This is a genomic window from Galbitalea soli (assembly GCF_010686725.1).
Lineage (GTDB): Bacteria > Actinomycetota > Actinomycetes > Actinomycetales > Microbacteriaceae > Galbitalea > Galbitalea soli.
In genome coordinates, this window is record NZ_JAAGWZ010000003.1 from 112638 (window position 1) to 337461 (window position 224824).

The window sequence follows — 224824 nt, forward strand, 5'->3', positions numbered from 1 at the left end:
GGAGTGTCGGAGGCCATGAGCACGAGCTCGCCCGGCGCGGTCAGCTGGGCGTGCATGACGAGGTCGTTCTCGGACGGGTCCTGCGCCGCGCCGAACTCGGCGAAGGTGCTGATCGCCACGTCGCCGCCGAAGATACCGTGGTAGAACTCGATCGCCTCGCGGGCGTTGCCGCGAAAGCCGAGGTAGGGGTTCAGTCGAATGGTCATGTCGTCGTCTCCTTCGTCTGTCGCGAGCGCGACGCGACCATTCTCGACCCCTCGGGCGCGCAGCACTAGGTTCTCCCTATGACCCTTAATCAGCTGCGGGCGTTCCTCGCCGTCGCCCGCCTCGGGTCGTTCTCGGCCGCTGCCGTCGCCCTCGGCATGACGCAGCCCTCGATCTCGGAGCTGGTGCGCCGCCTCGAGGAGGAGTACCGCCTCAAGCTCTTCGTACGCGGCGCGCGGCGCCTCAGCATCACGGCCGCCGGGGAGGGTCTGCTGCCGTTCGCCGAGCAGGCGGTGCAGGCGGCCGATCAGGCCGACAAGTCGCTGCGCTCGCTGACCTCGCTCACCGGCGGCGTCGCCATCTTCGGTCTCCTCCGCAACGCCAATTACTACTTCCTCTCCCAGCTCATCGAGACTTTCCACACGCGCTACCCCGAGGTGCGCCTCAAGATCGTGGGCCTGAACTCGGTCGAGGTGGCCGAGGCCGTCGCGTCGGGCGATCTCGAGGCCGGACTCGTCGTGCTGCCGATCGACACCGACGGACTTCAGGTGCGTCCGCTCCTGCGCAGTGAGGTGATGTTCGTCTCGGCCGACCCGGAGCGCACCCGCGCCCCGATGACGATCGAGGGGCTCGCGGCGGCGCCGCTCGTGCTCTACGACGCGCACTACGGATGGCGCGATCCGACGCGGCGGCAGCTCTCCGAGCGCGCCCAACTCGCCGGGGTCACGCTGGATGCGTCCGTCGAGGTCGAGCACGTGGAGTCGGCCCTCGGGGTGGTCGCGATGGGCGGTGGCGACACCATCGTGTCGCGGGCGATCGTCGAGAGCGCGACCTTCCCCTCGGGGCTGCACACCTCCGTCTTCGAGGAGCCGCTCTACGACACGATCGCGGTCGTGCAGCGGGTCGGAGCCGTGCTCTCGCCGGCGACCCGCGAGATCTCCCGTCTCGCGCAATCCATCCTGCTGGAGCACGCGGACCCCGCTGATCGTCTGGTGCCCGCGCCCCGCCCATAGGGCAACCCAATGGCTCGGCCAACACATCACCCACTTGTCGTATGGCTCGACCCTCCCTAGCGTGTGGATAACGCTCGCACCGCTCCACTCACCCCCACGCGCATCGGCCTCACCGCCGCGTGCCCGACGCACTTCGAGGAGTCCCCGTGGCCACCATCCCGCAGCAAGGCGCACCAGGAAAGCTGAAGAGAGAACTCCGGGTGGCGGATGCCGCCGCCTTCTCCGTCGGACTCATCGGCCCGGTCGGGGTCATGGCGCTCCTCGGTGCGGGTGCCGCGGCGATGCTCGGGGGCGGGGCCACCTGGGCGTTCATCTTCGCGCTCGTGGCCGTCGCCTTCGTCGCCTACGGCTTCATCAAGCTGTCGCGCCACATCTCGCACACCGGTTCGGTCTACGCGACGGTCGGCCTCACGCTCGGCCCGCGCGCCGGGTTCATCGCCGGGTGGGCGCTCTTCCTCGGCTACGTGACGATCGGCGCCGGCTCGGGTATCGAGATCGGGCTCTTCGTCTCGCAGCTGCTCAAGGACTTCGGGCTCGCCTTCGATCCCGACTGGTTCTGGGTCACGGTCGTCGCGCTCGCACTCGTCGTGCTCGTCGGCCGTCGCGAGGTGCACACCATCACCCGACTGCTGCTCTTCGCCGAGCTCGCGGGCGCCGTGCTGGTGCTGATCCTCGACCTCGTCATCTTCGTCCGCGTCGGCACCGGTCACGCGCCGGGCACGCAGACCTTCTCGTGGGGGTTCCTCTCCCTCCCGCAGGGCACCGACATCACCCTCATCGCGGGGGCCGCGGTCTTCGGCTTCCTCGCCTTCGCGGGCTTCGAGGGCGCGGCGACCCTGGGCGAGGAGACCTCCAACCCCAAGCGCGACATCCCGCGCGCGCTCAAGGTGGCGATCGTCGTCGTGGGGGCGTTCTACCTCATCACGATCATCGCCCAGTCGATCGGCTACGGTCTCGACGCCAAGGGGATCAAGGCCTTCGGCGCGTCGAGCGCCCCCTACGGCGACCTCGCCCGGGCCTTCGTCGGCCCGTGGCTCGCCGACCTGCTCACGCTGTCGGCGACCATCAGCCTGTTCGCGATCTTCATCGGCACGATGGCCGGCGCGGCGCGCATCCTGTTCGCCCTGTCGCGCGACACCGGCAGCAGCAACCCGCTCACTCGCGTCTCGAAGCACGGCTCGCCGGTCAACGCCCTCACGGTGGTGGCCGTCCTCGCCCTCATCGTCGTCGCCATCGAGCGTCTGCTCTCCTACGCGGTGCTCGACGCGACCTTCTACGCCCTCACCATCGGCACGATCGCGCTCCTCGTCGCCTATGTGCTCGCGACGGTCGGCGCGATCCGCTTCCTGTTCTTCGGTAAGACGGCGGGCGGCGCCCCGCGCTGGCAGATCGTCGTGCCGATCCTCGCGCTCGTGCTCGTGGTCTACACGCTGTACAAGAACGCGGTCGGTCTGAGCGCGCCGTACAGCTACTTCCCGTACATGGTGGCCGTGTGGCTGCTCATCGGGCTGGCGATCACCTTCCGCCGCGGGCTCACCGCGACGATCGGTCAGAACCTCGCGGCGATGAACACGCCCCAGCGCGACGCCGACGAGACCCTCGAGCCGGTGCGGGACTGACCATGGTGCGCGTCGCAGCGGTCCAGCTCGCCCCCACCGTCGGTGACCTCGCGGGCAACCTGGCCGCTGCGCGCGCCGCGATCTCGGGCGCCCTCGAGGCCGGAGCCGACCTCGTGGTGCTGCCCGAGCTGACGACCTCCGGGTACGTGTTCGAGAGCCAGGAGGAGGCGCGGGCGCTGGGCATCCCGCGCGACTCGCCGGTCTTCGCGGAGTGGGCAGAGCTCGTGTCGGCGCGGCCCGGGGCGCTCGCCGTGGTGGGCTTCGCAGAGAGCGGCGAGGATGACCTGCTCTACAACTCGGCCGCCATCGTCGGAGCCGGCGGCGTGCTCGGCGTCTATCGCAAGGTGCATCTCTGGGATCAGGAGAAGCTCTACTTCACGCCGGGGAGCGCGGCGCCGCTCGTCATCGACACCCCGCAGGGCCGACTCGGCCTCATGATCTGCTTCGACCTCGAGTTTCCGGAGTGGACGCGGCTCGCCGCGCTCGCCGGGGCCGAGATCCTCGTCGTACCGACCAACTGGCCGCTCTTTCCACGCCCCGAGGGCGAGCGGGTCGCCGAGGTGCAGATCGGCATGGCCACGGCGCGCATCAACAAGATGGCCGTGGTGTGCGCCGACCGCACCGGTGTCGAGCGCGGTGTGCCGTGGAGCGGCGGCACGACCATCATCGGAGCCGACGGCTGGGTGATCGACAGCGTCGGCGAGGGCACCGGCGTCGCCTGGGGCGACATCGATCCCGCCGATTCCCGCGACAAGACCCTCGCCGGCCTCGCGCACGCCTTCGGCGACCGGCGCACCGACCTCTACGGCGGCGTCGTGCAGGAGCAGCCGCGCTCATAGGGCAACGCTATGGCCGACCGAAGAAAAGTCGGCGTTGTCTTGTTGCACGGCCTCCGGCAGGCTCGAACCATGAAGCTCAGCCCCGCCTTCGCCGCCGCCCACCACGACCGCTTTCTGCAGTTGAAGGCACCGGGGGTCGATGCCCCGGAGGCCCAGCGCGACCCCGCCGTCGCCGAGACCGTCTCGCGCATGCTGCTCGACATCGAGCGACGCGGCATGGACGCGGTGCTCGAGTACGCGACCACCCTCGACCGCTACGCGGGAGGCGCCCTCGAACTCGGTGCCCGCGAGCTCGCGACGATGGGCGAGCGGATTCCGGATGACCTCCGCGCCGCCATCGACCTCGGAGCGCAGCGCACCCAGCAGTTCGCGCGCCTCCAACGGGAGCACCTCGTCGACTTCGAGGCAGAGCTGGTCCCCGGCCTGGTCACCGGGCAGCGCTACATCCCCGTCGGCCGGGTGGGCGCCTACCTGCCGGCCGGGCGGTTCCCGCTCACGGCGAGCGCGTTCATGACCGTGGGCGTGGCGAAGGTCGCGGGCGTGCCCTCGGTGATCGGCTGCACGCCGCCCCAGCCGGACGGCGGAGTGAACGCCGCCGTCGCCTACGCCGCCGCGGTCTCCGGCATCGACCACCTCTACGTGCTCGGCGGGGTGCAGGCCCTCGCCGCGATGGCCTTCGGGCTGCTGGGTGAGCCGCCCGTCGACATGATCGTGGGGGCGGGCAACGCTTTCGTGGCCGAGGCCAAGCGCCAGCTGTTCGGGCGCGTGGCGATCGACCTGCTCGCCGGTCCGTCGGAGGTCGCGGTGATCGCCGACGAGACCGCCGACCCCGTGCTCGTGGCGGCCGACCTGCTGGGTCAGGCGGAGCACGGTCCGAACTCGCCCGCGGCGCTCGTCACGACGTCGGAGGAACTGGGCCGGGAGGTGCTCGTGCAGGTGGAGCTGCAGCTGGCGGGGCTCTCCACCCGCGAGATCTGCGGGCCGGCGTGGCGGGACTTCGGCTCGGTCATCCTCGTCGGGTCGAAGGAGGACGCGGTGCTCGTGATGGACGAGCTGGCGCCGGAGCACCTTGAGGTGCAGACCGCGGATGACGCGTGGTACCACGACACCCTCACCAACTACGGGTCGCTCTTCATCGGCCCGTGGAGCACGGTCGCCTACTCCGACAAGGGAATGGCGGGCACCAACCACACGCTGCCGACGGCGGGTGGGGCGCGGCACAGCGCGGGTCTCTCGGTCTCGCGCTACCTGAAGCCGCTCACCTACCAGCGGATCGCCCGCGAGGCCACGATGGAACTCGCGCCGGCCGTCGACGTGATCTCGGCGAGCGAGGGGATGACCGCCCACCAGGCCACCGCGACCCTCCGGATGGAGCGGCTCGGCACCCCCGCCGGCGTGTGACGACCGAGCGGTTCTCATACCTTGTACTGACGAAACTCCCAGACAAGGGCCTTAACGTGAATTAGATGCGTCGTCTACCCGCCCTCGACGGGCTTCGTGGAGTAGCAGCCGCCATCGTGGTTGTTCACCATGTCGCCCTCGTCGCCCGACCCTCCTTGGACACCAAGACGGTCGGGGACGCGTGGTGGTGGATCACCTCGTCCCCCCTCGGAATCCTCACCTCGGGCCACGAGTTCGTGCTCGTCTTCTTCGTCCTGAGCGGGCTCGTCGTGGCGCTCCCCGCCATCCGGGACGGCTTCGCGTGGTCGAAGTACTACGTGACGCGACTGCTGCGTCTGTACATCCCCGTGTGGGCGTCACTGGGGCTCTCGGCGGCGTTCATCGTCCTCTTCCCGCGCGACTCCTCGCTGCCCGTGCAAGACAGCTGGCTCGCCTCGACCAACGCCACCACGGTCACGGTCGCGCAGTGGTTGGCCGACGCGAGCCTGACCCGCGCGGGTTACGACCTCAACAACGTGCTCTGGTCGCTGCGCTGGGAGATCGTCTTCTCTCTCCTGCTGCCCCTCTTCGTCTGGGTGGCCCTTCGACTGCGCCGTCACGCCCGCCTCGCCTTCGGCGTCGGCATGGCGGGCACCGTCGCCGGCGTGCTGCTGGGCAATGCCGCTCTCAGCTACCTGCCGCTGTTCTTCGCCGGCACCGTGATGGCCGTTCGCATCACCGAGCTGCACGAGTGGGCGGCCCGGCGCGGCCCCCGCTTCTGGCTCGTCACCTCGATCGCCTCCGTCACCGTCATGACGCTGAGCAACCAGCTCGTCTCCTGGGGGCTCGTCGGCGGTGGCGTGCGCACCGCGCTCAGCGGCCTCTCCGGACTGGGCGCAGCGGGACTCGTGCTCTGCGCGATCGGCTCGCCAGCCTGGCAGGCGTTCCTCACCGCCCGCGTGCCCGCTTTCCTCGGCAAGATCTCCTTCAGCCTCTATCTCGTGCAGGTGCCGCTGATCGCGACGGTCGGTTACCTCGTCGGCGACACCCAGTGGATGCTCGTCGCGGCCATCGCGCTGCCCCTCTCGGTGCTCGTCGCCTGGGTGTTCTACCGCGTGGTCGAACAGCCGTCGCAGAGGCTCGCCCGCTCCACCGGCCAGTTCGCGGCGGCTCGACTGGAGTCGCGCTCCTTCAGCCTGAGCGAGCTGCGCGGCGAGGGGATGATCGACCCCACGATGCTCGAGCTCGCCACCCGCGAGGCCCGCACCACGATGCTCGCCCGGGGCGGCGTTCCCCGCTGAGCGTCAAGGCTTCACGAGCAGCGCGGCATGCATCGTGCGGTGAAAGGCACAGTGGTAGGCGTAGCTGCCGGGCTTCGTCGGCGCGGTGAAGGTGCCGGCGGAGCCACCGGCGACGACGACCCGGAAGGACGTGCCGTCGTCTGAGCTGACGGTGTGACTCACACCGTCGAGGTTGGTGACCGTGACGGTCTCACCCGGCTTCACCGAGGGCAGCCCGGTGAACTCGAAGTTCTGGATCACGATTCCGGGTGCCGGGGTGGCCGCCGGGGATGACGCCGCGGGTGACGGGGCAGTCGACGGCCCGGCGCCGTAGGGGGTCGTGCCGCCGGAGGTGCAGGCGGTGAGGGTGAGGGCGAGGGCGACGGCGACCGCCGCCCGAGGTGCTGTGATTCGCATGGGTCGAGCTCCCTGGCTGTCACGCGGTAGGGCCCGTGGGGGTCGGGGTGCCGTCGGCGCCCTACCTGAGACAACGAGGCAGCGACGCCTGCGGTTCAGAGCGGCGCGGATTCGCTAGGCGCCGGGGTCGCGCGGGCGGCGTCGGCGGCGCCGAAACGCCTCCGAGGCGATCCTCACTACGAAGAGTGCGCCGGCGGTCTCCAGCGCGATGAGCGGTCGACCGCCCATGATCACGTAGGCGACCCCGACCACCGCCGCGATGAGCGCCGCGGTGAGGAAGATCTTGGGCCAGCTGTTCAATTCGATCTCCAATCGTTCGAGTGGGTCAGCACGAGACGACGTGCATGGACCACGTGAAGGCCCCACCGATCACAATGCCGACGTAAGGGGCGTTGATCTGGACACACTTGCGCTTACGCGCAGCAATCTTGAAAGTGTTCTCCACGAGCAGAATGAACGCGCCGGTCACCAACCCGCACGCAATTACTCCCGGCGCAAGGCCGATCAGGCCGCAAAAGGTGCTGATCAAGGCGGCGTGCCCGTAGTCAGCCGCAGCGGCGACGCGCTTGGTCTCGGACTTCGTGAATCTGATGGCCTGTCCCCACCAGAAGTAGAGAGTCTTTGGATCCGCGACGACAGGAAACGTGATCCCGGGTGTGGTCAGATCGACGACCTGGGTGAGTCGGTCTCCGCGAGTCTCATACCGAGTAGGTACGCGATGCCCTAAGGCGTCCACCGCCCATGGAGCCGCCACCATCGCGATGGGTTCGTGCTGAGAATCGGTGACGATGACGCCCCCTGTGGCACTGTCTGAGATGAGCTTGACGCCTGCTCGGGAGTGGAACACGTAGCTGTACCTGGAGGGAGCGTTCGCGGAGCGAATGAGGCTCGCCATCGCAACCATTCCGGAACGACCCGGAACCAAAATGGTGTCGGAGCCATTCTGGTTGCTGAACGCTTTCACCGCTCCGCCCACGCTCGCGACCCGTGCTCCCCCCGAAGCAAACGGCAGGGAAATCCCGAAGTCGGGACGGCCCGGTGCGGCCATGCGGACCGGGTCCGAGCGATGTACTGGATAGCGAGCCTGAATCGGATCCTCGCTCCTCACGGCTAATGGCGACACGGCACTCGCCTCGCCCAGAAAGCCTGCGACTTCGGGAGATTTGGCGGCGATCTGGTCAAGCACCGCTAATGGGTTCTTCGGCTGAATCGCCTGCGCGGGACTGGTTGCCGCGATGATTGACACGCAGGCGAGCAGCAGTGACAGTGCGACAGTCGGTTTCCTCAAATTCGGCCGCCTTTCAATTGTTGACCTCACGTCAAATAAGACGTTTGTACTGTATGCATGAACAGTCGAAGTAACAACGCCTAATAACGGTATGACCCACATTTGGGGCGCGATGAGCGCGCCGGGGCGCAGCTTCCTGCCAAATGCCCACCCAGATCTTCACTCGGGCAGAGTCCAGTCACTCGGCCGGCCCGCGACACACGGTGAGAAGTGGCCTCCTGCGCGGGACCACCCGCGCAAGGGAATCGAAACTCATCGGGTTCAGCTGCGGGCGGAATGTCTCGCCAGTTTCGTGGACGAAGTCCAGATAGTCCGCGAGGTCGCGGACGAACAGCTGGGCGATGGTGATTGGCGGATCACCTGGCGGGCGTTTTGGGCGGGCGCACACAAATTCTCCCAGTGTGCCCGGGGCGGACTTCTAGCGTCCGGGCTGCTAGGCGAACTACGTCGGTCAGCCATCCCCGAACGCGGAGGCAGACCACCTATTGGTCGCCGCTGAATAATCCGGCATCACGTGAACGTGAACGTGAGCGTGAGTCATAGTCGCCGGGTGCTGCCCAAGCTATCGATGCGAGCGAGGGTCGGCACGCGCATCCCCGCAGCGCTATTGACCCCTGCGTTCTTCGCGTTTCTGTTCCCGTTCCTGTCCACGAGCTCATGCTCAATGCCGCTTGCTCTCAGTCGAGAACGACACACCTCTGGTGAGATTCGTCTCGGAGGGCGAGGACACGGACGCGGACGCAGAAAGCCTCCACTTGCTCCGGGGGCTGTCGCTGTGCACCGTGGTTGCCTGGTGGCTGATTGGGATCGGTCAAGGGGCGTATGTGTGGGACGGTGTCCAGTGGCAGGTGACCGACGTTGCGTTGCTGCCCGACTCGCAACGAAGTGCGCACTTCTACTAGCTCCATCGCGCAGTGCTGACGCCGACGGATGGCGTCCGTCGCCGAGCACCTCGCGCGGGGGCGAACGCGGCGCAGAAGAGCGGCCGCCGGGGAGAGGGGGGCGCGGCCGGAGATGTGGGGGGAATCCGGCCGCGCTCGTGAGCGATCCACGGCGGGTTGAGCGCTCCAGGGTGGGAGAACACTCACGGTGATCGACTCGGTTCAGTCCGGTTCGGGTCCATGCTGAACTGCTCCTAACTGTACGCGCGGTCCCCCTTTGTGCGGACAGCGTGGTGCCCCCACTTCGGGGGTCATTTTCACAGGTAGCGGCGCAATCCCGCTGCGAGGAGGGAGGCGATCCGGGCGTAACCGGTGGCGTCGCGGAACCGCTGCTCGGGCGGGCGATCGGCGTCGCGGAAGGGCAGGAAGGTCGCGCGGGGATCGGCGGCGCAGAGGGCCGCGGAGATCGCGTTGAGGCGCACCGCGTGCGCGTCGGCGTGATCGCCGAGCCGTGCGTCGAAGACGGGGATCGAGCGGATCGGCTGGATGCCGACGAGGAAGAGGCGCGGGCGGGGGTCGAGGCCGTGCGTGAACCCCAGGAGCTCGGTGATCCCGCGGCGCCAGACGCTCAGCGGAACGAGGGTGAGCGAGTCGTCCACCCCGACGAAGGCGATGATCGCGTCGTACGACCCCGGGGTGAGGTGCCGCAGGGTACGAACGAGCCGGCGGATGGGCATCCACGGGCCACTCACCAGGTCGATGTGCACGCCGCGATGGGTGAGGCTGCTGATCGCCCGCCGCAACTGCCCGGGGAGCGCGAGGTCGTGGGTGACGACGCCACGCCCGACTGCGGGGCCGCCGCCGATGATGAGCACCCGGAAAGGGTGTGGACCGGGGGACTCGGCGTGCGGCGCGTCGAGCGGCACAGGGTAGCTGCGCACGGCGACGGAGCGGATGATGACCCAGCCCCACATGATCGGCGTGAGGAGGAGTCGGCGCACAGCAGTAGCCACCCCCGATTGCACCGCCACCAGATCGTCCCCCGACTCGGATGCGCGCGATGCGCCCCGATACGATCGTAATCGGTGCGGCAGGGGTCGGGTGCACACGCGTCGTTCGCGACCCGTCGAGCATCCGGGCGCATTCCGGCTACCGTGGACCGAACCGCCCCGTGTGATCCTGCCGGGGCGTCGCGCAGCAGAACGGTTCCCGATGAGCGATCACATCCTCAGACTCCCCAACACGGTCTTCACCGCCGTGCTCGATCTCGGCGACCCGCGGGCGACCTTCCCCGTCTTCCCGGATGACCTGCCGGTGCCCGCCCTCGTCGCCGACGTCGACGAGGAATCCAATCTGCTCACCATCGAGATCGTGTGGCCCGATGGCGAACTGCACTACGACTACGACGGCGCGACGGTCGAGTACCACTTCCACACGGCGGGCGGCGACGCCTCGCAGTCGAGTCCGTGGCCCGCCGACGTGACCACGCGCATCCTCGAGTGGACGCGACTCTTCGCGGGGCACGTGTTCACCCATTTCGAGAGCATCGCCGACCAGATCGAGTCGGCCGCGGAGTGGCACGACCGGGGACTGCCGGTATTCGCCGTCGCGGGCGAGCCGCGCGTGCTGGAGGTGCTCGACGTGGAGCTCGAGGGGGATGCGCTCACGCTGCCCTGGCTCGGCGCGGGCACCGTCGGTCACGAGCACAACGACGACGAGCCGGGCGACCCGATCACCCTGCTGTGGGATCCCGCCGGAGTGAACCCCCACATCCCGATCGCTAAGGCGCACATGGATGACGCCGCCGATGAGGTGCGCAGCGTGATTCTGCCCGGCGTCGATCTCGCCGCGGTGGGGCTGGAGGAGCACGAGGTGTGCGCCTACCTCGAGGGTCTCTACATCAACGACAACCTCGTGGCCGACCCGCGGGACGTCGTCTACGACGCCGCGATCCTGCGCATCGCCGGGCTCTGGTAGTCGCTCGGCGCTAGCGAGCGGCGAGCTCCTGCAGCGTCCAGGAGTTGCCGTCGGGGTCGCTGAAGTGGGCGGCGTCGACGTCGGCGACGGGGAGCGGCACCAGTTCGAGTTTCATGTCGATGGGCATCCTCTCGTCGCGTGCTGGACACGCGGGTCGTTGCGGGGTCATCGTGGGAGAAGCGACGCGGGATGCTCCCACGCCGGAAAGGCCCGACCATGCAATTCCTCCTCATGATATGCACCGACTCCACCGCCCCCGCGTACGTCGCGGCGGAGGACACCATCGAGGAGTGGGTGGCCGAGGTCGACCGACGCGGAGTGGGGGTGGCGGGCGACCGGCTTCGACCCCCGTCGGACGCGCGCACGGTGACCTTTCGCGACGGCCAGATGCGCGTCGCGGAAGGGCCGTACGCGCAGACCGAGGATCACATCGCGGGCTTCGACCTGCTCGACTGCGCCGACCTCGACGAGGCGATCGAGCTGGCGGCGCGTCACCCCATGGCGCGGTTCGGTCGGATCGAGGTGCGGCCGATCTGGCCGCTCGGTGGGTGAGGGCAGCGCGTGCGCACTGAGCGCGACCTCGCTCCCCGCTGAACGCCGTGCAGAGAGTGTATAGTTGTGGCTACACAGTAAGGAAGCCACAATTGTCGACCCTGCGTACCAGCACGATTCGCCGAGCCCGAGGGCGAGCCGGAGTGGGCGTGCGCGAGCTGGCGCGAAGAGTCGGCGTGACGCCGAAGGCAGTGACCGACTGGGAGAAGTCGGAGGTGATGGGTACCGCCCAGTTGAACACGATCGACCGCGCGCTCGCCGCACTGGGCGAGAGGCTCATGATCGACTCCCGTCCTCTCGCCGGATCGCGAACCCACCGAGCGTTGGAGCGCCGTGAGGACCGCGTAGCGCTCGAACTGCACCGGGCTGTCGCGCTCAAGCTTCTGGACAATCCGGAAGCGGTGCTGAGCCTCGTCCCCGGGAACGTCGAGAAACTTCGGGGCTCGGTGCAGGGTGCCAGCGCATTGGCTGGGGTCGACGAGTGGGACGAGTTGGCTGGCAATGAAGACCTCGGGGGGCTTGTCGAGCTGATGATCGGCACCGATGCACACGCGATCACCATGCGCCAGACCTCACCGTTCCTTGGGGTGCTGTCCCACGATGAGCGCATCGCGGCGATCGCGAGGGCGCGGGTCGAACAATGAGGCGCGTCGATCTGGAGACCGCAATAGCGTCGGCGTCTGCGGTCATCAGGCAGCGGGAGGTGCTGGTCATCGGGTCGCAGGCGATTCTCGGGACCTTCAGCGAGGACGAACTCCCGCACCGCGCCGGACGCTGTGCCGTAAAGTGCGAGACGTGGAGACCGATGCCGGTTCGTGGTTCCTGAGTCGGGCCGAGCGCGGCAATCCCGCGAGCGCGGTGCAGACGCACGAGCACAGTGATCGAGCCTGGTCGGAGGGCAACCTCGTGCAGCCGCTCGTGCACGGCGCGAGCTACTTCGCGAGACTCCACGACGAGTTGACCGGGCTCCGGGCGGGCGACCGGGTGTGGTTCACCGACTGGCGTGGCGACGCGGATGAACGCCTCCTGCCCGACGGGCCCACCATCGGCGACCTGCTCGCCGACCTTGCCCGCGCGGGTGTCGAGGTGCGGGGACTGGTCTGGCGGTCCCACGGCGAGCGCGTGTCATCCTCGATCAGTTCCCGCTCGAACGAGTTGCTCGGTCGCCGGATCAACGACGCGGGCGGGGAGGTACTGCTCGACCAGCGGGTGCGACTGTTCGGCTCGCACCATCAGAAGCTGTTCGTGATCCGCCATCGCGACGACCCCGCACAGGACGTCGCCTTCGTCGGCGGGATCGACCTCTGCCACAGTCGCCGCGACGACGCCGACCACCACGGCGACCCGCAGACCCTCACGATGGACCGGCGCTTCGGTGCCCGACCGCCGTGGCACGATGCCGCCCTGGAGCTGCGTGGCCCCGTCGTCGCCGACCTCCTCGAGGTCTTCGCGGAGCGGTGGAACGACCCGCATCCCCTGGATCGGCGCACGCCCTACCTCATGCTCCTGCAACGGCTCGCTCACATGCCGCGGCATCCGAGGCCCCTCCCCGAGGCGGCACCACCGCCACCACCGGCCGGACACCACGCCGTGCAGATCCTGCGCACCTACGGTCGCACGCGCCCGCCGTTCCCATTCGCGCCGCACGGCGAGCGCAGCATCGCGCGCGCCCTGCGAAGGGCCTTCGCGCTCGCGGAGCGGCTCATCTATATCGAGGATCAGTACCTCTGGTCGACGGAGGTCGTCTCGGCGCTCGCCGAGGCTCTCGCCCGCACCCCGCAGCTCGTGGCGATCATCGTGGTGCCGCGGTATCCGTCCTCCGACGGCGTGCTCTCCGGACCGCCGAGTCGTGTGGGTCAACTCCGCGCCATCGAGCTGCTGCGCCGCGTCGCGCCCGACCGGGTCCGCGTGTTCGACCTCGAGAACGCCGACAGCACCCCCATCTACGTGCACGCGAAGATCTGCATCGTCGATGACACCTGGATGACCTGCGGCTCAGACAACGTCAACCGCCGTTCCTGGACCACCGACAGCGAGCTCAGCTGCGCCGTCATCGACAGCTCGCCCGGGCGGGTGGGAAGCGTCGCGCAGCAGCTCCGCCTGCGCCTGTGGTCGGAGCACCTGGGGCTCGACCCGGCGGACCCGCGCCTGGTGGACCCGTCCCAGGCGATCACCCTGTGGGACGGCGCGGCCGCAGCTCTCACCGAGTGGCACGCGGGCGGCGAGCAGGGACGCCGTCCACCCGCCCGCGTGCGTGCGCACTCCATCGAGCCGGTGTCGCGACTGCAGCGCCTCTGGGCCGATCCGATGAACCGCCTGGTCGCCGACCCGGACGGCCGCCCGCGGCGACTGCGCCGCAGTGGGGAGTTCTAGGGGACGAACCCCGCTCCCGCGCCGTCCCCGCGCGATACGGTGGGAGGAATCGGTGCGAGGAGGTTGAGATGCCGCAGTCAGGCGAGACCGCGCATCGCCGTGCGACCCTCTACGACGTGGCCCGGCTGGCCGGCGTCTCGCACCAGACCGTTTCGCAGGTGGTGAAGTCGGGACCGCACGTCAGGCCCGAGACCCGCCACCGGGTCGAGGCGGCCATCGCGCAGCTGGGCTACACGCCGAACCTCGCCGCCCGCACCCTCGCCACCGCGCGATCGCATCGGATCGGTGCGCTCTTCTTCGACCGCTACGACGAGGTCGGACCGACCCGCACGATGCAGGCGGCCGTCGACTACGCGCGCGATCACGGCTACGTGGTCGACGTGGTGGGCGTCGACCCGCACGACCCCTCCTCGCTGGGCGCCGCGCTCGAGCTCGTGGCGCAGGCCGGCGTTGCGGGGGTGATCGTGTTCGCTCCCACCGCCGAGGTGATCGACGCCGTGCGCGCCCTCTCGCTCGCGGTCTCGGTGCCCGTCATCGTGGAGTCGGAGGTCGTCTCGGGCCCGGAACCCGGCACCGGGCCGACGCGCGCGCTGGGTCTCCGCCTCGCGACCGAGTACCTCGCCGAGCTCGGCCACGAGCGCTTCTTCCACGTCGCGGGCCCGCACACCTGGCTGCCCGCCCGCGAGCGCACCGCTCAGTACCGCGCGGTGATCGAGGAGCGCTCGCTGCGGTCGGTCGGCGAGTACGAGGGGGACTGGAGCGCCCGCTCGGGATATCTCGCGGGCCTCGACCTTCCCCTCGATTCCGGCCTCACCGCGGTAGTGGTGAGCAACGACCAGATGGCGCTCGGCGTACTGAAGGCGCTCCATATCCGCGGCGTGCGGGTGCCCGAGCAGCTGAGCGTGATCGGGTACGACGACGTCGCGGAGTCGGCCTACTTCGAGCCCGCCCTCACGACGATCTCCAACGACTTCGAGGGCCAGGGCCGGTTGGCGATGGATGCCCTCCTCCAGACCATCGACCCGGCCCGACCCCATTCCGAGCTCTTCCAGCGCGACCCCGTCCTCGTCGTGCGGGACTCGACCGCCCCGCCGCCCGTCTGACCCTGCCCGCCCCGCTGACGCCCTATTTCTTAGCGCTCAGAATTCTGCTACTGTGCCAAACATCCGATTCTGAGCGCTCAGAAAATGTGGGTTCCGCGCCGGAGTCGTCGACGAAGACAGGAGACAACGGTGTCTGTGAAACACACTCGGCGCGCGATCGTGCTCGCCGCATCCATTGCGCTGGTGGGCGCCGCGCTCGGGGCGATCCCCGCGGTGAGCGCTCAGGCCTACGCGCCGACCGGCGGCATCATGTATCAGTTGGGGAGCGATCCCTGCCTGAAGGGGCGCGGCAACTGCGCGGTGTATCCCAAGGCGGTGGCGCTGCCGAGCGGGCGACTGGTCGCGGCCTTCGAGAAGTCGACCGTCGTGGCGTCGAGCGGCGGGGCCACGGGCCAGACGCTGCCGATCTACACGAGCGACGATGATGGGGCGACCTGGCAGGCGCGCTCGCAAGTCGCCGCGCCCGCCTCGCTGAGCAGTGATCCCAGTGTGGCGAAGTACACGAGCAACTGGACCAACCCTTACCTCTATGTAATGCCGCAGACGGTCGGCAGCCTGCGCGCGGGAACCCTGGTGCTCGCCTCCGTCGTCTCGGGCGAGGACGCGTACTACATGGAGCACAAGGCGGCCGACCCCACCTGGGTGCCCAACAACGACGGCGACCGCCGCGACGTCGCGATCGCGCTGTTCTCCAGCACCGACGAGGGCGTCACATGGAACTTCGTCAACGTGATCGCGGCGGGCGGCTGGCAGGGCGGGAGCGCGGGGGCCATCGGCACCAACATCGCCGCGGCGAACACCGCCGCCGAGGTCGACCCGGTCTGGGAGCCCTACCTGCTGGCCTACAACGGCTCGCTGATCGCGTGGTACTCCGACGAGAACGACTACACCGGCGTCAACACCTCCACCGGCGTGCCCACCCTCGACCCCGCCAACGCCACGGCCGCCGACTCGCACGGGCAGATCCTCGCGCACCGCACGTGGAACGGGGTCACCACCTCGTCGTGGAGCGCGCCGGTCGCCGACGTCACCGGTCTCACGCAGAACAACGGCGGGAAGTCGGAGATCGGCGGCGGTCGTCCTGGCATGGCCAACGTGGTGCAGACCGTCGACGGCAAATGGATGCTCAGCTACGAGTACTGGGGCGGCGGCACCAACACACGCTACAAGTTGGCGTCCAGCCCGCTCGCGTTCTGGTCAGACGGCTCCGCGAGCGGGACCGGCCTGGACACGCTCCCTGTCACCTCGGGATCCCACACGCTCGCGAGCGGTGGCAGCCCCGTACTGATCGCGGCGCCGGACGGCCGGTTGTTCTACAACGCCTCCGGCAGCGGAGACGTCTGGGTCAACCAGAGCGGCCTCAGCACCGGTGCGTGGACGGAGTACCAGACCTCCCTCGGCAGCGGCTACAGCCGCAACCTCACCTACATTCCGAACACGGGGAACGTCGAGATCCTGCAGGGAACCTGGGGCGGCGCGACCGGATCGTCGATCCTGCGCTACGCCGACGTGGACTTCGGCCACAGCACCGGCACCTACTACCGCCTGGTCAACCGGATGACCGGCCAGGTCATCGGCACGGGCAACAAGTCCAACGACGCCAACCTCGGCAACGCCGATGTGCCCGACGTCGTGTCGGAGCCGGCCGGCTCGGCGTCCAACGCCGACACCGAGTACTGGCATGTGACCACCAAGCCCGGCGGAGCGGTTCAGCTGCTGAACAAGTCGGGTGGGCGCGCGGCAGAGGTGTGGACCGGCACGGCGACCGCGGGACAGAAGGTCGGGCAGTGGGTCGACAACATGGCCGGGGGAACCTGGAACCTGGTGGCCAGTGCGACCAGCGGCTACTACACGCTGCAGGCCGCGTCGAACACCTCGCTGTACCTGAGCGGGGCGACCGCGGGGGCGCAGCTGACGCTCCAGACGGCATCCGGTGACGGGTCGCAGGACTGGGCGCTCGTGGCGCAGACGGTGCCGACCGCGGGCTACGAGAAGCTCACGAATCGCAACAGCGGGATGTGCCTCGATGTGAACGCGGCGTCCACCGCCGACGGGGCGAACGTCCAGCAGTGGACGTGCAACGGGGGCACGAACCAGGCGTGGCAGGTGCAGGCGGTTGGCAGCACTTTTGTGCAACTCGTGAACCGCAACAGCGGCAAGTGCCTCGACGTGAGCGGGTCATCCCTCTCGAACGGCGGAAACGTCGACCAGCTGGGCTGCACGGGGCTGGCCAACCAGCTTTGGCAGGTGCAGAGCGTCGGCAGCGGATACGTTCAACTCGTGAACCGCAACAGCGGGCTGTGCCTCGACGTCAACGCGTTCTCCACGTCGAACGGCGGGAACGTGCAGCAGTGGGCGTGCACGGGCGGCAGCAACCAGCAGTGGGTGCGGGCCGCCGCCTAGAGCGGCGCGGCTGAGTACGGCCGCGCGTGGCGGGGTCGCGAGGGGGTAGAAGTCTTCGCGACCCCAGTCACGCGCTCTCGGGGTCGCGAGGAAGTAGGTATCTTCGCGGCCCCGCTCCGCCGCTGGCTCTCGAGCGAGCGCAGCTAGAACCAGAGATCCAGCGTGAACGCGTAGCTGTTTCCGGCCTGCCGCTGCAGCTCGTTCAGCAAGCTGACGCCCTCCAGATCGAACCACTTTCGCTTCTCTTCGCTCCCGAACAGACCGGTCTCTTCGTTCGCATGGGCGTTGAAGAATTTCGCCCAGTCTTTGAGTCGCGCTATCAGTTCGGGCGAGAGGAGTGCCGGCCAATCCGGCACCTCGGACTCTTCCCACATGATGTCTGACAGCGGCCAGAACTGGCCGTAGTCGACGCTCAGGATTATTTCGCGCATAGTCGCTCCGTCGGTGTGTGCGGGTCCTCCGGGGGCGACGGGCGATTCGCTCCGGCGCACACGTTCGGCCTCGTCGGGACGAAAAAGAAGAACCCCCAGACCTGAGCCCGAGGGTTTCTCCATGTATGAAAACGAGGGACCTTGTCCTCGTGCCATTCTTGAGCGTACGTCAGGGCAGGATGATGCCGCAACCACAGACCACGGCTCTGGTGTCCCAGCGCCTACGTGCACCCAGACGGGCAACCGCCAGTCACGGAAAGCCCTAGGAACGAAACCCAGGGCGAGTCATCTCAACTGCAACGCAAGCAGGCACTCCTCACGAGGAGTCACTACCGCACTCGGCAGCCGCTACCTGCATCGCCGGCTGCACGCGAATGAGCGACGGGCGGGACGATGGAATTGTGCATCAATGGCAGCGACGATAACCAGGAGGCGGGGTGCGCATGAAGGACGCACATGCACACCCCGCCTCCCGCATTCTCATCCGACGATCGACGCGATCGACAGTTTGTCGATATCGGGCGCGTATGCGGACGAATTCGTGAATTTCACTGTATTGGCGCCTGCATTGAGCTGGACGGTCGCGACCGCGGTGAGGAAGGTTGACCAACTCCCTGTTACGCGGAAATACACGCGCGTCGCCGTCCCGCCGTTCACGCTGATGTCGGCGAATCGGTTGATGCTATTTGTGTTGTAGCCAGCCCCGCCCGTGCTGAATTCGTCGTTCGCGTACTGAATCACCAAGGCATAGCTGCCTGCGGCTGTCGCGGTCACACCATTGAACTGCAATGAGTTTCCGCTGCCCTGGCCGATGTACCCGACATACTTGCCCCCGCTGGCGCCCGTGCTCGAGGAAACGACAGCCGTTCCGCCCAGCGTATTCGCGGTCGACTCTGCCTCATAACTGGCTATTTGGCCTGTCGTCGCGGCGACATCGATGTAGTCGATGTTGATCGCATCGCTGTCATCCGTCGTGAAGGCGTTATAGCCAATTCGGTTGATTCCCGCTTGCAGATACAACTTCGTCGTCACGCTGTTCCACGTGTTCCAGTTCGCTGTGCCCGGCAACGCCACATCCTGCGTCGCAGTACCGTTCAACACCAATCGCGTCGTTCGGTTCGTCGGTGCGCCGGAGTATGGGCCCGCGGAGTAGCGCAGAGCCACGTTGTAATAGCCGTCGGACGGTGCGTTTACGACGAAATTCGTGCCCGCATTGTTGCTCGCTCCGTAGCCCTCGACGAAGTAGGTTCCCGAATATCCCGTGTTGGAGCCGTAGGTCACTTTTGCTGTCCCAGTGAGTGAGGCGTACTCGGCCTCATACCGGTTGGCCACGATTGAGTTGGTCGCAGTGTTGGGCGTGAGGATGATCTCGTACGCTGAGAGCGCCTTAAGGCCGCTCAACGAGATGGTGGTGGACCCGGCGCTGACGGCATAGTTACCCTCCGTCACAACGTACGGCCCGGCAGACGCGGCGGTGCCCGAATTATCCACTCCCCACACGGTGGCGTGAACCGTGTTCCCCAGTGCTTGGGGGATGTTTTTCACCGCGACGTCGGACGAGAATACGTCGGTGGAATTGAGGGAGCCCCCCAGAATGATCCTTGCCTGCTTCTTGCTCGAGTCATAGGCGCCGATTGCCTGCAAGGACCCGTTCTGCGAGGGAGGTGTGACCGAGACGGTATTGCCCGTCAGTTCGCCGTACCACTTGTACAGCCACCATCCTCCCGTCACCTGATTCGCCGAATTTGCCGCGACCAAGTCGTTGAGAGATCCGGAATCCGTCCAGAACGCAAGATTTGCGTGCACCTTGCTGTTCTCGAATCGAGCTATGTACTGCACAAGATTTCCGGGCACCCCGAGGTCGCCGTTGATCCGCCCATACTCGTCGATGTAGATGGGCCGGGGCGTGATGCCCAGATTGCTCTCTGCCGCTCGGTACGTCGAGTAGTTCGAGTACCAGTCGGTGAAGAAACTGTTCTGAAGCTCGTGCCAGGTTGTGACATCGGGGAGGACGTTGTTCGCCTTCGCGTACGACAGGAAGTTCGCGTAATCGTTCGCGCTGTAGCCCGAATAGTTCAGCCCAGCGATCCGTGCGGTCGGATCAATCGACCGGATCTTCTGGTAGACGAGCTTCCAGTCTGCTTCCAGCCCCGACAAATTTCCTGAATACCACTGCTGATCGGGTTCGTTGAAGGGCACATATATGTATTTGGCCCGATTGGGGTCCGCGACGATTGCATTCGCCTCGGCCGCGACCACATTCAGGTAGCTGGTTATCCCGGGAGTCGGATAGGGCCAAGTTGAATAATAATCCTGCATGTAGACGAGAATGTCGCTCCCTCCATCCGCCAGGAACTGGGGCGCGACCTTCAGCGCGTCTCCGTTGGGATGTTGTGTACCAGCGGGTGCCATTTGTGCCGTGCTGTCTGGATGGAGGGCCGCGATCGTGCTATCGGTAGGAATCCCGGCGTTTGCAATCCCGTAAAGAAAGCCCGATGAGTCGTGTGTGACGGCCCCCGTTGATGTACTGAGGTAAACCGTGATCACCGGATTAGCAGCGGCAGCAGGAGTAGCGGTTGCGAGGATCAAGGCGGCGCTCGCGACGATCGCGGGAAGCCATGGATGTTTCATATTTCTCCTTTGAAATACCGAAGCCTGGCCTCGCGCGAGTCAGGCGTGCGCCAAGTGAGCTGATGGCACCGAGAAATGATATCGCTATCAACCTCATCCATGAAAGCGATATCAAAATCCATGTGGGGATACTCGCCCCGGATCTCTCTCGTGATGCTTGTCTCACTGGTCCGGAGGGAGGATGCTCGCTGGCCTTTAGGAGAACCGGCAACAGCGAGCGCAGCTCGGCGAGACTCGTGTTTCGGTCGGGCATCCACGCGTGCCTGCTTCGTGAGCCGCCCTCGTCACGGCTGAGCCCGTTTCGCAAGCACTATTCGCTGATCGCGAGGCGGCAATCGGCACGATCAGATTGCCGTGCGCGGCCAGGTCGGGTGCACGACGTCCTGTGGCATCTCTCGGAGCGAGTGACGGGAATCGAACCCGCGCTATCAGCTTGGGAAGCTGAAGTTCTGCCATTGAACTACACTCGCGCGCTGGAGCTAAAAGCGAAGGCCATTTCTGGCCTTCGCCGCGACGCCAGCGCCGACAACCGTCTCGGTTGTCGGAAACGACGCCCAACTCGCACCCCAATCTTAGCCGCTCGCCGCGGAGCCCCCGAATCCCGCCAGCGCAGCGTCGCGGGTATTTCGTCCCCACCTACTGCCCGCCAGCGCAGCGGCGCGGGTACTCCGTCCCCACCCCATCCCCGCCAGCGCAGCGTAGCGGGGCGAGCAACCCACCCCATCCCCGCCAGCGCAGCGGCGCGGGGCGAGCAACCCCCCACCACTCGCCCTCCCCGCCCACCCGGTAGTCTCTCCCCATGCTTCTCAGTGACAGGGACATCAGGGCCGAGCTCGAGTCCGGCCGGGTGGGGCTCGACCCGCTCGACCTGGGGATGATCCAGCCGTCGTCGATCGACGTTCGCCTCGACCGCTTCTTCCGCCTCTTCGACAACCACAAGTACCCCTTCATCGACCCGCGCGAGGATCAGCCGGAGCTGACGCGACTGGTGTCGTCGAAGCCGGGTGAGCCGTTCATCCTGCACCCGGGTGAGTTCGTGCTCGGCTCCACCTACGAGCTGGTGACGCTGCCCGACGACATCGCCGCGCGGCTGGAGGGCAAGAGTTCGCTGGGCCGCCTCGGCCTCTTGACGCACTCGACCGCGGGTTTCGTCGACCCGGGGTTCTCGGGCCATGTCACCCTCGAACTGAGCAATGTGGCGACGCTGCCGATCAAGCTGTGGCCGGGCATGAAGATCGGGCAGCTGTGCTTCATCCGGCTCAGCTCGCCGGCCGAGAAGCCCTACGGTTCGGCCGACTACAGCTCGCGGTACCAGGGCCAGCGCGGCCCGACGGCGTCACGGTCGTTCCAGAACTTCCACCTCACCGAGATCCCGCACGAGGACGGCACGCTCACCGACGACCCGCTCTCCTGAGTCAGGCGTGCAGCTGCTCCAGCTGCCACACGAGCCACGGGCTGAAGGCGAAGGGCGCGTTGCTCGCGGCATCCTTGAGCGAGATCGGGTCGACCCACTGCCACTCCGCCACCTCGTCGGGGTTCGCGCGCACCTCGTCGTCGGTCTCGGCGCGGTAGACCGGGCAGATCTCGTTCTCGACGATGCCGGAGGCGTCGACCGCGCGATAGCGGAAGTCGGGCAGCACGAGGCTCAGCCCGCTCACGGTGATCCCGAGTTCGAGGCGGGCGCGTCGGGCCACCGCGTCGGCGATCTCCTCGCCCGGTGAGGGATGACCGCAGAACGAGTTCGTCCACACCCCCGGCCACGTCGCCTTGCCCAGCGCGCGGCGCGTGACGAGCGTCTGACCCCGCGAATTGAACACGTGGCAGGAGAACGCGAGGTGCAGCGGGGTGCTCTGAGTGTGCACGGTGAGCTTGTCGGCGACGCCCACGGGGGTGCCGTCGTCGGCGACGAGCACAACCTGTTCGGTGTTATCTGCCATGGTCGCGATAGTCTGCCTCAATGAACGGTTCCGACCTGCTCGCGGTCGCCCAGCAGAGGCAGGCGCAGGTCGATGGGGTGCTCGACCGCTTCTTCAGCCTAGCCAAGAACCGGGCATCCGCCTTCGGTCCTGAATATGTTCAATTGTGGGAGTCGCTGGAGGCGAACACGACGGGCGGCAAGCGCTTCCGGCCGCGCATGGTCTTCTGCGCGTACCAGGCGCTCGGCGGCACCGACAACGAGGCCGCGGCCTACATCGGGGCGGCGTTCGAGCTGCTGCACACGGCGTTGATCGTGCACGATGACGTGATCGACCACGACTTCGTGCGGCGCGGCATCCCCAACATCTCCGGCACCTTCCGCGACCGCGCGCTTCGGGTGGGTGCCGACGAGGCCGCCGCCGAGCACAGCGGCATCTCCGCCGCCGTGATCGCGGGCGACCTCGCCCTGTTCAACGCGTATCGCTTCATCGATCGCAGCGGGGTCGACGACGTCACGCGCGAGCGACTGCTCGAGGTCATGGATGACGCGCTCTTCGCCTCCGCCGCCGGCGAACTCATCGACGTCGACTTCTCGCACACCCCCGGAATGCCGAAAGTGGACGACATCCTGGCCATGGAGCGCCTCAAGACCGCCGTCTACTCCTTCGAGTGCCCGCTGCAGGCGGGTGCGATCCTCGCGGGAGCCTCCGACGAGGTCATCGCGACCCTCGCCGAGTTCGGTCGCGAGATCGGCATCGCCTACCAGATCGTGGATGACCTGCTCGGCGTCTTCGGACTCGAGGCCGAGACCGGCAAGACGACCATCGGCGATCTGCGCGAGGGCAAGCGCACGGTGATGGTCTCCTACGCGACGACGACGAAGTCGTGGGAGAGCATCCGCCCCCTCATCGGCAAACTCGACCTCGACGAGGAGGAGGCAGCCGAGGTGCGCGCCGTGCTGGAGAGCAGCGGGGCACGCTCCTTCGCGGAGGGCCTGGCCAGCTACTACGGCAACCGCGCGGTCGGTCGGCTCACCGAGTCGCACATTCCGGAGGCGCTGCGCCTGGAGCTGTTCCCGGTGGCGGACGCCGTGCTCGGACGGGTGCGATGACGCGCAGTCGCCTGTACGACCGGGTCGCCGAGGAGACGGCGAGCATCGTGATCCGGCGCTACTCCACCTCGTTCGGCCTCGCCTCGCGGCTGCTCGACCCGTCGGTGCGTCAGCACGTCGAGAACATCTACGCCCTCGTGCGGCTCGCCGACGAGGTGGTCGACGGCGAGGCGACGAGCGCCGGGCTGTCGACGGTGGACGCTGCGCGCCTGCTGAACGAGCTGGAGCGCGAGACGGGCGCCGCGATCGAGAACGGCTACAGCACCAATCTGATCGTGCACGCCTTCGCGCTCACGGCCCGCGAGACCGGCTTCGGCACCGAGCTGACCGCTCCCTTCTTCGAGTCGATGCGCACCGACCTCAGTGCCACCGAGCACGACCAGACCAGTTTCGATGCCTACGTCTACGGCTCGGCCGAGGTGGTGGGACTCATGTGCCTGCGCGCGTTCCTACAGGGTCGCGCGGTGGAGCCGGCCGAGCTCGCGCGACTGGAGCGGGGCGCCTGCGCGCTCGGTGCCGCGTTCCAGAAGGTCAACTTCCTGCGCGACCTCGCCGCCGACTACGAGGCGCTCGGGCGCAGCTACTTCCCGGGTGTCGACGTGCCCGGCTTCAGTGAGGCCGACAAGGCCCGGCTGCTCGACGACATCGACGCCGATCTGCGCGTGTCGGCGGCGGTCATCCCCGCCCTGCCCGCCGGCTCGCGCCGCGCCGTCGCGCTCGCGCAGGGTCTCTTCGCCGAGCTCGCCGCCCGCCTGCGCGCCACCCCGGCCGCCACTCTCGCCTCGACGCGCATCCGCGTGCCGAACCCGGTCAAGCTCCGCATCGCCGCGGCGGCCGCCCTCGGAAGGACCCCTCGACCGTGAGCCACGTCATCGTCATCGGCGGAGGAATCAGCGGGCTCGCCTCCGCCGCCCTGCTCGCGAGGGAGGGGCATCAGGTCACCCTGCTGGAGGCCCGCGACCAGCTCGGCGGTCGCGCCGGCAACTGGGAGAAGGATGGCTTCCGCTTCGACACCGGGCCTTCCTGGTACCTCATGCCCGAGGTCTTCGACCACTTCTACCGCCTTCTCGGCACGACGGCCGAGGAGCAGCTCACCCTCGTGACCCTCGACCCCGGTTACCGCGTGTTCTTCGAGGGCGAGCGCGAGCCGCTCGACATCTCCGCCGACCGCGCCGAGAACATCGCGCTGTTCGAGCGGGTGCAGAAGGGGGCGGGCCGCCGACTCGACGCGTACCTCCGCTCCGCCAAGCGCACCTACGACATCGCCAAGCTGCGGTTCCTCTACACGAGCTACGAGTCGTTCCGGCCTCTGCTGCGCCGTGACGTGCTCAGCCAGACGGGCACGCTCGTGCGCCTCCTGCTCACCCCGCTGTCGCGGCTCGCGGCGCGAACGGTGAAGGATGACCGGCTCCGGAAGATCCTCGGCTACCCCGCCGTCTTCCTCGGCTCCTCCCCCTACCTCACCCCCAGCATGTACCACCTCATGAGTCACCTGGACCTGGCCGATGGCGTGCTCTACCCCATCGGCGGCTTCCATCGCGTGATCGAGTCGATCGCGGCGCTCGCGGTCGCAGAGGGCGTGGAGGTCGTGACGTCGGCGAGGGTGGAGCGCATCCTCGTCACAAACCGGTCGGCGACGGGCGTCGAGTACGTGGATCACGCCGGCGAGCGCCGCACCGTCGCCGCCGACATCGTCGTCTCGGCGGCCGACCTGCACTTCACCGAGACCCGGCTGCTCGAGCGGGAGCAGCAGACGTACCCCGAGGAGTACTGGGCGCGCAAGACACCCGGGCCCAGCGCCCTGCTCCTCTACCTGGGCGTGACGGGCGAGCTGCCCCAGCTGGAGCACCACACCCTGTTCTTCACCAAGGAGTGGCAGCGCGGCTTCGAGGCGATCTTCGGTGCGAACCCCAGCGTTCCCGAGCCGGCCTCCCTCTATGTGTGCAAGCCGAGCGGCATCGACCCGGCGACCGCGCCCGAGGGCTCGGAGAACCTCTTCGTGCTCGTGCCGATCCCCGCGGACGTGACGATCGGATCGGGGGGTGTCGACCGCGGCGGGGATGCCCGCATCGAGGCGCTGGCCGACACGGTCATCCAGCAGATCGCCGACTGGGCGGGCATTCCCGACCTGGCCTCGCGCGTCACCGTGCGCCGCACGCTCGGGCCAGGGGACTTCGCCGCCGACCTCAACTCGTGGCGCGGCACGGCCCTCGGGCCCGCCCACACGCTCGCTCAAAGCGCCTTCTTCCGCGCGGGCAACCACAGCAAGAAGGTCGAGGGACTGTTCTACGCGGGCGGCTCGACGATCCCCGGCATCGGCCTGCCGATGTGCCTCATCAGCGCCGAGGTGCTCGTGAAGCGACTGCGCGGCGACACCTCCACCGAGGCTCTGCCCGAGCCGCTCGAGCGACGGGTCGTCTGATGGGGGTGCTCTACCTTCTGGCGCTCGCCGTCGCCCTCGCGGGCATGGTGACGCTCGACCGGCGGTTTCGCCTATTCTTCTGGCAGCGCCCACGGCGCGCGGCCGTCGTGCTCGCCGTGGGGCTCGCGTTCTTCCTGCTCTGGGATCTCGCGGGCATTCGCCTGGGCATCTTCTTCCGCGGCGAGACCAGCTTCATGACCGGCCTGCAGCTCGCCCCCGAGCTGCCGATCGAGGAGCCGTTCTTCCTGCTGCTGCTGTGCTACCTCACGATGAACCTGTTCGGCGCCGTGGAACGGGTGCGCGATGCGCGGGCGCGAGGCGGCGCGTCCGGATCAGGCGGCACGGTGGGTCCCGGCCGTGAGTCCGGTCCGGGAGCCGCCGCGTGAGCTACTGGGCGCTCAACGCCGTCTTCCTCGCGGCCGTCGCGGTGGTCGCGGTGGTCGCCATCGCGCGGGGCCGGGCGCCGCGCTGGGGCACGGTGGCGCTCGTGGCGGGGGTGGTGGTGATCCTCACCGCGGTGTTCGACAACGTGATGATCGGCGTGGGGCTCGTCGGCTACGACCGCGCCCTCATCAGCGGGGTGTTCGTGGGCATCGCCCCGCTCGAGGACTTCGCCTACGCGGTGGCGGCGGTCGTGCTGCTGCCCGCCCTGTGGAGCCTGGGGGCCCGCCCGCGATGACGACCCTCCGCGCCCTCTTCGTCTCCTCCCGGCCCCTGAGCTGGATCAACACCGCGTTCCCCTTCGCGGCGGCCTACCTCGTCACCACGCACCGGGTGGATGCCCCGCTCGTGCTCGGCACGCTGTACTTCCTCATCCCCTACAACCTCGCGATGTACGGAATCAACGACGTGTTCGACTACGAGTCCGACCTCCGAAACCCGCGCAAGGGCGGGGTCGAGGGCGCGTTGCTCGACCGCGGATTCCACCGCGTCACGCTGTGGGCGGCGCTCGTCACGAACGTGCCGTTCCTGGTCTTCCTCGTCGCCGTCGGCTCCCCGGTGTCGTGGATCGTGCTCGCCGTCAGCGTCTTCGCCGTGATCGCCTATTCGGCCCCGCGGCTGCGCTTCAAGGAGCGCCCCTTCCTCGACTCGCTCACCTCCAGCACGCACTTCGTGAGCCCGGCCGTCTACGGCCTCGTGCTCGCGGGCGCGGTGTTCACGCCGCAGCTGTGGGCGCTGCTCGGCGCGTTCTTCCTGTGGGGCATCGCCTCGCACGCCTTCGGCGCGGTGCAGGACGTGGTGGCCGACCGCGAGGGCGGCATCGACTCGGTCGCGACGGTGATCGGGGCACGGGCGACCGTGCGGCTCGCGGTGATCGCGTATCTCGCGGCGGGCATCCTGCTGCTCGACACCGCGTGGCCCGGGCCGCTCGCCGCGGTGCTCGCCCTGCCCTACGCGATCAGCTGCGCGCCCTACTGGTCGGTCGCCGACGCGGATGCCGAGCGCGCGAATCGCGGCTGGAAGAGGTTTCTCTGGCTCAACTTCGTGAGCGGCTTCGTCGTCACGATGCTGCTGATCGCTTACGTGCTGCTGCCGCGGGCTTGAGCCGGAGGGTCAGCGGCTCGCGCCGAGCTGAGCGGCCGCGCACCACGCCCGGGCCTCGGGTCACTCGTTCCAGCCGAGGTTGCGCGCCATCCGCTCGAGCACGTCGACGGTGACGGTGTAGTCGCCCTCGCTGATGCCCGCCATCATCGCCGTGCGCTGGGCGGCCACGACGGCGCTGAGCCGGTCGAGCGCCCCGCGCCCGCGCTCGGTGAGCGCGTAGCTGCCGCCGTCGGCCACGAGCCACTCGCTGTCGACGAGCTCGGCGAGGTGATCGGCCGCCGTCTGGCCGCCGTCGTCCGGGCTGAGCGGGGCGATCGCCGCGTCGAGCTGCTCGAGCGTCGCCGGCTCGCGACTGAGCACGTTCATCAGCTGCCACTGCCGGCGGGTGACGCCGTGTTCGTCGAGCGTCGACGCGAACTCGTCCTCGAGCATGCGGTCGACGAGCTTCAACCAGTATCCGATCGGTCGTTGATCAGCCATGCCGACAGGCTACGCGCGCCCGATCGGGAGCGCTAGGAGAGCCGCGCCGCGCCCGCGGGATCGGGTGCGCCGGTGGCGTCACGGCCGGGCGTTCGCACGAACAGCAGCAGGACGAGTCCGATGAGCAGCACCGCGACGATGCCCAGGATTCCCCAGTACTGCGCGCCGAACACGCTCACGAGCGTCGCGAAGAGCAGCGGCGCCAGGAAGCTCACCGCGCGCCCCGTGGTCGCGTAGAGGCCGAACACCTCGCCCTCTCTGCCCGCCGGGGTGACCCGCGCGAGGAAGGTACGGGCGGCCGACTGTGCGGGGCCGACGAAGAGGCACAGGATCAGCCCGCCGACCCAGAACGCGCCCGCTCCGAGTCCGTGGGCGAAGAAGACGCCGAGCCCGGCGACCACGAGACCGATGAGCGCGGTCACGATGACCGGCTTCGCGCCGAAGCGGTCGTCGAACCGACCCGAGATGAAGGTGCTCACCCCCGCCACGACGTTGGCCGCGATCGCGAAGATGATCACCTGCCCGCTCGAGAATCCGAAGGTGCCGCTCGCGAGGATCCCGCCGAAGGTGAACACCCCCACGAGCCCGTCGCGGAACAGCGCGCTCGCGATCAGGAACATCACCGTGTTGCGGCTGTCGCGCCAGAGCGAGCGCACATCCCGCACGAGCACCGCGTACGACTGCAGGAAGCCGACGCGCGCCCGCCTGTTCGATGCCTCGATCTCGGGCACCGTCAGCAGGATCGGCAGCGAGAACACGAGCGTCCAGGCCGCTGAGATGAGGGCGATGATCCGGATGTTCAGCCCGCCCGCCTCGGTCACGTGCAGCAGCCCGCCCACCCCCGGTGTCGACCCCTCCACGACGAGACCGAAGTACACCACGAGCAGCAGCACGATGCCGCCGAGGTACCCCGCACCCCAGCCGAGCCCGCTCACCGTGCCGACGGTCTTGGGCGTGGAGACCTGAATGAGCATCGCGTTGTAGTTGACGGTCGCGATCTCGTAGAACACCGTGCCGACCGAGACGAGCACGACCCCGAACAGGAAGAACGAGGGCTGCCCCTGCACGAAGAACATGAGAACCATGGCGAGGATGACCACCCCCGTGTTGATCGCGAGCCACAGCTTGCGCCGCCCCGACGCGTCCGTGCGCTGGCCGAGAACGGGCGCGAGCAGCGCGACCACGATCCCCGCGATCGCGAGCCCGAAGCCGAGCCCCGAGGAGAGCGGCGCCTCGGCCGCGGTCACCGCGGCGTGCGCGGGACCGCTCGGGTCGAGTTCGGCGTCGCGTGCCGCCCGCAGGGCGGGGTCGATGAACAGGCCCCCGGTGAGGTAGACGGTGAAGACGAAGGTGGTGATGACGGCGTTGAACGCGGCTCCACCCCAGTCCCAGAATGCCCAGGCGACCACGTGGCTGCGGGGGATCCGCTTGCCGGACTGGAGGTCGAGACCGATGGGGGCGGCGGCGCTGCCGGGGGTGTGGTCATCCATGGTCACAAGCTACTGGGGTTCGGTGTCGGGGCGGTGTCTCCGCGGCGACTTTTCCCGGCGCGCCGGGTGCCCGAATGCGAGCTCGCGCCGGCGAGCTGATCGAACTTGAGTCGCCCAGGCTCAATTTTTCCTGAGTCGCCTTGACAAAGGTTTTCGCATGCCTCAAAGTTGATAGTGCCGGACTCAAGTTCTGGCGCATCCACTTTCATAAGGAGTACAGAGCACTATGGCTCGAGCAGTAGGAATTGACCTCGGAACCACCAACTCGGTGGTCGCGGTTCTCGAGGGCGGCGAGCCGACCGTCATCGCCAACGCTGAAGGTTTCCGCACGACACCATCGATCGTGGCCTTCACCAAGGACGGCGAGGTGCTCGTCGGTGAGACCGCCAAGCGCCAGGCCGTCACCAACGTCGACCGCACCATCTCCTCGGTCAAGCGCCACATGGGCACCGACTGGACCGTCGCCATCGACGAGAAGAAGTACACGCCGCAGGAGATCTCGGCGCGCATCCTCGCGAAGCTCAAGCGCGACGCGGAGCAGTACCTGGGCGAGCCCGTGACCGACGCGGTCGTCACGGTTCCGGCCTACTTCAACGACGCCGAGCGTCAGGCCACCAAGGATGCCGGCGAGATCGCCGGCCTCAACGTGCTGCGCATCATCAACGAGCCCACCGCGGCGGCGCTCGCCTACGGCCTCGACAAGGGCAAGGAGGACGAGCTCATCCTCGTCTTCGACCTCGGTGGTGGCACCTTCGACGTCTCCCTGCTCGAAGTGGGCAAGGACGACGATTTCTCCACCATCCAGGTGCGCGCGACCGCCGGCGACAACCGCCTCGGTGGCGACGACTGGGACCAGCGCATCGTGGCCCACCTCGTGACCAAGTTCAAGGAGACGACGGGCGTCGACGTCTCGAAGGACAAGATCGCCCTCCAGCGCCTGAAGGAGGCGGCGGAGCAGGCCAAGAAGGAGCTCTCGTCGTCCACGAGCGCGAGCATCCAGCTCCCCTACCTCTCCCTCACCGAGAACGGCCCGGCCAACCTCGACGAGACGCTGACCCGTGCCAAGTTCGAAGACCTCACCAAGGACCTGCTCGAGCGCACGCGCAAGCCGTTCGAGGACGTCATCAAGGAGGCCGGCATCAAGGTGGGCGACGTCTCACACGTCGTGCTCGTCGGTGGCTCGACCCGCATGCCCGCGGTGCAGGAGCTCGTCAAGAAGATGACCGGCGGCAAGGAGCCCAACAAGGGCGTCAACCCTGACGAGGTGGTCGCCGTGGGCGCCGCCCTCCAGGCCGGCGTGCTGAAGGGCGAGCGCAAGGACGTCCTGCTGATCGACGTGACCCCGCTGAGCCTCGGTATCGAGACCAAGGGCGGCATCATGACCAAGCTCATCGAGCGCAACACCGCCATCCCCACGAAGCGCAGTGAGACCTTCACCACGGCAGACGACAACCAGCCCTCGGTCGCCATCCAGGTGTTCCAGGGCGAGCGCGAGTTCACCCGCGACAACAAGCCGCTCGGCACCTTCGAGCTCCAGGGCATCGCGCCGGCACCGCGTGGCGTTCCCCAGGTCGAGGTGACCTTCGACATCGACGCCAACGGCATCGTTCAGGTGCACGCGCGCGACAAGGGCACCGGCAAGGAGCAGTCGATCACCATCACCGGCGGCTCGTCGCTGGCGAAGGAAGACATCGAGCGCATGGTGCGCGAGGGCGAGGAGCACGCCGCGGAGGACAAGGCGCGTCGCGAGGCCGCCGAGGTCCGCAACAACGCCGAGCAGCTCGCGTACTCCATCGACAAGCTCATCAAGGAGAACGAGGACAAGCTGCCCGACGACGTCAAGTCCGAGGTGCAGGCCGATGTGGATGCCCTGCAGAGCGCGCTCGCCGGCGACGACGAGGCCGCGGTCAAGTCGGCGTTCGACAAGCTCAACGCCTCGCAGCAGAAGCTGGGCGAGGCGATCTACGCGAACCAGGAGAAGGCGGCCGACGGCGCGGCGAGCGGCGAGGCACCCGAGGGATCCGACGAGGACATCGTCGATGCCGAGGTCGTCGAAGACGAGCCCACCGACCCGAAGAAGTAAGGCAATGGCAGACAACGGCAAGAAGAAGCCCGACTCTGGGGAGGGGGCCGAGAACATCGGCCCCACCTCCGAGGACGGCGACACCGCGGACGTCGCGGGCGTCGAGGATCTGATCGCAGCGGAGGGCCCCGACGTGGAGACCCTCACCGAGGAGGAGATCTCCTTCCTCGAGGAGGGCGAGCGCGAGCTGCTCGACGACATGCGGAACGACCTCGCACGTGCCCAGGCCGAGCTGGTGAACTTCCGCAAGCGCGTGGAGCGCGACCGCGCCGCGAACCGCGACGCGGTCATCGCCGAGGTCATCCGCACGCTCCTGCCCGCGATCGACGACCTGGCCAGGGCCCAGCTGCACGGCGACCTCGCCGGCAGCCCGCTCGAGCTCGTCGCGCAGAAGCTGCGCGCAGGGTTCGAACGCTACGGCCTGCGCATCGTGGGGGAGAAGGGCGAGACCTTCGATCCCAATCTGCACGAGGCGCTCGTCCAGCTGCCGACACCGGGTGTCACCGTCAACACGGTGGCCGACGTGATCGAGCCGGGCTATGCCCTCGGCGACCGGCTGCTGCGCGCGGCCAAGGTCGCGGTGTCCGTCCCCGACGGCTCCTGAGAGGTCGTCGATGGCAAGCCAGGACTGGTTCGACAAGGACTTCTACAAGATCCTCGGGGTCTCGAAGGACGTGTCCGAAGCAGAGTTGAAGAAGACGTACCGCAAACTCGCGCGGCAGTATCACCCGGACTCCAATCCGGGTGATGCCGCCGCCGAGGCGCGGTTCAAGGAGATCAGCGAGGCCCACTCGGTGCTGTCCGACCCCGCGCAGCGCGCGGAGTACGACCAGATCCGCGCGATGGGCTCCGGTGCGCGCTTCTCCGCGGGCGGCGGCGGTGGCGGCGGCTTCAACGACGTCTTCGGCGGCATGTTCGGCCAGGGCAACCAGCGCACGACCTTCCAGGCGGGCGGTTTCGAAGACCTTCTGGGCGGGATGTTCGGCGGCGGTGGCTTCGGCCAGCCCAGTGGTGGCTTCCGTGGCTATGGCGGCCCCACCAAGGGCGCCGACCTCACCGCCTCGACGACCCTCGACTTCATCACCGCGATCAACGGCGAGACGATCACCCTCCACCCGGAGGGCGGAGCGCCCATCCGGGTGAAGATCCCGGCCGGCGTCAGCGACGGCCAGAAGATCAAGCTCAAGGGCAAGGGCGAGCGCAGCATCGACGGCGGCGAGACGGGCGACCTCGTGCTCACCGTCTCGGTGCGCAAGCACCCGGTGTTCGAGCGCGAGGGCCTCAACCTCCGCGTCGACGTTCCGGTCACCTTCGTGGAGGCCACCCTCGGCGCCACGATCGAGGTGCCCACCCTCGGCGGTGCGCCCGTCAAGCTGCGGGTCGCGCCCGGCACCCCGAGCGGCCGCGTGCTGCGGGTGAAGGGTCGCGGCGTCACGACGACGAAGGGCACCGGCGACCTGCTCGCCACCGTCCAGGTCGCCGTGCCCAGCCACATCAGCGACGCGGCGAAGAAGCACCTCGAGGAGTTCGCCAAGGCGCTCCCGCCGGAGAACCCGCGCGACGACCTCATCCAGCGGGCGGGAACGCTGCACTGATGGACGAGCTGAGCCCCATCTTCGCGATCGCGGTCGCCGCCGAACTGGCCGGCATGCATCCGCAGACGCTGCGCCAGTACGACCGCCTCGGGCTCGTGAGCCCGACCCGCACGGCGGGCAAGTCGCGGCGGTACTCGATGCGCGACGTGGTGCAGTTGCGTGAGATCGCGCGGCTCGGCGCGGAGGGACTCAACCTAGAGGGCATCCGCCGCATTCTCGAACTCGAGAACCAGGTGGTGGCCCTCCAGGCGCGCGTGCGCGAACTCGAGGGCGCCCTCGCGGATGAACTGCTCAATCGGCCCGGCCGACGAGTGTTCGCGGCCGCCGAATCCGGCGACGTCGTGCCGCTGCGCGCGGGCACCCGCGCCCAGCGCAACACCCAGGTCGTCGTCTGGCGACCGCTCACGAGGGAGTAGCCGATGCCCACCCTCGCGCAGCCGCTCGCCGACGCGGCCGACCGACTCATCCTCGATGAGGGCACCGACGTGCTCGCGAGCGCGCGCGGCGCCGTCGTCGTCGTGGGCGACACCTCGGGGGCGCTCACCGCCGCGGTGCTCGACGAGTCACCGGATGCCCGCGTTCGGCTGCACGTCGACTCCGCCGCCGACGAGCTCGTGGTCCGCCGCCTGTTCGATGGCGACGAGCGGGTCGAGATCATGGCGCTCGACGAGCGCCTGGCGGCGGGTGCCGAGGTCATCCTGCTCCGGCTGCCCAAGTCGCTGGCCGAGCTCGAGCGCCTCGCCGCTGTCGTCGCGAACGCCGCGGCCCCCGATGCCGTGGTCATCGCCGGCGGTCGCCTCAAGTACATGACGGTCGCGCAGAACGAGGTGCTGGGCCGCTGGTTCGACCGGGTCGACGTCTCCCTCGCGCGGCAGAAGTCGCGGGTGCTCATCGCGCGCGGACCGCGACGGGGGAGCGCGCCCGAGCTCACGATCGCCGACCACGCCGACATCGACCTCCGCGTCGCGTCGGTGGGCGGGGCGTTCGCGGGGTCGTCGATCGATATCGGCACTCGTGCGCTCCTCGCGGTGTTCGATCGGCTGCCGCCGTACACGACCGCGATCGATCTGGGATGCGGCACGGGTATCCTCGCCGCCCTGCTCGCCCGTCGCGCCCCGAACGCCCGGGTGATCGCCACGGATGCCTCGGCCGCCGCCGTCGAGTCTGCGCGTGCGACCATGCTCGCGAACGGCCTCGACCGCGTCGAGGTGATCCGCGACGCGGGGCTTCGCTCCCAGCCGGAGGCGAGCGCCGACCTCATCGTGCTCAATCCCCCCTTCCACGACGGTGGCGCGGTGACCACCGACATCGCCATGGAGCTGTTCCGCGAGGCGGGAAGGGTGCTGCGCCCGGGCGGCGTGCTCGTCGCGGTGTGGAACTCGCACCTCGCCTACAAGTCGGCGCTGACCCGCCTCGTGGGAGCGACCGAAGAAATTTCGCGCAACGCGAAGTTCACGGTCACCGCTTCCACCTCACCATCGATAAGACTGGGAAGTGCGGACGCTCGCGTTCGCTGACACGTTCAGGAGAGAACGAACATGGCCAATATGCAGGGTGCGCCCTCCGTGCAGGAGGAGCAGAAGACCGCCCTCGAGCAGTACGGGATCAACCTGACCGAGATCGCCCGCAGCGGCAAACTCGACCCGGTGATCGGCCGGGACGCCGAGATCCGGCGCATCAGCCAGGTGCTCACCCGCCGCACCAAGAACAACCCCGTGCTCATCGGGGAGCCCGGCGTGGGGAAGACCGCCGTCGTGGAGGGACTCGCCCAGCGGATCGTCGCCGGCGACGTCGCGGACTCCCTCAAAGACAAGCAGCTCGTGTCGCTCGACCTCGCCGCACTCGTGGCCGGGGCGAAGTACCGCGGCGAGTTCGAGGAGCGCCTGAAGGCGGTTCTCAAAGAGATCAACGACTCCGACGGCCGCATCATCACCTTCATCGACGAACTGCACACCCTCATGGGCGCCGGCGGCGGCGAGGGATCGGTCGCGGCCGCCAATATGCTCAAGCCCATGCTCGCCCGCGGCGAGCTGCGCCTCATCGGCGCGACCACGCTCAACGAGTACCGCGAATACATCGAGAAGGATGCCGCTCTGGAGCGGCGGTTCCAGCAGGTCTTCGTCGGCGAGCCCAGCGTCGAAGACACGGTGGCCATTCTCCGCGGCCTCAAGGAGCGCTACGAGGCGCACCACAAGGTGACGATCGCCGACTCCGCTCTCGTCGCCGCCGCCTCCCTCTCCAACCGCTACATCACCGCGCGCCAGCTGCCCGACAAGGCGATCGACCTCGTCGACGAGGCGGCCAGCCGGCTCAAGATGGAGATCGACTCCTCGCCCGTCGAGATCGACGAGCTCAAGCGGGCCGTCGACCGGCTGCGCATCGAGGAGCTCGCGCTGCGCAAAGAGAAGGATGCCGCCTCGAAGGTGCGCCTCGAGAAGCTGCGCGACGACATGGCGGAGCGGCAGAAGACCCTGGATGAACTGGAAAAGCGCTGGAAGGCCGAGAAGTCGTCCCTGCACGACGTCGGCGACCTGAAGAGCCGCCTCAACGACGCTCGCATCGACCTCGACCGGGCGATGCGCGATCAGCGCTACCAGGACGCCTCCAAGCTCAACTACGAGACGATCCCGCAGATCGAGAAGGCCATCGCCGCCGCCGAGTCGGTGGAGCAGCAGGGCCCGCGGATGGTCAACGACCAGGTGACCGATGAAGACATCGCCGCCGTCGTGGCGGCGTGGACGGGCATCCCGGTCGCGCGCCTCAAGCAGGGCGAGACCGAGAAGCTCCTCGCCCTCGAATCCGAGCTCGGGCACCGCATCATCGGCCAGAAGCAGGCCGTGCGCGCCGTCAGCGAGGCGGTGCGTCGCACGCGCGCCGGCATCTCCGACCCCGACCGGCCGACCGGATCCTTCATGTTCCTCGGCCCCACCGGCGTGGGCAAGACGGAGCTCGCCAAGGCGCTCGCGCAATACCTATTCGACGACGAGAAGGCCCTCGTGCGCATCGACATGAGCGAGTACGGCGAGAAGTTCGCCGTGTCGCGCCTCGTCGGCGCCCCTCCCGGCTACATCGGCTACGAGCAGGGCGGTCAGCTGACCGAGGCCGTGCGCCGTCGCCCCTACTCCGTGGTGCTGCTCGACGAGATCGAGAAGGCCCACCCCGAGGTGTTCGACGTGCTCCTGCAGGTGCTCGACGACGGTCGCCTCACCGACGGCCAGGGTCGAACCGTCGACTTCCGCAACACGATCCTCATCCTCACGAGCAACCTGGGCAGCCAGATCCTCACCGACCAGACCATCGACTGGCAGGACAAGGAGGTGGCCGTGCAAGACCTCGTGCGCCAGGCGTTCAAGCCGGAGTTCGTGAACCGACTCGACGACATCGTCATTTTCGCGCCGCTCACCACCGACGACCTCGGTCAGATCGTGTCGCTGTACGTCGACCGGCTGGCCAAGCGCCTGGCCGACCGCCGGCTGGAGCTCGCGGTCACACCCAGTGCGCGCACCTGGCTCGCCGAGCGCGGCTACGACCCCATCTACGGGGCCCGCCCATTGCGGCGCCTCATGCAGCACGAGATCGACGACAAGCTCGCCCGCGCGCTGCTGGCCGGCGAGATCGCCGACGGGGACACCGTGAAGGTCGACCTGCAGGGCGACGGGCTGGGAGTGACGCGCTTCGAGGTGTGACCGGTCGCCGGTTTAGGCTGAGGGCATGCGTGCAACAGTCATCTACGGCGAACGTGATATCCGACTCGACGAGGTCCCCGACCCGACGCTCTCCACCGGGGGCGACGCGATCGTGCGGGTCGTGGCCTCCTGCGTGTGCGGCTCAGACCTCTGGCCGTATCGCGGGATCACGCCGACCGAGCATCCTCATCGCATCGGCCACGAGTTCGTCGGCCTCGTGCAGGAGATCGGGCCCGAGGTGACGAACGTCAAGGTCGGCGACTTCGTGATCGCGCCGTTCTACGACTGCGACATGACCTGCGTCAACTGTCTGAACGGCGTGAGCACCTCGTGCCTGCACGGCGGATGGTGGGGCTCGAAGGACCGACTGGGCGGCTTCGCCGACGGCGGTCAGGGTGAGCTCATCCGGGTGCCCCACGCCGACGGTTCGCTGTACGCGACGCCCGAGCTTCCCGCCGAGGAGCTCATCCCGAGCCTCCTGACCCTCGCCGACGTGATGGGCACCGGCCACCACGCCGCCGTCTCGGCCGGCGTGACGGCGGGCAGCACCGTCGTGGTCGTCGGCGACGGGGCCGTCGGACTGTGCGCGGTGCTCGCGGCCAAGCGCCTCGGCGCCTCGCGCATCGTCGCGATGTCGCGGCACGCCGACCGTCAGGCGCTCGCGCGGGAGTTCGGCGCGACCGACATCGTGGAGGAGCGCGGGGACGAGGGCGTCGCCCGCATCAAGGAGCTCTTCGACGGGGTCGGCCCGGAGTTCGTGCTCGAGTGCGTCGGCACTCAGGAGTCGATGGATCAGGCGATCCGGTCGGCGCGGCCCGGCGGCATGGTCGGCTACGTCGGCGTTCCGAACGGCGGCGCCGAGCTGCCCATCCGCACCCTGTTCGGCACGAACGTCGGCGTGAACGGCGGGGTCGCCCCCGTGCGCAACTACATCGCCGAGCTGCTGCCGGAGGTGCTCTCGGGCGCCATCGACCCGGGCCGCGTCTTCGACCTCACGCTTCCGCTCGCGGAGGTCGCCGAGGCCTACGCCGCGATGGACGAGCGGCGCGCGATCAAGGTGCTGCTGCGCCCGTAGCGGCACCTGGGCTGCCGGGCGAACGGGTGCCGTCGGCGCGGCCTCCGCTCACTCCTCGCCGATGTCCTCGTTCCAGAGTTCGGGATTCGCGCGGATGAAGTCGCCCATGATCGTGATGAGTTCGGGGTCGTTGATGGTCGTGACCTCGGTGCCGTTCTCGGCGAGCCAGTCCTGACCGCCGAAGAAGTTGACGGTGTCGCCGACGACGACGCGGCCGATCCCGAACTGGCGCACGAGGCCGGAGCAGTACCAGCACGGCGACAGCGTGGTGACCATCGTGGTCTTCCGGTAGCTCTTCTGGCGCCCCGCGTTGAGGAAGGCCGCCGTCTCGCCGTGCAGCGCCGGGTTGTCGCCCTGCACCCGCTGGTTGTGGCCGCTGCCGAGGAGCCTGCCGTCTTCGTCGAAGAGCGCGGCGCCGATCGGAATGCCGCCCTCGGCGAGACCCTTCAGAGCCTCGCCGATGGCGACCGCCAGCTTCTCCTGGTCGCTCGCGTAGACGGTGTCGGAGGGGGTGGTCACGCCACCTCGTCCGCCGCGTCGACGCCGATGATCAGCTCGGGCTCGTCGGCGAGCGGGCCGCCGAGGGCGGGCTTCAGCGCCTTGAACAGCACGTAGTACAGCACTCCGGCCAGCAGGAAGCCGACCAGCGGCGTGAGGTCGCCGATGGCGGGGTTGGCGTACTGCACCGGCGGCGTGGTCGCGTGGGCGATGATGCCGACGAACTGCACCTGGTCGCTGAACAGCCAGATCGAGACGACCCCCGCCACGACCATGGCGATGACGCCGGCCGCGTTGCGGTATTTGGCGTGGTCGGGCACGAGCTCGGCGATCGAGGTGCCGCGGCGCAGGTAGCGGTCGACGAGCACGATCCCCAGCCAGGGCGCGATCCAGTAGGCGATGACGAGCAGGAAGTCCTCGTACTTCGTGCCGGCGTCGGCGAGGGCGCTCCAGGCGATGAAGAAGCCGATCACGCCGAAGCCCAGTGCCACGATCGCGCGGCGCAGCGAGAACCGGATCTTGATGCCCGCCGCAAGGAACGACATCGCCCCGGAGTAGATGTTGAGCGCGTTGGCCGCGATCGCCCCGATGCAGATCGCGATCAGGGTGAGGTCGCGGATGACCGGCGGCATGCTCGACACGAACGAGGTGGTGGGGTTGCCGGCGTCGAAGCCCGCGATCGTCGCGGCTGCCGCGCCCGCCGCCATGAGCACGGTGCACGAGACGAAGTTGCCGATGCCGGCGCCGAGCCCGATCTTCAGAGGACTCGTGGCCTTCGGCAGGTAGCGGCTGTAGTCGGAGGCGTAGGGGTTCCAGCCCGCGGCGTAGCCGAAGGCGGCGGCGACGGTCAGCGTGAAGCCGCCGAAGCTGAAGCCGCTGCTCGCGTGCGGGCCGACGATGTTCGCGTGCGAGAGCACGGTGATCGTTGCGATGAGGAAGATGATGCCGAGGATGATCGACGCGTAGCGCTCGAACACCTGCACGAGATCGTGCCCCACGAACGCGACCGCCACCTCGACGACGACGACGATGAGCAGCGCGAGCACGGGCGGCATGCCGGTGAGCGTGGAGAGCGCGAGCGCCCCGCTCACCGAGTTGACCGCGAACCAGCCGAGGCCGGCCATCACCGTGTTGAGCGCGGACGGCAGGATGTTGCCGCGGCTGCCGAACGCGGTGCGGCTCAGCACGAGTTGCGCGAGACCCTCCCGCGGGCCCCAGGTCGAGAGAATCCCCTGCGAGAGGGCGCCGAGAGCGTTGCCGAGCGCGAGCGCGAGCATCGCCTGCCAGAAGCCGAGGCCGAAGAACGCGATGGCGATCGCCCCCACGAACACGGTCGCGAACTCGAGGTTCGGGGCGGTCCAGGTGGCGATGAGTTGCCACGGCGAACCGTGGCGTCGGGAGGCGGGGATCGCTTCGATGCCGCCGGGTTCGACGGTGGTGGCTTTCAAGCGGGGAGCGTCGGTGATGGCCATGAGCACAGCGTATGGCCGCGCCGGTTTGCGAAAAATGGATTTATGCCCGTGAACGGACTTTTAACGCAGATGTAACACTCAGGCGGCGCGGCGCAGTTCCTCGGCGATGACGGCGACGAACGCGTCGACGTCGGCCTCCGTGGTGTCGAAGGCGGTCATCCACCGCACCTCGCCGGCCGCGCGATCCCAGTCGTAGAAGCGCACCCGCTCGCGGATGCGGTCGGAGACGGCCGGGTCGAGGATCGCGAACACCGCGTTCGCCTGCGTGGGCTGGCTGAAGGAGAGCCCGGTGATGCTGCCGTCGGCGATTCCCGCCTCGAGGGATGACCGCAGCCTCGCCGCCATCGCGTTCGCGTGGCCGGCCGACCGCAGGTAGAGCCCGTCGCTGAGCAGCGCGATGAGCTGGGCGCTCGCGAACCGCATCTTGGAGGCGAGCTGCATGTTGAGCTTGCGCAGGTAGAGGAGTCCCTCGGCGACCCCGGGCGTGAGGGCGACGATCGCCTCGCCATAGAGCAGGCCGTTCTTGGTGCCGCCGAAGCTGAGGATGTCGACCCCGGCGTCGGTCGTGAAGGCGCGGAGGGGCATCTCGAGGGCCGCGGCCGCGTTGGAGATGCGGGCCCCGTCGAGGTGCAGCACCATGTCGTGGGCGTGCACGTGGTCGGCGATCGCGCGGATCTCTGCGGGCGTGTAGAGGGTGCCGAGCTCGGTGGTCTGCGTGATGCTCACCGCGAGCGGCTGTGCGCGGTGCTCGTCGCCCCAGCCCCAGGCCTGCCGGTCGATGAGCTCGGGGGTGAGCTTGCCGTCCGGGGTGTCGACGGTGAGCAGCTTGAGGCCGCTCACGCGCTCGGGCGCCCCGCCCTCGTCGGTGTTGATGTGCGCGGTGCTGGCGGCGACGACCGCTCCCCAGCGCGGCAGCACGCTGGTCAGGGCGGTCACGTTTGCGCCCGTGCCGTTGAACACGGGGAAGGTCTCCGCCTGCGCGCCGAAGTGCTCGCGCATCACCTCCTGCAGCCGCGCCGTGTACAGGTCTTCGCCGTAGGCGATCTGGTGGCCGCCGTTCGCCGCCGCGATCGCGTCGAGGATCTCGGGGTGGGCTCCCGCGTAGTTGTCGCTCGCGAAGCCTCGGTAGTTGTCGTCGTGCAGTTTCACGTGTCCAGTCTCGCCTGTCGGGGGTGGTCGGGACGCCCGTGTCGGGTCACAGCGTCAGGTGCGCGCCGTTCAGCTCGGCCGCCGGCGCGTCCCAGAGCGGCACGATCGCGGCGGCGAGAGTCTCGGGCGGTGTGCCGTCGGGGCCGATCGAGCGCACCATGAGGCTCACGGCGGCGGCCGTGCCGCCCGAGCGGAAGCCGGATGCTGCGGCGGTCATCCACGCGTCGGCCGCCGTCTTGAGCACGGCGTAGTTGGCGCCCGACCAGGTCGGCTTGGCCGCCGAGACCGAGCCGACCGCGACGAGACGCCCGGCCGGGGAGGCGGCGAGGTCGTCGAAGAAGGCGAGGCTCGCGGAGCGCAGTGTGGTGAGGATCCGCGGCTCGAGCCACGCCCAGTCGGCATCGTCGTGCCCCGCGCGCCACCCGCCCACGAGGTGCACGAGGCCGTCGACCGGGCCGACCTCTGCGCGCACGCGGGCGGCGAGCGCGGCGGTCGCCGCGACATCGCTGAGGTCGGCGGCGTAGCGGTGGGTCGCGAGCACCGTGGCGAGGCGCTCGGCGTCCGAGCCGATCGCGACGACGGTGTGGCCGGCGGCGAGGAGCGCCGTGGCGGTGGCGCGACCGGCGTCGCCGGTCGCGCCCGTGACGACGATGGTGCGGGTGGTCATCCGCTCGGTCACCCGATCAGTCGCTCACGACGTGCTCGGTCGTCGCGGTGATGCCCGCGGTCGACTCGATCACGCTCGTCATCTTCTTGGCGAGAGCCTCGTAGAACATGGAGAGCGGGAACTCGTCGGCCATGACCGCGTCGGTGAGTCCCTTCGGCGGTCCATCGAGAGGGAGGTCGCGCACCGCCCAGCGCGAGGCCGGGTTGGGGGTGAGCGTCGCCGAGACGAGGTCGTAGGCGGCCAGCCAGTGCGCCGTCTTGGGGCGGTCGATGGAGCGCCAGTAGAGCTCGTTGATCTCGTCGGAGAGCGCCACCACCACGTCGGGCACCTCGGCCCAGTCGATCGCGAGGCGCGTGTCGGTCCAGTGCAGCACGTGGTGCTGGTGCATCCACGCGAACAGCAGCTGCCCGCCGAGTCCGTCGTAGTTGCGCACGCGACTGCCGGTGATCGCGAACCGGAAGATGCGGTCGAAGATCACCGCGTACTGCACCAGTTGCGCGTGCTCGCGAATGTCGTCCGGGGTGTCGGCGGCGCGCTCCAGTCGCACGGCCTCGCGGAAGGCGGTGAGGTCGCAGCGCAGCTCCTCGAGCGAGTACAGGAAGTAGGGCATCCGCTGCTTGATCATGAACGGGTCGAAGGGCAGATCGCCCCGCATGTGCGTGCGGTCGTGGATGAGATCCCACATGACGAAGGTCTCTTCGGCGAGCCGCTGGTCGTCGAGCAGTCGTGCGGCAGCGCTGGGCAGCTCGAGCTTGGTGATCTCGGCGGCCGCGCGAACCACGCGGCGGAAGCGAGCCGCCTCGCGGTCGGCGAAGATCGCACCCCAGGTGAAGGTGGGGATCTCGCGCATCGCGACGGTCTCGGGGAACAGCACGGCCGAGTTCGTGTCGTAACCGGCGGTGAAGTCGACGAAGCGGATCGGCACGAAGAGCTTGTTGGAGTACGCCCCCGCTTCGAGCCGGGCGATGAACTCGGGCCAGAGCACCTCGATCAGCACCGCCTCGACGTGGCGGTCGGTTGAGCCGTTCTGCGTGTACATCGGGAACACGACGAGATGCTGAAGCCCGTCGACCCGCTGCAGTTGCGGCTGGAAGGCGGCGAGCGAGTCGAGGAAGTCGGGGATGCCGAAGCCCCCGTCGCTCCAGCGGGCGAAGTCGCGCGCGCTCGCCTCCAGGTACTCGGTGTCGTGCGGCAGCAGCGCCCGGAAGGCGAGCAGGGACTCCCGGATCGTCGCCACGAGGTCGCGGGCGGCGGCGTGGTCGGCGGGGTCGGGCACGCTGCCGTCCTGGGCCTGGAGCGGCTGGAGGGCGCTGACCGCGTCGCGCGCGCGGATCCACTCGGGGCGGGTCGCGATGTCCTCGACGACCTCGGGTTCTCCGACGATCGCGTCTGGTGACGTGAGCTGTGACATGGCAAACCTCCGATCCGAGTGAGTGTGGCGGCCACGACCGACGCGTGGCGCTCCCTTCCAGCCTATTGGCGCATTCGAAGCGTTTGGTTGCGCCCTACGCACGATTCGTGCTCTGATCGCGCGGCGGCGCGCAGGAATCCTGCGCGCGGTTCCGTGGGTGCGGCCCGAGCCGCGTCGGCGCGCCCGCTCGCGCTACGGCAGACTGAGGGCGTGGCGGGCGTACTCACGGGATTCGGCATCATCGGTGCGGTCATCCTCGTCGGCTACGTGATCGGCCGCAGCGGCCTCCTGGGCGACAGCGCGCAGTTCGTACTCAGCCGCATCGTCTTCTTCGTGCTCTCGCCGGCGCTGCTCTTCACCGTGCTCGCGAAGGCCGATGTGCACGAACTGTTCTCGCGACTTCTGGTCGTCTCGGCCCTCTCGGCGGTTGCCGCGATCCTCCTCTTCTTCGCGCTCGCGCGGCTCGTCTGGCGGCGGCGGGTGGCCGACGCGACGGTGGGTGCAGCCGCCTCGGGGTACGTCAACGCCAACAACATCGGGTTGCCGGTCGCCGTGTACGTGCTCGGCAACCCGGCGTTCTCGGCGCCGGTGATCCTGTTCCAGTTGCTCGTACTGGCGCCGATCATCCTGACCACACTCGACATCGCGACGAGCGGTGCCGCCTCGGTGCGCCGCATCCTCCTCCAGCCCGTGCGCAACCCGCTCATCATCGCCTCCGCCCTCGGCGTGATCGTCGCGGTGACCGGGGTGACGATTCCGGCGCCCGTCATGGAGCCCTTCACCCTCGTCGGCGGTGCGGCCGTGCCGATCGTGCTCATGTCGTTCGGCATGTCGCTGCACGGGCAGCGGGTGTTCGAGCCGGGATCCGCGCGCATCGACGTCGTCGTCGCGACCGCGCTCAAGCTCGTCGTGATGCCGCTCGTGGCCTGGGTGCTCGGCGCCCTCGTCTTCGGCCTCACGGGCCTCTCGCTGTTCGCGGTCGTCACCCTCGCGGCTCTGCCCACGGCGCAGAACGTCTTCAACTACGCGCAGCGCTATGACGCGGGCACAACGCTCGCGCGCGACACGGTGCTCATCACGACGGTCGGATCGATCCCGGTGCTCGTCGTCGTGTCGCTGCTGCTGAACCACTGACCGCCGCCGCCACGGCGAGCAGCACGAGCGCAGCGGTGACGCCCACCGTGAGGGCGTCAGGGTGCACGATCGACTGACCACGCAGCGCCTGCCAGGTCAGCACCACGACGCCGCCGAGGTAGAGACCGACCACCGCGCGGATGACCGCCACCCGCACCCGCGCCCGGGCGAGTACCGCCACCCGCCGCCCGAGCAGTTCGAGCGCGAGGGCCGCGAGCGGGATCAGCTGCAGAGCGTGCATGCCGACGAAGTGGGGGATGCGCAGATCGCCGGCGACGGTGCTCCACCCGAGGAGCGGCAGACCCGGGCCGCCATCGGGCCGCCCCACGGTGTGCGCGCCCGAGACGCCGTGGAAGTCGGCGAGCTGCGCCGGGGTGGGGGAGGTCATGAGGAAAGCGAGGGCCATTCCGAGGAGGGCGATCAGGAGCCCGGCGCGGATGGCGAGGGTGCGGGCGGGATCGCCGAGCGGGGCGCGCCAGAGCAGCACGGCGACCGGGATCGCCGCCGCCCAGACCACCACGATCGAGAAGGCCATGAGGCCCCAGATCATGGTGTGGAACGGCGTGGTCACGTTGAAGTGACTCGTCGTCGCGAACGCCGCTGCGCCGACGATGACCACGATCTCCACAGCGAGGAACAGCGACGCGATCGTGCCCGCCCACCAGCCGAGACGCCGCCCCCGCTGGAGCTGCCCGATGAGCCAGGCGAGACTCACCGCGTAGATGAGGATCGAGAGCGCGAACTTGAGCGGCTTCGCCCACAGCGGCGCGCCGGTGACGACGCGGGGATCGACGACGAGGCCGACGGCGGCCACGATCGCGAGTACCGTCATCGCGGCGGCGAGCAGGAGGAGTGGCCGGTGCCAGGTGACGGCGGCCGTCGGGCCGGTCGAGTGGGGCGCGCCGGGCGACTGCGGCGCGTCGGGCGACTGCGCCGGGCCGGTCGACTGCGCCGGGCCGGGCGAGTGGGGCGCGCCGGGCGACTGCGCCGGGCCGGTCATGCTGCGCCGCCGTAGCGCAGAGCGGTGACGTGCTCCTGCGCGATCCGTCGGAGGGCGGCGAACAGGGCGTCACCGAGCACCGTGCCGACGACGACCGTCTCGGCCCGCGCGTTGCGGTCGGGGCGCGTCTCGATCTCGTCGAGGTCGGCCTCCGCGGCGAGCAGCGCGGCGGCGGCGTAGCGGGCGAACCAGCCGCGGTCATCCGTCTGCCCCACCCGGGCGAAGCTGTCGGCGATGCGGGCGGCGGCGAGCCGGCCAGGGTTGTCTGGGGCGGCGCACCAGCCGGCGGTCACCTCGCTGATGCGCGCGAGCCCCTCCTCGCTCACTCCCACGGAGCCGCGCTCGTCGGTGACGGTTCGCTGGGCGATGTCGAAGACCTCGGGCAGCGGCAACTCGGAGTCGATGGCGGCGATGACCCGGGCAGCAGCGGCGACGCTCAGCCCGCCCACGCCGATGAGCGACTGGATGAGCCGGATGCGCTCCACATGCGTCTCGTCGTAGCTCGCCTGGTTCGCCGCAGCGAGGGCGCCGCCGTGCAGCAGGCCCTCCCGCAGATAGAACTTGATGCGGCCCACGGGAACGCCCGAGCGGCGGCTCAGTTCGGAGACTCTCATAAACGGAAAGTAACACTTTCCGCTACGCGGCGCAATGAACGAGTGGCCGGCGGGCGTCGCGTTGTGGCGCCTGCGGGACGGCAACTGTGACCGTCACGATCTCGGTTACGTCGGGTCTCATCAAGCGGTGACCCAGATTTTGGGGCGCATAAAAGAGACATAAGCGATTGAGATAAATAGGCTGTGCTGCCTAAGGTGGGCGCGGTCATATCGGCAGCGGCTCACACGCTTGGCCTGTCAACCACGTCGAGGACGGCACATGAAAGTCGACACTCCGGCACCGGGGCGCCCGCTCACCGCGTCCGATGGCGTCACCGTGGAACAGGTTCGTCTCGCGCGACTCGGCGAGACGATTCTTCCGCCGACGTCGCTTCGTGCGGGGCCCGGCGAGGCCGTCGCGATCACCGGGCCGAACGGAGCCGGCAAGACCACACTCCTGAGAGCCATCGCTGGGATCGAGCGACTCGATAGCGGGAGCGTGGTTGTCGACGGAATACGAGCGGACGAGCGATCCGCGGAGTTCCGGCGGGCGGTCGCCTCATTGATCGGGCGACCCTCCACCGCCCGTGACCTCACTGTCCATGAACACCTCGCTATCGTCGCGATGACATGGGGTGCAGCGCGCGACGAGGCCGCCGCCGCCGCAGATGGGGTGATCGATGAATGCGCGATCACGGAGCTCCGGCAGCGATTCCTCCACGAGGTGTCATCTGGGCAGGCACAGTTGATCCACCTTGCTCTCACGCTCGTGCGGCCGTTCCGCATTCTTCTGCTCGATGAACCCGAGCAACGGCTTGATGGCGCGCGCCGAGACCGCGTTGCGGAGATACTCGCCGCGCGCCTTCATGCGGGCGCCACGGTTGTCTATGCAACACACAGCGCGGCCCTGATTGAAGCGCTCGGCAGCAGAACCGCGCGTATCGGCAACGCGGCATGACAGGGTCAGCCCTCAGGGCGCGCGTCGGCGCTGTTCGGGCGGTCCGATCTCGCGGGACCGCCCGAGAGTCCGCCTACATCCTGTACGCGGGCGCGCTCCTGGCCGCCGTTGTTTTCGCCCCCATCGGAAAGGCCCTGGTCGGCGTTCTGGCTGACTCGTCGACGATCGTCGCGCTCACGTCGCACGGTGCAGGTGTGGGGGTTGAGGCCATCGCCGGCGGCCTCGTCGTCGTCTCTCTGCTCGTGGGGACGATGCGGGGGCCCGCCCTCCGGCCACCCTACGAGACCTGGGTGCTCGCAGGGGCGGACATTCCTCGCCGAGTGACCTTCCGCAACCCGGTCGGGCGCGCGCTCGCCGCGACCACTCTCAGCCTGGTCGTCACAGCGGCCGTCATCGGCGCGCGGCTTCTGAGTGCCGGCCGTTCGCCCCTCCCAATGGCGGTGGGTTTCGTCATCGCGGCTGCCTGCTGGGGAATCGTCGTGGGGGTGGCCTGGCTCGTGGGCCAACGGCTGACACCGCAGCAGTCACGGTTCGCTGCCGTCTCCGTCGCCGTGGCGACGTCCGTCGGTGTCGCCTGGCCGGTGCTGGCGCCCGCGCTCCCCTGGGCATGGGTCGGCGCGAGCTACCCGCACGGTCACAGTGCCGTCATGGTGTGGCCGATCTTCGCGCTCCTCTTCATCGCATCCTGCGCGCTCGCGACCGTCGGCCGCATTCTCGACGGGCTCTCCGGGCCACGTCTCGTCGCGCAGGCCGAGCAGTGGGCCACGCTCGGTGCCTACAGCGGAGTCGGAGACATGAGGACAGCCCTCGCGCAGCTGCGCCCGCACCCGGGTGTCGGACGGTCATGGCGGGCCATCCGCGCGCGGTCGTTGGCCATCACCTTCCTCGTGCGCGATGCCGTCGGCGCGGCGCGAACGCCATGGCGATGCGCGATGGCGACGCTCAGCGTCGCCGGTTCAGCGCTGGCGTGGTGCGTTGCGTCGACGGCGCCCGGTCAGCTGCGGCTCCCCATGGACCTGGCCGCCGCGGTCGTGTGCTTCTCAGGCATCGGCGCGTGGTCCGATGGGCTTCGCCACGCCGCCGAATCACGGCAGTCCCGCAGTCTGTACGGACTTGGGGCCGGCCGGCTCATTCGTCTTCATCTCGCGTTCCCGGTTCTGGCAGCTGTGGCGTCTGCCCTCATCGGCGCGGGAGTTGCGGTCGCGGTGGGTGCACCGGTCGGCGGAGCGCTCACTGCCGTGAGCTCCGCGGTGACCATCGTGGCGGTGCGCGTCGCGGACTCGGCCAAAGGAACGATGCCGCTCGCTCTGCTTGCCCCGATCTCGACTCCCTTGGGCGATTTCGGCGGCGCGGTCATCCTGCTGTGGCAGTCCGACGCTGTTCTCTTCGTCGCTGTCACGATCGGTTCCACTGTGGCGGTCGCCTCGGATGCTCCACTCGCAATCGCCGTTCTGGCCCCCGTGATCGCTGTCGCGGCGGGCGTCGCGTGGTGGCGCCTCCGCCGACCGCGCTAGAAGATCATCGGGCGATCGTCGTCATCCTCGGTCTCGACGTCGAGGTCGACGACGACGGGAACGTGGTCGCTCGGGGCGTCGCCCTTGCGCTCCTCGCGGTCGATCCGCGCCGCGGTGACGAGCTCGTCGAAGGCCGCGGAGCCGAGGATGAAGTCGATGCGCATGCCCTCGTTGCGGGGGAAGCGCAACTGCTGATAGTCCCAGTAGGTGTAGCCCTCCACGCCGCGGGAGCGGAGCGCATCGATGAGCCCGGCCGTCTCCAGCGCGTGGAAGGCGTCGCGCTCCGGCTGGCTCACGTGGGTCTTGCCCTCGAAGGCGGCGATGTCCCACACGTCGTGGTCGAAGGGCGCGATGTTGAAATCGCCCATCAGTGCGATCGGCTGGCCGGGGTGTGCGGTCATCCACTCGGAGGTCGCCTCACGCAGCCGGTCCAGCCACTCCAGCTTGTAGGGGTAGTGCGGGTTGTCGAGCTCGCGGCCGTTGGGCACGTAGAGGCTCCAGAGCCGGATGCCCGCCACCGTCACCCCGAGGGCGCGCGCCTCGACCGGGAGCTCGCCGGCGTCATCGACCTTGCCGAAGCCGGGAGCCGCGGGGAACCCGACCGTGACCTCCTCGATCGGGAGCCGACTCGCGAAGGCGACCCCGTTCCACTGGTTGAGACCGTGCAGCTCGACGTCGTAGCCGGCCTCCGCGAACGCCTCGAACGGGAACTGGCTCTCCTTGCACTTGATCTCCTGCATGGCCAGCACGTCGACATCCTCACGCACGAGCCAGTCGACGACCCTCCCGACTCGGGTGCGGATCGAGTTCACATTCCAGGTCGCCACGCGCATACCCATAACGGTAGTTGCTGCGCGCGACACGCAGGCCCGACGACGATCCCAGCTCGCCCCCGCACAGATCCGTCGTGCGCGCCCTCCCGCAAACGGGGGGTACCGCGTGGCAGAGTTCTCCTCGAGATGACCCGACAACTCTCGCCCGGTACCGACGCGCCCGCGCCGCGCACGCTCGACGAACTCGACGCGCAGGCGCGCCGTGCGAGCACGCGCCCGCCGCTCGTCGTCACAGTGATCGGTGCGGCCGTGATCGCGGTCGCCGGGGCGCTCTTCGTCGCGGCGGCGATGCACCCCGCCGTCATCACCGCGGTGCTGCAGGCCGGTGGCGTGACGATGGGCCCGGGTCGCGGTGGCCAACTGCCCACCGAGGCCTATCACGGGATGCCCAGCGCGACCCCCACGCCCAGGCCGTCGGGCCATCCCGCGGTTCCGCGCCTGCCGCTCACGAGCCTCATCGTGCGGCACCACGGCGGATCGGGTGGCGGGGCCGGCGGGCCGGTCATCCCGCCGACGACGGGGACCCCCACCCCGGCGCCCACCCCCACCCCCACGCCGACACCGACGCCCACGTCGACCCCCACCGACACCCCCACCCCCACTGACACCCCGACTCCGACGGATACCCCGACCCCGACGGACACCCCGACTCCGACGGATACCCCGACCCCGACGGATACCCCGACCGACCCGGCCACCCCCACCGACCCGGCCACCCCCACGGATCCCGCGACGCCCGCGGATCCCGTCGTGGCCTGATGCCGCTGGAACCACCGGTCCACCCACTAACGGGGAATTCCGCCGCAGGCGCGAGCAGAATACGGTCGAATCACATGAGACCCGAAGACTCAGACGACCCCCAGGCCCGCGCGGCCGATCGGCGCGACAACCGTCGCGCCCTCGCCGTCGCGCTCGCCGCGGTGCTCGTCGTCGGGGTCGCGGGCGCCGCCCTGCTGAGCCAGCAGGCGGGCCCCCACGTGGCGGCGCCGGCCCCCACCCCGCACACGAGCCTCGCGCCCGGTCGCCAGTTGCCGACGGCGCCGTTCCACGGCGACGGCGATGCCGACACGGGCACGGACACGCCCCTCACGACGACCCCGCCCACGCCCTCCCGATAGCCGCCCCGGCCCGCCCGTCAGTATTCTGGGGGTATGACCGACGCGAAGCAGCAACTGATCGACTTCATCTCGGCCGAGGCCGTGTTCCACGGCGACTTCACGCTGACCAGCGGCAAGAAGGCCAGCTACTACATCGACCTGCGCAAGGTGAGCCTCGACGCCCGGGTGGCGCCGCTCATCGGCCAGGTCATGACCGAGCTCATCGCGGGGGTTCCCGACGTCTACGCGGTCGGCGGGCTCACCATGGGTGCCGACCCGATCGCGGCCGCGGTTCTGCACCAGTCCGCCGCGCTGGGCAAGGGTTACCACGCCTTCGTCGTGCGCAAGGAGCCGAAAGACCACGGGCGCGGCAAGCAGGTCGAGGGCCCCGACCTCGCGGGCAAGCGCGTGATCGTGCTCGAGGACACCTCCACGACCGGCGGCTCGCCGCTCAAGGCGATCGAGGCGCTCGAGAAGGTCGGTGCCGACGTCGTCGCCGTCGCGGTCGTCGTCGACCGTGACACGGGAGCCCAGCAGGTGATCGAGGCGGCGGGCTACCCCTACCTCTACGCGATCGGATTGAGCGACCTGGGGCTCGCCCCGTGAGTCGCGATCGCGGGGGCGACGACGAGGACTGGCTGGCCCGCCAGTTCGACCCGGCGACGGCCGATGACGCGGATGACCGCGCCGAGGTCACCCCGCCCCCCGCACCGGGCTTCTCCTGGGGCCTGACCCCCCGCTCGGCCGCGCCCGCCCCTCCCGCTGCGACCCCGCCGCCGGCTCCACCGCCCGCGGCGGCTGGGCCGGCAGTGCCGCCTCCGCCGGTCGTCCCCCCGGAAGACGTCTCGACTCAGGCGATGACCGCCCCGATCCTCTCGCCACGGCCCGCTCCCGGGCCGGCCGCGGCGCCCGCCACGCCCGTTGTCCCGCCCCCGGCCGTGCCCCGCGCGGCACCCGCCGGGCCGCCCCCGGGAGCCGCGCAGCTCCCGGCGTCCGACGCCACCCAGCCGATGTCGCTCGACGAGATCGCGGAGGTGCAGGCCGCCGCGCCACCGCCGCTTGCCGAGCCGCCCCGCGCCGACCCCACCATGCCGAAGTCGACGGTGTACGAACCGGCGCCCGACTGGGATCCCTTCGCCTCGCGGGCCATGCCGATCCTCAACGCGCCGGAGCCGACCGCGCCCGCCGCGCCTCACGACCCGACCTCGGCGATCGACGCCCTCTTCGGCGACTCGCGGTTCCGTGAGTACGAAGACACCCCGCTCCTGCCCACCGTCGCCCCGCAACTGGTCGGCTCGCAGTACGCGCGCGACCTTCAGCCGCGCGAGCACGCCCCCCTCACCGGGACGCAGAAGACGCTGATGGGGGTCGCGAGCGCGCTGCTCGCGGTACTCGCTCTCGTCGTCCTCTACATCATCGGTACTCAGTGGGGCGCCGCGTCGACCCAGGCCGCGACGACCGGACCGTCATCGTCGCCCACCGCCGCGGCTCCCACGCCGACGCCGGGCACGGGTCCGGTCGCCGCCGGCACGCACTCGTGGACGGAACTGCGGGGAGGGGAGTGCATCCAGCCCTTCACCTCGCCATGGGCGACCAGCTTCCGGGTCGTCGACTGCACGGCCGACCACGACGCCCAGATGATCTACCGGGGCACGCTCCCCGAGGCGAGCGGCGCCCCCTATCCGGCGGCCGGCCAGCTGCAGACCGAGATCACCCCGATGTGCAGCGCCCCGACCGTGCTGGACTACGCGGCGGCGAAGTCGCTCACCGACGCGGTCGTCGCGGTCTCCTACCCCGCCACCGCGGCGGACTGGAACAAGGGCGACCGCACCTTCTTCTGCTTCATCACGACCGCGTCGGGCGGCAATCTGCCCAGCGACCTCGCGATGACCGCGCCGACCAAGTAGCGGGGCTCAGACGTCCGACTCGACGGGCTCCGGGTCGAGCAGATCGGCGACGCTGTTCAGCACCTCCGCCGGGCGGAACGGGTATTTCTGAATCTCGGCCTCATCGCTGATCCCGGTCAGCACCAGGATCGTGTGCAGGCCCGCCTCGATCCCCGCGACCACGTCGGTGTCCATGCGGTCGCCGATCATCCCGGTGTTCTCGGAGTGCGCGCCGATCTTGTTCATGGCGGAACGGAACATCATCGGGTTCGGCTTGCCGACGACGTAGGGCTCCTTGCCCGTGGCCTTGCTGATGAGCGCGGCGACGGCTCCCGTCGCGGGCAGCGGACCCTCGGCGCTCGGCCCCGTCGCGTCGGGGTTGGTCACGATGAACCGCGAGCCGTCGCCGATCAGCCGGATCGCCTTCGTGATCGCCTCGAAGGAGTAGTTCCGGGTCTCACCGACGACCACGTAGTCGGGGGCGGTCTCGGTCATGACGAACCCCGCCTCGTGCAGCGCGGTCGTGAGGCCGGCCTCCCCGATGACGAAGGCGGAGCCGCCGGGGATCTGCGCGGCCAGGAAGTCGGCCGTCGCGAGTGCGGAGGTCCAGATGCGGTCCTCCGGCACGATGAGGCCCGAGGCGCGCAACCGGGCGCTCAGGTCACGCGGCGTGAAGATCGAGTTGTTGGTGAGCACCAGGTAGGGCTTGTCCTGGTCGCGCCACTGCTCCAGCAGCTCGGCCGCGCCCGGGACGGGGTGGTTCTCGTGGACGAGCACGCCGTCCATGTCGGTCAGCCAGCATTCGACTTCGCTGCGATCGGTCATGGGGTCATCGTACTAAGGCCTCGCCGGCACCCGGGAACCGCAGGTGCCGCGGCCCCTCGCCCAGGCGTGCCCGCATGACCTCGACGGCGTCGGCACTCGCGTCGACGGCGACATAGCGTCGGCCGAGCTGCTGCGCGACGGCTGCGGTGGTGCCGCTCCCGGCGAAGAAGTCCAGTACCCAGTCGCCGGGCGCGCTCGACGCCTGGATGATCCGCCGCAGCACCCCCTCCGGCTTCTGGGTCGCGTACCCGGTGCGCTCGCGCCCGTTGGTGCTGACGATCGTGTGCCACCAGACATCGGTCGGCAGCTTGCCGCGGGCCACCTTCTCCGGAGTCACGAGCCCGGGCGCCATGTAGGGCTCGCGATCGACCTCGGCGTTGTCGAAGAAGTAGGTCTTCGGGTTCTTCACGTAGACGAGGATCGTGTCGTGCTTCGCCGGCCACCGTCCCTGGGCCTTCGCCCCGTAGTCGTAGGCCCAGATGATCTCGTTGAGGAAGCAGTCCCGGCCGAACAGTGCATCGAGGGCGACCTTCGCGTAGTGCACCTCGCGGTAGTCGAGGTGCAGGTAGAGGGTGCCCCGATCGTCGAGCAGCCGCCAGGCCTCCTCGAGTCGCGGCTCCAGAAACTCCCAGTAGTCGGCGAACTCGTCGTTGTAGGAGTAAAGAGTTCCCTTGACCGAGCTGTAGGCCTGGCCCTTGAAGCCGACGCGCGATCGGCCCGCGGCCTCCGCCCCGCCGCCCTCGGCCCCCGGGTCGGCAGCAGTCGCTGCTGACGTTCGGCCCGCGGCCCCCGCGCCCGGGATCCGCCGCGTACTGAGCGCCTGCAGCGATTGCGTGCGGCCCGTGTTGAACGGCGGGTCGAGGTAGATCAGTCGGAACGCCGCGTCGGGCAGGGTGCGCGACACCGCGAGGTTGTCGCCGTGGATGACCAGGTCGGGCCCCTCGGGGCTCCAGGTGCGGTCATCCATGGTCCGACATTAACAGGGCCCGGCCGCCCCGCAGCGATCAGAACAGCCGAGCTGCCGATTCGTAGAGCCGGCGAGCCCACCGAACAGCGTCATCCGCCTCTCCCATCGAGCACGTCACTACTCTTGAATTCGTCGCTCGGCATCCTTCACTTCATCGATGAGCGGAACGCCGTACAGGTGGCGCGCCTCCTTTCGCCAGGTCTCGACGATCGGTTCCCTCGCGCGGACGTGGTCGTCCAACTCAGCACGGGTCAGCGAGTAGAGCTGAACCGAATTGCCGGTCATGAGCGTTAGGTTCCGCGAGAGGTCATATTGTGCGTCATCTGCAGAATCGGCGGGCCGATCTCTCCACAACAGCAAGAGATCGATGTCCGAGTCGGGGCGCGAATCGCCTCGTGCGACCGAGCCGAACACGCTCGCGGAGAGCGGTGGCGAGTCCCAACCACCCAGTTGATTCGAGATGTGCAGGTACAGACTCTCCCTCGCGGAATGGGCGAGCTCGATCGCGGGCCACAGCAGGTGGTCGCGGTTCGCGGAGAACAGGATCGCGTTGCCCAGGGGGCGCGCGGTGGCTAGGCCGTGCGCGACGAGTCGCTGCAGCGCGAGTCGCACGCCACTCACCGATCCACGGGAGACCGCGGCGGCGACGCGGCGCAGCGGCAGTTCGATGGGCGAGTCGGCCAGAATCGCCAACACCTCGCCATCGAGGGAGGGGATGAGTGACGAGAGGGGATTGCTCAGATCCATATGTGCACTATAGTGCACGAATGCGCACTATAGTGCACAGTTCGCAACGCGCTGATTCCCGGCCGCCCCGCAGCCACCGCGCCTCCGGATACCCTCAAAGCTGTGACCGACGACACCCCGCCGCCCTCCCCCGAGCTGACGACGCACGGGGTCGGCCCCTGGGTGGGTGAGTGGCCCGCGGATGACCGGCTCGACCCCGAGCTCCTGGCACGGGGCGACACCCGCAACGTCATCGACCGGTACCGCTACTGGAGCATGGAGGCCATCGTCGCCGACCTCGACGCGAAGCGGCACCCCTTCGCGGTCGCGATCGAGAACTGGCAGCACGACATGAACATCGGATCGATCGTGCGCACCGCGAACGCCTTCGCCGCCGCCACGGTGCACATCATCGGTCGCAAACGGTGGAACAAGCGCGGTGCGATGGTGACTGATCGCTACCAGCACGTGCTGCACCACGCGACGGTCGACGACTTCGTTGCGTGGGCGCGGGAGCACGAGATGCCGATCGTCGCGATCGACAACGTCGACGGGTCCGTCGCGATCGAGGAGTTCGATTTCCCCGTCGAGTGCATCCTCCTGTTCGGGCAGGAGGGGCCGGGGCTCAGCGCCGAGGCGCTCGCCGCGGCCGATTCGGTCGTCGAGATCACCCAGTACGGATCCACCCGCAGCATCAACGCCTCCGCTGCCGCCGCGATCGCCATGCACGGCTGGATCCGGCAGCACGCCGCGAAGCACTGACGCGCAGCGGCCCGAGGTGCTGCGCCGCGACGCACTGACGCGCTGCGCCGCGAAGCCCTGACGCGCGGCGGTGCCAGGGTGCGGGCCGCGGGTCAGCCGCCGGTCATCCCCCGATCGCGGAGGGACGCAGCTGGGTGAGACTGCGCCGACGACCCTGCCTGCGGGCGGCGAGGGCGGTGAGGCCGAGCCCGACGACGAGCCAGCCGAGCAGGGGCAGGATCGCGGCGATCAGGTCGCCGGCCGCCCCGCCGTACATGAGCTGGCGCACCCCGTCCACAGCGTGGCTCATGGGCAGCGCCTGGTGGAGCACGGCGAGCGGCCCGGGCAGGGTCTGCCAGGGGAAGGTGCCGCCGGCGGTGACCAGCTGCACGATCATGAGCACGAGCCCGAGGAACTGCCCGACGCTGCCCAGCAGGGCGTTGAGGGCGAGGACGATGGCGGCGAAGGTGACCGAGACGAGCGCCATAAAGGCGAGCAGTCCGAGCGGGTTCGCCACGTGGAGACCGAGCGCGAGGGTGAGCACCGCGTAGAGGCCGATCATCTGCACGACGCCGAGAAGGGCGGGCGTCGCCCAGCCGGCGAGCGTCGTGCGGATCGGGCGGGCCACCGCGGTGAGTGCCCGGCGCGACAGCGGGCGCACCAGGAGGAACAGCGCGTAGATGCCGATCCAGGCCGACAGGCTGATGAAGAACGGCGCGAGGCCGGCCCCGTAGTTCTGCGCGGTCGTGATCGCGTGCTGCTTCACGAGGATCGGATCAGAGAGGATCGCCGCGGTGCGGGCGCGCTCCGCCGCGGTCGTCGCGGGCACCCGGGCGACGCCGGAAGAGAGGGAGTCCCGGAGGGTTCCGGAGCCGGTCGCGATGCGGGCGACCCCGTTCGAGAGGGTGGATGCCCCGCTCGCCGCCGACGCGGCCCCCGAGCTCAGCCGCTCAGCCCCCGCCGCTGCGGTCGAGATCCCGGCGACGAGCTGCGGGGACCGCGCCGCGAGGGTCGCCGCCCCGGAGGCGAGCGTCGCGGAGCCCGAGCTGAGCCGGGCGATGCTGGGCGCCAGGGTGCCGGAGACACCGCTCGCGGTCGCCGCGGTGGCACCCGCGAGCTGCCCCATCGCCGCGTTCAGCTGCGCCTGCGTCTGCGGCGGAACGTCGCTGGCGGCGAGCGCCGCCGCCAGCTGCTGCCGCAACTGCGCGGCGCCCGCCGCCGTCGCGGCGGTGGCCGAACTGAGCGAGGTGGGGGAGCTGCCGCTGACGGCGGTCGACAGCGAGCGCAGCCCGCCGGAGAGCCGGGAGGCGCCCGAGGCGAGCGACGCCGTGCTCGCGGGGAGCGCTGCCGACGACGACGACAGGGTGGAGAGTCCGGCCGAGAGGGAGGCTGCCCCCGAGGCGAGCGAGGCGGATCCGCTCGCGAGTGCGGTCGCGCCGCGGGAGGCGGTGGCCGCGCCACTGGCCAGTTCGCTCGAGCCGTGCTGGGCATCCACGAGACCGGATCGCAGCGAGGAGACGGCGTCGAGGAGCGTACCCGAGGCAGACTTGGCGACCTCCTGAGCGATGGTGGTGCGAATGGTCTCGGTCGCCTGCTTGGCGAGGGTGGTGCTGAGGTAGCTGTTGATGTCGTTGGTGGTGAGTTCGAGACGCGCCGTCTGCGGGGTCGATCCCCCCGCGGAGGTGAGGGCCGACGAGAACCCGGCCGGGAAGGTCACGACGAAGTCGTAGCGGCCGGAGGTGACGCCCGCCCGGGCGGTCTGTGCCGAGACGACGTGCCAGCCGAATCGTTTCCCCGAGACGAGGGAGTCCGCGGCATCGCGGCCGTAGTTGACGGGCGAGCCGTCGAGCGTGGAGCCGGTGTCGGCGACGACGATCGCGGCGGGCACCTTTGAGAGGCTTCCGTACGGGTCTTTGTTGCCCCACAGGTACAGCCCGCCGTAGATGATCGGCACGGTCATGAGGGCGATGAGGGAGGCGATGCCGAGTCGGCTCGCGGTGAGGCGCGCGAATTCGGCGCGCACGAGGGGAACGATCGTCATGGGATCAGCTTTCGAGCGGTGTGGCGGCCGCGGGCGCGAGGGCATCCCGCGCACCGAGGGGGAGAAGGATGTCGCGGGTCGCCGCGTCGGTCACGATCGCGACCGCGGTCCCGCGCTGCGCGATCGCGGCGAGAGCGTCGAACCAGTCGGCGGGGTTGCCGCCGTGCCGCTCCGGCGAGGTCACGATGAGGGTGCGGACACCGGCGCGCAAGAGTGCGAGCTCGCTGAAGAGTTCGACGCGCGCGGTCGGGGGCAGCGCGCGGACCGGCAGCCTGGCGTAGTCGCCGAGCCCGTGCCCGTCCAACAGGGTGCGCACGGCTCGGCGCGAGGCGGGTCGGCCGGCGAAGGAGAGCTCCTCCGCCACGACGACGGCGAGGGGGATGCCCGGCGCGGGCTCCGCGACCCAGGGGGTGTCGACGAGCGCGGTGGAGCGGCGCAGTGCGTCCGAGTCGGGGCGGTCATCCAGCAGCACCCGGCCCGAGTCCGGCGGGATCCGACCGGCGAGCAGCACGGAGACGAGCAGGGGGCGCTCGTCGGTCTCGACCGCGATGACGACAGGCGCACCCGGCGCGACGGTGAGGCTGAGCGGTGGCACGGGCGCGCCGAGGCCGTGGCCCAGCGCGGCGGAGTCGAGGGTGATGCTCACGATCAGCCGTCCTTCCGGTCGAGCTCGGGGTGAGCGTCGATGAGCTCGCCGGCCTCGCGCCAGCCGAGCCCCACCGTGCCGAGCACGTTCAGCATCACGAGGCGGTGCCCCGCGGCGGCGTCGAGCGGGCTGAGCGCCGACTCCTCCAGCACGGCGAGCGCCGCGCTCTCCACGAGTCGGGCGAGCCGGTCGGCGGGGAGATCTACTCGCAGCGCTCCCGACGACTGCCCCTCCTCCACCGCGGCCCGCACGCGTGTGCGAAGCGGTTCGAGCCGGGTCGCGGTGTGCCCCTTGAAGGGTCCTCGAACGGCGAAGAGGGCCATCACGCGGACGGTCTCGACCTCGCCCCACAGGCGCGAGGCGATGAGGGCGAGCCGCACGACGGGGTCGGCGTGAGAGACGGAGGCGAGGGCATCCACGACCCGGACGGCGCCGAGGTCGAGGAGGACCCGGAGGAGTTCGTCGCGGTTGGCGAAGTGGCCGTACAGCGAGCGGCGGCTGAGGCCGGCGGCGGCGGCGATGGCCTCGAGCGAGGCGTCCGGATCCTGGTTGAGGAGGAGGCGCGCGGCGTCGAGGATGGCGGCGCGGTTGTCGATGGCGTCGCGTCGCGGGGCCCGTTCGGTGGTGGTCACGGATCCAGCATAATAACTTGCACATCAGTGTGCAAGTTATTGGGGGTGAGCGCTGAGAGAAACGCGCCTTCGCCCGATAAGATGGGGTGTAATCCCCTCGGATTACGTCCGCCCACGTAGGTGAGGAGACCCACCATGCCAGCGATCGTCATCATCGGCGCCCAGTGGGGTGACGAGGGCAAAGGCAAGGCGACCGACCTCCTCGGCAGCCGCATCGACTACGTGGTCAAGTTCAACGGCGGCAACAACGCGGGCCACACGGTCGTCATCGGCGACCAGAAGTACGCCCTTCACCTGCTGCCCTCCGGAATCCTCACCGACGGCGTCACCCCCGTGATCGGCAACGGCGTCGTCATCGATGTCGAGGTGCTCTTCCACGAGCTCGAAGCGCTCACCGCACGCGGGGTCGACGTCTCCAAACTGCGCATCAGCGCCAACGCGCACGTCATCACGCACTACCACCGCACGCTCGACAAGGTGACCGAGCGCTTCCTCGGCAAGAAGCAGATCGGCACGACCGGTCGCGGGATCGGCCCCACCTACGCCGACAAGATCAACCGCGTGGGCATCCGCATCCAGGATCTCTTCGACGAGGGCATCCTGCGCCAGAAGGTCGAGGCGGCGCTCGATCAGAAGAACCACCTGCTCGTGAAGGTCTACAACCGTCGCGCCATCTCCGCCGACGAGATCGTCGAATCCCTGCTCTCGTACACGGAGCGGCTGCGCCCGATGGTCGGCGACACCGCGCTCGAACTGCACGAGGCCCTCGAGGCCGGCAAGACCGTCCTCTTCGAGGGCGGCCAGGCCACCATGCTCGACGTCGATCACGGCACCTACCCCTTCGTCACCTCCAGCAACGCGACCGCGGGCGGGGCCTCGACCGGATCCGGCATCGGTCCGGGGCGCATCGATCGCGTCATCGGCATCGTCAAGGCCTACACGACTCGCGTCGGCGCCGGCCCCTTCCCCACCGAGCTGTTCGACGAGTGGGGCGAGTTCCTGCGCTCGAACGGCTTCGAGTTCGGCACGACCACCGGCCGCCCCCGGCGCACCGGCTGGTACGACGCGCCCATCGCGCGCTACTCCGCGCGCATCAATGGCGTCACCGACTTCGTCATGACCAAGCTCGACGTGCTCACCGGCCTGGCCGAGATTCCCGTCTGCGTCGCCTACGACGTCGACGGCGTCCGGGTCGACGAGGTGCCCGTCTCGCAGAGCGACTTCCACCACGCCGTGCCGATCTACGAGACCTTCCCCGGCTGGAACGAAGACATCTCGGGCGCCCGCGAGTTCAGCGATCTGCCGAAGAACGCGCAGGACTACGTGCTCGCCATCGAGGCGATGAGCGGCGCGCGCATCTCGGCGATCGGCGTCGGTCCTGGTCGCGAGGCCATCGTGTCGCGCTACGACCTTATCGACTAGAGCGCAGCTCGTCCCCGCGGGCACGCCACATTCCCGAGAGCGCGCCCGAGACGAGCGCGCGGGCCTCAGAAGATCGAGAAGCCCGGCGGCAGCGCTGCCCGGCCGGTGAGCGCGAACAGCACGTCCTCGCCCTCCCCTTTGAAGGCGGCGACGCGCGCCGCGAGGCCCGCGCAGTCGGCGAGCAGGCGGGCGGGCATCCCGTGCGGAAGGTCGGTCGCGCGCGAGATGTCGATACTGTGTACCACGAGCTCGAAGACGCGGGTGCGCAGGTACTCGTCGACGGGGATGCCCATCGAGCCGACCGCCACGATGCGCGCCGGATCCTGCACGGCCAGCAGCGCGCTCGCGCGAACGAGGGATGCGGTGAGCCGCGGCATCGGATCCGCACCGAGCGACTCCCCGGCCTCCACCCCGCGCGCGGCGATCGCGTCGTTGTCGGTGAACCCGTCGAAGGCCCGCAGATAGTAGGTCTCCGCATCGGGGACCGTGACCGCGGGCGCCGGCTCCGCGCCGAGGTAGTTCTCGATGGTCAGGATCGCGCGCGAGGTGTGCCCCACGAGGCCGCGCACCGTCCACTCGCCGAGACCCGGGTCGTTCCACTGATAGCTGGGGATGCGGGCCACCAGCCCGATGAAGACCTCCGCGGCGAGACCGAACGATTCGGAGTGAAGCACCCCACCATCGTGGCACGGCCCGGGCGCCGGGGACTGGAAGAATCAGTGCATGACCGCGATCCGCCCGCTGCCCGCCCCGCTCGAGGGCCGATTCGTGCGGCTCGAACCGCTGACCGAGGAGCACCTTCCCGCGCTGCACGCCGCGATCGGTCATCCCGAGGTCTTCGCGGGCGGGTACGGCGGCGGACCGCAGGGGTATCGGGCGACGGTCGGAGAGTTCATCGAGTGGGCGCGCGGCTACTACGCGTGGGCGGAGGGGAACCCGTTCGCCATCCGGCTCCTCGGCGGAGCGCACGAGGGCACGATCGTCGGCACGACGACCCTCGCCGACTTCGATGAGACGCTCGAACACGCGCACATCGGCTGGACCGCCTACGACCCGCGAGTCTGGGGCACGCAGGTGAACGTCGAGTCGAAGCTCCTGCTGCTGCAGCTCGCCTTCGACTCGGGCTTCGGACGCGTCAAGATCCAGGCCGACGTGCTCAACGAGCGCTCCCGGGCCGCGATCGCCGGGCTCGGCGCCACCTTCGAGGGAGTCATGCGCCGGGATCGCCCGCGAGCCGACGGCAGCTGGCGCGACTCGGCGATCTTCTCCATCGTCGTCGAGGAGTGGCCCGAGGTGCGGGCGGGGCTCGAGCAGCGCCTCGCGCGGTGGGAGGGTGCACCCGTCGAGTTCCGCGAGAGAGGCTAGATTCGATCCATGCAGGCCAGCGACCCCACCCCGGACGACGACACGATGGATGAACTCCTCGCCATTCGCCGGAGCATCGACAACATCGACGCCGCCCTCGTGCACTTGCTCGCCGAGCGCTTCAAATTCACGCAGAAGGTCGGTCGCCTGAAGGCGGCGGGCGGCCTCCCGGCCTCCGACCCGGAGCGCGAGCGCGTGCAGATCGAGCGTCTTCGAGCGCTCGCCGTGGACTCGCACCTCGACCCCGCGTTCGCGGAGAAGTTCCTGAACTTCATCGTCGCGGAGGTCATCCACCACCACGAGCAGATCGCGAGCACGGGGGCCATCGAGACCCACAGTGTCTGATCCCGCCGGCCGCCGTCGCCCGCCGTGGACGGCGCGCGGCTAGGGTCGTGTCATGAGCTCCATCGACGCCCGCGGCTGGGACCCGGTCATCCTTCCGACGCAGGCCGGCACGACCATCGTCGTGACCGGCGGCACCGCCGGTATCGGCTATTTCGCCGCGGAGCAGCTCGCCCGCGCGGGCGCCCGGATCATCCTCGCGGCACGGTCCGAGCACCGCGCCGACCTCGCCGCCGCCTCCATCCGCGCACGGGTGCGCGCCGCCGACATCGAGTACGTCAATCTCGAGCTGTCGTCGCTCGAGTCCATTCTCGACGCGGGAAAACACCTGACGGGCCTCGGGCCCATCGACGTGCTCATCAACAACGCCGGCCTCACCTCGGGGTCCGCGACGCGGCAGACCACCGAAGACGGCCTCGAACTGATCGTGGGCACCAACGCCTTCGGGCACTTCGCGCTCACCGCGCTCCTTGCTCCCGCCCTCAGCGAGGATGCCCGGGTCGTGTGGGTGGGCAGCCTCGCCACCCGCCTCACCCGCGTCCGCGTCGACGACCTCCAGCAATCGCACGGCGACTACAGCTTCTCGAAGGCCTACGCCTACTCCAAGCACGCAGTGCACGGCTACGCGTTCGAGCTCGACCGGCGGCTGCGCGCGGCGGGCAGCTCACGGTCTTCGCTGCTCGCGCATCCCGGTTTCGCCCTCGACGGGCTCTCGCTGTTCCGCCCCGGCATCACCGATCGCGTGACTCCGCGTCGCGCGGCCGGCGAGCGCCTTTTGAGGCTCGTCGCCCAGGGCAAGGATCGCGGCGCGTGGCCCATCGTGCGCGCGGCCGCCGACCCGAGTGCGCAGGGCGGTCAGTTCTTCGGCCCGCGCGGTCGCGTGAAGGGGGAACCGGTGCTCGTGGAGCCCGTCGCCGACAGCGCGGCGCCGGAGTTCGGCGCCGAGCTGTGGCGGCAGAGCGAAGCGGCGACGGGCATCCACTTCGCGGTGTGACGACGCCTACGCGGCGTCGAGTGTGGCGAGCTCCTCCGACGTGAGCGCGAGGTCGGCGGCGGTCGCGGAGTTGATGATCGACTCCGGGCGCGATGCGCCGGGGATCGGGATGACCACCGGCGCCTTCGCGAGCTCCCAGGCCAGGCACACCACCTGTGGTGTCACGCCGTGCGCGTCCGCCACCTCCTGGAAGGCCGCGAAGCGGGTGCCGAGGGAACCTGCGCCACTGATGCCGCCGAGGGGGCTCCACGGCAGGAACGCGATGCCCAGCTCGTCGCAAAGCTCCAGCTCGGGCTCGCTCGACCGGAAGGAGGGCGAGAACTGGTTCTGCACCGACACGAGGCGGCCGCCGAGGATGTCGTTCGCGAGCCGGATCTGCTCCGGGTTGGCGTTCGAGATGCCGGCGAAGCGGATCGTGCCCGCGTCGAGCAGGTCGCGGATCGCGCCGACCGAGTCCGCGTAGTCGACGCTGGGGTCGGGACGGTGGAACTGGTAGAGGCCGATCACGTCGACGCCGAGGGCCGCGAGCGAGGCCTCGGCGGCCTTCTTCAGGTACTCCGGTCGGCCGTCCTGGCCCCAGTAGCCCTCGATCGGCTCGTTGCGGGTGTGACCGCCCTTGGTCGCCACCAGCACCTTCGAGGTGTCGCCGGAGTAGCTGCGGAGGGCCTTCGCGATGAGCAGTTCGTTGTGCGAGACGCCCTCGGCGGGCATCCGGTAGGCGTCGGCGGTGTCGATGAGGGTGATTCCCGCGTCGAGGGCCGCGTGGATCGTTGCGATGGAGCGCGCCTCGTCGGGACGGCCCTCGATCGACATGGGCATGCCGCCCAGTCCGATGGCCGAGACGGTGGTGTCGCCGATGACTCTCTGCTGCACGATGTGCCTTTCGTTCGGGGTGGTCGAGCGGGCGTGACCCGGCGGATGCGGGTGCAGCGCTCGCCCTCCCCAGCTTGGTCGGTCGGCGATCATGTGTCCAATTGCTATGAGTGATGGGATTATGCACTCATGCTGATGAATCGCCAGACGGCTCACCCAGACCACGACGCCAACGCCGACATCGCGCCGGCGTTGCGGGCTCAGCCGATCGTCGCGCCGAACCGCTCCGGCAGCGGCGAGCGGTGCGCCGCGCGCAACTCGTCGATCGTCGCCGTGAAGACGTCCTGGATCTCGAGGGTGTCCTGCGAGTCGGTGACGCCGATACGCAGCGCCGGATAGTCGCGCCCCTCGCACAGACCGCGGAACTTCACGTCGTCCTCGCGCGGAACCGAGACGATGACACGACCGGTGGACTCGCTGAAGAGCGCCGTCGCCGCGTCGATCCCGTCGCGCTCGATGATCTCGCCCAGCCAGATGCGCGCGCCGACGCCGAAGCGCAGCACGCTCTCGACGACCGCCTGCGCGAGCCCGCCGTCGGCGAGGTCGTGCGCGCTCGAGATGATGTTCTCCTCATTGGCGGCCGCGATGAGGTCGGCGAGGCGAAGTTCGGCGGCCAGGTCGACCGTCGGCGGGGTGCCGCCGAGGTGGTCGTGGATCACACCGGCCCAGGCGGACCCGTCCAGCTCCTCCCGTGTGACGCCGAGAAGGTAGATGTTGTTGCCGTCGTCCTGCCAGCCCGAGGGGATGCGCTTCGCCACGTCATCGATCGTGCCGAGCACCGCGACCACCGGGGTGGGGTGGATCGGCACATCGCCGGTCTGGTTGTAGAAGCTCACGTTGCCGCCCGTGACCGGGATCTCCATCGCCATGCACCCGTCGGCGAGACCCTCGACCGCGCGGCTGAACTGCCACATCACCTCGGGGTTCTCCGGGCTGCCGAAGTTGAGGCAGTCGCTCACCGCGACCGGGGTGGCGCCCGTGACGGCGACGTTGCGAAACGCCTCCGCGAGCGCGAGCTGCGCGCCGTGATAGGGGTCGAGCTGGCAGTAGCGCCCGTTCGCGTCGGTCGCGACGGCGAAGCCGAGACCGCTCTCTTCGTCGACGCGCACCATGCCGCCGTCGTCGGGGAAGCTCAGCGCGGTGTTGCCGAGCACGTAGGTGTCGTACTGGTTGGTGATCCACCGCTTGTCGGCGAGGTTCGCGCTGCCGAGCAGGCGGAACACCTGCTCGCGCAGCTCCTCCGGCGTGGTCGGGCGCGCGAGCGCGGAGGCGCTGTCGGCGTTCAAAGCGTCGATCCAGGTGGGGTAGCTGACCGGACGGTTGTAGACCGGTCCGTCGACCGCGACGGTGCGGGGTTCGACGTTGACGATCTCCTCGCCGTGCCAGTTGATGATCAGGCGGCCGGTGTCGGTCACCTCGCCCAGAACGCTGGTCTCGACATCCCACTTCGTCACGACCGCGAGGAAACCGTCGAGCTTCTCGGGCCGCACGATCGCCATCATGCGCTCCTGGCTCTCCGACATGAGGATCTCCTCGGCGGTGAGCGTGGGGTCGCGCAGCAGCACGTTCTCGAGCTCGATGAACATGCCGCCGTCGCCGTTCGAGGCGAGTTCCGAGGTGGCGCAGCTGATTCCGGCGGCACCGAGATCCTGGATGCCCTCCACGAGCTCCTGCTGGAACAGCTCCAGGCAGCACTCGATGAGCACCTTCTCGGCGAACGGGTCGCCGACCTGCACCGCCGGGCGCTTCGTCGGGCCGCCCTCGGAGAAGGAGTCGGAGGCGAGGATGGACGCCCCGCCGATGCCGTCGCCACCGGTGCGAGCGCCGAACAGCACGACCTTGTTGCCCACGCCGCGGGCGTTGGCGAGGTGCAGGTCCTCGTGGCGCAGAACACCCACGGCGAGGGCGTTGACGAGCGGGTTCGCCTGGTAGACGGAGTCGAAGTAGGTCTCTCCGCCGATGTTGGGGAGGCCGAGGCAGTTGCCGTAGAAGCTGATTCCGCTCACCACGCCGTGCACGACGCGGGCGGTGTCGGGGTCGTCGATGTCGCCGAAGCGCAGGGCATCCATCACGGCGACCGGACGGGCGCCCATCGAGATGATGTCGCGCACGATGCCGCCGACGCCGGTGGCCGCGCCCTGGAACGGTTCGATGTAGCTCGGGTGATTGTGGCTCTCGATCTTGAAGGTCACCGCCCAGCCGTTGCCTACGTCGACCACGCCGGCGTTCTCGCCCATGCCCACCATGAGGTTGCGGCGCATCTTCTCGGTCGTCTTCGACCCGAACTGGCGCAGGTAGGGCTTCGAGCTCTTGTAGGAGCAGTGCTCGCTCCACATCACCGAGTACATCGCGAGCTCGCCCGAGGTGGGGCGCCGACCCAGGATCTCGCGGATGCTCGCGTACTCCTCCGGCTTCAGCCCCAGCGCCGCGTAGGGCTGCTCACGATCGGGCGTGGCCGCGGCATTCGCAACGGTGTCGGCGGCTACGGGGGAGGGCGTTGCGGTGGTCACGAGGCGTGATGCTCCTGGATCGAGGGCGTGCCGGGATGCCTCGATTCTACCGGGCGCGGCGACCCGCCGTCCGGGCCGGTGCGGGTGCGAGACTTGCGCTGAGCCGGGTCGGGCCGCCCCATCGCCGGCCGCGCCCGCCGACCGAAGGAGGAGCAGTGATCATCTGGCACAGCTGGACCGGCTTCGCGGTCGCGACGCTGATCGCGATCGCCGCCGCGCTCATCGTGATCGCCGTGGTCTCCCTGTCGCTGCGGGCGACAGCGCGGCGCAAGGACTGGGCGAAGGTGCTGGCGGGCGGGGCGAGGCATCCGTTCCGACTGACCGTGCTCATCATCGCCGTCTGGTTCGCGGTCGGCCTCGACTACCCGGATCCCACCTGGCGCGGCCACCTCGTGCACGGCCTGCAGATCGCGCTCATCGCGGCCGTCGCCTGGCTGGTCTCGCGCCTGATCACCTTCGCGATCGGCCTCGGCATGCGCCGCTACCGCACCGACGTGCCCGACAACCGACTCGCCCGCCGGGCCCAGACCCAGCTGGCGATCGTGCGCCGACTCGCGACCGTAATCGTCGTGGTGATCGGCATCGGGGCCATCCTCCTGACCTTCCCCGGCGTTCAGGCGGTCGGAACCTCCGTGCTCGCCTCCGCGGGCGTCATCAGCGTCATCGCGGGGCTCGCCGCGCAGTCGACCCTCGGCAACGTCTTCGCCGGGGTGCAACTCGCGTTCAGCGACGCGATCCGGGTCGACGACGTCGTGGTGGTGCAAGGGCAGTGGGGGCGCATCGAGGAGATCACGCTCACCTACGTGGTCGTGCACGTGTGGGATGACCGCCGCCTGGTGCTCCCCTCCACCTACTTCACGACCACCCCGTTCGAGAACTGGACCCGCTCGACCAGCGAACTCCTCGGCGCCGTCGAGTTCGACCTCGACTGGCGCGTGAACCCGGTGGAGATGCGGGCGGAGCTGGAGCGGATTCTGGGGCGCACGGCGCTGTGGGATCGCCGGGCATCCGTCTTGCAGGTGACGGATGCCGTGGGCGGCTTCGTGCACGTGCGCGTGCTGGTGACCGCGGTCGACGCGCCCACCCTCTTCGACCTGCGCTGCTTCGTGCGGGAGGGCGTCGTCGACTGGATCCAGCGTCAGGACCCGACGGCCATGCCGCGGACGCGCGTGGTGATAACGGCCGATGAGGAACCGGACCGGCCGCACACGCGCCCCTCCACCGAGACGGGAAGCACGGGACTGTTCACCGGTGACGCCGAGGCGGAGCAGCGCGCGAAGAACTTCACGACCTCGATGCCGATCGTGGTGCCGGTGCCGGTGCCGCCCTCGGCGAGCTGAGGGGGCGCGGCCTCAGACCGCGGCGGCGCTGTTCTCCCCGCGGCGTGAGACCGCGGCGGCGCTGTTCTCCCCGCGGCGTGAGACCGCTGCGGGCGCTGTTCTCCCCGCGGCCTCAGACCGCGGCGGCGAACGAGGCGATGACGCTCTCGAAGAAGGGCAGTCCGTCGACGCCGGAGGCCATCGCGAGCTCCGTGTCGGGACCGAAGCCGGGCTCGGTCGCGTGTTCGGGGTGCGGCATGAGGCCGACCACGTTGCCGCGCTCGTTGGCGACCCCCGCGATGTCGTTGAGCGAACCGTTCGGGTTGACGCCGATGTAGCGGAACACGACCTGTCCGTTGTCCTCGATGCGCGCGAGCGTGTCGGCGTCGGCGACGAAACGACCATCGGCGTTCTTGAGCGGGATCGTGATCTCCTGGCCCGCGGTGAACTGGTTGGTCCAGTCGGTGCGCACGTTCTCGACCCGCATGCGCTGGTCGCGCCGGATGAACTGCTGGTGCGCGTTCCGGGTGTGCGCCCCGGGAACCAGCCGCGCCTCGGCGAGCATCTGGAATCCGTTGCAGATGCCCAGCACGGGCACGCCGCGATCGGCGGCTGAGATGACCTCGGCCATGATCGGCGCGTGGCTGGCGATGGCGCCCGCGCGCAGGTAGTCGCCGTAGCTGAAGCCGCCGGGCAGGATGATCGCGTCGACGCCCTGCAGGTCGTGCTCGCCGTGCCACAGGGCCACCGGCGTCGCACCGGCGATCGCCACGGCGCGGATCGCGTCGCGGTCGTCGAGCGAGCCCGGGAAGGTGATGACGCCGATGCGCATCAGGCGGTGACCGCCGCATCCAGCACGTCGACGCTCACCACGTCTTCGATCACCGAGTTGGAGAACATGTCGACCGCGAGTTCGCGCACCTCGGCGAGCAGGGCCGCGTCGACCTCGCCGTCCACGGTCACCTCGAAGCGCTTGCCGATGCGCACTCCCGTGAACCGCGTCTTGCCGAGACGGCTGAGCGCCCCGGCGACGGCCTTGCCCTGGGGGTCGAGAAGTTCGGCCTTGGGCATGACTTCGACAACGATTGTTGGCACCGGATCTCCAGCGAGTTCGCGAGCGGGTGGATGGGTCAAGTCTAGCCGAGCCGCCGGGCGGGGGCTCAGTCCAGGCGGACCACGTAATCGGCCCGGCCGGCCGTGCTCGCGATGAGGCGGGCGTTCGACTCATCGGGCCCGAGAGCCCAGGCTCGGGCATCCGCGGGGCTCTTGCCGAACCGCTCGTGACGGGCCGCGAGGCGCGCGATGCGGATGTCGTGCGGCACCTCCACGTACAGGGCGAGGTCGAGCGCCGCCGCCGTGGGCGCCCACCCGTCGCCGTCGTGCAGCAGGTAGTTGCCCTCGACGACGACGATGGGCACCGACGGCGGGATGACGATCGCGTGCGGGACCGGCTCCTCGATGGTGCGGTCGAAGCCCGGAGCGGCCACGGGCTCGCCCGCGCGAATCGCGGTCAGCACGCGCAGGAAGCCGTCGACGTCGAAGGTGTCGGGCGCGCCCATGCGGTCGCGTCGCCCGAGGTCGCGGAGCACCGACTGCGGCAGGTGGAAACCGTCCATGGGGAGGAGCGCCGCGCGCGCTCCGAGCGCGTGAACGACCGCGTCGGCGATCGTCGACTTGCCCGCTCCGGGAGCCCCGGCGATGCCGATCACGACCCGAGTGGCAGAGTCCGTGACCGCCCCGACGGCGGCGACCACCTCGTCGACGGATCGGAGCTCGCTCACGGGCGGTGGCGCGGTCACGCCAGAGGCGCGGCCGTGACGCGGATCAGGTTGGCCCACGGATCATCGAATGCGACCGTCTGGCCGTCGTCGCGCGTGTCGATGCCGAAGTGCTTCATCCGCTCGGTGAGTGCGCCCACCTCGTCGGCACTGGGCACCACGATGTCGACCTGCCCGAGTCCGAGGGTGCGCTGTCGGCGCCCTGCACCCCGCGAATTCCACACGTTCATCGCCATGTGGTGATGGTACTTTCCCGCGCTCACGAACACGGCCTGACCGGGAATCTCGATCGTGGTCTCGAAGCCGAGCCGGTCGACGTAGAACTCGCGGGCCGTGCGGGTGTCGCCCACCGAGAGGTGCACGTGGCCGACCTTGGCGCCGCCGTCGTGCGGGTTCTCGATGACCTCCTCGGTCAGATTCTCCTGGAGGAAGGCGTTCGGGTCGAGGTAGAGGGTGCTCATCTCGATGGTGCCGTGGGTCCAGCTCCAGAGACTGCGGTCGCGATCCCAGTACAGCTCGACGCCGTTGCCCTCGGGGTCGTTGAAGTAGAACGCCTTCGAGACGATGTGGTCGCTGCTGCCGGTGAACGACCCGGGGTGGCGCCGGGCGACCGAGTACACCGCGGCGGCGAGCGCCCGCTCGGTGTCGAACAGGATGGCCGTGTGGAAGAGTCCCGCATCGCGCGGGCCCGCGTGCCTCAGCTCGGGGGAGTGCTCGAGGATGATCACCGGGGTGGTGCCGCGCCCCAGGGTGACGCGACCGTCGCCTTCGTGCAGCACGTCGAGCGCGACCGCGTCCCGGTAGTAGGCCGTCTCGGCGTCGAGGTCGGCGACGAGCAGGGTGACCGGACCCATGGAGGTGTCCGCGGCGAGAAGATCTGAGGAGTTCATTGAATGTTCAACTATACGCCCTCCCCCGGCATTCCCTCCTCCCCGCTCCTCCCCTCCCCGAGCCCGGCCCCGCCCCGAGCTGTCACTTTTTGTGCAACTTGTGGCCGCGCGAGAGTCATTTGCGCCCACACATTCGGCCCAACCCGGGTTGTTGCACAAAAACGTCGCACAAACCGAGGGTGCAGTCGGCCCACCAGGGTGTGTGCGCAGGCGAGACAGACGGACGGGCCGATGACGGCCCGACGCTCGCCAATCTGTGCAACTCGACCCTTGGGGGCGGTTTTGTTGACGATTGTTGGGCTCGAGTCGCACAAGTTGCACAAAAAGTGCCAGCTCGGGTAGTGATACGCAGTGCCAGCTCGGGTAGTGATACGCAGTGCCAGCTCGGGTGGTGATACGCAGTGCGAACTCGCGCGGTGACAGATACAGAGCCCAACCGCGTGGTGAGAGGGCCGCGCACCGCGGACCGCGTCACGGCGACGAATGCGTCGCGGTGACCGCCGGCGCAACAGTGTCCCCCCGGGTTCGGGCCAAGTGGGGCGCGCCGTGCGCGAACCCTCTCATGAGAGTCGTTCGGAGCAGTGCCGAGATCGGGTTGGTCTCATAGGCCCGCCGCACTTCGTGGGTCAGCCGCCGCCCGTCAATCGCTGTGCGGCGCGCCCGGCGCCGCGGCACAGTCCACCGCAACTCGTGATTCAAGCGCCAAGGTGAGAGAGGGCCGGGCCGATGACGGCCCGACGCTCGTCATTGTGTGCAACTCGACGTTGGCTAGTGGAGTTGTTGCCGATTTTGGGGGTTTGCGCGCGAAAGTTGCACAAAAAGTGCCAACTCGTGGGGCAGTGCCAACTCGTGGGGCAGTGCCAACTCGCGGGGCAGTGCCAACTCGCGGGGCAGTGCCAACTCGCGCGGCAGTGCCAACTCGCGGGGCAGTGCCAACTCGCGGGGCGGCCGGGGCCGCGGCGCGGCGCCTCACGCCCCGGTCAGCGTCGCAATCAGCTCGCGGTAGCGGGCCGCCGTGCGCTCGACGATGTCGGCCGGCAGCGCGGGCGGTTCGCCCGTGCCGTCCCAGTTGGCCTTCATCCAGTCGCGCACGATCTGCTTGTCGAAGCTGGCGATTCTGTTGCCGCTCGCGTACGCCGCCGCATCCCAGTACCGGCTGCTGTCGGAGGTGAGCACCTCGTCGGCGAGCCGCACGACGCCGTCGTCATCGACGCCGAACTCGAACTTGGTGTCCGCGAGAATCACCCCGCGGGCCTCCGCGATCGTGGATGCCCGGCCGAAGATCGCCAGCGACAGGTCCCGCAGCGCGGCCGCCACGGTCTCCCCCACGAGCTCGACGGTGCGCTCGTAGGAGATGTTCTCGTCGTGCTGCCCGAGCGGGGCCTTCCAGGCCGGCGTGTAGATCGGTTCGGGGAGTCGGTCGCCGTCGCGCAGTCCCGCGGGAAGCGGCACACCGCACACGCTCTGGCTCTCCTGGTACTCCACCCAGCCGCTGCCCGAGAGGTAGCCGCGCACGACGCACTCGATCGGGTACATCGTGAGCTCGCGCACGAGCATGGCCCGGGAGGCGACCTCCGGCGGGATGCTCGACCACTCCTCGCGCGGAGCCAGGTGATTGGGCATCCCCTCGAGCTGGTCGAACCACCACAGGCTCAGCCGAGTGAGCAGTTCGCCCTTGCCGGGGATCGCCGGCTCGAGCACGTGATCGAAGGCGCTCACCCGGTCGGTCGCGACCATGAGCACCCGCGGCGGAAGCACCGTGCTCGCGTAGAGCTCGCGCACCTTGCCCGAGTAGGTGTGGGTCCAGCCGGGGGTAGTCAGCTCGATATCAGCCATCAGGCCACCCGCTCCGCGATGTCGTGGCGGTAGTGGCCGCCCTCCAGGGTGATGGTCTCGAGCGCCGCGTAGACCTTGGCGCGCGCCTCCGCGAAGTCGCGTCCGAGCCCCACCACGCTGAGCACGCGTCCGCCCGTCGCCAGGTAGCCGCCCTCGGATGCCGCGGTCGCCGCGTGCGCGATCGTCACGCCGCTGACGTCGGCCAGCCCGCCGATGCGGCGCCCGGTGATCGGGTTCTCGGGGTACCCCTCGCTCGCGAGCACCACGGTCACGGCCACCTCGTCACGGAACTCCGGTCGCGGCAGCTCGCCGAGCCCGCCCGTCGCGGCCGCGAACAGGAGACTGCTGAGCGGGGTGATGAGCCGCGGAAGCACGACCTGGGTCTCGGGGTCGCCGAACCGGGCGTTGAACTCGATGACGCGGATGCCCTTGGCGGTGAGGATGAGGCCGCAGTAGAGCAGCCCAATGAAGGGCTTCTGTTCGGCCGCGAGCTGCCGGATCGTGGGCAGCGCGATCGTGTCGATGACCTCGTCGACGAAGCCCTCCGGCAGCCACGGAAGCGGCGAGTAGGCACCCATGCCGCCGGTGTTGGGCCCCTCGTCGTGGTCGAACACGCGCTTGTAGTCCTGCGCGGGGGAGAGCGGCAGCACCGTGTGGCCGTCGCTGAGGAGGAACAGCGAGACCTCCTGGCCCGCGAGGAACTCTTCGACGAGCACGCTGCCGTGCTGCAGCCAGTATCCGGCGTGGGCGATCGCCGCCGAACGGTCGGGGGTCACGAGCACGCCCTTGCCCGCCGCGAGCCCGTCCGCCTTCACGACGTAGGGGGCGCCGTACTCGTCGATCGCCTGCGTCGCCTCGTCGAGGGTGCCGGCCCGGGTGGCACGGCCGGTCGGTACGCCGGCCTCGTCCATGATCCGCTTCGCGAAGGTCTTGCTGCCCTCGAGCGCCGCAGCCGCCTTGCCCGGTCCGAACACGGGGATCCCGCGCGTGCGGAGCTTGTCGGCGACGCCCGCCACGAGGGGCGCCTCCGGTCCGATCACGACGAGGTCGATGGCGTTCTCGAGCGCGTACTCGGCGACGACATCGCCGTTGGTGGGGTCGAGCGCGACGACGGGCACGACGGCGGCGATGCCCGCGTTGCCGGGAGCCGCCGTGATCTCGTGCTGCTCCGACTCCGAGAGCAGTGAGCTGATGATCGCGTGCTCGCGCGCGCCGGAGCCGAGGACAAGAATTCGCACGAGGCAAGGGTACCCGGCGGCGGGTGCCGCGGTGACCCCCCGGGGGCGCGCGCAGTAACGTGGGGGGATGGCACGGGCACGCATCGCGGATGACCGGGGCAGGTCATCCGTCCACGCCGCGCTCGCGGCCGGGCCCGCCCGCGACGACACCGCCACCGCCGTTCGGTACCTCCTGCAGCTGCTCGCCGAGCGAGCGCCCGGCAACACCGTCGAGGTGCGCGTGCCGCCGTTCGGTGCGGTGCAGGCGATCGAGGGACCGCGCCACACCCGAGGCACCCCGCCCAACGTGATCGAGATGGACGCCGCGACGTGGCTCGCGCTCGCGACGGGGGCGGAGTCCTGGGAGGGGGCGCTCGCCGCGGGTCGGGTGGCGGCGTCGGGCTCTCGCGCCGACCTCGGCGACCGACTGCCGCTGCTGCCGCCCGCGTAGCCGCGCGCCCGCGCGCTGGGCCGCGCCCACACCGCCCGTCTGGGCGCCGGCGTCGGCCATCGGCGCGCGCCGAGACCCGTGACCGCGTTCGGCATCCGCCCATCCGGCGTCTGGGAGAATGGTGGGGTGAGTGACCCCCGAGACCGCCAGGCGCAGGTGCGCATCCGCCGGGCCCCCAAGTTCTCCGTCTTCATCGTGCTCGGTGCCGTGGTCGGGGCTCTCGTCACCCTCATACTCACCTCGCTGTTCCCGGTCGACCCGAGCGTCGGCTTCGGCGCGCTGTTCGGGTACTTCGCTTTCTACGGCGTGACAGCGGGGGTGCTCGTGGGCGCGATCACCGCGCTCGTGTTCGACCGCGTGCTCGCCCGACGGGCGACGACGGTCGTCGCTGCGATCGAGTCGGTCGACGACGCGACCACGACCACGGCCACAGCGGAGCCCACCGCCGACGAGAGGCCCGCGAGCCCGACGCGAGCGGGCGAGAACCCGACCGGGCCCGCGCCGTCCGGCGAACCCCCGCTCAGCTGAGCTGGTTCGCCTCGACCCAGGCGAGGTACTCGGGGGTGACCGTGCCGGTGACGTACTCGCCGGTGAAGCAGCTCATCTCCAGATCGGTCACGTTCGATCCCTCCAGGATGGCGTCGCGCATGTCGGCGACCTCCTGATAGATGAGGTAGTCGGCCCCGAGTTCCGTGGCGATCTCGGGGATCTTGCGGCCGTGGGCGACGAGCTCGTGCCGCGTGGGCATGTTGATCCCGTAGACGTGCGGGTAGCGCACCGGGGGCGCCGCCGAGGTGAAGGTGACCTTGTTGGCGCCGGCCTCGCGCGCCATCTGCACGATCTCTTTCGACGTCGTGCCGCGCACGATCGAGTCGTCGACGATGAGGATGTTCTTGCCCTTGAACTCCGAGCTCATGGCGTTGAGCTTCTGCTTGACGCTCTTCTTGCGTTCGGCCTGCCCGGGCATGATGAAGGTGCGCCCCACGTAGCGGTTCTTGTAGAACCCCTCGCGATACTCCACGCCGAGCTTCTGGGCGACTTGCATGGCGGCGGGACGCGAGGAGTCGGGGATCGGCATGACGACGTCGATGTCGCCGCGCGGCGTGTACTTCGCGATGGTGTCGGCGAGCCGGTCACCGAGCCGCAGGCGGGCCTCGTACACCGAGATGCCGTTCATCACCGAGTCGGGTCGGGCGAGGTAGACGTATTCGAACGAGCACGGCACGAGCCGCGGGTTCGCGGCGCACTGGCGCGCGGTCATCTCGCCGTTCATCGCGATGAACACCGCCTCACCGGGCGCGACATCGCGCACGACCTCGTAGCCGCCGCTCTCCAGCACAAGCGACTCCGAGGCGACGACCCACTCCTCGCCGACGAGCCCGGCCGCGCGACGGCCGAGGATGAGCGGCCGGATGCCGAAGGGGTCGCGGAAGGCGAGCAGGCCGTGGCCCGCGATGAGCGCGATCGCCGCGTAGGAGCCCTCCACGCGCTCGTGCAGGCGCGAGATCGCCGCGAACACCTGATCAGGATCGAGGTCGCTGCCGCTCACCTGCTGCTGCAATTCGTGCGCGAGCACGTTGACGAGCAGCTCGGTGTCGCTCGAGGTGTTCAGGTGGCGCCGGTCGACGTGGTAAAGCTCCTGGGTGAGCTCACGCGTGTTGGTGAGGTTTCCGTTGTGAACGAGGATGATCCCGTAGGGCGCATTCACATAGAAGGGCTGCGCCTCCTCCTCGTTGGCCGCGCTGCCCTTGGTCGCATAGCGCACGTGGCCGAGACCCATCGTGCCGAGCAGGCTGCGCATGTCACGGGTGCGGTAGGCCTCGCGCACCTGTCCCCGCGCCTTGTGGATGTGGAAGGTGCTGCCCTCCGCCGTGGCGATACCGGTCGAGTCCTGCCCGCGGTGCTGGAGAAGGGACAGGCTGTCGTACACCTGTTGGTTGACGGGGTGAGATGAGACGATGCCCACAATGCCGCACATGCTGCCGGGGGGTTCCTGACGGTAGGGAGAAACGAGCCACCGACAGTCTAAGCGTCCGTGGAGTCACCGCGCCCGCCGCGGTTTCCGGCAGACTGGTCTCATGACCACGAGCTATCGCGAGGCCGGTGTTGACACGGCCGCGGGCGACCTGGCCGTCGAACTCATGAAGTCGGCGGTGCAGCGCACGCACGGCCCGGAGGTTCTCGGCGGCGTCGGCGGATTCGCCGGCCTGTTCGACGCCTCCTTCCTCAAGGACTACCGGCGCCCCCTGCTCGCGACCTCCACCGACGGGGTCGGAACGAAGGTCGCGATCGCGCAGGCGCTCGACAAGCACGACACCATCGGGCAGGACCTCGTCGGCATGGTCGTCGACGACATCGTGGTCGTGGGCGCCCGTCCGCTCTTCATGACCGACTACATCGCCTGTGGTCGCGTGGTCCCGACCCGCATCGCCGGCATTGTGGCCGGCATCGCCCGGGCCTGCGCCGAGACGGGCACGGCGCTCGTCGGGGGCGAGACGGCCGAGCATCCCGGACTCCTCGGCGTCGACGACTACGACGTCGCCGGTGCGGCGGTGGGCGTCGTCGAGGCGGATGACCAGCTCGGCCCGCACCGCGTCGCCGACGGCGACGTCGTCATCGCGATCGCCTCCTCCGGCATCCACTCCAACGGCTTCTCCCTCGTGCGCCACATCCTCGCGGGCCGCAGGATCGGCTATCTCGACGAGTCGGCCGACTTCGGCGGCGTCGTGGGGGAGATCCTCCTGGAGCCGACGCGTCTCTACACCGCGCCGCTGCTCGGGCTGCTCGCCGACGAGACGGTGGGGGCGGGCATCCACGCGCTCAGCCACGTGACCGGCGGGGGCATCGCGGCCAATCTCGCGCGCGTGCTGCCGGTGGGGTCGTGGGCGGAGCTCGACCGGGCATCCTGGTCGCCGTCGACGGTGTTCCGGGTGCTCGCCGAGCTCGGCGACATCACGCTGGAGTCGACCGAGGGAACCTGGAACCTGGGGATCGGGATGATCGCGGTTGTCGCGCCCGAGGTCGCCGAGACGGCGGTCGCGCGGCTCGATGACGCGGGATTCCCGGCGTGGGTCGCAGGAGTGGTGACGATCGGCGATCGCGAACTCGAGGGATTCGAGCAGGGCGCCAAGGGTGTCAACGGCGGCGCTGTGCGCCTGACCGGACGCTACGCCGACTGATCGTCGGCCGTCTCGTCCTCGTCGTCGTCGAGGTACTCGGCCCACTTGTCGAGCTCCGGGGAGACCGGGGACGCCGCAGGCGAACTGCTGTGCAGTTCGTTGGCGAGAGCACCGTAATTGGTGTCGGGACTGAAGTACTTCAGATCCCGCGCAACCTTGGTGTGCTTTGCTTTTTGACGGCCGCGCCCCATGCGTGACCCCCTCATGTTGAAACGAGCGACTGACAGGTGAAAATCTAGCGATCACTTTATCATGAGCCCCCCGTGAGTCCGGCCCGCCGGTCGGCCCTAAGGGCAGGGGTGACGCGCTGGTCTGCGGGGGCAGACCGCTCGTCGCGCTCCCGACGGCGCGCGGGTAACGTTGTCGGGTGGCCACCCCCGGAACCGACACCTCAGTGATCGTGGTCGGCGCGGGTCAGGCCGGCCTCTCCGTCGGCTACTACCTGGCACGACTCGGGCTCGACCCGGGCAACGATTTCGTGATCCTCGACCGCGGACCGGGCACCGGCGGCGCCTGGCAGTTCCGCTGGGAGGCCCTCCGGCTGGGGTCGGCGCATCGCGTCAACGACCTCCCGGGCATGGACGAGCTGGGGCTCAGCTTCGACACCGCCGACCGGTCCCTCCCCGCCCGCGAGGTGATCGCCGACTACTACCGGCAGTACGAGCAGCACTACGGGCTCCAGGTCGTCCGCCCGGCCGCGGTCACCCACGTCGAGAGCAACGGAGCGACGAATCTCGTCGTCACCTTCCGCGGGGAGGTCGGCGACCAGCAGGTCACGACCGATCTGCTCGTCAACGCGACCGGAACCTGGGGATCGCCCTTCGTGCCCTGGTATCCGGGCCGCGACGAGTTCCGCGGGCGGCAGGTGCACACCAACGACTACGTGAGCGCGCGGGAGTTCGAGGGCCAGAGCGTGCTCGTCGTGGGCGGCGGAACCTCGGCGATCGGATTCCTGCTCGAGCTCGAGGGACACGCCTCGCACATCACCTGGGTCGCGCGCCGCGAGATCGAGTTCCTCGACGAGGGCGAGTTCGATCTCGAGGCGAGATCGGCTGCGGTCGCCGCGCAAGACGAGGCCGCCCGCGAGGGGCGGGCACTGCCGAGCATCGTGAGCGGCACCGGCGTCGCCCGCACCCGGCGGATCCAGGCCGGCATCGACCGCGGTCTCCTCGCGGCGAAGCCGATGTTCGCGGCGATCGAGCCCGACGGCGTGCGCTGGGAGGACGGCACATTCCAGCAGGTGGATGCGATCATCTGGGCCACCGGGTTCCGGCCCGAACTGCGGCACCTGGCACCGCTCCGCCTGCGCGAGAAGGCCGGCGGGGTCACCGTCGGGCAGGGCTCGTCGTGGAAGGATCCGCGTATATTCTTCGCGGGGTATGGACCGCAGGCGAGCACGATCGGTGCTAACCGCGCGGGCCGCACGATCGCGCGCCAGGTCGTCGCCGCACTCAGCCGGATGTAGCGCACGCGGGCCCGCCGCGACGGCTCGCGCCGCGACGGCCCGCGCCGTCCCGGCCGAGCACGCGGAGTCGGTCCTATTCCGTCGGCGGCTGCAGCCCGGCGACGGTCGCGGCGACCGCGAGGGCCGCTGCGGCCGACCACGCCTGCGGTCGACAGGCGGCCGGGTACGGCACCGGGCGGGAGACGACCGCGGCGGCATCGCCCGAGTGCAACTCCGGCATGCGGTAGTCGAAGGCGGCAGCCGCGGCGAGGAGACCCTCCACGAGCGAGTCCGCGCGCTCGCGCAGGCCCGCGCGTGCGAGCCCCTGGATCGCGATCGCCGTGTCGTGGGTCCACACGCTGCCGCCGTGGTAGCTGAGCGGCCAGTATCCCGCCGACTCGGTCGACATCGTGCGCAGTCCGAAGCCGGAGTCGAGCGTGGGGGAGGCCAGCCGGTCGGCGACGAGGGCGGATTGGCGGTCATCCAGGAGGCCCGTGCCCAGGAGGTGGCCGATGTTGCTCGTGACGGTGTCGACGGGACGCTTCGCGGCGTCGAGCGCGATCGCGGGGTAGCTGCCGTCGGCGTCGTCGATCCAGAACGTCTCGTTGAAGCGCGTGCGCAGGCGTTCCGCCCAGCCGCGCCACTCGCCGCCGTCGCGACCGAACGATTCCAGCAGCGTCGCGCCGTGCATCGCGGCCTCGAAGGCGTAAGCCTGCACCTCGCAGAGCGCGATCGGACCCTCGGCGAGCGTGCCGTCGCGCCACTGGACGGAGTCGCCCGAGTCCTTCCAGCCCTGATTCGACAGGCCGTGGCCCGTGGTGTCGACGTACTCGAGGAGGCCGTCGCCATCGGCGTCGCCGAAGTCGCGCATCCACGCGAGCGCTGCCTCGAGGTGGGGCAGCAGGGCCTGCACCTCGTCGCGGGGCATGCCCCAGCTCCAGGCGTCGTGCAGGAGGCACACCCACAGCGCCGTCGCGTCGACCGTGCCGAAGTACAGCGGGGGAAGCGTGACGCCCTCGCCGGGCATGACGAGCGTCGCGCGGCGCAGTTCGTGCATGATCTTGCCGGGCTGCTCCGCCGAGTCGTCGACGGTGGTGGTGCCCTGCATTCCCGCGAGGACGCGCAGCGTGCTCGCGGCGAGCGAGGTGCCGTAGGGAAGCAGGAACCGTGCGGCCCAGAGGGAGTCCCGGCCGAACAGGGTGAAGAACCAGGGGGCGCCGGCGGCGAGGAACTCGTCGGAGGTGTCGGCGGTGGTGGTCATCCGCAGGGCGTCGAGGTCGTCGAGGGCCCGCCCGACCCAGCGGTCGAGGCGGTCGTCGCCGCTCGGGGCGTGGGGGGCGGTCCACGGCGCGGGGGTGGTCACCCCGGCGACGACCGCGTCCCAGTCGCTCGCGATGACCGACCAGCCGACCGCGACCTCGCCCTTCGCCGGGATGACCACGGCCCAGCTGAGCTCGATGCCGCCGCCCTCTACCGGGCTCAGGCGCGCCGCGGGCGCGTCGAGTGCGGCCTGCACCGCCCCGCGGGACCAGCGCGCCGTCGTGCCCTCGATGGCGAACTCGGCCGGGTCGTCGCGGGCACCGCTCTTGACGGTGTCCATGCTCGCGAGGTCGCTCGCCAGACGCACGCGCACCTCGGTGACGAGGTCGTGCGTGAGTGTCGAGGCGAGGGTGGTCGTCTCGGTCATCCCGGAGGCGGTGACGACCCGCCGGGTGACCGACCGCACCTTCGGATCGGCGGAGGCGTCGTCGAGCTCGCGCAGCACCGACACGAAGGAGACGTCGGAGGCACCATGCGGCACCGTCGCGATGAGCTCGCCCCGCGCCCCGCCGACCTCGGTCGCCAGGCCGGAGACGATCCGCACGTCGGAGAGGTAGAAACCGTGGATGGGCTTCGCGCCCATGGCACCGTCGGCCGCCGACCATGCCTGGGCCGGGGCGCGGAGCACCACGGTCTCATCGTGCAGGAGGGGCTGAAGAGGGGAGGTCATGGGGTGGGGGTTCTCCGTGTGGTGGGCGGTGCGGATGGTCGTCGAGGTCACTCCTTGACGGCCCCGTCACTCGCGTTGAGGATGCGCTTCTGGAAGACGAAGAAGACGATCGCGACGGGGATGGTCATGATCGCGGCGGCCGCCAGCTTGAGCGGGTACTGCGTGCCCTGGCTGAGCTGACCGGAGGCGAGCTGAGCCACGCCCTTGGTGAGGGTGGTGAGCCCGGGCGACTGGCTCGACACGATGAAGTGCGCGAGCTCGTTCCACGACCCCTGGAACGACAGGATCACGATCGTGATCACCGCCGGGCGCGCCATCGGCAGCACCACCGACCAGAACACCCGGAAGGGTCCGGCGCCGTCGATGCGCGCCTGCTCCTCCACGCTCGCGGGGATCGACTCGAAGAAGTTCTTCATGATGAAGATGCCCGCCGCGTCGGTGAGCAGGGGCACGATCATCCCCGCGTAGGAGTCGTAGATGCCGAGCTGGTTGATCACGAGGAACTTCGGGATGAGCAGCACCACACCCGGTACCGCCATGACGCCGACGAGGAGCGCGAACAGGGTGTTGCGCCCGCGGAACTGCAGGCGGGCGAGGGCGTAGCCGGCGAGGGAGTCGAGGAACACCCGACCGGCGGTCACGAGCAGCGTCACGATGACCGAGTTCTTGAACCACACGGGGAAGTCGCTCGAGAGGAAGAGGCGCTGGTAGGCGGCCGTCGTCCAGGTCTGCGGGATCAGCGAGAGGGGATCGCCGGCGGCGTCGGCCTCCGACTTGAACGAGGTCGCGAGGTCGATGAGGAAGGGGAAGATGTAGACCACGGCGATGGCGATGAGCACCGCGTAGAGCAGGGAGCGGGCGGCGATCCCGCGCGCCGTGCGGTGACGGGTGCGGGTGTAGCGGGGCTCGAGTCCGGTCTCTGTGCTCATCGCTCGTTCTCCTCGCCGGTGTCGGCAGCGGCGCCGGCCGCCATGGCGGGCGCGACCGGGGTGGAGGTCGCCGCGGTCGTCGCGACCGTGTACTGGCGCATCCGGCGCTTCGACACCGCGCGTTCCCGAAGCACCCAGCGCTGGAAGAGCGTGAAGAACACGATGATCACGAAGAGGATGAACGCGATCGCCGCGCCCTGACCCCACGACTGATTGACGAACGACGAGGTGTAGGAGAGGTAGGCGGGAGTCATCGTCGTCTTGGCCGGTCCGCCCTGGGTGCCCGTGTAGATCTGGTCGAACACCTGCCAGCAGCCGATGAGGCCGAGCGTCAGCACGGTGAAGAGCGTCGGACGCAACTGGGGCAGAGTCACCCGCCAGAAACGCTGCCAGCCGGTCGCGCCGTCCATCATCGCCGCCTCCTGGATGTCTCCACCGAGGTTCTGCAGGGCGGCCACGAACAGCAGCATGAAGGTTCCGCTCGTGGTGAAGACGGCCAGCAGGATGAGCGCGAACATCGCGACGGAGGGCCCGCCGATCCAGTCCCACAGCGGCACGCCGAGTGCCGTGCTCTTCTCCAGGAAGGCCGGCCCCGAGGTGGCGCCGAAGTGGAAGATGCCGGCCGGGTCGTTGAACCAGTTCGGGCCGACGACGCCGAGGTAGCTCAGCGCCTTGTTGACCGCCCCGGTGGAGTTGAACAGGAACAACCACAGCACCGTGATCGCCACCGAGCTCGTGACCGAGGGAAAGTAGAAGGCGGTGCGGAAGAAGCCGCGGCCGCGCAGGATCTGCCGGTTGACCATGACCGCCAGAAAGAGCGCCAGGGCCGTCTGCAGCGGTACGACGAGCACGACGTACCAGGCGTTGTTCTTGAGCGCGGTGCCGAAGTCCTGCTCGGCGAGACCCCCGCCGCTGAGCAGCGTCGAGTAGTTCTTGAACCCGACGAAGTTCACCGAACCCGAGAAGGGGCTGCCCCGTCCACCCCAGTCGGAGAAGCTCACCCAGAGTGCCATGAGCACCGGGATGACCAGGAACAGGCCGAGAAGGATGATCATCGGGGCGGTGAAGAGCCACCCCGAGGCAGCCTCACCGCGACGAAGTCCGCCACGGCGGGGCTGCCTCGAGTAGGTCGTCATGATGGTTACTTCACCAGCGCTTCGAGGTTGGTCTGCTCAGCGGCGAGGATCGTCTTCGGGTCGGAAGTCGCCAGCGACTCGAGCTTCGAGTTGAAGTCGGTCACCACGTCGGCAGAACCCTTGGCGGTCGGCACGCCCTTCGCGTAGTCCGCGCCGTTCAGGAACGGCACGAGCATCGGGTTGGCGGTCTTCCACTCGGCGGCGGCCGACTTGATCGACGGCATCGGGCCGAACGCCTTCGAGAAGGCGAGCTGGTCGGATGCGCTGGTCAGCTTCTCGACGAGCTTCAGCGCGGCCGTCTGGTTGGGGCTGTCAGCGGCGATGCCCCAGCAGTTCGTGAACTGAAGGGTTCCCTTTCCGGCGGGGCCCGCCGGCAGCTCGGCGATCTGGTACTTCACGGAGGGGAAGTCGGTCGACATCGCGCCGGTGATCCAGTTGCCCTCGATCGTCATCGCGGCCAGGCCCTTGCCGAACGCCTCGCCACCCCATCCCGCGCCGACGTCCTTCGCGTATTTGAGGGTGCCGGCGTTCAGCAGCTTCTTCACCTCGGTGAGCCCCGCGACGTTCTCGGGGGTGTCTGCGGTGGCCTTGGTGCTCGTGGCGTTCATGAGGTTGCCGCCGGCCTGCGTCATGAAGGCGCCGATGCGGGCGTACTCGCCGCCGATCGCGAGACCCACGTGCTTGGGCGTCGTGAGCTTCTTCGCGACGGTCTCGAGCTGCGCCCAGGTGGTGGGGATGTCGGCGTCGGTGAGGCCCGCCGCCTTCCACATGTCGGTGTTGATGATGAGACCGAGGGTGGAGAAGTCCTTGGGAGCGCAGTAGAACTTGCCGTTGTAGGTGAAGGACTGCACGAGGCTCGGGTAGAAGTCGCTCTTGTTAGCGAGCTTGTCGCCGTAGGCGAGCAGCGAGCCGTTGGAGGCGAATCCCGCGAGCTGGTCGGTGGAGAGGTAGAAGACGTCCGCGGGCTTGCCCGAGGAGAACCCCTGGGAGAGCTGCTGCGCGAGGTTGCTCGCGACCGTGACGGTCGCCTTGGTGCCCGACGAGGATGACCAGTCGGCGACGGCGGAGTCGACCGCCTTCGTCTCCGCGTCGCCGCTCGATCCGATGAGCACGGTGAGTGGCTTGGAGGACTTGGTGAGTCCATTGCTCGTGCTGCCGCCCGAGCTGTTGCCCGAGAAGCCGGAGCCGCAGGCGGTCAGTGCGAGCGCGCCCGCGATGGCCAGGGCGCCGGCGGTGAACCAGCGTGTGCGTCTTTGCATTGTGTTTCTCCTAGTGGGGTGTGGCAGGCGGGAGCCTATGCCGTGGGGTGGGACAGCGGAGGGATTTGCGTGAGGGGAGGAGGCGGCACCGCGGGCCGCGAGTGCGCCCGGCATGGTGATCTGCGCCATGGTCATCCTCCCTTGGATTTCTTTGATCGTTCAAACTTTGCTCGCGTCTACCGCGATTTGATCGATCAAACTACGCTATGACCATAGGCACCGGCCTGTGGATATGTCAAGCCGCCCGGTCGGCTCGGTGCAGTATCGTGACTCCGACGATCCGCGAACAGGAAGGACGACGCATGGCACACCTTCCCACCGTGCTCGATGTCGGCCGCATCGCGGGCGTCTCCCGGCAGACCGTCTCCAACGTCATCAACACCCCCGATATCGTCAAGCCGGAGACGCGGGAGCGGGTCGAGGCGGCGATCGCTCAGCTGGGTTACCGGCCCCACGCCTCCGCGCGCCGACTACGCACGCAGAAGAGCTCCACCCTGGGGATCCGGCTCGATCCGATGGCCAACGGCATCTCGGGTGCCGTGCTCGACCGGTTCCTGCACGCGGTCACCGAGCAGGCCGATCGGCGGGGCCTTCGCGTCATGCTGTTCACGGCCGACTCGCCCGAAGACGAGATCGAGCAGTTCGCGCGCATGCGCGATGGCGCCGACGTCGACGCCTTCATCCTCACCTCCACCTTCTACCGCGACCCGCGCACCGAGTGGCTGATCGCCAACGGCGTCCCCTTCGTGACCTTCGGCCGCCCGTGGGGCATCGACGACATGAACGACCCGCGGCACCTCTGGGTCGACGTCGACGGCTGGAGCGGAGTGCACCAGGCGACGGAGCACCTGCTCGGTACGGGCATCCGCCACATCGCCTACCTGGGCTGGCCGAGCCCGTCGGGCACCGGGGATGACCGCCGCCGCGGCTGGCGCGAGGCGATGGTGACCCGGTCCCACCTCTCCGAGCTCGAACTCGACGCGCTCGCCATGGTGGCGGAGGATGGCGTGGGCAATGGCCGCGCCGCGGTCGAGGCGCTGCGGGCCACCGGCACGCCCGTGGAGGCGATCGTGTGCGCCAGCGACTCGCTGGCGCTCGGCGCGGCGCTCGCGGTGGGCGCCGATATCCCCGTGATCGGCTACGACAACACGCCGGTCGCCGAGGCGGTCGGGCTCTCCAGTGTGGAACAGCCGCTCGATGAGGTCGCCGCCGGGGTGCTCGAACTGCTGATGGGTCCGACGGGCGCGGATGTGCTCGATCGCGACGCCGCGGCGGGGGTGCCCCGCCATCGCCTCGTCACGCCGCGTCTGGTCGTGCGCGAACGCAGCACGCTGCTCTGACGTGCGCCGCGTAGGTGCTCTGACGCGCGCCGCACCGACTACGAGTCGTCGCGCTTAGCGGCCTCGCGCTCGGCCGACTTCTTCGCGGCGGCGAGCTGCTCCGCCGACTTTTTGGCGGCTGCCGACGCCTGCGCCGAACTGCGCCGCGTCGCCGTCTTCGACCGGGTTCGCGTGGCGGTGCCGCCGCGGCCGCCGGTGGTCTCACCGGGGTGACGGGCAGGTGGCATGGCCTTGCGCACGATCGGCTGGGGCGGACGAATCGGCTCACCGCGCCGATCCTGACCGGGCACGGGACGCGAGCGACGCCCGTAGATGAGTTCGGAGGAGTCGAGCAACCACGGCACGAGGGCGATGACGACGCCGTGCACGAGCATGAGCTTGTGGCGGATCCGGCGCGACTTGTGGTTGTGGAGGAGCGTCTCCCACCAGTGGCCGACGATGAAGAGCGGCGTGTAGATGGTGACGACCTCGGAGCCGAAGTCCTCGCGCCGCTTCTTTATGTACTTGATCAGCGGCATGCTGATCTCGCGATAGGGCGAGTCGATGATGCGCAGCGGAATCTTGATGTTCTGCTCGATCCAGTGCTCCTGCAGCCGACGCGTCTCCTCGTCGTCGATGGAGACGTGGATCGCCTCGATGCTGTCGTGGCGCGCCGCGATCGCGTAGTCGAGCGCCTTCAGCACCGGCTTCTGCATGCGTCCCACGAGCACGATCGCGTGGTCGCCGGTGGCGCCGAAGGTGGTCGTGGGATCGACCTCGATCTCCTTCTCCACGTCGCGGTAGTAGCGGTTGACGCCGAGCATGAGGGTGAACAGGATCGGCATCATGATGAACACCAGGTAGGCACCGTGCGTGAACTTGGTGATCGTCACGATGACGAGCACGGTCGCCGTGAAGAAGGCGCCCACCGAGTTGATGCACAGGCTGCGGATGACCGAGCCGCGGTTGGGCGTGCCACCCCGCAGCAGCCGGATCCAGTGGCGGATCATCCCCGTCTGACCCAGCGTGAACGACACGAACACGCCGATGATGTAGAGCTGGATCAGGCTCGTGACGTTGGCCTGGTAGATCACCAGTAGGATGGCCGCGGCGAGCGCCAGCAGCAGCACGCCGTTGGAGTAGATGAGGCGGTCGCCGCGGGTGGAGAGCGACTTCGGGGCGTAGCGATCCTGTGCGAGCACGGAGCCGAGGAGCGGGAAGCCGTTGAACGCGGTGTTGGCCGCGAGCAGCAGCACTGCCGCGGTGGTGGCCTGCACGACGAAGAACATGACGGTGTTGTTGCCGAACACCGCCGAGGCGATCTGGGCGATCAGCGAGCGCTGCGGAGCGACCTCGCAATTGGCGAACCCGATCAGGTCGCAGGCGGTCTGCGCGTAGTGCACGCGGCTGATGAGGGCGACGGTGGTGAGCCCGGCGAAGAGCGCGATCGCGATGCTGCCCATGAGCACGAGCGTCTTCTGCGCGTTCTGGATCTTGGGGCGGCGGAACGCCTGCACGCCGTTCGACACGGCCTCGACGCCCGTGAGGGCGGAGCATCCGCTCGAGAAGGCGCGCAACAGAAGGAGGACGAAGCCCGCCTGGGCGACACTCTCGGGCTTGACGCTGTAGACCGCGGATTCGGCGACGGGCACGTGGCCGAGCAGGATCTGAACGAGCGCGGTGACGATCATGACCAGGATGCTCGCGATGAAGAGGTACGTCGGCAGCGCGAAGGCCTTGCTCGACTCGCGAACTCCGCGGAGGTTGACTCCGGCGAGCAGGATGATGAAGAAGATCGCGATCTCGACGCGGAACTCGTTGAGCACCGGGAACGCGGAGATGATGTTGTCGACGCCGCTCGCCACCGAGACGGCGACGGTGAGCACGTAGTCGACGAGCAGGGCGGAGGCGACGATGAGACCCGCCTTCTCGCCCAGGTTCTTGCGGGCGACCTCGTAGTCGCCGCCGCCGCTGGGGTAGGCCTTGACGAGCTGGCGATACGACAGCACGACGACCGCGAGCAGCAGGATGACCGCCGCAGCCACCCACGGCGCGAAGCTCAGGAACGCGAGCCCGCCGAGCAGCAGGATCATCAGCAGTTCTTGCGGCGCGTAGGCCACGGAGGAGAGCGCGTCGCTCGCGAAGATGGGGAGCGCGAGGTGCTTGGGGAGCAGCTGCCCCTCAAGCTTGTCCGAGGGAAGCGGTTCTCCGAGGAAGAACCGCTTCGGCGATCGGGCTTCGTTAGTCACGAGGGGCTAGCGTACACCGCAGCCTGCAACAGTCAAACGGGGTGCGCTCTCCTTTATTCCCCCGTCACTTCGCGGGGTCGTGGGGATGCTCCCGCAGGCTCTCGGCCACCGAGCGCCGCACGGTCTCCAGCCCCTCGCGCAGTGCGTCGACCGTGCGGGCCGACAGCGCGCCGCGCGCATCGGCCGAGCGGAGCTCCGCGCGGAGGTCCGCTCGGAAGGTCGAGAGCGCGACGTCGGCGTCCTGCAACAGGGCACGCACCTCCGTGCGCACGCCCGAGAGGTCGGCCTTCGTCGACGTGCCGGCGCGCTTCGCCTCCGCGGAGGCCTCGCGCGCGGCCGAAGCGAGGTCGGCGCGCAGCGACTTCATCGCCGATCCGACGGACTCGCGCACCTCGTCGGCGAGACGACGCACGGTGTCGGTGACCTCGTCCTCGATCCCGCCCAGCTCGGACTCGCGGGCCGCGAGCTCGGCGCGCCCGGCATCCGTGATCGCGTAGACGGTCTTGCGGCCATCCGCCGACCCCGTGATGAGGCCGTCCTCCTCGAGCTTCGCGAGCCGCGGATAGATGGTGCCCGCACTGGGAATGTAGGTGCCGCCGAATCGGTCACCCAGTGCCTGGATGAGCTCGTAGCCGTGGCGGGGCGACTCGGCGAGCAGGCTGAGCAGGTAGAGCCGCAGATGGCCGTGCCCGAACGCCGGCGTCATGACACGCTCGTCGTGACGTGGGTGTGCAGGATCGACACGTCTCCGCTCACGGTGTTGGCGCGGAACTCCAGCCAGGCGCCGTCGAGCTCGCCGTAGCGGCCGGTGTACGCGCCGCGCACGCCGGTGATGCGGGAATCATCCAGTTGCAGTTTTCCGCTCACGGTGTTGATGCGGTACTGGGCGCCGTAGCCGACCTGCAGGCGCGCGGTGACGTTGCCGCTGACCGTGTTGACGCGGATCTCGTCGGGATGCCCGCTGAGGTCGAGGAAGACGTCGCCGCTCACCCCATCCGCAGTGAACTGCTCGATCGCGCCGGTGACCGTGGTGTCGCCACTCACCGTGTGCACGCTCACGCGCCCCGTGTGGTTGCGCAACGAGATCTCGCCGTTCACCGCGTTGAGCGACAGCGCGCCGGTGACGCCGTCGACCACGAGGTCGCCGCTCACCGTGCTGATGGTGGCGTCGCTGCGCAGACCGCTGATGAGGGCGCTCGCCGTCACCACGCCGAACTTCAGCGCGATCGCGCGCGGCACGACGATGCTGATGTCGGCTTTGGCCGATCCGTTGAAGCTCCGGAACACGTCGATGAAGTTGTCCCAGCGAAGCTGCGGATGATCGATCTCGAGCGAGTCGCCGTCCAGCACGATCTTGAGCTCCTTGCCACTCACCGAGTGCACCTCGACCCGCGCCGTCGGCTCGTCGTGCGCGACGATGTCGACCTGTCCGCCGATGAGGCTCACCTTGAGCCGGCTCAGCCGTTCGATGTCGATGACCTTGGGGCCGTCGACCAGCCACTTCTCTCGTTCCATGGGGTGCCTCCGTTCGGCGCCGCGCGCCCTGTGCTGATGATCGCGTTATATCGCGTTGTGCTGAAATCACGATATATCGCGTCTTGCCAGCGCGCAAGAGGCGAAAGACACCCCTTGCACGTGACGCGGCGTCAACTTGTAGCGTCGAGCCATGACGCCGAACCGCCCCCGGGACTGGTCGATCCAGGAGATCGCCCGACTCACCGGCACCACCTCCCGCACACTGCGCCACTACGGCGAGATCGGGCTGCTGCCGGCGACGCGCACGGGCGCCGGGGGCATCCGCTTCTACGACGCGGGGGCGCTCACCCGCCTGCAGCGCATCCTGCTGCTTCGCCAGCTCGGGCTCGGTCTCAGCACCATCGCCGAAGTGCTCGCGGGCGAGGCCGACGACGGGGCGGCGCTGCGCACCCACCTGGAGCTGCTGCGGCGGGAACAGGAGCGGATCGGGCGGCAGATCGCCTCGGTCGAGACGACCATCCAGGCACTCGATGACAAGGAGGACATCATGGCGGACGCCATGTTCGACGGATTCGACCACACCCGGCACGAGACCGAGGTCACCGAGCGCTGGGGAGCAGACGCCTACGCCAAGGGGGACCGCTGGTGGCGGGCGATGACCGCGGATGACCGCCGCGCCTTCACCGAGGAGCACCGCGCGATCGCCCGCGACTACGCCGCCGCTCGGGCCCGCGGCGTCGACCCGACCGACCCCGAGGTGCGCGCCGTCGTGCTGCGCCACATCGCCTGGCTGGACCGTACGGCGGAGATCACCGGGGGCCGCGTCACCGCGGCGCGGCTCCGAGGGCTCGGCGACATGTATGCGGGCGACCCGCGCTTCGCGGTGGGCTACGGGGGAGCCGCGGGGGCCGACTACGTTCGGGCCGCTCTGCGGGCGGTCGCCGACGAGCTCCCCTGAGCGGCGGATGCGCGCGCCGCGGCGGCCCGGCGCCTGCGGCCCGGACCGGGCGCCCGGTGTCGCGCCGGGCGCCGCTCAGCGGGCGGGCAGTCGGTGGTAGTCGTCCGTCGCGATCGCGTGGGCGGTCGCCAGCACGGCCCAGACGGTGAGCGCGGCGAGCGAGATCAGCATGGTCATCGATTCACCTCCGGTTCGATGAGGGGGCGCGGGGAGCCGGGCGTGCGAGGCAGATGGGCAACGGGCACCGCGCCACGGGCATCCGGCACCCGCAGCCAGGGGATCGTGACGTTGACCATGGGGCCCACCAGCAGAGCGAAGGCCACCGTTCCGATGCCGACGGACCCGCCGAGCAGCCAGCCCGCGGCGAGCACCGTTACCTCGATCGCGGTGCGCACGGCCCAGATCGGCCATCCGGTGCGGCGGTGGATGCCCGTCATGAGTCCATCGCGGGGGCCGGGGCCCATCCGCGCTCCGATGTAGAGGCCGGTCGCGACGGCGAGCAGCGCGAGGCCGCCGGCGAACAGGATGCCCTGCTCGAGCGGCCGCGTCTGGGAGGGCACCACGGCGAGGGCGAACTGCGCGCTCGGACCGATGAGGAGCACGTTGACGACCGTGCCGATTCCGGGCTTCTGGCGAATCGGGATCCAGAGCAGGAGGACGAGGCCGCCGATGACGTCGGTGAGCAGCCCGAACGACCACCCGGTCTGCGCCGAGACTCCCTGGGTGAGCACGTCCCACGGGGCGACGCCGATGTGCGCCTGCAGCATCATGCCGATGCCGAAGCCGTAGAGGAAGAGGCCGACGAGGAGCTGCGCGATGCGCCGGGTGAGGAGGAGCCGAGAGGACATGCTTGTATCCAATTACCGAATTGGACCTTCTACAAGATGCCAATTCGCGTAAAGTGGCCTCATGGCACTCATCTCGGCACGCGCACTCGGTCTCCTGCTCGAGGGCTGGCGCAGCGACCCTGCCCACGCGGCCTACGTCGCGCTCGCCGACCGCGTGCGGCTGCTGATCCTCGACGGACGCATACCGCTGAGCACGCGCATCCCCGCCGAGCGCGACCTCGCCGCCCAGCTCGGTATCAGCCGCACCACCGTCACCGCGGCCTACGCCGAACTGCGCGATGCCGGGTACCTCCGCAGCCTGCGCGGCTCGGGCAGCGTCGCCCAGCTGCCCTCGACCGCCTCGCGGCCCGCCGATGCCTTCGAGCGGGGCTACCTGGACTTCAGCAAGGCCGCCCTGCCCGCGCTCCCCGTCGTCGCCGATGCCGCCACGCGCGCCGCGCAGGAGCTGCCCGCCCACCTGGGCGAGACCGGCTTCGACCCCATCGGGGTGTTCGCGCTCCGGGAGGCCATCGCAGACCGCTACACGGCGCGCGGACTGCCCACGAGCGCCGACGACATCATGGTGACCGTCGGCGCCCAGCACGCGATCGCGCTCCTCTCCCGCACGCTCCTCTCGCGCGGCGACCGGGCTCTCGTCGAGACGCCCAGCTACCCGCACGCGATGGAGGCGCTGTGGGATGCGGGCGCGCGTCTCGTGCCGGTGAGCGTGTCGACCGAGGACGGCTGGGATGAGGCGCAACTGGAGCAGGCCATCCAGCGCACCAGCCCGAGCCTGGGCTACCTGATGCCGGACTTCCACAACCCCACGGGCGCGTCGATGTCGGACGAGCTCAAGGAGAAGACGGCTCGTCTCGCGACCGCGGCCGGCACCATCCTGATCGCGGACGAGACGATGGGCGAGCTCGCGATCGACGGCCCGGGTGCTCGCACCCCGTTCGCGGCCTACGGCGGCGGGTCATCCCGGCACGTCGTGATCGGCTCGGTCGGCAAGTCGATCTGGGGCGGGCTTCGGGTCGGCTGGATCCGCGCCGAGCCGAGCATCATGCAGCGGCTCATCCGCAGTCGGAACTCCGGCGACCTCGGCACGCCCATCCTCGAGCAGCTCATCGTCAAGAACCTGCTCGCCGACTACGACCAGATCCTCGAGACACGGCGCGGGCAGCTCAGGCTCGGCCGCGACCACCTGGCCGCCGCGCTCGCAGCCCGAATGCCGGAGTGGTCCATCCCGACCCCCGCGGGCGGCCTCACCTTCTGGGTCGGCCTCGGCGACGCGGTCAGCTCGCAGTTCACGCTCGCCGCCCGCAACCACGGCCTGCTGCTCGCCGCGGGTCCGCGCTTCGGCATCGACGGCGCCTTCGAGCGCTTCCTTCGCCTACCGTACTCGTACTCGCTCGAGGAGCTCGACAGGGGGGCGGATGCCCTCGCCGCCGCGTGGGCGGACGTGGGACGCTACTCGCTCCCCGAGACCGGATACCTGGCCGCCGTCGTCTGAGGCCCGCCCACAGCTGGGTATTCGCCGGGCGCGGTGCACATACCTCCCCCGGGAGTACCTCCGCGCGGGACGCCGCTGAAATACTCGACGCATGCACCTTCTCTCTGTCTTCAGCCTGCGCAACCGCGCCCTGATCGCGCTCGTCACGATCGTGATCGGCATCTTCGGCGGCATCGCGCTGACCACGCTGAAGCAGGAGCTCATCCCCTCCATCACCTCACCGCAGCTCGTGATCATCAGCAGCTACCCGGGAGCCACGCCCGCGGTCGTCGAGCACGACGTGAGCACGCCCATCGAGACGGCGATCCAGGGCGTCGAGGGGCTCGACACGACGACGGCGACCTCGCGATCGAGCGCGTCCACCGTCTCCGCCACCTTCAAGTACGGCACCGACATCACGACCTCCGAGCAGAAGGTGCAGCTGGCGATCGATCGGCTCACGCTGCCGAGCGGGGTGACGCCGCAGGTGGTGACCGGGTCGATCGACGACCTGCCGGTCATCCAGCTCGCCGTGACGAGCGATCTCAGCGGCCGCGACCTGACCACGGCCCTCAAGAAGTCGACGATCGATGCGCTGCAAAGCCTCGACGGGGTTCGGGAGGCGAGCCTCCTCGGCACCCTCGGTCAGCGCGTGACCATCACGCCCGATCTCGACGCGCTGAAGAAGAAGGGGCTCACCACCCAGTCGATCAAGGATGCGCTGTCGGCCAACGGCACCCTGCTCGCCTCCGGCGACATCACGGAGAACGGCAAGACGCTCGTCGTTCAGGCCGGCCAGCAGATCACCTCCGTCGATCAGCTCGACGCGCTTCCGCTGCTGGGCAGCGCCACCACGGCGACCGGCACGGCCGCGGGCTCTGCGGGCGGCGCGGCCGCAGCGCGCGCGGGAGTCCCCGTCACCCCGACCCCCGCCGCGACCCCCAAGGTCATCACGCTCGGCAGCGTCGCGACCGTGCGATTGACGGATGACCCTGCCACCGGAATCTCGCGCGTGAACGGCAAGCCCGCCCTCACGATCGCCGTCACCAAGCGACCCGACGGCAACACCGTCGCGGTCTCCAAGCTCGTGAACAAGCAGATCCCGGCCCTCGAGACCGCGCTCGGGCACAACACCCGATTCACGGTCGTCTTCGATCAGGCGCCCTACATTCAGCAGTCCATCGACGACCTCGCGACCGAGGGCCTGCTCGGCCTCACCTTCGCGGTCATCATCATCCTGATCTTCCTGTTCTCGATCCGCTCGACCCTCGTCACCGCGATCTCGATTCCCGCCTCGGTGCTCATCACCTTCATCGGGATGCTCGCCGCCGGGTACTCGCTCAACATCATCACGCTCGGTGCACTCACCATCGCGATCGGCCGGGTCGTCGACGACTCCATCGTCGTGATCGAGAACATCAAGCGACACATCGCGACCGGAGAGGAGAAGCTGCCCGCCATCCTCGGTGCGGTGCGCGAGGTCGCCGGCGCGGTGACGGCCTCGACGGTCACCACCGTCGCGGTCTTCCTGCCGCTCGCACTCGTCTCCGGGCAGGTCGGCGAGCTGTTCCGACCGTTCGCGCTGACCGTCACGATCGCGCTCGCCGCGTCGCTCTTCGTCGCGCTCACCATCGTGCCGGTGCTCGCCTACTGGTTCCTCGGCAGCGGTCGGCGGCGCGGGAAGGCGGCGGCTGCGGCGGCTGCGCCCGCAGCGGAGGTGGATGAGCTGGAGAAGCCGTCGCGCCTGCAGAAGGCCTACATTCCGATCATCCGCTGGACGACCCATCGCGTCACGGCCGCCCTCCTGGTCGTCCTCCTCGCGGTGCTCGTGCTCGGGGGCACGGTCTTCATGGCGGGCGGCCTCAAGACCAACTTCATCGGCGACAGCGGCCAGAACACGCTCACGGTCAGCCAGCAGCTGCCGCTCGGCGCGAGCCTCGACGCCAAGAACGCGGCGGCGACCCGGGTGGAGAAGGCGCTCGAAGGCGTGAAGGGCGTCGACATCGTGCAGCTCTCCATCGGATCGAGCGGCTCGTCGCTGCGGCAGGCGTTCGGATCCGGCGGCGACATCACCTTCTCGCTCACGACCGACGCCGCGATGGATCAGGCGGCGATCCAGTCGCGCGTGCGCACCGCCATCGACGGGCTGAGCGGCGTGGGCACGGTCGCGCTCCAGGGCGCCTCAGCGGGCTTCGCCTCGAGCGACATCACCGTCACGGTGACGGCGCAGAACGACGCACAGCTGCGCACGGCCGCCGGGCAGGTGTACGACGCGGTGAAGGGGCTCAGCGTGACGGGCCAGTCGTCGAGCAACCTGTCCAACCAGTCGCCCTACATCGCGGTGCGCGTGGACCGGGCCAAGGCCGCGAAGAAGAGCATGAGCGAACTCGCGGTCGGCAGCCAGGTCGCGGAGGCGATGAACCCCTCCGCCTCGGGAACCGTCGTGATCAACGACACCACCCTGTCGATCTACATCACGAACCCGAAGGAGCCGCTCACGGCCCAGGGGCTCAAGGACTACAAGATTCAGACACCGCTCGGTACGACCGTGCCCCTGTCTGACCTCGCCTCCGTCGCCGTGGTGAACGGGCCGGCGAGCATCACCACGATCAAGGGCGTGCAGAGCGCGACCGTCACCGTCACCCCCAAGGGCGACAACACGGGTGGCGCTTCGGCGGCGGTCACCGCGGCCGTGAACAAGCTCTCGCTTCCGGCCGGGGCCAAGGCCACCATCGGCGGGGTGACGTCAAGCCAGAGCGACGCCTTCGGTCAGCTGGGTTACGCGCTTCTCGCCGCCATCCTCATCGTGTACATCGTCATGGTCGCGACGTTCAAGAGCCTCCGCCAGCCGCTCCTGTTGCTCGCCTCGGTGCCCTTCGCCGCCACCGGCGCCATCGCGCTGCAGAAGATCTCGAACATCCCGCTCGGCGTGCCCTCCCTCATCGGCGTGCTGATGCTCATCGGCATCGTGGTCACGAACGCCATCGTCCTGGTCGACCTCGTCAACCAGTACCGACGGCGCGGCTACCGGGTGGGCGAATCGATCGTGCACGGCGCGAGTCGCCGACTGCGCCCGATCCTCATGACCGCCCTCGCCACCATCTTCGCCCTGCTCCCCATGGCGCTCGGCGTCACCGGCAAGGGCGGGTTCATCTCGCAGCCGCTCGCCATCGTCGTGATCGGCGGTCTGGTCTCCTCCACGCTGCTGACCCTCGTGGTGCTGCCCGCGCTGTACTACCTCGTGGAGGGCGCGAGGGAACGGCGCACGGATCGACGGGAGCGCAAGGCCGCCGCGGCCCTCACTCCCGCGGTGCCAGATCCTTCGCGAAGCACAGACTGAACTCGTCGCCGGTGTAGGGACCGAAGTTCGGGATGCGCTCGAACCCGAGGCGGCCGTACATGGCGATCGCCGCGTGCTGCAGCGGACCGGTCTCCAGTTGCAGGCGGCGCACGCCCGAGCGCCGGGCGTGCGTCTCGACGGCATCCAGCAGCGCGCGGCCCACCCCGAGACCGCGGGCCGGCTCGGCGACGAACATGCGCTTGACCTCGGAGAAGCCCTCCCGGGGGAGCAGCGCGGCGATGCCGAGGATGTCGACGTCACCAGCGCCGGCGGCTTCGGCAGCGCCGGCAGCTTCGGCAGCGCCGGCAGCGCCGGCAGTGACCGCGCCCGTGCTCCGCGCCGCGAAGACGGCCACGCCCGGGGCTGCGAGTTCGTCCGCGTCGACCAGGTAACAGCTCTCGGGCGGGTACAGGCTGAAGGCGAACTCGTCGCTCTGCCTCAGCAACTCCCGCACGCCGGGGTGGTGCGGGCGCTCGATCGCGACGGTGACGCTCACGGGCTCGGGATACCGGTGCTGCCGGCGGGAGGGGTCGGAGTGCCGTCGCCCGCTGCGCCGTCCCTCGCCGAGGAGGTGGCCGCAGTCCCGCCCGCGATCACCTTGCCGGCCGCCGAGGTCGCGAGGTTCGAGCGGAAGAAGTCGACGATCTGGCGCAGCAGCGCCGGGCTGAGGAGCGCCGTCGCGTGCCGCGACCCCGGCACGGTCACGAAGCTGACAGGCACGGCGGACGCCCGCAGCGCGGCGACGAAGTTCGTCGCCTGCGAGAGCGGGATGCGCTCCGCCGTGGAGTGCGCGACGAAGAAGGGCGGGTCGGTCGGGTCGATCTGGTACTGCGGCGATGCGGCGCGGGCCGCCGGGCAAATGAGTCGCGCGCAGTGCAGGTAGCGCTTCACGAATGGGACGAAAGTGGGCAACTCGCGACCGCGGGAGGTGAGGTCGATGGGGGCGCTCAGCTCGGCCACGGCGGCGACGCGACTGCCCGCGTCGAGGCGACCACTGCCGGAGGTGCCCAACAGCGACACGAGATTGCCACCGGCCGACCCGCCGAACGCGCCGATGCGGGTCGGGTCGATCGCGAAGCGCGAGACCTGCGCCGGGTCGCGGAGCCATTCGACGGCGGAGCGGAGGTCATCCAGCGCCGCGGGGAAGGGGTGCTGCGGGGCGAGGCGGTAGTCGATGGACGCGGTCACGAATCCGCGCGACGCCATGAACTCGCACAGCGAGCGCCAGCCCGATTTGTCGCCGAGCGCCCAACTGCCGCCGTGCACCTCGACGATGGCGGGGCGGGGAGCGACGGCGGCGTGCGGCCCCGTCGTCGAGCTCGTCGCCGCGCGCGGAACGCACAGGTCGAGGAGCAGCGGTGCCCCGTCGGCCATCGCGTAGGGCAGGTCGGCGTGCACGGTCACGCCCGCGTACGGGTCGGGGGCCGTGGCAGCGGGATGCGCGCCGCTCGCCTGAGCGTTCGACACCGGTGACGCGCTCGAACAGCCCGCGAGCCCGAGGGCACCCGCGAGCGCGATCGCGATGAGGGCCGGCAGGGGCCGAGGTCGGGATCGCGCGTGCATGGTGCTGTGTAGATTAGTGCGTTTTGCTGGGGTTTCGGGTAACGTTGTCAGGTCGGCTCAAGACAGCGCGGAACAACCGCGTATGGGTTTGTAAGTCTTGCGGGCCGGAGTGACGCCAACCTGGCGGCACGATCACACGAACTGTATGTGACGGCCTCGGTCAAAGACTGCCCGGGTTCTAGTAGTGCGCGGCGGATGCTCCGTCGCCTTTGTTGCACTGCCTCGCACACGATGTGCCATGCACCAGACAACAACCCGGAAAGAATCATGCCCAATTTCAAGAAGCCCGCGCCCAAACGCAGCGGCGGACCGTCCTCTTCTCACCGCGCCACCGGCAGCACGCCCGGGCACCGCGGCTATCGCGCCGACGAGGCCGGTGCCCCCAAGCAGCGCTGGACCGCGGATGACCGCGCCCGCCGCTCGAACACCGCCACAGGCTCCGACCGCCCGCCGTTCCGGGGCCGCACCGCCGATGGCGGACGCCCGGAGTCGACCGACCGGCGTCCCAACTGGACTCCGCGCGAGAAGCCGGCCTACCAGCCGCGCGGCGAGCGTCCCGCGTACGGTGACCGCCCGGCGCGCACCGAGCGCCCGAGCTACGGTGACCGCACCGAGCGCCCCTCGTACAACGACCGCGCTGCGCGCACCGAGCGCCCGAGCTACGGCGACCGCACCGAGCGCCCGAGCTACAACGACCGCCCGGCTCGCACTGAGCGTCCCGCCTACGGTGACCGCGCCCCGCGCACCGAGCGTCCCGCCTACGGCGACCGCGCGCCGCGCACCGAGCGTCCCGCGTACGGCGACCGCCCGGCTCGTACCGAGCGTCCGTCCTACGGCGACCGCGCCCCGCGCACCGAGCGCCCGTCCTACGGCGACCGCGCGCCGCGCACCGAGCGTCCCGCGTACGGCGACCGCGCGCCGCGCACCGAGCGCCCGAGCTACGGCGACCGCACCGAGCGCCCCTCGTACAACGATCGCCCCGCGCGAACCGAGCGCCCGTCGTACAACGACCGTCCCGCTCGTACCGAGCGCCCGAGCTACAACGACCGCCCGGCTCGCACCGAGCGTCCGTCCTACGGTGACCGCGCGCCGCGCACCGAGCGCCCGTCCTACGGCGACCGTCCGGCTCGTACTGAGCGCCCGAGCTACAACGACCGCCCGGCGCGCCGCGACAGCGACTTCTTCCCGTCGAAGGAGCAGAAGTCGTTCACTCCGCAGGATGACGTCGTGCTCGAGCGCCTCGAGGCCGAAGCGATCACCGCGACCGAGGTAGAGGGCGTCACCTTCGCCGACCTCGGACTCGGCGGCAACATCGTGCGTCAGCTCACCGAGATGGGCGCGGCCTCGCCGTTCCCGATCCAGGCGGCGACGATCCCCGACGTGCTGGCGGGCAAGAACGTCCTCGGCCGTGGCAAGACCGGCTCCGGTAAGACCATCGCCTTCGGCGCCCCCCTGGTGGAGCGGCTCATGGAGAACAACGGCGGCAAGAACCGCCAGATGGGTCGTAAGCCGCGGGCGCTCATCCTCGCGCCGACGCGCGAACTGGCCCTGCAGATCGACCGCACCGTGCAGCCGATCGCCCGCAGCGTCGGCCTCTTCACCACGCAGATCTACGGCGGAGTGCCGCAGTACCGCCAGGTGAGCGCCCTGCAGCGCGGCGTCGACATCATCGTCGGCACGCCGGGCCGGATCGAAGACCTCATCGAGCAGGGGCGCCTCGACCTCAGCGACATCACCATCACGGTGCTCGACGAGGCCGACCACATGTGCGACCTCGGCTTCCTCGAGCCGGTGCAGCGCATCCTCAAGGAGACCGCGCCCGACGGCCAGCGCCTGCTGTTCTCGGCCACGCTTGACAAGGGTGTCGCCACCCTCGTGAACGAGTTCCTCCCGAACCCCAGCGTGCACGAGGTGGCGGGCGAGGATCAGGCCTCGTCGACGATCGACCACCGCGTGCTGCTCATCGAGCAGCGCGACAAGCGCGCCATCATCGAGCAGCTCGCGAGCGGCGACGGCAAGACCCTCGTCTTCACCCGTACCCGCGCGTTCGCCGAGGAGATGTCGGACTACCTCGAGGATGCCGGGATCCCCGCGACGAGCCTGCACGGCGACCTCAACCAGGCGCGCCGCACGCGCAACCTCCAGCTGCTCACGAGCGGCCGGGTCAACGTGCTGGTCGCGACGGATGTCGCCGCGCGCGGCATCCACGTCGACGACATCACGCTGGTGATTCAGGCGGATGCGCCCGAGGAGTACAAGACCTACCTGCACCGCGCCGGCCGCACCGGCCGCGCCGGCAAGCAGGGCACGGTCGTGACCCTCACCACCCGCAACCGCCGCCGCAAGATGGACGAACTGCTCGGTCGCGCCGAGATCGAGGCGACCGTCGATCAGGTCGCTCCCGGTGACGCGCTCCTGAGCGACCTCGCCGCCCTCTAGCGTCGACACCGCTCACGCGCATCGAACGGCGTCCACCCCCAGCGGTGGGCGCCGTTCCGCGTCCCAGCGGGGGAATGTTCCCGGCCCGTAACGCGTAGTAATCAGGGACGCCCGCGCTATTAAGCTCGTGGACGACACGAACCCGCCCGATTCTCCGCAAAGGAAGAACACATGTCCCGCGTCTACAACGACATCACCGAGATCTACGGCAAGACGCCGCTCGTGAAGCTCAACTCGGTCACCGCGGGACTCGGCGCGACCGTCCTCGCCAAGCTCGAGTTCTACAACCCCTCGGCGAGCGTCAAGGACCGGCTGGGCGTGGCGATCGTCGACGCCGCCGAGAAGTCCGGTGAGCTGCTGCCGGGCGGCACCATCGTCGAGGGCACGAGCGGCAACACCGGCATCGCGCTCGCGATGGTCGGTGCGGCGCGGGGCTACAAGGTCATCCTCACCATGCCGGAGACGATGAGCAAGGAGCGCAAGATGCTCCTGAAGGCCTACGGCGCCGAGCTCGTGCTGACCCCCGGCTCCGAGGGCATGAAGGGCGCGGTCTCGAAGGCCGAGGAGATCGTCGCCGCCACCCCCGGCGCGATTCTGGCCAAGCAGTTCGCCAACGCGGCGAACCCGGCGATCCACGAGGCGACCACCGGGCCGGAGATCTGGGAGGACACCGACGGCGCCGTCGACATCTTCGTCGCGGGCATCGGCACGGGCGGCACCATCACCGGCACGGGCCACTACCTCAAGTCGAAGAAGCCCGGGCTGACGGTCGTCGCCGTCGAGCCCGAGGAATCGCCCATCCTCAACGGCGGTGCGCCCGGACCCCACAAGATCCAGGGCATCGGGGCCAACTTCGTTCCCGAGATCCTCGACCGCGAGGTCTACGACGAGGTCATCGACGTCAACATCACCCAGTCTGTCTCGATGGCCCGCCGCCTCGCGGCGGAGGAGGGCATCCTCGCGGGCATCTCCTCGGGCGCCACGGTGACCGCCGCCCTCGAGCTCGCGGCCCGCCCCGAGAACGCGGGCAAGACCATCGTCGTGATCGTGGCCAGCTACGGTGAGCGCTACCTGTCGACGGTCCTCTACGAAGACCTGGCGGTCTGAGCCGGATGACCGTCCTCGGGCGCATGCGCGAAGACGTGCGTGCAGCCCGCCTCCGTGACCCCGCTGCGCGCTCCTCCGCCGAGATCGTGCTCGCCTATTCCGGCGTGCACGCGGTCTGGGGCTACCGGTGGGCGCACTGGCTGTGGACTCATCGTCTCTACCTGGCGGCGCGCATCCACTCGCAGTGGGTGCGGTTCCTGACCGGGGTCGAGATCCACCCCGGGGCCACCATCGGGCGCCGGCTGTTCATCGATCACGGCATGGGCGTGGTCATCGGCGAGACCGCGATCGTGGGCGATGACGTGCTCATCTATCACGGCGTCACGCTAGGCGGCCGCAGTACTGTTCCGGGCAAGCGCCACCCCACGATCGGCGACGACGTGGTGATCGGCGCGGGCGCGACCGTGCTGGGCGACATCACGGTCGGCGATCGCTCCGTGGTGGGGGCACAGGCCGTGGTGGTGGATGATGCACCCGCGGATTCGATCGTCACGGGTATCCCTGCCATCGCCCGCCCGCGCCACACCGTCACCGGCATCGTCAGCGAGCCCACCTACATCGACCCCGCGATCTACATCTGATCGCGTCATAACGCGGGATCGCCTCCTCCTCGTCGCATGATGAGACCAAACGGAGGAGATCCCATGGCGAGCCAGCCCACCCGCGACCCGGTCACCGGTCGCTTCGAGCACCATCCCGTCGTCATCAGCCAGCGGGCCAACCGCGCGGCCGACATCCAGCTGCGGGTCGCCGACGCGATCACCGCCTTCGCCGGATCGATGAAGTTCGTCTATGTGCACATCGTGCTGTTCGCGCTGTGGATGCTCTTCTTCGAGAAGTCGCCGTGGCCGACCCTCACGCTCGTGGTCTCGCTGGAGGCGATCTTCCTCTCCACCTTCGTCATGATCGGGCAGAACCGGCAGGCGACCTTCCAGCAGGCGAAGGCCGACCACGACTACCTCACCTCCGAGCGGGAGCTCGAGGAGAACACCAAGCTCACCCGCGAGATCCACCGCCTGACGGCGGAGCTGCACAAGCGGGTGCTCAACGACCCGGGGCAGTGACCGCGGGCGCGGGAAGGCGGGCGCGCGGCGGGGCGGACGCGCTCAGCGCGCGTCGATCATCCGCTCCAGCGCGGGGATGGCCGCCTCGACGGCGGCGACGTCCTCGGGGCTGAGGTGCACGAGCAGGCCCGCGATGACCTCGGCGCGGGCGGCTCGCGCGCGGAGGACCGCGGCCCGGCCCTCCGCGGTCGCCGAGATGAGCACCGCGCGGCCGTCCTGAGGGTCTGACGCCCGCTGGACGAGGCCGCGGGCCTCGAGCTCGGCGACCACCCGGGTGATGCTGGGGGCGGAGACGAGTTCGAGCTGCGCGAGGTCGGCGAGCCGGAGCGGACCCGACTTCACGACGGTGCTCAGCGAGGAGAGCAGGCCGTGGCTGAGGCCGCCGGTCGCCGACAGGAGGCGCCGGTTGAGGCGGCCCGCAACGATCCCCAGGCGGGTCGCCGACTCGGATGCGGTGGTCGGGGTCATCGCGGGTCTCCTGCCTCCCTGGGCGTCACGCCTTGCTCAGCGCGGCAGCCGGCTGCTCGATCTCGGTGGTGTCGACATGAACATACTTGCCACCGGACGACAGGGAGGCGATCGCCCCGACCACCGACATGATGGCGGCCGCGACGAAGACGATGATCAGCCCCGAGTGGAAGGGCGCTGCGATCAGGTGCGGGAAGAACTCCTTGCCGGTGAGGGCGCTCGCGTCGGCGGGGTTCAGGGTGCCGAGCACCTTCGGGCCGAGGAGCGACTGGATCGGGTTGTAGCCGAGGAAGGCGGCGAACAGGCTGCCGACCGGCGGGGTCGCGGCGACGCCGTTCGCGGTCGCGGCGGCCACCCCGTGAGCGGTGAGCCCCGAGCGGAGCGCGGCCGGCAGGGTCGCCGCGAGGCCACTGATCATGAGCGAGAAGAAGATGCCGATGGAGAGGGAGTTGCCCGCGTTCTGGAACGTGCCGGACATGCCCGACGCGGCACCGCGCTGGGTGGCGGGAACGCTGTTCATGATCGCCGTGCGGTTGGGGGCGGCGAACATCCCCGAGCCGATCCCGTTGAGGAAGGTGATGATCGCGAACGCCCAGTACTGGAAGTCGACGGGGATCAGCAGCAGCGCGATGAAGGTGGCGGCGACGAGGAGGAGCCCGGTGGTCGACAGCAGCCGCGCGCCGAAGCGGTCGGACAGCGTGCCCGAGATAGGCCCGGCCACGAGGAAGCCGATCGTGAGCGGGAGCAGGTAGATGCCGGCCCAGAGCGGCGTGCTCTCGTAGGAGTAGCCGTGCAGCGGCAGCCAGATTCCCTGCAGCCAGATGATGAGCATGAACTGCAGCCCACCGCGGCCCACCGAGGCGAGCAGTGCGGCGAGGTTTCCGCCCGCGAAGGCGCGGATGCGGAACAGCCGCATGTTGAACATCGGCTCTGCGACCCGCAGCTCGAGGAAGACGAAGAACACGAGCAGGATGATCCCCCCGATGATCCCCGCGAGCACCCACGGGTTGCCCCAGCCGGTGTTGCTATCGCCGTAGGGCTGAATCCCGTAGGTGATCCCCGCGAGCAGGGCCGTGAGGCCCACACCGAACACGATGTTGCCCGGCCAGTCGACCTTGCCGGTGCCTCGCGCGCCCACCTCGTGCAGCGACTTGTACGACCAGATCGTGCCGAGCACGCCGAAGGGCACGCTCACGAAGAAGACGGCGCGCCAGTCGATCTCGGCGAGCACGCCGCCGATGATGAGGCCGAAGAAGGTGCCCGCGATGGCGGCGATCTGATTGATGCCGAGCGCCATTCCGCGGCGATTGGCGGGGAAGGCGTCGGTGAGGATCGCGGTCGAGTTGGCGAACAGCATCGACCCGCCGACCGCCTGCACCACGCGCCAGCCGATGAGCCAGAGCGCGCCGGCCCCGGAGGTGAAGGGATCGAAGAACAGGGCGATCGCCGCGAGCGTGAAGATCACGAAGCCCAGGTTGTAGATCCGCACCCGGCCGTAGATGTCGCCGAGCCGGCCGAAGCTGACCACGAGCACGGCCGTGACGAGGATGTAGCCCATGAGCATCCACAGCAGGTAGCTCGTGTTGCCCGGCTCGAGCGGGTTGAGCTTGATGCCCGTGAAGATGGCGGGGAGTGAGATGAGAACGATCGACCCGTTGATGGTCGCCATCAGGATTCCGAGCGTCGTGTTGCTCAGCGCGACCCACTTGTAGCGGGGGTGGTCTTTGTTGAACCAGCCGGTGCGGACAGCTTCTTCAGCCACGTGGTGCCTCCAGGTGCAAAGGCGTCGCCGTTGATCGCCGAATAATTAGTTGTTGTGTACTAACTATATCACTTGGGGGATAGCGACAACGCCTCTCGCCGTCGCCTCTCGGCTGTTTGTGCGGGAGCGACGAGAGATTTACGCGCATCCGAAACCGTGCCTACCGTGGGAACACGACGTCACTGAAGGAGAGCACCATGGTCGATCTGGCACACCGGGGAGCGGTCGCCGACACCCCGGGACCCGCGACCGATGAGCTCGAGGCGGAGGTCACCGCCGACACCGCACCCGTCCAGGCGTCCGTCGACGTGGCGGCGCTCGGCCGGCGCCTGCTGGGATCCTGGGCGGATGTCCGCACGCGGGGCCGCGCGCTCGCGGCCGATCCCGCACTCCACCCCGTCGCCGGTCTGAGTCTGGACGAGCAGCGCGAGCGGGTGCTCGGGCAACTGCACTACCTCGTCGAGCACGGCCAGGTGAATCGCGCCTTCCCGGTGGCCCTCGGCGGGCACAACGACCACGGCGGCAACATCGCCGCCTTCGAGGAACTCGTCGCCGCCGACCCCTCGCTGCAGATCAAGTCCGGCGTGCAGTGGGGGCTGTTCGGCGCCGCCGTGCTGCACCTCGGCACCGAGCGCCACCACCGCGAATTGCTGCCCGACATCATGAGTCTCGCCATCCCCGGCGCGTTCGCGATGACCGAGATCGGCCACGGCTCCGACGTCGCCTCCTGCGCGACGACCGCCACCTATGACCCGGAGACCGGCGAGTTCGACCTGCACACCCCGTTCCGCGGGGCGTGGAAGGAATACCTCGGCAACGCGGGCAAGCACGGACGCGCGGCGACCGTCTTCGCCCAGCTCATCACTGGCGGGGTGAATCACGGGGTGCACTGCTTCTACGTGCCGATCCGCGACGAGAACCTCGACTTCCTGCCCGGCATCGGCGGCGAGGATGACGGACTCAAGGGCGGGCTGAATGGCATCGACAACGGCCGCCTGCACTTCACGCACGTGCGGGTGCCCCGCGAGAACCTCCTCAACCGTTACGGCGACGTCGCCCCGGACGGCAGCTACAGCTCGCCGATCGACAGCCCCGGACGCCGGTTCTTCACGATGCTCGGCACGCTCGTGCAGGGCCGTGTCTCGCTCGACGGCGCGGCGGCGGCCGTCTCCGCGATGGGACTCGCGATCGCGGTGACCTACGGCAACCAGCGGCGGCAGTTCACCGCGGGGAGCGACGACGAGGTGGTGCTGCTCGACTACCAGAGGCACCAGAGGCGGATCATCCCCCGACTGGCCACCGCCTACGCGATGAACTTCGCCCACGACGAGTTCCTGGTGAAGTTCGACGCGGTCTTCAGCGGCGCGGCCGACAGCGACGAGGATCGCCAGGACCTCGAGACGCTCGCCGCCGCGCTCAAGCCGCTGTCGACCTGGGCGGCGCTCGACATCCTGCAGGAGTGCCGCGAGGCCTGCGGGGGAGCCGGCTTCATGGCCGAGAACCGTCTCGTCGGGCTCCGCGCCGACCTCGACGTGTACGTGACCTTCGAGGGCGATAACAACGTGCTGCTGCAGCTCGTGGCCAAGCGACTGCTGAGCGACTTCAGCGCGAAGTTCCGGCACGCGGACGCCGGGGCGCTCGCCCGCTACGTCGCGCGCCAGACGGCGACCCGGGCGTACCACGGCACCGGGCTGCGTACGCTCGCCCAGACGGTGCGTGACTTCGGCTCCACCGCCCGATCGGTGCAGACCCTGCGCGACGCGGGGGTGCAGCGCGAACTGCTCACCGACCGCGTCGAGACCATGATCACCGAGCTCGCCCAGCGGCTCCGGCCCGCGGCGAAGCTGCCGAAGGCCGAGGCGGCGGCGCTGTTCAACTCCCAGCAGAACAGCCTCATCGAGGCCGCCCGAGCACACGGCGAGCTCCTGCAATGGGAAGCGTTCACGCGCGCGCTCGACACGATCGACGACCCGGGCACGCACGCGGTGCTCACCTGGTTGCGCGACATCTTCGCGCTCGGGCTCATCGAGTCGCATCTCGAGTGGTACCTCATCCACAGCCGACTCTCGCCGAGCCGCGCGCTCGCCGTCGGGGCCTACCTCGAGCGGCTCATCACGCGGGTGCGGCCGCACGCGCAGGATCTCGTGGACGCCTTCGGCTACGACGCGGCGCACCTGCGCGCGACGATCGCCACCGGCGTCGAGGCCGAGCGGCAGGACGAGGCGCGCGAGTACTACCGCGCGCAGCGCGAAGCCGGTGGGGCCCCGATCGCCGAGAAGTCGCGGGCGCCGAAGAAGCGCTGACCGCCGGGCGCGGGCTGTGCATCGCTGACGCGCCTGTCGGCGGCGCAGGCTAGGGTTCTTCAGAGATGACACCGACCGACGCCCCTGCCCTCGAGGCACGCTCTGCCCTCGAGACGCTCCACCGTGTGTTCGGGTACGACGCGTTTCGCGGGGATCAGGCGGAGATCATCCACCAGGTCGTCGGCGGTGGCGACGCACTCGTGCTCATGCCCACGGGCGGCGGCAAGTCGCTGTGCTACCAGATCCCGGCCCTGCTGCGTCCCGGCACCGGCATCGTCATCTCCCCGCTGATCGCCCTCATGCAAGACCAGGTGGATGCGCTGTCGGCGGTCGGCGTGCGGGCCGCGTTCCTCAACTCCACGCAGGACGCCGGCGAGCGGGCCCGCGTCGAGGCCGCCTACGTCGCGGGCGAGCTCGACCTGCTGTACCTCGCTCCGGAGCGACTGCGCATCCCCTCCACCGCCGAGCTTCTCGACCGCGGCACGATCGCCCTGTTCGCCATCGACGAGGCGCACTGCGTCTCCCAGTGGGGGCACGACTTCCGGCCCGACTACCTGCAGCTCTCCATGCTGCACGAGCAGTGGCCACAGGTGCCGCGGATCGCCCTCACCGCGACCGCCACCGAGGTCACTCACCAGGAGATCACGCGGCGCCTCGACCTGAGCGGGGCGCGGCACTTCGTCTCGAGCTTCGACCGGCCGAACATCCAGTACCGCATCGAGCCCAAGAACCAGCCGCTGCAGCAGCTTCTGCAGCTGATCCGCTCGGAGCACCCCGGCGACTCCGGCATCGTCTACTGCCTGTCGCGAGCCTCCGTCGAGAAGACGGCGGAGTTCCTCGTCGAGCAGGGCATCACCGCACTGCCGTATCACGCGGGCCTCGACGCCTCGATCCGGCAGCGCAACCAGTCGCGGTTCCTGCGGGAGGACGGCGTGGTGATGGTCGCCACGATCGCGTTCGGCATGGGCATCGACAAGCCCGACGTGCGGTTCGTCGCGCATCTCGACCTGCCGAAGAGCGTGGAGGGCTACTACCAGGAGACCGGCCGCGCGGGCCGCGACGGTCTGCCGTCCACCGCCTGGCTCGCCTACGGCCTGCAAGACGTGGTGCAGCAGCGGCGGATGATCGATCAGAGCGAGGGCGACCGCGCCCACCGCCAGCGGCTCGCCCAGCACCTCGACGCGATGCTCGCCCTCTGCGAGACGCTGCAGTGCCGCCGCGTGCAGCTGCTCGCCTACTTCGGCGAGACCTCGTCGCCCTGCGGCAACTGCGACACCTGCCTGAACCCGCCGGAGGGCTGGGACGGCACGGTGGCGGCGCAGAAGCTGCTGTCGACGGTCGTGCGGTTGCAGCGCGAGCGCAATCAGCGCTTCGGCGCCACCCACATCGTCGACATCCTGCTGGGCAAGCAGACCCCGCGGATGACCGAGCAGGGCCATGACGCCCTGAGCACCTTCGGCATCGGCGCCGACCTCAGCGAGCAGGAGTGGCGGGGCGTCGTGCGCCAGCTGCTCGCGCAGGGCCTGCTCGGACTCCACGGCGACGGCTACGGCACACTCGTGCTCACCGACGCGAGCGCGGCCGTGCTCGACGGATCGCGCCGGGTGCTGCTGCGCCGCGAGATCGCGCGGCCCACGCGCGCGGCGAAGAAGTCGGCGGTCGCCTCGACGCTGCCGGGTGACGCGGTGCCGCTGTTCGAACGCTTGCGCGAGTGGCGTGCCGGGGTGGCGCGGGAGCAGTCGGTGCCCGCCTACATCATCTTCGGCGATGCCACTCTGCGCGGCATCGCGCTGTCGAAGCCGGACACCCTGGCGGAGTTGGCCGGAATCAGCGGCGTGGGCGAGAAGAAGCTCGAGATGTATGGGGAGCAGCTGCTCGAAGTGGTCGCGGCCGGCTGAGAGCGGTCGCGCACCGGTTAGTCGGCGAGCTGCACCCCACTACTCCGCGGGCTGCTCGGCGCGGGCGGCGGCGCGCTGCTCCTCGATGTCCTTGCGCACCACGCCCATGTCGAGGTCGCGCACCGCGCCGATCACCTGGCTCAGCATGGGGGCGGGCAGCGCTCCGGGCTGCGCGAAGACAAGCACACCCTCGCGGAACGCCATGAGCGTCGGGATCGAGGTGATGCCCGCGGCGGCGGCGAGATCCTGTTCGGCCTCGGTGTCGATCTTCGCAAAGGTGATGTCGGGGTTGCGCTCGCTCGCGTCCTCGAAGATCGGCCCGAACTGCTTGCACGGACCGCACCATTCGGCCCAGAAGTCGACGAGGACGATGTCGGACTCGAGCACCGTCTTCTCGAAGTCGTCCGCGGTGAGAGTGATGGTAGACATCACCCCAGCCTAGGAGCGGGGCTCCGCTTCGACCACCCCGGCCTCGTCGGGCCGCCGCACCGCTGCCTCCGCCGATCCGCTCCCGAGTCGCAGGGTGGCGAGGAACCCGAGCACGAGGAATCCCGCGGCCGAGAAGGCGGCGAAGCGGGTCGCGTCGCTGAACGCGGTGCGGGCGTCGTTCGCGATGGTCGCCGACTGCGCCTCCAGCGCGGGGATCGCCGAGCCGGCGCTGTCGACGACCGCGTTCACGATCGAGGTGCGGGCACTGGAGGGGACTCCGTCATCGCTGAGGCGGGCATCCAGCAGCGACGACGTCGAGGTAAACAAGATCGTGCCGAGGATCGCGATGCCGAGCGCAGATCCGATCTGGCGAGAGGTGCTCGAGGTGCCCGAGCCCTGGCCGCTGCGCTCGACGGGGACATCGCGCAGCACCACGCCCGTGAGCTGGGCGGTGGCGAGGCCCACCCCGAAGCCGTAGACGAAGAGGAAGGGCACGATGGTCAGCCAGCTCGCGGTCGCCGAGATGGTGACGCCGAGTCCCGCGACGCCGATGATCTCGGCCACGAGGCCGACGCGCACGATCGTGACGGGGGAGACGCGGTGCCCGAAGGCGCCCGCGAAACCGCTCGCGACGAAGGATCCGATGGCGAGGGCCAGCAGCACGAAGCCGGTCTGAAGTGCGTCGTAGCCGAGCACGTTCTGCAGCCAGAGCGGAAGGGAGAGCACGATGCCGAACTCACCGAGCGAGACGATCATCGCCGCGATGTTGCCGTTGCGGAACGACGGGATCCGGAACAGGCTGAACGCCAGCAGCGTCGGCTCACCGCGTTTCTGCCGACGCAGGCCCCACCAGACGTACAGCGCGCCCGCGAGGAGGGCGATGGCGAAGGCGAACGGGATCGGCGAGATCGAATACGGCCAGGTCCAGCCGCCGATCACGGGCGCGGTCGCGACCGTCCACCAGCCGTAGCTGCGCCCCTCGATGAGGCCGAAGACGAGGCTCGCACTCGCGACGACGGAGAGGATGGCGCCGACCACGTCGACGCGCCGGGCATCCGGATCCTTCGACTCGACGACGAAGGCGAGCGTGCCCACGACGATGAGGATGCCGAACGGCACGTTGATGCCGAACGCCCAGCGCCACGAGTAGTAGGTGGTGAGCCAGCCGCCGAGGAGCGGACCGACCGCGACCATGCCGCCGATCGTGGAACCCCACACGGCGAAGGCGATGCCGCGCTCGCGTCCGCGGAAGGTGGCGTTGATGAGCGACAGGGTCGTGGGGAGGACCATCGCGCCACCGACCCCCTGCACGACGCGGGAGGCGATGAGCAGATCGCCGGTGGGGGCGAAGGCGGCGAGCACGGAGGCGAGGGCGAAGATCATCACGCCGATGACGAGCATGCGGCGGCGGCCGTAACGGTCGGCCAGGGAGCCGAAGACGAGCAGGAGGGCCGCGAAGACGAGCGTGTAGCTCTCCTGCACCCACTGCACCTGCGTCGAGGTGATCCCGAGGTCTTTGACGATCGAGGGGATCGCGACGTTGACGATGGTCGAGTCGACGATGATGAGCGCGACGGCGATGCTGATGAAGACGAGGCCGAACCAGCGGGCGCGGGGGTTCGTCATGCCGGGCATCCTTCGCTCGTGCCGGTGCGCCCGGCGAGGCTCGCGCTGACGTGGACGTCGATCTGACGTACCGTGTCTCTCGTGGACTTCACGTGAGTTCCCTTCCCGCAGATTCGTCAGCTAGCTGACTAATTCACGATAGCACCGAAAGACCCCCGATGGCAGAGGCGAACGACACCGCGCAGGGCGCGCCGATCGAGGAGTGGCCGACCGGCCGACTCCTCGGCACGGCCGCCCGGATGGTCGAGCACGCCTGGACGACGGCGCTCGACGAGCGCGGGCTCACCCACGCCGGGCTCATCGTGCTCGACTTCCTGCAGGCGGGACCCCAGAGCCAGATCGACCTCGCGCGCCTCGCCCGCGTGGAGACGCAGACCATGTCGCGCACCATCGAGCGACTCGAGCGGCAGGGCCTGCTCGCGCGCGAGAAGGATGCCCGCGATCGGCGTCGTCACGTGGTCACGCTCACGCCCGCCGGTCACCAGGCCTGGGTGCAGACCCGCTCGCTGGAGGGGGAGCTGTTCCCCGAGTTCGCCAACACCGAGGGATTGCGGGATGCGCTGATCGCGATCATCCGCTCGTCGTCGCAGAGCCGCTGGCGGGCCTAGCCGCGAGCCGCGCCTCGAGTGCCGGCCGATCCCTGAGGAACCACACGTGCGTGCCGCGGTTGGACTCGGCGACGAAGTCGCGGAGCGCCGCACTCGTGCGCAGGTGCGAGTCGAGATCGCCGAGGATGGCGAGTTGCACCCGGTGGTTCACGAACTTCTGCAGGATGTCGCCCGCGATGCGGGTGCTGAGGTGGAAGAACATGTCGTCGAGCCGGTCCACCGGCATGGCGACGAGTGCGGCGCGGTGGCCGAAGGCGGTTGCGAGCACCTCGCTCGCCTGGCCTTCGCTGCCCACGATCGGGGCGTCCGCCGGGTAGAAGTACACCGTGACGCCGTGCACGAGCTCGACGGCGGGATCCCGCGTCATGACGCCCCCGGGTCGACCGCCGGATGATCGGCGATCATGCCGTGCGCCCGAGCCACGAGCTCGAGCGCATCGTGCAGCGCCGCGACCTGCGGTGCGGTGAGCGAGCCCAGCATCTCGAAGTCGACGTCGTCCTCGATCTGCTGGGCGTGGGCCAGCAGCGCGCGCCCGCTCGCGGTGATCTCGACGACGAAGCGCCGGCGGCTCGTCGGGTCGGCGACCCGCGCCACGGCGCCGACCGCCTCCAGATCGTCGAGGATGCCGACCACGGCACTGGGGGCGACCCCGATCGCGAGGCCCAGATCGCTCTGCGACCCAGCGGGACCGGCAGAGAGCGCGGCGAGCAGACTCGCGTGCTTGGGGCGGATGCCCAGGGGGGCGAGTCGCGCAGACAGCGCGGTGGAGGTGGCCTGGCCGACTCGCGCGAGCAGGTGGCCGATACCGGGAGGGGCGACGGTGGGGGCGCTCATGCCTGAATCCTAGGGTTGCCGAATGATCGGCCGGGGTAACGATCGCGTTACAAACAATTACGGATCAGAACAATTATTGCGGTGAATTATTGGTGGGCTGCAGGGAGGGGCCCTGACCGGTGACCCGGGTCCGCCGCCGGGAGGGACGGGTGCGTCGCGCGGACGCTGCGAGGAGTAATTCCGCAGGAAGTCGCCGGAGCCTCTAGAGCGAGCGGGCTGCGGCGTCGTAACATTTCGTAATAGAAGGGTGTCGCGGTCGATCATCCCCCGCGCAGCCTCGCCATCCCCCCAGTGATCGGAGCTTCGCAATGATGAATATGACCTCCAAGATGATGGACAGCATGATGAGCATGCCCGGCATGATGATGCAGGGCATGGACATGGCCGCGATGAACGACCTCATCGAAGCGTGTTCGGCGTGCGAGCAGGCCTGCGTGATGTGCGCCGACGCGGCGATGATGTCGGGCGAGATGACCAAGTGCGCAGCGATGTGCATGAACATGTCGGAGATGGCCAACACCACGATGCGCATGATGATGCGCCCCGCGGGCTACGACATGGGGAGCGCGATGGCGATGCTGCAGGCGTGCATGACGATGTGCATGGCGTGCTCGGACGAGTGCATGAAGCACGCCGACATGAGCCCGATGTGCATGATGTGCGCCGAGGCCTGCAAGCAGTGCTCGATGGCCTGCCAGAAGATGATGGACTCGATGAAGGCCATGATGGCCTGAGGTTCGGGCGGGGGTCACCCCGTGCGGACTGCGCTCAGGCGAGCTGCGTCGCGGCCGCCGGAGCGAGCGAGGCGACGTTGACCCACGTGCCGCCGATGGCGAGCACGTGGTAGACGGCGTGCAGCGCCACGGGTTCCCCCGCGCCCAGCACCGAGCTGAGGTCGCGGTGGTTCCACACCCAGACCGTCTCACGGTCGTCGATCGTGGTGAGCTGCACCCAGCCGTCTGCGGAGACCGAGTCGACCACCGCATCCCGCCACTTGCTGGCCGTCGCGGTCGCGACGCGCTGCTGGATGATCGAAAGCGCGTGACCCGGCGTCGCCACGTCGCACATCACGCCGGTGCAGACGTGCTGCTCGGCGTCGTGGTGCGGGTGGTGAGGCGTGGTCATGGGGCGTCCGTCGGTCGAGGTGGGAATCACTGGATGCCCCACGATAAATCGGGCACCTGACCGGGGGAAAGGGCGCGCGTCACACAAGGAAACAGAGCGGCGCGGCCCGCCCAGCGGCGCGCTCAGGGGCGGCGGAGCGAGTATCGGTGCTCCGGGCGGCCGGTGAAGCCGTAGCGCAGTTCGAGACTCACCGCGGCGGTGTTCTCGAGTTGCGAGAGGCAGCGCTGCGCGGTGGCGCGGCTGATGCCCACCGTCCGGGCGACCTCGCTCGCCGACAGCGGGGTGTCGCTCGCCGCGACCGCGTCGTAGACGAGCCGCAGCGTGGGGGCGAGGTGCGTGACGGCGACGCGTGGGCGGGGCGGGGCGGTCGGGTGGCGTAGTTCGAACACCGTGTCGATGTCGTCCTGGGTGGCCTCCGCCGGCCACTCGCCCAGTCGTTCGTGCTGCGCGCGGAACGCGGTGAGCCGTTCCGCGAGAGCGGTGGGGCCGAACGGCTTCACGAGGTAGTGGAAGGCGCCGAGCCGAACCGCCTTCTCGACCGTCTCGTTGTCGCTCGCGGCCGTGATCACGATGACGGCGGGCGCGGGTGCCCCGTCGAGCAGCTCGCGGGTGACCTGCAGGCCATCGCCGTCCGGCAGGTAGACGTCCATGAGGACGAGGTCGGGCTGCAGTTCGCGGCTGAGGCGCAGGGCATCCGCCGCCGTGTGTGCGCGCCCGACGACCCGGAATCCGGGAACGCGAGCCACGTAGGCCTCGTGGATCGCGGCGACCCGGAAGTCGTCGTCGACCACCACGACGGTGAGCTCGTCGCCGCTCATCGGGCCGCCTCCGCGAGTGGGGCGGCCACCCGCGGCAGCACGACGACGAACGCGGCGCCCGGTCCCTCGGAGACCGTGACGCGTCCGCCGAGGCCGGCCACCGTGTTGTGCACGAGGGAGAGGCCGAGGCCGCTGTGGCGCTCCAGCGCGCCCCGCTTGGTCGTGTAGCCCCGGTCGAAGATGTGGGTGCGGTCATCCGGGGCGATCCCGGGGCCGGTGTCGGTGACGGTGATCGTGAACTCCGCGGCCGTCTCGACGACGGCGACGACCACCCGGCGCGGCGCGGGCCGGCCGGCGAGGGCGTCGAAGGCGTTGTCGACGAGGTTGCCGACGATCGTCGTCATCGCCTGGATGCGCTCGGGGTTCTCACCGAGGTTCGTCTCCGGGGCGATCACGAGATCGATGCCGCGTTCGCCGGCCTCCGCGACCTTGCCGAGCAACAGCCCCACCATTTGGGGCGCGCGCACGTGCTCGCGGAGGGTCTGATCGAGGTCGGCGGCGGTGCCGCGGATCTCGTTGATGTAGTCGAGGGCGGCGGCCGGGTCGCCGAGTTCGAGCAGGCCCGCGATGCCGTGCAGGCGGTTCGTGAACTCGTGCTGCTGGGCCCGCAACGACTCGGTCAGGCTGCGCTCGCCGGCGAGCTCCTGAGCCAGGCCCTCAAGGTCGGTGCGATCGCGCAGGGTCACGACGGAGCCGTGCGGCCGATCGCCGAGCGTGACCGGCATGCGGTTGATCACCAGGCAGTAATCGTCGGTGAGGGCGATCGCGTCGGTCACCGCCGTCGTGCCCGTGAGCAGGTCGCGCAGCAGTCCGGGGGCGAGCACATCCCGCAGCGGATGACCGGTCGCCCCGCTCGGCAGGGCCAGCAGCCTCCTCGCGTGATCGTTCATCACGCTGATCCGTCCGGCCGGATCCACGGCGATCACTCCCTCGCGGATTCCGTGCAGCGTGGCCTCGCGCTCCTGCAGCAGCCGCGCGATCTCGTCGAGCTCGAGCCCGAAGGTGCGCCGCTTCAGGATGCTCGCCAGCCCGAACGAGGCGAGGCCGCCGATGCCGAGCATGACGGCGAACCAGATCGCGTAGGACGGCAGCTGGCGCAGGAGCGCGGTCTGCACCGAGCTCTCCCGGATTCCGACCGAGACCTCGCCGACGAGGGTGCCCGCCGGGCTGTACAGGGGAACGCGGGCGTTGGCGCTGAGCCCGGTCGACCCGGAGTCGGTGCCGAGGTGGGCACGGCCATCCGTCACCATGATCGGCTCGCTCACCCGCTGGCCGATGAGCGCCGGGTTGGGGTGGGAGTGCCGCACGCGGTTCAGGTCGATGACGACGATGTAGGTCGCGCCGGTGCGGTGGGCGGTGGCGGTGGCGAGGTCTTGAACGGTGGCCGCGCATCCCGGGCCGTTGCTGGTGAGGCACTCGCGAATGGCCGGATTCTCGGCGAACGCACCCGCGATGGCGGCCGCGCGCGACTGGAAGACGGTGTCGAGGTGACCGCGTTCGGTGAGCGCGAACAGCCCGAATCCGATGGCCATGGAGACAGTGAGGATCGCCAATTGAGCCAGGAATATCTGGCTCGAGAGTTTCCGGATCCGTCGTCGCATCACCGTGATTGTCGCAGGTCGGCTCCGGGGACGCACCGCGCAGAATGCGCACAACCCCCGGCAACGCGCACAACGTGCCAATGCAGCACAAGCGCGACGGCGGCGGGGTGCGCCGCCCACGATGAGTGATCACACGCCCCAGAAGACAGAGAGGTCTTGGCTGATGAGTGACCAGACTCGACGACCGCACCCGCCCGGGATCACCCCGGACGACGCCGCCCGCATCGACATCATCGGATTGACGAAGCGATTCCTCACGCCGAAGGGCGAGGTGTTCACGGCGATCAACGACGTGACGCTCACGGTGGAGCCGGGACAGTTCTGCGCGATCGTGGGGCCGACCGGCTGCGGCAAATCCACCACGCTCGCCCAGGTCTCCGGCTTGGAGCACCCCAGTGCGGGCTCGGTCAGCGTCGGCGGGCAGATCGTCGACGGCATCACCGACGGGGTGAGCTACATGTTCCAGGCCGACTCGCTGTTCCCGTGGAAGACCGTGCTGGGCAACGTCATGATCGGTCCCGTGCTGCTCGGCACCGCCAAGGCGGAGGCGACGACGCTGGCGATGGACTGGCTTCGTCGGGTCGGCCTGAGCGGCTTCGAGGACCGCTACCCGCACCAGCTGTCGGGGGGAATGCGCAAGCGCGTCGCCATGGCGGCGGCGCTCATCAACCGGCCGCGCATCCTGCTCATGGACGAGCCCTTCGGTGCGCTCGACGTGCAGACGAAGGCCATCATGCAGACCGAGCTGCTGCAGCTCTGGGAGGAGCTGCGGCCCTCCGTGCTGTTCATCACGCACGACCTCGACGAGGCCGTGGCGCTCTCCGACCGCGTCGTCATCATGACGACGAGCCCGGGAACGGTGAAGAACGTCTTCGACATCGACCTTCCGCGGCCGCGCGGCGACGTGCAGCAGATCCGCCACGAGGAGCGCTTCCTCGAACTGCAGGGGCAGATCTGGGAGTCGCTGCGCGACGAGGTCACCCGCGCCTACGCGCAGACGGCGGGGGTGGCGGCATGACCTCCACCACCGTTGCCACGCCGGCGGCCCGCCTCGGCGAGACCGACCTCCAGAGCTCCGCCCGGCGGGCCCACTCCCGCCGCACCGCCTGGGTCTGGGTGGGCCGGGTCGCCGTCGCAGTGATCGTCGTCGGCGGCTGGCAGTGGTTCACCACGGCCGGCTGGGTCGACAAGTTCTTCTACGGCCAGCCGTCCGGCATCTGGGACAGCCTCGTGCACCTCTTCACCGTCGGCACCGCGTTCGGCACCATCTGGGAGAACCTGGGCGTCACCGTCGAGGAGGCCTTCTTCGGGTTCCTGCTCGGCACGGTCGCGGGGGTGATCATCGGGATCCTGTTCGGCTCGAACAAGTACCTCGCCACCGTATTCGGCCCGTACATCAAGGTGTTGAACTCGATTCCCCGCATCGTGCTCGGCTCGATCTTCATCGTTGCCTTCGGGCTCGGGGTGTTCCCGAAGGTGCTGCTCGCCGCGGTGCTCGTCTTCTTCGTCGTCTTCTTCAACGCCTTCCAGGGCGTGCGGGAGGTCGACCAGAACCTCGTCGCCAACGTGCGGGTGCTGGGAGCATCCACCCTTCAGGTGGCCCGCCACGTCACGATCCCCTCGGCGATGACCTGGATCATCGCGAGCCTCCACACGGCGTTCGGCTTCGCGATCATCGGCGCGCTCGTCGCCGAGGTGCTGGGCGCCCAGCACGGCATCGGTCTCATCATCAGCCAGGCCCAGGGCAGCTTCGACCCCAACACCGTCTTCGCCTGCATGGTCATCACCGCGGTCGTGACCCTCGGCGCCGAGTACCTCATCACCCTGCTCGAGAAGGCGGTGCTCAAGTGGCGCCCGCCGAACCGCTCCGAAGCCCAGGCGATCTGACGACCGCCTGTTCCCCGCACCACCAGAGACGCCGAGCAATCGGCACCCACAACAGAAAGGCACTTCCATGAAGACGCGTACCGTTTACGCCGTCGCGGCCGCCGGAGCACTGGCGCTCAGCCTCGCCGCATGCAGTGGCACCGGAGGCGGCAGCGCAGCCGGCTCCACCGGCGCCGCGGCGATCCCCACCGTCAAGCTGATGGTCGGCGGCATCGACAAGCAGATCTACCTGCCCTATCAGCTCGCGCAGAACCTCGGCTTCTACAAGAAGTACGGCGTCAACGTCGAGCTCTCCACCGAGCAGAACGGCGGCGTGGGCGCCGAGGACGCGATGGCCTCCGGCCAGGTCGACATGGCGGGCGCGTGGTACGTGCACACCGTCGACTTCCAGTCGAAGGGCAAGGATGTCATCAACATCGTCCAGCTCTCGGGCGCCCCCGGCGAGCGCGAGATGTGCAGCGCGAAGAGCGGGGTGCACTCCGCGGCCGATTTCAAGGGCAAGACGCTGGGCGTCACCGACCTGGGGTCGGGCACGGATGAACTCACCCAGTTCCTCGCCTACCAGCACGGCATCAGCCGCAGCCAGTACCACACGCTGGCGGTCGGCGCCGGAACCACGGCCATCGCCGCCATCCAGCGGGGCTCGGCCGACTGCGTCATGACGACGCAGCCCACGGTCGGCGCGCTCACGACGAAGGGACTCGCCACCACGGCGGTCGATCTGGCCACCGCGCAGGGCGCGACCGCGGCGCTCGGCGGCGACTGGCCGGCGGCGGGGCTGCTCGCTCAGGCCAGCTGGGTGAACTCGCACAAGGACGCCACGCAGCGGGTCGTCGACGCCCTCGTCGCGACGATGCACTGGATCAGCACCCACAGTGCCGCCGACATCGCGAACAAGCTGCCCGCCGAGTTCGTGCAGAACGCGACCATCACCAAGGACCAGTACATCGCCGGTCTCACGACCGACAAGGGACAGTTCCTGCCCGACGGCATCATGCCGGCCGGCGGCCCGAAGACCATCTTCACCATGGAGAAGGCGATCGGTGTCGACACCTCGAAGGTGACCATCGCGAACACCTTCACCAACACCTTCGCGGAGGCGGCCAACAAGCTGGAGGGCGAGACCATCACGACGACGCCCGCGGGCGCCGACGGCTGATCATGATGCGCGAACACGACAGCCGGGTGCGTCTGGCGGCGAGTGACGCTCGCTCCTGGCTGCTCGTGAACGCGACGGCGGGGGCGTCGTTCGATTTCGACGACGCCCACCGCTCGCCCGCGGACCAGGTCATCCTCGACCTCGAGGACGCGGTCGATCCCGGTAACAAACCCAGCGCGCGTCTCGCGGTGGCCGCGTGGCTCAGCCCGCAGAACGCGGCCTGGGTGCGAATCAACGCCGCGAGCACACCGTTCTGGGAGGAGGATCTGGAGGTCCTCGCCGGGCACCTGGGACTCGCCGGCGTGGTGCTCGCCAAGGCGGAGACCGCCAAGGAGGTCGTCGACACGGTGCAGCGGCTGGGCACCGCGACGCCGGTCATCCCGCTCATCGAGTCGGCGGTCGGCATCGAACTCGCGGTATCGATCGCGACCGTGCCCGGAGTGGCCCGGCTCGCGTTCGGGAGTGGCGACTATCGCCGTGACACCGGCACCGCCAACGACAATCTCGCGATGGCCTACCCGCGTTCGCGGCTCGTCATCGCCAGCCGCATCGGCGGCCTTCCGGGGCCCATCGATGGTCCGACGGTGGGGAGCAGCCATCCGCAGCTACGCGAACAGGCCGCCGTCTCCGTCGCGCTGGGGATGACCGGAAAGCTCTGCCTCGATCTCGAGCAGCCGCGCGTCATCAACGAGTGCATGAGCCCGTCGCCATCCGACGTGGCGTGGGCGCTCGAGTTCCTCGCCGACTTCGAGCGCGGCGGACGGGTGATCCGCGACGGCAGTGACAAGCCCCGGCTGGCACGGGCGGAAACGATCAGCGAGCGCGCCGCCCGCTTCGGCGTCGCGGCGGGCTGAGCCCGATCGCCTCGATCGGGTCGGCGGCCGCCCGGCCGCCCCGCGTGCACTGTGCCCCGGGAGGCTCGCCCGCCTCCCCGGCGGGCGCCGAAACCCGGGATACCATGTGGGGAGAGGCGGTTGCGCCGTGGTGTCGGTTCTGGGGGGCGCATGAGTGGATCAGCGGGAGGTCGGTCGCGCATCCTCGTGCTGCGCATCGTCGTCACGCTGACCCTGCTCGTCGGTCTCAACTACATCGTCTGGCGCTGGGGCTTCTCGCTCAACTGGAACGCCTGGTGGATCGCGATTCCACTCGTCATCGCCGAGACCTACAGCCTCATCGACGTCTCGCTGTTCGGCATGACGGTCTGGAAGTCGCAGCCGCGCCCCGCACCCCCTCCCGCGCCCGAGGGCCTCGGCGTCGACGTCTTCATCACGACCTACAACGAGACCGTCGAGCTCGTCGAGAACACCGCGCGCGCGGCCATCGCGATCGACTACCCGCACAAGACCTGGATCCTCGACGACGGCAACCGCGAGGAGATGCGTCTCGCCGCCGAGGCGCTCGGCGTGGGCTACATCACGCGAAGCAGCGACTGGAAAGACCGGCCGCGGCACGCCAAGGCGGGCAATCTCAACAACGCGCTCATGGAGACCGACGGCGAATTCCTGCTGATCCTCGATGCCGACCAGGTGCCGAGCCCGCGGATCCTCGACGCGACCCTCGGCTACTTCCTCGACGAGCGGGTCGCGCTCGTGCAGACCCCGCAGCTCTTCGGCAACGTGGCGACCGGTGATCCGCTGGGCAGCCAGGCACCGCTCTTCTATGGCCCCATCCAGCAGGGCAAGGACGGCTGGAACGCGGCCTTCTTCTGCGGCTCCAACGCGATCCTGCGGCGCGAGGCCCTCATGCAACTCGGACTCATGCGCTACGTGAGCGAGGTCGAGCAGAACGTCAAGGATGCCCTCTCCCGCGCCGACCGCGTGCTCGCCACCGCCCGGCGCAGCGACGTCGCCGGCAGCCCGCTCGTGGCCGCCGCCCTCAACGACATCGGCGAGGCGCTCTCCTCGGCTCGCGCGCGCCTGGCCGCCGGCGAGTACGTGGGCATGGTCACCTACGACCTGCAGCAGCGCGTGGACGCGGTCGCGCAGCAGCTCGTCGAGATCGACCTGAGCGCGCTCGCGCTCGACCTCGCGGCGCTCCAGTCGGGTGAGGAGGACGCCTCCTCCGATGCGGCGCGCACGCCCGGCGACGTGCGACTGCTGCGCGAGATCTCGCCGCTCGCCTCGCTCGAGTCGGTGCAGGAGCTGATTCGCTCGATCGACGTCGACCGCTCCGACGAGGCCCAGCCGATCATGCCGCTGGCGACCATCTCGGTGACGGAGGACATGGCGACCTCGATGCGGCTGCACGCGGCGGGCTGGAAGAGCGTCTTCCACCACGAGGATCTGGCGATCGGCCTCGCCCCGGAGGACCTGCGCACGATGCTCGGCCAGCGGCTGCGCTGGGCGCAGGGCACCATGCAGGTGCTCATCCGCGAGAACCCGCTCGTGCAGAAGGGCATGACGCTCGCACAGCGCCTCATGTACTTCTCCACGATGTGGAGCTATCTCAGCGGCTTCGCGGCGATCGCCTACTTCGGCGCCCCGATCATCTTCCTGTGCTTCGGGATCCTGCCCGTGCACGCCACCGCGGGTGAGTTCTTCCTCCGCTTCCTGCCGTTCCTCGTGCTCGACCAGTTGCTCTTCGCGATCGCGGGCCGCGGGGTGAGCACCTGGCGCGGGCAGCAGTACAGCCTCGCGCTCTTCCCCATCTGGATCAAGGCGGTCACGAGCGCGGCGGCGAACGTGTTCTTCGGCCGCCCGCTCGACTTCGCGGTGACGTCGAAGACCCGCCAGGACTCCGGTCCGCAGTGGGGCCTCATCAAGATCCAGGCGGCCGTCGTGGTCGCCCTCGTGATCGCGACCATCATCGGCTTCACGCGCCTGCTGTTCGGCGTCGGCGAGCCGGTCGGCACCTTCGTCAACCTCGTGTGGGTCGTCTTCGACATCGTTATCCTGAGCGTGTTGGTACCGGCCGCACGGTACCGCGGCTACCGGCCCGAGCATGAGGAGACCCATGAAATTGACCGTTGAGCACAGCGGGAACGGTGTTGCGATCATCCACGCCGAGGGCAAACTCAACATGGTGAGTGCTGCCCAGCTGCGCGAGGAGGTCGCTGCGACGGTCGCCGCCGGCAGCTCGCGGCTCGTGGTCGACTTCGCCAGGGTCGACTTCCTCGACTCCTCCGGGCTCGGCGCCCTCATCAGCGGCCTCAAGGCGGCGCGTCAGGCGGGCGGAGACCTCCGCCTCGCGAACACGAGCGATCAGGTGAAGCTCGTGCTGCAGCTGACCAACCTCGAGAAGGTGCTGAGCACCGTCGACGATGCGAGCACCGCCTACGCCAATGGCTGATGGTCACCGTGTGTTCGAGCTCACGGCGCCGCCCGACGACGTCGACACCGTGCACCGGATGCTCGGCCTCGCCTGGCCCGACGGCGTCGAGGTCGGCGCGCTCGACCGCATGGCCTTCGAGACCGCCCTCGTGGAGCTCGCGGCCAACATCATCCACCACGGCGACACCGGCAGCGGCGTGCGCTGCACGCTCGAGTTCGCCATCACCTCGACGGCCCTGCGCGCGACCCTCCGCGACTCCGGCCCCGAGGTGCACGTCGACTGGGACGCGGTGACGATGCCGGGCGAGGAGGCCGAGTCGGGCCGCGGACTCGCGCTCATCAGGGCGCTCGTGGGTCAGGCGGAGTACGAGCGGGTCGGCGGCACGAACGTGTGGACGATCATCCGGCCGGTCAGCTCGTGAACGACATCAGCTTCCGCGCGCTCGTCGTCGACGACGACGCCGACATCGTGCAGTACGTGCGCACCGTGCTGGAACGCCGCGCGAACTGCGAGGTCATGACCGCGCCCAATCCGCTGGTCGCGCTCGATCTCGTCGCCGACTTCCTGCCCGACGTCGTGGTCACCGACATCGAGATGCCGGGGATGACCGGCCTCGACCTCATCACCCGGCTGCGCGAACTGCGCCCCGAGCTGCCCGTCATCGTCATGACCGCCCACATCACGCTCGACTACGCGATGAAGGCGCTGCGCAATCAGGCCAACGAGCTGCTGACCAAGCCGATCGCCTCCGCCGACCTCGTCGCCGCGGTGAGTCGTCTGGCCGCCGAGTTCCGCGCGACCAACGAGCTGGATCAGGAGCGGCAGCGCGCCTCGGAGGTGCAGCGCAGCCTGCTGCCGAAGCAGGCCCTGCAGGTGACGGGCTACGACATCGCGGGCGGGTGTTCGCCGGCACGCACCGTCGGCGGTGACTTCTTCGACTGGTATCAGCAGGGCGACGGCGTGATCTTCACGCTCGCCGACGTGATGGGCAAGGGCACGGGCGCGGCCATCATCGCCTCCGCGGTGCGCGCGGTGCTGCGCTCCGAGTCGTCGGAGAATCTCGCGGCGAGCGTGGAGGCGGTCGCCGAGTCGCTCGCCGACGACCTCGAGCAGGCGGGCAGCTTCTTCACCCTCTTTCACGCTCGGCTGGATCCCGCCTCTGGCGAGGTGCGCTACGTGGACGCCGGTCACGGTCTCACCGTCGTGGTGCGGGCGAACGGTGGCATGGACCGGCTCGCCACCGGCAGCTTCCCGATCGGCATGGGGCTCGAGCTGGGCTGGCGGGAGCACCGGGTGCGTCTCGCGCCCGGCGACACCCTCGTCTCGGTGAGCGACGGCGTGCTCGAACTCTTCGACGGCACGCTCGAGAGCCTCGATCACCTGGAGGGGATCATCCGCGACTCGGCGACGGCGCAGGGCATCGTCGACGAGCTGGAGGTGCTGCGCGGCGAGCTGCCGGTGGACGACGTGACCGCGGTGGTCGTGCGCGCCGCGTGGACTTCGGCCTGATCTGTTGATCAGATAGACCCGATGACTACCGATGACGAGGTCGATCTGCTGATCGACGCCTGGGCCAGACGGCTGCCCGAGGTGAACTTCGCGCCGCTCGATGTGATGTCGCGGCTGCGCCGGGTCGCGTTCCGGCTGGGCCAGGTGCGGCGCACGGCCTTCCGCAGCGTCGGCCTCACCACCTGGGAGTTCGACGTGCTGGCGGCGCTGCGCCGCTCGGAGCCGCCGCACGAGCTCAGCCCCGCCGAGTTGCTCAAGGCGACCATGACGGGCAGCGCGACGATGTCGAACCGCCTCGAACTCCTGGCCAACCGGCAGCTGATCGCGCGGCGCGAGAACCCCAGCGACCGGCGCAGCAATCTCGCCCGGCTCACCCCCGAGGGCATCGTGAAGGTCGACGCCGCCATGCGCGCGCTCGTCGAGTTGGAGGCGCAGGAGCTCCGCGCGCTCACGCCCGAACAGCAGGCGCAACTGGCCGCTCTGCTGGGTGAACTGGGGGCGGCGTCCGCGAACGGATGACCGCACCGCGTCGCCTCGCGGCGACTCCGCCGGGCGCGGGTGCGCCGGGTGCGCACCCTCCGCCGCAGCTCAGCGGCGCGGCGTGCAGGGCTTGGGTGCGCTCGCGTAGTGCAGCCAGCTGGGCAGTGATGCCGTGAACAGCGCGCGCTGCACCGGATCGGTGGTGACCTCCCAGTCGACGCGGTGGCGCACCTCGACCTCGTACTTGTCCCACTCGAACCAGTTGATCATCTTGAGCCGGGGGAACTCGCTCGCGGTCGACGGCGCGAACACCTGCCGCCACCACGCCTGCTTGATGAGGAAGGCCTTCTCGGCGGTGACGCCGGAGTCGGTCGACACGAGGGCCGCGGTCTCGGAGATCGCGACCGGCTTGTCGTGGGTCACACCGTAGACCTGGTAGAAGTTGGGGACGGCGCGGTCGTCGCCGGCGGTTCCGTCGTAGGTGCCGGTGAGCTGCGCGGCGAATTTGCCGGGCTCCGGCATGGTGTTGGCGCCCCACGGCGGCTTGGCCCCCCAGTGGTACAGCGACATGCCGACCCAGTCGACCACGTCATCCCCCGGGTAGTAGGGCGCGTAGGGGTCGTCGGAGCCGTTCACGCGGCCGTCGTGGTTGGTGTCGAGCGCGCGGAAGTCGGCCGTGCCCTTCTTGGCCTGGTACTTGCCGCCTACGAAGGGATACCCGCCGCCGTAGTTCGGTGCCCACATCATGGCGGTTCCGGGCGTCGCCGCGTGGATCGCGAGCGCGACCCGTCGGAAGGTCGCGACGTAGAGGGTGGGCTGCTCGCCCCAGGCGTACCAGCTTCCGTTCATCTCGTGGGCGAAGCGCACGATGACCGGCACGCCCTCCTTGTTGACCTTGGTGAGCACGGCGGCGAGGTCGGCGACGACCGCCGGCGTCACCGTGGCGAGGCCGCTGCGCGGCTCGAGGGTGAGCAGAAGGGCGCCGCCGTTGCCGCGAACCTGCTCCGCCGCGGCGAAGACGTTCGTGCGGTCGGCGGCGGTGAACGGCAGGTCGGTGAAGGAGACCGCGACGGCCGGGCGGTGGCCCAGCTGTGCCGAGTAGTTCTTCAGCGTGAGGGAGCCCCAGTCGAGGTTGACGCCGAACAGGCTGCCGCTGCTGGGCACGAGGTCGGCGATCGGGGTGACGGTGCACGCGGCGGGCGTCGCGACGGCGGCGGTCGTCGCGGCCGGGGTCGGCGACGCGGCCGTGCACCCCGTCAGGAACAGCGCGGCTGCAGCGGTGACCGCCAGGAATATTCGTCGCCCCGAGAACATATGCATTCACGGTGTCATGAATCTCGGGTGCCCGCCACCCCGCAAGGTGGTGACGTGGGCGCCCGGTCAGTCGAGCTGCACCGCCGCGCCCGACGCGAGGATGCCCGGCGCCAGCCGCTCCAGATACGCCCGCATGCACCCCACGAGATCGAGCGCCCCTCCCGCGATCACCCACTGCAGCTGCAGCCCGTCGGAGACCGCGACGCACTCGCGGGCCAGCCCCGCGCAGTCCAGATCGCGGCGCAGGAGTCCCGCGGCGACGTCGCGCTCGAAGGCCGCGCCGAGCTGCTCGACCACCGTCGCGTAGCGCCGGGCGTACAGCTCGTGGGCGGGGCTCGCCGGGTCGGCCGACTCGGCGGAGACGAGCACGAAGAGCTCGATGAGGCCCGGCTGCTCGGCCAGTCGTCGGGTGAGCTCGAGGAGCCCGCGCAGGGGACCGGTGCCGTCGTCGGGCGCGAGCGCCTCCTCGGCCCAGTGGCCGGTCATGTCGAGGCGGCGCTCGGCGATCGCGAGCAGCAGGTGCGACTTGGAGGCGAAGTGGTGGGCGAGGCCCGGGCCGGTGAGTCCGACATCCTGTGCAATGCGGGCCATCGAGGTGCGGTGATACCCCTGGCGCGCGAAGTTCTCGGTGGCGGCGTCGAGGATCCGTTCGCGGCGGGCACGCCCGGCGGCGTAGCTCCCCGTCGTCCGCCGCGCCATGCGACAACCGTAGACCACGCGATGGCCAGGCGTGCAGTTAAAACCTTGCATCAAAGGTTTTTATTGCCTAGCCTGAGGGCGGCTGCCGATGGCGGCTGCCGATGAGGCGCCCCGCGACTGCAGGCGCGAGGGCCCGTGCGGCCCGTGCGGCACGCGCGTGCGTCTCGCGGGTGGTCGCGGCGGCCAGGGAAGAGGGCACATGGACGAGTCCGGAGCGGTGACGCCGCCGGCCGAGGGGTCGCGCGCGGCGGGGCCGAGCGCCGATGGGCCGCCCGCTGACGGGCCGCGCGTCGGGACGCTGCGCGTGGAGACACTGTGCGCCCCGATCGACGTGGGCACCCGGCGCCCGCGCTTCTCCTGGACCGTGACCGTGGCTGGGGCGGCCGCGATCGCCGGGTACGAGCTGGTCGTCGCCGACCGCGACGGCGGAACCGTGTGGGAGACCGAGCGCTCGCGCCCCGACGACGGAGTGCTCGTCGAGTACGACGGCCCGCCGCTGCGCTCCGACACCGACTACCACTGGCGCGTTCGCCCCGTCCTCGCCGGCGGCGCCCGCGGCGAGTGGGTGCACAGCAGCTTCTCCACCGCACTCCTCGCGCCCGCCGACTGGATCGCCCCCTGGGTGTCGCCGCCGCAGACGCCCACGCACATCGAACGCTGGACCCTGCTCGACTGGATCCTGCAGAAGGGTCCGTCGACCGGCCCCGCCGAGCGCCTGCGACCCGTGCAATTGCTGCGGCAGGCCCTCGTGGTGCGCCCCGGGGTCACGAGGGCTCGGCTGTATGCCACCGCGCACGGCAGCTACCGCGCCCGCGTCAACGGGGTGCCCGCCGACGACCAGGTGCTCGCGCCCGGCTTCGACAGCTACCGTCACCGTGTGTCGGCCCAGTGCTACGACGTGACGGCGCAGCTGCGGGCGGGCGAGAACGTCATCGGGCTCGAACTGGCCGACGGCTGGTGGGCCGGTCGCATCGGGATCGCCGGGGCGAGTGCGCACTGGGGGAGCGAGACCGCGGCCAGTTGGCAGCTTCACCTCGAGTATGCGGACGGCTTGCGGGAGGTCATCCCGTGCGGAGGCGACGTCGTGACGAGCCCCGGGCCCTGGGAGTATGCCGACCTCTTCGTGGGCGAGAGCCTCGACCGCGGCGCGGAGCAGACCGGCTGGGACCGGCCCGGCTTCGCGGCCGAGGGCTGGATGCCCGCCCGCCTGCTGCCCGACGACACCGCGACGATCGTGCCCTTCGAGGGCGCGCCGATCCGCCGAACCGCGGTGCTGGAGCCGGTCTCGGTGACCGAGACGGACGCGGGCGTCGTCGTCGACTTCGGGCAGGTCATCGCGGGCCGCGTGCGGCTCACGCTACCGCGGGCCCGCGCGGGGCAGCTCGTCACGATCGAGCACACCGAGACGCTCGGTGCCGACGGCGAGTGGTTCGTCAACATCTCCGGCATCAACAAGGAGCAGACCGACCACTACCGGGCGGCCGGGCACGGTGACGGGGAGGTGTTCGAGCCGGTGTTCACCTTCCACGGGTTCCGCTATGCGCGCCTCCGCGGGCTGGATGCGCCTCCCGCCGCCGGCGAGGTCGTCGCCGTCGTCATCGGCAGCGACCTCGAGAGCACCGGCGACTTCCGCAGTTCCGACCCGCGCCTGAACCGCCTCCACGACAACGTGGTGTGGAGCCAGCGGGCGAACTTCCTCTCCGTTCCCACCGACTGCCCCCAGCGGGAGCGCATGGGCTGGACCGGCGACATCCAGGTGTTCGCGGCCGCGGCCACCAACAACATGGACGTGGACGTGTTCCTCAGCCGCTGGCTGCGCAACCTGCGCGCCGACCAGCTGGAGGACGGGCGCATCCCCGTCTTCTCGCCGTACTCGCCGCACGATCGCGGCGCGGCCGAGGCGGCGAGCGGCCTCGGCGGCATCATCGCCTCGGCGGGGTGGAGCGATGCGATCGCGATCGTTCCGTGGACGCTCTACGAGCGGTACGGCGACGAACGCGTCTTGCAGGAGAACTACGACGCGCTGCGCGCGTGGATCGGGCACCAGACGCGCAGCGCGCAGGGCTCGGGCGGGCATCCGCTGCTGTTCACCGCGGGCGACCACTTCGGCGACTGGCTCACCCCCAGCACGCTGCGCGGCAAGCCACTGCACGAGGCGATCGGCATCGCGCCGGCCCTCACGAGCGAGCTCGTCGCGCCGATGTTCCAGGCGTGGACGCTCACCCTCGCCGCCCGCATCGCGACGGTGCTGGGACGCCCGGCCGAGGCGGCGGAGCACGCGCACCACGCGGCGGCGGTGCGTGCCGCCTTCACCGCCGAATACCTGGACGCGGACTCTCGCCTCCCCGTCGAGCTGCAGGGGCCCTACGCGATCGCGCTCGCCTTCGACATGGTTCCGGATGACCGCCGCAGCGCGCTCGCCGACCGCCTCGCCGAACTCGTGCGCAGCAACGGCGACCGGCTCGACACCGGCTTCCTCTCCGTTCCCTATCTGCTCGACGCGCTGTGGACGGGCGGCCACCGCGAGCTCGCCCGCCGGGTGCTCTGGCAGAGCGGGCAGCCCTCGTGGCTGTACGAGGTGGATCACGGGGCGACCACGATGTGGGAGTCGTGGGATGCCGTCGAGGAGGACGGCACCCCACGGGCGGTGTCGCTCAACCACTACGCCTTCGGCTGCGTCGACGACTGGCTCTACCGCCGGGTCGCCGGAATCCAGTCCACTGCGCCCGGCTACCGAAGCGTGCTCATCGACCCCGATCTCGCGTGCGGGCTCCGCACGGTGGACGCGCACGTGACGACGCCCTACGGCCGCCTGGCCGTTCGGTGGAGCATCGGTGAGGACGCGCTCGCGACGGTGGCGGTCGAGGTTCCCTTCGGCGTGGCGGCGAGCCTGCGCACGCCCGACGGCGACCGGGCGCTCGGGGTGGGGACGAGCATCCACACGGTGCGGCTCGATCGCGCCGCCGAGGTGGCGAGATCGGCGGGATGATCAGCGGCGCCGTGCCGACGCGGTCAGTTCGGCGCAGTCGCTCATGCCTTGGGGTACTCCTCCTCGGAGACGTGCTCGGCCCAGGTGGTCTCGACCACGTCGGGTGACTCCGTGCCCACCCACATCGCCAGGTGCGACATGAAGTGGTCGGGGGCGGCGCCGTGCCAGTGCTCCTCGCCCGGTGGCGTGTAAATGGTCTGCCCCGGAAGGACTTTGCGCAGCTCGCCGCCGCGCGACTGCACGTAGCCGGCGCCCTCCGTGATGTGCAGGGTCTGGCCGAGTGCGTGGGAGTGCCACGCCGTGCGGGCGCCGGGGGAGAAGTGCACCAGATTCACCTTCAGCGGCGGTATGCCCGGCTGCGGCGGAGCGATGACGTCGAACCAGACGTGCCCCGTGAACAGTGCGGCGGGCCCCGTGGCGGTGGGGGGAAGCGTGACGATCTCCATGGTGATGACTCCTTGCTCGATGTCTCGACGCTAGACCGCATCCGCCCGGCGAGGGAGGTACTGGCCTTACACCTTTCGGCGGGCCACCGCCCACAGCACGAGCCCGACCAGCAGCACCGTCACCTCGGTGACCGTGAGCGCCCACACGATGCCGGGCAGACCGAACCAGAGGTTGCCGAGGATAACTACGGGGATGAACAGCACGCCCTGCGCCATCGACATGATGATCGCCGGCAGGGCGCGCCCGCACGCCTGGAAGGAGGAGGTCAGGAGTCCGGTGAATCCGTTCGCGATCATCGCGACCAGCTGCGCCACGAGCGCCACGACGCCGATCGCGAGCACGGATCGGTCGGACGAGAAGGCCGCGATGATCGGTTCGGGGAAGGCGATGCCGAGGGCGGCGAACAGCGCGGTCACGCCGCCCACCGCGATGGCTGCGGCACGGAGTGCTGACGAGAGGCGCGCGCGGTCATCCTTGCCGTAGGCGTAGGCCAGCAGCGGCAGCACGCCGAGGGTGATGCCCATCACCAGGAACTCGGGCACCTGCGCGATCCGCACGGCGACGCCGATCGCCGCGAGCGCGGAGTCGCCGTAGGCGGTGGCCAGGTTGTTGAGCGCGAGCGCGGTGACGATGAGGAACCCGGCGTTCAGCAGCTCGCCGATTCCCACGCCGAATACCGGCTTCACGATCGACAGCGAGATCCGAAACAGGCGTGGCGCGAGGCTCACGTGCTCACTGTTGCGCTGCAGCCAACTCGCGAAATACGCGATGACGATGACGTTCGACAGCCCCATCGCCAGCGCCGCCCCCGCCACGCCTCAGTGCAGAACGAGGATGAACAGCACATCGAAGACGATGTTCGCGAGGGTCGACCCGATCAGTCCGGTCATCACCTGACGCGAGGCGCCCACCGCCCGCACGAGCTGCTCCAGGCAGAACGCGACCGCGAGCACGGGGACGAAGGCCAGGAAGACCGCGACGTAGGCCGTCGTGGCGGACGCGGCGGCGGCATCCGCCCCCAGCAGCGCGACGAGCGGGCCCAGCAGAAGGAAGCCGATTCCGGCCAGTACGGCACCCACGAGGGCGGCGCCCCAGACCGCGAACGAGGCCACGTGCGGGATCGGAGCGGCCTCGGTCGGGTCCTTCTCGGAGGCCCCGAGCAGTCGGGAGATGAGGGCGCCGCCGCCGACACCGAACACTCCGCCGACCGCCATGACGAGGCCGAGGAGGGGAGAAGCGAGGGTCACCGCCGCGAGCAGCGACGCGTCGTGCAGCGAGCCGATGAAGCCGGCGTTGATGACGTTGTAGACGGCGCCCACGATCATCGCCGCGGCCATCGGCCCGCAGAGGTGGAGGAGGGCGCGCGCGATCGGAGCGGCGGAGAGGTACCAGCGATCGCCTCCGATGTCGACGGGGTCGACAGCCGCAGCGGCGGCCGGTGTGGAGTCCGTGGTGGTGGTGTCTGTGGTCATGGTTGTCTCCTTTCGGGCAGGTGTGCGGGCGCGCCGACGAACGCCGGCACGGCGGGGTGGGTGGGATGCGGTGCTGCGGTCAGCGCGTGGGCTGCGGCAGCTCGGCCGTGATCTTCACGAGGAGCGAGTGGAGCGTTCGCCGCTCGTCCGGGTCGAGGGGCGCGAGGATCGACTCGCCGGCCGCCTCCATCGCGCCCTCGAATCCGGCGATGAGCGCGATCCCCGCCTCGGTGGCGTAGACGCGCTTGCTGCGCTCGTCGCCGCCCTCGGTGCGACGCTCGATGAGACCGCGCGCCTCGAGCCCCTGCAGGAGGCTCGACACGCTCGCGGCGGTCGTGCGGGTCATCGTCGCGATGTCACGCTGCATCGCTCCGGGGTTCTGTTCAAGGAAGCCCAGGGTGAAGGCCTGGGTCTGGCTGAGGTCGCGCGCGCGAACCCACTCCTCACCCGCCTTCATCTGCGCCCAGCCGATCCAGCGGAACAGGTCGTAGGTGGTGCTGCGCGGAAGACCCGATTCGTTCATGGTCAAGAATCTAACAGTTAGAAGTCAAACAATCAAGTGTCGAACAGAGTGATGGGCGCGACGCCCCGCCCGCCGAGCGACTTCTGGGCCGACACGCAGTTCTGGGCACCGGAGATGCACTCCCACCGCGGCCGCTTCTGCCTCTTCGGCACCGTCGCCTCCTCGACGACCGGGGTGCGTGGGTTGGCGATCCTCGTCGCCGACCGAGCGACGGGGCCGTTCGTGCCGTGGAGCGAGGGCCCGGTGACGCCTCCCGAGCTGCCCTGCCTCGACGGCGTCGAGCCTCCCGAGCACCTCAATCTCGCGAAGGACCCTCTCTTCACCGACGGCGCCTTCCTTCTGCGTTCGCCGGCGGGACGCCTGCTGATGCTGTGGTCGAGCTTCGGCGAGGAGGGCTACGCGATGGGGGTCGCCGTCTCGGAGAGCGGATCGGTACTGGGCCCGTGGACGCAGAATCGCGAGCCGCTCTGGCCGCGGAACGGCGGCCACGGCATGGTCTTCACGCCCGCTGACGGCGCTGCGCGTCTGGTGTTCCACTGGCCCAACGAGACGCCGCACGAGAGGGTCACCATGGTCGGCGTGCGGTTCGACGGTGACGAGCTCCACCTCGCGCGCGGACACGGGTCCGTATGAAACCGGGCATGTTCGAGCCAAGGTCGACGAGAAGGTCCCCGTGCGGGCGAGGGTGAGCACCCGCAACTGACACCGACGAGGTCATGACTGCGCTCGGCCAGTACATCGGAGGGGGGCCGCTATGGCCCGGTCATGCGCGACCCAAGGCGAACGTGAAGATCGGTACCGACCAGGGCGTGGCAGCGCTTCGCGCAGAAGCCGGTCGCCGCCCGTCAACAGGGGTCCGCAACACCGCGTCCGTCAGCTTTCGGCCCGCAGCGATGAGTTCCGTACCAAGTGGAGAACCCACGACGTACGCACACACGCGACCGGTCTGAAGTACTCTCGGCATCCGCTCATCGGAGCCCTCGGCGTGGTATTCGAAGCAGCCGAGCTCCTCGCTGATGCGGGGTTCACTCTGCTGCTCTACAGCGCCGAGTCCGGCCGCCCTCCCGTTTCGTCAACGCAGTGCCGCATAGCCCCCTCTAAGACCGGCACTGGCGCGCTACCGGAGGTCCTGCGAACCTCGAGGTGATGAGTTCCGACGACACCCTGCATCCACAGATCCCGCATCGACCCGCGGAGCACTATCACTACGTCGACCTGCGGCGAATGACCCTTTTTGGCGTCGTCGCGCCCGATTATCTGAAAGTGGGGCTTCACACCGAGAAGTGGACGTCACGTGAGCTCCACGAGACGCTAGAAGCTCTCGGATGGAAGACTCCGCGGGAGGACGGCTTCCCCTTGGCGGTCGGCGTCTACGCATTGGTACCCACTGAACTGGTCGAGCTGTTCGAGGCGCACTACATAGCGCGGGGCGAAGCTCACAGGGTCGGGGTGTGGAAGTTGCCGCCGCCCGATCCGCGTTGGGCCTCGAAGCGATCCGCTCGATAGTCGGTCGGTGACAACGCTGCGACGTACGGCGCGCCCGGTGCGGGCACGTGTCGACGCAAGGGTCCGCTAGCGCGATAGGAGAATCTTTTCGAGATTTTCGAATAGACTTCCACCATGGACGCCATAACTCGCACAGCGAGCATCCGGAAGACGCGGACCTATCTTCCTGACAGGGACCGACAGCAGGAGCTCGTCGACTTTGCCAACGTCATTCAACACATCGAGGAGTACCTGGCTGCGCATTCGAGCCATGCTGCGCTCGTGGATCCGGAGGGAAACGCTCGCCCAATTCCCGACGAGATTTTCCGTGCTCTAGAACAGGTTGCGAACGCGCTGGCGAACGGGAACGGCGTCACCGTCGCGCCGTATCGAATGCTGATGACGACGCAGCAGGCCGCCGACTTCCTCGGCATCTCCCGTCCAACCTTTGTGAAACTCCTTGAGCAACGAGAGATCGCATTCGAATTGAGAGGGCGTCATCGCAAGGTCGCCCTTCGCGATGTTGTCGACTATCAGGAGCGGTTCCGGCGCGAGCGGGGCGCTGCCCTCGACGCCCTTGCGCACGCCGGACAGGACTCCGTCACCGTCAACTCCGGCCCGCCCATTCTCGACCGCAAAGGCTCACGTGACTAGTGGCATTCCCTGCCTTCTTCGACACGTGCGTCCTCTACGGATCACGTCTCAATGACGTCATCCTCCGCCTCGCGGACCGCGGAGCTTTTCGACCACTGTGGTCGAAGGATGTGCTGGAGGAACTGGAAAGAAACTTGGCTCGAAACGGTGAAGACTCCGGCCTGATTCGCAAGCGCATCGACACGATGACGGCGTACTTCGCAGACGCGATGGTTGAAGGCTACGAGCATCTAGTCGACGGCATGCTATGCGATCCGAAAGACCGGCACGTCCTCGCTGCTGCAGTTCGCGCGAATGCCGAGGTGCTGGTTACTTTCAACCTGAAGGACTTTCCGGAATCCTCGACCGAGCCCTTCGACGTCGAAGTCGTGCACCCCGATGATTTTCTCCTGGACCAACTCGACCTATTCCCCGGCGCGGTGGTCGATGTGCTCGAGCAGTTGGTGAGCGTCTACGACCGACCCCGAGTGTCGATCGAGGATCTGCTCCGGTCGCTCGCAAAGGCCGGGGTACCAAAGTTCGCGAACGAGGTCGAGCGCTTTATATAGCGTCTCGGCAAAACGTCCAGACAGAACAAATGCCCTGCGCCCAGTAGAAGCCTGGGAACGGGGCAAGTGGCTCCGACGGGCGTCGATCCCGTAACCTCACGATTTTCAGGCACCCCACCCGGTAATACAGCGTGTCAAGCTGTCCGAATTCAATGGTCGTCACCCCCGCTGACGGCGCTGCGCGTCTGGTGTTCCAGTGGGCGAACGAGACGCCGCACGAGCGGGTCACCATGGTCGGCGTGCGGTTCGACGGCGACGAGCTCTGCCTCGTGCGCTGATGCGGTGCTGCGGAGTGCTGCTCGGTATCGCGTGCGTTGCGCATCATCGCAACACTTATAAAATATAGTTTACTTATCCGTAAACGGCTTTAGATAAATGTATTTTGATCTAAAATGATTCCATGTCCACGACGCCGATCCCCGTCAAGCGATCCCTGCGCGCCATTGGGCAGAATGTCGCAAACCAGCGAAAGCTCCTCGGGCTCACGGCCCGGATGGTCGCGGAGCGTGCGGGAACAACGCCGCCCACGATCAGCAAACTCGAGAACGGTGACGGCGCCTCTCTCGAAATCACCCTCCGTGTTCTGCGCGTGCTCGGGCTCATGGATGGCGTCGTTGCGGCCACGGATCCGTTCGAAACCGAGCGCGGTCGACTCATGGTCGACGAGAAGCTCCCCAAGCGGGTCAGGGTCAGCAATCGCAATTGACACCGAAAGGGTGATGACGGCGCTCGGCCCGTTTCCGGAGGGGTTCGTCTTCGTTACACACTGTTGCGGGTCGTTCAGACGGCCGGTCGGGGCGGCGAGAGGATAGGGCGTCCCTCTCGACTGCCACCGAAGGAGTCGTCATGCCGACTGCCCCCACATTCTTGCGCTCGCCCTGGTCAGGAAGAGCCGACCCCGTTGAGACCGAACGATGGATGACCGTCGCGCAGGCCGTGGCAGACACGGTCGCCGCCGACGCCGCCGAGCGTGATCGCACGAGTGCCCGGCCCCACCGCGTCCTCGATCTCCTGCGCGAGTCGGGGCTCGCGAACCTCTTGATCCCCGAGGAATTCGGGGGACATGGCGCGCACTTCGAGACGGCGTTTCACGTCGTGCGCGCGCTCGCCCGCGTCGACGCGTCCATCGCGCAGGTGCTCGGATACCACTGGCTCAACCAGGCCTGCGTCACGTTCTACGGGCCCGATCCTGAGCGGCAGGCGCACTGGTACCGCGCGAGCGCCCGCGCCAACTGGGTGTGGAGCGACTCCTTCAATCCAGTCAGCCCAGACCTCGAGATCGTCGCCGACGGGGACGCTTATCGGATGAACGGGCTCAAGCGGTTCGCCACCGGCGCATCCGTCGCCGACGTCATCATCGCCGGGGGGATCGCGAGCGGCGGAGCCCACGATGGCGAGCTCATCGTCTTCGTGCTCGACGCCAACCGCGATGGCATCGAACACATCGACGACTGGGACAACCTCGGCTACCGATCGTCGGCGAGCGGTTCGGTCCGCTACACCGACGTCGTGATCACCGCCGACGACATTCTCGGGGTGGACAAGGAGGAGCCGTTCTCCTCGGTGGTCACGCCGGGCGTTCAACTGCTGTTCGGTAACATCTACCTCGGCATCGCGGAGGGAGCACTCGCCCAAGCGAAGACCCTCACGCTCGCCCGCCCGAACGCGTGGTTCCTCTCCTCGGCCGATCGCTACGCACAGGACCCGATCACGCACCGGGTGTTCGGCGAGCTCGTCTCGCGCACCGCGGCCGTGGAAGCACTCGCCGACACGCTCAATCGCTCCTTCGATGAGGTGATCGCCCTGGGCGCGGACACCACCGCCGTCGATCGCGCCGAGCTCGAAGTGCGCATCGCACAGCTCAAAGTGGTCTCGACCGAGGTGGGGCTGGAGGTGGCGAGTCGGGTGTACGAGCTCACCGGAGCCAGCTCCACCAGATCGAGCGTCGGGCTCGACCGTCACTGGCGCGACATCCGCACCCACTCGCTCCACGATCCTGTCGACTACAAGCGCATCGAAGTGGGGAACCACTTCCTCAACGGCGTCTTCGCCCCCATCTCCCTCTACACCTGAGGCCGACATGACGGAACAGATCAGCTTCGACGCGCTCGCCGACAAATACCTCCCACTGTTCGCACGGATCGCCGAGGGCGCCCTCGACCGCGAGAGACGTCGCACCCTCCCAGCGGAGCAGATCGGCTGGCTCACGCAGGCGGGCTTCACCGGCGTTCGTGTGCCGGCCGAGTTCGGAGGCGATGGCGCCAGCCTCCCGCAGCTCTTCCGACTGCTCGTCGCCCTGGCTTCGGCCGACCCGCACATCGCGCAGGCGCTCCGCGGGCACTTCGCCTTCGTCGAGGACCGGCTCTACGCGCCTCACGGTGACAACCGATCCCTCTGGTTGCGGCGATTCGCTGCCGGGGAGTTGGTGGGCAACGCCGTGACCGAGATCGGATCCGTCGGGCTCGGCGAGGTGCAGACCACGCTGGAGCGGGCGGCGGGAGACCTCACCATCACCGGGCGCAAGTACTACACCACCGGAAGCATCTTCGCGGACTGGATCGACACGTGGGCGGGCGGACCCGCCGGCGACGAGGTCGCTGCGCTCGTGAGCACCGACTCGACACGGGTGACCGTGACCGACGACTGGACGGGATTCGGCCAACGGCTCACCGGGAGCGGCACCGCGGTCTTCGACGCGGCGCCGGTGCAGCACGACCACGTTTACGACTGGACTGAGAGGTTCCCGTATCAGACCGCGTTCTATCAACTGGTGCTGGTGAGCGTCTCGGCGGGCATCGCTCGGGCGGCGGTCGACGACGGCATTCGGCAGATCACGACTCGTGCCCGAGCGTTCAGCCATGGCAACGGCACCGAGACCCGGCACGACCCCCAGGTACTCGAATCCATCGGCCGGCTCGCCGCGCAGGCCACGGCGGCAGAGGCCATCACCGTCCAGGCCGCCGAGGCACTGCAAGGCTGCTTCGACGCGCGCGGAGGGACGGAAGAGCTCATCGCGGAGCGGAAGAAGATCGCCGAGATCCGGTCTGCCGAGGCGCAACTGGTCGCGACTCGCGCGTCGCTGGAGGCGGCGACGCAGCTGTTCGAGGGCCTTGGAGCGTCCGCGGTCTCCACCGACCTGCTCCTCGACCGGCACTGGAGAAACGCCCGAACCGTCGCGAGCCACAATCCCGTCGCGTTCAAGGCGCGCATCATCGGTGACTTCCTGGTCAACGGGACCGAACCCCCTTACGAGTGGACGATCGGCATCGTCAAACGCGACGCGAAGACCGAGCGATGACCAAGCCCATCGCCATCAACGCGTTCAGCATGAACACGATCAGTCACCTCTCACCGGGGACGTGGCGTCACCCGCGAGACGAGGGGCGGCGTTACGTCGATCTCGACTACTGGATGGAGGTAGCGCGAACCCTCGAGCGCGGCAAGATCGATGTGCTCTTCCTCGCGGACGTCCTCGGCGTGTACGACGTGTATGGCGGATCACCGGCGGCGGCCATCCGCGGCGGCGTGCAGTTCCCCCTCAACGACCCGCTCGCTCTCATCCCCGCGATGGCTTCGGTCACGGAGCACCTCGGGTTCGCGATGACCGCGGCGGTGTCGTACGAGCATCCCTTCCCGTTCGCCCGACGCATGTCGACGCTCGACCACCTCACGAAGGGTCGGGTGGGCTGGAACGTGGTCACCGGGTATCTCAACAGTGGTGCCGTGAACTTCGGGGTCAGTGGTCAGGAGGCCCACGACCGCCGCTATGACATCGCCGAGGAGTACCTCGAGGTCTGCTACAAGCTCTGGGAGCGAAGCTGGGAGGACGACGCGCGGAGTGCGGATGCCGCGGGCGATGTCGTCGCGGACCCTGCGAGAGTGCATCCCATCGCCCACCGCGGCGAGTTCTTCCAGGTGCCCGGTATCCACCTGAGCGAGCCGTCCCCGCAACGCACTCCCGTGATCTATCAGGCGGGTGCGAGCGCGCGCGGGGTGAGATTCGCCGCCGCCCACGGTGAGGGTGTCTTCGTCGCGGCGCAGACCAAAGCGGCGCTTGCTCGTCAGGTGCGGGGGCTGCGCGAGGCGCTGGCCGCAGCCGGACGCCCGACCGACTCGGCCAAGGTCCTCAATCAGCAGACCGTCATCGTGGCCGAGACGGATGCGGAGGCGCATCGATTGTTCGAGGAGTATCTGTTGTACGCCTCCACGGAGGGAGCCCTCACGCTCCTGTCGGGATGGACGGGCATCGACTTCGCGGAGCTCGGGATGGAGAGCACCTTCGAGGATCAGGAGGGCAACGCGATCCAGTCGGTCATCCAGGCGTTCAGCTCCGCCGATCCCGGCAGATCCTGGAGCATCCGCGAGATAGCGGAGCACGTGCGCATCGGTGGCGACGGACCCGTGCTCGTCGGGTCACCGACCACCGTCGCCGACCAATTGGAGTCGTGGGTCGACGAGACCGATGTCGATGGATTCAATCTCGCCGCGGCGGTCGTGCCAGAGGCCTGGACGCAGATCGTCGATCTACTCGTGCCGGAACTCCAGAAGCGAGGGCGCCACAAAGTCGACTACGAGCCGGGGACGCTTCGGGAGAAGCTCGGCGGTGGGGCCCGAGTCGCGCCGTGGCACCCCGCTGCCCGGGTGCGCATCTGAGCGCTGGTTACGGAATGTGTCCCGCGGTGACGTTTCTTGAAGTCGCGCGGCGCGCGGCCGTGGCGCACTTCGATATCGTCGTGGCCGATCGAATCGACAACCCCCGAAAGGACCCTCATGTCTCAGAGCACCGTGGCCCCTGAGCCCACGACGACAGGCGCGCCGGCGCGGCGACTTCGTGGGTCACTGGGGGTCGCCAGCATCGTCTTCATCGTCGTCGCGGCGGCGTCTCCCCTCGGCGTGATCGGCGGTCCGGTCCCCATCGGGATCGCCTTCGGCAACGGCTCAGGATTCCCCTTCACCTACGTCATCGCGACCGTGGTACTGCTGTTCTTCGCGGTGGGATTCACGGCGGCCACGCCCTTCGTGCGCTCGGCGGGCGCCTTCTACGCCTATGTCGACAAGGGACTCGGCCGCGGCCCGGGCATCGGAGCGGCCTTCGTGGCCCTCTTCTCCTATATCGCCCTCGAGGCCGGCGTCTTCGGCCTCTTCGGTCCGGGACTCAACGGGCTCCTCACCTCCTGGGGCCTCCCGCAGGGGCAGTGGTGGATCTACGCCCTCATCGGTCTCGTGGTCGTCGGCACCCTCGGCTACTTCTCGATCGAGGTATCCGGTCGCGTGCTCGCGGTGCTCCTCATCGCCGAGGTGCTCATCGTCCTCGCGTTCGACGCGGTCGTGGTGTTCCGTGGCGGTGGACCGCAGGGATTCTCCACCGGTATCTTCGACCCCTCGCAGATCGTGTCGGGTGCGCCCGGCTTCGGCATCCTGTTCGCGATCCTGAGCTTCATCGGCTTCGAGGCCACCGCCATCTTCCGCGACGAGGCCAAGGACCCCGACCGCACCATCCCCAGGGCCACATACATCTCGCTCATCCTCATCGGAATCTTCTACGCGGTGTCGAGCTGGGCGCTCATCTCGGCCAATGGCCAGAAGAACATCGTCACGATCGCCAGCAAGAACCTCGGCGGCTTGCTGTCCGACACCACCACGCGGTACCTCGGTCTCGCTGGCGGGCACATCATCCAGGTGCTGTTCGTCACGAGCCTGTTCGCGTGCATCCTGTCGTTCCACAACATCGTGTCGCGCTACCTCTTCTCGCTCGCGAAGAACCGGGTGCTGCCCCACGGGCTCTCGCTGCCTCACCCCAGGTTCGGTTCACCGGCGCGCGCGTCCGTCACCACGACGATCATCGTGCTCGTTCTGATCGTCGCCGCTGTCGCACTCAGACTCGATCCGATCGCGCAGTTCTACACCTGGCTGGGCGGCATCTCGTCCGTCGGGATCGTGCTCCTCCTCGCGCTGACGAGCGTCTCGGTCATCCGCCTCTTCCGCAAGAGCGACCACGGGCTGAGCTCGTGGAAGACCTGGATCGCACCCGGAGTCGGCCTCCTGGGGCTCGCGTTCTTCCTATTCCTCATCCTGCAGAACCTGCCGGCACTTCTGGTGGAGAACGGGGGAGCCCCCTGGGCGTACGGTGCATTCTCGTGGGGAGTGCTCGCCATTCTCGTGCTCGCGTTCGTTGCCGGTCCCGTGATCGCCGCGATCAAGAAGGACGTCGAGGTCGAGTAGAACCTCCTGCACCGCACCCTGCTTGTAGAGCCCGCTGCTCGCGCCGGGCACGAGAGCCGCGTTGCCGGAGCGGGATTCGCGGACGGGGGCCTCGCCGGGCTCAGATCAGGCGGTCCCAAATCCAGCGCAGCTGTTCGAGCCCGGACGACGCGGCCGCCGGGTCGGGCAGCGGCGTGCCGGCGTTCTCGACGGGGGCCACTCCAACCCCCGCCATCCCGATTTCGGGCTCCCCCAACGGTGGCCGAATGGTGAGCGACGCTGCCATCGCCGTGATGGTCGCTGCCGCCGACCGGAGCTGTTGGGCGTCGGCGTCGGGCCCGGCGACGGAGCGCAGCTTCAATTCGACGATTTCTGCGACGTCCGCGGCCAGTGGGCGCAGGCGCCCGATCTGTCGTTCGATCAGCCACGGCGAGTCGGCGATCAATCGGAAGCGGGCGTGCACCAGGTCCGGATCCTCCGTCAGCTCGCTCGGCAACTCGACAAGTCCCAGCGCGCCGCTGAGTATTCCTACCTGAGGGTCGGCGAGGTATTCGCGCGTGCGTTGCTCGCTGAGCCGGGGGAGTTCCCAGCCGAGAAGCGCGTCGTCTTTCGTGTCGAAGTGGTTGAAGAAGCTGCGCTGGGTGATGCCCACGGCCTCGCAGATCTGGTCGACGGTGAGCGCGGCCGACCCGTGGAGTTGGGCCAGCCGCACTGCCTCGCGTTCGATGGACCGCACGGTCGCGCGACCCCGGGCGTTGCGGGTGTCACGTCCATCTGCGGAAGGTCTCATGGCTCATTCATACCGCGCTACTCGTACCGGAGGGCGTCGATCGGAGTCTTCCGGGCGGCGCGGCGAGCGGGGAGCGTGCCGGCCAGGAAGGCGATCACGACGATCAGCAGGATCACTCCCACGATGGACGTCGGCTGGAACAGCAGCAGGTGCAGCCCGGCGAGACCCGAGAGCGGCCCCGCCGCCAGACCGGCGCTGAGCGGAATGCCCAGCAGCATTGCCCCGACCGCTCCGAGGAGGCTTCCGAGCAGGCCGATGAAGGCGGCCTCGAGACTGAAGAGCGCGAACACGCGCCCGTTGCTCATCCCCATCGCCTTCATCAGGCCGATCTCACGGGTGCGCTCCTGCACGCTCATGAGCAGTGTGTTGACAATGCCGAAGGCCGCGGCGAGAAGGGCCACGATCGCGAAGGCGTTGAGCACTCCGGTGATTCCGGTGATGACGGTCTGGATGGCCCCGAGTTGGTCCGCGATCGTCTGCGCCGACATCCCCTCGGCCGAGATCCTCTTCTTCAGGGCGTCGATCTGGGGCGCGGTCGCTGTCGCGTCGAAGTGGGCGACGGCGACCTGATAGTGGTCGGGGGATGCCGAGCTCGCCTTCTGCAGTTGTGCCAGTTCCTCGACCAGGGCAGCGTTGCCCCCCGCGCCGGAACTGAGCAAGCTCGCGTTCGAGATGCCCACAATCGTCGCCGTGACCTCGTGATGCGCGCCGAGCAGGTCTGTGATCCCGAGCGTGGCCGTCGTTCCCACCGCGGCGGACGCGCTGCCGAGGCCGAGTGCCTTCACGTACTCGTCGGGCAGGGTGAGCTGCCGTTGGGAACTGGCCGCGTCGAGTTGTGTGCCAGCCGTCAGATCGGATCTCGCGATCGAAGAGGTCGGCGCGATGGATACCTGGTACTTGTCGCTCGAGCCGGCCCGGATCCAATCGATCGATACCTGCGAAATCGGGGCGACGTCGCTCAGTCCGCTGATGTTCTTCAGCGTGGTGATGTCGGTGGCGCTGAGGGTTCCACTCGACCCGGTCAGCGGGTTGGCGGTGCCACTCGAGGCGGTCGAGGTGGCCGGGTCATACTTCTGCGGGCCACCGCCGGTGCTCGTCGGCGAGGCCTTCGAGATGAGGAACACGTCACCGGCCCCGAGCGACGCGACCTGCTTGGTCACGTAGTCGGATACGCCGGCTCCCAGCGCTGTCGTGAGGGTGAGCGTGAACGCTCCGACGAAGAGTGCGAGAACGGTGAGTGTGGTGCGCAGCTTGCTGCGCACGGTGTTCGCGGCGGCGGTGCGGACAAGGTCGACGGTCTTCATGCGGACACCCCCGCGGGAGCGCTCGTGAACTCGACGAGACGTCCATCGCGCATGTGGACCTGACGATCGCAGCGAGCGGCGAGGTCTTCGTCGTGGGTGACGATGACGAGCGTGATGCCGTGCTCGCGGTTGAGCGCGAACAACTCGTCTTCGACGATCGCACCGGTGGCGGAATCGAGATTGCCGGTCGGCTCGTCGGCGAAGATCACGTCGGGTTCTCCGACGAGTGCGCGAGTGAGAACGACGCGTTGTTTCTGGCCGCCGGACAGATCGGTCGCCCTGTTGCGTGCCTTGTCGGCCAGGTCGAAGCGCGCGAGCGCCGCCATTCCGCGCCGACGGCGTTCCGCGGCCGGCACACCAGTGATCGTGAGCGGGAGTACGACGTTGTCGAGCACCGAGGTCCCCGGCGTGAGGAAGAACTGCTGGAAGACGAAGCCGAACCTGCGGTTGCGCAGTCTGTTGACGGCGCGCCTCGAGAGGCGTCGGGCATCCTCTCCGTCGACGAGCACCTCACCGGCATCGACGCTGTCGAGCAGAGCGAGGATGTGCATGAGGGTGGATTTGCCGGAACCGCTCTTGCCCACGATCGCCAGCGATTCACCTCGCCGGATGGAGAGCGAGACGTCGTCGAGCGCGTGGAAGCGACTGTCTCCCTTGCCGTACCACTTGGAGAGCCGTCGTGCTTCGAGCAGCGGTGCCACCGCGCCAGGGAGTGTATTTGTCATGCAGTCAATATATGTAGTTACTATAGTTACTGCAGTACTCCGCTGGGAGTAATTCCGTGGTGGTTCCGAGCTCCCCCGGAGTCAGGAGGCCGGCGCCTGAGGATGCTGCCTTAGCGCCGGCGCGCCCGATGTCGTGGTCGGCCCGACACTCGCGTTGTCAGGTGTGCGCGGGCCGTCGACCCGTGATGGATCCCGTGATGCTGACCAGAGCGCGACGCGAGACCAGCTTGGTGATGCCGACCGTCAGGGCGTTGCCGGTACCGCAGACAACGCTGGGCGGAGGGTTGCGCCGGTCGAGGGTCGACAGCGCTATGCCGACGACCTGGCTGGGGGTCTGGAGGGACCCGACTCGGGCGTCCTCGCCGGCGACGGTGAAGAACTCTGTTTTCGTCGCTCCGGGAGAGAGCGCGAGCACCTTGAGTCCCGATCCCTTCGCCTCATACCAGAGGGCTTCGGTGAAGCTCAGGACGAACGCCTTGGTGGCCCCGTAGACGGCCATCAGCGGCACCGGCTGGTAAGCGGCGGTGCTGGCGACGTTGATGAGCGCACCTCTGCCGCGGGCGAGCAAGCCGGGGTAGAAGGCTCGTGTGATGTCGACCAGGGCGCCGACATTGAGACCGACTTCCTGACCGATTCTGGAGGGATCCTCGTTCTCGAACCGGTTTCGGGTGGCGAAGCCCGCGTTGTTGATCAGGGTGTCGATCGTCAATCCGAGTTCGGTGATCCGCGACGCGAGATCCGCGGCCGCCAGCGGTGCCGCGAGGTCGACCGAGAGCACAGCGACCGAGACGCCGTGCTGTTCGCGGAGTTCGGCCGCGATCGCTTCGAGGCGCTCCTTTCGGCGTGCCACCAGAACCAGGTTCGCGCCTCTGGCGGCGAGTTGACGGGCGAACTCTTCGCCGAGGCCGGAGCTGGCTCCGGTGATCAGCGCGGTGGTGCCGGCGTACTGCAGGGACATAGGACCATTCCTCCTTGGGTGAACGTGTGTTCACTGATATAGATTTACACACGTTCACCTACTTGTGCAATGGAGTGCCGTGTCGAAGCGCAAAGCGAGTCCCCGAGGGGAGGGCGATCTGCTGCGGACCCAATTGGTCGCGGCGGCGAGCGAGCTCCTCCTCTCGCCGCAGCGGATCGAGTTGCCCTCGCTGCGCGCGGTCGCGCGGGCATGCGGGGTGTCGCCCGCGGCCGTCTACCTTCACTTCGCGTCTCAGGGCGCCCTGATCAGAGCCGTCATCGACTCTCAACTTCTGGCCCTCACCGCCCACGTGCAAGAGAAGCTGGCCGCGACGCCAGCAGGAGGGTTGGGAGCTCTCGCGGAGGCGGTCGCGGAGTGGGGATTCCTGCACCCCGGCGGCTACCAACTGCTCTTCGAAAGCGCGGATGAGCTGGGCATCGATGATCACGACGACGAATCTCGATGGGGGCTCATCCGGGCCGTGGAGTCGTTCCTCACGGACGCGGGGCTGTCAGCGGCGGACGCCAGGCCCGCCGCCTTTCGTCTGTGGGCATCCATTCACGGCGTGATCTCTCTCCGGCTCCACAAGCCCGACCTCGACTGGCCGACGGAATGGCAGGCCGACATTCAGGCGATCGTCGCCTCAGCGCGTCGCGCGAAGTCGGGTTAGTCCGTCGACGGTCGGGCGGCTACTACGAGCGTCGATCCAGTGACCTCATGATTTTCAGTGACTTCGGATGGGATTTCGCATTTTACTTATGGAGTCGGCCTGCTTCTGACCAGGCATTTGCCTGTGTGCTCGAAGTTGCTCGCAGCTGGTTCAGCGGGCGGAAATGGCCCGGATATGGTCCAGGATCGATGGAAGCTGCCGCGGGAGCCATGCTGCCGCTGTCCTATCCGGACCAGCTTTCATCTGTTACAGTTATTGCACTTGGAGCAGATGGAGGCGCGACATGACTGAGGTCCTGACCCGTGACGCGGATGCGTTCCACCGCGCCCTCGACGGCGCGGGAGACGAGGTCAAGGTCAGCGTCTCGCGAGAGACCGCGGAGTGGCTGGCCCGCATTGTGGATGCGCGTTCGCGCGGCCAGCGTGTCGTCGTCACGCACGGCCGCGCCGAGGTCACTCCCGCCGAGGCCGCGGCGCTGCTCGGTGTCTCGCGCCCTCAAGTCCGCAAGTTCATGGACGAGGGCAAGCTGGGCTTCCGCATGGTCGGCGCGCACCACCGCATCCCGATGGAGTCCATCGAGGCTTTCCGGGCATGGGAGCGGGAGCAGATGACGAAGGGCATGGAGGAGCTGTCCCGGCTGCAGAACGAGCTGGGCCTGTTCGAGTGACCTCCGCCGAGGTCGACGAGCGCGCTCCGATTCGCGTCGTCCTCGCAGACGCGAACGTGCTTTACTCCCGCGTCCTGCGCGACTACCTGCTGTACGCGGCGACGCAGGGCCTGCTGGAGATCCGCTGGAGTGCGGAGATCCTCGCGGAAGTGATCGAGCACCTGGCGGAGAACATTGTCGGGTTCGACGCGGCGGCGGGAGCGCGGTTGGTCGCCGCGATGAACGGCGCGTTCCCCGCGGCCGAGGTGGAGCCCGACAGTGGCGCCGAGGCTGCCGTAGCTGACCTCCCATTGCCCGACGAGGACGATCGGCATGTGCTCGCCGCCGCAGTCGCCATCGGTGCAGATGTGCTCTGCACCGACAATCTCAAGGATTATCCGGCCGACGCGATGGAAGTGGTCGGCATCCGGCTCATGTCGGCGGATGCTCTGCTGACGCTCCTACTCACCGAGTTCCCGGACGGGATGCTCGCCGCCCACCGGCTCGCGGTGTCGAGGCTCCCCGGCGCAACGGACGAGTCGACTCTTGTTGCGCTTCGTCGTGCAGGCGCAGGTGGAGCCGTGAACGGCATCGCCAATCTGCTCGTACCTTGAGGGAGTATCGGCGACTGGTGCAAGCTATCGGCGGCCCTGCGCAGGGTGCTCTACGCGCGCGACTGCCGCCGCATTGCCTCTACCGCAGCGATGATCGATTCGGCCGGGACTTCCTTCTCGCTCCAATCAGTCCAGAAGTTCATCGTCGCGCTTGCCGGCTTGATCTTGGGCGCATCCAGCTTGATGCGGGTCGGAAGGATGATGGAGTCGCCGAGGATGCGGGTGGCGATGCCGCTTCGCAGATCCTGCGCGAACGCCGGAGGTCAGCTGAACGCCAAATTACGAGAGTGAAACGAGTTCGTCCACATCCGAGGTGTGAGGGCTTCGGCTTACGTCTCGGCGACACTTCCCCAACGGACTCCCTGGGGTTCACCAGACCTCGCGCTGACGCTCCTGGTCGACGACGGCCTCGCGGTCCGAGAGCCGTCGCAGCCCCGCGAGGGGTTGCGCCATGCGCGCGTTGCCGCTCAGCCGTGACTCATTGCGGTCGAGGAACGCCCAGTAGCCCGCGGTGAACGGGCACGCGTTCTCACCCAGTCGCACCTTGGGGTTGAAGCGGCAGCTGCCGCAGTAGTCGGACATGGTCGAGATGTAGGCGCCGCCCGAGGCGTACGGCTTGGTCGCGACGATGCCGCCGTCAGCGTGCTGTGACATGCCGATGACGTTGGCGGGCATCACCCAGGGTGTGCCGTCCACGAAGATGTCGATGAACCACTGGTTGAGGGCGACGGGGTCGTAGCCGTGCTGCAGCGACCAGTTACCGAGGACCATCAGACGTTGGATGTGGTGGGCCCAGCCGTGCCGCCGCATCCCGTCGATCGTCTCGCTCAAGCACCGCGCGACTATCGCGTGCGGGTCGAGGGTGGTGAAGGCCTCGGGCAGGGGAGCGGTCGCCGCGAGGGCGTTGCTCCGAGTCGGGTACTCCTCGCCGAGGTGCCAGTAGAGGTGCCACACGTAGTCGCGCCATCCGGCGATCTGGCGCACGAAGCCCTCGACGCTGTTGAGGGGTGCCGCGCCCGCACGGTACCGGGCCTCGGCTGCCTCGACCACCTCACGCGGGTCGAGCAGCCCGAGGTTGAGGGGCACGCTCAGCAGCGAGTGGGCCATCGTCCAGTCGCCCTGCAGCATGGCGTCTTCGTAGGGGCCGAAGTCGGGCAGTCGGTAGTCGAGGAAGTCGTCGAGGGCGAGTCGCGCCTCCTCCTCCGTGACGGCGAAGCGTCTCGGGCCGTCGTCGCCGACGAGCTGCACGGAGCCCTCCGCCTGCCACCGGTCGAGATCGATCCGCACCTGGGCATCGATGTCGTCTTCGTCGGGCCACCACGGCACGTGGCCGAGCGTCGTCGCGCCCTTCGGTGGCGACCGCCGGTTGTCGGCATCGTAGTTCCAGGCGCCGCCGACAGGATCGCGGCCGTTCATCAGGATGCCCGTCCTGACCCGCACCTCTCGGTAGAAGTCCTCCAGCAGCAGGCGCCGGCCGCCGCGTGACTCGGCCCACGCCCCGAACTGCTCCTCGCTCGTCACGAACCCGCGGCTCGGCAGCACGGTGATCTCCCGACGTGCGACGAACCGCCGTGCGCTCCACGACGGGGGATCGATCACCTCGAGCTCGGCGCGCCCGTCCACGACGTCCGCGTACCTCTCCACCTGGTGGAACTCGACGCGGTCGCCGAGATCGCGAGCGCGGTGCCGGAGGGCCGAGAGCAGCAGGTGCGCCTTCGCCCTGTGCATCGGCCGTCGACCGAACACCGACCTCGCCTCGATGAGGAGCATCCTGCCGCCATCGTCGAACTGCGAGCCGAGCTGCCCGGCGAACACCCACCGCGTGCGGTCGGTCATCGACCGGGCGCCCGACGGATGCGGATGGGCCCCCGCGCGCTCGACGGGTCGACGACCCTGCCCTTCTGGGTGATGACCACGTCTCCCGAGGCCACGAGACGGCGGGCCGCTCGGCGTGCGGGCTCCATGAGATCTCCCCAATCGTCATCGCCCACCGAACGGGCGGCATCCGACGGGCAGATCGTCGCGCTCGCGGCGCGGGAACCGAGCAGGTCGAGGATGCTCCACTCGAGCTCGGCGTCGGCGCGACTGACCTTCCGCCTGCGGCAGGCCTCCGAGCAGTACCTGACCTCGTCCCAGTTCGCCTGCCACTGCCGGCGCCACCGCATGGTCCTGCCGCACGACGCACAGATCTTCGCGGGCAGCTCCACGCTCTCATTGCACCACGGCCGGGGACCTGATTCACCATCTCCCGCAACTCGGTGTCGAGGCGCAGACGGGGGAGTGGTTCACGCGGGCAACTTCGGAAGCCGGGTGTTCAGTCCGTCCCTGGCGCGCTGTCGAGAGGCTGACCCGACGCTCCCGCAGATCACGATTCACGACCTCAGGCACACCGCGGCGTCGCTCGCTGTTGCTTCTGGTGCGAACGTGAAGGCGGTCCAGCGCATGCTCGGTCACGCCTCTAGATGCGCCGTTCTGACGGGGTTGAAAAGTAACATGAGCTCAGCTCCGTTGTATGTGTCTGCAACCATGAACTGCATGAGAGGCGAACGAATGAACGCTAATTGGAAAGACCGCCTGCGCCGTATGTTTCCCGACAGTCCGATCCATGACGGAGATGCCGCGAACTTCTCCTTTTCCGTCGGTTCGATTGCTCTGCAGTCAGGAGACACATTCACACTGGAGCCCAATAGCGTGACCGCGATAGTTGGCGGCAACAACGTCGGGAAGTCGACCCTCCTGCGCGAGCTGGTAAACACTACCTCCCATAGGCTCGGGATGCCGATGCCTGACAATGTGTCGATAGATTCCGTGGCATTCGTTCGCGGAGGCACGCCGGCCGACCTTATGGATTGGATCGGTCAGAACTCGAGGTTCGTGCCGGATCCGCAGAATGCCGGATTTCAACGCGCTATGACCAACCGAGAGCATCCGGTGCAAATGGCGAACCACTGGGTGAATCATTCCTCCCCTGGAATCGGATCGATCGCTCCGTTCGTATGCTTCTATGGCAATGCGCAGGGTCGCTTCGGCATTGGTGGTGCTGCGGAACTCCGCGAGTCTGTCACCGATCCCGCGACTCACCCAGTGCATGCGTTACAGGATTCAAAATCGCTGCTGGACCGCCTGAGCCGCATCTCCCATGAAATCTTCGGCCGTCATTTGACCCTTGACACCCTCGCCCGGACCATTCGGCTTCGAGTCGGAAAAGTAGACCTGCCCACACCCAAGATCGACGACATCAGCGATGAGTACCGAGAGGCGATGGCCGCTCTCCCACCGCTTGACGACCAGGGTGATGGGATGCGAAGTCTCGTGGGACAGCTACTTCCTGTGCTCTCGGGAGGCTTCCCTCTCGTCGTCATTGATGAACCCGAAGCGTTTCTTCACCCGCCGCAAGCTCACGCCCTCGGGGCCGAGCTGGGCCGCCTTGCGGTGGAGCGAGGCGTTCAGGTGGTAGTCGCGACGCACGATCGGAGCTTGCTAACGGGACTGCTCGACTCTGGGGTTGCTGTTTCAATAGTTCGGCTCACTCGCGATGATGGACCCCCTAGCGCGAACCAGCTGAAAGCCGAAGCTCTCAACGTGCTCTGGCGCGACCCCGTTCTCAAGTACACCAACCTGCTCGACGGGCTTTTTCATCGTCTCGTAGTCCTCGCTGAGGGGGAGGGCGATTGCGCATATTTGGCGGCAGCGCTCGACTGCGAGGACCGCCCGCGTTGGACTGTTCCCAAGAACGAAATTCTCTTTGTGCCGACCTCGGGTAAAGACGGAATGGCAAAGTCGGCTCGAGCCTTGAACGCTGCCAAAGTCCCGATCGTCGCTGCGCCCGACCTTGACATGCTGAGCGATGAGAACAAATTGAAAGTTCTTGTTGAAAGCCTCGGGCACGAGTGGGCCCCAGAGCTCTCGGCAATGTGGCGAACCGCGACTCGTGATGTGAGCGCACGGAGGGAGGCGGCGCGGGTACGCCACGTTGTTGACGCGATTAACGCTGCGCTTGGAAATCACCTTGACGAGGCCTACTCTGCCGCGCACAAGGAGTCCGTCCGCGCACACCTTCGGGTTGCCGCCCCTTGGGACGATGTGAAGTACTTTGGCATGGCCGCATTCAAGGGCGACGCTGGGCCGGCTGCAAAGGCGCTCGTCGAAAAGCTGGATGAACTTGGCGTTGTTATGGTGCGGGAAGGAGAGTTGGAGCGCCTAGCACCCGAGGTGACGATTCGGAAGGGCCCTGCGTGGCTGGAAGCCGCGCTTCGAGGAGCGCACCAATGCAACGCGCAGACTCAATCTCATGTTGACCGCATTCTCACGGCGGGTGGAGTCCGGTTAGTCACGTAGGCAGCATCCTGGGACGAACCGGCACCGGCAAAACGATGACGGGCCAAACCCGTGCGAGTCAAGTACCACAGTGAATTCAGTCAACCCTTGAATCCTGAATGTGACGTCACGACCCGCAGTCGGGTGAGACCCGACGGATACCGGCGTAATTCGGGCCGCAGCCCACGGGACAAGCCGGCAATAGAGGGTGATCCGTGGGCAAATTTGGGCGAATCACGCCGGGCGCACGCTGATAGCGCTTTGGAAGCATGAGCTGACCAGCACTAACTGGGATGGATCCGACGGGCGTCGATCCCGTGACCTCTCCATATTCGGTCGTGCCATTCACCGAGCGGAGCGAGCTGGAATGATGCCGATTCGTCCCTACCAGGCGCACCAATCACAACTCGGATGAGTCAATGCAACTGAACCTTTGCCAGTCACCTGTTAGTTCGCTTTGCCCGTCGAGTGCGGAACCGCGCCACTCCAGATGCTTGGAGATCGCGCCCTCGAAACTTGTCGGCTCGAACTTGACATGCTCGGTGCACGAGTCGGGCGCACATCTGCGACAAGGCCTCAATCTCAACCAGCGGGAATGTGTGATGGGTCTCGGCCCCTGTCGGGCTGGTCAAGCTCAGGACTGGCCGGCGGCCCTGGCGGAATCCGCGGGCGATGTGGGTGCACACCTTATGAGTGACAGGGTCGTCGCGATCGCCTGGTGACCAGAGCGGCGCTGACGGCGCCGGTCGGCCCCTCAATGCCCCAACCAAGTGAATGTGGTGCGTTCCGCACGATGCTCTGACTCGCAAGCGAAGTGGAAAGCGGGACTGACTGAGGTCCCCATTTGAGTGCAGACTTGCTAGCGCTGGTGCGCCGTGCGAGAAAGAGGGGTGTTACATCAGAAGTTTGCGGTGAGCGCTCAAGAGCGCCAGGTGTGCGACCATCGACTTTTCCACCTACATCGATATCGCACGGCGCCGTGATCGCGAGAGGCATGAACCGAGGCGGTCGGCGTCAGGCGACAATCCGCTAACGCGAAGCAGGTCGAGGTGACTAGCGACACGATAATGCTCGCTGCGATGGGTTCAATGTCCGGTTGCGGAATCTATCGAGCTCGCAGGTGTCTGGCCCGAACATGAAGGGACCTCGGAGTAGTATCGACCCATGTCGAGTCGGATCAAACCGCTGCACTCCAAGACCACAGTCAAACGTGCGGGAGAGACGATCGGGAATACACGCGCGAGTCAAGCAGAGGTCGATGCGGCAAAAGAAGTCGTGTCAAATTTCCGGAGTTCGCACGGGTATCCATTGATTGGAGTGACCATGCACGTTCGGCAGCGGGCCCTGCAGGTGAACCCAAATGCTATCGTCGCACAACGACTGAAGCGGCTGCCCACAATCGTCGACAAGCTTGAACGCTACCCAAAGATGAACGTGACTACGATGCAGGACTTGGGCGGCAGTCGGGTCATCCTGCCGACTGTGGGCGAGGTGGAGAGCCTCGTCGGGTCACTCGCCAGTGCTACCCGCGCACAGAACACCATTGTGCGCAAGTACGACTACATGCGAGACAGTCCCGGCCCCAAGTCGACCGGTTACCGCGGTATTCACCTTGTCTATGAATACCGTGCGTCACAGACTGAATATCACGGGCTGAAAGTGGAGGTGCAGGTTCGCACAGAACTTCAGCATGCGTGGGCGACAGCGGTCGAAACGATGGACCTGTTCTCCGGAAGCGAATTGAAGTACAGCAAAGCGGATCCCGATTTGCAGCGCTACTTCGCGGTCGCGGGATCGCTCATGGCGCACGCCGAGGGCACAACGCCCGTGCCGGGTGCGGACGGCACCCAGGGCGACCTGCAACGGGAGCTAGGTCGCCTCGAGAAGAAGCACGGCATCGTGAGTCGCCTGCGCGGATATGCCGCGATCGTCGGTGAGCACGCAAAGAGTGACCGTCGCAGCACGCTCACTCTTGAGCTTCGACGGAAAGAGCAACAGCTCAGCGTGACGGTCCATGAAACGTTGGCAGACGCGGAAAAGCGCCTCGCAGGGCTCGAAGCCCTCAACGATGAAAACCTGGATGTCGTGCTGGTGGGTATTAGCAAAGTCGGTCAACTTCAGGCGGCATATCCGAACTACTACGCTAATACCGAGGCGTTCACACATTTCATGGACCAACAACTGACTTGAATTGCGAACATGATTCTTACCCAAATGCGGCGACTCGTTGGGTTTGACCTTCATCGCACAGTTGTTTGCCGCCCGCTTGAGGACCAAGCAAGAATCCTTTCGTTCCAAGCGGGCTCTGCAAACCACTTTTCTTCGATCCAGCGCGAGCTGCATCTTTCGACCTGCGGTGTGCGTTTCGGTTGTCCGCCGAAAGGCGGGTTTGAATCTCAATTCGGCGCGGCTTCCAAGAGCGGGCCGCGACAAAAATGTACTGACCTAGCAAGAATCATCGAAGTTGGACAGCTATCGTTGCGCATCCGCGCCACGCTCGTCACCGTCTTGCTTGTCGCGGTGTCCTCGGGCTGCGCTAGCCGGCAGCGAGGCTACCCAGAAGGACCTTGACCAAGGGCACCTCGTAATTATGGATCGATAAACAGGCGATCCCACAGCCTACATAATCGTCGTCCGACGTTGATGTCAGCATTATCAATGCGCGGCTAGCGGGGCAATTCTTCAACGCGATTGTCGTGGGGTGCTCCCCGGCGATTTTCATCGATTCGGGAGGCGCCCGTGGAACGCGGGTCGGCTTTGGGGAACTCGAGGCGATCTCGGCCCGGCCAACCAACTACGGAGATGCGTCCGATCCCTGAGGAGAAAAGTTCAGCTCCTTGATGGCGTCGAAGGCTCCTGATGAGGTCGGCGATGTTCCTCAATTTTCCCAGAGAAATGAGGAAGGCCAGTTTCTCAGTCTCTTGAATACCTGGTTTCGCCGATGGCCACCAGTGCAGTATCGATGAGGGCGATCGACATTAACTCGACCGATTTGGCCCGCGTCGCCCGAGACCCGTTGTCGAAAGTGGGGCAATTGGCCATCTTGACGACTCCGCGTGGCCGAGATAACTTTATTTTGGCCGAGAGGACTGCCAACGCGGTTCCGACTTGCAGGGTGGGACTGCCAACGCGGTGCCCACATCGCTCGCTCGGCTGAGAAACGAGGTCTGGCATCTGTGCCGGGCCTCGTTTTGTTTGTCCGAGAGATATGAGGTGTGGAATTTGCCTTTTGTTTGTAGACGAATCGGGAACCCATGGCGGTCCTCATCCCTTCGTTCTGGGCGCAATGGCCATTCACGAGGACGACGCGGCGCTTATGCAGAAGGCCTTGGACGACTTGGTCGTTCGGCATCTATCGCGAGTGCCGGTTAACCTGGAGGAGTACGAGCTCCACGCCTCAGAGATGCGAAACGCGAAGAAGCCCGACGAGACTAGAACCGGGCGCGCGAGCATCTGGGCAAACGTCGATCGGCCTCTCCGGTTAGCCCTTCTCGCCGACGCGTACAAATTGGTGGTGAATTTCGCGCCGACTAACCCGAAGTTGCCGATTGTTCTGTTCGGTGTCGCCGTCGAGAAGGCTTTTCACTCTGCTTGGAGTGAACAGGAACGCGAGCGATTCGCCTACGAAGTGCTGCTTGGCAAGTTTGATGTCATGCTCAAGACTCTCAGGCGTCGCAAACTTCCGAACCGAGGATTGGTTATTCACGACCGAAGAGTAGTTGCGGAGCGAGACATTCAAAGTTGGGTAACCGCTTGGCGTGCGACCGCCGAGCGAATCGGTCAGTTGCGCAACTTAGCCGACGTGCCCCTCTTCGCGGACTCTCGGGCGACTCGACTCCTGCAGGTGGCCGACTTGGTGTCGTACGCAATTTTCCGCCGCTACAACGCTCCCGCCAATGATTCGACCGCGTTCGACCTGATGTGGCCGGCATTTCACACCGAGAGTGGTGTGACACATGGATGTGTGCACTACACGCCGTCCTATAGACAGGGTGCTTGTCAGTGTGCCCCATGCGAACAGCGCTTGAAGGCAGAAGCGGCCAGGAGCGCCAAACCTAGCGGAGCAAAACTCTCCACCAAAGAGCCAATCGGGCCAACGTCACGTACACGTATTCGCACCCGCGTGCTCCATGATGCGCGGGAAGGAGAGTGATCGCGAGCCAAGCTGTTGGATGACCCTGACCTGATGTGGGGTCACGATCGAACACGCTTCCTGGTCACATCAGCGGGGAGATCGGCCAATCGTTAGCTATGCAGGTGCGGGACCAGGATGACGGGTAACCCTTGAAGCACAATTTCCTTTTGACTAGTTCGCCACCCAGCTACATGTCTCAGACGCCACTGCCGGTTGCTGGCTTAACGGCGATCGAAGAGCAGATCCTTGCCTTCGCAGTGGCCTTATCTCGCTACTAGATCTGCGCTTTATCGAGTGGCTTGAGCTCATGCAGACACACATTTGCTGCGGCCAGATGGCTTGAAAAAGGGAATTGACATCACTTGAAGCCGGGTGATCGTGAAGACGTCCATTTCAGCGTAACTAACTGCGGTGGCTCCGACGGGCGTCGATCCCGTGACCTCACGATTTTCAGTCGTGCGCTCTACCAACTGAGCTACAGAGCCGTTCGGGAAGCGTGCTCCCCTAAGACGAAAAGCCCCTCCTTGCGAAGAGGCTTTCCATCAGCGACCCTGACCGGACTTGAACCGGCGACCTCCGCCGTGACAGGGCGGCGCGCTAACCAACTGCGCTACAGGGCCAAGCTATTCAATTCTTGTTGTTTGGTGACCCCAACGGGATTCGAACCCGTGTTAACGCCGTGAAAGGGCGCCGTCCTAGGCCACTAAACGATGGGGCCATGATGTTTCAGAACGTCATAGCAACCGAGGGACAAGCATACGGGTGCGCCCGCGCAAATACCAAACCCTGAGGATGCGGGCCAAAAGGCGCGTATGTACCGGGCTTCTGGGCGCCGCGCGGGTAGGTTCAAGCAGTCATTGAAGCTTGACCGCCTTCGGTCGGTGAGCGTCGGTACGGGCATCCACTGGGCAAAAAGCGCTCATGTTGTTACTGTTACGAGTGTTAACAGTGTTACTGGCGTGATCACGAGGGCAGCCACAACACGATTCGGGGAAGAATGTTCACGAAGCGAACCGCGGGGGCGGTAGGCATTCGGCGGCTGACGACGCGCAGTCGGCGTCTCGTCGCGATCCTGAGCGTGGTCGGTGTGCTCGCCACGGCGGGCATCGTCGGCATCGACGCGTCGGCGGCCTACGCGACCAGCTACCCCTCGTGGCATGACGTGCTCGCCGCCCGCCACAACAAGGCGAAGACGGCCAAGGCCATCAAGCAGATCAACGCCCTCATCGGCGCCCTCGACGCGCAGGTGAAGTCGACCCAGGCCGACGCGCAGGCGAAGGGCGATGCCTTCCAGGTCGCCGAGACGAAGTACTTCGAGGCGGCCGACCGCGCGAGCGTGCTGCAGAAGCAGGCCGACAAGGCGAAGATCACCGCGCAGCGCTCTGAGATGCAGGCGGGCCAGTTGGCCGCCCAGCTCGCGCGTCAGGGTGCCGGGCCCGACTTCTCCATGAACCTCTTCCTCAACGGTGAAGACGCGAGCCAGATCCTCGCCAACATCGGCACCGCGGGCAAGGTCTCCGAGCTCACCAATGAGATCTACCAGAAGGCCGTGCAGGACAAGAACACGGCGCAGTCGCTGAGCGACCAGGCGAAGGTCGCCGCCGATCTGCGCAAGGCGCTCAAGGCTCAGGCCCAGACCGCGTTCGCGGCGGCCCAGGCGGCGGCGGCGAAGGCACAGGCGGCCTTCGATGCCTCGCAGGCGCACCGCGACGAACTGGTCGCCCAGCTCGCCGCCATCACCACCAAGCTCAAGCTCACCGAGGCCGGGTACCGCAAGGGCGTCGAGGCCCGGCTCAAGGCCGCGAGGGCCAACGGCGGCGCGGCGGTCAGTGTCGGCTACGTCAGCCCGAGCGGCTGGACGCGCCCCGCCGCGGGCGTCATCACCTCCGGCTTCGGCTGGCGCATCGCCCCCATCCCCGGCGTGCTGCCTTTCCACAGCGGCACCGACATCGCGGGCGGCTGCGGAATCCCGATCTACGCGGCGCACTCCGGCACCGTCATCTACGCGGGCTGGTACGGCACCTACGGCAACTTCGTACTGCTCGACAACGGCAGCGGCATCAACACCGGCTACGCGCACATCGTGAACGGCGGCATCCTCGTTCACGTCGGCGAACAGGTGGCCGTCGGCGAACAGATCGCCCGGGTCGGGATGACCGGCGCCGCAACCGGCTGCCACCTCCACTACGAGGTGCGCATCAACGGCGTCGCCATCAACTCCGTTCCCTTCATGCGCGCCCACGGGATCAGCCTTGGATAGCGAGGCAGACGACTGATGACACCAGGCAAGCGCCCGCTCGGGCTCCTTGCCCTGATCGTCGTCGGAACCATCGCGGTCTCCGTCGGCCTGACGGGCCCCGCACTCGCCGCACCCACCTTCCCGTCGTGGGCCGACGTGCAGCGCGCCAAGCACAACGTGAAAGCCAAGCAGGCCGAGATCAAGACCCTCACCGCCCTCATCGGCACCCTGCAGCAGCAGTCCGACGCGGCCGGCAAGACGGCCCTGCAACTGGGTGAGGCGTACCTGGTCGCCCTGAACGCGTACAACGCGGCCAGCCAGAAGGCCGACACCCTGAAGGCACAGGCGGATGCCGCATCCGCCAAATCGAAGGCCTCCAGTCAGGTGGCGGGCCAGTTGGCCGCCTACCTGGCCCGAAACAGCGGGGGAGACCTCACCCTCTCGCTCCTGTTCGGCGGGGGCGACCCGCGTGATCTGCTCGGCACCCTCGGCACCGCGAACAAGCTGACCGAGCAGACCGCCGCCATCTACGAGCAGGCCGCCGTCGACGCGAACGCCGCCAAGGCGCTCACCGCGCAGGCGAGGGTCGCCGAGGATGCCCGTGCCACGAAGTCCCGCGCCGCCGCCGCCGCACTCGCCACCGCCAAGGCCGCCGCGCAGGCCGCCCAGGCGAAGGTCGCGTATCAGAACAAGCAGCAGGCGACCATGACAGCGCAACTCGCACTGCTGAAGGGCACCTCCGCGAAGGTGCAGGCCGCGTACTACGCGGGCGTCGCGTGGGAGCGCAAGCAGGAGGAGCAGAAGACGCCCCCGCCCGACCCGCCCTCGAACAATGGCGGTGGCGGCGCGGGCTCGGGCGACGGCGGCTCCGGTGGCGGCAGCTCGAACCCGCCCGGCCCGCCCGACGTCTCCGCGGTGGGCGGGGCGATTGCGTTCGCGGAAGCCCAGCTGGGCGAACCCTACGTACTCGGCGGAATGGGCCCCAACGTCTGGGACTGCTCGGGTCTCACCAAGGCGGCCTACGCATCCGTCGGTGTGTACATCGGCACGCACTCGGCGACCGACCAGTACAACACCATGAAGTCGGAGGGTCGGCTGATCCCGCTCAGCCAGCGTCAGGCGGGCGACCTGCTGTGGTACTCCGACGGGGGCACGACCTGGGGCAGCAAGTACCACGTCACCCTCTACATCGGCAACGGCGAGATGATCGAGGCGCCGTACCCGGGCGCGACCGTGCGCATCCGTGCGGTGCGCTACGGCGACCTCGTGCCCTACGCCGGACGACCGACCGGCTGACCGACCGGCTGACCGGGCGCGCTGCTGCGGCACCCGCGGGAGGCCGAGTCGACTCGCGGACGACCGACCGGCTGACGCCTAGTGGCCCTCGGCCGCCAGCTTGGCGATGCCGTCGAGCACGATCTGCTCCGCCTCGGCGGCCGAACCCCAGCCCTCGGTCTTGACCCACTTGCCGGGCTCGAGGTCTTTGTAGTGCTCGAAGAAGTGCTCGATCTCCTTGCGCTGGAACTCCGGGATGTCGTCGACGTCCTGGATGTGCGCCCAGCGCGGGTCCTTCGCGGGAACCGCGATCACCTTCGCGTCGGAGCCGCCGTCATCGGTCATGTTGAACACGCCGACCGGGCGCACCGAGACGCCCACACCCGGGAACAGCGGGTACTCGAGCAGCACGAGCACGTCGACGGGGTCGCCGTCGAGGCCGAGCGTGTTCTCGAAGTAGCCGTAGTCGGTGGGGTAGCTGAACGCGGTGAAGAGCACGCGGTCGAGGTAGACGCGGCCGGTCTCGTGGTCGACCTCGTACTTGTTGTGACTCCCGCGCGGGATCTCGATTACGGCGTCGTAGGCGGCCATGACTGCTCCTCAATGGGTTCGGGGATTGCTGCAATAACGTTACTGGATGGACTCCGAGCGCCGACCTCGTCTCACCCCGGCGATCGCGGACGTGCGCCGGGCCACCCGTGCGGCCCTCGCCGAGTTCGCTTCGTCCGACCGCGCAGCGGCCCCACTCGATGCGCCGGCTTCCTCCGACCCCGCGGTCCTGCTCGACGCCTCGGTCTCCCCCGACTCGTCGGCCCCGCTCGTGCTCGTCGCCCTCAGCGGCGGACCCGACTCCCTCGCGCTCGCCGCGGCGACCGCCTTCGAAGCGCCCCGGGCGGGCCTCCGGGCCGGCGCGGTGATCGTCGACCACGGCCTGCAATCGGGCAGCGCCGCGGTGGCGGACTCGGCCGCGGCACAGGCGCGCGGGCTCGGTCTCGACCCCGTGATCGTGCGCCGGGTGACCGTCGGAACGGAGGGCGGCCCCGAGGCGGCGGCGCGCAGCGCGCGGTACGAGGCGCTCGCGGCGGCCCTCGCCGAGACCGGGGCGGTGGTCATCCTGCTCGGTCACACCCTCGACGACCAGGCCGAGACGGTGCTGCTGGGCCTCGCGCGCGGCAGCGGGGCAGCGAGCCTCAGCGGCATGGATAACCGTCCCCCCGGCTTCGCCCGCCCCCTGTTGCGCCTCCGCCGCTCCTCGACCGAGGCCTTCTGCCGCGATTCCGGCCTCACGCCCTGGCTCGACCCGCAGAATCTCGACCCCGCGTTCACCCGCGTCCGCGTTCGCGGCACGGTGCTGCCCGTGCTGGAGCGCGAGCTCGGTCCGGGGGTCGCCGAGGCGCTCGCCCGCACCGCCGACCAGTTGCGCGAGGATTCGGAGGCCCTCGACCTGTTCGCGGCGGAGGTGGCCGAGGAGCTCGCCGACGTGGCCGAGGGCGGCATCTCGCTGCCGGTGGCGGCGCTCGCGAGCAACCCGGCGGCGCTGCGGCAGCGGCTCATCCGGCTGGCGGTGTCGAGCGAGTTCCATGTCTCGCTGTCGCGCGCGCAGACGCTCGAGGTCGCCCGCCTGGTGACCGACTGGCACGGTCAGGGGCCCCTCGATCTGCCGGGCGTTAGGGTTGAACGGCGAGCGGGCCTGCTCATCTTCAGCGCGAACGGATAGGTGCCATGGAACTCAGCGACGTCTCCGCCGACCTGAGCGAGGTGCTGTTCACCGAGCAGCAGATCGCCGACAAGCTGGCGGAGCTGGCCCGCCGGATCGAGGCGGACTACGCCGGTGACCGGCCGCTGCTCGTGGGCGTGCTCAAGGGCGCCGTCATGGTGATGGCCGACCTGGCGCGCGAGCTGAAGATCCACCTCGACATGGACTGGATGGCCGTCTCCTCCTACGGCGCCGGCACGCAGTCGAGCGGCGTCGTGCGGATCCTCAAAGACCTCGACACCGACGTGCAGGGTCGCCGCGTGCTCATCGTGGAGGACATCATCGACTCCGGCCTCACCCTGTCGTGGCTGAAGGCCAACCTGGCCACCCGCGGGGCGGCCTCCGTGGAGATCTGCGCCCTGCTGCGCAAACCCGACGCCGTGAAGGTCGATGTGGATGTGCGCTACCTCGGCTTCGACATCCCGAACGCGTTCGTCGTGGGCTACGGCCTCGACTACGCCGAGACCTACCGCAACCTGCGCGGTGTGGGCGTCCTGTCGCCCCACGTCTACCAGTAGCGCGTGCTCACCGGGGACTCGTATTACGCCCTCGGCAAACATCCAGCGGCCGCCAAGCAGCAGACCGGTACCCTTTAGGCACGTCTCTTTAGAAAGGTGAAGGGCTTCTCTCGGCCCGGCACATCATGGATTTCAAACGTCTGTTCCGCGGTCCGCTCACCTGGGTGGTTCTGGCCGTCATCGCCGTCTGGATCGGCATCTCGATCTTCCAGGTGAACGGCTTCCGCGACATCACGACCGAGCAGGGGCTCCAGCTTCTCAAGGGCAACACGGTCGAGACGGCGAAGATCTCCGGCGGTGACCAGCGCGTCGCGCTCACCCTTTCGCAGCCCGACGGCAACTTCGGCACCCAGGTGCAGTTCAACTACGTGACCGCCCGCGAGGCCGACGTGGTCGCCGCGGTCGACGCCTCCGGCGCGAAGTTCAACGACGAGGTGCCCCAGGCCAACTTCCTCAGCTCCACACTGGGCATCATCGTGCCCTTCCTCATCGTGGGCGGCCTCTTCTACTTCCTGTTCATGCGCATGCAGGGCGGCGGCAACCGCGTCATGCAGTTCGGCAAGTCGAAGGCGCGACTGATCGGCAAGGATGCGGCCAAGGTCACCTTCGCCGACGTGGCCGGTGCCGACGAGGCCATCGAAGAGCTCGAAGAGATCAAGGACTTCCTCAAAGACCCGGCCCGATTCCAGGCCGTCGGTGCCCGCATCCCGAAGGGCGTGCTCCTGTACGGCCCTCCCGGAACGGGCAAGACCCTGCTCGCGCGCGCCGTCGCGGGTGAGGCGGGCGTTCCGTTCTACTCCATCTCGGGTTCGGACTTCGTGGAGATGTTCGTCGGCGTCGGCGCGAGCCGTGTGCGCGACCTATTCACGCAGGCGAAGGAGAACTCGCCGGCCATCATTTTCGTCGACGAGATCGACGCGGTCGGCCGTCACCGTGGCGCCGGCATCGGCGGCGGCAACGACGAGCGCGAGCAGACGCTCAACCAGCTGCTCGTCGAGATGGACGGCTTCGACGTCAAGACGAACGTCATCCTGATCGCCGCGACCAACCGCCCCGACGTGCTCGACCCAGCGCTGCTGCGCCCGGGCCGCTTCGACCGCCAGATAGGCGTGGACGCGCCCGACCTGAAGGGCCGGCAGCGCATCCTCGAGGTGCACGGTCGCGGCAAGCCCCTCGCCGCCGGCGTCAACCTCGAGGTGCTCGCGCGCAAGACCCCCGGCTTCACCGGTGCCGATCTGGCGAACGTGCTCAACGAGGCCGCGCTTCTCACCGCCCGCTCGAACGCGCAGCTCATCGACAACCGTGCCCTCGACGAGGCCGTCGACCGCGTGATGGCGGGCCCGCAGCGCCGCTCGCGCATCATGGCCGACAAGGAGAAGCTCATCACGGCGTACCACGAGGGCGGCCACGCCCTCGCCGCCGCGGCGATGCGTCACACCGACCCGGTCACCAAGGTCACCATCCTGCCGCGCGGCCGCGCGCTGGGCTACACGATGGTGCTCCCGATCGAAGACAAGTACTCCGTCACGCGCAATGAGCTCCTCGACCAGCTCGCCTACGCCATGGGTGGCCGCGTCGCTGAGGAGATCGTGTTCCACGACCCCACCACCGGCGCCTCGAACGACATCGAGAAGGCCACGTCGATCGCTCGCCGCATGGTGACCGAGTACGGTATGAGCGCGAAGGTCGGCTCGGTCAAGCTCGGCTCGGGCAACAGCGAGCCGTTCATGGGCCGCGAGATGGGTGCCGCCCGCGACTACTCCGAGAACATCGCCGAGACGGTCGACGCCGAGGTGCGGTTGCTCATCGAGCAGGCGCACACGGAGGCGTGGGAGGTCATCAACGACAACCGCGAGACACTCGACAAGCTCGCGACCGAGCTGCTCGAGAAGGAGACGCTCGACCACGACCAGCTCGCCGAGATCTTCAAGGACGTGAAGAAGCTGCCCGAGCGGCCGCAGTGGCTGTCGAGCACCAAGCGACCGCTCTCCGACCTGCCGCCCGTGCTGGTGCCCTCGAAGGCTCCGATCGACGCGGGCGTCGTCGACGGCGGCGTGCAGTCCGACACCCCGAGCAAGCCGAAGCGCACCCCGCGTCCCCGCAAGTCTCCGGGCATCGCGACCGCCTAGGGGTTCCATGGCAGCCATCGACACCGCTCGCATCGAAGCGGCGGTCGCCGAGATCCTCGAGGCCATCGGGGAGCAGACGGATCGCGCGGGGCTCCTCCAGACACCATCACGGGTCGCCCAGGCGTACGCGGAGTTCTTCGCCGGAGTCGGCGAGGATCCCCTCCAGCACCTGGGCGATGCCGTCGACCTCCAGCTCGCCGAGAACGAGCGCAGCGAGCTGGTCCTTGTGCGCGGCATCGAGTTCCGCTCGGTCTGCGAGCATCACCTGCTGCCGTTCACGGGTGTCGCTCACCTGGCCTATCGCCCCCGCCGCACTGTCGTGGGCCTCGGCAAGCTTCCCGCCGTCGTCGCCACCCTCGCCTCGCGGCCGCAGGTGCAGGAACGCCTCACCGAGGAGATCGCGGATGCCCTGCAGCAGGGCCTCGACCCGCTCGGCGTTCTCGTCGTGCTCGATGCCAGCCACGGCTGCGTGACCGCGCGGGGCAGCAATCAGCGCGGCAGCACGACGGTCACGATGGCGACGCGCGGCGAGTTCGCGGAGCCCGCTCAGCGCGCCGAGCTCATGGCGCTGATCGGCGCGGGGTCGTGAGCACGCCCCTCATCATGGGCATCCTCAACGTGACGCCCGACTCCTTCAGCGACGGCGGACGCTGGCTCGACACGGGCGCGGCGATCGCGCACGCCGTCGAGCTGCGCGAGCAGGGCGCCGACCTCATCGATGTGGGCGGCGAGTCCACCCGCCCGGGCGCCGATCGAGTTCCGATCGAGGACGAGCAGCGCCGAGTGCTCCCCGTGGTGGCCGGGCTCGTCGAGCGCGGCATCGAGGTGAGCGTCGACACCATGAACGCCGACACCGCACGCCGGGCCGCCGACACGGGCGCCGCCATCATCAACGACGTCTCCGGCGGTCTCAGCGACCCCGAGATGTACCGCGCGATCGCGGGTCTCGGGGTGCGGTATATCGCCATGCACTGGCGCGGGCACAGCGACTCGATGAACGAGCTCGCGGTGTACGGCGACGTCGTGCGGGATGTCGTGGCCGAGCTGACCGGGCGGGTGGCCGAGATGCTGGTGTGGGGCATCGACCCCGCGCGGATCATCCTCGACCCCGGACTGGGTTTCGCCAAGACGGCGGAGCACAATTGGCAGCTGCTGCGCGGACTGGGCGAGATCGAGGCGATCGGGCATCCGGTGCTCGTCGGGGCGTCACGCAAGCGGTTCCTCGCGCCCTTCGCTCCCGAGGGGGCGCCGAGCTCCGCCCGCGACGCGGCGACCGCGACGATCAGCGCGCTCGCCGCGCAGGCGGGCGTCTGGGCCGTGCGGGTGCACAATGTTCCGGCCACGGCGGAGGTTCTCGATGTCTGGCGCGCGTGGGAGAGTGGAGGCCACCATGAGTGACGACTACATCACCCTCACCGGCCTGAAAGCCTCCGCCTTTCACGGCGTCTTCGACCACGAGCGCCGCGACGGCCAGGACTTCTACATCGACCTCGTCGTGTGGGCCGACCTCGCGGCTGCCGCCTCTGGCGACGAGCTCGTGAAGACGGTGCACTACGGCGAGCTGGCCGAGCAGGTGGTCGCCGCCGTCGAGCGCGACCCGGTCGACCTCATCGAGACGGTCGCCGAGCGCGTCGCCGCGGTCGCACTCTCCTTCGAGGCCGCCGAGCGCGTGCGGGTGACCGTGCACAAGCCCTCGGCGCCCATCACCGTTCCGTTCACCGACGTCGCCGTCACGATCACACGGAGCAGGGCGTGACCGCGCCGACGGGGGCCGGGCTGCCGGGGGCGGCGCCCGAAGCCACCGCGCCGACCCGCCACCGCGCCGTGCTCTCCCTCGGCAGCAACCTCGGCGACCGGGCGGCGACCCTCAGGGATGCGGTGGCAGAGATCCGCGCGCTGCCCGGCGTCACCGTCGAGGCCGTCTCGCCCGCGATCGAGACGGCGGCGCTCAAGCCCGAGGGAGTCGACGAGAGGGCACCGGCGTACCTCAACATCGCGGTGGTGCTCAGCTTCGACGGTCATCCGGAGGGCCTGCTCGACCTGCTGAACGCCATCGAGGCCGATCACGGCCGGGTGCGCATCGAGCGCTGGGGCGACCGCACCCTCGACATCGACATCGTGACCGTCGACGAGATCCTGCAGGCGGATGCCCGGCTCACCCTGCCCCACCCCCGCGCCCACGAGCGCGCCTTCGTGCTGGCCCCGTGGCTCGCGATCGATCCGGATGCAGTGCTCCCCGGGCACGGCCGCGTCGACGCCCTGCTCGCGGCGACCGGCGAGACCGTTCGGCTGTACGACGGAACGGGCACCCCGTGACCCGCACGCGGCCGCTGTCGGTCATCCTCTGCATCGTCGTCGCGGTCACCGTCACCTGGCTGCTCGAGGTCATTCTGCGGTCGACGGGCCAGCCGCTCCTGCTGCCCCCGTTCACCCTCGCGATCGCGCTCGTCGTCATCGGCGCGCTGTCGCTCGGGCTCGCCATCCCGATCCGGCGCGCGGTGAAGGCGAAGGAGCTGCGCCGCATCGACCCCTTCTACGCGACCCGCGTCGTCGTCTTCGCGAAGTCGTCGAGCATCGCCGGCGCCCTGCTGCTCGGCATGGCGGGCGCGATCCTGGTGTTCCTCCTGACCCTTCCGGTGACCCCGGCGGTAAGCTCGATCCTCATGGCGTCGGCCACCCTGGGCGGCGCCGTGGTGCTGCTCGTCACGGGGCTGGTGGCCGAGTTCATGTGCAGCATCCCGCCCGACGATCACGATCAGGGCGATGAGCGACCCGCGACGGCTCACCCGCACTGAGCCGCACGGCAGACGATACGACGAGGTAGTGAGAGTGGCCGAGCGCCTGGAGATTCCCGCGCAGCAGTGGCGGCGCGTGTCGCCGCGATACATTCTCGTCGACGTGGTGGGCGCGCTCGTGTTCACCGTCGTCGTGGTGGGCGCCTTCGGCGCGGTGGCCGCGCTCTCGGACACCGGGTGGATCTGGTACCTCGCGGCGGTGGCGGGCGTCGTCATGATCATCGTGATCGCGTTCATCCCGCGCCGGGTGCGCTCCATCGGCTACCAGCTGCGCGACGACGACCTGCTCTTCCGGCGCGGACTCCTCTTCCAGCGCTTCGTCTCCGTGCCCTACGGTCGCATGCAGCTCGTCGACATCAATCGCGGCCCGGTCTCACGCGCCCTCGGCCTGAGCGACCTGCGCTTCGTGACCGCGGCGGCATCCAGCGGCGTCTCGATCCCCGGGCTGCCCCTCGCCGAGGCCGAGCAGTTGCGCGACCGGCTCGTCGAACTGGCCGAGAGCAGGCGGGCGGGACTGTGACGCAGCTCGCACCCGGCACGCGGCTCGCCGACGGCGAGTGGCATCGACTGCATCCCGCGACCCCGCTGCTGCGGGGCGGCTTCGCACTCCTCGCCGTCATCGGCGTCGTGGTCTCCAACCTGCGCGAGCGGCTCGTCAACATGTTCCTCGGCGGCCGCGGGCTCCAAGAGGGCGACCCGGTCGACTTCATCGTGAACGGCGGGCTGCTGCCGCTCGTGCTCGCCATCGTGCTCGTCGTGCTCCTGCTCTTCGTGGGGCTGTTCTACGTGTCGTGGCGCATGCACACCTTCCGCATCACCGACGAGATCGTGGAGGTGCGCAGTGGGGTGCTGTTCCGCACCAATCGCAAGGGCCGGCTCGACCGGATCCAGGGCGTCAACATCGTGCGCCCGGTGTTCGCGCGACTGTTCGGGGCCGCGCGACTCGAGATCGATGTCGCCGGGCACGACGCCAATGTGCGACTCGACTACCTGTCGTCGTCGAACGCGGATGCCCTGCGCCTCGACATCCTGCGCATGGCGTCCGGGCTGCGCCGGCGGGAGGCCGCGGCCGGCGGTGTCGTCCCCGGCGGGGCGGTCGCGGCGAGCACCGGTCCAGCGGGTCTCGCCGCCCCGGTGCCGGGCACCGCGATCGACGGCGCAGCGGCCCCAGGGTCGGGCGGTGGGAGCTTCCTGGAAGACCGCCTGAACGAGTTCCTCGCGCCGGAACTCGACCCGCGGCTCGCACCGCCGGAATCCGTCGTGACGCTGCACCTCGGGCGGCTGCTGGGGTCGATCGTGCTGCACGACACGACGCTCGTGTTCGCGGTCATCCTGATCGGGGTCATCGTGGAGTCGAGCCTCACCGGCCACCTCTTCATCGCCTTCACCTTCATCCCCTTCCTGTTCGGTCTGGGGAGCTTCATCGTGCGCCGCTTCACGCGCTCGCTGCGCTACTCCATCGCGGCCACGCCCGACGGCGTTCGGGTGGGCTTCGGCCTGCTCACGCTGAGCAATGAGACGCTGCCGCCGGGGCGCATCCACTCAGTGCAGATCCGCCAGCCGATCCTGTGGCGCCTGCCCGGCTGGTGGGAGATCCGGGTGAACCGCGCGTCGAAGTCGGCGGCGAAGGGGGCGGACGGCCAGCGCAACACGACCATCCTCCCGGTGGGCAACCTCGACGAGGTTCTGCGCGTGCTCGGGCTCCTGCTCCCCGGTCTGTCGGACGCGGATGCCGCGCTCCAGTTGCGCGCCGGCATCACCGGCAGTGGCGAGGCGGCCGGCTTCACGGTCTCACCGCCCCGCGCGCGCGTCGTGCGGTGGTTCTCCCGCCGACGCAACGGCTGGGCCTTCGGTCCCGCGGCGATCCTGCTGCGGCGGGGCGCGATCTGGCGCTCGCTCACCGTCGTTCCCGAGCCCCGCGTGCAGAGCGTGGCACTGCGGCAAGGCCCGCTCTATCGTCGTCTCTCGCTCGCGCACCTCGACGTGCACACGGTGACCGGTCCGATCCGTGCCGAGCTGGGAGCCCTCGACGCGGCCGACGCCACCCGGCTCTTCACCGAGCTGTCGGATGCCGTGGTCACGACCATCGCGAACGACGCGACGCATCGCTGGCGCTCCGGCGAGGTGCCCGCGTGATGCAGCGCTCCGGGCGGCTCGGGATCGGAATCATCGGTGCGGGACACGTGGGCCCGGTGCTGGGCGCCGCGCTCGCGGGAGCCGGCCACGCCCTCGTCGGCATCTCGGCCGTCTCGGAGGCGAGCCGCGATCGCGCGACCGCCATGCTGCCGGAGGTGCCGATCCTCGGGATTCCCGAGATCGTGGAGCGCAGTGAGCTGGTGATCCTGGCCGTGCCGGAGGCCGAACTCGCCGCCCTCGTGACCGGACTCGCGGCCACCGGTGCCTGGCAGCCCGGGCAGCTCGTCGTGCACACCGCGGCCGCCTTCGGCACCGGCGTGCTGGCCCCCGCGCAGGCGGCGGGCGCGATCCCGATCGCCATCCACCCCGCGATGTCGTTCACGGGAACGAGCATCGACCTCGTGCGGCTTCGCGAGTGCTACTGCGCCGTGACCTCCGCCGCGATGGTGCAGCCGATCGGCATGGCGCTCGTGGTCGAGATGGGCGCCGAGCCGGTGCTGATCGAGGAGGCCGACCGCGCGGCCTACGCGGAGGCGATCGCGGTCGCGACGAGCTTCTCGACGGCGATCGTGGCCCAAGCCACCGGTGTGCTGAGCGCGATCGGCGTGGAGAACGCGGGGCGCGTGCTGGGACCGCTCGTGCGGTCGGCCGTCGAGAACGCGCTCGGCGGTGTTCGCCCCGCTACGATCGATCTGGCCTCGTTCGCACCGGAGAGTCCCTTCGAGACCGGGCGCGAGGCGAACCGTCCGGAGGACTGACACGTGAACCACCCTGCACCGCCGCGCCCCCTCGTGCTCGACTCGATCGCGGCGGCCCGCGCAGCCCTCGAGGGGCGGGGCGACATCGTGCTCGTGCCCACGATGGGCGCCCTCCACGACGGGCACCTCGCGCTCGTGGCCCGCGCACTCGAACTCGGTTCGACCGTCGTCGTCTCGATCTTCGTCAACCCGCTTCAGTTCGGCCCGAACGAAGATCTCGACCGCTACCCGCGCACGCTCGATGCCGATGTCGAGAAGCTCGCGGCGGTCGGCGTTCCCTACGTGTTCGCCCCCACGGCGGCCGACATGTACCCCACCGGGGCGGCGCAGACCCGCGTCGTCGCCGGGCGGGTGGGCGGAATGCTGGAGGGACGGTCGCGGCCCGGGCACTTCGACGGGGTGCTGACGGTGGTCGCGAAGCTGCTGCAGATCATCCGGCCCACCTTCGTGGTGTTCGGTCAGAAGGATGCCCAGCAGGTCTTCCTCGTGCGGCAGATGGTCGCCGACCTCAACATCCCCGTCACGGTCGTCACCGTCGAGACCGTGCGTGACGAGACCGGACTCGCGCTCTCGAGCCGCAACCGGTTTCTCAGCCCGACCGAGAAGCGCGCCGCGCACGCGATCCCGCTCGCGCTGGAGGCCGCGGCCTCCTACGCCGATCGCGGCATCGACGCCGCCCTCGCCGCCGCGCAGGGCACCATCATGGGCGAGCCGCTCGTCGAGCTCGACTACCTGAAGATCGTGCATCCCGAGACCTTCCTGCCCGCCGACGACGACTACCGGGGGCCGGCGCTCGCGCTCGCCGCTGCTCGGGTCGGCAGCACCCGGCTCATCGACAACGCGCCGATCGTCCTCGCGGGCTGAGCCGGGGGGCGGCCTGGGCGGGGGCCGGACCGGGTCGGCGGGCGCGGGCTGAGCCGGGGAGCGCGGGCCGCGAGCGCGGGCTGGGCCGCGCCGCGCGGCTAGCATGGGACGGTTGACCGCGCACCATTCGCAGGAGTCCCATGACTGACACCGAGCACCAGCCCGAGCCCGAACTCTCCGACGAGGAGATCTCGCAGCAGAAGGCCGTGCGTCTGGGCAAGCGCGAGAAGCTCATCGCCTCCGGGCGCGGCGCCTACCCGGTCGGCGTGCCCATCACCGACACCATCGGCGGTGTGCGGGCGCGGTTCGACGGCCTCGAGATCGACACCGTGACGGGCGAGACCGTCGGGATCGCGGGCCGCGTGGTCTACCTGCGCAACACCGGCAAGCTGTGCTTCGCCACCCTGCAGGCGGGCGATGGCGACCGCATCCAGGCCATGATCAGCCTCGCCGAGGTGGGGGAGGAGTCCCTCGCCGAGTGGAAGGAGCTCGTCGACCTGGGCGACCACGTCTTCGTCAGCGGTGAGGTGATCTCGAGCAGGCGGGGTGAGCTCTCGGTGCTCGCGTCGCGCTGGCAGGTCGCCTCGAAGGCCGTGCTGCCGCTCCCCAATCTGCACAACGAGCTCAGCGACGAGGCCCGCGTGCGCAGCCGCTACCTCGACCTCATCGTGCGCGAGCGGGCCCGCTCCGTGGTGCGAGCCCGCGCGGCCGTGAACGCGTCGATCCGCTCGACCCTCACCGGGCACGGCTACCTCGAGGTCGAGACGCCGATGCTGCAGACCCTGCACGGCGGCGCATCCGCCCGCCCCTTCGTGACCCACAGCAACGCCTTCGACACCGAGTTGTTCCTGCGGATCGCACCCGAGCTGTACCTCAAGCGGGCCGTCGTCGGCGGCATCGAGCGGGTGTTCGAGATCAACCGCAACTTCCGCAACGAGGGTGCCGACTCCACCCACTCGCCCGAGTTTGCGATGCTCGAGGCGTATCAGGCCTACGGCGACTACCACCAGATGGCTGACCTCACGCAGCAGATGATCCAGAACGCGGCGCTCGCGATCGCGGGCTCCACGACCGTGACCTGGGCCGACGGCTCCGACTACGACTTCGGCGGCGAGTGGGATCGGCTCTCCATGTACGAGTCGCTCTCCGCCGCCTCCGGCATCGAGGTCACCCCGCAGACGACGCTCGACGAGCTGCGGGCGATGGCCGACGCGGTCGGCATCGAGGTCGCCCTCGCCACGCACGGCAAGTATGTGGAGGAGCTCTGGGAGCACTGGGTGAAGGGCGCGCTCGTGCGCCCCACCTTCGTCATGGACTTCCCCGTCGACACCTCGCCGCTCGTGCGCGACCACCGCAGCATCGCGGGCGTCGTCGAGAAGTGGGATCTGTACGTGCGCGGCTTCGAGCTGGCGACCGGGTACTCCGAGCTCGTCGACCCGGTCATCCAGCGGGAGCGGTTCGTCGAGCAGGCACTCCTGGCCAGCCGTGGCGACCCCGAGGCGATGCGCCTCGACGAGGAGTTCCTGCGCGCCCTCGAGCACGCGATGCCGCCCTCGGGTGGAATGGGCATGGGCATCGACCGCCTGCTCATGGCCCTCACCGGCCTCGGCGTGCGGGAGACCATCCTGTTCCCGCTCGTCAAGTAGGGTCAGACCATGACCGATCCGCAGAAGGACGCGCCACAGGGCGGCGATCCGCAGAAGCCGTGGTGGCAGAGCCCGCAGCGCCTCGTCATCTGGGGCGTCGTCACCGCGATCGCGCTCTACTCGATCATCTCCGGCGTGGTCGGGATGATCATCAAGTCGCGATGAACCGTCGCTGGTCGCGACTGGCCACCACCCTCGGCCTCCTGCTGATCATCGCGATCGTCGCGGTGGTCTACTTCACCCAGGCGCACTGACCGCCACCCCGCCACCCTTCGAAGGAGAAGCCCGTGTTCGTCGACCTGTCCGGTCCCGCCCTGCTGGAGCACGTGAGCGAGCAGACCGCTCCCGCCGACTTCGACGAGTTCTGGGAGGGCACCCTCGCCGAGGCGCGGTCGTTCGACCTCGACGTCACGGTGGAGCCCGTCGCGAGCACGCTGCGCACCGTGGACGTGTACGACGTGACCTTCTCGGGGTTCGGCGGCCACCGCATCCGTGCTTGGCTGCGACTGCCGCACGGAGCACGCGGCCCTCTGCCCACGATGGTGCAGTTCGTCGGCTACGGCGGGGGTCGCGGCGAGGCGGAGGAAAACCTGTTCTGGGCATCCAGCGGTTTCGCGCACCTGCACATGGACACCCGGGGGCAGGGGGCGACCTGGAGCCGGGGAGCCACCCCGGACGTGCAGACCGCGGGTCCGCGGTTCCCCGGGATGATGACCGCGGGGATCCAGTCGCGCGAGGAGTACTACTACCGACGGGTGATCACGGATGCGGTGCGCGCCATCGAGACGGCGGCCGGCCTGCCCCAGGTCGACGCCTCCCGCATCGTCGCGATCGGCGGCAGCCAGGGCGGCGGGCTCGCGCTCGCGGCGACGGCGCTCTCGCCGCTCGTGAGCGAACTCGTCGCCTACGTGCCCTTCCTCTGCGACTTCCCGCGCGCGATCCAGATCACCGACAACGATCCCTACAAGGAGATCAGTCGCTACCTCGCGGTGCATCGCTCGGAGGAGAGCGCGGTGCTCGAGACCCTGCGCTACTTCGACGGTGTCAACTTCGCCCGCCGCGCGAGCGCACCCGCCTGGTTCACGACCGCGCTCATGGACCCGATCTGCCCGCCGTCCACGGTGGTGGGCGCCTACAACGCCTACGCCGGCCCGAAGCAGCTCACGGTCTACACGCACAACTCCCACGAGGGCGGCGGCATCGACGACGACATCCGCATCGCGCGGGCGCTGCAGGAGCGCTTCGGGCTGTAGCCGCCCGCCGGGTGGATCCGCGCCCGTCGCGCCGGCCGTCGGCAGGGCTCTCACAGCCACCCGCGGGTTACGCTTGGAGGGTGCCGAGCTCAGAGTGGGGAAACATCGTCTTCTCCGTGACGCCCACCATCCTGGTGGGACTGCTCTTCTGGTTCGCCATGCGCGCGATCATCCGGGCCGACCGCACCGAGCGGAAGGTCTACGCCCGCATCGAGGCGGAAGAGCGGGCGAAGGCCGAGAAGAAGTAGTCCGCTACTCGCGCGGTCGCAGCCGCACGTTCGGCATCTCGGGTGCCGGGAGCGCGCGCCCCTCGTACCCGTCGACATGGCCGAACGGTCCCGCCGGGTCCTCGCCCGCGATCACGTCGTGCTGCCAGCGCTCGCGGAACGCGACGATCTCGTCGTGGCTGCGCCCGATGAAGTTCCACCACATCACGATCTGCTCGTCGAGCGGTTCGCCCCCGATGAGCAGCACCCGCGCGGGGGCATCGCCCGCGGTGAGCGTGATCGACGCGTGCCCCGTGTCGAGGTAGGCGAGGTGGGCGTCCGCGACCGGGTGGCCCTCGACGAGGGGCGAACCCGCGTCGACGAGCACGCCGTGTTCGAAGGCCGGGTCGACGGGAATCACCACGGTCGCCTCCGCGGGCAGGTCCACCTGGGCGCCGACGAGCGCCGTGTAGGTGCGCGCGCTGGATGACCGCCCCAGCAGTTCCCCCAGAAACACCCGCACGGTCGCCGGCCCGAACGCGAACGCCTCCGGCACGACGTGCTCGAAGTGCGGCGCGGTATGGCGATGCTCGTCCGGAAGGGCCACCCACAGCTGTGCCCCGTGCAGCACGGTCGTGCCCGGTGTGGACACCTCCGAGTGCTGGATCCCGCTGCCCGCGGTCATGAGGTTGAGCTCGCCCGGGCGGACGAGGGCGTGGCTGCCGACGCTGTCGCGGTGGTCGATGGTGCCGGCGAAGAGCCAGCTGACGGTCTGCAGCCCGGTGTGGGGGTGCGGGGGCACGGTCATCCCGCCGGTCGTCGCGACCGGGTCGGGCCCGTAGTGGTCGAGAAAGCACCACGCGCCGATGAGCGAGCGGGCGCGCTGCGGCAGGGTGCGGCGCACGCCCATCGCGCGCGGGCCGCCGAGGGGCACGTCACGCGGCTCGAGGATCTCGAGGCCGTTGCAGGGCTCATCCTCGAGGGTGACGAACGCGGGATCGTTCTCCAGGTTGCTCATGCTTGCACGGTACTCACTCGCGGGCGCGCGCGCAGGCGGGTGCGGGTGCCGCGGTCGGCGGCGGCGCCGCGCGCAGGCGGCTGCGTCGCGTCGCCGCCTCAGCCGAGCACGGCGGCGAGCCCGTCGAGCAGCCGCTCGGCATCGGCGTCGCTCAGGGCGAGCGGTGGCCTGACCTTCAGGGTGTCGTTGCGCAGCCCCGAGGCGCCGATCAGGATGCGCCGCTCCTCCAGCGCGTTCACCGCCTCCCGCGCCGTCCCCTCGTCGCCCAGCTGCACGCCCAGAAACAGTCCGCACCCGCGCACCTCGACGACGGAGCCGCCGATCGCCCGCAGCCCCTCCGCGAGCACCGCGCCGAGGCGCGCCGCCCGCGCGACGAGACCCTCCTCGCGGACCACGTCGAGGGTGGCTTGGGCCGCCGCGATCGCGACCGTGTTTCCGCCGAAGGTGTTGAAGTATCGGCCGCGCGCGGCGAAGGCGTCGACGAGTTCGGGCCGGGCGACCACGGCCGCGACCGGGTAGCCGTTGCCCATCGGCTTGCCGAGCGTGACGAGGTCGGGCACGAGGCCGTGCCGGTCGAAGCCCCAGAGCCCGTCGCCGAGGCGACCGAATCCGGGCTGAACCTCGTCGGCGACGAGCAGTCCGCCCGCGGCCTGCGCCGCGCGGGCGGCGGCGGCGAGTCCCGGTGCGTCGGGGAGCACCCCATCGGAGGCGAAGATCGTGTCGACGATGAGGCAGCCGAGGCCGATGCCGGCCGCGTCGAGCGAGTCGATCGCCGCGGCGACGGCGGCCGCGAAGTCGGTGCCGGGGGTCGGGGCGGGCACCACGCGCACCCAGTCGGCCACGGCATCCGCGCCCACCAGCGACGGCGAGAGCGCTGCGACCTCGGTGGTGACCCCGTGGTACGCGTTCTCGGTGACGATGACGCCGCGGCGCCCGGTCGCCGCGCGCACGATCCGCAGGGCGAGGTCGTTGGCCTCCGAGCCCGTGCAAGTGAACATGACGTTGCCGAGGTGCGCCGGGAAGGTGCCGAGCAGGTCCTCCGCGTAGTCGACGGTCGCCCGCGAGAGGTAGCGCGTGTGGGTGCTCAGCCGGGCGGCCTGCTCGGCGATCGCCGCGGCGACACGCGGGTGGGCGTGCCCGACGCTCGGAACGTTGTTGTAGGCGTCGAGGTAGTCGGTGCCGTCGGCGGTGAAGAGGTGGGCGCCCTCGCCGCGCACGAACTCGAGCGGCGTTCGATAGAACAGCCGGTAGGCGCTGCCCAGGGAGCGCGCCCGCCGCTCCACGAGATCGCGCGTGCGCGGGTCGAGGTGGCTCGTCGTCGCGGGGTCGAAGTACGTGGTCGGGCCGGGCATCGCGTCCTCCTCAGAGCAGGGTGTCGAGGGCCGCGAGCATGCCGTCGTGGTAGTCGGGATCGCGGCGGGGATCGCCCGCGTCGCGCTGCAGCCAGTCGTTCACGAGGATCCGCTGGGCGAAGCGGGCGACGACGAGGTCGCGCAGCACCTGGCGCTCGGTGGGCAGGAGGGGCACGCGACGCTCGAAGGCCGCGATGAACGGCGGGAGGGCATCCCACCCCCGACCGAGCGGAAAGATGAGATAGCTGAGCGCGACGGCGAGGTCGGCCACGCGCACCGACTGCACGACGTCGCCGAAGTCGAGGATCCCGGTGACGTAGCCGGGCTCGCCCGCGTCGACGAGCACGTTGCCGGGGTTGAAATCGTTGTGGATGACCTGCCGCGGCAACTCGTGCAGCAGCGGCTCCACCCCCGCCCGGAACCGCGCGAGCGCGGCCGCGGTCGCCGCCGACCCCACCCGTTCCTGCAGCTGCGCCAGCCGCCCGGTCTGCGCCAGGTCCCACGCGAGGGGGTATCGGGCCGCCGGGTGGATGAAGCTCCTCAGCGCGCGACTGAGACGCCCCAGCGCGTCGCCCAGCAGCACGAGCTGGTCGTCGTCGGGGGCCGCTGCGGCGATGAGCGGGGTGCCCGGACGCCACTCGAAGAGGCGCGCGATCCGGTCGCCGTCAGCGGTCGTGACGGTGACGGCGTCGTCTCCGCCCGTGGCCGGTCGCAGGCGCTGCAGCGGGAGGCGCGGGTCGGCGCGGTGCGCGTGGCGCAGGGCCTCGGTCTCCAGCGCGAGGTGGGCGGGGGAGTCGGCCGGGTGCGCGACCTTGAGCACGAATCGCTCCTCGCCGGCGCTCAGCCGAAAGGTGTCGTCGCGTTCGGTCTCGAGCCGCTCGGTGAGGGTCGCCACGAGGCCCCAGCGATCGGCCACGAGCCCGACCGCCTCCTCGGGGGTCAGCCGTGCCGCGCGCAGGACCGGGGTGGCCTCACCGCCGCCCGCCGCGCCGTCGCTCTCGAAACCGGGAATGCCGTGCACCTGCCCAGCGTAGCGAGCGACCCGTCACGCCTTGGGCGAACAGGGGCATGGAAGCGGGGGCGCCCTCGTTAGTCTCTTTAGTAACGGAGCCGACCACCTGCCCTGGCCCCGGAGGAGAAAAGCATGTTTGAGAGATTCACCGACCGAGCTCGTCGCGTCGTCGTCCTGGCCCAGGAAGAGGCCAAGATGCTCAACCACAACTACATCGGCACCGAGCACATCCTGCTGGGGCTGATCCACGAGGGTGAGGGCGTCGCTGCGAAGGCTCTCGAGTCGCTCGGCATCTCCCTCGACTCGGTGCGCGAGCAGGTCCAGGACATCATCGGCCAAGGCCAGCAGCAGCCGACCGGGCACATCCCGTTCACGCCGCGCGCCAAGAAGGTTCTCGAGCTGTCCCTGCGCGAGGCGCTGCAGCTCGGCCACAACTACATCGGTACGGAGCACATCCTGCTCGGCCTCATCCGCGAGGGTGAGGGCGTGGCGGCCCAGGTGCTCGTCAAGCTGGGTGCCGACCTCAACCGCGTTCGCCAGACGGTGATCCAGCTTCTCTCTGGCTACCAGGGCAAGGAGGCGGTCGCGGTGGGCGGCAACGACGCGGCACCCGACAAGGGTTCGCAGATCCTCGACCAGTTCGGGCGCAACCTCACCCAGGCGGCGCGCGACGGCAAGCTCGACCCGGTGATCGGGCGCGAGAAGGAGATGGAGCGCGTCATGCAGATCCTCTCCCGCCGCTCGAAGAACAACCCCGTCCTCATCGGTGAGCCCGGCGTCGGCAAGACCGCCGTCGTGGAGGGACTCGCCCAGGCGATCGTCAAGGGCGACGTGCCCGAGACCCTGAAAGACAAGCAGCTGTACTCGCTCGATCTCGGCAGCCTCATCGCGGGCTCCCGCTACCGCGGCGACTTCGAGGAGCGCCTCAAGAAGGTGACCAAGGAGATCCGCACCCGCGGCGACATCATCGTCTTCATCGACGAGATCCACACCCTCGTGGGTGCGGGGGCCGCCGAGGGCGCGATCGATGCGGCGAGCATCCTGAAGCCGCTGCTCGCGCGCGGAGAACTGCAGACCATCGGCGCGACGACGCTCGACGAGTACCGCAAGCACTTCGAGAAGGATGCCGCACTCGAGCGTCGCTTCCAGCCGGTGCAGGTGCACGAGCCGTCGCTGCCGCACGCGATCAACATCCTCAAGGGGCTGCGCGACAAGTACGAGGCGTTCCACAAGGTGTCCATCACCGACGGCGCGATCGTCGCCGCCGCGAACCTCTCCGACCGCTACGTCTCCGACCGGTTCCTGCCCGACAAGGCGATCGACCTGATCGACGAGGCCGGCGCCCGCCTGCGCCTGTCGATCCTGTCCGCTCCGCCGGAGCTGCGCGAGTTCGACGAGAAGATCGCCGTCGTGCGTGGCCAGAAGGAGGCCGCGATCGAGGATCAGGACTTCGAGAAGGCCGCGAGCCTCCGCGACGAGGAGAAGAAGCTGCTCGGTGAGCGGCTGCGCCTCGAGAAGCAGTGGAAGTCGGGCGACGTGGGCGCCAGCGGAACCGTCGACGAGGGCGTCATCGCCGAGGTGCTCGCCAACGCGACCGGTATCCCGGTGTTCAAGCTCACCGAGGAGGAGTCCAGCCGGCTCATCTTCATGGAGAAGGCCCTGCACCAGCGCGTCATCGGACAGGAGGAGGCCATCTCGGTGCTCTCCAAGACGATCCGCCGCACGCGCGCCGGCCTGAAGGACCCGAAGCGTCCCTCCGGCTCGTTCATCTTCGCCGGCCCGACCGGTGTGGGAAAGACCGAGCTCGCGAAGGCGCTCGCCGAGTTCCTCTTCGACGACGAGAACGCGCTCATCTCCCTCGACATGTCGGAGTACGGCGAGAAGCACACGGTCTCGCGGCTGTTCGGTGCCCCTCCCGGGTTCGTCGGCTTCGAGGAGGGCGGCCAGCTCACCGAGAAGGTGCGCCGCAAGCCGTTCTCGGTGGTGCTGTTCGACGAGATCGAGAAGGCGCACCCCGACATCTTCAACTCGCTCCTCCAGATCCTGGAAGAGGGCCGGCTGACCGATGGCCAGGGCCGCGTGGTCGACTTCAAGAACACCGTGATCATCATGACGACCAACCTCGGTACGCGTGACATCAGCGGCACCCCGATCGGCTTCACCTCCGCCTCCGACACCGCCTCCGGCTACGACCGGATGCGCGGCAAGGTGGTCGAGGAGTTGAAGAAGCACTTCAAGCCCGAGTTCCTGAACCGCGTGGACGAGACCATCGTCTTCCCGCAGCTCACCCAGCCGGAGCTCCTGCAGATCGTGGACCTCTTCATCACGCGCCTCAAGACTCGTCTGATGGACCGCGACCTCACCATCGAGCTCACGCTCGCCGCCAAGGAGCAGCTCATCAAGATCGGCTTCGACCCCTCGCTCGGAGCGCGGCCGCTGCGCCGTGCCGTGCAGCACGAGGTCGAGGACCGGCTGAGCGAGCGGATCCTGCACGGCGAGCTGAACGCGGGCGACCACGTGCACGTGGACTTCGCCGACGGGGAGTTCCAGATCACCACGAGCCGCCAGGCGGGGCTCGAGGAGACGACCCCCGTCGCCGTCGAGGCGTAGGCGGGCACCGCACGGGACACACACGCGAGGGGCGTCGGAGGAATCCGGCGCCCCTTTCGTGCGGGGTGGGCCGGTCATCCGCGGGGCATCGCCTCCGTAGACTGAAGGCGTGAGTTTCACCGTGCGCCCCGCCCGCACCTCTGACGTTCCGCTCATTCAGGAGCTGTGCGAGCCGCTCGTGCAGAAGCGGATCCTGCTCGGCAAGGAGCGCGTCGTCTTCTACGAGTCGGTGCAGGAGTTCCGCGTGGCGGTCGACGACAGCCTGCCGCCCGAGGCGCCGGAGGCACTCATCGGCTGCGGTGCGCTGCACGTGATCTGGGACGAACTGGGCGAGGTGCGCACGCTCGCCGTCGCCGACAACTGGCTGCACCGCGGGGTCGGGCACGCGATCCTCGACGACATCGAGGAGAAGGCGCGGGCGCTGGGGCTCACCAAGCTCTTCTGCCTCACCTTTGAGACCGAGTTCTTCGGCCGGCACGGCTTCAAGCCGATCGGGGAGGAGCTCGTCGCGCCGGAGGTCTACGCCGAACTCGTGCGCTCCCAAGACGAGGGAATCGCCGAGTTCCTCGATCTGGCGCGGGTAAAGCCCAACACGCTCGGCAATACGCGGATGCTGAAGCTGCTGTAGCTACCCTGAGGGCATGTCGACGTTCAAGAATCCCGTCGGCCCGCAGCCAAGCAGCGTCTACTGGCGCCGCCGACTACTGGTCGGTGCGGGAGTGCTCGCGGTGATCCTCGTCATCGTGCTGATCGTGGCTCGCCCCGGCTCGGGGAAGCCCAGCCCGACGGCGACCACCCCCGCCGCCTCGCAGCCCTCCGATACCCCCGCGGCCCAGCCGTCCGGGGGCGCCTCCGGCACCGTCGCGCCCTGCACGGCGGCGCACGTGAGCATCACCCCCGTCACCGACTCCACCGTCTACGCGGCCGGGGTGAACCCGAAGCTCTCCATGACGATGACGAACACCGGCACGCAGCCCTGCGCGATGACGCTCGGGTCGGATGTGCAGGTCTACCAGATCACCTCGGGCAGCGACCTCATCTGGCAATCGACCGACTGCCAGACCAACCCGGTGCCGCTCGTGCAGACGCTCGAGCCGGGCAAGCCGCTCGTCTTCCCCCCGTTCGCCTGGGATCGCACGCGGTCGAGCAAGTCGACCTGCTCCAGCAAGCGTCCGCAGGTCACGGCGGGCGGGGCGAGCTACCACCTGAGCGTCACGGTGAACGGGTTCCCGTCGACGACGTCGAAGCAGTTCATCTTGAAGTAGGGGGTGCGGCGCGGCGTGGGCTCTCGCGAGCGTGGCGCCGCGGCCGTGCGCGGTGAGTGGAGGCGCGAGGGCTGCGCGGGCGCGGCGTGGAGTCACGGCACGCCGGGCGGGCTCGGTGCGCGCACGCAGCGCACTGCGGATGACCGCGCCGCCGTGGCATCCTTGATGGCGATGAGCCCCTCGCCCACTTCCCCCGACGACTCCCGTTCCGCCGACGACCTTCGTTCGCCTGCTTCGCCTGCTTCGCCTGCTTCTCCTGCTTCGCCTGCTTCCCCCGACGACTTTCGTTCGCCGGAACTCGCGGCGGCGCTCGCGAGCCAGGACGCCGTGCGGGTTGCGCTCGCGCTGCGCGCGACCGGCGTGATCGTGCCGTTGCTGCCCGTGGACGGCCCGCCGCAGATCCGGGTGTTCCGCCGCGACGACGCCGACCGGTACATGCTTCTGCTGTTCTCCTCCGGGGAGAGCTATGCCGCGATGCTGCCGAACGAGGATGAGCTGCCGGTCATCCGCTACGACGCGGCGACCCTGCTCGACTTCCTCGAGCAGAACGCGGGCGTGCTTGAGGCGGTGTGGTTCGACGTCGCGGGGCCGAACGCGATGCAGGCCGCGCCCGCCGACGTCATCGAGGCGCTGCGCATCCCCGCGCCCTGAGGCCGCAGTCCGCGAGTTGGCATTCCTCCCACCTACTCACCGCGAGTTGGCACTCCTCTCTGCTCCTCGAGTTGGCACTCCTCTCTGCCCCTCGAGTTGGCACTTTTTGTGCAACTTCCGCGCCGCAGGCCGGAAGATCGCCAACACATCGCCCCGCGGGCGATGTGTTGCACCTTTTTGTGCGACAAAAGGAGGGTGCAGGCGCACCCCGCCTTGTTCCGGCGCCCGCGCATCCCGCGCGCCCCGCGCTAGAACTCGGGGATCTCGACGCGCTCGGCCGTGGATCGCGCGAACGCGCGGCGCAGCGCCTCCCGCAGGTGCGACGCCCCGGAGTCAAGGATGTCGCTGAAGCCCAGCCGACCGCCCTCGGCGAGGCGCTGCCGGGCGGATGACGCGGGCCGGATCTCGCCGGCCAGGCTGATCTCGCCGACGGCGGCGAGGGTAACGGGGAAGGCCTTGTCGCGGAAGGCGCTGGCGATGGCGAGCGCGATCGCCAGGTCGGCCCCGGGCTCGGTGAGCTTGATACCGCCCACGGTGGAGACGTAGACGTCGAAGCCCGAGAGCGCGAGCCCGGCACGTCGCTCGAGAACGGCGAGCAGCATCGCCACGCGCGATCCGTCGACCCCGTTGACCACCCGCCGCGGTTGGGGCGCGTTGCTCGCAACGATGAGTGCCTGTACCTCGACGGGGAGTGCCCGCCGACCCTCGATCGCGATGGTCACGCACGTGCCGCTCACGGGCGTGCGCGCGTGCGAGAGGAAGAGTCCGCTGGGGTCGGCGACCTCCGCGATGCCGTCTCCGGTCATCTCGAAGCAGCCCACCTCGTCGGTGGGGCCGAAGCGGTTCTTGTGCGCGCGGATGAAACGCAGGCTCGTCTGGCGGTCGCCCTCGAACTGGCACACCACGTCGACGAGGTGTTCGAGCAGGCGCGGCCCCGCGATCGTGCCGTCCTTCGTGACGTGCCCGACGAGCAGCACGGGCAGCCCACGATCTTTCGCCACCCGGATGAGCGTCGCCGCGACCTCGCGCACCTGCGCCGGTCCGCCCGCGAGCCCATCGATCAGTGACGACGACACGGTCTGCACCGAGTCGACGATGACGAGCTGGGGGGCGACCTCGTCGATCTGGCCCAGGATGACCGCCAGGTCGACCTCGGCGGCGAGGCAGAGCGACGGCTGCAGTGCGCCCGTGCGTGCGGCGCGCATCCGCACCTGGTTCACCGACTCCTCGGCGCTGACGTAGAGCACGCGCTGGCCGGAGGACGCCGCCCGCGACGCGACCTCGAGCAGGAGAGTGGACTTTCCCACACCGGGTTCGCCGCTCAGCAGGATGGCGGCGCCCGGCACGATGCCACCCCCGAGCACGCGATCGAATTCGGCGATGCCGCTCGGCCAGTGCGTGACCTCCTCGGCGGTCACCTCGGTGATCGGCTTGGCGGCGCGGGCCGCGCTCACTCGGATCGGCGCGACCGCACGGGCCGAGGCGGCGTTCTCGGCGTTGTCGACGACCGTTCCCCAGGCCTGGCACTCGCCGCAGCGACCGACCCACTTGAGCGTCGTCCAGCCGCACTCGGTGCAGCGGAAGTTGGACTGGGTGCGGGCCATGCGAACAGCCTAGGCGGAGCCTCCGTCACGCAGGAGGAGCACCGCCCCGTCGCCGGAGAACGGCGTCCACGCCGGGGATGAACGCCGATGCCCACACCCGGTATCCGCGGTCGTTGGGGTGGAAGAGGTCGCCCGCGAAGTGGGTGACCACGCCCCACAGTCCCTGCCGACGGGTGCGCTGGTGCAGCGGGGCGACGGCGAGCGCGAACTCGGCCGCCACCCGGTGGACGATCTCGTTCGCCACGACCACGTTCCGCTCGAGCGGCAGGAAGTGGAAGGTGGGCAGGTCGGCGACGATCGCGTGCGGGGGGAGTGCGCTGAACAGGCGGCGAACATCCCGTTCGAACTGCTCGGGGTGGAAGTCGGCCATATCGTTGGCTCCGATCGCGACCGTGACGAGATCGGGGTCGTGGGTGGCCAGCTTCGGCAATTGGTTGGCGACGGCGAGACCGATGGTGGAGCCGCTCTCGCCGAGGTTGATCGTTCGGACGGTCATCCCGGTCGTGAGCCGGATGTGACGCACCAGCTGGCCCACGTAGCCTCGACCGGGATTGCTGCCGCCGATGCCCTGCGCGGCCGAATCGCCGAGGGCGACGTAGAGCAGTTCGCCAGTGCGCTCGCGGTAGTCGCGCCACCAGCGGGCGTTGGCCGGGATCGAGTCCTCGAGGATCGACTTCCACAGGCGGCGCCGCAGATAGAGGTAGCGCCCGCTCAGCCCGAGGCCGATCGCGACCACGACGACGAGGGCCGTCGCGAACCACCACCATTCCATCCGGCACACTCTACAGACGCCGTCACGGCCGCGGATTCGGGGTACCGTTTAAGCCGACGCCGATCGACCTTCGCGGGCCATCGGCGCGTCAGCGAGAGGCGGCGAACCCTGAAGAATCCCGGCGCGTACGTGCCCTACGTCGAGACGGATGCGTGGCCGCTCCTCTGCTTCTTCGCCGCCATCGTGTGCCTGGGAGTCGCGCTGCTCGTGATCATGAGCTACCTCGCGCCCGGCTCCCGCCGTCGCATGCTCGCCACGCTCGGCGCGACCGTCGTGGTGATCGTCGGGTTCGTCGTCACCATCTCGGGGATGCGCGCCGGCGCGGCCGCGTACGCCACCGCCGACGCGGCGAAACATCGCCAGTACGTGCAGCAGGTGCGCAGTTGGTTGCGCGCCGAGGAGGGCGTCACCGCCGACACGACCACGGTCGAGGGCCTGCTGTCGCTGCAGCCCGAGCCGGTCGTCGTGCACGGGTCGCCGACGCTGGTTCGCCTGGTGTTCCGCGCCGACACCGGGCAGATGGACCTCGTCAACGTCGACAACGGATGACCCCTCCGCCCCCTCCCGCAGTGGGGGCGAGACCACCCGCGCGCATGTACTAAACTCGACGGCGGTACCGTGTCCGAGCGGCCGAAGGTGCAACTCTCGAAAAGTTGTGTGGGTGAAAGCCCACCGTGGGTTCAAATCCCACCGGTACCGCCAGTGTCCTGTTTTGTCACAGTGTCCTGTCTTGTACACGGGAAACCGCTGAACCCCTGGGTTCAGCGGTTTTCTTCGTTGTGGGATGGATCCTCCCGACGGCGTCGACCACTCATGGGCGCACGGCGGTCGGTCGGATGTCCGAGCCCGTGCGAGAGCGAGAGTTTCCCCTAACGTCTGCTGGCGTTCGCTGCTCCAAGAGGGACCAGAATCCGGTTGTCTCTGTTACAGGTAATTATGTAATCCCATAATTAGGTTTTCCTGTAATATCGAATTCAGGAATTCCTGTAATGATCAGCGGAGGGCACTCATGAAGGGCAACGAGCTCGTTTGGCGCAGCCTCGCCGATCACGCCTTGAGGGGTGAACGGACCTGGAGCAACGTGGGCGACCTCGCATACGACGCGGGCGTTCCCTCCAGTACGGCCTACCTCGCGCTGGAACGGCTTGAAAGCAACGGCACCGTGGACCGCTACCGGCCCGGGGGGTTCTCGGTGGTCAGTATCGAGAAGCTTCTCACTATGTTGTGCGCCTGGCGCAACCTCGACAGGGACACGATGATCAGAACCACGAGTGAAGAGATCGAGCCGTTCCTCCATTCCGAACGTGGACCGTACGCGTTGGGTGGTGCGGACGCCGCCAACGCTCTACTGGGAGGGCACGCTGTGTCGAGCTTTCGCGAGCACATCGTGTACCTCCCGGGCGCCGGCGAGGTGCGAGCGGAGCTCGCGCGACTCACGCCCGCGCCAGACGGCAACGTCCGTGTGCTCGCTATGGACACGCGTGCGATGAGGCTATGGGACGGGTACTCGACTCTGGCGCAGACCTACGCCGACCTGTTCGCGACACCCGGCTGGCAGGCATCAGAGTTTCGCCATGCGCTCCGCGAGAAGTTCGTGCGATCGCGCGAATGGGACCAGGAAGGTGACCGCAGTTGACTGTTCTGGGAAGCGACGACGAGGGTGTGCTCCGTGCTCTTGTCGACTCGCTCGGGTACGACCTCGACCCGTCCATCCTCATTGGGGGATGGGCGACGAATGCTCGAGTCGGCGGCGAGATCAGCCACGACGTCGACCTCATCATCACCGATCAGAGCCTGCGACAGAAACTGCCCACGCGCCTCGCCGAGTACAGCGAGAACGAGCTGCATAGCGGCGGGAAGAAGGCACGTGGAACTGCGGACGGCGTCCACGTGGATGCTTACTTCCCGTATGAGTCCAAGCTCGGGTCGAAGCTGCTCCTGAATGTCGGGATCCTGACCAACTACATTGATCCCGACTTCACAGTGCAGGGCTGGCTCATGCTCACCCTTGACGCGCACATCGCAACGAAGATCGCAGCACTCCTCGATCGGCACGCGACGGAAAAGGGAAAGAAGGATGCCCGGGAATTGGTCGCCCTCATCGATTCAGGCGGTGATCCGCGGAAAGTCGTTGACGTCATCCTTGCTGCAACTGGTGCAGAAAAAGGTGAGGTCGAGGGATACATTCGACAGATGTTCGAGCTTCTGCCGAAACTCGCGGATCTCAATCAGAAGGCACGGCGTCGCTATGCCGCCCTCGCCCGCGAATGGATCGAGGAAGCGCAGATTCAGATCAGGAAGTTGGAGTCAGCCCAACGCGGGAGCTAGCGGACCCCCGCGCCCTTCTGGATGCCGGCGTGCGAACAGGGTCACAACAGGTGAGGAGACACCCACCGAGCGAAGACGGGTTCACCGGAACCGAAGATGCCAGCGATATTCCCCGAGAGTTTGAGGAATTGCCAGGGTCTGGTCGCGAGGTGGGTGCGATCGGATAGACCGCACCTACCTCCGTGCTGACGTCCTGCAGACTCTGGTGCACGCACAAACGCTGGCCGCCGGGCACATATTCTCGGAGCGAATCCACTGTCAGCGCTGTCGTCCATCACGGCGGCGCGCCCGCTCAGTCCTGAGCGGGGAAGAGCGTCGCGAGAGCGACGTCCTCGATGGTCTGGTCGTACTGGGTGTCGTCCAGCATCGCGAAGGGGCCGGCCGCTGACCCTTCGGCGAGCAGCATGGGGCGAAGCAGTGCCCCGAAGAACATTGCGGCGAGCAGGAGTGGTTCGCCGGGTCGGATGACACCCGCGTCCTGTCCGTCACGAATTATGGATTCGATGCGGTTGATCGGGTAGATGAGTCCTTCCGGCAGTGCGGGAGTGAAGTTGGGCAGCCTGATCAAGGTGGCGATGAAGGCAGGGCGGTCTTCTCGGTAGAGCGTGAGCGTTGCCCGGATCGCGTTGCGGATCTTCTCGGAGGGGGCTTCGCCGGCGTCGGTCGCCTCCTGAATGCGCTCGGCGTACTTCGAGAAAGCCACCCGGTACACCTCCTGACCGAGATCTTCGAGGGAGCCGAAGTGGCGGTAGATGGCCGCTTCTGACATGCCGGCGGATTCCGCGATCCCACGAGTGCGTGCGCCGCTGTACCCGTTGGCAGCGACATTCCTCGTCGCCGCCTCCAGTATTTCTTGGCGTCTGCTAGCCCTGGGCACGAGCGGGGCTTCCCGTGGTGATCGAGAGCTTGACTCCCGGGAGCGAGTGGAGGAATTGGGGCCCGAATCGTCGGATGGCCGTCATCGAGCCGGGAAGCGCGCGTCCCCCGGCGATGTGTCGCGCGACCTCGAGCACGGCATCGGCGGTGAACCGGTAGCCTTCGCCGGCGGTCATCCACCCCTCCCGGGTCTCGCCACCGCGCAGGCCGACCCTCGCCCACGCCCGGGAGAGGTAGCTCCGGGCCTCGAGTGCGTCCTGCGCGCTGGCTGGCGGCCGCCTCGACGAGAGCAACGACCGCACGAGCGACGAGCGGAGGGCCAGTGAGAGGGCGGGGAGGAATGCCCGCACCGCGAACGGGGGCGCATCCACGCCGAAGGATGCGGTGACCTCCTCTGCGCCGTAGCCGGCGGGAATCGATGCCAGGTCGCCGAGCGGGACGGGGAGAAGAGTCGTGGAACCGGTATCGGGAATCCTCAGCCGACGCGAACCGCGACCCAGAGCGTGCCTCTGAAATTGGCCGCCCACCACGCGCGCGCCGCCCGACGCGATCGAGTCGAACACCGTTTCGCGGGTGCCCACCGTCGTTCCTTCGTTGTCTGGCATCAAGGCCACCTCTGCAGTGCGGATCTGCTCGCCCTGTGCCAGCCAGGCGACCAACCCCTCACTGGCGACCGTTCCATAGCCCGATGCCGGCACGAGCGCCACGTGAGCGGCCTCCGCCTCGCCGGCCAGCTCGAGCACGGCGCTGACGGCCGAGAACTCGTTGGAAATATCGATGTACGACGCACCGACCCTCATCGCCGCTCGCGCCACTGATACGGCAGACGTCGAGAAGCCTCCCGCCGCATTGATCACGATCGCGCTGCCCTGGACCGCACGAGCGACAGTCCCCGTGTCGAGCGCGCTGACGCTGATCCAACCGGACGTCGCACCGGTGGCGGTCGCCAAGGCCCTGAGCTTCTCCGGATTCCGGGCGATCAGGCGGAAGTCGAAGTCCGCCCGGCCGTGTTCCAGGATCAATCGAGCGGTCTGGCCGGTCGCTCCGACGAGCGCCACGATCGGTTTGTAAGTGTTCATTCACTTACTATAGGGCTGCCGCCGCGGTGGCGCCGGGCTTGCCCCCATCCACACGCTCATTCACGCCCGATCGTGCAGCGTGACGTGATACCCGTCCGGGTCGGCGAAGGTGAAGGTGCGGCCGAACGGGCCGTCGATGGGTGCGCTGACGATGCGATGACCGTCGGCGGCGAGGGCGTCGTGGATGCCCTGAACGTCGGTGGCGTGCATCCAGACCGCGGTGCCGACGCCGGGGTGGCTGGCGCTCGCGAGGTCGGTGCCGGGCGCGGGGTCGCGCAGCGCGAACGCGATGGGTGCCGTCTGGAACACGACGGCGTGGGGCGAGCCGGCGGGGGAGCGGACGAGGCCGAGGTAGCGTTCGTAGAACGCCTGCGAGGCATCCAGATCCTGCACCTGAAGGGAGATGAAGTCGGGGCCGGTGACGGGCATGAGGTACTCGTTTCTGTCGTGTCAGTTTTCTGACACCACCAATCTATGTCAGAATACTGACATGAGTCAAGGCGAGGGAGCGGGCGCTGCCGGGGTCGATCTGGAGACGTCGCTCGGCTACCTGCTGAAGGAGGCGTCGAGTTCACTGCGGGCGGCGATGGAGGCCGCGTTGCGACCGCTCGGGATGACCGTCACCCAGTACTCGTGCCTCGAGCTGCTCTCCCAGCGTCCGGGCCTCTCCAACTCGGAACTCGCGCGCGGTGCGTTCATCACGCGGCAGTCGATGAACGTGCTGCTCCAGGCCCTCGAGCGCGACGGCCTCGTGACCAGGCCGGCCGCTGCGCCCGTGGGCAAGGCACTACCGACCCGCCTGACCGCGCGCGGCCGCCGAACCCTCGACCGGGCGAGCGGCGCAGTGCGCGCCGTCGAGCTGCGCATGCTGGGCGAGATGACCGAGGCGGAACGGGCGGCGGCGTTCGCGCTTCTGCAGGGGATGGTGGTGCGCCTGCGCGGCGGCGAGGCGACCGTGTCGGCGCCGAGTGCCGACTAGGCACTCGGCGCGGAGATGGAGTGCCGTTCGACGATCGGCATCGGCACCAGGATCTCGCCGCTCTCCGTGGGGTGCAGCAGGAGTTCGACCGCTCGCCTCCCCATCGCCTCGTGGGGGAGCGCGATCGTGGTGAGGCCGGGTCGGAGGTAGGCGGCGAGTTCGTCGTTGTCGAAGGAGACGATGGAGATGTCGTCGGGGACGCGGAGTCCCCGCTCCGCAATCGCCTGGTAGGCGCCGAAGGCGACGCGGTCGTTCATGCAGAGCAGCGCTCGAACATCGTCGCGGGTGTCGAGCAGCGTCTTCGTCGCGAGGTATCCGTCTTCCGGTTCCCACAGCCAGATCGACTGCTCGGCGATGAAGGCGAGATCGTGGTCGGCCATGGCGCTCCGGATTCCGGCGATCCGTCGAGCAACGGTCGCGGAGCGGAAGACGTCCCGTTCGACCTCGTCGTTCTGGCCGATGAGGGCGATGCCGTCGCGGTGTCCCGCCCGCACGAGCAGCTCGACAGCGTCGCGACCACCGCGAAGCTCGTCGGGAAGAACCGCGGTGGAATGGTTCGGATTGGTCGCGTTGAGCATGACGGCGTTGGTTCCCAGCGGGAGGTCGGGCACATACAGCTCACGCGCGCGCATGGTGGCGAACACGATTCCGTCGACCTGCCGGTCGAGCACCGCCCCGATGGCCTCGGTCTCCCGCGCCGGCTCGCCGCCGGTCTCCATGACGAGCATCACGTGTCCCGCGGCCTCGGCCGCGTCGAGGGCGCCCTTGATGAGGCCGCTCGCGAATCGGGTCGTCGCCACCACGTCGGAGATGAAGCCGATCGTGCGGGTCTTATCGGTGCGGAGGCCGCGTGCGGCAACGTTCGGGCGATAGCCGAGCGTCGCTGCCGCGGCGTTGACGCGATCGTGGGCATCCTGAGACAGGCGTGTATCGGGCCGGCCGTTGAGGATCATCGACGCGGCGGTCGGCGACAGCCCCGCGAGACGGGCGACATCCGCCAGCGTCACCCGCTTGCTCGCCATCGAGATCAGCCCTCCTCCGCCATCATCGCGTCGAGCCTGTCAGACATTCACCGATCCCGTCTTGACAAACCCAACACCGCTCCTCAATATTGACCTTGCTAAATGCATTTAGCAAATTTCCACCGCAGCAATTTCCCCGTCGACGCGCGCGAATCCGTGTGATCCGCCGCCCAACGAGCACCACCCCACAAGACAAAGGAGTCATGCAGATGGCAATATTCCACACCCGCGCAGCAACCCGGCGCCGAATCGCAGCGGTCGTTGCGGTCGCGACGGCGAGCGTCCTGGCTCTCGCGGGATGCGCGCCGGGCAGTTCCGCACCGACCACCACGAAGTCCACCGCGGTGACGACGACGCTCACCTCCAAGAAGGTGCACCTCACCATCGCCGACGAGACCGGCTTCCCGCTGACCGACAAGCTCACCGCGGAGTTCACCGCTCAGCACCCCAACATCACCTTCACGGTCACGCGGGACACCTTCCAGAACCTCACCGCGAACGCGCCGAAGCTGCTCGCCAGCTCGACGCCGCCAGACCTCATCCGCCTCCCCATGATCGGCGACACGGTGAAGGACGGACTCCTCGCGAACCTCGACCCCTACTTCGCGGCCTACGGCTGGGACAAGTGGTCGGCATCCCAGCTCGCGCCCCTCCGGGTCAACAAGGACAACGTGCGCGGCTCGGGGTCGCTCTACCAGCTGGGCCTGGGATACAGCGTGACCGGCATCTACATGAACACGAAGCTCGCGGCGAAGGTCGGCATCACCGCCCCTCCCGCGACGCTGGCCGAACTGGAGTCCGACATGGCCGCGGCGAAGGCCAAGGGCATCCTGCCGCTCATGGAGGGAGACAAGGACGGCGTCGTCAACTTCGTCGTCCAGGCGGCGATGAACCAGTACGCCGACAAGACGCAGATGATGAACTGGATCATGAACGTGAAGGGCGCGAGCTACAACACGCCCGGCAACGTGAAGGGTGCCGACCTCATCCGCAAGTGGGCCGATGCCGGCTACTTCCCGTCCGACATCAACGCGATCGATTATCCGACGTTCGTCAGTCGATTCCAGGCGGGAGAGGGGCTGTTCACCTTCAATGGCAACTGGGCGGCGGCAGACACGCAGGCCAAGATGGGCAACGGCGTGACCTTCTTCCTCGTGCCGCCGGCTACCGCCGGTGCCCCGCACGTCGCGATGGGAGCGGCGAACTCGTTCTCGGTGGCGGCCAAGTCCGCACACATCAATGAGATCGTGTACTTCCTCAACTGGATCCACACCAACGCGAAGGCGCGCCAGATCGTGCTCGACGTCACGGGCGCAGCGCCCGGCGGCGACCCGACCGAGGCGCAGCCGACGGCGGCCCCGGGCTCACTCACCGAGCAGGCCCTCAAGATGTCGGCTCAGATCGGCAGCGAGAACGGTCAGGTCGACTTCATGTCCAACGCGACCGCCGGCATCTACGCGGGTGCGATCATCCCCGAATCCCAGTTGCTCGTGACGGGCAAGATCAGCGGGCAGGAGTTCGTGACCAAGGTCCAGGACTTCTACGCTCAGGAACTCGCCGGCTGATCATGACAGACCGCAATCGACACACGGCACCGCATCGGCCATCGTTCGGCGCCAGGCGAAACGAGGGACCAGAAGCATGACGACGTCGATTGCACCCCGCCGGGCCGCGGCTCATTCCGCGGCCCGGCGGGGAACCCTGGTGGGATGGCTCTTCGCCGCACCCGCCCTGATCGCGTACTGCGCGTTCGTGATCTACCCCCTGCTGACAGGGCTCCAGTACTCGTTCTACCGCTGGAACGGCGTCGGCCCCTCGGAGTGGGTGGGTATCAACAACTATGTACGGGTCTTCACCGATCCCGACCTCCTCGGATCCATTCGCAACGCCTTCGTGCTGATCGCGTTCTTCACGATCGTCCCCGTCGCGGCGGGGCTCGTGCTCGCGACGCTGATCCGCTCGATGCGTCCCGGGTTCTTCTCGAGCGCGTCGCAGACGATCCTGTTCCTTCCCCAGATCATCCCGCTCGCCGCGGCGGGCATCGGCTGGTCGTGGATGTACGCCCAGACCGGTGCCGTCAACCAGCTGCTCAGCGCGGTGGGGCTCGGATCGCTCGCGCGGCCGTGGCTGGGCGATTTCCAGACCGCGCTCCCCGCCGTGGGCCTGATCGGATCCTGGGTGCTGACCGGGCTGTGCACGGTGCTGTTCCTCACCGGCATCGGCAAGATCGACCCCTCGCTCTATGAGGCCGTGCGACTCGACGGGGCGAACTGGGCGCGGGAGTTCGTGACCGTCACGATTCCGGGTCTTCGCCAGGAGATCGCCGTCCTCGTCACGATCACGATCATCGCTGCGCTGAGCAGCTTCGACATCATCTACACCACGACGCTGGGCGGGCCGGGCCGGGCCACTCTCGTTCCCGGCATCTCGATCTATCGGATCGGCTTCACGCAGAGCGAGGTCGGTCTCGCCTCCGCATTCGGCATCGTCCTGATGATCCTGGTGCTCGCGTGCGTGCTGCCGATTCAGCGTCTGGCGAGGGTGAGCGACCGATGATCGTGAACAAGTCCGAGGTCGTCATCGGCCGCATCGTGCTGGTGATCGTGCTCGTGTTGACGCTGATCCCGCTCGCCAACATGCTCTCGGCCGCCCTCCAGCCCGCCGGCGACAACCCGACCGGCCTCACGTGGCCCGCGCATCCCCAGTGGAGCAACTTCGTCACCGCGTTCGATACCGGACATGTCTGGCAGTTGATGGGGTCGAGTCTCCTGATCGTCGTGGTGGTCGTGCCCGTCAGCCTGCTCTTCTCGACCCTCGCCGGCTACGCCCTGGGCAATCTGCGGATGCGCGGCGGCCGGTTCGTCTTCATCTTCCTGATTCTGGGACTCACGATCCCGTTCGAGGCGCTCATCATTCCCCTCTACTACCAGGTGCAGGCGATCGGTGTGCTCAATACCCAGTGGGCGGTCATCCTGCCCCTCATCGGTCTGTACATGCCGTTCAGTGTGGTCTGGATGCGCGCGCACTTCATCGGCGTGCCGCGCGAGCTCTCCGAGGCGGCTCGGGTGGATGGCGCGACCACGCTGCAGGAGTTCCGGCGGATCCAGCTCCCGCTTGCGCGGCCCGCGCTCTCGGCGCTCGCGATCCTGCTGTTCCTGTGGACCTGGAACCAGTTCCTTCTCCCGGTCGTACTGATCTCGGATCCGCTCAGTCGCACCGTCGCCGGAGCGCTCACCTTCTTTCAGGGGCAGTACTCCAGCAGCATCCCGCTCCTCAACGCGGGAGCGCTGATCATCATCGTGCCGACGATCGTGGTGTTCATCGTGTTCCAGCGGCAGTTCATCCGGGCGCTCCTGCAGGGGGCCGTGAAGGGCTGACTCGACAGAACCCACACCCGCCCGGCCCCCGCAGAGCACAGGATCGCGCTGCCCAACGACTAGGACCTCACCACATGACATTCGCCCTCGACGACCACTGGGTCTGGGACTTCTGGCTCGCCGACGACGGCGACCTCTTCCACATGTACTACCTGCGTGCCCCGAAGGCGCTGGCCGACCCGCAGCTGCGGCATCGCAACGCGACGATCGGGCACGCCACCTCGGCCGACCTCAGCGAGTGGACCGACCTGGGGGAGGTTCTCACCCCCGGCGCACCCGGCGACTTCGACGGCACCGCGACCTGGACGGGCAGCGTCGTGCAGGCTCCCGATGGCACCTGGCGGATGTTCTACACCGGATCTCGCTTCCTCGACGCCGCCAGTCACGCCAACATCGAGACGATCGGCACGGCGACGTCGGCCGACCTCCACAGCTGGACGAAGCAGGCCGCGCCGATCATCCGCGCCGACGCGCGATGGTACGAGACACTGGGCGACTCGGCCTGGCCCGAGGAGGCCTGGCGGGATCCGTGGGTGTACGCCGATCCGGACGGACGCGGCTGGCACATGCTGGTGACGGCGCGCGCCGCGAGCGGGGACGAGCGCGATCGAGGCGTCATCGGTCACGCGGTCTCCACCGACCTCCAGACCTGGGAGGTTCTGCCCCCGCTCAGTTCGACCGGAGCCGGGTTCAGTCACCTCGAAGTTCCCCAGCTGGTGCAGATCGGCGAGGCACTCGTGCTCGTGTTCTCCTGCGACAGCCCGGCGCTCGCCGGCGACCGGAGCTCCACGACGGGAGGCATCTGGGCGACGGAGGTGGGGGATGCTGCGGGGCCGTTCGCGACGGAGCACGCGGTGCTCCTCGCCTCGGAGGAGCTGTACAGCGGCAAGATCATCCGACGCCGCGACGGTGAGTGGGTGCTTCTCGCCTTCAGCAACACCTCCGACGACGGCGGCTTCAGCGGACAGCTGGGTGATCCGATGCCCGTGCTCTGGGATTCGCAGCGCGGGCTCCTCGCGCTGGCCGACCCGAAGGGCGTGCAGTGAGCATCAGCGTGCACGGCACCACCGATCCCGCCTTCGAACGGGTCGAAGCGGCGTTCGCGCGGGGATTCGAGGGCAGGCCCGGGATGGGCGCCGCGCTGTCGATCGTTCGCGACGGCGTCCCCGTGGTCGAGCTCTGGGGCGGCGCGGCGGACCCGAGGACGGAATCCCCGTGGACGTCGGAGACCGCGAGCGTGATCTTCTCCTGCACCAAGGGGCTTATGTCGATCCTGGCGGCGAGGCTCGTGCAGGAGGGGCGACTCGACTACGCGGCGACGGTCGCCTCCTACTGGCCCGAGTTCGCGGCGGCGGGGAAGCAGGGTGTCACCATCCGCGACATCCTTTCGCACCGCTCGGGGGTCTCCGCTCCCCGCGAGGCACTGTCGCCCACCGACATCCTCGACTGGGAGCGCGTCGTCGGGGCGCTCGCCGCCCAGGAGCCCCTGTGGATGCCCGGCGCCGGCTACGCGTACCACGCCATCACCCACGGGTGGCTGATCGGCGAGGTCATCCGGCGGATCACCGGCGAATCGCCCGGGCGCTCCTTCTCTCGACTGATCGCCCGACCGCTGGGCGTCGACGCCTGGATCGGTCTGCCGGAGGGTCTCGAATCACGGGTCGCGCACATGAGCGTCGGTCCCACCCTCGCGCAACTGGTCGCGCAGCAGGCGGCGGCGCGACCGGCCACCGGCATCGACTGGAGCGACCGGGCGATGACGCTCGGCGGCGCGCTGCCGCCGGAGCTGGTCTCGGAGACCGGAGGGTTCAACGACCCGGCGGTTCGGGCGGCCGAGATCCCGGGGGCGGGCGGGATCGCGACCGCCCGTGCCCTCGCCACCATCTGGTCGTCGACGGTCGCGACGACCGCGGGGCTGCGAATCATCGACGACGAGGTGATCGCGGCGGCGACCGCGGTGCAATCCGAGGGCGCACCCGTGTGGGACGTTCCGGCACCCTGGCCCCGCTGGGGGATGGGGTTCCAGTTGGACAGCGAGGCCCGGCGCTACCTCGGTCCTCGCTCCTTCGGGCACGACGGGGCCGGTGGACAGGTCGCCTTCGCGGATCCCGAGTCGGGAATCGGCTTCGCCTACCTCACGAATCAGATGGAGGCGATCGCCGACGATCGTGCGACGCAGATCATCGATGTGCTGCGGGAGATCATCCGCGCCTGATCCGGCGGCGGTGGCCAGAGCGCTTCGCGACGAGGGCACCGCCCTACCCTGATTCGCGCCGCGCAGCGGAATATCTCGAATTGTTGCGTTGCGTTGACGAATGTTGCGGGCGGCGATGCACGCACCCGCCGTCCGCTCTACCGTTCTGTCTGTGTTTCGCGTGGTGCGGGAGACGCGCCCCAATCCACACTTCGCAGGCGATGAGGACGACATGACATCGACGGAATCGGCCGCCCCGGCGGCGACCGGCGCGCCCCGCGCGGCCCGGTCGAACGGCCAGTGGAAGATCGACGGCCAGACACCGCTCAACGGCAACGAGGCCTGGAAGGCCGAGGGCGGCGGGCTCGAGGTGCGCGAGCGCATCGAGAACATCTACGCGGCGGGCGGCTTCGACAGCATCGATCCGACCGACCTGCACGGCCGGTTCCGCTGGTGGGGCCTCTACACCCAGCGCCGGCAGGGGATCGACGGCGGCAAGACCGCCACCCTCGAGCCGCACGAGCTCGAAGACAGCTACTTCATGCTGCGGGTGCGCATCGACGGGGGAGCGCTCACCACCCGGCAGCTTCGCGTGATCGGCGAGATCTCGCGCGACTTCGGCCGCGACACGGCCGACCTCACCGACCGCCAGAACATCCAGCTGCACTGGGTGGAGATCGAGAGCATGCCCGAGATCTGGCGCCGGCTCGAGGAGGTCGGGCTGCAGACCACCGAGGCGTGCGGGGACGTGCCGCGGGTCATCCTCGGCAGCCCGGTGGCGGGCATCGCGAAAGACGAGCTCATCGACCCGACCCCGGTGATCGAGGAGATCACCCGGCGGTACATCGGCGACCCGGAGTACGCGAACCTCCCGCGCAAGTTCAAGACCGCGATCACCGGCCACCCCAGCCTCGACGTCGTGCACGAGATCAACGACGTCGCCTTCGTCGGGGTGGAGCACCCCGAGCTCGGCATCGGCTACGACCTCTGGGTCGGCGGTGCGCTCTCCACCACTCCGCGACTGGGCGAGCGACTCGGCGTGTTCGTGCGCGAGGATCAGGTCGCCGACGTCTGGTGCGGGGTGGTCGCGATCTTCCGGGACTACGGTTACCGGCGCCTGCGCAACAAGGCCCGGCTCAAGTTCCTGCTCGCCGAGTGGGGCACCGAGAAGTTCCGGAGGGTACTGGAGGACGAGTACCTCGGCTTCGATCTGCCCGACGGGCCCGGGGCTCCGCGGCCGACCACGCCGGGCGACCACGTCGGCGTGCACGAGCAGCGCGACGGCCGCTTCTACGTGGGGGCGGCACCCGTCGTCGGGCGCAGTTCCGGCACCCGGCTCATCGCGCTCGCCGAGCTGATCGAGGCGCACGGGTCGCAGCGACTGCGCACGACGCCGCACCAGAAGCTGGTCATCCTCGACATCGCCGCCGACCGGGTCGACTCCCTCGTCGCCGGGCTCGAGCCGCTGGGGCTCTCCGCGACGCCCAGCCCGTTCCGCCGATCGACCATCGCGTGCACGGGGCTCGAGTTCTGCAAGCTCGCTATCGTCGACACGAAAGACACGGCCACCGCGGCGATCGCCTCGCTCGAGGCGCGCCTGGCCGACGTCACGCTGCCCGCCCCCATCAGCCTCCATGTCAACGGATGCCCGAACTCCTGCGCCCGCATCCAGACCGCCGACATCGGCCTCAAGGGCCAGCTCCTCCCCGACGGCAACGGCGGCCAGGAGCCCGGCTTCCAGGTGCACCTCGGCGGCGGACTCGCCTCCGAGACGCGCGACGAGGCGGGCCTCGGCCGCACCGTGCGCGGGCTCAAGGTGAGCGCGGCCACCCTCCCCGACTACGTGGAGCGAGTCACCCGCCGCTTCCTCGCCGACCGCAGCGAGGGGCAGTCCTTCGCCGAGTGGGCGCACCAGGCCGACGAGGAGGCGATCCAGTGACCATCACGAACGGTGCCGCGCCCGCCCTGCGCAGCCACGACGAACTGAGGGCGCTCGCCGAGGCCGGCGCGGCAGAGCTCGGGGAGGCGTCGCCGGAGGCGGTCGTCGCCTGGGTCGCCGCGAACTTCCGGGTGGATGCCGTCGCCGTCGCCTGCTCCATGGCCGACGCCGCGCTGCCGCACCTCGTCGCGCAGCAGCTGCCGGGCGTGGACGTCCTGTTCCTGGAGACCGGCTACCACTTCACCGAGACCCTCGTCACCCGCGACGAGGTGGCGCGCGCGCTCGAGGTGCGGGTCGTCGACGTGCTCCCCGAGCAGACGGTCGCCGAGCAGGACGCCGAGTTCGGCGCCGAGCTCTTCGCCCGCGACCCCGGTCTGTGCTGCGCGCGACGCAAGGTGGCGCCGCTGCAGAAGGCTCTCACGGGGTACGAGGTGTGGTTCACGGGGGTGCGCCGCGAGGAGGCACCGACCCGCGCGAACACCCCGCTCATCGCCTGGGACGAGCGGAACGGGCTCGTCAAGGTCAACCCGGTCGCCGCGTGGAGCTTCGACGATCTGCTCGGCTACGTCGCGGCGCATGCCGTGCCGGTCAACCTGCTCATGTCGAACGGCTACCCCTCGATCGGCTGCGCACCCTGCACCCAGCCGGTCGCCGAGGGCGACGACCCCCGCGCCGGCCGCTGGGCCGGGATCGCGAAGACCGAGTGCGGGTTGCACCTGTGAGCGCCGCATCCGAGGCTCCCGCGCTCGCCCCCGCCGGCGCGCTCGCACCCGCCCGCGGCCACGGTCTCTCGCAGCTCGACGTGCTCGAGAGCGAGGCGATCCACATCATCCGCGAGGTCGTCGCCGAGTTCGAGCGGCCCGTGCTGCTGTTCAGCGGCGGCAAGGACTCGGTCGTCGTGCTCCACCTCGCCTCGAAGGCGTTCTGGCCGGCCCGCGTGCCGTTCTCCCTCCTGCACGTCGACACCGGCCACAACTTCCCCGAGGTGCTCGCGTTCCGCGACGCCACCGCGGAGCGCCTCGGCGTTCGCCTCGCCGTCGCGAGCGTGCAGGACTACATCGACGACGGGCGGCTCCTCGAACGCGCGGACGGCACCCGCAATCCCCTGCAGACGCTCCCGCTCCTCGACGCGGTCGCCGCGGGCCGCCACGATGCGGTGTTCGGCGGTGCGCGCCGCGACGAGGACAAGGCGCGGGCCAAGGAGCGAATCCTCTCGCTGCGCGACGAGTTCGGGCAGTGGGATCCGCGCAACCAGCGCCCCGAGCTCTGGAACCTCTACAACGGGCGCCACACCGTGGGGCAGCACGTGCGCGTGTTCCCGATCAGCAACTGGACCGAACTCGATGTCTGGCGCTACATCGAGCGCGAGGGCATCGAGCTGCCGCCCCTCTACTACGCCCACGACCGCGAGGTGTTCGCCCGCGACGGCATGTGGCGGGCCGTCACCCCCGTCTCGCTGCCCGCGCCGGACGAGACCGTCGAGACGCGTCGGGTGCGGTACCGCACGGTCGGCGACATGAGCTGCACGGGCGCGGTCGAATCGGATGCCGCTTCCGTGGCCGCCGTCGTGCGCGAGGTCACGCAGAGCACGCTCACCGAGCGCGGCGCCACCCGCGCCGACGACCGGATCTCCGAGGCCGCCATGGAGGATCGCAAGAGGGACGGGTACTTCTGATGACGACGACCGCCCCCACCCGCGAGCCGGCGCTCAGCGCCCGCGCGACCCTGTTCCGCTTCGCGACCGCCGGCAGTGTCGACGACGGCAAGTCCACCCTCGTCGGCCGACTCCTCCACGATTCGAAGGCGATCCTCGCCGACACCCTCGACGCGGTGACCCGCACCTCCACGGAGCGCGGTTTCGGCGGCGCCGGTGGCGGGATCGACTTCGCACTGCTCACCGACGGACTGCGGGCCGAGCGCGAGCAGGGCATCACCATCGACGTGGCCTACCGCTACTTCGCGACCGACCGGCGCACGTTCATCCTCGCCGACTGCCCCGGCCACGTGCAGTACACGCGCAACATGGTGACCGGGGCGACCACCGCCGACGCCGTCGTCGTGCTCATCGACGGCCGCAAGGGCGTGCTCGAGCAGACCCGCCGCCACCTCTCGGTGCTGCAGCTACTGCGGGTGCCCCACGTGATCGTCGCCGTCAACAAGATCGACCTGCTCGGCTTCGACGAGGGCGCCTTCGCGGGGGTCGCCGCCCAGGTGGATGATCTCACCGCCGAGCTCGGACTCGCGAACGTGCACATCATCCCCGTCTCCGCGCTCGAGGGCGACAACGTCGTCGACCGCTCGCCGCGCACCCCCTGGTACTCGGGGCCGAGCCTCATCGAGCTGCTCGAGGCCCTCCCCGCGACCGACGAGGTGGAGGCCGAGGTGGAGGAGTTCCGGCTGCCCGTGCAGTTGGTCATCCGGCCGCAGGGTGCCGTCGTGGTGCCGGAGGAGGACGCCGAGGACTACCGCGACTACCGCGCCTACGCCGGGCAGATCGCCTCTGGCACCGTCCGCGTGGGCGACACCGTGACCGTCTCTCCGGGCGGCGCCAGCACGGTCGTCACGGGGATCGACTTCGCGGGGGCCACCCTCGAGGAGGCGGTCGCTCCGCAGTCCGTCGCCCTCCGGCTTCGCGACGACCTCGACCTCGCCCGCGGTGCGGTGATCGCTGCCGGCGGCACGCTGCCCGAGCCCTCCCGCGAGGTCACCGCCTCCCTGTTCTGGCTCGATCCCCGGCCGCTCCTGCCGGGTGCGCGGGTGCTCGTCAAGTCGGGTACCGCCACCGTGCAGGCGCTCGTCACCTCGATCGCGGGTCGCCGCAACCTCGACACCCTCGCGCTGGAGCCGACCGAGCGGCTCGAGGTCAACGACATCGGCACCGCGTCGCTGCGCCTCGCCTCGGCGCTGCCGCTCGAGCCCTTCGCGGTCAACCGTCGCGCGGGGGCGTTCCTCGTCATCTCCCCGTCCGACGGCGGCACCCTCGCCGCGGGCACCGTCCTCACCCCTCACTCCGACGCCGACCCCCTGAAAGGATGACCATGCGCCGCAGATCACTCATCGCAGCCCTCTCCCTCGCCGTCGTCACCGCGGCCGTCCTCGCCGGATGCGCGGGCCCCGCCGGAGGCCAGCCCACCGCGGCCGTCGCGGCCAGCGAGCTCCACCTCGGCTACTTCGCCAACGTCACGCATGCCCCCGCCCTCGTCGGCCTCGACAAGGGGCTCTTCGCCAAGGAGCTGGGCCGCACGAAGATCAGCACCCAGGTCTTCAACGCCGGACCGGCGACGATCGAGGCGCTCAGCGCGGGCGCGATCGACGCCGCGTTCATCGGGCCGAGCCCGGCGATCAACAGCTACATCAAGAGCAAGGGCGCCTCCGTCGTCGTGGTCGCCGGGGCGGCGACCGGCGGTGCCGCACTCGTCGTGCGCAGTGGGATCACGAGCGCCGCCGAGCTGAAGGGCACGACCCTCGCGACGCCCCAGCTGGGCAACACGCAGGACGTCGCCCTGCGCTCCTGGCTCGCGACCCAGGGCTACAAGACGAGCATCACGGGCGGCGGCGATGTGACCATCTCGCCCTCCGAGAACGCCGACACCCTGAAGCTCTTCGAGGCGGGCACGATCGACGGCGCGTGGCTGCCGGAGCCGTGGGTGTCGCGGCTCGTTCTCGAGGCCCACGCGCACGTGCTCGTCGACGAGGCGAGCCTGTGGCCGAACGGCGCGTTCCCCACCACCGTGCTCGTCGTGAACAAGAGCTTCCTCTACGCGCACCCGCAGACGGTGAAGGCCCTCGTCGCGGGCGAGGTCGACTCGGTGAACTGGCTGAACGCCCACCCGACCGAGGCCGCCGCCGCGATCAACGAGCAGCTCGTCGCCGTCGCGGGCAAGGGGCTGAGCGCGCCCGTCATCGAGCGCGCGCTCGCGAACGTGAAGTTCTCCGTCGACCCGCAGGCCCAGGCCTTCCCGACCCTCATCACGCACGCGGTGAGCGCGGGCACCGGCACCCAGGGCAGCATCACCGGGCTCTTCGACCTCAGCCTGCTCAACTCGATCCTGACCGCGAGCGGCGGCACCGCCGTCTCCGCGCACGGACTCGGCAAGGAGTGACGTCGTGAGCACCCGCACCGCGCCGCCCGCCGCGATCACCGTGGCGGGCCTCGGCAAGCGATTCGCCGCGGGCGGCGCGCCGGTGCTCGACGACGTCACCCTCACCATCGGCTCCGGGGAGTTCGTCTGCCTCCTCGGCGCCTCCGGCTGCGGCAAGTCGACCCTCCTCAACATCATCGCGGGGCTGGAGCGACCCACCAGCGGAACCGTCGAGGTCGCGAGCGGCAACGCGGCGGTCATGTTCCAGGAGTCCGCGCTGCTGCCCTGGCTCACGGCGCGGCGCAACGTGGAGCTCGCGCTCGAACTGCGCGGGGTTCGCCGCGACCGTCGCCGCAACGAGGCGCTCGCGCTGCTCGACGTCGTCAACCTCGCCGACGCGGCCGAGAAGCGACCGCACGAGCTCTCCGGCGGCATGCGGCAGCGGGTCGCCCTCGCCCGCGCGCTCGCCCAGGACCGGCAGGTTCTCCTCATGGACGAGCCCTTCGCGGCCCTCGACGCGATCACCCGCGACCTCCTGCACGAGCAGCTCGAACTCGTCTGGCGCCAGACCGGCCGCACCATCGTCTTCGTCACCCACAACGTGCGCGAGGCCGCGCGCCTCGGCCAGCGCGTGCTGCTCATGTCGTCGCGGCCCGGCCGCATCGTCAACGAGTGGCGGATCGACGACACCGGCCCGCGCCGCATCGAATCGCCCGAGGTCGCGACCCTCGCCATCGAGATCACCGACCAGTTGCGGAAGGAGCTGCGTCGGAATGCCGCCTGAAGTCATCGCACAGCGCGACCCCGAGCTGGACGCGCGGGGGAGAACCGACCTCCGCACGCTCGAAGCCGGGCTGGATGCGCTGCAGACCGGAGACGTGAGCAGCCGGAGCGGCGTGCGACGGATACTGGGCGGGGTGGTGCCGCCGGTCATTCTCGTCATCGTCCTGCTCCTTGCGTGGCAGCTGTACACGGTGGTCGCCCACCCGCGCCCCGACCTGGCGCCGGGCCCCCTCGACGTGCTCGGCTCCTTCGGGAGCGCGTGGACGAGTGGCCGCCTGCCGGTCGCCGTGCTCACGAGTCTCCAGCGCGGAGTGCTCGGCTTCCTCATCGCGGTCGCGATCGGCACGCCGCTCGGGCTCCTGCTCGCCGAGGTTCGCTGGCTGCGCCGCGCGCTGGGACCGCTGATCTCGGGCCTGCAGGTGCTGCCCTCCGTCGCGTGGGTGCCCGCCGCGATCCTGTGGTTCGGCCTCACCGACGCGACCGTCTACTTCGTCGTGCTCATGGGGGCGGTGCCCTCGATCACCAACGGGCTGGTCTCTGGCGTGGAGCAGGTGCCGCCGCAGCTTCGACGCGTCGGGACCGTGCTCGGGGCCTCCCGCCTGCAGCTCGCGACGCGGGTAATCCTTCCCGCAGCACTACCCGGTTACCTCGCCGGCCTCAAGCAGGGCTGGGCCTTCTCCTGGCGCTCCCTCATGGCCGCCGAGATCATCACCGTCGGCGGCACGATCGGCTTCGGGCTCGGCTCGATGCTGCAGCAGAGCCGGGAACTCGCCGACCTCGCCGCGGTGCTGACGACCATCATCACGATCCTGGCGATCGGAATCATCGTCGAGCTGCTCGCCTTCGCCCCCGTCGAGCGCCGGCTGCTCCGGCGGCGCGGGCTGCTCGTCGCGACGGCGGTCGGGCGCTAAGAGGGTCGCGCGGGTGGCGCATCGCGCCCGGGGCCTCGCACCCTGCGCCCCGCGCCCTGTCCCGGGCGCTCGCCCGGCACACATTGCAGGATGACGCCGCGTCGGACCCGGTGACGCCTCCCCCGACCAGCATTTTTCGGCCCGTGACGACGGTGGGTGGGGCCAGGACTGCGGAAACTACCGGGGCGGCCCTGCATTGTGCACCGTTGGGCGCTGGCCCTGCGCCTCGGCGGGGTCGGGTGGCTCAGAAGATGCTGCGCGCGGCATCCATGGCGGCGCCGCCGGCGAGTACCGAGCCGGATGACCTCCGGTCGTCACCCTGACGCTCGCGATCCTCGTCCTCGGCGGCCCGCGCGAGCCCGTTCGTCTGGTCGAAGACGTGCACCGGACGCGGCTCCTCCTTCTGGGAATCTGTCATGTTCGGAACGCTAGACCTGGCGAGTGCGCGGCACAAGGCCCCGGCCGGGCCGCTCGAGCAACGCCCGGGCATTCCGCCCGTTGCAGCGCCTGCGCCGGCCGCACACCAGCTGCCGCGCACATCCCGCAGCACACCAGCTGCCGCGCACATACCGCAGCACACCAGCTGCCGTACAAAAGCTGGAGCGCGCATGCTTCAGCGCACAACCTGCCGCGGACGTACCGCAGCTCATCAGCTGCCGCACACATACCGCAGCACACCAGCTGCCGCACACAATGCAGGATGAACTACTCCTGGTTGCGCCATCGGCACGACCAAATCGGGCGAATTGGCGAGCACAGCGGCGACGGAATCCCCGCGCACGACTGCGTCGGACCAGAGGGCCCTGCATTGCGTGCCCGGGGAGCGCCCAAGCGTGGGCGGGAGCCGGAGCCGAAGCCGAAGCCGGAGCCGGAGCCGAAGCCGAAGCCGAAGCCGAAGCCGGGCCGGGGGCCGGAGTCGGTGGCGGCGCAGGCGACGGCGCCTGCACCGCGGTGCAGCCCGATCGAGCCGGCGGAGTTCGGCGGGCCGCCTTGCCCGCGCCCCGCCGAACCGCCGACGCGCGCCGAGCCCTGGGCGGTGGCGCGCGTTGCTCGCCCCGTCCGCACCCGCATGCGCACGGGACAGGGCTGCCCGCCGTGGCGGGAGTCGAATGGGCCGCCCTGCCGGATCACCAAGGGGGGTAGTAGGCGATCCGGCGGGCGATCCGGACGCGGCTTCGTTTCGGGGGGATGCCGCGTTCTTTCTTCGACGTTACGCCTATTCGATGGGGGCACCAGAGGGTTGACGGGCGGGAACCGAATCGCTAGGAGATTGCCTGACGACAACTAAATTCCCGCCCCCGTTCCGACAACGAACCGTCAATCCGCGCCCCAATCGCGCAGTCCCTATGGACCGGCCGCATCGTCTCTAACTACGGTTTCTTCCGACCCGAGTCCCCTCACTCAGAAATCGGAGAACCCATGTCCGTGATCCGGAGCGCTGAGCACGTCGGCATCGTCGAGCCCAGATCGTATGCCCCGCGGGGAAGAGTCGCGCTGACAGGACCTCGCAGCTGATGCGGGCAGCACCCGCTTCAGTTCCCGTCCGTGGACGCTGGAGTGCACGGCGGATGGCCACGATTATGGGTGGTCTTCTCGGGCTGCTGGTCGGCGTCGTCATCGAGGCCGCGGTGTGGATGTATGCGTTCGGAGCCGCGATGTCCGGCCGGTCATCGGTGACCGTGCCGTTGATCGTGACCACGTCGACGGCCGATGGCGATGTCGTCGCGACCTCGGGACCGGGCATCCTCATCCTCCCGTTCGTTCTCCTCGCCGTGGGGGCCGTGATCGGCCTGCTCCTCAGCCGACGGGCGTCAGCTGCGCCAACTCTTCGGGAGTCCTCCGCCCCATGCTCATCGCCCACCACCTGACCAAGTCGTTCGGCGCCCAGACGGTTCTGCGTGACGTCTCCTTCGAGGTGCATCCCGGCCGCATGACGGCCCTCCTCGGGCCCAATGGCGCGGGCAAGAGCACGCTCCTGCACATCGTGACGGGGCTGCTTCGTCAGGATTCGGGCGTCGTGCTCGTCGAGACCCAGGGCGGCCTTGTCGCCGACTTCCGCGACCTCATCGGGTTCTGCCCGGATGACCTCCCCCAGGCGGAGCTGCTGACCGGTGATGAACTGCTCGACCTCACCGCGGGCATCCGTCACCGCCGGCGCGCCCCCGAAGCAGAGCGGGCGCTAGTGGAGGCCCTGCACCTCGACGGCGCGATGGATCGCCTCATCGGCACCTATAGCCACGGCATGAAGCGGAAGCTGCAGCTTGTCACCGCGCTCCTGCACAGCCCGCGCATCCTCATTCTGGACGAGCCGTTCCGTGGCCTCGACCCCGAATCCTCGGCGATCCTCAAGGCGCTCCTCGCTGTGTACGCCGAGCGCGGCAACGCCGTGCTCATCTCCACCCACGACCTCCTCGTCGCCGAGCAGCTGTGCACGGAGGTGCTCGTGCTGCGCGACGGCGAGCTGCTCGACCTCAGCCCGGGTCAGGAGAGCACCGCGGTCGGCGTCCCGCCCGAGACTCTCGAGGCGCGATTCCTGCGCGCGACCGGCATCGACGCCGACGCCGCCCGCGCCCGTGATCGCTTCTTCGAGGGGCTCGATCTGCTGCGGGACGCGCGCCCGTGAGCGCCGTCGTCGCGATTGCGCGCGCCTCCGCCCGCGGCTCCCGCGCCCACATCGTGCGGGCGACCGGCGGCAGGCGGGCCGCCGCCCTGCTGATCGCCGCGGTGCTTGTCGTCGTCGCCGGGGTCGGGGTGCTGATCCACGCCTTCCTCGCCGTCAACCTCCCGAACCTCTTCGTCGACTCAGCACACGGTGGGGAGATCGAGCCGCGCATCGCCGCCGCGCGGGAGTCGCTCGTGCAGTCCCAGCTCGTCACGGGCGCCGTCCTCGTGCTCGCGCTCCTCGCCTTCACCTCCGCCGAGAGCGGCCTCAGCGTGGCCGCGCGGGTCGCCGGAGCGCGTCCCGCCGCGATCGTGCTCGGCGAGTTCCTGCCCACCGCGGTCGGCATCGCGGCCCTCGTCTGCGCCACGCAGGCCGGGCCGATCGTGTTCGAGGCGCAGTCGCAGCCGACCCCGGTCCTCACCGGAGCGGGGCTGGCCGCCGCCGCCCTCACCGTGGGCTTCGGCGGCTTCGCCATCGCCCAGCTCGGCATCCTGCTCGCGCGCCTGCTGCGGCTGCCCGCCTCCGTCACGCGGATGATCGGCGCCACGCTCGGCCTGGCCGCCGCCGCGGTCGCCCTCGCACAGCTCCTCGCCTCGGCCGTCGCCGGGCGCGCGAGCCCGCTCGGCGTCGTCACCCGCGCGGCCTGGGCTGGTCATCCGCTGCCGACCACCGTGGGCGCCGTCGCGATCACCGCTGCGGCGATGGTGATCGTCGTCGGCCTGACCGCGCTGCTGATGGGGGCGGCGCCCCCGCTCGCACAGCTCGGGGCCGGACCGCGCATCCTCCGAGCCCACCGCTTCCGCCGCCCCGACGCGCTCGCCGCATTCGTCGTGCGCGAGATCGTGCTGCTGCTCAGGCACCCCGTGAGCCAGCTGGGCCTCCTGCTCGCCGTGCTGCTGTGCGCGCTGCTCGCGACCGGGGTGCGCCTCGCCGGGCTGCCGCTCGACATCGCCGTTCTCGGGCAGACCCTCGTGCTCGCGGGCACGGCCGAGACCGCGGCCGGCCGCTCGCGCGGGTGGCAGTGGATTCTCGACCTCGCGGGCTATCCGACCGGGCGCCGGGTGATCGCCCAGTACCTCGGCGCGATGGTGCCCGCCGCCGTCCTGCAGGCCGCGGGCGTAGCCGCCATGGTGGATGACCCGCCCACCTTCCTCCGCGTCGTCGCCCCCGCGCTGCTCTCCCTCCTCACGCTGGGTGCCGTGGCCGCGCTCGCGGGCACGGTGGTGCCGTACTCCGCGTCCGCGCCGCTGGGGATGGTGCTCACCTCGACGGTGGCCCTCGGCGGGGAGATCGGCGCGAGCTGGGTGACGTCGTCGCTGCTGCCGGCCGGCTCGTGGGGGTCGATCGCGGCCGAGCTGGGCATCCTCGCCGCCGCCCTCGGCGCGGCAGCACTCGTCGCCCGCCGCCGCTCGCCCGCCACGACCTGAACGCCGCGCGGCCGCCCTGCGCGAGCCGCCACCCGGCCCGCGACTAAAGCCGCTGCACGCTCGCCGTCGACTCGCGCGGCACGAGCCGCACCGGGAGCCGGTGCACGCCGGGCTCCGTCGTGCCCGAGATCGCGTCGGACAGCGCGCGGGCGGCCGCCCTGCCCAGCTCCTGCAGGTTCATGTCGATGCTTGTGAGCGGCGGGCGAGCCGTCGCACTCAAGATGTCCCAGTTGTCGAATCCCATGACCGCGACCTCGGCTGGAACGTGGTGCCCGGTCTCCCGCAGCTGCTCCAGAACGCCGCGCGCGATCTGATCGCTCCCGGCCAGGATGGCGTCGATCGGGCGACCCGACGCGAGCAACGTCTCGGTGCACTGCCGCCCCCAGCTCTCGCTCCACTGCCCGTACAGCTCGTCGCCGCCCGTGAGCTCGAGCCCCGCCTCGCGCATCGCGTCGCGTGCGCCGGCGGCGCGGTCGGTCGCCGCGGTGTAGCTGGGCTCGCCGTTGACGAGGGCGATGGACCGCCGGCCGCGCGCGAGAAGGTGCTCGATCGCCTGTCGGCCCGCCGTGTAGTTGTCGGGGGTGAAGGAGGTGTCGGCCGGGTCGTCGGAGGGCGCGTAGGCGTACACGACGGGGACGGGCACGCCGGCGGTGATCGACGGACGGGGGTTGGTGGTGCGGCCGAGCACCACGATGCCGTCGACGCGTCGGGCCAGGAGCGTGTTGAGGTGGTGCTGCTCGCGCACCGCGTCGCCGCGGGCATCGCAGAGCAGCACGGAGGTGGCACCGGAGCCGAAGGCGTCCTCCGCCCCGAGCAGCACCGGAAGGACGAAGCGGTTGTCGAGGTCGCTCGTGAGCATCCCGATCGTGCCGGTGTGCGAGGCATTGAGGGCCTGGGCGAAGGGATTGGGCGTGAAAGAGAGCGCCGCGGCGGCCTCAATCACTTTCTGCCGGGTTTCGGCGCGCACCTGACTGCGCCCGTTGAGCGCCTTCGACGCGGTCGCGAGCGACACCCCAGCGAGTTGTGCGACATCGGTCAGCGTCACCGAAGCTTTCGGCTTCTTGCTGTTGATCACTGACAACTCTGCTTCTTCCCGGTTCTGAGCGCGATCCTACTCTGCCACGGACACCCCCACGATTTCCAGCTTGACGAGCGCGCACAATCCGTCTACGTTGATCCCGAAAGTACTTTCGGTAATTTCGGTGAGAGAGTCGAAGACGACCCGTCAACGGTGACCACCGAACCGATAGTTTGGCCGTGCGGGCACCACCGCACGGCCGCACCATTCATTTCAGAGAGGAAGTGTCCGGGCAATGACAACGAAGTTCAGGCGGGGGGCCGCGATCGCGGTCGCCGCAGCCCTCGTGGGTGTCGGTCTCGTCGGCTGCGCGAGCAGTGGCGGCGGTACGTCGGCATCGTCGAAGAGCTACACCTTCTGGGACCCGTATCCCCAGTTCGATCAATCCGCCGCGTGGACGAAGCTCGTGGAGAGCTGCGGCACCAAGGCGGGCGTCACGGTGAAGCGCACGGGGTACGACACCACCGCGCTCACCAACAAGGCGCTGCTCGCCGGACAGCAGGGCAACTCGCCCGACATGCTGCTCGTCGACAATCCGGTCGTGTCGACGCTCGCCGACGCGGGCATCCTCACCAGCACCGCCGAGAACAAGCTCGACACGAGCGCGATCGACAAGAACATCATCGCGGCCGGCGAGATCGGCGGAAAGACCTACGGGGTGCCCATCGGGGCGAACACCCTGGCGCTCTACTACAACAAGACAGTGCTGAAGGCTGCCGGTGTGGACGCGGCGAGCATCACCGACTGGGCGACGTTGACGGATGCGCTGGCCAAGGTGAAGGCGGCGGGCAAGAAAGGCATCACCTTCTCGGGCATTAACACCGAGGAAGGCAGCTTCCAGTTCCTGCCGTGGTTCTGGGGATCCGGCGCCAACCTCACACAACTGGACTCGCCGCAGGCCGTCGCCGCGCTCACGCTGTGGACCGACTGGCTGAAGAAGGGGTACGCGCCGAACTCGGTCATCCAGAACACCCAGACGACGAGCTGGCAGGAGTTCGCCACCGGTGACTACGCCTTCGGCGAGAACGGCACCTGGCAGCTCGGCAACGTGAAGCAGGCCGGGATCGACTACGGCATCCTCACCATCCCCGCCGAGAGCGGCGGCCCGGCGGCCGCACCGACGGGCGGCGAGTTCCTCACCATCCCGGTGCAGAAGGATGCCGCACGCTACGCCACGACGAAGAAGATCGTGAACTGCCTCACGAGCACGGCCAACTTCGTCACGACCGACAACACCCTGTCGTACATCGCCCCGACGGCGGACGCGCAGGCGGCCCAGGTCGCCGGCAACGCGGCTCTGAAGCCATGGGTGGATGCGGTCAAGGCGGCGAAGGGACGCACGAGCGACAACCTCGGCACGAAGTACCCGAAGATCTCGGAGCAGCTGTGGACCGCCGTGCAGACCGCACTGAGCGGATCGCAGACCCCCGAGGCCGCGCTGAAGGCCGCGCAGACCGCGGCGGCCGCCGCCATCAAGTAGCACCCCCGCTCCACCGAAACAGATAACAGGAATCATGACCACCTCAGCCGTCCCTGCGAAGCGGGCTGTGGGGGAGAAGGGTGGGGCGACCTCGGTCGCCCCACCCGGCCGCCCCGCCGCGCGTCGTCGCGTCCGCTCGGGCCAGTGGGCGGCGTGGGCATTCCTCGCCCCGGTCGTCGCCTACCTGCTCGTCTTCTACGCGTTCCCGCTCTACCGCAACGTCGAGTTGAGCCTCAAGGACTACACGGTGCGGTCGTTCGTCGACGGAACGGCGCCGTTTGTCTGGTTCGACAACTATGCGAAGGTCATCCAGAATGCGACCTTCTGGCCCGCCCTCACGCACACCGCGATCTTCACCTTCGTCTCCATCGCCTTCCAGTTCAGCATCGGGCTCGCCCTCGCGGTCTTCTTCTTCCAGCACTTCCGGCTCGCCTCCACGCTGCGCGCGCTCTTCCTCGTGCCGTGGCTGCTGCCGCTCATCGTCTCGGCCTCCACCTGGTCGTGGATGTTCAACAGCGACTCCGGCATCGTCAACTCCGCGCTCGAGGCCCTCGGACTCCCGCAGATCAACTGGCTGACCTCACCCGACTGGTCGCTCATCGCGGTGCTCATCGCCAACATCTGGATCGGGATCCCCTTCAACCTCGTGATCCTCTACAGCGGGTTGCAGAACATCTCCGGCGACCTCTACGAGGCGGCCTCACTCGACGGGGCGAACGGCTGGCAGAAGTTCTGGCGCATCACCTTCCCGCTGCTGCGGCCCGTGTCGGCCATCACGATCCTGCTGGGGCTCGTCTACACGCTCAAGGTCTTCGACATCATCTGGATCATGACCAAGGGCGGCCCGGCCGACTCCTCCACGACCCTGTCGACCTGGTCGTACCGCCTCGGCTTCGGCTCCGTCCTCCCCGACTTCAGCCCCGCCGCCGCCGTGGGCAACATCCTCATCCTCATCGCGCTCGTCTTCGGCCTCGTCTACCTGCGCACCCAGCGAAAGCTGGACCCCTCGTGACCCGCCGCCGCGCCTGGTGGAAGACCCTCCTCGGGGTCGTGCTCACCGCGATCATGCTGTTCCCGGTGTACTGGATGATCAACGTCTCCCTGACCCCCACCACCGAGATGCGCAAGTCGCCTCCCGACTGGTTCCCGGTGCACGGCACGATCGAGGGCTACCTCGCCGTGGCGCGCGATCAACTGCCCTACCTGGGCGTCAGCCTGCTCGTCGGCCTGGGCACGGTCGTGCTCACCCTCGTGCTGTCGGCGCCCGCCGCGTACTCGCTCGCGAAGCTGCGACCGCGAGGGGGGCGCCCGCTGAGCTTCATCCTGCTGATCGCGCAGATGATCCCCGCCATCATCATGGCGATGGGGTTCTACGCGATCTACCTGGGGATCGGGATGCTGAACTCCATTCCCGGCCTCATCGTCGCCGATTCGACGATCGCGGTGCCGTTCGGCGTGCTCATCTTCACGGCGTTCATGAACGGCATCCCGGACGAGCTGACCGCAGCGGCCACGATCGACGGCGCGGGGGCGTGGCGCACCTTCCGGTCGATCATCCTGCCGATCAGCCGCAACTCGATCGTCACCGTCTCGTTGTTCGCGTTCCTCTGGGCGTGGTCGGACTTCATCTTCGCCTCCACGCTCGACGGGGGCGGCGACCTCCAGCCGATCACCCTCGGCATCTACAAGTACATCGGCAACAACAACCAGGAGTGGAACTCGATCATGGCGACGGCGGTGGTGGCGAGCATCCCGGCCGCCGTGCTGCTGGTGGTTGCCCAACGCTATGTGGCCGCCGGCATCACCGCGGGCGCCGTCAAAGACTGATCCCGGCCCTCCGCGACCGAGCCACCGACCGATACCACCCAGAAAGTTCATCGTGCAGAAGCAGACCACCGAGATCCCCACCCCCCTCGCGCCGATCGGCGAGCCCGCGGAGAGCGCCCCGGGCGCGGGGCGGTCCGCCCGGGGCGCGGGCCGTCTCGGCGGGCCCGTGCTCCCGAGTCGCAGCGTGCTGCGCCCCCTCGGCACCGCGGAGATCGCGATCACGGGCGGCTTCTGGGCCGAGAAGCAGGAGCTCAACGCGCGGGTGATCCTCGCCCACTGCGAGAAGTGGATGGAGCGCGTCGGCTGGACCGCCAACTTCGATCGCGCTGCCGATGGCACGGTGGCCGAGTCGCACGCGGGCATCGAGTTCGTCGACTCCGAGGTCTACAAGCTGCTGGAGGGCATGGCCTGGGAGCTGGGGCGGATGCCCGACCCCGCGCTGGAGCGCCGCTACCACGCCCTCGTCGCGCGGGTCGCGGCCGCGCAGGAACCGGACGGCTACCTGCACACGAGCTTCGGACGCCCCGGACAGCCCGCCCGCTTCTCCAATCTGGAGTGGGGCCACGAGCTGTACTGCTTCGGCCATCTCATCCAGGCCGCGGTCGCGCGGCTCCGCACCGGGCACGACGACGCGCTGCCGGCGGTCGCGCGCCGGCTCGCCGACCACGTCTGGGACGTGTTCGGGCCGGGCGGGCGGGTGGCCGTCTGCGGTCATCCGGAGATCGAGCCCGCGCTCGCCGAGTTGGCCCGCGCGACCGGCGAGCCCCGCTACCTCGAACTCGCGCGGCTCTTCGTCGAGCGGCGGGGCACGGGCACCCTCGGGCCGATCGCCTACGGCGCCGAGTACTTTCAGGACGACACTCCCGTGCGCGACGCGACGGTGCTGCGGGGCCACGCCGTTCGGGCGCTCTACCTGAGCGCCGGGGCCGTCGACGTCGCGGTCGAGACGGACGATGCCGAACTGCGTGCGGCGGTGGAGGCGCAGTGGGAGGCGACCGTCGCCCGCCGCACCTACGTGACCGGCGGCATGGGCTCGCACCACCTCGACGAGGCGTTCGGCACCGACTTCGAGCTGCCGCCGGACCGCGCGTACGCCGAGACCTGCGCGGGCATCGCCTCCAACATGCTGAGCTGGCGGCTGCTGCTGCAGAGCGGCGACCCGCGCTACGCCGAGCTGATCGAGCGCACCCTGCTCAACACCGTTCTCGTCTCGCCGCGCGAGGACGGCCGCGCCTTCTACTACACGAACACTCTGCAGCAGCGGGAGGAGGGCGTCGAGCCGGACGAGTTCGAGGTGACCGACCGCGCGCTCTCGAGCCTGCGTGCGCCGTGGTTCTGGGTGTCCTGCTGCCCCACCAACGTGGCACGCACGCTGGCGAGCGTGCAGCTCTCCTTCGCCACGGCGTCGGAGACGGGCGTGCAGTTGCACCAGTACGGCAGCTACGCGATCGACACCGTCCTCGGCGACGGCCGTCGCGTTCAGCTCGACGTCCGCTCCGGCTACCCCTTCGACGGCGAGGTGACGGTCGAGGTCGGCGGCGAGACGGCCGTGGAGTTCGCGCTCACCCTCCGAGTGCCGTCCTGGGCGCGCGGCGCGGCGACGCTGCGAGACCGCGGTGTGCCGGTGGCCGTCGACGGCGACACGGTCACGATCGAGCGCCGCTTCACCCCGGGCGAGACGGTCGTGCTCTCGCTGCCGATGGAGCCGCGCGTCACCCGGCCGCACCCGCGGATCGATGCCGTGCGCGGTCAGGTCGCGATCGAGCGCGGTCCCCTCGTGCTCTGCGTCGAGTCGCCCGACCTGCCGCACGGGCTCGACACCGAGCACGTCGAGATCGACCTGAGTGTTCCGCCCCGCGCGAGCGCGAACGGCGCCGTCGTGACCCTCCGCGGTCGGGCGGATGACCAGCCCGCGTCGCTCCTGCCCTACGGCGACCCCGTCCCCGCGCCGCGCACCGCGCCCTTCGAGGCCGCTCTCGTTCCCTACTTCTCCTGGGCGAACCGCGGCCCCTCGACCATGCGGGTGTGGATCCCGGCGTGAGTGCCGACGCGGACCACCACGCGGCCCGGCGCACGGATCAGACCTCCGCGCGCCACCGGCCCCGCAGCACGGCTCACCCCGCGGCGTCCGCCACGAGGTAGCGCGCCGTCGCGAGGTCGGTGACGAGCACGTTGAGCCAGCCGCCGAGCAGCGCGGCGCGGATCGCCTCGTGTTTGCGGCGCCCGCCGGCGAAGCCGACGCGGCGGGGGATGCCGAGGAGTCCCGCGCTCGAGATGCCGAGCACCCGGTCGGTGAGGTCGGTGTCGACGAGGCGACCCGTCGCGTCGAAGAAGCGCAGGCAGACGTCGCCGACCGCGCCGGCCGCGCGCAGGGCATCCTGATCGGCCAGGGAGACCGCGTTGCCGGAGTCGACGAGGAGCGGCGAGGGCTCCAGGCTGCCGATACCCACGAGCACGACGGTGAGGGTGGACCACTCGGCGGCGATCTCGGCCACGTAGCCGTCGCCGAGAAGCGAGTCGCGCACGAGCCGGTTCGCGACGATGCCCGGCACGGGCAGGTAGGTGGGGCTCGCGCCCGTGACGCGCGCGAGGCGGTCGGCGAGGTGCGTCGCCTTCACCTGCACGGAGGGGTTGCCCACCCCGCCGATCACCTGCACGATCTTCTCGGCCGTGCGCGTGGTCGACGGCGCCATCGCGTCGACGGTCGCGAGCAGCGTGGACGACCAGGAGGAGATGCCGACCCGGTCGCTGCCGGTGAGGGTGGTCTCGAGATAGGCGGCGCCCGCGCCGCCGAGCGCGGCGAGCACCGAGTCGTCCTCATCGGAGGCGCTGTCGGCGACGACGACGTCGGCAAGACCGTAGCGGTCGCGCACCGCATCCTCGAGCTCGGAGTACACCCCGGCGGGCGGCACGACGACCGTGCGCACCACCCCGATGCGCTCCGCCTCCTTGAGGATGCGCGACACGCGCGACTGCGAGACGTGCAGCCGCGAGGCGATCTCAGGCTGGCGCAGGCCCTGCTCGTGATACATGCGCGCGATCTTGGTCAGCAGCGACATGCGGTCGGCCGGGAGGCGGCTGCCTCCCGACCGGTCCAACGTCATGACCACAAGAGTACGGGCTGCGCCTACTCCCCGAAGCTCGAGAAGAGCGCCTTCTGGGCGAGGGCGATCGCGGTGAGCGAGTCGTGCCGGTCCTGCGCCTCCTGCACGGCCGCGAAGTCGAGCTTGTCGAGCCCGCGCCCGGCCGCCTTGAGGAAGTCGATCGCGTGGTTGGCCGCCTGCACGCTGTCCTCGCGAAAGGGGAACTGGTCGAGCTGCCAGACGCCCTCCCAGTTGTTCTTGCGCAGCGTGTAGAAGAACTCGAAGAGCTCCAGCGGGTGCACGGTGCCCGCGACGAGGTCGTCGTCCCAGGAGCGGAAGTTGTCGTTCACGTCCATGCCGAAGAGACGGCCGTAGTCGATGGCGAGCTGCGCCGAGTCGGCGGGCGACTCGCCGCCGAACAGGGCGTGGCCGAAGTCGAGCAGGATACCCACGTTGGGCAGGCCGATCTTCTCGATGCCGAGCAGCGTGCGCGAGACGGAGTCGAAGCTCATGTGCACACGGGGCTCGCGCGGCTTGTACTCGATCACGAACTTGAGGTCGGGGTTCTCGCTCGCGAGCTGACCCACGCCGTCGAGCGAGTTCTTCCACAGCGCGCCGTGGTCCACCTGGAACGGGTAGTCCCAGCCGTCCTGGCCCGGCCAGAGCTTCACGTAGTCGGCACCGAACTCGCGGACGACACCGGCGGCCTCGGTGATGAGCTCGTGCGCGCGACGCCGCACCCCCGGATCCGGGTTCGTGAAGGCGCCCTTCATGAACTCGCGGGTGTACATCTCGGGCGTGATGCCGATGACGCTCAGCCCGTTGCGGTCGAGGGCGGTCTTGACATCGGCGGTGGAGAAGTCACCGCCGAAGAACGGGTAGTTCAGGTCGACGACCGAGAGGTCATCCACCTTGCCCGCGATGTCGATCGCGTCGATGACCGTGCGGGGCTCGCCGTAGCCGTCGGTCGCGTAGCGGTCCACGTAGGTGGCGAAGTGCCAGATGCCGGCGCCGTATCGCTGCTGAGAGGTCATGGGGTGTCCTTCGATCGAATCAGGTGGTGGGTTCGGCGGCGCGACCTCGCGCCACCGCGACGGCACGGTGCCATCGGGTGAGTCGGGCGGCGACGACGTCGTCCGGCAGGCTGGGGGTGAACACGGTGCTGCGCCGGTCGAAGGCGAGCACGTCGTCGGGGGTCCACAGGCCGGCCGCGAGGCCCGCGAGGTGGGCGGCCCCGAGCGCCGAGAGGCCGGCGATGTCGGGACGCTCGACGCGGCGTCCGCTGAGGTCGGCGAGCAACTGGGCGAGGTGGTCGTTGGCCGCTGGTCCGCCGTCGATGAGGACGGACTCGATGCGGGGCCCCGCCGCCTCGGCCGCTCGGAGCACGTCTTCGATCTGCAGCACCACGGACTCGAGGGCCGCACGGGCGAGCGCGGAGCGGTCGGTGGCGAGGTCGAAGCCGATGAGCACGGCCTGGGCGCGGTCATCCCACCAGGGCGCACCCAGTCCGGCGAAGGCGGGCACAAGATCGACGCCGGTGTCGGGCTCGCCGGACGCCTCGCGCGCGAGGTCGGCGAGCTCATCCGGGGTGGTGCCGAGCAGACCGGCGAGCCACACGAGGGTCGAGCCGCTCGAGAGGATGTTGCCCTCGAAGGCGAGCGCGGGCTCCGGGGCCGCCCAGGCCAGCGTCGTGACGAGTCCCTCCGGTGCCGTGCGCCCGGCGGGCAGCAGGCCCATGATCGAAGAGCCGGTGCCGAGGGTCACCTTCACCGCGCCCGGCAGACGCACGCCGTGGCCGAACAGGGCGGCGTGCGAGTCGCCGAGGATGCCCGTGATGCGGGTGCCCTCGGGAAGACTCGCCAGCGCGACCGGGGCGGTCGGCTCGGTGGACGGCGCGATGCGGGGCAGCGCCGCCCGCGGGATGCGGTGCACAGCGAGCAGCTCCTCGCTCCAGTCGCCCGTCGCGAGGTCGAGGAGCGCGGTGCGGCTGGCGTTGCCGGCCTCGATGCGGTGCTCGCTGGTCAGGCGGAAGACGAGCCAGGAGTCGACGGTGCCGAGACAGAGCTCGCCGGCGGACGCCCGCACGCGGTCGGGGTCGACCCGGTCGAGCAGCCAGGCGAACTTGAGCGCGGAGAACATGGGGTCCACCGGGAGGCCGGTCAGCTGCAACTGGCGCTCGCCGTGGCCGGCCGCGGTGAAGGAGTCGGCGGCATCGGTGGTGCGGCGGTCCTGCCAGCCGAGCACCGGCCCGAGCGGCTCCCCGGTCGCGCGGTCCCAGAGCAGCGCCGACTCGCGCTGGGTGCTCAGGGCGAGCGCCGAGACGGTGCCGGCGAGACCGTCGACCGCCTGCGCGATGGCCGCCTCGACGCTCGCGGCGATCTCGCGGGCATCCTGCTCGACCCATCCGGGCGCGGGGTGCGTCTGGCCGATCGCGACCGAGCCCCAGCCCACGACGTTGCCGCGCGCGTCGACCGCGAGCGCCTTCGTCGAGCTGGTGCCCTGGTCGACCGCGACGACGACCGCCGAGCCGGAATCAGACATTCGCGAGGGCCTCCCGTGCCGCGACGACGAGGTGGGCGTCGGTGAGACCAAAGTAGTCGAGCAGGAAGTCGGTGCTGCCGGTCGGCGCGAATTCGTGCAGGCCCAGAATCCGCAGCGGCACCCGAGCGCCCGCCTCGAGCTGCCCCACGATCGACGCGACCGCTGCCCCGAGTCCGCCGGCGACGTTCGCCTCCTCGGCGGTGACGATCGCGCGGGTCTCGCGCGCGGCCGCGGAGATCGCCGCGACATCGAGCGGAGCGAGGTAGGCGGCGTTCAGCACGCGGGTCGAGACGCCCTGGCCCTCGAGGGTGGCCGCGGCATCCAGTGCGCGGGAGACGAGCGTGCCGGTCGCGATGATCGTGACGTCGCTGCCCGCGCGCACCTGCTGAATGCGGCCGCGCTCGAGCACGCTGTCGTCGGCGACGACGTCGGGCGTCTTGTGGCGACCGACCCGGATGAAGGTCGGCCGCGGGTGCGCGACGGCGTTGCGCACCGCCTGGCGGGTCTGCAGTCGGTCGACCGGCACGACGATGTCGAGTCCGGGCAGCGCGCGCAGCCAGCTGAGGTCTTCGACCGAGTGGTGGGTCGGGCCGAGCTCGCCGTAGGCCATGCCCGGGCTCATTCCGCACAGGATGACCGGGTGCTGGCTGTACGCCACGTCGGCCTTCACCTGCTCGAGCGAGCGCCCCGTGAGGAACGGCGCGGCCGCGCACACGAAGGGGATGAGCCCGGAGGAGGCGAGGCCCGCCCCCACGCCCACCATGTTCTGCTCGGCGATCCCCACGTTGATGAGCCGGTCGGGGAACTCGTCGCGGAACGCGGTGAGGTTGCTCGACCCGACGGAGTCGTTGCAGACGGCCACGATGCGGGAGTCCTCGCGGGCGAGCTGCACGAGCTCGTCGGCGAAGGCGGTGCGGTTGTCGTAGACGGCGCGGGGTGCGGCGTCGGCGGTCAGCGTCATGAGAGCTCCTGGAGTGCGAGGGCGACCTGCTCGGCGGACGGCACCTTGTGGTGCCACTCGACGCGGTCTTCGATGAAGGACACGCCCTTGCCCTTGGTGGTGTTTGCGATCACGGCGACCGGCTTGCCGGTGGTCGAGGGGCGGAAGGCGTGGATGAGCGAACCGAAGTCGTGCCCGTCGGCGATGCGCACCTCGCAGCCGAAGGAGGCGAGGCGGTCATCCAGCGGGTCGAGCGCGTTGGTGTCCTCGGTGCGCGCGCCCTGCTGCAGGCGGTTGCGGTCGACGATGGCGACGAGGTTGTCGAGGCCGAACTGCGAGGCGGCCATGAGGGCCTCCCAGTTGCTGCCCTCCTGCATCTCGCCGTCGCCCATGATGACGAACACGCGGGCTCCGGTGCCGGTGAGGCGCACCCCGACCGCCTGGCCGACCGCGACGGGTAGACCGTGGCCCAGCGGGCCGGTGTTGGTCTCCACTCCGGGCACCTTGTTGCGGTTGGGATGACCGTTCAGCGCCGAGAGCGGATCCATGAAGGTGCCCAGCTCGGCCTCGTCGAAGTAGCCGGCGTGGGCGAGCGTCGCATAGAGGGCGCCCGCGCTGTGCCCCTTGCTCAGGATGAGCCGGTCGCGGTCGCGGCGGGTGGGGTCGGCCGGATCGATCGTCATGACCGCGCCCACGAGCGTCGTGAGAATGTCGGTGACCGAGAAGTCGCCGCCGATGTGGCCCTGACCGGCGTGGGAGATCATCCCGATCACCGCCCGGCGGGTGAGGCGGGCCTTCTCGGCGAGCAGGGCGTCCCGCTCGGCGGGGCTCGCGGCGGCGATTCGTGCGCGTTCGGTGCGCCATTCGGCGACCCGCGCGGTGTCCGTTTCCAGCAATTGCATACCTATTCACTAATGATGCGACTTGCATGCAGCATGACATGGGAGGGAGGATGCTGTCAACGAGAGGATTGACCCATGACCGAAATCGCCCCGCGCCTCCGCGTGATCATCGACAACGACTTCTCCGGCGACCCGGACGGCCTGGCCCAGCTCGTGCACCACTTGCTGTCGCCCTCCGTCGAGATTGTCGGCATCATCGGCTCCCACCTGCGCCCGGGCGACCCCTTCGACCCGAGCGAGGAGACCGCCGACAACGCCTGCCGCCGGATCGAGGATGTCCTGGCCGCCCTCGGGCGCAGCGGGCAGTACCGCGTGCTCGCCGGCTCCAACACGGGCATGGTCGACGAGCGAACCCCGGTCGACTCCGAGGCGTCGCGCGCGATCGTCGCCGAGGCCCTGCGAAACGACACCGAGTTGCCGCTCGTCATCGCCTGCGGCGCCGGACTCACCGAGGTCGCGAGCGCGTGGCTGCTCGACCCGCGCATCGCCGAGCGGCTCACCGTGGTCTGGATCGGCGGCGCGGAAGACCCGACCATCGCGCCGATGCCGCCCGGCGCACCCGCGGTCGAGTACAACCTCGCGATTGACGTCGTCGCCGCGCGCGTCGTGTTCAACGACTCGGCACTGCCGCTGTGGCAGGTGCCGCGAGCGACCTACCGGCAGACGCTGCTCTCGCAGGCCGAGGCCGAGGAGCACATCCGGCCGCACGGCGAGGTCGGACGGCTCGTCTACGAGGCGATCGACCAGGTCGCGGTCATGGCGGGACGACACGGCTACCCGCTGGGGGAGACCTACATCTACGGGGACAGCCCCCTCGTGCTGCTCACCGCGCTGCGGTCATCCTTCGAGTCCGACCCCTCGTCGAGCGAGTGGGTCGCTCGGCCGGCGCCGGTGATCCGGGAGGACGGTACGCCGGTCTTCGAGACCGACGGCCGCACGATCCGGGTCTACACGCGCCTGGATGTGCGGCTGATGTTCGAGGACTTCTTCGCGAAGCTCAGGCGAGCCGCTCGTCGCTGACGCCCTCGGCGAGGATCGCGCGGATGAACCGCTTGGTCTCGTCCGCCATGTCGACCGACTCCCGGTCGAGCAGCCACTGCACCTGCAGCCCGTCCATGAGGGCGACGAGTGCCCGGGCGGCACTGCCCGCGTCGACGTCGGGGCGGAGCTGCCCGAGCTCGGCCATCCGGGTCATGGCCCGCTCGGTCGAGCCGACCACGTAGCGGTAGCGGTCGATGAAGTACTGGTGGGCCGGATGATCGGCCGCCGTCGCCTCGGCCGACAGCACGCAGTGCAGCTCCACGAGCCCCGGCACCGTCTGGTTGTACTCGGCCACCTGCACGAGGCCGATCAGGAACTCGAATCCCTCGGTCGCCTCACCGGTGGGCATCAACTCGAGGGAGTGCTCGTCGCGAAGCGTGAGGACGGCCGAGAGGAGCTCGGCCTTGTTGGAGAAGTGGTGCAGCAGGCCCGCCTGGCTCATGCCGACGCGCTCGGCGATCTCGCGGATCGAACCGCTGCGAAACCCGGAGTTCGAGAACACATCGATGCCGGCGCGGATGATCTCGAGGCGTCGCTCGGCCGTCTTGGCATAGCTGCCTCGGGTGCGCCCGGCTTCGCTCATGCCGGGAAGACTACCAGCGATTCTGAGAAGAGAAAATGAAAACCTAGTAGTCATTCGGTTTTTGTGTTACCGTCCTCAACCAGAGTCAGTCCGACGAGGGACCGACCAGATGGAAGGACAACGATGTTCCGATGGAAGAGGCTGGCCGCGGCCGCCGTCGTGGTGGCCCTCGGCCTCACCGGCTGCTCGGCTAACACCGGCACCTCAGGCACCAGCAGCACTGGCGCGACGCTCAACCTGGGCGTCCTGGTTCCCGCAACGAGCTTCGCCGCAGCAGGCATGAGCTGGGCGAACGAAGCGCCCTACGGCCAGGCCGTCTACGACGGACTGGTCCGCGCCAACCCGGACGGCACGATCGTGCCGTGGCTCGCCACCTCGTGGAGCTACAACGCCGACAAGACCGTGCTCACGATGAAGCTCCGCACCGACGTGAAGTTCACCGACGGCACCGCCTTCGACGCGAGCGTCGCGGCCCAGAACCTCCTCCGCTTCCGCGACGGCACCGCCGCGAACAAGTCGTTCCTCGTGAACGTCGCCGACGCGAAGGCGTCCGACGCCTCCACGCTCGTCATCACGCTCAAGGCGCCCGACCCCTCGATGCTCACCTACCTGAGCCAGGCCCCCGGCCTCGAGGAGAGCCCGAAGGCCTTCGGCAGCGCGACCGAGAAGACGGTCCCCGTCGGCTCCGGCCCGTACATCCTCGACCAGGCCCACACGGTCGTCGGCTCCACCTACACCTTCACCAAGAACCCCAAGTACTGGGCTCCGAAGGACCAGCACTACGCGAAGCTCGTCTACAAGGTCTTCGGCTCCTCGACGGCGCTGCTCAACGCGCTGAAGGGCGGCCAGCTCAACGCGGCCAACACCTACGACAACTCGACGCTCACCCAGATCAAGGCCGCCGGCTACACCGTTCTGCCGCTTGAGCTCAACTGGACCGGCTTCCTGCTGCTCGACCGCGACGGCACCGTCGCGAAGGCGCTGTCCGATGTCCGGGTGCGCCAGGCCATCAACTACGCCTTCGACACCAAGGCGCTGCTGAAGACCATCGGCCAGGGCTACGGCACCCCGACGACCCAGATCTTCCCGGTCAACTCTCCCGGGTACGACAAGTCGCTCGACTCCTACTACAGCTACGACCCCGCCAAGGCGAAGCAGCTCATGTCGGACGCCGGGTACGCGAACGGCTTCACGCTCAGCACCCCGATCGCTCCCGCCTTCTTCGGCACCGCGGTCTACACGCTGATCAAGCAGGAGCTCGGCGCCATCGGCATCACCGTCAAGGAGACCGACCCGGGCAACAACTTCATCGCCGACCTTCTGGCGCCGAAGTACCCCGCCGCGCTCATGGTGCTGCAGGAGGACCCGACCGCCTGGCAGCTGGCGAACTTCGCCCTCACCGACGCGGCCACCTTCAACCCGTACCACGTGAAGGACGCCACGGTGGCGGCCCTCGTCGCCAAGATCCAGACCGGGTCGCAGGCGGATGCCGACCAGGCGACGAAGGACCTCAACACGTACATCGTGAAGCAGGCCTGGTTCGCCCCGTGGTACCGCCAGCAGTCCAGCTTCGTCGTCGACAAGAACACCACGACCACGGTCCAGCAGGGCAACGCGTTCCCCTACCTGTGGAACTTCCAGCCCAAGGGCTGACACAGGACCACCGCCGGCCGCCCCTCGTCCATGGGGGCGGCCGGCACCACCCCCACTCCCCGGCTCCAAGGGAACACTGATGTTCACGTTCATCCTCCGACGCATCGTCTCCGGCGCGGTCCTGCTCTTCGTGATCTCGACCGTCGCGTACTTCCTTCTCTACCTGGGCGGCGGTGACATCGCCCGCCGAATCCTGGGCCAGTCGGCGACTGCCGCGACCGTCGCGCAGAAGTCGCACGAGCTCGGCCTCGACCGGCCGCTGCCGCTGCAGTACCTCAGCTGGCTCGGCGGCGCCGTCCACGGCGACTTCGGCTCCTCCTGGTTCACCGGCGAACCGGTCGCGACCGCCATCACCTCCCGTCTCGCCGTCACTCTGTCGCTCGTCATCGGCGCCACCGTCGTGAGCGCGATCATCGCGGTCGTGCTCGGTGTCTGGGCCGCCACGAAGCGCGGCTGGATCGACCGGGTGGTGCAGGTCGTCTCCATCCTGGGCTTCGCCATTCCCGGCTTCCTCATCGCGCTCGCGCTCGTGCTCTACTTCGCCATCGCACTGAAGCTCTTCCAGCCCACCGGCTACATCGACCTCGGCACCTCGATCACCGGCTGGCTCTCGACGGTGACGCTGCCGATCGCGGCGCTGTCGATCGGCAGCATCGCGGGCATCACCGCCCAGGTGCGCGGCTCGGTCATCGACGCGCTCCGCCAGGACTACGTGCGCACGCTCCGCAGCCGCGGGCTGTCGTCGCGTCGCATCGTGTTCAAGCACGTCCTCCGCAACGCGGGCGGTCCGGCGCTCGCCGTGCTCGCCGTGCAGTTCATCGGCCTCCTCGGCGGCGCCGTCATCGTCGAGCAGATCTTCGCGATCCCCGGCATCGGCAACGTCTCGGTCACCGCGACCTCGCAGGGCGATATCCCGCTCGTGATGGGTCTCGTCATCGCGACCGCCGCCCTCGTCGTCATTGTCAACCTCCTCATCGACCTGCTCCAGGGCTGGCTCAACCCCAAGGTGCGTCTCTCATGATCGATCCGAACCCCGCCCCGACGACCGCGGCCCAGGTGGTGCGCGTCTCGCTGTTCCGCCGCCTCCTGAAGCACCCCACCGGCCTCACCGCGATGATCTTCCTGATCGTCATCGTGCTCAGCGCGGTCCTCGCCTCCGTGCTCGCCCCGCGCAACCCCGACCTCGCCGACATCAACGCGGTGCTCGCCAACCCCTCGCTCGCCCACCTCATGGGCACCGACAGCGCGGGCCGCGACGTGTTCTCCCGGCTGCTCTTCGCGGGTCGCTTCAGCCTCGCGGGCGCCCTGCTCGCCCTCGTCGTCGCGGCCGTCATCGGCGTCACGGGCGGTCTGCTCGCCGGCTACTACGGCAAGTGGTTCGACGCCGTCTCCTCCTGGCTGACCGGCCTCCTCATGGCCCTCCCCGGCATCGTCGTGCTTCTCGCGGCACGGGCCGTCCTCGGCCCCTCGATGTGGCTGTCCATGGGCATCTTCGGTGTGCTCATGTCGCCGGCGTTCTTCCGCCTCGTCTACGCCTCCGTCACCGCGGTGCGGAACGAGCTGTACGTCGACGCGGCCCGTGTCTCGGGCCTGAGCGACGCGCGGATCATCGGGCGCCACATCCTGACGGTCGTGCGGGCTCCCGCGATCATCCAGGCGGCGACCATCGGCGGAATCGCGATCGCGATCCAGGCCGGACTCGAGTTCCTCGGCCTCGGCGACACGTCGATCCCCACCTGGGGAAGCATGCTCAACGACGGCTTCACCAACATCTACACCAACCCGCTGCTCATCCTCTGGCCGAGCCTCGCGATCGGCCTCACCTGCATCGCGCTGACCCTCCTCGCCAACGCGATGCGCGACGAGCTCGAGCGCTCCTCCTCGAAGCCGAAGCGGCGCCGCGGTGCTGCGCGGGCGATGGTGAGCATCGAGAAGGAGCCGGTGCTCGTGCATCCCGAGGTCGTCACCGAGCGCGAGTTCGGCGAGGAGCTGCTCAAGGTCTCCGACCTCGCCGTCGGCTACGACCAGCCCGATGGCTCGATCAAGACCGTCGTCCAGGACGTCTCGCTCGTCGTGCGGCGCGGAGAGGTGCACGGGCTCATCGGCGAGTCGGGCTCCGGCAAGACGCAGACCGCGTGGTCGATCCTGCGGCTCCTCCCCGAGGGCGGCCGGGTCGTCGGCGGATCGATCTTCTTCGAGGGCACGGACCTCGCCCACGCCTCCGAGCGCGAGATGACGCGCATCCGCGGTAAGAAGATCGCGTACATCCCGCAGGAGCCCATGTCGAACCTCGACGCCTCCTTCACGATCGGCAGCCAGCTGGTCGAGCCGATGCGGGTGAGCCTCGGCATCTCCAAGGCCGAGGCGAAGAAGCGCGCTCTCGCGCTGCTCGCCAAGGTGGGCATCCCGAACCCGGAGCGCACCTTCGCCGCCTACCCGCACGAGGTCTCCGGCGGCATGGCGCAGCGCGTGCTCATCGCGGGTGCGGTCAGCTGCACCCCCGACCTCCTCATCGCCGACGAGCCCACCACCGCGCTCGACGTCACCGTGCAGGCCGAGGTGCTCGACCTGCTCCGCGAGCTGCAGGCCGAGTTCCGCATGGGAGTCGTGCTCGTCACGCACAACTTCGGGGTCGTCGCCGACCTGTGCGATCAGGTCTCCGTGATGCGCGACGGGCGGATCGTCGAGACGGGCCCGGTGAAGTCGATCTTCGCCGACCCGCAGCACCCCTACACCCGGTCGCTGTTCGCGGCGATCCTCGAGGACGGCGAGGCCCGCGGCCCGCTCGTCGAGCACGCCGTCGGCTCCGCCACCTCCGTCACCCCCACCGCCGCGCCTCGCGAAGGAGCCTCGTCATGAGCGAATCACTGCTCGTCGTCGACGATGTCGTCGTCGAATACCCCATCAAGGGCTTCCGCACGCCGCCGTTCCGGGCGCTCAAGGGCGTCTCGCTCGATATCCGAGCCGGCGAGACCGTCGGCCTCGTCGGCGAATCGGGGTCGGGCAAGACCACCCTCGGTCGCGCGGTGCTGGGGCTCGCGCCCGTCACCGGCGGCGCCATCCGCTACCGGGGCAGCGACATCAGCCACCTCGGACGCGCCGGGCGTCGGGCGCTGTCGAGCGAGATCCAGGTCGTGTTCCAGGATCCGTACACCTCGCTCAACCCGTCCATGACGATCGGCCAGATCCTCTCCGAGCCGCTCACGGTGCGCAAGGTCAGTCAGCGCGACGCCTCCGCCCGCGTGGTGCAGCTGCTCGACCAGGTCGGTCTGCCCAAGGGCGCAGAGGATCGGCTCCCGCGCGAGTTCAGTGGAGGACAGCGGCAGCGCATCGCCATCGCCCGCGCGCTCGCGCTCGAGCCCCGCCTGATCGTCTGCGACGAGCCGGTCTCCGCCCTCGACCTGTCGACGCAGGCGCGCGTGCTCGACCTGTTCCGCGACATCCAGGAGGAGACCGGCGTCGCGTACCTCTTCGTCTCGCACGACCTCGCCGTCGTGCGCCACCTCAGCCACCGGGTCGCCGTCATGTACCACGGCGAGATCGTGGAGTGGGGCGACGCCGACCAGGTGACCGCCCGTCCCGAGCACCCCTACACGCAGCGGCTCTTCCTCGCCGCGCCCGTGCCCGACCCGGTGCGCCAGGAGCAGCGCCGCGCCGACCGCCTGCGCCTCGCGGAGCAGCAGCGCGAACTGGCCGTGCAGGGTGGCGCCGTTGTCTGAGCGGCAGCACGACGGCATCCTCTTCGGTGCCGCGTACTACCACGAGTACGCGCCGACGCCGCGGCTCGAGACCGATCTCGACCTCATGGCCGAGGCGGGGTTCACGGTCATCCGCGTCGGTGAATCGGTCTGGTCGACCTGGGAGCCGCGCGAGGGGGAGTTCGACCTCGACTGGCTCCAGCCGGTGCTGGACGGCGCGCACGCGCGGGGCATCCGGGTGATCCTCGGAACGCCGACCTATGCGATCCCGATGTGGATGAAACGCCTGCACCCCGAGGTCGCCGCCGACACCGCGAGCGGGGTCCCCATGCCGTGGGGGGCGCGCCAGGAGATGGACTTCACCAACCCCGACTACCGCCGCTACGCGGAACGGATCATCCGCGCCGTCATCGGCCGGTACGCCGATCACCCCGCGGTCGCGGGGTACCAGGTCGACAATGAGCCGGGCATCCGTCTGCTCTACAACCGCGGTGTCTTCGAGCGCTTCGTCGACCACCTGCGCGAGCTCTACGGCGACGTCGAGACGCTCAATCGCGAGTGGGGACTCGTCTACTGGTCGCACCGGCTCAGCGAGTGGGACGAGCTCTGGCTGCCGGACGGCAACTGGCAGGGTCAGTACGACCTGGCCTGGCGCCGGTTCCAGGCCGCGCTCGTCACCGAGTTCATCGGCTGGCAGGCCGACATCGTGCGCGAGTACGCGCGGCCCGGCCAGTTCGTCACGACCTGCATCTCGTACGACCAGCTCGGGGTGGAGGACGTCGACCTCTCGGCCACGCTCGACATCGCCTCGGGCAACGCCTACTACGAGATGGAGGACGCGCTCGCCCACCCGAGCAGC

Annotated in this window: 216 protein-coding genes, 5 tRNA genes and 1 pseudogene (2 of these 222 only partly in view); 134 read left to right on the top strand and 88 right to left on the bottom strand. The window is 69.1% G+C overall.

The genetic code is table 11. The annotated features are described in order from the left end of the window. Positions 1–206 carry the start of a VOC family protein gene (locus G3T37_RS10800; RefSeq protein WP_163473907.1) on the bottom strand. Its footprint begins 217 nt before the window's first position, so the window shows 206 of its 423 coding nt (coding positions 1–206); it begins with the start codon at positions 204–206; its stop codon lies beyond the left edge, outside the window. A gap of 78 nt (positions 207–284) precedes the next feature. On the opposite strand from G3T37_RS10800, the gene G3T37_RS10805 reads away from it, so the two are divergent. The 5 genes from G3T37_RS10805 to G3T37_RS10825 all read left to right on the top strand — a co-directional run bounded on the left by G3T37_RS10805 (position 285) and on the right by G3T37_RS10825 (position 6356). Then, positions 285–1217, top strand: a complete 933-nt coding sequence (locus G3T37_RS10805) for a LysR family transcriptional regulator (RefSeq protein WP_163473908.1) — start codon at positions 285–287, stop codon at positions 1215–1217. A gap of 146 nt (positions 1218–1363) precedes the next feature. Further along, complete coding sequence (locus G3T37_RS10810; RefSeq protein WP_163473909.1) at positions 1364–2836, top strand: amino acid permease; 1473 nt, start codon at positions 1364–1366, stop codon at positions 2834–2836. Between the two features lie 2 nt (positions 2837–2838). After that, positions 2839–3675 (top strand): nitrilase-related carbon-nitrogen hydrolase, encoded by an 837-nt coding sequence (locus G3T37_RS10815; protein WP_163473910.1) that lies wholly within the window; start codon positions 2839–2841, stop codon positions 3673–3675. 69 nt (positions 3676–3744) lie between these two features. After that, on the top strand, positions 3745–5076 hold the full coding sequence (gene hisD / locus G3T37_RS10820) for a histidinol dehydrogenase (protein ID WP_163473911.1): 1332 nt from the start codon (positions 3745–3747) through the stop codon (positions 5074–5076). A gap of 65 nt (positions 5077–5141) precedes the next feature. Further along, a complete protein-coding gene (locus G3T37_RS10825; RefSeq protein WP_163473912.1) occupies positions 5142–6356 on the top strand; it encodes an acyltransferase family protein in 1215 nt (404 codons plus the stop codon). Between the two features lie 3 nt (positions 6357–6359). Here G3T37_RS10825 and G3T37_RS14585 read toward each other — a convergent pair whose 3' ends face one another. From G3T37_RS14585 to G3T37_RS10845, 4 genes are all read right to left on the bottom strand, one after another. Continuing rightward, positions 6360–6752, bottom strand: coding sequence for a cupredoxin domain-containing protein (locus G3T37_RS14585; RefSeq protein ID WP_179465108.1), 393 nt, complete (start codon positions 6750–6752; stop codon positions 6360–6362). A 114-nt stretch (positions 6753–6866) separates the two neighbouring features. Beyond that, complete coding sequence (locus G3T37_RS10835) at positions 6867–7052, bottom strand: hypothetical protein (protein ID WP_163473913.1); 186 nt, start codon at positions 7050–7052, stop codon at positions 6867–6869. 25 nt (positions 7053–7077) lie between these two features. Next, a complete protein-coding gene (locus G3T37_RS10840; RefSeq protein WP_163473914.1) occupies positions 7078–7998 on the bottom strand; it encodes a hypothetical protein in 921 nt (306 codons plus the stop codon). 1240 nt (positions 7999–9238) lie between these two features. Beyond that, the gene (locus tag G3T37_RS10845; protein ID WP_163473915.1) at positions 9239–9922 is read right to left on the bottom strand and encodes an SGNH/GDSL hydrolase family protein; all 684 of its coding nucleotides are present in this window, start codon (positions 9920–9922) and stop codon (positions 9239–9241) included. Positions 9923–10133: 211 nt separating this feature from the next. Between G3T37_RS10845 and G3T37_RS10850 the strand changes: the two genes are divergently transcribed. The 6 genes from G3T37_RS10850 (at position 10134) to G3T37_RS15320 (ending at position 17329) form a co-directional block, all read left to right on the top strand. Then, the gene (locus G3T37_RS10850) at positions 10134–10898 is read left to right on the top strand and encodes a hypothetical protein (RefSeq protein ID WP_163473916.1); all 765 of its coding nucleotides are present in this window, start codon (positions 10134–10136) and stop codon (positions 10896–10898) included. Positions 10899–11114: 216 nt separating this feature from the next. Continuing rightward, positions 11115–11450 carry a YciI family protein gene (locus G3T37_RS10855; protein ID WP_163473917.1) on the top strand — a complete coding sequence of 112 codons (336 nt, stop codon included), beginning with the start codon at positions 11115–11117 and terminating at the stop codon, positions 11448–11450. A gap of 143 nt (positions 11451–11593) precedes the next feature. Next, a complete protein-coding gene (locus G3T37_RS10860; RefSeq protein WP_163473918.1) occupies positions 11594–12094 on the top strand; it encodes a hypothetical protein in 501 nt (166 codons plus the stop codon). Between the two features lie 151 nt (positions 12095–12245). Further along, positions 12246–13823 carry a phospholipase D-like domain-containing protein gene (locus tag G3T37_RS10865; protein ID WP_163473919.1) on the top strand — a complete coding sequence of 526 codons (1578 nt, stop codon included), beginning with the start codon at positions 12246–12248 and terminating at the stop codon, positions 13821–13823. Positions 13824–13891: 68 nt separating this feature from the next. Next, a complete protein-coding gene (locus tag G3T37_RS10870; protein WP_163473920.1) occupies positions 13892–14926 on the top strand; it encodes a LacI family DNA-binding transcriptional regulator in 1035 nt (344 codons plus the stop codon). Positions 14927–15055: 129 nt separating this feature from the next. Beyond that, entirely contained in the window at positions 15056–17329 is a 2274-nt protein-coding gene (locus tag G3T37_RS15320; protein WP_206673820.1) for an RICIN domain-containing protein, read from the top strand. Positions 17330–17472: 143 nt separating this feature from the next. Here G3T37_RS15320 and G3T37_RS10880 read toward each other — a convergent pair whose 3' ends face one another. From G3T37_RS10880 to G3T37_RS10890, 3 genes are all read right to left on the bottom strand, one after another. Beyond that, a complete protein-coding gene (locus tag G3T37_RS10880) occupies positions 17473–17760 on the bottom strand; it encodes a hypothetical protein (protein WP_163473922.1) in 288 nt (95 codons plus the stop codon). 480 nt (positions 17761–18240) lie between these two features. Next, positions 18241–20391 (bottom strand): carbohydrate-binding protein, encoded by a 2151-nt coding sequence (locus G3T37_RS10885; protein ID WP_163473923.1) that lies wholly within the window; start codon positions 20389–20391, stop codon positions 18241–18243. A gap of 399 nt (positions 20392–20790) precedes the next feature. Further along, positions 20791–20861: transfer RNA gene (locus G3T37_RS10890), tRNA-Gly, on the bottom strand. Between the two features lie 329 nt (positions 20862–21190). Between G3T37_RS10890 and dcd the strand changes: the two genes are divergently transcribed. After that, on the top strand, positions 21191–21805 hold the full coding sequence (gene dcd / locus G3T37_RS10895; RefSeq protein WP_163473924.1) for a dCTP deaminase: 615 nt from the start codon (positions 21191–21193) through the stop codon (positions 21803–21805). Between the two features lies 1 nt (position 21806). Here the strand turns inward: dcd and idi are convergent, their stop codons facing one another. After that, positions 21807–22328, bottom strand: coding sequence for an isopentenyl-diphosphate Delta-isomerase (gene idi / locus G3T37_RS10900; protein WP_163473925.1), 522 nt, complete (start codon positions 22326–22328; stop codon positions 21807–21809). A 20-nt stretch (positions 22329–22348) separates the two neighbouring features. Between idi and G3T37_RS10905 the strand changes: the two genes are divergently transcribed. From G3T37_RS10905 to G3T37_RS10930, 6 genes are read left to right on the top strand one after another with little or no spacing between them, the layout of a single operon-like run. Continuing rightward, positions 22349–23419: a polyprenyl synthetase family protein gene (locus G3T37_RS10905; RefSeq protein ID WP_163473926.1), complete on the top strand. Its 1071-nt coding sequence runs from the start codon at positions 22349–22351 to the stop codon at positions 23417–23419. Beyond that, a complete protein-coding gene (locus G3T37_RS14960) occupies positions 23416–24282 on the top strand; it encodes a phytoene/squalene synthase family protein (protein ID WP_163473927.1) in 867 nt (288 codons plus the stop codon). Before G3T37_RS10905 ends, G3T37_RS14960 begins: the two co-directional genes overlap by 4 nt. Then, positions 24279–25841, top strand: a complete 1563-nt coding sequence (gene crtI / locus G3T37_RS14965; protein ID WP_163473928.1) for a phytoene desaturase family protein — start codon at positions 24279–24281, stop codon at positions 25839–25841. Before G3T37_RS14960 ends, crtI begins: the two co-directional genes overlap by 4 nt. After that, a complete protein-coding gene (locus G3T37_RS10920; protein ID WP_163473929.1) occupies positions 25841–26227 on the top strand; it encodes a lycopene cyclase domain-containing protein in 387 nt (128 codons plus the stop codon). The genes crtI and G3T37_RS10920 overlap by 1 nt, the downstream gene beginning before the upstream one ends. Further along, positions 26224–26520, top strand: coding sequence for a lycopene cyclase domain-containing protein (locus tag G3T37_RS10925; RefSeq protein ID WP_163473930.1), 297 nt, complete (start codon positions 26224–26226; stop codon positions 26518–26520). The genes G3T37_RS10920 and G3T37_RS10925 overlap by 4 nt, the downstream gene beginning before the upstream one ends. Next, positions 26517–27386: a prenyltransferase gene (locus G3T37_RS10930; protein WP_163473931.1), complete on the top strand. Its 870-nt coding sequence runs from the start codon at positions 26517–26519 to the stop codon at positions 27384–27386. The genes G3T37_RS10925 and G3T37_RS10930 overlap by 4 nt, the downstream gene beginning before the upstream one ends. A 60-nt stretch (positions 27387–27446) precedes the next feature. Here the strand turns inward: G3T37_RS10930 and G3T37_RS10935 are convergent, their stop codons facing one another. Together G3T37_RS10935 and G3T37_RS10940 are read right to left on the bottom strand one after the other, a co-directional pair. Next, positions 27447–27866 (bottom strand): MarR family winged helix-turn-helix transcriptional regulator, encoded by a 420-nt coding sequence (locus tag G3T37_RS10935; protein WP_163473932.1) that lies wholly within the window; start codon positions 27864–27866, stop codon positions 27447–27449. A 32-nt stretch (positions 27867–27898) separates the two neighbouring features. Further along, positions 27899–29356 (bottom strand): MFS transporter, encoded by a 1458-nt coding sequence (locus G3T37_RS10940; protein WP_163473933.1) that lies wholly within the window; start codon positions 29354–29356, stop codon positions 27899–27901. A gap of 226 nt (positions 29357–29582) precedes the next feature. On the opposite strand from G3T37_RS10940, the gene dnaK reads away from it, so the two are divergent. The 7 genes from dnaK to G3T37_RS10975 are packed head-to-tail and all read left to right on the top strand — an operon-like array spanning position 29583 to position 37795. Then, the gene (dnaK, locus tag G3T37_RS10945; RefSeq protein ID WP_163473934.1) at positions 29583–31439 is read left to right on the top strand and encodes a molecular chaperone DnaK; all 1857 of its coding nucleotides are present in this window, start codon (positions 29583–29585) and stop codon (positions 31437–31439) included. 4 nt (positions 31440–31443) lie between these two features. Further along, entirely contained in the window at positions 31444–32043 is a 600-nt protein-coding gene (locus G3T37_RS10950) for a nucleotide exchange factor GrpE (protein WP_163473935.1), read from the top strand. Between the two features lie 10 nt (positions 32044–32053). Further along, positions 32054–33034 carry a DnaJ C-terminal domain-containing protein gene (locus G3T37_RS10955; protein ID WP_163473936.1) on the top strand — a complete coding sequence of 327 codons (981 nt, stop codon included), beginning with the start codon at positions 32054–32056 and terminating at the stop codon, positions 33032–33034. Then, positions 33034–33450, top strand: a complete 417-nt coding sequence (locus G3T37_RS10960; RefSeq protein ID WP_163473937.1) for a heat shock protein transcriptional repressor HspR — start codon at positions 33034–33036, stop codon at positions 33448–33450. Before G3T37_RS10955 ends, G3T37_RS10960 begins: the two co-directional genes overlap by 1 nt. Positions 33451–33453: 3 nt before the next feature. After that, positions 33454–34551, top strand: a complete 1098-nt coding sequence (locus G3T37_RS10965; RefSeq protein ID WP_163473938.1) for a class I SAM-dependent methyltransferase — start codon at positions 33454–33456, stop codon at positions 34549–34551. 21 nt (positions 34552–34572) lie between these two features. Then, the gene (locus G3T37_RS10970) at positions 34573–36720 is read left to right on the top strand and encodes an ATP-dependent Clp protease ATP-binding subunit (RefSeq protein WP_163473939.1); all 2148 of its coding nucleotides are present in this window, start codon (positions 34573–34575) and stop codon (positions 36718–36720) included. A gap of 25 nt (positions 36721–36745) precedes the next feature. Continuing rightward, positions 36746–37795: a zinc-dependent alcohol dehydrogenase family protein gene (locus tag G3T37_RS10975; protein ID WP_163473940.1), complete on the top strand. Its 1050-nt coding sequence runs from the start codon at positions 36746–36748 to the stop codon at positions 37793–37795. A gap of 48 nt (positions 37796–37843) precedes the next feature. On the opposite strand, the gene G3T37_RS10980 is transcribed toward G3T37_RS10975, so the two are convergent. The 5 genes from G3T37_RS10980 to G3T37_RS11000 form a co-directional block, all read right to left on the bottom strand. Next, positions 37844–38314, bottom strand: a complete 471-nt coding sequence (locus tag G3T37_RS10980) for a deaminase (RefSeq protein WP_163473941.1) — start codon at positions 38312–38314, stop codon at positions 37844–37846. Then, positions 38311–39765 carry a purine-cytosine permease family protein gene (locus G3T37_RS10985; protein ID WP_163473942.1) on the bottom strand — a complete coding sequence of 485 codons (1455 nt, stop codon included), beginning with the start codon at positions 39763–39765 and terminating at the stop codon, positions 38311–38313. Before G3T37_RS10985 ends, G3T37_RS10980 begins: the two co-directional genes overlap by 4 nt. A gap of 78 nt (positions 39766–39843) precedes the next feature. Then, a complete protein-coding gene (locus tag G3T37_RS10990) occupies positions 39844–40914 on the bottom strand; it encodes a beta-eliminating lyase-related protein (RefSeq protein WP_163473943.1) in 1071 nt (356 codons plus the stop codon). A gap of 46 nt (positions 40915–40960) precedes the next feature. Then, on the bottom strand, positions 40961–41581 hold the full coding sequence (locus G3T37_RS10995) for an SDR family NAD(P)-dependent oxidoreductase (RefSeq protein ID WP_163473944.1): 621 nt from the start codon (positions 41579–41581) through the stop codon (positions 40961–40963). 16 nt (positions 41582–41597) lie between these two features. Beyond that, the gene (locus G3T37_RS11000; protein ID WP_163473945.1) at positions 41598–42992 is read right to left on the bottom strand and encodes a DUF6421 family protein; all 1395 of its coding nucleotides are present in this window, start codon (positions 42990–42992) and stop codon (positions 41598–41600) included. A 210-nt stretch (positions 42993–43202) separates the two neighbouring features. Between G3T37_RS11000 and G3T37_RS11005 the strand changes: the two genes are divergently transcribed. Further along, positions 43203–44126: an AEC family transporter gene (locus G3T37_RS11005; RefSeq protein WP_163473946.1), complete on the top strand. Its 924-nt coding sequence runs from the start codon at positions 43203–43205 to the stop codon at positions 44124–44126. Here the strand turns inward: G3T37_RS11005 and G3T37_RS11010 are convergent. Together G3T37_RS11010 and G3T37_RS11015 are read right to left on the bottom strand one after the other, a co-directional pair. Then, entirely contained in the window at positions 44068–45126 is a 1059-nt protein-coding gene (locus G3T37_RS11010; protein ID WP_206673821.1) for an LTA synthase family protein, read from the bottom strand. The genes G3T37_RS11005 and G3T37_RS11010 overlap by 59 nt on opposite strands. After that, positions 45123–45740, bottom strand: coding sequence for a MerR family transcriptional regulator (locus G3T37_RS11015; protein WP_163473947.1), 618 nt, complete (start codon positions 45738–45740; stop codon positions 45123–45125). The genes G3T37_RS11010 and G3T37_RS11015 overlap by 4 nt, the downstream gene beginning before the upstream one ends. A 259-nt stretch (positions 45741–45999) precedes the next feature. Here G3T37_RS11015 and G3T37_RS11020 point away from each other — a divergent pair, with 259 nt between their 5' ends. After that, the gene (locus G3T37_RS11020) at positions 46000–46677 is read left to right on the top strand and encodes an ABC transporter ATP-binding protein (RefSeq protein ID WP_163473948.1); all 678 of its coding nucleotides are present in this window, start codon (positions 46000–46002) and stop codon (positions 46675–46677) included. Further along, positions 46674–48191: a hypothetical protein gene (locus G3T37_RS11025; RefSeq protein ID WP_163473949.1), complete on the top strand. Its 1518-nt coding sequence runs from the start codon at positions 46674–46676 to the stop codon at positions 48189–48191. The genes G3T37_RS11020 and G3T37_RS11025 overlap by 4 nt, the downstream gene beginning before the upstream one ends. On the opposite strand, the gene G3T37_RS11030 is transcribed toward G3T37_RS11025, so the two are convergent. Beyond that, positions 48188–49024, bottom strand: coding sequence for an exodeoxyribonuclease III (locus tag G3T37_RS11030; RefSeq protein WP_163473950.1), 837 nt, complete (start codon positions 49022–49024; stop codon positions 48188–48190). The genes G3T37_RS11025 and G3T37_RS11030 overlap by 4 nt on opposite strands. Positions 49025–49150: 126 nt before the next feature. Here G3T37_RS11030 and G3T37_RS14650 point away from each other — a divergent pair, with 126 nt between their 5' ends. The 4 genes from G3T37_RS14650 to G3T37_RS15325 all read left to right on the top strand — a co-directional run bounded on the left by G3T37_RS14650 (position 49151) and on the right by G3T37_RS15325 (position 52028). Then, a complete protein-coding gene (locus G3T37_RS14650) occupies positions 49151–49783 on the top strand; it encodes a hypothetical protein (RefSeq protein ID WP_206673822.1) in 633 nt (210 codons plus the stop codon). A 74-nt stretch (positions 49784–49857) separates the two neighbouring features. Continuing rightward, positions 49858–50142, top strand: a complete 285-nt coding sequence (locus G3T37_RS11040) for a hypothetical protein (RefSeq protein WP_163473951.1) — start codon at positions 49858–49860, stop codon at positions 50140–50142. Between the two features lie 33 nt (positions 50143–50175). Then, positions 50176–50727: an orotate phosphoribosyltransferase gene (gene pyrE / locus G3T37_RS11045; RefSeq protein WP_163473952.1), complete on the top strand. Its 552-nt coding sequence runs from the start codon at positions 50176–50178 to the stop codon at positions 50725–50727. After that, on the top strand, positions 50724–52028 hold the full coding sequence (locus G3T37_RS15325; RefSeq protein ID WP_163473953.1) for a septum formation family protein: 1305 nt from the start codon (positions 50724–50726) through the stop codon (positions 52026–52028). The genes pyrE and G3T37_RS15325 overlap by 4 nt, the downstream gene beginning before the upstream one ends. Before the next feature lie 6 nt (positions 52029–52034). Here G3T37_RS15325 and G3T37_RS11055 read toward each other — a convergent pair whose 3' ends face one another. The 3 genes from G3T37_RS11055 to G3T37_RS11065 all read right to left on the bottom strand — a co-directional run bounded on the left by G3T37_RS11055 (position 52035) and on the right by G3T37_RS11065 (position 54546). Then, on the bottom strand, positions 52035–52832 hold the full coding sequence (locus tag G3T37_RS11055) for an HAD-IIA family hydrolase (protein ID WP_163473954.1): 798 nt from the start codon (positions 52830–52832) through the stop codon (positions 52035–52037). A 4-nt stretch (positions 52833–52836) separates the two neighbouring features. Then, the gene (locus G3T37_RS11060; RefSeq protein ID WP_163473955.1) at positions 52837–53799 is read right to left on the bottom strand and encodes a DNA-methyltransferase; all 963 of its coding nucleotides are present in this window, start codon (positions 53797–53799) and stop codon (positions 52837–52839) included. Positions 53800–53916: 117 nt separating this feature from the next. Next, positions 53917–54546 carry a nucleotidyltransferase family protein gene (locus G3T37_RS11065; RefSeq protein WP_163473956.1) on the bottom strand — a complete coding sequence of 210 codons (630 nt, stop codon included), beginning with the start codon at positions 54544–54546 and terminating at the stop codon, positions 53917–53919. Between the two features lie 102 nt (positions 54547–54648). Here G3T37_RS11065 and G3T37_RS11070 point away from each other — a divergent pair, with 102 nt between their 5' ends. After that, positions 54649–55287 (top strand): TrmH family RNA methyltransferase, encoded by a 639-nt coding sequence (locus tag G3T37_RS11070; RefSeq protein ID WP_163473957.1) that lies wholly within the window; start codon positions 54649–54651, stop codon positions 55285–55287. Between the two features lie 103 nt (positions 55288–55390). Here G3T37_RS11070 and G3T37_RS11075 read toward each other — a convergent pair whose 3' ends face one another. The 3 genes from G3T37_RS11075 to G3T37_RS11085 are packed head-to-tail and all read right to left on the bottom strand — an operon-like array spanning position 55391 to position 58585. After that, on the bottom strand, positions 55391–57307 hold the full coding sequence (locus G3T37_RS11075) for a YhgE/Pip family protein (RefSeq protein WP_163473958.1): 1917 nt from the start codon (positions 57305–57307) through the stop codon (positions 55391–55393). 4 nt (positions 57308–57311) lie between these two features. Continuing rightward, complete coding sequence (locus G3T37_RS11080) at positions 57312–57953, bottom strand: P-loop NTPase family protein (RefSeq protein WP_163473959.1); 642 nt, start codon at positions 57951–57953, stop codon at positions 57312–57314. Between the two features lie 2 nt (positions 57954–57955). Beyond that, on the bottom strand, positions 57956–58585 hold the full coding sequence (locus G3T37_RS11085; RefSeq protein ID WP_163473960.1) for a TetR family transcriptional regulator: 630 nt from the start codon (positions 58583–58585) through the stop codon (positions 57956–57958). Between the two features lie 135 nt (positions 58586–58720). Here G3T37_RS11085 and G3T37_RS11090 point away from each other — a divergent pair, with 135 nt between their 5' ends. Beyond that, entirely contained in the window at positions 58721–60007 is a 1287-nt protein-coding gene (locus G3T37_RS11090; protein ID WP_163473961.1) for an adenylosuccinate synthase, read from the top strand. 65 nt (positions 60008–60072) lie between these two features. On the opposite strand, the gene G3T37_RS11095 is transcribed toward G3T37_RS11090, so the two are convergent. Continuing rightward, positions 60073–60681 (bottom strand): maleylpyruvate isomerase family mycothiol-dependent enzyme, encoded by a 609-nt coding sequence (locus G3T37_RS11095; protein WP_163473962.1) that lies wholly within the window; start codon positions 60679–60681, stop codon positions 60073–60075. A gap of 49 nt (positions 60682–60730) precedes the next feature. Here G3T37_RS11095 and G3T37_RS11100 point away from each other — a divergent pair, with 49 nt between their 5' ends. The 3 genes from G3T37_RS11100 to G3T37_RS11110 are packed head-to-tail and all read left to right on the top strand — an operon-like array spanning position 60731 to position 62708. Beyond that, complete coding sequence (locus G3T37_RS11100) at positions 60731–61372, top strand: GNAT family N-acetyltransferase (RefSeq protein WP_163473963.1); 642 nt, start codon at positions 60731–60733, stop codon at positions 61370–61372. A 9-nt stretch (positions 61373–61381) separates the two neighbouring features. Further along, a complete protein-coding gene (locus tag G3T37_RS11105; protein WP_163473964.1) occupies positions 61382–61717 on the top strand; it encodes a chorismate mutase in 336 nt (111 codons plus the stop codon). Between the two features lie 52 nt (positions 61718–61769). After that, positions 61770–62708, top strand: a complete 939-nt coding sequence (locus G3T37_RS11110; protein WP_163473965.1) for an SDR family NAD(P)-dependent oxidoreductase — start codon at positions 61770–61772, stop codon at positions 62706–62708. 6 nt (positions 62709–62714) lie between these two features. On the opposite strand, the gene G3T37_RS11115 is transcribed toward G3T37_RS11110, so the two are convergent. Then, positions 62715–63581 carry an aldo/keto reductase gene (locus tag G3T37_RS11115; protein WP_163473966.1) on the bottom strand — a complete coding sequence of 289 codons (867 nt, stop codon included), beginning with the start codon at positions 63579–63581 and terminating at the stop codon, positions 62715–62717. Between the two features lie 200 nt (positions 63582–63781). Next, positions 63782–66091, bottom strand: coding sequence for a phosphoribosylformylglycinamidine synthase subunit PurL (gene purL, locus G3T37_RS11120; protein WP_163473967.1), 2310 nt, complete (start codon positions 66089–66091; stop codon positions 63782–63784). A gap of 155 nt (positions 66092–66246) precedes the next feature. Between purL and G3T37_RS11125 the strand changes: the two genes are divergently transcribed. Next, positions 66247–67431 carry a mechanosensitive ion channel family protein gene (locus G3T37_RS11125; RefSeq protein WP_338401242.1) on the top strand — a complete coding sequence of 395 codons (1185 nt, stop codon included), beginning with the start codon at positions 66247–66249 and terminating at the stop codon, positions 67429–67431. Between the two features lie 112 nt (positions 67432–67543). Here G3T37_RS11125 and purQ read toward each other — a convergent pair whose 3' ends face one another. The 6 genes from purQ to purD form a co-directional block, all read right to left on the bottom strand. Beyond that, positions 67544–68242, bottom strand: a complete 699-nt coding sequence (gene purQ, locus G3T37_RS11130) for a phosphoribosylformylglycinamidine synthase subunit PurQ (protein WP_163473969.1) — start codon at positions 68240–68242, stop codon at positions 67544–67546. Continuing rightward, a complete protein-coding gene (gene purS / locus G3T37_RS11135) occupies positions 68242–68505 on the bottom strand; it encodes a phosphoribosylformylglycinamidine synthase subunit PurS (protein WP_163473970.1) in 264 nt (87 codons plus the stop codon). Before purS ends, purQ begins: the two co-directional genes overlap by 1 nt. Positions 68506–68570: 65 nt before the next feature. Beyond that, the gene (locus G3T37_RS11140; protein WP_338401243.1) at positions 68571–69191 is read right to left on the bottom strand and encodes a nucleoside/nucleotide kinase family protein; all 621 of its coding nucleotides are present in this window, start codon (positions 69189–69191) and stop codon (positions 68571–68573) included. A gap of 14 nt (positions 69192–69205) precedes the next feature. Further along, a complete protein-coding gene (locus tag G3T37_RS11145) occupies positions 69206–70078 on the bottom strand; it encodes a VOC family protein (RefSeq protein ID WP_163473972.1) in 873 nt (290 codons plus the stop codon). A 969-nt stretch (positions 70079–71047) separates the two neighbouring features. Continuing rightward, on the bottom strand, positions 71048–71914 hold the full coding sequence (locus G3T37_RS11150) for a phosphoribosylaminoimidazolesuccinocarboxamide synthase (protein WP_163473973.1): 867 nt from the start codon (positions 71912–71914) through the stop codon (positions 71048–71050). After that, entirely contained in the window at positions 71914–73152 is a 1239-nt protein-coding gene (gene purD, locus G3T37_RS11155) for a phosphoribosylamine--glycine ligase (RefSeq protein ID WP_163473974.1), read from the bottom strand. The genes G3T37_RS11150 and purD overlap by 1 nt, the downstream gene beginning before the upstream one ends. A gap of 67 nt (positions 73153–73219) precedes the next feature. On the opposite strand from purD, the gene G3T37_RS11160 reads away from it, so the two are divergent. After that, positions 73220–73582, top strand: a complete 363-nt coding sequence (locus G3T37_RS11160; RefSeq protein WP_163473975.1) for a sterol carrier family protein — start codon at positions 73220–73222, stop codon at positions 73580–73582. A 126-nt stretch (positions 73583–73708) separates the two neighbouring features. Further along, positions 73709–74110, top strand: a complete 402-nt coding sequence (locus tag G3T37_RS11165; RefSeq protein WP_163473976.1) for a hypothetical protein — start codon at positions 73709–73711, stop codon at positions 74108–74110. On the opposite strand, the gene purF is transcribed toward G3T37_RS11165, so the two are convergent. Further along, the gene (gene purF, locus G3T37_RS11170) at positions 74103–75560 is read right to left on the bottom strand and encodes an amidophosphoribosyltransferase (RefSeq protein WP_163473977.1); all 1458 of its coding nucleotides are present in this window, start codon (positions 75558–75560) and stop codon (positions 74103–74105) included. The genes G3T37_RS11165 and purF overlap by 8 nt on opposite strands. Before the next feature lie 100 nt (positions 75561–75660). Between purF and purM the strand changes: the two genes are divergently transcribed. Further along, the gene (purM, locus tag G3T37_RS11175; protein ID WP_163473978.1) at positions 75661–76761 is read left to right on the top strand and encodes a phosphoribosylformylglycinamidine cyclo-ligase; all 1101 of its coding nucleotides are present in this window, start codon (positions 75661–75663) and stop codon (positions 76759–76761) included. On the opposite strand, the gene G3T37_RS11180 is transcribed toward purM, so the two are convergent. Continuing rightward, positions 76749–76952, bottom strand: coding sequence for a DUF3073 domain-containing protein (locus tag G3T37_RS11180; RefSeq protein WP_163474129.1), 204 nt, complete (start codon positions 76950–76952; stop codon positions 76749–76751). The genes purM and G3T37_RS11180 overlap by 13 nt on opposite strands. 176 nt (positions 76953–77128) lie before the next feature. Between G3T37_RS11180 and G3T37_RS11185 the strand changes: the two genes are divergently transcribed. Further along, on the top strand, positions 77129–78226 hold the full coding sequence (locus G3T37_RS11185; RefSeq protein ID WP_163473979.1) for an NAD(P)-binding domain-containing protein: 1098 nt from the start codon (positions 77129–77131) through the stop codon (positions 78224–78226). A gap of 73 nt (positions 78227–78299) precedes the next feature. On the opposite strand, the gene G3T37_RS11190 is transcribed toward G3T37_RS11185, so the two are convergent. The 4 genes from G3T37_RS11190 to G3T37_RS11205 are packed head-to-tail and all read right to left on the bottom strand — an operon-like array spanning position 78300 to position 83519. Then, positions 78300–80195: a glycogen debranching N-terminal domain-containing protein gene (locus tag G3T37_RS11190; protein ID WP_163473980.1), complete on the bottom strand. Its 1896-nt coding sequence runs from the start codon at positions 80193–80195 to the stop codon at positions 78300–78302. A 47-nt stretch (positions 80196–80242) separates the two neighbouring features. Continuing rightward, positions 80243–81124, bottom strand: a complete 882-nt coding sequence (locus G3T37_RS11195; RefSeq protein WP_163473981.1) for a carbohydrate ABC transporter permease — start codon at positions 81122–81124, stop codon at positions 80243–80245. Continuing rightward, entirely contained in the window at positions 81121–82260 is a 1140-nt protein-coding gene (locus G3T37_RS11200; RefSeq protein ID WP_163473982.1) for a carbohydrate ABC transporter permease, read from the bottom strand. The genes G3T37_RS11195 and G3T37_RS11200 overlap by 4 nt, the downstream gene beginning before the upstream one ends. 5 nt (positions 82261–82265) lie before the next feature. Then, positions 82266–83519 carry a sugar ABC transporter substrate-binding protein gene (locus G3T37_RS11205; RefSeq protein ID WP_163473983.1) on the bottom strand — a complete coding sequence of 418 codons (1254 nt, stop codon included), beginning with the start codon at positions 83517–83519 and terminating at the stop codon, positions 82266–82268. Positions 83520–83821: 302 nt separating this feature from the next. Here G3T37_RS11205 and G3T37_RS11210 point away from each other — a divergent pair, with 302 nt between their 5' ends. Continuing rightward, positions 83822–84859: a LacI family DNA-binding transcriptional regulator gene (locus G3T37_RS11210; RefSeq protein WP_163473984.1), complete on the top strand. Its 1038-nt coding sequence runs from the start codon at positions 83822–83824 to the stop codon at positions 84857–84859. A gap of 38 nt (positions 84860–84897) precedes the next feature. Here G3T37_RS11210 and G3T37_RS11215 read toward each other — a convergent pair whose 3' ends face one another. The 3 genes from G3T37_RS11215 to G3T37_RS11225 form a co-directional block, all read right to left on the bottom strand. Next, positions 84898–87087 carry an amino acid permease gene (locus G3T37_RS11215; RefSeq protein ID WP_163473985.1) on the bottom strand — a complete coding sequence of 730 codons (2190 nt, stop codon included), beginning with the start codon at positions 87085–87087 and terminating at the stop codon, positions 84898–84900. Between the two features lie 64 nt (positions 87088–87151). Then, positions 87152–87793, bottom strand: coding sequence for a PadR family transcriptional regulator (locus tag G3T37_RS11220; protein ID WP_163473986.1), 642 nt, complete (start codon positions 87791–87793; stop codon positions 87152–87154). Further along, positions 87790–88602 carry a DUF4097 family beta strand repeat-containing protein gene (locus tag G3T37_RS11225; protein ID WP_163473987.1) on the bottom strand — a complete coding sequence of 271 codons (813 nt, stop codon included), beginning with the start codon at positions 88600–88602 and terminating at the stop codon, positions 87790–87792. Before G3T37_RS11225 ends, G3T37_RS11220 begins: the two co-directional genes overlap by 4 nt. Positions 88603–88753: 151 nt before the next feature. Here G3T37_RS11225 and G3T37_RS11230 point away from each other — a divergent pair, with 151 nt between their 5' ends. Then, the gene (locus tag G3T37_RS11230) at positions 88754–89521 is read left to right on the top strand and encodes a MerR family transcriptional regulator (RefSeq protein WP_163473988.1); all 768 of its coding nucleotides are present in this window, start codon (positions 88754–88756) and stop codon (positions 89519–89521) included. 173 nt (positions 89522–89694) lie between these two features. Here G3T37_RS11230 and yczE read toward each other — a convergent pair whose 3' ends face one another. Continuing rightward, a complete protein-coding gene (yczE, locus tag G3T37_RS11235) occupies positions 89695–90369 on the bottom strand; it encodes a membrane protein YczE (protein ID WP_206673823.1) in 675 nt (224 codons plus the stop codon). Positions 90370–90430: 61 nt separating this feature from the next. On the opposite strand from yczE, the gene yczR reads away from it, so the two are divergent. Together yczR and G3T37_RS11245 are read left to right on the top strand one after the other, a co-directional pair. Further along, a complete protein-coding gene (gene yczR / locus G3T37_RS11240) occupies positions 90431–91861 on the top strand; it encodes a MocR-like transcription factor YczR (protein ID WP_163473989.1) in 1431 nt (476 codons plus the stop codon). Positions 91862–91952: 91 nt separating this feature from the next. Continuing rightward, positions 91953–95180: an efflux RND transporter permease subunit gene (locus tag G3T37_RS11245; protein WP_163473990.1), complete on the top strand. Its 3228-nt coding sequence runs from the start codon at positions 91953–91955 to the stop codon at positions 95178–95180. Here the strand turns inward: G3T37_RS11245 and G3T37_RS11250 are convergent. Then, the gene (locus G3T37_RS11250; RefSeq protein WP_163473991.1) at positions 95140–95676 is read right to left on the bottom strand and encodes a GNAT family N-acetyltransferase; all 537 of its coding nucleotides are present in this window, start codon (positions 95674–95676) and stop codon (positions 95140–95142) included. The two genes, G3T37_RS11245 and G3T37_RS11250, sit on opposite strands and share 41 nt — an antisense overlap. Further along, a complete protein-coding gene (locus G3T37_RS11255; RefSeq protein ID WP_163473992.1) occupies positions 95673–96743 on the bottom strand; it encodes an alpha/beta hydrolase in 1071 nt (356 codons plus the stop codon). The genes G3T37_RS11250 and G3T37_RS11255 overlap by 4 nt, the downstream gene beginning before the upstream one ends. Positions 96744–97010: 267 nt before the next feature. Between G3T37_RS11255 and G3T37_RS11260 the strand changes: the two genes are divergently transcribed. From G3T37_RS11260 to G3T37_RS11275, 4 genes are all read left to right on the top strand, one after another. Next, complete coding sequence (locus G3T37_RS11260) at positions 97011–99182, top strand: DEAD/DEAH box helicase (RefSeq protein ID WP_163473993.1); 2172 nt, start codon at positions 97011–97013, stop codon at positions 99180–99182. Positions 99183–99353: 171 nt separating this feature from the next. Next, positions 99354–100289, top strand: coding sequence for a cysteine synthase A (gene cysK / locus G3T37_RS11265; protein WP_163473994.1), 936 nt, complete (start codon positions 99354–99356; stop codon positions 100287–100289). A 5-nt stretch (positions 100290–100294) separates the two neighbouring features. After that, positions 100295–100870, top strand: coding sequence for a serine O-acetyltransferase EpsC (gene epsC, locus G3T37_RS11270; RefSeq protein ID WP_163473995.1), 576 nt, complete (start codon positions 100295–100297; stop codon positions 100868–100870). 63 nt (positions 100871–100933) lie between these two features. Further along, positions 100934–101353, top strand: coding sequence for a DUF1003 domain-containing protein (locus G3T37_RS11275; protein WP_163473996.1), 420 nt, complete (start codon positions 100934–100936; stop codon positions 101351–101353). Between the two features lie 42 nt (positions 101354–101395). On the opposite strand, the gene G3T37_RS11280 is transcribed toward G3T37_RS11275, so the two are convergent. Both G3T37_RS11280 and G3T37_RS11285 read right to left on the bottom strand, forming a co-directional pair. Beyond that, positions 101396–101821, bottom strand: a complete 426-nt coding sequence (locus G3T37_RS11280; RefSeq protein WP_163473997.1) for a MarR family winged helix-turn-helix transcriptional regulator — start codon at positions 101819–101821, stop codon at positions 101396–101398. Positions 101822–101846: 25 nt separating this feature from the next. Beyond that, positions 101847–103583, bottom strand: a complete 1737-nt coding sequence (locus G3T37_RS11285) for an MFS transporter (RefSeq protein WP_338401244.1) — start codon at positions 103581–103583, stop codon at positions 101847–101849. A 197-nt stretch (positions 103584–103780) separates the two neighbouring features. On the opposite strand from G3T37_RS11285, the gene G3T37_RS11290 reads away from it, so the two are divergent. Further along, entirely contained in the window at positions 103781–105886 is a 2106-nt protein-coding gene (locus G3T37_RS11290; RefSeq protein ID WP_163473998.1) for an acyl-CoA dehydrogenase family protein, read from the top strand. A gap of 65 nt (positions 105887–105951) precedes the next feature. Beyond that, a complete protein-coding gene (gene recQ / locus G3T37_RS11295) occupies positions 105952–107784 on the top strand; it encodes a DNA helicase RecQ (RefSeq protein WP_163473999.1) in 1833 nt (610 codons plus the stop codon). Positions 107785–107823: 39 nt separating this feature from the next. Here the strand turns inward: recQ and trxA are convergent, their stop codons facing one another. Next, complete coding sequence (gene trxA / locus G3T37_RS11300; RefSeq protein ID WP_163474000.1) at positions 107824–108213, bottom strand: thioredoxin; 390 nt, start codon at positions 108211–108213, stop codon at positions 107824–107826. A 9-nt stretch (positions 108214–108222) separates the two neighbouring features. Further along, positions 108223–109839 carry a DHA2 family efflux MFS transporter permease subunit gene (locus tag G3T37_RS11305; RefSeq protein ID WP_422110983.1) on the bottom strand — a complete coding sequence of 539 codons (1617 nt, stop codon included), beginning with the start codon at positions 109837–109839 and terminating at the stop codon, positions 108223–108225. A 158-nt stretch (positions 109840–109997) separates the two neighbouring features. On the opposite strand from G3T37_RS11305, the gene G3T37_RS11310 reads away from it, so the two are divergent. After that, on the top strand, positions 109998–110447 hold the full coding sequence (locus G3T37_RS11310; RefSeq protein WP_163474002.1) for a MarR family winged helix-turn-helix transcriptional regulator: 450 nt from the start codon (positions 109998–110000) through the stop codon (positions 110445–110447). On the opposite strand, the gene G3T37_RS11315 is transcribed toward G3T37_RS11310, so the two are convergent. Further along, positions 110410–110814 carry a DUF4180 domain-containing protein gene (locus G3T37_RS11315; RefSeq protein WP_163474003.1) on the bottom strand — a complete coding sequence of 135 codons (405 nt, stop codon included), beginning with the start codon at positions 110812–110814 and terminating at the stop codon, positions 110410–110412. The genes G3T37_RS11310 and G3T37_RS11315 overlap by 38 nt on opposite strands. Further along, positions 110811–111281, bottom strand: coding sequence for a MarR family winged helix-turn-helix transcriptional regulator (locus G3T37_RS11320; protein WP_163474004.1), 471 nt, complete (start codon positions 111279–111281; stop codon positions 110811–110813). The genes G3T37_RS11315 and G3T37_RS11320 overlap by 4 nt, the downstream gene beginning before the upstream one ends. Before the next feature lie 308 nt (positions 111282–111589). Here G3T37_RS11320 and G3T37_RS11325 point away from each other — a divergent pair, with 308 nt between their 5' ends. Continuing rightward, on the top strand, positions 111590–112015 hold the full coding sequence (locus tag G3T37_RS11325) for a four-helix bundle copper-binding protein (protein WP_163474005.1): 426 nt from the start codon (positions 111590–111592) through the stop codon (positions 112013–112015). A gap of 34 nt (positions 112016–112049) precedes the next feature. On the opposite strand, the gene G3T37_RS11330 is transcribed toward G3T37_RS11325, so the two are convergent. From G3T37_RS11330 to G3T37_RS11340, 3 genes are all read right to left on the bottom strand, one after another. Beyond that, positions 112050–112406, bottom strand: a complete 357-nt coding sequence (locus G3T37_RS11330; protein WP_163474006.1) for a hypothetical protein — start codon at positions 112404–112406, stop codon at positions 112050–112052. Positions 112407–112528: 122 nt separating this feature from the next. Next, positions 112529–113224 carry a response regulator gene (locus tag G3T37_RS11335; RefSeq protein WP_163474007.1) on the bottom strand — a complete coding sequence of 232 codons (696 nt, stop codon included), beginning with the start codon at positions 113222–113224 and terminating at the stop codon, positions 112529–112531. Next, positions 113221–114777 carry a sensor histidine kinase gene (locus tag G3T37_RS11340; RefSeq protein ID WP_163474008.1) on the bottom strand — a complete coding sequence of 519 codons (1557 nt, stop codon included), beginning with the start codon at positions 114775–114777 and terminating at the stop codon, positions 113221–113223. Before G3T37_RS11340 ends, G3T37_RS11335 begins: the two co-directional genes overlap by 4 nt. Before the next feature lie 211 nt (positions 114778–114988). On the opposite strand from G3T37_RS11340, the gene G3T37_RS11345 reads away from it, so the two are divergent. From G3T37_RS11345 to G3T37_RS11385, 9 genes are all read left to right on the top strand, one after another. Then, entirely contained in the window at positions 114989–115843 is an 855-nt protein-coding gene (locus tag G3T37_RS11345) for an ABC transporter ATP-binding protein (RefSeq protein WP_163474009.1), read from the top strand. Then, positions 115840–116712, top strand: coding sequence for an ABC transporter permease (locus G3T37_RS11350; protein ID WP_163474010.1), 873 nt, complete (start codon positions 115840–115842; stop codon positions 116710–116712). The genes G3T37_RS11345 and G3T37_RS11350 overlap by 4 nt, the downstream gene beginning before the upstream one ends. A 67-nt stretch (positions 116713–116779) precedes the next feature. Further along, entirely contained in the window at positions 116780–117871 is a 1092-nt protein-coding gene (locus tag G3T37_RS11355; protein ID WP_163474011.1) for an ABC transporter substrate-binding protein, read from the top strand. A gap of 2 nt (positions 117872–117873) precedes the next feature. Continuing rightward, entirely contained in the window at positions 117874–118725 is an 852-nt protein-coding gene (locus G3T37_RS11360) for an HpcH/HpaI aldolase/citrate lyase family protein (RefSeq protein WP_163474012.1), read from the top strand. A gap of 150 nt (positions 118726–118875) precedes the next feature. Beyond that, positions 118876–120840: a glycosyltransferase family 2 protein gene (locus G3T37_RS11365; RefSeq protein WP_163474013.1), complete on the top strand. Its 1965-nt coding sequence runs from the start codon at positions 118876–118878 to the stop codon at positions 120838–120840. Further along, a complete protein-coding gene (locus G3T37_RS11370) occupies positions 120824–121159 on the top strand; it encodes an STAS domain-containing protein (RefSeq protein WP_163474014.1) in 336 nt (111 codons plus the stop codon). Before G3T37_RS11365 ends, G3T37_RS11370 begins: the two co-directional genes overlap by 17 nt. Beyond that, positions 121152–121562, top strand: a complete 411-nt coding sequence (locus G3T37_RS11375) for an ATP-binding protein (RefSeq protein ID WP_163474015.1) — start codon at positions 121152–121154, stop codon at positions 121560–121562. The genes G3T37_RS11370 and G3T37_RS11375 overlap by 8 nt, the downstream gene beginning before the upstream one ends. After that, positions 121559–122650, top strand: coding sequence for a SpoIIE family protein phosphatase (locus tag G3T37_RS15330; RefSeq protein WP_163474016.1), 1092 nt, complete (start codon positions 121559–121561; stop codon positions 122648–122650). Before G3T37_RS11375 ends, G3T37_RS15330 begins: the two co-directional genes overlap by 4 nt. A gap of 21 nt (positions 122651–122671) precedes the next feature. Next, the gene (locus G3T37_RS11385; RefSeq protein ID WP_163474017.1) at positions 122672–123169 is read left to right on the top strand and encodes a MarR family winged helix-turn-helix transcriptional regulator; all 498 of its coding nucleotides are present in this window, start codon (positions 122672–122674) and stop codon (positions 123167–123169) included. Positions 123170–123238: 69 nt separating this feature from the next. Here G3T37_RS11385 and G3T37_RS11390 read toward each other — a convergent pair whose 3' ends face one another. Continuing rightward, positions 123239–124450, bottom strand: coding sequence for a glycoside hydrolase family 26 protein (locus G3T37_RS11390; protein WP_163474018.1), 1212 nt, complete (start codon positions 124448–124450; stop codon positions 123239–123241). A gap of 60 nt (positions 124451–124510) precedes the next feature. Continuing rightward, entirely contained in the window at positions 124511–125143 is a 633-nt protein-coding gene (locus G3T37_RS11395; RefSeq protein WP_163474019.1) for a TetR/AcrR family transcriptional regulator, read from the bottom strand. A gap of 199 nt (positions 125144–125342) precedes the next feature. Between G3T37_RS11395 and G3T37_RS11400 the strand changes: the two genes are divergently transcribed. Then, positions 125343–128132 (top strand): family 78 glycoside hydrolase catalytic domain, encoded by a 2790-nt coding sequence (locus G3T37_RS11400; RefSeq protein WP_163474020.1) that lies wholly within the window; start codon positions 125343–125345, stop codon positions 128130–128132. A gap of 41 nt (positions 128133–128173) precedes the next feature. Here G3T37_RS11400 and G3T37_RS11405 read toward each other — a convergent pair whose 3' ends face one another. The 4 genes from G3T37_RS11405 to G3T37_RS11415 all read right to left on the bottom strand — a co-directional run bounded on the left by G3T37_RS11405 (position 128174) and on the right by G3T37_RS11415 (position 130574). Continuing rightward, positions 128174–128578: a (R)-mandelonitrile lyase gene (locus G3T37_RS11405; RefSeq protein WP_163474021.1), complete on the bottom strand. Its 405-nt coding sequence runs from the start codon at positions 128576–128578 to the stop codon at positions 128174–128176. 66 nt (positions 128579–128644) lie between these two features. Continuing rightward, positions 128645–129373, bottom strand: coding sequence for an MATE family efflux transporter (locus G3T37_RS14655; RefSeq protein WP_206673824.1), 729 nt, complete (start codon positions 129371–129373; stop codon positions 128645–128647). A 24-nt stretch (positions 129374–129397) separates the two neighbouring features. After that, positions 129398–130051 carry an MATE family efflux transporter gene (locus tag G3T37_RS14660; protein ID WP_206673825.1) on the bottom strand — a complete coding sequence of 218 codons (654 nt, stop codon included), beginning with the start codon at positions 130049–130051 and terminating at the stop codon, positions 129398–129400. 79 nt (positions 130052–130130) lie between these two features. Next, a complete protein-coding gene (locus G3T37_RS11415) occupies positions 130131–130574 on the bottom strand; it encodes a MarR family winged helix-turn-helix transcriptional regulator (RefSeq protein ID WP_163474022.1) in 444 nt (147 codons plus the stop codon). Between the two features lie 51 nt (positions 130575–130625). Here G3T37_RS11415 and G3T37_RS11420 point away from each other — a divergent pair, with 51 nt between their 5' ends. The 11 genes from G3T37_RS11420 (at position 130626) to G3T37_RS11465 (ending at position 139483) form a co-directional block, all read left to right on the top strand. After that, a complete protein-coding gene (locus G3T37_RS11420; protein ID WP_163474023.1) occupies positions 130626–131207 on the top strand; it encodes a glycoside hydrolase family protein in 582 nt (193 codons plus the stop codon). Positions 131208–131328: 121 nt separating this feature from the next. Then, on the top strand, positions 131329–131721 hold the full coding sequence (locus tag G3T37_RS15405; RefSeq protein ID WP_163474024.1) for an MmyB family transcriptional regulator: 393 nt from the start codon (positions 131329–131331) through the stop codon (positions 131719–131721). Beyond that, a complete protein-coding gene (locus tag G3T37_RS11430; protein WP_163474025.1) occupies positions 131721–132080 on the top strand; it encodes a hypothetical protein in 360 nt (119 codons plus the stop codon). Before G3T37_RS15405 ends, G3T37_RS11430 begins: the two co-directional genes overlap by 1 nt. Before the next feature lie 114 nt (positions 132081–132194). Then, a complete protein-coding gene (locus G3T37_RS11435; protein ID WP_163474026.1) occupies positions 132195–132713 on the top strand; it encodes a helix-turn-helix domain-containing protein in 519 nt (172 codons plus the stop codon). Then, positions 132713–133261, top strand: a complete 549-nt coding sequence (locus tag G3T37_RS11440; RefSeq protein WP_163474027.1) for a VapC50 family PIN domain-containing toxin — start codon at positions 132713–132715, stop codon at positions 133259–133261. The genes G3T37_RS11435 and G3T37_RS11440 overlap by 1 nt, the downstream gene beginning before the upstream one ends. A 152-nt stretch (positions 133262–133413) precedes the next feature. Further along, a complete protein-coding gene (locus tag G3T37_RS15165; protein ID WP_277814871.1) occupies positions 133414–133539 on the top strand; it encodes a hypothetical protein in 126 nt (41 codons plus the stop codon). Positions 133540–133661: 122 nt separating this feature from the next. After that, positions 133662–133967, top strand: a complete 306-nt coding sequence (locus G3T37_RS11445) for a helix-turn-helix domain-containing protein (RefSeq protein ID WP_163474028.1) — start codon at positions 133662–133664, stop codon at positions 133965–133967. A gap of 212 nt (positions 133968–134179) precedes the next feature. Continuing rightward, on the top strand, positions 134180–135334 hold the full coding sequence (locus tag G3T37_RS11450; protein WP_241732381.1) for an acyl-CoA dehydrogenase family protein: 1155 nt from the start codon (positions 134180–134182) through the stop codon (positions 135332–135334). Between the two features lie 7 nt (positions 135335–135341). Then, a complete protein-coding gene (locus tag G3T37_RS11455; RefSeq protein ID WP_163474030.1) occupies positions 135342–136559 on the top strand; it encodes an acyl-CoA dehydrogenase family protein in 1218 nt (405 codons plus the stop codon). Beyond that, positions 136556–137914, top strand: coding sequence for an LLM class flavin-dependent oxidoreductase (locus tag G3T37_RS11460; protein WP_163474031.1), 1359 nt, complete (start codon positions 136556–136558; stop codon positions 137912–137914). Before G3T37_RS11455 ends, G3T37_RS11460 begins: the two co-directional genes overlap by 4 nt. 117 nt (positions 137915–138031) lie before the next feature. Next, positions 138032–139483: an APC family permease gene (locus tag G3T37_RS11465; RefSeq protein WP_163474032.1), complete on the top strand. Its 1452-nt coding sequence runs from the start codon at positions 138032–138034 to the stop codon at positions 139481–139483. A 100-nt stretch (positions 139484–139583) separates the two neighbouring features. Here the strand turns inward: G3T37_RS11465 and G3T37_RS11470 are convergent, their stop codons facing one another. The 4 genes from G3T37_RS11470 to G3T37_RS11485 form a co-directional block, all read right to left on the bottom strand. Beyond that, positions 139584–140252: a TetR/AcrR family transcriptional regulator gene (locus G3T37_RS11470; RefSeq protein WP_163474033.1), complete on the bottom strand. Its 669-nt coding sequence runs from the start codon at positions 140250–140252 to the stop codon at positions 139584–139586. Positions 140253–140269: 17 nt separating this feature from the next. Beyond that, positions 140270–141556, bottom strand: coding sequence for an ABC transporter permease (locus G3T37_RS11475; protein ID WP_163474034.1), 1287 nt, complete (start codon positions 141554–141556; stop codon positions 140270–140272). Continuing rightward, the gene (locus G3T37_RS11480; RefSeq protein WP_163474035.1) at positions 141553–142281 is read right to left on the bottom strand and encodes an ABC transporter ATP-binding protein; all 729 of its coding nucleotides are present in this window, start codon (positions 142279–142281) and stop codon (positions 141553–141555) included. Before G3T37_RS11480 ends, G3T37_RS11475 begins: the two co-directional genes overlap by 4 nt. Positions 142282–142438: 157 nt before the next feature. After that, the gene (locus G3T37_RS11485) at positions 142439–143239 is read right to left on the bottom strand and encodes an SDR family NAD(P)-dependent oxidoreductase (protein WP_163474036.1); all 801 of its coding nucleotides are present in this window, start codon (positions 143237–143239) and stop codon (positions 142439–142441) included. Positions 143240–143318: 79 nt separating this feature from the next. Here G3T37_RS11485 and G3T37_RS11490 point away from each other — a divergent pair, with 79 nt between their 5' ends. The 3 genes from G3T37_RS11490 to G3T37_RS11500 all read left to right on the top strand — a co-directional run bounded on the left by G3T37_RS11490 (position 143319) and on the right by G3T37_RS11500 (position 145169). Then, a complete protein-coding gene (locus G3T37_RS11490) occupies positions 143319–143909 on the top strand; it encodes a WHG domain-containing protein (protein ID WP_163474037.1) in 591 nt (196 codons plus the stop codon). A 283-nt stretch (positions 143910–144192) separates the two neighbouring features. Next, the gene (locus G3T37_RS11495) at positions 144193–144576 is read left to right on the top strand and encodes a helix-turn-helix domain-containing protein (protein ID WP_163474038.1); all 384 of its coding nucleotides are present in this window, start codon (positions 144193–144195) and stop codon (positions 144574–144576) included. Beyond that, on the top strand, positions 144573–145169 hold the full coding sequence (locus G3T37_RS11500) for a PIN domain-containing protein (protein WP_163474039.1): 597 nt from the start codon (positions 144573–144575) through the stop codon (positions 145167–145169). Before G3T37_RS11495 ends, G3T37_RS11500 begins: the two co-directional genes overlap by 4 nt. Positions 145170–145538: 369 nt before the next feature. On the opposite strand, the gene G3T37_RS11505 is transcribed toward G3T37_RS11500, so the two are convergent. Then, positions 145539–147005, bottom strand: coding sequence for a cryptochrome/photolyase family protein (locus G3T37_RS11505; RefSeq protein ID WP_163474040.1), 1467 nt, complete (start codon positions 147003–147005; stop codon positions 145539–145541). Beyond that, positions 147002–147376 carry a DUF3253 domain-containing protein gene (locus G3T37_RS11510; protein ID WP_338401245.1) on the bottom strand — a complete coding sequence of 125 codons (375 nt, stop codon included), beginning with the start codon at positions 147374–147376 and terminating at the stop codon, positions 147002–147004. Before G3T37_RS11510 ends, G3T37_RS11505 begins: the two co-directional genes overlap by 4 nt. Positions 147377–147464: 88 nt before the next feature. On the opposite strand from G3T37_RS11510, the pseudogene G3T37_RS15440 reads away from it, so the two are divergent. The 4 genes and pseudogenes from G3T37_RS15440 to G3T37_RS11525 form a co-directional block, all read left to right on the top strand. Beyond that, positions 147465–147644: pseudogene (locus G3T37_RS15440) on the top strand (tyrosine-type recombinase/integrase); the annotation flags it as partial. A 462-nt stretch (positions 147645–148106) separates the two neighbouring features. Next, complete coding sequence (locus tag G3T37_RS15410) at positions 148107–149507, top strand: ATP-dependent nuclease (RefSeq protein ID WP_241732413.1); 1401 nt, start codon at positions 148107–148109, stop codon at positions 149505–149507. 1143 nt (positions 149508–150650) lie between these two features. Beyond that, positions 150651–151676, top strand: a complete 1026-nt coding sequence (locus G3T37_RS11520) for a RelA/SpoT domain-containing protein (protein ID WP_163474042.1) — start codon at positions 150651–150653, stop codon at positions 151674–151676. Positions 151677–152694: 1018 nt separating this feature from the next. After that, positions 152695–153639, top strand: a complete 945-nt coding sequence (locus G3T37_RS11525) for a DUF3800 domain-containing protein (protein ID WP_277814872.1) — start codon at positions 152695–152697, stop codon at positions 153637–153639. A 394-nt stretch (positions 153640–154033) separates the two neighbouring features. Here the strand turns inward: G3T37_RS11525 and G3T37_RS11530 are convergent. The 3 genes from G3T37_RS11530 to G3T37_RS11540 form a co-directional block, all read right to left on the bottom strand. After that, positions 154034–154106 (bottom strand) — tRNA-Phe (locus G3T37_RS11530). A gap of 61 nt (positions 154107–154167) precedes the next feature. Next, a tRNA-Asp gene (locus tag G3T37_RS11535) sits at positions 154168–154241 on the bottom strand. Between the two features lie 22 nt (positions 154242–154263). After that, positions 154264–154339, bottom strand: a tRNA-Glu gene (locus G3T37_RS11540). Between the two features lie 279 nt (positions 154340–154618). Between G3T37_RS11540 and G3T37_RS11545 the strand changes: the two genes are divergently transcribed. Both G3T37_RS11545 and G3T37_RS11550 read left to right on the top strand, forming a co-directional pair. Next, positions 154619–155881, top strand: coding sequence for a M23 family metallopeptidase (locus G3T37_RS11545; protein WP_163474044.1), 1263 nt, complete (start codon positions 154619–154621; stop codon positions 155879–155881). Positions 155882–155896: 15 nt separating this feature from the next. Then, entirely contained in the window at positions 155897–157156 is a 1260-nt protein-coding gene (locus G3T37_RS11550; protein ID WP_163474045.1) for a C40 family peptidase, read from the top strand. A gap of 78 nt (positions 157157–157234) precedes the next feature. On the opposite strand, the gene ppa is transcribed toward G3T37_RS11550, so the two are convergent. Then, positions 157235–157726: an inorganic diphosphatase gene (gene ppa, locus G3T37_RS11555; RefSeq protein ID WP_163474046.1), complete on the bottom strand. Its 492-nt coding sequence runs from the start codon at positions 157724–157726 to the stop codon at positions 157235–157237. A gap of 46 nt (positions 157727–157772) precedes the next feature. Between ppa and tilS the strand changes: the two genes are divergently transcribed. From tilS to G3T37_RS14555, 16 genes are all read left to right on the top strand, one after another. Next, a complete protein-coding gene (gene tilS / locus G3T37_RS11560) occupies positions 157773–158852 on the top strand; it encodes a tRNA lysidine(34) synthetase TilS (RefSeq protein ID WP_163474047.1) in 1080 nt (359 codons plus the stop codon). Between the two features lie 5 nt (positions 158853–158857). Then, entirely contained in the window at positions 158858–159409 is a 552-nt protein-coding gene (gene hpt, locus G3T37_RS11565; RefSeq protein ID WP_163474048.1) for a hypoxanthine phosphoribosyltransferase, read from the top strand. A gap of 125 nt (positions 159410–159534) precedes the next feature. Continuing rightward, on the top strand, positions 159535–161538 hold the full coding sequence (gene ftsH, locus G3T37_RS11570) for an ATP-dependent zinc metalloprotease FtsH (RefSeq protein ID WP_163474049.1): 2004 nt from the start codon (positions 159535–159537) through the stop codon (positions 161536–161538). 7 nt (positions 161539–161545) lie between these two features. Further along, positions 161546–162127, top strand: a complete 582-nt coding sequence (gene folE / locus G3T37_RS11575) for a GTP cyclohydrolase I FolE (RefSeq protein WP_163474050.1) — start codon at positions 161546–161548, stop codon at positions 162125–162127. Continuing rightward, complete coding sequence (gene folP / locus G3T37_RS11580) at positions 162124–162936, top strand: dihydropteroate synthase (protein WP_338401246.1); 813 nt, start codon at positions 162124–162126, stop codon at positions 162934–162936. Before folE ends, folP begins: the two co-directional genes overlap by 4 nt. Continuing rightward, entirely contained in the window at positions 162929–163294 is a 366-nt protein-coding gene (gene folB / locus G3T37_RS11585) for a dihydroneopterin aldolase (protein ID WP_163474051.1), read from the top strand. Before folP ends, folB begins: the two co-directional genes overlap by 8 nt. Beyond that, a complete protein-coding gene (gene folK / locus G3T37_RS11590) occupies positions 163291–163854 on the top strand; it encodes a 2-amino-4-hydroxy-6-hydroxymethyldihydropteridine diphosphokinase (RefSeq protein WP_163474052.1) in 564 nt (187 codons plus the stop codon). The genes folB and folK overlap by 4 nt, the downstream gene beginning before the upstream one ends. Continuing rightward, positions 163851–164333 carry a DUF3180 family protein gene (locus G3T37_RS11595; protein WP_163474053.1) on the top strand — a complete coding sequence of 161 codons (483 nt, stop codon included), beginning with the start codon at positions 163851–163853 and terminating at the stop codon, positions 164331–164333. The genes folK and G3T37_RS11595 overlap by 4 nt, the downstream gene beginning before the upstream one ends. After that, positions 164302–164853, top strand: coding sequence for a PH domain-containing protein (locus tag G3T37_RS11600; RefSeq protein WP_174247774.1), 552 nt, complete (start codon positions 164302–164304; stop codon positions 164851–164853). The genes G3T37_RS11595 and G3T37_RS11600 overlap by 32 nt, the downstream gene beginning before the upstream one ends. Continuing rightward, positions 164850–166469 carry a PH domain-containing protein gene (locus tag G3T37_RS11605; RefSeq protein ID WP_163474054.1) on the top strand — a complete coding sequence of 540 codons (1620 nt, stop codon included), beginning with the start codon at positions 164850–164852 and terminating at the stop codon, positions 166467–166469. Before G3T37_RS11600 ends, G3T37_RS11605 begins: the two co-directional genes overlap by 4 nt. Next, complete coding sequence (locus G3T37_RS11610) at positions 166469–167227, top strand: Rossmann-like and DUF2520 domain-containing protein (protein WP_174247782.1); 759 nt, start codon at positions 166469–166471, stop codon at positions 167225–167227. Before G3T37_RS11605 ends, G3T37_RS11610 begins: the two co-directional genes overlap by 1 nt. A 3-nt stretch (positions 167228–167230) precedes the next feature. Then, entirely contained in the window at positions 167231–168091 is an 861-nt protein-coding gene (gene panC / locus G3T37_RS11615) for a pantoate--beta-alanine ligase (protein WP_163474056.1), read from the top strand. A 140-nt stretch (positions 168092–168231) separates the two neighbouring features. Beyond that, the gene (gene lysS, locus G3T37_RS11620; protein ID WP_163474057.1) at positions 168232–169737 is read left to right on the top strand and encodes a lysine--tRNA ligase; all 1506 of its coding nucleotides are present in this window, start codon (positions 168232–168234) and stop codon (positions 169735–169737) included. Positions 169738–169746: 9 nt separating this feature from the next. Next, the gene (locus tag G3T37_RS11625) at positions 169747–169902 is read left to right on the top strand and encodes a hypothetical protein (RefSeq protein WP_163474058.1); all 156 of its coding nucleotides are present in this window, start codon (positions 169747–169749) and stop codon (positions 169900–169902) included. Between the two features lie 122 nt (positions 169903–170024). Beyond that, entirely contained in the window at positions 170025–170990 is a 966-nt protein-coding gene (locus tag G3T37_RS11630; protein WP_163474059.1) for an acetylxylan esterase, read from the top strand. Positions 170991–171070: 80 nt separating this feature from the next. Further along, entirely contained in the window at positions 171071–171238 is a 168-nt protein-coding gene (locus tag G3T37_RS14555) for a hypothetical protein (RefSeq protein WP_174247775.1), read from the top strand. A gap of 4 nt (positions 171239–171242) precedes the next feature. On the opposite strand, the gene G3T37_RS11635 is transcribed toward G3T37_RS14555, so the two are convergent. The 3 genes from G3T37_RS11635 to G3T37_RS11645 form a co-directional block, all read right to left on the bottom strand. Next, complete coding sequence (locus tag G3T37_RS11635; RefSeq protein WP_163474060.1) at positions 171243–172214, bottom strand: pirin family protein; 972 nt, start codon at positions 172212–172214, stop codon at positions 171243–171245. 98 nt (positions 172215–172312) lie between these two features. Continuing rightward, positions 172313–173566 carry an aspartate aminotransferase family protein gene (locus tag G3T37_RS11640; RefSeq protein ID WP_163474061.1) on the bottom strand — a complete coding sequence of 418 codons (1254 nt, stop codon included), beginning with the start codon at positions 173564–173566 and terminating at the stop codon, positions 172313–172315. A gap of 10 nt (positions 173567–173576) precedes the next feature. Further along, the gene (locus tag G3T37_RS11645; RefSeq protein ID WP_163474062.1) at positions 173577–174587 is read right to left on the bottom strand and encodes a phosphotransferase; all 1011 of its coding nucleotides are present in this window, start codon (positions 174585–174587) and stop codon (positions 173577–173579) included. Between the two features lie 123 nt (positions 174588–174710). On the opposite strand from G3T37_RS11645, the gene G3T37_RS11650 reads away from it, so the two are divergent. From G3T37_RS11650 to G3T37_RS11665, 4 genes are all read left to right on the top strand, one after another. After that, the gene (locus G3T37_RS11650; protein ID WP_163474063.1) at positions 174711–177188 is read left to right on the top strand and encodes an ATP-dependent Clp protease ATP-binding subunit; all 2478 of its coding nucleotides are present in this window, start codon (positions 174711–174713) and stop codon (positions 177186–177188) included. A gap of 109 nt (positions 177189–177297) precedes the next feature. Beyond that, a complete protein-coding gene (locus G3T37_RS11655) occupies positions 177298–177816 on the top strand; it encodes an amino-acid N-acetyltransferase (RefSeq protein WP_163474064.1) in 519 nt (172 codons plus the stop codon). Positions 177817–177829: 13 nt separating this feature from the next. After that, positions 177830–178453, top strand: coding sequence for a hypothetical protein (locus G3T37_RS11660; protein WP_163474065.1), 624 nt, complete (start codon positions 177830–177832; stop codon positions 178451–178453). Positions 178454–178468: 15 nt separating this feature from the next. After that, positions 178469–179104 (top strand): hypothetical protein, encoded by a 636-nt coding sequence (locus G3T37_RS11665; RefSeq protein ID WP_163474066.1) that lies wholly within the window; start codon positions 178469–178471, stop codon positions 179102–179104. Between the two features lie 248 nt (positions 179105–179352). On the opposite strand, the gene radA is transcribed toward G3T37_RS11665, so the two are convergent. Beyond that, positions 179353–180708 (bottom strand): DNA repair protein RadA, encoded by a 1356-nt coding sequence (gene radA / locus G3T37_RS11670; protein WP_163474067.1) that lies wholly within the window; start codon positions 180706–180708, stop codon positions 179353–179355. Positions 180709–180733: 25 nt separating this feature from the next. Beyond that, positions 180734–181480 carry an SGNH/GDSL hydrolase family protein gene (locus G3T37_RS11675; RefSeq protein ID WP_163474068.1) on the bottom strand — a complete coding sequence of 249 codons (747 nt, stop codon included), beginning with the start codon at positions 181478–181480 and terminating at the stop codon, positions 180734–180736. 129 nt (positions 181481–181609) lie between these two features. Between G3T37_RS11675 and G3T37_RS11680 the strand changes: the two genes are divergently transcribed. The 4 genes from G3T37_RS11680 (at position 181610) to G3T37_RS11695 (ending at position 183808) form a co-directional block, all read left to right on the top strand. Then, a complete protein-coding gene (locus G3T37_RS11680) occupies positions 181610–182029 on the top strand; it encodes a hypothetical protein (RefSeq protein WP_163474069.1) in 420 nt (139 codons plus the stop codon). Positions 182030–182092: 63 nt separating this feature from the next. Next, a tRNA-Ser gene (locus G3T37_RS11685) sits at positions 182093–182182 on the top strand. Positions 182183–182489: 307 nt separating this feature from the next. Beyond that, a complete protein-coding gene (locus tag G3T37_RS11690; protein WP_163474070.1) occupies positions 182490–183116 on the top strand; it encodes a helix-turn-helix domain-containing protein in 627 nt (208 codons plus the stop codon). Then, positions 183113–183808 carry a nucleotidyl transferase AbiEii/AbiGii toxin family protein gene (locus tag G3T37_RS11695; protein WP_163474071.1) on the top strand — a complete coding sequence of 232 codons (696 nt, stop codon included), beginning with the start codon at positions 183113–183115 and terminating at the stop codon, positions 183806–183808. The genes G3T37_RS11690 and G3T37_RS11695 overlap by 4 nt, the downstream gene beginning before the upstream one ends. A gap of 292 nt (positions 183809–184100) precedes the next feature. Here the strand turns inward: G3T37_RS11695 and G3T37_RS11700 are convergent, their stop codons facing one another. From G3T37_RS11700 to G3T37_RS11710, 3 genes are read right to left on the bottom strand one after another with little or no spacing between them, the layout of a single operon-like run. Further along, positions 184101–184685: a TetR family transcriptional regulator gene (locus G3T37_RS11700; RefSeq protein ID WP_163474072.1), complete on the bottom strand. Its 585-nt coding sequence runs from the start codon at positions 184683–184685 to the stop codon at positions 184101–184103. Next, complete coding sequence (locus G3T37_RS11705) at positions 184672–185763, bottom strand: saccharopine dehydrogenase NADP-binding domain-containing protein (protein ID WP_163474073.1); 1092 nt, start codon at positions 185761–185763, stop codon at positions 184672–184674. The genes G3T37_RS11700 and G3T37_RS11705 overlap by 14 nt, the downstream gene beginning before the upstream one ends. Before the next feature lie 60 nt (positions 185764–185823). Next, entirely contained in the window at positions 185824–186192 is a 369-nt protein-coding gene (locus G3T37_RS11710; RefSeq protein ID WP_163474074.1) for a VOC family protein, read from the bottom strand. A 61-nt stretch (positions 186193–186253) separates the two neighbouring features. Here G3T37_RS11710 and G3T37_RS11715 point away from each other — a divergent pair, with 61 nt between their 5' ends. Further along, positions 186254–186742, top strand: a complete 489-nt coding sequence (locus G3T37_RS11715; RefSeq protein WP_163474075.1) for a MarR family winged helix-turn-helix transcriptional regulator — start codon at positions 186254–186256, stop codon at positions 186740–186742. Here G3T37_RS11715 and G3T37_RS11720 read toward each other — a convergent pair. Then, the gene (locus G3T37_RS11720; protein ID WP_163474076.1) at positions 186739–187764 is read right to left on the bottom strand and encodes a LacI family DNA-binding transcriptional regulator; all 1026 of its coding nucleotides are present in this window, start codon (positions 187762–187764) and stop codon (positions 186739–186741) included. The genes G3T37_RS11715 and G3T37_RS11720 overlap by 4 nt on opposite strands. Positions 187765–187973: 209 nt before the next feature. Here G3T37_RS11720 and G3T37_RS11725 point away from each other — a divergent pair, with 209 nt between their 5' ends. From G3T37_RS11725 to G3T37_RS11780, 12 genes are all read left to right on the top strand, one after another. Next, positions 187974–189329, top strand: coding sequence for an ABC transporter substrate-binding protein (locus G3T37_RS11725; protein WP_163474077.1), 1356 nt, complete (start codon positions 187974–187976; stop codon positions 189327–189329). 76 nt (positions 189330–189405) lie between these two features. After that, positions 189406–190320 carry a carbohydrate ABC transporter permease gene (locus G3T37_RS11730; RefSeq protein WP_163474078.1) on the top strand — a complete coding sequence of 305 codons (915 nt, stop codon included), beginning with the start codon at positions 189406–189408 and terminating at the stop codon, positions 190318–190320. Beyond that, positions 190317–191141, top strand: coding sequence for a carbohydrate ABC transporter permease (locus G3T37_RS11735; protein WP_163474079.1), 825 nt, complete (start codon positions 190317–190319; stop codon positions 191139–191141). The genes G3T37_RS11730 and G3T37_RS11735 overlap by 4 nt, the downstream gene beginning before the upstream one ends. 74 nt (positions 191142–191215) lie before the next feature. Continuing rightward, positions 191216–192187 (top strand): glycoside hydrolase family 68 protein, encoded by a 972-nt coding sequence (locus G3T37_RS11740; RefSeq protein ID WP_163474080.1) that lies wholly within the window; start codon positions 191216–191218, stop codon positions 192185–192187. Further along, a complete protein-coding gene (locus G3T37_RS11745; RefSeq protein WP_338401247.1) occupies positions 192184–193356 on the top strand; it encodes a serine hydrolase domain-containing protein in 1173 nt (390 codons plus the stop codon). Before G3T37_RS11740 ends, G3T37_RS11745 begins: the two co-directional genes overlap by 4 nt. A gap of 211 nt (positions 193357–193567) precedes the next feature. Further along, on the top strand, positions 193568–195274 hold the full coding sequence (locus tag G3T37_RS11750; RefSeq protein ID WP_163474081.1) for a nitrite/sulfite reductase: 1707 nt from the start codon (positions 193568–193570) through the stop codon (positions 195272–195274). Then, the gene (locus G3T37_RS11755) at positions 195271–195996 is read left to right on the top strand and encodes a phosphoadenylyl-sulfate reductase (protein ID WP_174247772.1); all 726 of its coding nucleotides are present in this window, start codon (positions 195271–195273) and stop codon (positions 195994–195996) included. The genes G3T37_RS11750 and G3T37_RS11755 overlap by 4 nt, the downstream gene beginning before the upstream one ends. Positions 195997–196076: 80 nt before the next feature. After that, complete coding sequence (cysD, locus tag G3T37_RS11760; protein WP_422110986.1) at positions 196077–196949, top strand: sulfate adenylyltransferase subunit CysD; 873 nt, start codon at positions 196077–196079, stop codon at positions 196947–196949. Next, positions 196949–198310: a sulfate adenylyltransferase subunit 1 gene (locus tag G3T37_RS11765; protein ID WP_163474084.1), complete on the top strand. Its 1362-nt coding sequence runs from the start codon at positions 196949–196951 to the stop codon at positions 198308–198310. The genes cysD and G3T37_RS11765 overlap by 1 nt, the downstream gene beginning before the upstream one ends. A 2-nt stretch (positions 198311–198312) precedes the next feature. Next, on the top strand, positions 198313–199377 hold the full coding sequence (locus tag G3T37_RS11770) for an ABC transporter substrate-binding protein (protein WP_241732385.1): 1065 nt from the start codon (positions 198313–198315) through the stop codon (positions 199375–199377). A 4-nt stretch (positions 199378–199381) separates the two neighbouring features. After that, positions 199382–200140 carry an ATP-binding cassette domain-containing protein gene (locus G3T37_RS11775; RefSeq protein WP_174247776.1) on the top strand — a complete coding sequence of 253 codons (759 nt, stop codon included), beginning with the start codon at positions 199382–199384 and terminating at the stop codon, positions 200138–200140. Further along, positions 200130–201050: an ABC transporter permease gene (locus G3T37_RS11780; protein WP_163474086.1), complete on the top strand. Its 921-nt coding sequence runs from the start codon at positions 200130–200132 to the stop codon at positions 201048–201050. The genes G3T37_RS11775 and G3T37_RS11780 overlap by 11 nt, the downstream gene beginning before the upstream one ends. Before the next feature lie 244 nt (positions 201051–201294). Here G3T37_RS11780 and G3T37_RS11785 read toward each other — a convergent pair whose 3' ends face one another. Next, positions 201295–201468, bottom strand: coding sequence for a hypothetical protein (locus tag G3T37_RS11785; protein ID WP_163474087.1), 174 nt, complete (start codon positions 201466–201468; stop codon positions 201295–201297). A 1150-nt stretch (positions 201469–202618) separates the two neighbouring features. On the opposite strand from G3T37_RS11785, the gene G3T37_RS11790 reads away from it, so the two are divergent. The 3 genes from G3T37_RS11790 to G3T37_RS11800 are packed head-to-tail and all read left to right on the top strand — an operon-like array spanning position 202619 to position 205139. After that, on the top strand, positions 202619–202918 hold the full coding sequence (locus G3T37_RS11790; RefSeq protein ID WP_163474088.1) for a hypothetical protein: 300 nt from the start codon (positions 202619–202621) through the stop codon (positions 202916–202918). Continuing rightward, positions 202897–203673: an ABC transporter ATP-binding protein gene (locus G3T37_RS11795; RefSeq protein WP_163474089.1), complete on the top strand. Its 777-nt coding sequence runs from the start codon at positions 202897–202899 to the stop codon at positions 203671–203673. Before G3T37_RS11790 ends, G3T37_RS11795 begins: the two co-directional genes overlap by 22 nt. Beyond that, positions 203670–205139, top strand: a complete 1470-nt coding sequence (locus G3T37_RS11800) for a hypothetical protein (RefSeq protein WP_163474090.1) — start codon at positions 203670–203672, stop codon at positions 205137–205139. Before G3T37_RS11795 ends, G3T37_RS11800 begins: the two co-directional genes overlap by 4 nt. Positions 205140–205182: 43 nt before the next feature. On the opposite strand, the gene G3T37_RS11805 is transcribed toward G3T37_RS11800, so the two are convergent. Next, positions 205183–206214 (bottom strand): substrate-binding domain-containing protein, encoded by a 1032-nt coding sequence (locus tag G3T37_RS11805; protein ID WP_174247783.1) that lies wholly within the window; start codon positions 206212–206214, stop codon positions 205183–205185. A gap of 238 nt (positions 206215–206452) precedes the next feature. Between G3T37_RS11805 and G3T37_RS11810 the strand changes: the two genes are divergently transcribed. The 4 genes from G3T37_RS11810 (at position 206453) to G3T37_RS11825 (ending at position 211565) form a co-directional block, all read left to right on the top strand. Further along, positions 206453–207697, top strand: coding sequence for a sugar ABC transporter substrate-binding protein (locus G3T37_RS11810; protein ID WP_163474092.1), 1245 nt, complete (start codon positions 206453–206455; stop codon positions 207695–207697). Positions 207698–207731: 34 nt separating this feature from the next. Then, on the top strand, positions 207732–208709 hold the full coding sequence (locus G3T37_RS11815) for a carbohydrate ABC transporter permease (protein WP_163474093.1): 978 nt from the start codon (positions 207732–207734) through the stop codon (positions 208707–208709). Positions 208710–208762: 53 nt separating this feature from the next. Continuing rightward, entirely contained in the window at positions 208763–209524 is a 762-nt protein-coding gene (locus G3T37_RS11820; protein ID WP_174247784.1) for a carbohydrate ABC transporter permease, read from the top strand. A 166-nt stretch (positions 209525–209690) separates the two neighbouring features. After that, the gene (locus G3T37_RS11825) at positions 209691–211565 is read left to right on the top strand and encodes a glycoside hydrolase family 127 protein (RefSeq protein WP_422110987.1); all 1875 of its coding nucleotides are present in this window, start codon (positions 209691–209693) and stop codon (positions 211563–211565) included. Positions 211566–211638: 73 nt separating this feature from the next. On the opposite strand, the gene G3T37_RS11830 is transcribed toward G3T37_RS11825, so the two are convergent. From G3T37_RS11830 to G3T37_RS11850, 5 genes are read right to left on the bottom strand one after another with little or no spacing between them, the layout of a single operon-like run. Beyond that, positions 211639–212628 carry a sugar-binding transcriptional regulator gene (locus G3T37_RS11830; protein ID WP_206673828.1) on the bottom strand — a complete coding sequence of 330 codons (990 nt, stop codon included), beginning with the start codon at positions 212626–212628 and terminating at the stop codon, positions 211639–211641. Between the two features lie 23 nt (positions 212629–212651). Next, entirely contained in the window at positions 212652–213641 is a 990-nt protein-coding gene (locus tag G3T37_RS11835) for a sugar phosphate isomerase/epimerase family protein (protein ID WP_163474096.1), read from the bottom strand. A gap of 19 nt (positions 213642–213660) precedes the next feature. Further along, positions 213661–215148, bottom strand: a complete 1488-nt coding sequence (locus G3T37_RS11840; RefSeq protein ID WP_163474097.1) for an FGGY family carbohydrate kinase — start codon at positions 215146–215148, stop codon at positions 213661–213663. After that, positions 215141–216109, bottom strand: coding sequence for a transketolase family protein (locus G3T37_RS11845; RefSeq protein ID WP_163474098.1), 969 nt, complete (start codon positions 216107–216109; stop codon positions 215141–215143). Before G3T37_RS11845 ends, G3T37_RS11840 begins: the two co-directional genes overlap by 8 nt. Beyond that, on the bottom strand, positions 216106–216990 hold the full coding sequence (locus tag G3T37_RS11850; RefSeq protein ID WP_163474099.1) for a transketolase: 885 nt from the start codon (positions 216988–216990) through the stop codon (positions 216106–216108). Before G3T37_RS11850 ends, G3T37_RS11845 begins: the two co-directional genes overlap by 4 nt. 75 nt (positions 216991–217065) lie before the next feature. Here G3T37_RS11850 and G3T37_RS11855 point away from each other — a divergent pair, with 75 nt between their 5' ends. Next, positions 217066–218010 (top strand): nucleoside hydrolase, encoded by a 945-nt coding sequence (locus tag G3T37_RS11855; protein WP_163474100.1) that lies wholly within the window; start codon positions 217066–217068, stop codon positions 218008–218010. Here the strand turns inward: G3T37_RS11855 and G3T37_RS11860 are convergent. Further along, the gene (locus G3T37_RS11860; RefSeq protein WP_163474101.1) at positions 217988–218614 is read right to left on the bottom strand and encodes a TetR/AcrR family transcriptional regulator; all 627 of its coding nucleotides are present in this window, start codon (positions 218612–218614) and stop codon (positions 217988–217990) included. The two genes, G3T37_RS11855 and G3T37_RS11860, sit on opposite strands and share 23 nt — an antisense overlap. Before the next feature lie 123 nt (positions 218615–218737). Between G3T37_RS11860 and G3T37_RS11865 the strand changes: the two genes are divergently transcribed. The 5 genes from G3T37_RS11865 to G3T37_RS11885 all read left to right on the top strand — a co-directional run. Next, positions 218738–220267, top strand: a complete 1530-nt coding sequence (locus G3T37_RS11865) for an ABC transporter substrate-binding protein (RefSeq protein ID WP_163474102.1) — start codon at positions 218738–218740, stop codon at positions 220265–220267. A 79-nt stretch (positions 220268–220346) separates the two neighbouring features. Beyond that, the gene (locus G3T37_RS11870; protein ID WP_163474103.1) at positions 220347–221288 is read left to right on the top strand and encodes an ABC transporter permease; all 942 of its coding nucleotides are present in this window, start codon (positions 220347–220349) and stop codon (positions 221286–221288) included. Further along, complete coding sequence (locus tag G3T37_RS11875) at positions 221285–223126, top strand: dipeptide/oligopeptide/nickel ABC transporter permease/ATP-binding protein (protein WP_163474104.1); 1842 nt, start codon at positions 221285–221287, stop codon at positions 223124–223126. The genes G3T37_RS11870 and G3T37_RS11875 overlap by 4 nt, the downstream gene beginning before the upstream one ends. Next, entirely contained in the window at positions 223123–223986 is an 864-nt protein-coding gene (locus G3T37_RS11880; RefSeq protein ID WP_163474105.1) for an ATP-binding cassette domain-containing protein, read from the top strand. Before G3T37_RS11875 ends, G3T37_RS11880 begins: the two co-directional genes overlap by 4 nt. Continuing rightward, positions 223979–224824, top strand: partial view of a beta-galactosidase gene (locus tag G3T37_RS11885; RefSeq protein WP_241732386.1) — the 5' end (the start) only. 1287 nt of this gene lie beyond the right edge of the window; the window shows 846 of its 2133 coding nt (coding positions 1–846); the start codon lies at positions 223979–223981; its stop codon lies beyond the right edge, outside the window. The genes G3T37_RS11880 and G3T37_RS11885 overlap by 8 nt, the downstream gene beginning before the upstream one ends.

What these genes read in the sequence shown, in the direction of transcription:
- lysS (WP_163474057.1), top strand. Translation starts at nt 168,232, where the DNA reads ATGACTGACACCGAGCACCAGCCCGAGCCCGAACTCTCCGACGAGGAG.
- yczE (WP_206673823.1), bottom strand. Translation starts at nt 90,369, where the DNA reads ATGTCCTCTCGGCTCCTCCTCACCCGGCGCATCGCGCAGCTCCTCGTC.
- G3T37_RS11065 (WP_163473956.1), bottom strand. Translation starts at nt 54,546, where the DNA reads ATGGATCTGAGCAATCCCCTCTCGTCACTCATCCCCTCCCTCGATGGC.
- G3T37_RS11830 (WP_206673828.1), bottom strand. Translation starts at nt 212,628, where the DNA reads ATGACGTTGGACCGGTCGGGAGGCAGCCGCCTCCCGGCCGACCGCATG.
- G3T37_RS11260 (WP_163473993.1), top strand. Translation starts at nt 97,011, where the DNA reads ATGCCCAATTTCAAGAAGCCCGCGCCCAAACGCAGCGGCGGACCGTCC.
- G3T37_RS11225 (WP_163473987.1), bottom strand. Translation starts at nt 88,602, where the DNA reads ATGGAACGAGAGAAGTGGCTGGTCGACGGCCCCAAGGTCATCGACATC.
- G3T37_RS11015 (WP_163473947.1), bottom strand. Translation starts at nt 45,740, where the DNA reads ATGAGAGTCTCCGAACTGAGCCGCCGCTCGGGCGTTCCCGTGGGCCGC.
- G3T37_RS11820 (WP_174247784.1), top strand. Translation starts at nt 208,763, where the DNA reads ATGCTGTTCCCGGTGTACTGGATGATCAACGTCTCCCTGACCCCCACC.
- G3T37_RS11025 (WP_163473949.1), top strand. Translation starts at nt 46,674, where the DNA reads ATGACAGGGTCAGCCCTCAGGGCGCGCGTCGGCGCTGTTCGGGCGGTC.
- G3T37_RS11040 (WP_163473951.1), top strand. Translation starts at nt 49,858, where the DNA reads ATGAGACCCGAAGACTCAGACGACCCCCAGGCCCGCGCGGCCGATCGG.
- G3T37_RS11850 (WP_163474099.1), bottom strand. Translation starts at nt 216,990, where the DNA reads ATGCAATTGCTGGAAACGGACACCGCGCGGGTCGCCGAATGGCGCACC.
- G3T37_RS11230 (WP_163473988.1), top strand. Translation starts at nt 88,754, where the DNA reads ATGACGCCGAACCGCCCCCGGGACTGGTCGATCCAGGAGATCGCCCGA.
- ftsH (WP_163474049.1), top strand. Translation starts at nt 159,535, where the DNA reads ATGGATTTCAAACGTCTGTTCCGCGGTCCGCTCACCTGGGTGGTTCTG.
- G3T37_RS11055 (WP_163473954.1), bottom strand. Translation starts at nt 52,832, where the DNA reads ATGACCGATCGCAGCGAAGTCGAATGCTGGCTGACCGACATGGACGGC.
- G3T37_RS11090 (WP_163473961.1), top strand. Translation starts at nt 58,721, where the DNA reads ATGCCAGCGATCGTCATCATCGGCGCCCAGTGGGGTGACGAGGGCAAA.
- G3T37_RS11600 (WP_174247774.1), top strand. Translation starts at nt 164,302, where the DNA reads ATGAGCGACCCGCGACGGCTCACCCGCACTGAGCCGCACGGCAGACGA.
- G3T37_RS11020 (WP_163473948.1), top strand. Translation starts at nt 46,000, where the DNA reads ATGAAAGTCGACACTCCGGCACCGGGGCGCCCGCTCACCGCGTCCGAT.
- G3T37_RS11335 (WP_163474007.1), bottom strand. Translation starts at nt 113,224, where the DNA reads ATGAGCGGCGACGAGCTCACCGTCGTGGTGGTCGACGACGACTTCCGG.
- G3T37_RS11360 (WP_163474012.1), top strand. Translation starts at nt 117,874, where the DNA reads ATGATGCGCGAACACGACAGCCGGGTGCGTCTGGCGGCGAGTGACGCT.
- G3T37_RS11525 (WP_277814872.1), top strand. Translation starts at nt 152,695, where the DNA reads ATGAGGTGTGGAATTTGCCTTTTGTTTGTAGACGAATCGGGAACCCAT.
- G3T37_RS10940 (WP_163473933.1), bottom strand. Translation starts at nt 29,356, where the DNA reads ATGGATGACCACACCCCCGGCAGCGCCGCCGCCCCCATCGGTCTCGAC.
- G3T37_RS11855 (WP_163474100.1), top strand. Translation starts at nt 217,066, where the DNA reads ATGACCGAAATCGCCCCGCGCCTCCGCGTGATCATCGACAACGACTTC.
- G3T37_RS11710 (WP_163474074.1), bottom strand. Translation starts at nt 186,192, where the DNA reads ATGCCCGTCACCGGCCCCGACTTCATCTCCCTTCAGGTGCAGGATCTG.
- G3T37_RS11870 (WP_163474103.1), top strand. Translation starts at nt 220,347, where the DNA reads ATGTTCACGTTCATCCTCCGACGCATCGTCTCCGGCGCGGTCCTGCTC.
- G3T37_RS11875 (WP_163474104.1), top strand. Translation starts at nt 221,285, where the DNA reads ATGATCGATCCGAACCCCGCCCCGACGACCGCGGCCCAGGTGGTGCGC.
- G3T37_RS11160 (WP_163473975.1), top strand. Translation starts at nt 73,220, where the DNA reads ATGGCACGGGCACGCATCGCGGATGACCGGGGCAGGTCATCCGTCCAC.
- G3T37_RS11795 (WP_163474089.1), top strand. Translation starts at nt 202,897, where the DNA reads ATGCTCATCGCCCACCACCTGACCAAGTCGTTCGGCGCCCAGACGGTT.
- G3T37_RS11735 (WP_163474079.1), top strand. Translation starts at nt 190,317, where the DNA reads ATGATCGTGAACAAGTCCGAGGTCGTCATCGGCCGCATCGTGCTGGTG.
- G3T37_RS10805 (WP_163473908.1), top strand. Translation starts at nt 285, where the DNA reads ATGACCCTTAATCAGCTGCGGGCGTTCCTCGCCGTCGCCCGCCTCGGG.
- radA (WP_163474067.1), bottom strand. Translation starts at nt 180,708, where the DNA reads ATGGCCCGCACCCAGTCCAACTTCCGCTGCACCGAGTGCGGCTGGACG.
- tilS (WP_163474047.1), top strand. Translation starts at nt 157,773, where the DNA reads ATGGACTCCGAGCGCCGACCTCGTCTCACCCCGGCGATCGCGGACGTG.
- G3T37_RS10950 (WP_163473935.1), top strand. Translation starts at nt 31,444, where the DNA reads ATGGCAGACAACGGCAAGAAGAAGCCCGACTCTGGGGAGGGGGCCGAG.
- G3T37_RS10880 (WP_163473922.1), bottom strand. Translation starts at nt 17,760, where the DNA reads ATGCGCGAAATAATCCTGAGCGTCGACTACGGCCAGTTCTGGCCGCTG.
- G3T37_RS11840 (WP_163474097.1), bottom strand. Translation starts at nt 215,148, where the DNA reads ATGTCTGATTCCGGCTCGGCGGTCGTCGTCGCGGTCGACCAGGGCACC.
- G3T37_RS11365 (WP_163474013.1), top strand. Translation starts at nt 118,876, where the DNA reads ATGAGTGGATCAGCGGGAGGTCGGTCGCGCATCCTCGTGCTGCGCATC.
- G3T37_RS11445 (WP_163474028.1), top strand. Translation starts at nt 133,662, where the DNA reads ATGTCCACGACGCCGATCCCCGTCAAGCGATCCCTGCGCGCCATTGGG.
- G3T37_RS11370 (WP_163474014.1), top strand. Translation starts at nt 120,824, where the DNA reads ATGAAATTGACCGTTGAGCACAGCGGGAACGGTGTTGCGATCATCCAC.
- yczR (WP_163473989.1), top strand. Translation starts at nt 90,431, where the DNA reads ATGGCACTCATCTCGGCACGCGCACTCGGTCTCCTGCTCGAGGGCTGG.
- G3T37_RS11385 (WP_163474017.1), top strand. Translation starts at nt 122,672, where the DNA reads ATGACTACCGATGACGAGGTCGATCTGCTGATCGACGCCTGGGCCAGA.
- G3T37_RS11415 (WP_163474022.1), bottom strand. Translation starts at nt 130,574, where the DNA reads ATGAACGAATCGGGTCTTCCGCGCAGCACCACCTACGACCTGTTCCGC.
- G3T37_RS11715 (WP_163474075.1), top strand. Translation starts at nt 186,254, where the DNA reads ATGAGTCAAGGCGAGGGAGCGGGCGCTGCCGGGGTCGATCTGGAGACG.
- G3T37_RS11320 (WP_163474004.1), bottom strand. Translation starts at nt 111,281, where the DNA reads ATGAGCGCCCCCACCGTCGCCCCTCCCGGTATCGGCCACCTGCTCGCG.
- G3T37_RS10965 (WP_163473938.1), top strand. Translation starts at nt 33,454, where the DNA reads ATGCCCACCCTCGCGCAGCCGCTCGCCGACGCGGCCGACCGACTCATC.
- G3T37_RS11720 (WP_163474076.1), bottom strand. Translation starts at nt 187,764, where the DNA reads ATGGCGAGCAAGCGGGTGACGCTGGCGGATGTCGCCCGTCTCGCGGGG.
- G3T37_RS11060 (WP_163473955.1), bottom strand. Translation starts at nt 53,799, where the DNA reads ATGGATGACCGCACCTGGAGCCCCGAGGGGCCCGACCTGGTCATCCAC.
- G3T37_RS10935 (WP_163473932.1), bottom strand. Translation starts at nt 27,866, where the DNA reads ATGGCTGATCAACGACCGATCGGATACTGGTTGAAGCTCGTCGACCGC.
- G3T37_RS11205 (WP_163473983.1), bottom strand. Translation starts at nt 83,519, where the DNA reads ATGCAAAGACGCACACGCTGGTTCACCGCCGGCGCCCTGGCCATCGCG.
- G3T37_RS14585 (WP_179465108.1), bottom strand. Translation starts at nt 6,752, where the DNA reads ATGCGAATCACAGCACCTCGGGCGGCGGTCGCCGTCGCCCTCGCCCTC.
- G3T37_RS11255 (WP_163473992.1), bottom strand. Translation starts at nt 96,743, where the DNA reads ATGCACGCGCGATCCCGACCTCGGCCCCTGCCGGCCCTCATCGCGATC.
- G3T37_RS11845 (WP_163474098.1), bottom strand. Translation starts at nt 216,109, where the DNA reads ATGACGCTGACCGCCGACGCCGCACCCCGCGCCGTCTACGACAACCGC.
- G3T37_RS11200 (WP_163473982.1), bottom strand. Translation starts at nt 82,260, where the DNA reads ATGACGACCTACTCGAGGCAGCCCCGCCGTGGCGGACTTCGTCGCGGT.
- G3T37_RS11105 (WP_163473964.1), top strand. Translation starts at nt 61,382, where the DNA reads ATGCAGGCCAGCGACCCCACCCCGGACGACGACACGATGGATGAACTC.
- G3T37_RS11075 (WP_163473958.1), bottom strand. Translation starts at nt 57,307, where the DNA reads ATGACGATCGTTCCCCTCGTGCGCGCCGAATTCGCGCGCCTCACCGCG.
- cysK (WP_163473994.1), top strand. Translation starts at nt 99,354, where the DNA reads ATGTCCCGCGTCTACAACGACATCACCGAGATCTACGGCAAGACGCCG.
- epsC (WP_163473995.1), top strand. Translation starts at nt 100,295, where the DNA reads ATGACCGTCCTCGGGCGCATGCGCGAAGACGTGCGTGCAGCCCGCCTC.
- G3T37_RS10930 (WP_163473931.1), top strand. Translation starts at nt 26,517, where the DNA reads ATGACGACCCTCCGCGCCCTCTTCGTCTCCTCCCGGCCCCTGAGCTGG.
- G3T37_RS11345 (WP_163474009.1), top strand. Translation starts at nt 114,989, where the DNA reads ATGAGTGACCAGACTCGACGACCGCACCCGCCCGGGATCACCCCGGAC.
- G3T37_RS14650 (WP_206673822.1), top strand. Translation starts at nt 49,151, where the DNA reads ATGACCCGACAACTCTCGCCCGGTACCGACGCGCCCGCGCCGCGCACG.
- G3T37_RS11450 (WP_241732381.1), top strand. Translation starts at nt 134,180, where the DNA reads ATGACCGTCGCGCAGGCCGTGGCAGACACGGTCGCCGCCGACGCCGCC.
- G3T37_RS11145 (WP_163473972.1), bottom strand. Translation starts at nt 70,078, where the DNA reads ATGAACTCCTCAGATCTTCTCGCCGCGGACACCTCCATGGGTCCGGTC.
- G3T37_RS11405 (WP_163474021.1), bottom strand. Translation starts at nt 128,578, where the DNA reads ATGGAGATCGTCACGCTTCCCCCCACCGCCACGGGGCCCGCCGCACTG.
- G3T37_RS11865 (WP_163474102.1), top strand. Translation starts at nt 218,738, where the DNA reads ATGTTCCGATGGAAGAGGCTGGCCGCGGCCGCCGTCGTGGTGGCCCTC.
- G3T37_RS10975 (WP_163473940.1), top strand. Translation starts at nt 36,746, where the DNA reads ATGCGTGCAACAGTCATCTACGGCGAACGTGATATCCGACTCGACGAG.
- G3T37_RS11705 (WP_163474073.1), bottom strand. Translation starts at nt 185,763, where the DNA reads ATGAACACTTACAAACCGATCGTGGCGCTCGTCGGAGCGACCGGCCAG.
- G3T37_RS10885 (WP_163473923.1), bottom strand. Translation starts at nt 20,391, where the DNA reads ATGAAACATCCATGGCTTCCCGCGATCGTCGCGAGCGCCGCCTTGATC.
- G3T37_RS11650 (WP_163474063.1), top strand. Translation starts at nt 174,711, where the DNA reads ATGTTTGAGAGATTCACCGACCGAGCTCGTCGCGTCGTCGTCCTGGCC.
- G3T37_RS11100 (WP_163473963.1), top strand. Translation starts at nt 60,731, where the DNA reads ATGACCGCGATCCGCCCGCTGCCCGCCCCGCTCGAGGGCCGATTCGTG.
- G3T37_RS11835 (WP_163474096.1), bottom strand. Translation starts at nt 213,641, where the DNA reads ATGACCTCTCAGCAGCGATACGGCGCCGGCATCTGGCACTTCGCCACC.
- purF (WP_163473977.1), bottom strand. Translation starts at nt 75,560, where the DNA reads ATGTGCGGCATTGTGGGCATCGTCTCATCTCACCCCGTCAACCAACAG.
- G3T37_RS11150 (WP_163473973.1), bottom strand. Translation starts at nt 71,914, where the DNA reads ATGGCTGATATCGAGCTGACTACCCCCGGCTGGACCCACACCTACTCG.
- G3T37_RS10855 (WP_163473917.1), top strand. Translation starts at nt 11,115, where the DNA reads ATGCAATTCCTCCTCATGATATGCACCGACTCCACCGCCCCCGCGTAC.
- G3T37_RS11750 (WP_163474081.1), top strand. Translation starts at nt 193,568, where the DNA reads ATGACATCGACGGAATCGGCCGCCCCGGCGGCGACCGGCGCGCCCCGC.
- purQ (WP_163473969.1), bottom strand. Translation starts at nt 68,242, where the DNA reads ATGCGCATCGGCGTCATCACCTTCCCGGGCTCGCTCGACGACCGCGAC.
- G3T37_RS11485 (WP_163474036.1), bottom strand. Translation starts at nt 143,239, where the DNA reads ATGTCCCTGCAGTACGCCGGCACCACCGCGCTGATCACCGGAGCCAGC.
- G3T37_RS11880 (WP_163474105.1), top strand. Translation starts at nt 223,123, where the DNA reads ATGAGCGAATCACTGCTCGTCGTCGACGATGTCGTCGTCGAATACCCC.
- G3T37_RS11310 (WP_163474002.1), top strand. Translation starts at nt 109,998, where the DNA reads ATGGCAGAGGCGAACGACACCGCGCAGGGCGCGCCGATCGAGGAGTGG.
- G3T37_RS11475 (WP_163474034.1), bottom strand. Translation starts at nt 141,556, where the DNA reads ATGAAGACCGTCGACCTTGTCCGCACCGCCGCCGCGAACACCGTGCGC.
- G3T37_RS11780 (WP_163474086.1), top strand. Translation starts at nt 200,130, where the DNA reads ATGCCGCCTGAAGTCATCGCACAGCGCGACCCCGAGCTGGACGCGCGG.
- G3T37_RS11725 (WP_163474077.1), top strand. Translation starts at nt 187,974, where the DNA reads ATGGCAATATTCCACACCCGCGCAGCAACCCGGCGCCGAATCGCAGCG.
- dcd (WP_163473924.1), top strand. Translation starts at nt 21,191, where the DNA reads ATGCTTCTCAGTGACAGGGACATCAGGGCCGAGCTCGAGTCCGGCCGG.
- G3T37_RS11460 (WP_163474031.1), top strand. Translation starts at nt 136,556, where the DNA reads ATGACCAAGCCCATCGCCATCAACGCGTTCAGCATGAACACGATCAGT.
- dnaK (WP_163473934.1), top strand. Translation starts at nt 29,583, where the DNA reads ATGGCTCGAGCAGTAGGAATTGACCTCGGAACCACCAACTCGGTGGTC.
- G3T37_RS11810 (WP_163474092.1), top strand. Translation starts at nt 206,453, where the DNA reads ATGACAACGAAGTTCAGGCGGGGGGCCGCGATCGCGGTCGCCGCAGCC.
- G3T37_RS11395 (WP_163474019.1), bottom strand. Translation starts at nt 125,143, where the DNA reads ATGGCGCGGCGGACGACGGGGAGCTACGCCGCCGGGCGTGCCCGCCGC.
- G3T37_RS11110 (WP_163473965.1), top strand. Translation starts at nt 61,770, where the DNA reads ATGAGCTCCATCGACGCCCGCGGCTGGGACCCGGTCATCCTTCCGACG.
- G3T37_RS11495 (WP_163474038.1), top strand. Translation starts at nt 144,193, where the DNA reads ATGACTGAGGTCCTGACCCGTGACGCGGATGCGTTCCACCGCGCCCTC.
- G3T37_RS11625 (WP_163474058.1), top strand. Translation starts at nt 169,747, where the DNA reads ATGACCGATCCGCAGAAGGACGCGCCACAGGGCGGCGATCCGCAGAAG.
- pyrE (WP_163473952.1), top strand. Translation starts at nt 50,176, where the DNA reads ATGACCGACGCGAAGCAGCAACTGATCGACTTCATCTCGGCCGAGGCC.
- G3T37_RS11330 (WP_163474006.1), bottom strand. Translation starts at nt 112,406, where the DNA reads ATGACCACGCCTCACCACCCGCACCACGACGCCGAGCAGCACGTCTGC.
- G3T37_RS11550 (WP_163474045.1), top strand. Translation starts at nt 155,897, where the DNA reads ATGACACCAGGCAAGCGCCCGCTCGGGCTCCTTGCCCTGATCGTCGTC.
- G3T37_RS15165 (WP_277814871.1), top strand. Translation starts at nt 133,414, where the DNA reads ATGGTCGTCACCCCCGCTGACGGCGCTGCGCGTCTGGTGTTCCAGTGG.
- G3T37_RS11420 (WP_163474023.1), top strand. Translation starts at nt 130,626, where the DNA reads ATGGGCGCGACGCCCCGCCCGCCGAGCGACTTCTGGGCCGACACGCAG.
- G3T37_RS11000 (WP_163473945.1), bottom strand. Translation starts at nt 42,992, where the DNA reads ATGTCACAGCTCACGTCACCAGACGCGATCGTCGGAGAACCCGAGGTC.
- G3T37_RS11740 (WP_163474080.1), top strand. Translation starts at nt 191,216, where the DNA reads ATGACATTCGCCCTCGACGACCACTGGGTCTGGGACTTCTGGCTCGCC.
- G3T37_RS11180 (WP_163474129.1), bottom strand. Translation starts at nt 76,952, where the DNA reads ATGGGGCGCGGCCGTCAAAAAGCAAAGCACACCAAGGTTGCGCGGGAT.
- G3T37_RS10970 (WP_163473939.1), top strand. Translation starts at nt 34,573, where the DNA reads ATGGCCAATATGCAGGGTGCGCCCTCCGTGCAGGAGGAGCAGAAGACC.
- G3T37_RS11290 (WP_163473998.1), top strand. Translation starts at nt 103,781, where the DNA reads ATGGTCGATCTGGCACACCGGGGAGCGGTCGCCGACACCCCGGGACCC.
- G3T37_RS10985 (WP_163473942.1), bottom strand. Translation starts at nt 39,765, where the DNA reads ATGGCCATCACCGACGCTCCCCGCTTGAAAGCCACCACCGTCGAACCC.
- G3T37_RS11860 (WP_163474101.1), bottom strand. Translation starts at nt 218,614, where the DNA reads ATGAGCGAAGCCGGGCGCACCCGAGGCAGCTATGCCAAGACGGCCGAG.
- G3T37_RS11635 (WP_163474060.1), bottom strand. Translation starts at nt 172,214, where the DNA reads ATGAGCAACCTGGAGAACGATCCCGCGTTCGTCACCCTCGAGGATGAG.
- G3T37_RS11400 (WP_163474020.1), top strand. Translation starts at nt 125,343, where the DNA reads ATGGACGAGTCCGGAGCGGTGACGCCGCCGGCCGAGGGGTCGCGCGCG.
- G3T37_RS11220 (WP_163473986.1), bottom strand. Translation starts at nt 87,793, where the DNA reads ATGACGCCGGCGTTCGGGCACGGCCATCTGCGGCTCTACCTGCTCAGC.
- G3T37_RS11030 (WP_163473950.1), bottom strand. Translation starts at nt 49,024, where the DNA reads ATGCGCGTGGCGACCTGGAATGTGAACTCGATCCGCACCCGAGTCGGG.
- G3T37_RS11305 (WP_422110983.1), bottom strand. Translation starts at nt 109,839, where the DNA reads ATGACGAACCCCCGCGCCCGCTGGTTCGGCCTCGTCTTCATCAGCATC.
- G3T37_RS14960 (WP_163473927.1), top strand. Translation starts at nt 23,416, where the DNA reads ATGACGCGCAGTCGCCTGTACGACCGGGTCGCCGAGGAGACGGCGAGC.
- idi (WP_163473925.1), bottom strand. Translation starts at nt 22,328, where the DNA reads ATGGCAGATAACACCGAACAGGTTGTGCTCGTCGCCGACGACGGCACC.
- G3T37_RS11465 (WP_163474032.1), top strand. Translation starts at nt 138,032, where the DNA reads ATGTCTCAGAGCACCGTGGCCCCTGAGCCCACGACGACAGGCGCGCCG.
- G3T37_RS11350 (WP_163474010.1), top strand. Translation starts at nt 115,840, where the DNA reads ATGACCTCCACCACCGTTGCCACGCCGGCGGCCCGCCTCGGCGAGACC.
- G3T37_RS11730 (WP_163474078.1), top strand. Translation starts at nt 189,406, where the DNA reads ATGACGACGTCGATTGCACCCCGCCGGGCCGCGGCTCATTCCGCGGCC.
- G3T37_RS10815 (WP_163473910.1), top strand. Translation starts at nt 2,839, where the DNA reads ATGGTGCGCGTCGCAGCGGTCCAGCTCGCCCCCACCGTCGGTGACCTC.
- G3T37_RS11435 (WP_163474026.1), top strand. Translation starts at nt 132,195, where the DNA reads ATGGACGCCATAACTCGCACAGCGAGCATCCGGAAGACGCGGACCTAT.
- G3T37_RS10825 (WP_163473912.1), top strand. Translation starts at nt 5,142, where the DNA reads ATGCGTCGTCTACCCGCCCTCGACGGGCTTCGTGGAGTAGCAGCCGCC.
- hisD (WP_163473911.1), top strand. Translation starts at nt 3,745, where the DNA reads ATGAAGCTCAGCCCCGCCTTCGCCGCCGCCCACCACGACCGCTTTCTG.
- G3T37_RS11210 (WP_163473984.1), top strand. Translation starts at nt 83,822, where the DNA reads ATGGCACACCTTCCCACCGTGCTCGATGTCGGCCGCATCGCGGGCGTC.
- folB (WP_163474051.1), top strand. Translation starts at nt 162,929, where the DNA reads ATGAGTGACGACTACATCACCCTCACCGGCCTGAAAGCCTCCGCCTTT.
- G3T37_RS10995 (WP_163473944.1), bottom strand. Translation starts at nt 41,581, where the DNA reads ATGACCACCCGCACCATCGTCGTCACGGGCGCGACCGGCGACGCCGGT.
- G3T37_RS11790 (WP_163474088.1), top strand. Translation starts at nt 202,619, where the DNA reads ATGGCCACGATTATGGGTGGTCTTCTCGGGCTGCTGGTCGGCGTCGTC.
- G3T37_RS11470 (WP_163474033.1), bottom strand. Translation starts at nt 140,252, where the DNA reads ATGAGACCTTCCGCAGATGGACGTGACACCCGCAACGCCCGGGGTCGC.
- G3T37_RS10955 (WP_163473936.1), top strand. Translation starts at nt 32,054, where the DNA reads ATGGCAAGCCAGGACTGGTTCGACAAGGACTTCTACAAGATCCTCGGG.
- G3T37_RS11010 (WP_206673821.1), bottom strand. Translation starts at nt 45,126, where the DNA reads ATGACCGGCCCGGCGCAGTCGCCCGGCGCGCCCCACTCGCCCGGCCCG.
- G3T37_RS11195 (WP_163473981.1), bottom strand. Translation starts at nt 81,124, where the DNA reads ATGAGCACAGAGACCGGACTCGAGCCCCGCTACACCCGCACCCGTCAC.
- G3T37_RS11690 (WP_163474070.1), top strand. Translation starts at nt 182,490, where the DNA reads ATGAAGGGCAACGAGCTCGTTTGGCGCAGCCTCGCCGATCACGCCTTG.
- G3T37_RS11280 (WP_163473997.1), bottom strand. Translation starts at nt 101,821, where the DNA reads ATGACCCCGACCACCGCATCCGAGTCGGCGACCCGCCTGGGGATCGTT.
- G3T37_RS15405 (WP_163474024.1), top strand. Translation starts at nt 131,329, where the DNA reads ATGGCCCGGTCATGCGCGACCCAAGGCGAACGTGAAGATCGGTACCGA.
- G3T37_RS11355 (WP_163474011.1), top strand. Translation starts at nt 116,780, where the DNA reads ATGAAGACGCGTACCGTTTACGCCGTCGCGGCCGCCGGAGCACTGGCG.
- trxA (WP_163474000.1), bottom strand. Translation starts at nt 108,213, where the DNA reads ATGTCTACCATCACTCTCACCGCGGACGACTTCGAGAAGACGGTGCTC.
- G3T37_RS11325 (WP_163474005.1), top strand. Translation starts at nt 111,590, where the DNA reads ATGATGAATATGACCTCCAAGATGATGGACAGCATGATGAGCATGCCC.
- G3T37_RS15410 (WP_241732413.1), top strand. Translation starts at nt 148,107, where the DNA reads ATGGCGAACCACTGGGTGAATCATTCCTCCCCTGGAATCGGATCGATC.
- G3T37_RS14655 (WP_206673824.1), bottom strand. Translation starts at nt 129,373, where the DNA reads ATGGGGCTGTCGAACGTCATCGTCATCGCGTATTTCGCGAGTTGGCTG.
- ppa (WP_163474046.1), bottom strand. Translation starts at nt 157,726, where the DNA reads ATGGCCGCCTACGACGCCGTAATCGAGATCCCGCGCGGGAGTCACAAC.
- purM (WP_163473978.1), top strand. Translation starts at nt 75,661, where the DNA reads ATGACCACGAGCTATCGCGAGGCCGGTGTTGACACGGCCGCGGGCGAC.
- G3T37_RS11610 (WP_174247782.1), top strand. Translation starts at nt 166,469, where the DNA reads ATGCAGCGCTCCGGGCGGCTCGGGATCGGAATCATCGGTGCGGGACAC.
- hpt (WP_163474048.1), top strand. Translation starts at nt 158,858, where the DNA reads ATGGAACTCAGCGACGTCTCCGCCGACCTGAGCGAGGTGCTGTTCACC.
- G3T37_RS11375 (WP_163474015.1), top strand. Translation starts at nt 121,152, where the DNA reads ATGGCTGATGGTCACCGTGTGTTCGAGCTCACGGCGCCGCCCGACGAC.
- G3T37_RS14660 (WP_206673825.1), bottom strand. Translation starts at nt 130,051, where the DNA reads ATGACCACAGACACCACCACCACGGACTCCACACCGGCCGCCGCTGCG.
- G3T37_RS11480 (WP_163474035.1), bottom strand. Translation starts at nt 142,281, where the DNA reads ATGACAAATACACTCCCTGGCGCGGTGGCACCGCTGCTCGAAGCACGA.
- G3T37_RS11545 (WP_163474044.1), top strand. Translation starts at nt 154,619, where the DNA reads ATGTTCACGAAGCGAACCGCGGGGGCGGTAGGCATTCGGCGGCTGACG.
- G3T37_RS11315 (WP_163474003.1), bottom strand. Translation starts at nt 110,814, where the DNA reads ATGACGCGGGATCCCGCCGTCGAGCTCGTGCACGGCGTCACGGTGTAC.
- G3T37_RS11245 (WP_163473990.1), top strand. Translation starts at nt 91,953, where the DNA reads ATGCACCTTCTCTCTGTCTTCAGCCTGCGCAACCGCGCCCTGATCGCG.
- G3T37_RS11675 (WP_163474068.1), bottom strand. Translation starts at nt 181,480, where the DNA reads ATGGAATGGTGGTGGTTCGCGACGGCCCTCGTCGTCGTGGTCGCGATC.
- G3T37_RS10850 (WP_163473916.1), top strand. Translation starts at nt 10,134, where the DNA reads ATGAGCGATCACATCCTCAGACTCCCCAACACGGTCTTCACCGCCGTG.
- G3T37_RS11430 (WP_163474025.1), top strand. Translation starts at nt 131,721, where the DNA reads ATGAGTTCCGACGACACCCTGCATCCACAGATCCCGCATCGACCCGCG.
- G3T37_RS11390 (WP_163474018.1), bottom strand. Translation starts at nt 124,450, where the DNA reads ATGCATATGTTCTCGGGGCGACGAATATTCCTGGCGGTCACCGCTGCA.
- G3T37_RS11765 (WP_163474084.1), top strand. Translation starts at nt 196,949, where the DNA reads ATGACGACGACCGCCCCCACCCGCGAGCCGGCGCTCAGCGCCCGCGCG.
- recQ (WP_163473999.1), top strand. Translation starts at nt 105,952, where the DNA reads ATGACACCGACCGACGCCCCTGCCCTCGAGGCACGCTCTGCCCTCGAG.
- G3T37_RS11785 (WP_163474087.1), bottom strand. Translation starts at nt 201,468, where the DNA reads ATGACAGATTCCCAGAAGGAGGAGCCGCGTCCGGTGCACGTCTTCGAC.
- G3T37_RS11275 (WP_163473996.1), top strand. Translation starts at nt 100,934, where the DNA reads ATGGCGAGCCAGCCCACCCGCGACCCGGTCACCGGTCGCTTCGAGCAC.
- G3T37_RS11520 (WP_163474042.1), top strand. Translation starts at nt 150,651, where the DNA reads ATGTCGAGTCGGATCAAACCGCTGCACTCCAAGACCACAGTCAAACGT.
- G3T37_RS11505 (WP_163474040.1), bottom strand. Translation starts at nt 147,005, where the DNA reads ATGACCGACCGCACGCGGTGGGTGTTCGCCGGGCAGCTCGGCTCGCAG.
- G3T37_RS11770 (WP_241732385.1), top strand. Translation starts at nt 198,313, where the DNA reads ATGCGCCGCAGATCACTCATCGCAGCCCTCTCCCTCGCCGTCGTCACC.
- G3T37_RS10920 (WP_163473929.1), top strand. Translation starts at nt 25,841, where the DNA reads ATGGGGGTGCTCTACCTTCTGGCGCTCGCCGTCGCCCTCGCGGGCATG.
- G3T37_RS11455 (WP_163474030.1), top strand. Translation starts at nt 135,342, where the DNA reads ATGACGGAACAGATCAGCTTCGACGCGCTCGCCGACAAATACCTCCCA.
- G3T37_RS11660 (WP_163474065.1), top strand. Translation starts at nt 177,830, where the DNA reads ATGTCGACGTTCAAGAATCCCGTCGGCCCGCAGCCAAGCAGCGTCTAC.
- folE (WP_163474050.1), top strand. Translation starts at nt 161,546, where the DNA reads ATGGCAGCCATCGACACCGCTCGCATCGAAGCGGCGGTCGCCGAGATC.
- G3T37_RS10960 (WP_163473937.1), top strand. Translation starts at nt 33,034, where the DNA reads ATGGACGAGCTGAGCCCCATCTTCGCGATCGCGGTCGCCGCCGAACTG.
- G3T37_RS11815 (WP_163474093.1), top strand. Translation starts at nt 207,732, where the DNA reads ATGACCACCTCAGCCGTCCCTGCGAAGCGGGCTGTGGGGGAGAAGGGT.
- G3T37_RS11640 (WP_163474061.1), bottom strand. Translation starts at nt 173,566, where the DNA reads ATGCCCGGCCCGACCACGTACTTCGACCCCGCGACGACGAGCCACCTC.
- G3T37_RS10905 (WP_163473926.1), top strand. Translation starts at nt 22,349, where the DNA reads ATGAACGGTTCCGACCTGCTCGCGGTCGCCCAGCAGAGGCAGGCGCAG.
- G3T37_RS11190 (WP_163473980.1), bottom strand. Translation starts at nt 80,195, where the DNA reads ATGACCTCCCCTCTTCAGCCCCTCCTGCACGATGAGACCGTGGTGCTC.
- G3T37_RS10870 (WP_163473920.1), top strand. Translation starts at nt 13,892, where the DNA reads ATGCCGCAGTCAGGCGAGACCGCGCATCGCCGTGCGACCCTCTACGAC.